Genomic DNA, 230,686 nt, shown 5'->3' with positions numbered 1-230,686 from the left:
TTTTATGCTGTGCCAGACATTCAACGATTTTATATTCATTTTTCGTAAGAGGCAGTTTCCGGTCATCAATCCATACTTCTTTATTGTCAAAATCAAACATGAAGCCAGATATCAGCCGTTTCGTCTGATGCTTTTCCCGCCGTTCCCTTCTGACATGCGCGTTTACCCTTGCCATCAATTCCTGTACGCCGAACGGCTTTGTGATGTAATCATCAGCGCCTGTCATGAGGCCTTTCACAATGGATTCTTCGTCAGACTTTGCCGTTAAAAACAGGATCGGGCTGTCCACCAGCGGCCGAATCCGCCGGCAGAGTTCAATCCCGTCCGTTCCGGGCATCATGACATCAAGAAGAATCAAATCATAGCCTTGAAAAAAATCCAATGACTGATCCTCCGCTTTTTCCAGAATCGTTACTGTATGCTGATCACGCTGTAAAATGTTTCTGATCAGAACGAGAATATCTTTTTCATCATCAATTGCTAAAATGTTTGCCACCGGCCGAATCGCTCCTTGCCTTTATTCATATGAACGCCGCCCTTCCCATCTTCTGCACCAATAGAGGCCGGCCAGACATAATATCACTATAGAAAAATATAACATTATTTCTCCGAATCTCATATCGTATCTTACATAAGGGAGGAACTCTTTTTTGACTTTGTCAAAATGCAGCAGTCCTGCAAGGCCTGAAAGCCGTACGCTCCATGCCCACGGGAAAAAACGCCAGATGATATCGCCAAGTCCCGTATTCATGAGCGCCGCCATTAATAAACCCGCACCCCCTAAAAGCCCGGACGGTCCCATGCCGTACTTTATGCCGACAAAAAAAGACATCATATAGAGCGGAATACTGCCGGCAATCAGCCACGCCCCTCCTTTTAAAAAGAGAAGATACGGGAGGTCATTGATGTGAAGAACAAATTTCATCCCCGCCAAATAAAGACAGATGGCGAGACCTATCGATAACACATTCAAGAGCAGCAATAGAAGCAGCTTGCCCGCAAAACTGACGATTTTAGAATACGGAACCGCCAGCATCATCTGAAAATGGCCCGCCTGTTCCTCAACCGAGGCAGACATGCCGCAGACAATACTGATGATTAAAGGGTATAAAACAGCAATCACGCTGAAAAACACACTGTACAGCATATAAGGCTCCTGAACCCTTCCATACATATACAACAGGAAAAATCCCGCGCATAAAACCGGTGCCGCAGCATGCATCCATATGAGCGGCGTGCGCTTCATTTTTAATACATCGGCCCACATATATCGTAAAAGCACGGTCATGACCGGTTTCCCCCTTTTGAAAAAGACACGGCGGAAACAAAACTTATTGCGATAAAAGAAAGGATAGAAAGAATAATAGCCGGAAAGAGCACGTTTCCGTTTAATAAGCCGCTGTCTGCGGGAAGCGGAATGCCGTTCGGATGGATCCCGAGAATCGGTGACATCACCCGGACTGACCAGCTCCATGGGCTCAGCCACCACAATGAGCCTGACGCCGGCACAATGCCTAAAACAAAGGCGGCGATCATATTCATGAGAATCACTGCCGTAAACCCGAACTGTCTGGCAATCCATAAGCAGAACGGAATTTCCCAAAGCGCAGACAGCCACAAAAGGGAGCTTGCTTCAATACCTTTCAGCTGAACCGCAGCAATTGCCGGAAACACAAGGCCAAGCAAAAACATGATGACTAAAAAGACGATTTGCGACAGGAGTGAATACAGCGCGATCAAGCTTATTTTTGAGAACCATATGCTCTTCAAGTCAGCCGGCAGTGAGTACACCGCACGGTCATTCGCTGATTTTTTCTCTTTTTTAACAGATAAACCGCACATTAGAGCAATCATGAGCGGCATGAAAATAACCGCCCACCAATTGAACGTGCCCGTCATAAAATAGGCGGTATTCAGCAGAAAAGAAAAAGCCGTGTTCAGAAGAGGGATAAGAATGATCAGCTTTCTGATAAATGTTCTTTTAGATGTAAGATGTTCCGCCTGCATGTACTGAATCATTTCCCAGTCCCCGCTTTCTCCCGTGTTGATTTGACAACCTCCAGAAACAGCCGCTCCAGATCGTCTTCCCGGCTGATTTCTCCCTGATATCCTAAAACGCCGTCACTGATGATTCCGATATGGTCTGCGATCTGCTCGACTTCTGATAACAGGTGGCTTGATAAAATAACCGTTATTCCCTGTCCGGGCAGGGAGCGGATAAATTCCCGCAAATCCTGAATTCCCATCGGGTCCAATCCGTTTGTCGGCTCATCAAGAATTAAGAGCGACGGACGGTTTAATAATGCTAACGCAATGCCGAGACGCTGTTTCATTCCCATGGAAAATTGTCCGGCGCGCTTTTTTCCGGTTTCCGTTAATCCCGTAATTTCCAGCACTTCCGCAATTCTTGAATCAGGCAGTCCGAGCATAACGCAGCGGACTTTCAGATTTTCAGCGGCTGTCAGGTTGCTGTAAAGCGGCGGCGCTTCAATCAGGGAACCGATGCTTTTCAAATCTTCGCGCTTCCATGTATGTCCGTCGAACAGAACCTCGCCGGATGTTTGCTGCAGCATGCCGGTCAATATTTTAAGTGTCGTTGATTTTCCCGCGCCATTCGGACCGAGCAGGCCGTATATACTGTTGCGCTTTACTGATAGAGACACATCAGCCACTGCCTGTTGTCTGCCGAATGATTTTTGCAGCTGTCTCGTTTCTAAGATGTTGCTCATTTGATTACCCCTCTGCTTTGTTATTTGATATGTAAGACTTTACAGCGCAGTTATCAAAATTTAATCAAGAAATCAAAAAAAAAGCATCCTTCACGCGGAAGAATGCTTTTTTCATGAGGCTGAGCGTACGATCAGCTTTCTTTTTTGTTTTTTCACCGGGCTGAGGGCTCGTTCCAGCCACGCCATCAGCAGGTCTGCGGCTACCGCCATCAGCGCGGTCGGGATGGCGCCCGCCAGAATAATGGCGGTTCCGTTTGTCGCGTTCGACCCTCTGACGATCATATCGCCGAGGCCGCCCGCCCCGACGAAGGTGCCGATCGCCGTGATGCCGATGGCAATGACGAGCGCCGTTCGGAGACCCGCCATAATGACGGAAAGCGCAAGCGGCAGCTCCACCATACGAAGGATTTGGTATTTCGTCATGCCCATCGCTTTTCCCGACTCGAGATAAGCGTGCTCAATATTGATAATGCCCGTGTGCGTATTTCTGAGAATCGGCAGCAGGGAATACAAAAACAAAGCCGTGATGACCGTATTGGCGCCGAGTCCCATGACGAGCATCAGGACGGCGAGCATCGCAAGCGCCGGAACGGTTTGAATCACGTTCGCCACAGCAAACACCCAGCCGGCGAGACGCCCGTGCCTTGCTGTCACAATTCCGGCCGGAATGGCGAAAACGGCGGCGAAAACGACGCCGTACGCCGACATGAGAAAGTGCCGCCAGCATTCATACAGAACATAGCTGCCGTTTTGAGCGTAATACGTAAACAGCTCCTTCATCGTGTCCATCCGCACATCTCCTTTCCGTTATTCAAAGTAATGATGTTTTTCTAAATATTCCTTGGCCACGACGGACGGCTCTTTTAATTGGCCGTCAACTTCGTAATTCATTTTCTGCATCATCTTTGTATCAATCGCGCCGATCATTTTATTGATCACGCCCTCCAGTTCGGGATGCTCTTTTAATACATGATCCGGAACGACGGGTGAACAGTCATACGGAGGAAAGAACCGCTTATCATCCTTCAGCGTTTTCAGTCCGTAAGCGATGATTCTTCCGTCGGTGGAATAAGCGAGCGCGATATCCATCTTTCTGCTTTTCAGCGCGTCGTAAACGAGGCCGATCTGCATCGGATACGTGCCTTCAAATGACATTCCGTACGTTTTCATAAAATCCTGATATCCGTTGCCTCTCAACTTCATCCAGTAGTTATCTACGCCGAATTTCAGATGAGACGCTTCTTTTTTGACATCGGATACCGATTCTAAATGGTACTTGCGGGCAAGCTGTCCGGAAACGGTAAAGACGTATGTATTATCAAAGCCGTAAGAATCAAACCATTTCATGTCATATCTGTTTTGAAATTCACGCTGAACGAGCCGCAGCGCTTTTTCCGGGTCTTTTTCCGGCTCCATGCGAAGCGTCCCGGTCAGCGCGTCACCTGTATAGCGTGTAGCGGCGATATCAATATCACCGTTGATCAAGGATTGCTGCTGTACGGCGTTGGAGCCGAGATTTTTAATAACGGATGTTTTCAACCCGCTGTGATGTTCGATCATCTGCCCGAGCATGCTCGCGATGATTTCTGATTCGGTCATGCTTTGCGCGCCGATTTTAATGGTATCCTCCGATGCGGCGCTCAACCCCGGGAGCGAGCATCCGCCAAGGAGCAGCATGCCGATACAGGCAATTGCGAGCAGCCGTTTTTTGCATCTATTCCCCATGAGAGACCTCCTCCTTATGAAGCATTCTTTATGCTCTTCAGCCCGTCAGGCGTGACTTTCCGTTCTGTCATCCCCAGCATATAATCGACAGCGGCCGCCAGCATCGTGACCGGAACAGCGCCTGCGATAATATACTCCGGCTGATAAAGGTTCAAGCCGATAAAAATGTAATCTCCCAGTCCGCCTCCGCCGATAAAGGAGGCGAGCGTCGCCCAGCCGATTAAATAAATCGAAGACGTCCGGATGCCCGCCATGATGACCGGAGCGGCAAGCGGGAGCTCTACAAGCCTGATTTGCTCCCATGCCGTCATGCCGATCCCTTTTCCCGATTCCAGAAGATGCCGATTGACGCCGAGAATCCCCGTATACGTGTTTCTGAGAATCGGCAGCATGGAATAGAAAAACAGCGCCGCAACGGCCGGGACCTTTCCTACGCCTAAAAGCGGAATAAAAAACGCAAGAATGGCAAGACTCGGCAAGGTTTGAATGATGTTGACGATGCCGATGACGGCGCCGGCTCCTCTTTTCATCCTCGTCAGCAGGACGCCGAGCGGAACGGCGGCGAGAATGCCCGCCATGACGGCGATTAATGAGATGTATAGATGCTCCCATGTTTTATAAAGCATCTCTCCTCCATTTGCCTGTAAAAATTGCACGGTCTGATTCATATCAATTGAAGCCCCCTCATGACATCACCGCGAGCTGATTCTCTTCTCCCCAGATGGAGTCATAGACGATGTCAACGAGGCTTGCCCTTGTCACGATTCCCGTTAAACGGCCGGCTTCATCAATGACCGGCACAAATTTCATGCCTCTTTTTAAAATTTTATGGACGGCGTCGCGAAGCAGAGTCCCGCTTCTGACCGTGTACAGATCCCGTTCAAGCACTTCCGCGACGGTTACCGCTTGTCTTCGTTTGCGGTCAATCATCTCCACATCGACATAACCTTGGAGAACGTTCTTTTCATCAATGACGAGCAGCGAATCCACCCGCTCGGCACGCATCAGCTGAATGGCGGCTGACAGTGTTTTCTCAGGTGTTACCGTCACGGGATCGGGATTCATGATCTGCTCCACCCGTTCAATATCAGGGCTGGATGATTGGATCAGCCGTTCCTTGCCGATAAACTCTTCAACAAATTCATTCGCCGGAAATCTGAGAATCTCATCAGGCGTTCCGGCCTGGACGATTTCTCCCGCTTTCAGAATGACGATTCTGTCCGCAAGCTTGATGGCTTCGTCCATATCATGGGTAACAAATACGATGGTTTTATGTAAGGTTTTTTGCAGTTTTTTAAATTCTTCCTGAAGGGAATCTCTCGTAATCGGGTCAAGCGCCCCGAACGGTTCATCCATTAAGATGAGCGGCGGCTCTGCGGCAAGTGCCCGTAATACACCTATTCGCTGCTGCTGTCCTCCGCTCAGTTCATGAGGGTAACGGTCTAAATATTCAGGCCCCATATCAACGAGCTTTAAAAGCTCCCGCGCCCGTTCCTTCCGTTTTTCGGCAGGATGCTTTAAAAGCTTCGGAACGAGCGTAATGTTCTGCTGAATGGTCATATGCGGAAACAGCCCGATCTGCTGGATGACATAGCCGATGCTTCTTCTGAGTTCCACCGGATCTTGTTCCATAATGTTTCGGCCCTCTATCAGGATTCTGCCTTCTGTCGGTTCAATTAAGCGGTTGATCATTTTCATCGTCGTCGTTTTGCCGCAGCCGCTCGGTCCGATAAAACAAATAAATTCGCCTTTGGCAATATTCAGGTTGATGCTGTTGACGGCTTTTTTCCCGCCTTTATACATTTTCGAGACATTTTCTAATGTCAGCAAACACTCACACCTCCATGATTAAGTTTATTCAATTCGTTAAATTCAAATTTAACTTTTCAGACAATTGAACGTTTCCCATTATAAATTAAACTTTGTAAATTAAAAAGTTTACAATTTGTCCATATTATATATAAAGGTTGTGTAAGCACTGATTAACCCGTATTGACCGGCAAAGTTCTTCTTATTGCTCCGGATTACTGCCAAATTCTCTCGGAAGAGCATTTCCGCCGGTTTAAAAATGTGGTATATTGACATCGGAATTGCTGACTGAAAGGATTGAAACTGTTGGAGAAAGATCCCTTAAACGTAATCGAACAAGCTGAAGATCATTTGATAGAACGAATCGCTGAAAATATGCATACATTCGGAATGCCCGCGACGGTGGGGCGCATTTTAGGCATTATTTATATGAACCGCAAGCCGATGACCTTAACTGAATTATCAGAAGCGACCGGCATGAGCAAGACGAGAATGAGCCAGGCGGTCCGTGAAATGCTTGACGTCAATCTGGCGGAAAAAGTGTTTGAAAAAGGCGTCCGCAAAGATTTATACGACGTCGAGCAGGATTATTACCAAACCTTTATTACGCTGTTTACGGCCACATGGAGCAAGGTCGTCAGCAAAAATAAAATGATGCATAAAAAGCTGAACCGCGAACTGACGGCCGTCCTTGAAAACGGCGTGCCGGAAGAAGCTGAGGAAAAAATCAACGAACTGCTGAAAGAATTAAAGGATTGGCTTGATTACTACAACTGGATCAGCCGTCTGATCGAGTTTTTTGAGAGCGAAGAAATTTTCAAGCATGTGCCGAAGCCATAAGAAAAAAACGCCCTGACCCGCAAGGCGTTTTTTTCATGCCGCATTCGGCGCTTTGGTTCGTTTTTTCTTTCTCACCGGACTCAGCGCCCGCTCCAGCCACGCCATCACAAGATCTGCGATAACGGCCATCAGCGCTGTCGGAATGGCGCCGGCCAAAATAATCGCGGTTCCGTTCGTGGCGTTTGAGCCCCTGACAATAATGTCACCGAGTCCGCCCGCGCCGACAAACGTACCGATTGCGGTAATGCCGATCGCGATGACGAGCGCCGTCCGGAGCCCCGCCATGATGACGGAAAGCGCAAGCGGCAGCTCCACCATGCGGAGCACCTGAAATTTGGTCATGCCCATCGCTTTTCCCGATTCAAGATAAGCGTGTTCAATGCTGGCGATGCCCGTGTACGTATTCCGGATGATCGGAAGAAGCGAATATAAAAACAGCGACAAAATCACCGTATTGGCGCCGAGCCCCATGACGAGCATCAGCACCGCAAGCATCGCAAGCGCCGGCACGGTCTGAATCACGTTTGTCACCGCGAATACCCAGCCGCTTAACGTTCTGTACCTGGCAATGAAGATGCCGAGCGGAACCCCAACGACCGCCGCAAATAAAACGCCGTATACCGACATGAGAAAATGGCGGTAAAACTCCTGAAGCACATAGGCGCCGTTTTGAGAATAATAAGTGCCGAGCTGCTGCAGCACTTCCATTTGCCCCACCTCATTTCTTATTCAAAATAATGATGTTTCTCCAAAAATTCTTTAGCGACGACGGACGGTTCTTTCAGCTTGCCGTCCACCTCGTAATTCAATTCCTGCATCGTTTCCGTATCGATTTTGCCGATCAGTTTATTCACAATGCCCTTCAGTTCGGGATGCTGCTTCAGCACGCTGTCGGGAATGACCGGCGAACAGTCATACGGCGGGAAAAACTGCTTGTCGTCTTTTAAAATTTTCAGATCGTACGCTTTAATCCGTCCGTCCGTTGAATAGGCGAGGACGGCATCCATTTTCCCGTTTTTCACGGCATCGTATACAAGTCCGATCTGCATCGGATAGGTTGTGCCGAATTCAAAGCCGTACGTGTCGGTAAAGCCTTTATAGCCGTCGCCTTTTCTTTTCAGCCACGCATTGTCTATACCGAGCTTAAATTGATCCGCATGCTTCTTAATATCGGACACTTTGTCTAAATGGTCTTTTTCCGCAAGTTCTTTCGTGACGGTAAAAGCGTATGTGTTCTCAAATCCGTAAGAATCAAACCATTTGTAATGGAAGCGTTTCTCAAATTCCTTCTGGACGATGGATAATGCTTTTTTCGGGTCTTTTTCCGCTTCCATGCCGAGGGTGCTCGTTAAATCCGTTCCCGAGTAGCGCGTCGCGGCGATATCGATTTCACCGCCGAGCATCGCCTGCTGCTGGACATAGTTCGATCCGAGGTTTTTAATTAATGCCGTATTCAAGTCTGTATTGTGCTCAATCATCTGTGCGATCATATTGGCGATAATTTCTGATTCCGTCATGCTTTGCGCCCCGATTTTGATCGTATCATCGGAAGCCCCGCTCAGGCCGGGAAGGGAACAGCCGCCTAGAAGCAGAGCAGCTGACAGCGCCAGTGCGCACATCCATCTCTTTTGGTTTCTTTTCAAAACAGCCAACTCCTTATGATACTTCCTTCAGTCCTTTCAGCCCTTTCGGCGTCACCTTCCGTTCCGTCGCCGCTAGCAGATAATCAATGATAATAGCTAAAATGGTGACCGGCACAGCGCCGCCGATAATATATTCAGGCTGATAGAGATTCAGGCCGATAAAAATATAGTCTCCGAGCCCGCCGCCCCCGATAAAGGAAGCAAGCGTCGCCCAGCCGATCAGATAAATGGTGGATGTGCGGATGCCCGCCATGATCACCGGAACCGCAAGCGGCAGTTCCACAAGCCTGATCTGCTCCCAGACCGTCATGCCGATGCCTTTTCCCGATTCCAGCAGATTTTTGTTTACGCCTTGAATGCCGGTATACGTGTTCCGGAGAATCGGCAGCACCGAATAGAAAAACAGCGCGACGATCGCGGGCACCTTTCCCACGCCTAACAGCGGGATAAAAAACGCCAGTATCGCGAGACTCGGCAAGGTCTGCACAATGTTGACGGCGCCGATGACGGCGCCTGCGCCCTTTTTCATTCTCGTCAGCGCCACTCCGAGCGGAACGGCGACGACAATGCCTAATATGACGGCGATGATCGAAATGTATAAATGCTCCCATGTTTTATATAACAGTTCTCCGCCGTTCGTCTGCAAAAACTTGATCAATTCATTCATTGTAAGCGTTCCTCCCCTTGTCAGCCTGTCACCAGCTGGTCTTCCTCGCCCCAGATTGAATCGTAAACGATGTCGACAAGGCTCGCTCGCGTGACAATTCCGACTAAATGCCTTTGTTCATCAACGACGGGTACATATTTCATTCCTCGCTTTAAAATTTTGCGTACGGTATCGCGCAGCAGTGTCCCCTGCTCGACTGTATACAGATCAGAGCGGAGCACATCGCCGACGAGGCTCGCTTTTTTCCGGTTCTGATCAATGATTTCCACATCCACATATCCTTGCAGCACATTCAGGTCATCAACGACAAGCAGGGAATCGACACGGTGTTCCCGCATCACCTGTATCGCCTGCGAAAGCGTTTTGTCCGCCGTAACGGTGACAGGCTTTTTGTTCATCATCTGCTCGACGCGTTCAATATCCGGTCTTGATTGCAATAACCGTTCTTTGCCGATAAATTCTTCGACAAACTCATTAGCCGGATTCCGGAGAATGTCATCAGGAGTGCCGGCCTGAACGATCTCTCCCGCTTTTAAAATGACGATCCGGTCAGCCAGCTTAATGGCTTCATCCATATCGTGGGTTACAAACACAATCGTTTTATTCAATGTTCTTTGCAGTTTTTTGAATTCTTCTTGAAGGGAATCCCGCGTAATCGGATCAAGTGCTCCGAACGGTTCATCCATAAGAATAAGAGGCGGTTCCGCTGCAAGGGCGCGCAGCACGCCGATTCTCTGCTGCTGTCCGCCGCTCAGCTCGTGAGGATAGCGGTCTAAATATTCCGGGCCCATATCGACGAGCTTCAAAAGCTCCCGCGCCCGTTCCTTCCGCTTTTGTTCCGGCCATTTCAGCAGTTTCGGCACGAGAGAAATGTTCTGCTGAATGGTCATATGAGGGAAAAGTCCGATCTGCTGAATGACGTAGCCGATTTTTCGTCTCAGCTCCACCGGGTCCTGCTCCATGATATTTTCGCCATCGATAAAAATCTTTCCGGATGACGGCTCAATCAGTCTGTTAATCATTTTCATCGTCGTCGTTTTGCCGCAGCCGCTCGGCCCGATAAAACAAATAAATTCGCCTTTTTCGATATTTAAATCAATGCTGTTGACAGCTTTTTTTCCGCCTTTATAGACTTTCGATACATTTTCTAATCTCAGCAATCCGTGCACCTCCGAAGGGTTCCGTTATTTTTCTGAAAAGTATAATCTTTATTATAAGATGAAATTTGTAAAATAAAAAGTTTACATTGTGTTGAAATTATATACAATATACGTGTTTTTTCATGTTATCCCGCTGACAATGCGGATGTTCTTACAATCGCTCCCGATAGCTCGCATATCCTGCCGCATCATCTTTTTCATCAACTGTAAAAAATATGATATATTGTCAGCATGAAAAGCCAGTGAAGGGATGATCAGCCGTGGAAAAAAACGCTCTTGATATCATCGGGCATGCTGAAGAGCATCTCATTGAGAGAATCGCCGAGAATATGCATACATTCGGAATGCCGGCCACACTGGGACGTGTGCTCGGTATTATTTATATGAACCGCAAGCCGATGACGTTAAATGAGCTGTCAGAGGCGACCGGGATGAGCAAAACGAGGATGAGCCAGGTGGTCCGCGAAATGACTGACGCCAATCTGGCTGAAAAAGTGTTTGAAAAAGGCGTTCGCAAAGACCTTTACGACGTGGAGCGTGATTATTACCAGACGTTTATCTCCCTGTTTACGGCAAATTGGACAAAGGCGGTCAGCAAAAACAAAATGCTCTATAAAAAGCTGAACCGCGAGCTGACTGAGCTTCTGGAATCGGAAAATCTCAGTCCCGATATTAAAGAAAAAGCCCGTCAGCTTTTGGATGAACTGACGGATTGGCTCCATTATTATGACTGGCTGAGCCGTTTGATAGAATTTTTTGAGAGTGAAGAAGTGTTTCAGCATGTGCCGAAAATAGAAAAAAGCAGCACCCGAAGATAACCGGGCGCTGCTTTTTTAAGTCAGGAAACCAATATCGGGAACATGCCTTTCAGACCGGCGCCGATCATGCCGATCGCCACCACCGCCAAAATCAGCCCCATCAGTCGGGTAATGACGTTCATTTCGGTTTTCCCGAGCTTATTGCTGATGAAAGATGAATAGTGAAAGAAGATGAACGTCATCGCGATGACGGCCGCAATGCCGATCAGCACGCTGATGTAATGGAAGATGCCGCCATGGCCGGCCGACAGACTCATCACCGTCGCGATCGTACCGGGTCCGGCGATAATCGGAATCGACAAAGGCGTCACAGATATATCAGCTTTCTCCTTGCTCTCCCCTTTCTCTTCATGATGGAGAGACTGTACATGAGATTTCTTCGCATTCAGAAGATTATAAGCGATGCCGAAAATAAAAATGCCGCCCGCGATACGTAAGGCATGAATGTTAATGTCAAACAGTTTAAAGATCAGATGACCGAAGATTAAAAAAGCCGCCAAAATGATAAACGACAGCACGGAAGCCTTGCGCGCGATCGCTGTCCGTTCTTTCTCCGAGTACCCTTCCGTCAGTGAAAGAAAAATCGGCACGTTTCCGATGGGATTGGAGACTGCAAACAGTGAAATGAAGACATGAATGATGAATGAAAACATGCGTACCTCCTTATGACTTGCCGTTATTGAGTTATGTTTTGTTCTCCGCTGTTTCTTATGCATGGTTTTTACCCCGGGGTCTGCTTTTTATAACCTCAGCCGGACGATCCGGAAACAGAAAAAAACCGTCCTTGTAAGGACGGTTTTTTCTGTTTGTTATCTCCATAAGCCTTTTCCGAATTTCAACAGCCGATAAAGCATTTTCAATTTTTTTAGCATGCGTTAATTTCCTTTTTTACTCTGAATCAATGCGCCGAGAGACATGATATCCATCAGCTTCATTAAAATTCTACCATAATGGGTACTTTTTCTCTATTATCAATTCATAGAGAAAGTGATTTGTATATCTTTAGAAAACTCCGTTACATCCGCCCTATTTTCTTTTATAATGTAAATATTGAACAAAATCCCTATATTACTTGTAAAAGGAGTTTTAGAATGTATTGTTCTCAATGCGGCCATCATACTGATGGCGGAAGGTTTTGTGAAAAGTGCGGGGCGCCCCAGTCCGGGCAGGGAGGCGCAGGCCAAACGCAGGGCCAGGCCGCTCAGGCCGGCGCCGCGGCTAAGCAAGCTTCAAAGCAATTTGCCTTATTCGTGCTTGATGTGTTAAAGAGACCGTACCAAACATGTAAAACGACAGGCGGCGAACAGCTTGTCAGCAGCATCATCAACATGGTGCTTTTCTGCCTGGTGACGCCGATTATGTTTTATATTCTCTTATCAGACGGCTTTCGTGACGTCAGTTTTACCGCGGTTGTGGTCAAACCGGCGCTTACCTTTGCATTATGCGTTTTTTGCCTGTATCTCTTGATTTTTATCGCTTTGAAGGCCGGCGCCGCGCAGGTGTCATTTAAAGATTCGCTGTCCAGATTCGGAGCATTTTTGATTCCGTTTACAGCTATTTTGCTTCTTGCCCTCATTTTTATGCTGCTTCATACAACCGTTTGCTTTACCATTCTGGCTGTCGGTCTTTTAGGAGCGGCGTTTGCCGTGCCTCCGCTCATGCTGGCGAGCTATCAGCATCAGCTCACGGCTAAGGCCGATATCATTTATTCTGTTATCGTCATCTATTTGATCATTTGTGTAACGTTTCAATTCACGATCAAGCATTATATAAAAGAACTCATGAATTATTTCTTCTTTTAAAAACGGAAACCCCCGCCGCCTGATTGGCGCGGGGGTTTTTTTTATTGAATGGATGTTAAATAAATTCTTCCGTCTTTAACAACGCCGCCATACGTCCAATTGTATGTTCTGAGCTTCGGACTGCCGCCGGCTTTCGTAATATAAAACTCCTCGTACGTATGAATCGTCAGATGAGAGCCTTTCTGTGAAAAGCTTTTGACATTCACTTCATTAAATACTTCGGTCGTTCCCTCGCTGTGCAGTTTTTTGACCAGTTTCTGCTGATCAGCATACAAAGGGCTTCCCTCTTCTAAATTGCCCGCCATGATGGCAAAATTGTTAAGGCTGACGGCGCTTGATTGATTTGTCAGGTAATCAGTCATAAACGATGTGACTTCCTCGTTTGTCACGCTGCCTGAAGCTGTGTTTCCTTTGGAAGATGCCCATGCTGATGTATAGGTTTTCGGCTGGTCGTTTTTTATTTTTTTTACATTTGTCCCAGAAGAATCTGAGGCTGGATCAGCTTTTTCAAAAACCCATTTTTTATGTTTTGTATCATATGAGAGTACATAATGAAAGCTCGGCTCAGCCTCTTCCATATCAGGCTTCGTATTCCCGTCGAAATAAGCAGACTCATGAAGCTCTTTACCCGTAACAGTTACTTGCCAGCGGCCGTTCTCTTGAGAAATCGCAAATGAATCCAGATCAAAACTTGTCTCTTTATACTGATCCTTCAAAAAGGTGCCGGAACTCTTCATGCCGGATACCACTTCTTTCGTCTGCTCTTTCCAGGCGGAACCAGCCTCGGTCATCTGATCGGTATTTCCGTCTGCCATCGCTTTTGTATACTGCTTCGTTGTTTTGACAATCGTGTCCATGATTGTTTGTTGTGTATCTTGATCCGGGATAAGCGTTAATTCCATATCAGTGCTGTTGATCGGAACATCGGCAGTTTTTGTTTTCCCCCAAGGAAAATCAGCCTCCACGGCGGCTGTCATGGAACCGTCAGTTAAGAGCGGACCGTATGTAACGGATTCAAACGGATCTTTATGGACGGACTTGCCGTTTATCAGCAGATCGCCTTTCGCGCTTTTGAAGCTGTCTGCCGGAGTGAACGTCACATCCTCGGCGTCTAACGGCAGGTCAAACTCAACATTCCGGCTGCCGGCCGCCTCTGCCTCTTGCTTTTTGACAACGTCAACCGTCTCATTTTTAAGCTTGGCTTCCGCCGTGTAGACACCGGGTGCATACGGACCGAAGATTTGGGTTTCATCGGCTTTTTTGACCGTACCTGTTTTCTCGCTGTTGATATAAAGATCGGCGCCTTTATAATTGCTGGTGACGCGGAAATAAACCGGATCGACTTTCAATTCGTAATGGTCAAACAAAAGAAGGGTTTTACCCTCTTTTTTGACGTATACCGCATCTTTTTCTGATGAATTGCCGCGAAGCGATGCCAGCAGTTCATCGTGTTTCTTTGCGTATGCAAGGAGCGGTTTGACATTGGTCTCATTCAGCTTCAGTTTTTTGTCTGAAGGAGTGAGCAGGGCTGCGAGCTTTTTCGTGTCCCCGTCATGAACCGCCTGTTCGAATTGATCTGTGAGCCTTTTTTCAGATGTCAGCCAGGCTCCGGTTTTATATGCGGCAATCAATAAGATCAGCGCTGCGGCAATGCCGCCCCATATGAAGAGCGTTTTTTTAGGGATCGGCTTTCTTATTTGTGAAGCAGGTTCACCGTTCTTACAGCCGCCTGCCGCTCCAGCCGGCTTCCTTTCCCGATCGGTTTTCCGCATTCTTTACAGAAATGCGCCTCTTCGTTGTTCTGCTGGCCGCAATACTTACAAAAAAACATGACTTTCCTCCTATTCAATCTGCAAAACTTGTATAACTTTTCCTATGTTTCATATTTTATAATAAAGTAGAATGATTTTGGAGTTATTTTGAAAAAATAGCTGTCGATCATAACGGAGGAGGAGAAACGGACATGCAAAAACTGAGTATCCGAAAAGCCGCGAAGCCGGATGAAGCGCTGTATGAACTATTGCTGCTGGCCGATCCGTCGAGGGAGATTGTCGATGATTATCTTGTAAGAGGAGAATGCTATACGGCTTGGACGTCAGACGAGCTTGCAGGGGTTTACGTTTTATTGCAAACAAGGCCTAAAACGATAGAAATCGTAAACATCGCGGTAAAAGAATCGCTGCAGAACAGGGGATTCGGAAAACAGCTGGTGCAAGATGCCATTGAAAAAGCGAGACAATCGGGAGCTGACACGATTGAAATCGGCACCGGAAATTCCAGTATTCATCAGCTGTCACTCTATCAAAAATGCGGATTCCGCATTCAGGCTGTCGACCATGATTTTTTTATCAGGCATTATGATGAAGACATTTTTGAAAACGGCATTCAATGCCGGGATATGATACGGCTTTATTTGGATTTATGATAAAAAGGGCGCCGGCTGAGATCGGCGCCCCTTCGTTTACCATTCAGACGGATTGATCTGCTTGTTTCTCTGTATTTCTTTGACTCCCTTGTCTGACTGAAAAAATAGCAAAAACGATCGTAAGGGTCAGTCCGACAGCCGCAAAAATATAATCCGCATTCATCAACAGCAGAAGCCCTGTGTAGACAGCGGCCGACAGCGGTTCACCCATTTTGACAATGGAAAAAATCAGTGCAAAGACCCTTCCGAAATATGCAGCCGGAACCGTCTTTTGGAAATACAGCACCGTTTGCACATCAATATACGAGATGATAATGCCAAGCACCAGGAAAATGATGCACTCAAACCCATGAAGGGGAAAAAACAGGAGCATAATGAGCAGTCCCGCTGCCGTTAACGTCCGCGGGTACAGCCGGTTCAAGCGTTTTGTATTCCATTTGAAAAATACGGCCAGATTGCCCAAAAGCATCCCCGCCTGAAACATTGAATACATGACGGCAAACCATACAGAATAGTTCTGCTGAAAACGCTCCACAGCAAGAATCGGCCCCATTACTGAAATAAGGCCGGCAATGACGAGATTTACGACGAAAAAGTATCCGACCGATGTCAGCCATGCCGCATTTCCTTTCAGCATTCTGTAACCGGATTTTACATCTTCAGTTCCGTTGCTTTTTTCATTGGGCTGTTCTGAAATACGTATGAACGCGATAAATGCCGCGGAGATAAAAAAAGCAGTTCCGTTTATGGCAAACAGCAGCCCGAACGGAATAGCCGCAATCATGATCCCGCTGATCAATTTTCCGACGATGAGTCCGATCAAGTCACTCGTATTGATCAGAGATGTCGCCTGATCAAGATGCTGTTTACGGACGAGCAGCGGAATGATCGCGACTTTCGCCGGCGCAAACAGCATCGATTGCAGAGATAGACAAAAGGCGCACACCCCGGCTATCCACACGGTTAATAAATCGTTCGCGCTGAGCACCGCCAAGAGGATCATGATGACGGCCCGGCCCGTATTGCACAAATACAAGATCGACTTTTTTCGGAATAAATCAATCAGCGGTCCCGCCAGCACGCCAAATGTCAACGGCACGAGTTCGATAAAAGAAATAACGCCGACAAGAATTTTGCTGCCGGTCAATTCCAGCACTAACAGCGGCAGAGCAATGAGCCAGACCCCATCCGCCGCTGAAGAAAACACCTGTGCACACCAAAGCTTTGCATAGTTCGGTGTTCGATATGTCATATCAGACCCTTTTTTGATCCTCGTCATCAGAAACACCGCCGAACCATTCCAGCGTTCTCCATGATTCCCGTCTTTCCGTATAATCCTCTTCCATCACCTCAAATACAATGCCGGTATCTTGATTCCGATAAAGCTCCTGCAAAGTATCTGCAGCCCGTCTCAGCAGCTCCTCAGCGATCGTCCCTTCACTCGGATGGCGGCCCTCAAAACAGCGGACGCCCCCATGCGGGAACGCAAGCTGGCGAAAAGAGCTGAAGTGATAATGCTTAATGCTCTCTTTTATCGAAAGAAACTGAAAGAAATCAGGATATTTCAGCTGATCATTTCTGAACATAAGGGCGGAAGACAAGTGAGTCTGATAGGTAATCGCCCAATGGCACAGATCCCACGTAATACCGACATGCTTCAGATCCAGCTGCACCAGCTCTGTAAAATCCTCAGGATAAATGAAAATCGGATCAAAATCCTCTCCCAGATTCCCGATGATCGGAAGGTTTTCCACACCGATCCAAATGTCCGTCCCTTTCAGCCGCTCATCAAACTCCGCGAAAAACTCAACGATTTTTTTACGGTTTCCTTCCAGGTCATAGACTTGAAATTCCTCAACCGTCATAAATTGATTCGCATGAACGGTTATGCCTTTGACGCCGTATTTCACAGCGAGCTCCGCAAAGTGATAAAGCTGTTTTTTGATGTGATCTTCATGCACATAATCGGCATGATCTGTCGGGAAATGCAGCGTCAATAATGAAGGATCAAGCTGTTTTGCATATTCCAGCGTCTGATTGAATGTTTTGAGATAATCCGCTTCCCCAAAGGAATGGCCGTCAAAAATATTCGCTTCCAGACCGTATCCCGCTTCCACCCATGTCTCATCGATTTGCTTCGGATCAAGTCCGAAAAACGGAATTTGAGCAATCATAGGACAGTCACCATGTTCCTCTCACAAGCATAAACGCTTCCGCAGCGGTAAAACCCGATTTTGCTCCCCACACACGGGCATTATGTTCGATCGCCTGCAAAGAGCGGGGATGAGGGAAGTCTCTGAGCTCGGAACCGTAACACGCCATCGATTTCAATTTCGTTTCAAGCTCGTCTTCAATATTAACGAAGAAATTGGCATGAAACTGATCCTTCTGACAGTAATTCCATTCCGTCGAAGACAATGTTTCATAGGCAAAAACCCGTTTTACCGTATGACCGGGAAGCGGACGGGTTGCCGTCATGACCGCTCTGAATACGACGGAGTGGTCAATATTAATGTCACCGCCGTACTGGGTATACACAATGTCCGGCTGAAAACGATTGATTTGTTTCTCCGCTTCCTTCACGACATCCAGCAAATCCATTGAATCCATTCTGTTATCAGGAAGGTTCAGCCTGACAAAATCATGGATGCCCAAAGTGCTGAGCGCCTGCTCCGTTTCTTGATTAGAATGCTGCATAACGGACTCTTCAGGCTTCTCATAATCCGTTTTTCTTGATGACTTGCCTTCCGCCATAATGACTGCCGACACGCTGTCACCTTGGCGGACATGTTTGGCGAGCGTGCCGCCGACGCCGATAATTTCATCGTCGGGATGCGCTGCAAATACCATTACTTTCATCATATTGCCCTCCTTTGACTAACATTTCGGCTGTATCCGCTCCGCAGTTCATCAGCATATCAAGCATGGAGAGGTGAGGGATATGCTCCCCGAATAATTGAGGATAGCCAAAATGTCGGATCTGCTGATACTCAATGACAATTCCGTTTCTTTCAAAATCGCTTTCTATTAAATAGTCGGAACCCTGACTGCCTGAATAATAACGGTCCGCCCCCAGCTCCTGACAAAACGCTAAAACAAAATCGCTTTTTTTCTCCTTCCGGCATTCAAGCTCAGAGACATAACAGAGCGGCGTTTCAATTCGCAGCTCTTTTCGGAAAAATTCAATGATGTGCATATTCAAATCATGGAGATATTCCCACTCCCGCTGATAGACATCTTGAAAAAAATGCTGGTATCGCTCAAAATAGGGAGCTTTCGCATAGTTCATTTTAATCGCCATCCAATGTTTTTTCCGCCAATCCTGTGTCTGGTCGATTTTCATATGCCGAAGCTCTATGTCTTTATATTGTTTCATCTGCAAAGGCACCGTCAGCCATCTGGGGCCCTGTGGCGTTTTGATTCTGTTGCGGTTGAGAAATCCTTTTTTCTCAAATTGAGCTGTGTCATGAATGGCAAACAGATCCGACTTATACATTTTTTCAAAAAAACCGTACCACGGCAGATAACTGGATTGATGGCCGCTTATTGTTTTCATTCCGGTTTCGTAAAAAGTCGGCATTGTTTTTCTTCAGCTCCCCAATATCGTTTCGGTCTTGCGATTTCTTTACTGTGTGAATAGCCAAAATCAGCCCATTGAAGCTTGCGGCGAATGGCGAATTGCAGGGCGTCACGCATCAATAAGTAAGAGGCCTGCGCTTTTTTTCCCGCCAGGCTGTTTATATTCTGCCAATAATAGAAATGAGAGCGGTCATAGAGAAAAATACTGCTGCTGATCAGCGTCTCATCCTGATATGCTCCGATCCAAAACATCCGGTCCGCAAACGTGTCAAGCAGTTTTTGGAAAAAGCCTTGGCTCAGCACATAAGCCGCGCCGATTGCCGACGTATGCTCTTTGTAGAGGTCATAAAACGCGCCAAGTTCTTTTCGCCCGATCAGCCGGGTGACAATATTCTCTTTTTCAGCGTATCTGACTGCCGTCCGGGCTTTTCCGGAAATGCCTGTCCAAAGTTCGTCAAACGTGTCCGGAAGCGTAAGGATCCGTGTTGCCTTTTCAGTCCACCCTTCCCCGATTTCTTCTGTAAAAGAAGTCTGACCGTACGGCAGCAGCATCCGGGATATGTTCCGGCCGAATATGGTCTGGATTTCACTTTGAAGCCATTCAAATGAGATGGGGCGATCTGAAATAACGCCCCCGTATCCGATCATATTGCCGGATAATACGCCCTTCTGTTCAAAAAGCGGAAGATAGATGACTTGTCCTCCGTCCGTTGTCAGTCTGACAGGGTGAAATGACGTGCCGGGAAGCTCTTCCATGAGGATTCCCCAATCATAGCTTTGAAACAATCCCGCCTGATACATGTCAGCGGCCCGATCCCATGCCTGGCGGGTCGTGTATACTGCTGTTTTTTGCATAGTTATCACCACTATTCAGTCTTATTCTTTTGCTCATAATATGATAAAACGGATTCGGCTATATATTTGACTTGCTCCTTTTGAAGAGGGGGTTTAAACGGCAGAGAAAGAACTCTCTTCCAAAGCGGGTCTTCCCCGCCTTCCCCCGCGTATGTTTCATAAATCGGAATACGGCCGAGGGGAAGATAGTTCCAGCATGTTTGGATGCCTCTTTCAGCTAAATAAACGGAACACCCGTACCGCTCTTCATCCCTGGGGAATACAATCGTTAAATAATTCAGATGTTCTCCTTCTTGGGGCTGGATCATTCTTATGCCGTTTGTTTCTCCCGCCTTTGCAAAGATTTCTCCCGCCGTCTCTAAATTTCGAAGTGAAGCTGTTACAAGCTGATCCATACGTGAAAGCTGATCATCAATAATGGCTTCCCTTGCCGGATGCATGCGAAACACGGGTACAACAGCCGGTTTATCCGGCAGAGCTTCGAGCTTTGTGGCTTTCATGGAAGGCATGGCGCCCGCTTTTCTAAACATATATGAAATAGGATGATGCCGTTTCCGTTTCATTACAGCTTGGATTCTTTGATTTCTGATATAAATTCGATAGTCAGCTGCCACTTGGCTGCGCTGTTCCATCGGGAAATTTGCTTTTTGCCGAAGCCATTCTTTCGGCGCGATTAACGCGCCGCCTCCGATACTCGCAAGCGGCTTTGAGGGGCCGAAGCTTAAAATGCCGAAATCGCCCAAACCGCCGGCAAATGTATCCGCTTGTTTTGTAAACATGGCTTGAGCGGCATCATCAATGACAGCAATTCCGTTTTCCTTCGCCCAGTCAATGATAGCGGTATTTTCTCTCCGGCCGTATACATGCGTGAGGATAACCGCACACGTCTGCGTTGTCACTTTTTTTTTGACATCCTCAAACGATAAGGATAGATGCTCATCCAGCTGCGCAAACACAGGCGTCGCACCGGATTGCAGCACGGCATCAATGACATTCGGGCAGCTGAAGGATGAGAAAATCACTTCTTTCCCCGGCCCGGCTCCCGAATAAGTTAATGCGAGCACCAGTGCCGCACTGCCGCTGGAGGTCAGCACAATTCCTTTCCCGTAACGTTTTTCCAGTTTTTCAGTCAGTCCGCTTTGTCCGGCAGTAAGCAAGTGTTTCACCGCGCGCAGACGGCCCCTGACGGAAAGCTGTCCAGGATAAACGGGATATTTGACCACTTCCGGGTTTTTAGGAAAGTGGAAGTTTGTGCTTTTGTCTTTCATCTTTTATGATCTCCAGGCCTTCATTCAGACTTACTTTCGGAGCGTAACCGAGCAAACGTTTCGCCTTCTCGATTGACGGCGCCCGTTTAAAAATCTCGATGTCTTTTCCCCTCACGCCGTCTTCGCCCAGCTTTTTAAACAGATAGTTATCCTTCTCTCTGCCTGAAAGCACATTGACTTTTTCAGCCAGTTCTTTTATCGTGATCGGCTGGTCGTTCCCGATATTGAAGTCTTCAAAGACGGCTCCTTCATGAACGAGAGCGAGATAAGTTCCGGTGACGATATCACTGATGTAGCTGAAGCAGCGTATTTGTCCGCCGTCCCCGTAAAGAGGCAGCTCAGAGCCATTCTCGGCCAGGCTGAAAAACTTGTTGATGACAAAATCTTCGCGCTGTTTCGGCCCGTATACATTAAAGTACCGGACGACCCGAATATGAAGTTTGTCGGAAGCCTGTTCTCTCAAATATTCCTCTGATTGCAGTTTGGCTTTTCCGTAAGCCGATTTCGGAAGCTTTCTGCTTGTCTCGGTATAAGGAAAATCAGGTGAATCTCCGAACACTTCTGAACTCGATGAGAAAAGAAGTGTGCTGATTCCCAATTCACCGCATACCTCAGTTACGTTTTTCGTTCCTTCAAAATTGACCCGTATGACGTCTTCTTCATTGCTTCGGCAGCTGTCCACTCCGACCATTGCCGCCAAATGGACAACCGCATCCGCTCCCCGCAGTGATTCGCGTAGGGACGTCCGGTCAAGAATATCCGTTTGGCGGTATTCAGTGTCAAAAGCCGGCTCCTTTTGGTCTGCAATGATGGTGTGATAACCTTTAGCCTGTAATAATGCCGCCAGTTCGCTTCCGATAAAACCGGCTCCTCCGATAATCGCAATATGTTTCATGATCCAACCTCCTGGCTGATAGTCAAAACTTCTTTTATAGACTTGACAATATAGCTGCAATCCTCATCTGATAACTGGCTGTAAAGAGGCAGTGATACGATCTCCCGGAAAACACGTTCAGTTACCGGAAGCTCGGCAGGAAAATGTTTTTTATAGTAAGGATGCAAATGCACGGGAATAAAGTGCACGCTCAGCCCGATTTGTTTTTCTTTCATTTTCTCAATAAACAGATCTCTGTCCATACCGCCGTTTTCTCGAATCCGCAAAATAAATAAATGCCATGAGTGCGTTATGCCGCTTGGAATGTCAGAAAGCGGAAGCGCCGCTTTGTCAGATTGGCCTGACAGTTCACGTACATAAAATTGAGCGATCTGTTCCCGTTTTTCTTGAATTTCGTTTGCGCGTTTCAATTGAACCAGACCGAGCGCGGCCTGAATATCCGTCATATTATATTTAAAGCCCGGCAGTAAAACGTCGTATCTCCAGCTGCCTTTTTCACCGTACCGGTTCCAGGCATTTTTTGTGATGCCGTGCCAGCCGTACAGCCTCGCTCTTTCTGCGGCCTGTTCGTCTTTCATGACGAGGGCTCCGCCTTCCCCCGTTGTAATATTTTTGGTGGCATAAAAGCTGAAACACACGGCATCGCCGTGAGTGCCGATCATGCTTCCGTTATATTTTGTACCGAGCGCATGAGCGGCGTCTTCAATCAGATACAATCCGTTTTCTTTACAAATGGATTGCAAGTTTTCCAGATCAGCCGGATAGCCGGCAAAATGAACCGCAATTACCGCTTTTGTGCGCGGCGTTATTTTCTTCCTGACATCTTCAGGATCGGCACATAGACTTTTCTCGCACATATCCGCAAACACAGGAACGGCTCCGGCGTGCAGGATGACATTGACGCTGGAACAGAACGTGAAGCTCGGCACGATGACTTCATCGCCTTCTCCCACCCCGAGCGCCAATAAAGCCATATGTAATGCAGCGGTGCCTGAATTACAGCTGATGACGTGTTCGGCTCCTATACATTCTCCCAGCTTTTTTTCAAAATCGATTACCTTCGGGCCTTTCGAAATCCAGCCCGATTGAATCGTTTCGGTTACGCTTGCGATTTCTTCGTTTGTCATATCAGGTCTGTGAAAAGAGATAAATCGATTACTAATGACCGTTCCCTCCTATAAAGTGACAACTCTGCAATTGTCGGCTGATTTTTCCTTGCATACATTTCTTGTGTCAAAGATAATCGGTGAGGCATCCTTCAAAATACTGTAGTCGATGACATCGTGATCTGTATGAATGATGATGACGTCGTACTGATTGATTTGTTCTTTTGTGAAAGGGACAGATTGTTTGCGGCTTCCGTCATTCAAGCGGATCTCGCTGATAAACGGATCATGATAATCAATCGCGCATCCCTTGTCCATCAATTCTTCCATTATCGTAAACACTGAGGATTCACGCGGGTCATTTGTATTTTTTTTATAAGCGGCCCCTATTATTAAGATGCTGCATTTGTCTTTGCCCGCCAGTTTCAAAGCATAGTCAGAGACAGAAATCGGCATGTTGGAATTGATTTCGTCCGCCAGATCAATTAATTTCGTCTGTAGCCCTTTTTCATTCGCAATCCATTTGAAGTAAAAAGGGTCAATCGGGATACAATGGCCTCCGACTCCGGGGCCCGGGATGAATTTTTGAAAGCCGAACGGCTTCGTGTCCGCCGCGCAGATGACTTCCCATATATCAATATCAAGTTCACGGCAATTAAGCGCCATTTCATTGATAAGAGCTATATTGACATAACGATAAGTATTCTCTAGGAGTTTAGCTGTTTCAGCTACTTCGGGTGAGGTGACCGGGTGAATGCTTGTAACAATGGTGCTGTAAAACGCTGAGGCAAGTTCTGTGCAAGTCTGTGTGGTTCCGCCGACTACTTTAGGAATATCTGAAACTTCATATTGCCTGTTGCCCGGATCGATTCTTTCCGGAGAATAAGCCGTAAAAAAGTCTGTTCCTATTTTCATGCCGCGGCTTGATGCCATTCTGTCGGCAATCTTTTTTTTCGTTGTTCCGGGATAGGTGGTGCTTTCTAAAATTAAAAGCTGATGCTGCCTTCCATAAGCGATCATGCTGTCAACTGCACTGTCGATGTAGGTTAAATCGGGGATCTTGTCTTTTTTGTTCAGGGGTGTCGGCACACATATCACAATGATGTCGCACTTTTGGATGAGCGACATGTCGGCGCTGATTTGAAAGCGTTTTGTTTGTAAAGCCGAGTTCAGTCTGTCGTCCTCTATATCTTGAATATGGCTGCTTCCGGCGGCTAACAAGGAAACCTTTTCACTGTTTTTGTCGAATCCGATAACATTGTATCCTTTATCGACACATTCCAGCGCAAGAGGAAATCCCACATATCCCATGCCTAACACGCCTACTATCGCCTGCTTCGTTTCAATTAGATGTAACAGCCGTTTTTGACCAAGGTTGCTGGCTTCTTTTGTGACAGTATTCATTTTTCGCCCCCTAATAGATAGAAAAGAGTATTGTTTTTTACAATTTTAAACAAATATCGATCGATATCGCAATTATAACAAAAGTTAAAATTTGATAAATGAGTTTTACATCCTTTTATAAATTAGGTATTATCTATTTATTTTTCTTTTATTTGTAAAATAAAATCCTGTCAAATGGTATATATATGGTAACGAGTGAGAAAATCTCCCTTAATTGAGAGAATATACAGAAAACAATATAAAAAAACAGGCCGAAGCCTGTCTTTTATTCTTTCACTGCCTCAGTTACAGCCGCGGAAACGAGTGCTCCCGCTTTCTCTAATCGTTCTTTGCTGATGTGTTTCATATTATCATTCTCGGTGTGATACCAAGGCCCCGGCTCCTGTGTATCGGGGCTGAGCCAAATCCAGTTAGCCGACGGAATCCCTGCTTCATAAAAAGAGACATGGTCTGAGTAACCGAGCTGAATCAGGTTTGGCTTGACCAAGCGGGATTTTTCAGCGGCTTTTTCAGCATACCGGACGCTCGGGTTTTCCTTGCCGTCAGGAGTCGTGACACACATTTGACTCGCTTCTTCCCAGTCAGTCGCAATCATATCGGCATTAAAATTGGCTTGGCTGTGCTTTCTTTCATTGTTCGTGAGTGTACTGACGTAATAAGATGAACCCGCAGACCATAATTCTTCTGCACCGAACAGGATAAAGCGGATCTCTTTGTCTTTCGGTATGTGTGTGAATTGCTTGCTGATTTCCAGAACGGCAGATGTGCCTGAGGCGTTATCATCCGCTCCGGGCGCGCCTTTTACGCTGTCATAATGCGCTGTGACATAAATAATATCAGCATCAGAAGAGTTGGCCTGTGCTGCTTTGCGCGTTCCTATAATATTTTGTGAGGTGCGGTTTTTATAGTTTTTAAATTGAATGACTGCCTGCTTTTCCTTCAGCAATGCTTCACCGTCTTCTTTTTTCATACCCGCCGCCGGTATCGTGATTCCTTTATCGGTATGCGGACGGACGGCGAGCGGTTTTGTTGTCTGATTATAAATAATGACTGCTTTGGCTCCCGCTTGTTCGGCATGTTTGATCTTTTGAGAAACGGGGATCTTTCCTTCGCGTATCACTGCAATCTTTCCTTTGGCTCCTGTTACGTCATCGCGTGATCCGCAGCCGCCGTCAAAAATCCCTCTCTCAATTCTCAGCTCTTTTTCAACAGCGGATTGATCAGCGGAGCGGAGCGGAAATTCATGATCTCCCGCTGTGACTGAACCTGAAAAGTACTTTTTCAATGGAAATGACTGTACTTTGACACTGGCGCCCTGAGCCCGCAGGCGATTCGATATGTATTCAGCCGCTTCCTTTTCTTTCGCAGTTCCGGTTTCCCGCGGACCAATGGTTTCACTCAGATCATGCATAGTGTCCAATGCCTCATCAGCATCAAAAACCGGGGCGGTCACGGCTGAATAACCATGGATTTCGGACAGCGGCCCGGCAGACGCGCCCCATATAACGCTTGCTGCCACCGCGGCTGACATAAATGAAAATTTCATCATAATCCCTCCTCTTATTAACACCTCTTCCCTTTCGATTGAAGAACACTGATTCCTTTAAAAAGGGGAAAAATGAATATTATTGACCAAATGAAGATGATGAAAAAGGAGGGAAAAACCCGGGAGCATAAAAAAACGCCGGGAGAATATCTCCCGGCGTCCATTTCATTACTTATTCAAGTTGTAGAAAGAGTTGATACCGTGGTATTGAGCAGTTTCAGCCAACTGATCTTCGATGCGAAGAAGCTGGTTGTATTTCGCAACACGGTCCGTACGGGACGGAGCACCTGTTTTGATTTGTCCTGCATTAGTTGCCACAGCGATGTCAGCGATTGTGCTGTCTTCAGTTTCACCTGAACGGTGAGAGATAACGGCAGTGTAGCCTGCGCGTTTCGCCATTTCGATCGCATCGAATGTTTCAGTCAATGTACCGATTTGGTTTACTTTGATCAGGATAGAGTTGCCTACGCCGTTTTTGATACCTTCAGCAAGCTTTTTCGTGTTTGTAACGAAAAGGTCGTCACCGACAAGCTGAACTTTTTTGCCAAGACGCTCTGTAAGAAGTTTGTGGCCTTCCCAGTCGTTCTCGTCAAGTCCGTCTTCGATAGAGATGATTGGGTATTTAGAAACCATTTCTTCGTACCAGTCAACCATTTCAGCAGATGTTTTCACAACGCCTTCGCCAGACAGATGGTATTTGCCGTCTTCTTTGTTGTAGAACTCAGAAGATGCAGCATCCATAGCAAGCTTCACTTCTTCGCCAGGTTTGAAGCCGGCTTTTTCGATTGCTTCAACGATTGTTTGAAGCGCTTCTTCGTTAGAACCAAGGTTCGGAGCGAATCCGCCTTCGTCACCTACAGCTGTGTTCATTCCTTTAGCAGAAAGAACTGATTTCAGGCTGTGGAAGATTTGAGCGCCCATGCGAAGCGCTTCACGGAAGTTAGGCGCGCCTACAGGCATAATCATGAATTCTTGAATGTCTACGTTGTTGTCAGCATGCTCTCCGCCGTTTACGATGTTCATCATCGGTACAGGAAGCGTTTTTGAGTTGAATCCTCCAAGGTATTGGTAAAGAGGAATCTGTAAGAAATCAGCAGCTGCGCGCGCACAAGCCATAGATACGCCAAGGATTGCGTTCGCACCGAGTTTGCCTTTGTTTTCAGTTCCGTCAAGCTCGATTAAAAGCTGATCGATTGCGTTTTGTTCAGTTACGTCAAAGCCGAGAAGCTCTGGAGAAATGATTTCGTTTACGTTGTTAACAGCAGTTAACACGCCTTTTCCAAGGTAACGGTCTTTGTCGCCGTCACGAAGCTCAACCGCTTCGTATTCACCTGTAGAAGCTCCGCTTGGCACTAATGCGCGGCCGAAAGCTCCTGTTTCTGTATATACTTCAACTTCAACTGTTGGGTTGCCGCGGGAGTCAAGGACTTCGCGTGCATAAACATCAACAATGTATGGCATGAGTTTGTCTCTCCTTTTGATTTACGCTTATTTTTGAATTAAAGATGTTCCGGTCATTTCTTTCGGTTTTTCAACACCGAGAAGGTCTAATAACGTTGGTGCGAGGTCGCCTAGGATTCCGCCTTCGCGCAGCGTCACGCCTTCTTTCGTCACAATGACAGGGACTGGGTTTGTCGTATGGGCAGTGTGCGGTTCGCCTGTTTCTGTAATCAGAATGTCTGCATTACCGTGATCAGCGGTAATGATGGCATGTCCGCCTTTAGCGATGATGGCGTCAACCACTTCGCCTAAGCATTCGTCCACTGCTTCAATTGCTTTAATCGTCGGTTCGACCATTCCGGAGTGGCCGACCATGTCAGGGTTTGCAAAGTTCAGGATGATCGCGTCGTGCTTGTCAGCCGCGATTTCTTTTACAAGAGCATCTTTCACTTCATACGCGCTCATTTCAGGCTTCAGGTCATATGTCGCGACCTTCGGCGAGTTAATGAGGATGCGCTCTTCGCCCGGGAATTCTTCTTCGCGGCCGCCGCTCATAAAGAACGTAACGTGCGGATACTTTTCAGTTTCTGCAATGCGAAGCTGTTTTAACCCGTGCTGTGCTAATACTTCACCGACCGTATTGTCAAGGTTTACCGGTTTAAAAGCCACATATCCGTCAACAGATTCACTGAAGTGAGTCAGGCAGACGAAATACAGGTTTTTCGGATGATTTTCACCGCGGTCGAAATCGCGGAAATCTTTGTTGGTAAACGTGTTTGAAATCTGGATGGCGCGGTCCGGTCTGAAATTATAGAAAATCACAGAATCGCCGTCATGAATTTTCGCAACGGGTTCACCGTTTTCTTTTGTAATGACGGACGGAATGACGAATTCATCATGAATGCCGTTCGCATAAGAATCGTCGACTACATCCATCGCGCTGCGGTAAGACGGGCCTTCGCCGTAAGCCATTGCGCGGTACGCTTTCTCCACACGGTCCCAGCGTTTGTCGCGGTCCATGGAGTAGTAGCGTCCGGAAATGCTGGCGATTTCGCCGACACCGATTTCTTCGATCTGCTCATTCAGCTGCTGAATGTAAGTTTTCGCTGTTTGCGGACCTACATCGCGGCCGTCGAGGAAACCGTGAATATACACCTTCGTCAGTCCTTCACTTTTCGCAAGCTTCAGCAGCGCGAATAAATGATTGATATGACTGTGTACGCCTCCGTCAGAAAGAAGGCCGAACAGGTGCAGCGCTTTGTCGTTGTCTTTCGCGTTTTTGATGGCGTCAAGGAACGTTTGATTGCGTTCGAATTCGCCTTCGCGGATGGCAACGTTCACGCGTGTTAAGCTTTGGTACACAATACGTCCTGCGCCGATATTCAAATGACCGACTTCAGAGTTCCCCATCTGTCCTTCAGGCAGTCCGACTGCTTCGCCTGATGCCGTCAGCGTCTGATGAGGGTATTGGTTCCAATAACGGTCGAAATTCGGTTTTTTCGCTTGTGCGACTGCGTTTCCGACTGTTTCATTGCGTAATCCGAACCCATCAAGAATGATGAGTGCAGCTGGTTTTTTACTCATATTGACCTTCCTCCAATAATTGAACGAATGACTGCGGTTCAAGGCTTGCGCCGCCGACCAAAGCACCGTCAATATCGGACTCTGCCATATATTCTTTAATATTTGCAGGTTTTACGCTGCCGCCGTATTGAATGCGGAGCTTGTCAGCAGTTTCCTGGCTGAAGCTTTCAGCAACGACTTTACGGATATGCGCGCAGACGTCGTTAGCATCTTTCGCTGTAGAAGATTTGCCTGTTCCGATTGCCCAGATTGGCTCGTACGCAATAACGGAAGCGGCAACTTGCTCTTCAGAAAGACCCGCAAGACCTTTTTTCACTTGATCGGCAACAAGATCATTTGTTTTTCCGGCTTCGCGCTCTTCAAGCGTTTCACCTACGCAAATGATCGGCACAATGCCGTGTTTGAAAGCGGCATGCGCTTTTTTGTTAACTGTTTCATCAGTTTCAGCGAACATTTCACGGCGCTCAGAGTGGCCGATGACGCAGTAATCCACGCCAAGGTCTTTCAGAGCGACCGGGCTGATTTCACCTGTGAACGCACCGTTTTCTTCAAAATGCATGTTTTGGGCGCCGACTTTCAGGTCAGTTCCTTTAACAGCAGAAGTCAGCTTTTCTAAGAAAAGAGCTGGTGCGCAAACAACGGCTTCCGCTTTGTCTGCTGCTGGAATGGAAGATTTCACTTCTTCAACGAAGCTGACAGCTTCGCCGAGTGTTTTGTTCATTTTCCAGTTACCGGCTATAATTGGTTTTCTCATCTGTTCCACTTCCTTATAGCAGTTTTTATTTATCGTTCAGCGCAGCTACACCTGGAAGCTCTTTGCCTTCCATGAATTCAAGGGATGCGCCGCCGCCTGTTGAGATATGGCTCATTTTGTCAGCAAGGCCGAATTTTTCAACGGCTGCCGCAGAGTCTCCTCCGCCGATGACAGAGTATGTATCGTTTGCCTCTGCCAATGCTTCAGCCACTGCTTTTGTGCCTTGAGCGAACAAGTCGATTTCGAATACGCCCATCGGTCCGTTCCATACGACAAGTTTGCTGTTTTTGATAACTTCAGCATACGTTTCGCGGGTTTTCGTTCCGATGTCGATCGCTTCTAAATCACTTGGGATCTCAGAGATCGGCACGATTTGAACGTTTGCATCGTTAGAGAAATCATCAGCAACGAGAACGTCTTCCGGCATATAGAATTTAACGCCTTTTTCTTTCGCGCGGTCCATGAATGATTTTGCAAGTTCGATTTTATCTTCTTCAAGAAGAGATTTACCGACTTCATAGCCAAGCGCTTTTACGAATGTGTAAGCAAGACCTCCGCCGATGATCAAGTTGTCCACTTTATCAAGCAGACTTTCGATTACGCCGATTTTGTCTTTTACTTTCGCACCGCCGATGATTGCCGTAAACGGGCGCTCAGGATTTGTCACGGCTTTGCCGAGAACGTCAAGCTCTTTTTCCATCAGGAATCCTGCAACCGCCGGCAGATGCTCGGCAATTCCGGCTGTAGATGCGTGAGCACGGTGGGCAGCACCGAATGCGTCATTGACATATACATCCGCAAGCTCAGCAAATGCTTTAGCAAGCTCAGGATCGTTTTTCTCTTCACCAGGGTAGAAACGTACGTTTTCCAATACAAGAACGTCTCCGTCCTTCATATCAGAAATTTGTGCTTTTACAGCATCGCCGTAAGCTTCATCCGCTTTTTTCACTTCTTTGCCTAGCAGTTCGCCTAAGCGTGCAGCGACAGGAGTTAAACGAAGCTCCTCAACTGCTTCGCCTTTCGGGCGGCCTAAGTGGCTCGCAAGAAGGACTTTCGCGCCTTGGTCTGCAAGGTGTTTGATTGTTGGAAGCGCAGCGCGGATACGAGTATCGTCTGTTACTTCCCCGTCTTTCATTGGAACGTTAAAGTCAACGCGGCAGAATACGACTTTGCCTTTTACGTCGATGTCTTTTACTGTTTTTTTATTCATGCCTTAGGAGATCCTCCTTCAAAATGGTTTGCATAGCACGAAAAACGTGAAACGTGAAACCGCCTCATGATGCTTCCGCCGCGGGGCAGATTGCAGCTTCCGGGCACGGGGCAGATCGTCTTCTGAGCCAGGGCAGGCGGCTCAGAAAACGAAAGTGCCGCGGAAACTTCAAAACGCGGACGTTCTGCAGCAATCCGGCGCTTTCTGAAAGCCGGTTCTCATGGAAAAAGGGAAAGGGAGTCCGTCCCCTTCCCTTGTCCGCTTTCATTATAGCGTTTCTGTCCGAAAGAACCAAGTCCGGCCCTTTCCGGGAGCTATGAATTAAAGACCTTGTTTTGCGATGTAAGCTGCAAGGTCAACAACGCGGTTAGAGTAGCCGCTTTCGTTATCGTACCAAGAGATTACTTTTACCATGCTGCCTTCCATAACCATTGTAGAAAGAGCATCGATTGTAGAAGAGTTAGCATTGCCGTTGTAGTCTCCGGATACTAATGGCTCTTCGCTGTAGCCAAGGATTCCTTTAAGATCGCCTTCAGCCGCTTCTTTAAGAGCTGCGTTTACGTCTTCAGCCGTTACGTCTTTGTTAAGTTCAGCAACTAGGTCAACAAGAGAAACGTTTGGAGTCGGCACACGCATAGCTCCGCCGTTCAGTTTGCCTTTCAGTTCAGGAAGAACAAGGGAAACTGCTTTAGCAGCACCAGTTGATGTAGGAATGATGTTTTCAGCTGCTGCACGCGCACGACGGTAGTCTTTGTGCGGAAGATCAAGAATTTGCTGATCGTTTGTGTAAGAGTGAACAGTTGTCATCATACCGCGTTTGATGCCGAATTTGTCGTTAAGTACTTTTGCAAACGGCGCAAGGCAGTTTGTTGTGCAAGATGCGTTAGAGATAACATGGTGGTTAGCCGCATCGTATTTGTCTTCGTTAACACCCATAACGATTGTGATATCTTCTTCGTTAGCAGGTGCAGAGATGATAACTTTTTTCGCGCCTGCTTCTAAGTGTTTCGCAGCGTCTGCGCGTTTTGTGAAGAAACCAGTAGATTCAACTACGATTTCAACGCCTTGTTTGCCCCAGCTGAGTTTCGCAGGATCGCGCTCAGCAGAAACTTCGATTGTTTTGCCGTTAACAACAAGGTTGCTGCCGTCAACTTTAACTTCTGCATCTAATTTTCCGTGTACGGAATCATATTGTAAAAGATGAGCAAGCATGTTAGCGTCTGTTAAATCGTTAACCGCTACTACCTCAACTTCAGGATTGTTTAATGCTGCGCGGAATACGTTACGTCCAATACGACCAAAACCGTTAATACCGACTTTTACTGCCATGATTATTTCCTCCTTTAAATAAGTGAGAGATATTTATATTGAGGGACTGTTATCCCTTAATAACTTCTTTGCGGCTCCTTCGTCCGTGACGAGAACCGTGTTTCGCTGCTTTTTAAAATAAGCTTCAATTGCTTCTGCTTTTGATGATCCGCCCGCTACCGCGATAATGTCGGGAATGGCATCGAGGTCATCAAGCTGCATTCCGACTGAATGCACCTTGTGAACGACTTCTCCGTCCGCATTAAAGTAGTAGCCGAATGCCTCTGTCACCGCATGATTGTCATCTATTTTCTTCAAATCTTCCAAAGGCGTGTTTCTTCGCTCCGCCATTGTTCTAGCTTCGCCGATTCCGTGAACGAGCATACTCGCTGATTTAATCGTGTGAAGCACCTCTTTTACGGAAGGCTCTTCAATAATAGATGAGTAGGCGCCTTGTGATAGCTGCCCGGGAACGAACAAAAGCCGGTAAGTGCCTGAAGCCTTTTCCGCCATATGCGCGCATATGGTGTTCGCCTGGTTTTTCACATCTTCGCCTAAACCGCCTCTTGCGGGCACAAACAGGAGCTCGCGGTTTTTTGAATCCGGCGTCATCATATCGGCGACGGCTTCAATTGTCGTACCGCCGGTTACAGCGACGATATTTTTGCCTGAAAATCTCTTTTTCATACATGCAACGGCCGCTCTCCCTAATTCTTTTTTGACCCAAGGAGATTGGTCGCTGTCTCCGGAAACGATAATGGCGTCTTTCAGATTAAGCCGCTCTTTTAATGTCTTTTCCAAAAGCGTCAATCCTAAAACATCCTTCATCGTATCTTCCAGAATCGAAAGCAGTGAATAGCCCTCTTCCGTCATTGTCATGCCGTTTGTTTTAATATCGATGAGATTCTGTTCTTTCAAAAACTGAACCTCGCTTCTGAGAACGCGCTCGGTCAATCCGAGGCTGGCTGCAAGACTTCTGCGGCCGATCGGTTCGGTAAGCCTGATATACTGCAAGATTTCAAATCTTTTCTGCATCACAAGCAAAAGATCAGGCAATAATTTTTTTTGAGCTTGTATTAACTGGTTCATGACTCAAACGTTCCTTCCTATTCATACTGGACAGAAAATGTCCCGCTATGACAAAAAACGTCCCATCATAGCCAAAAAAAATTATGTCTGCTTTCTTTAATTATTTTAACAGGATGACATTGTTAATTCAACTGTTAAAGGTCAATTCCTCGACATTCTTCGCAGGATTTACCAGTATCTCCTTGATACAGTCATTATATACAGAAACGGAATGAAGGTGACAGACAAAAGCCCGCCGGAGCAGACTTTTGTCGTAAAACGCTTTCATTTTATCCAGAGTTTTTCTATTTCTTCTAATGATTTATTTTTCGTCTCAGGGCAGATCGTCACGACAAACAAGAAACAGAGAATATTAATGACGGCAAATATCCAGAAGGTGTACGCGAGCCCTAACCCGCTGATCATCATCGGCACGAACTGGCCGATCGCCCAGTTGGCCCCCCATAAGAATATCGTCGCAATACCGGCGGCGCGTGCTCGGAGGTGGTTCGGAAAGATCTCCGAAATCATGATCCACGTAATCGGCCCGACTGATACGCAGAAAGCGGCGACGAATCCCAATATGATGACGACTAAAGCCGGACCGCTCGCCAGCTGAAAATAAAAGGATGCCCCGATTAAGATCATGAACAGCGCCATAAAGGCAGATCCGACCCCCATCAGCTTTTTCCGGCCTACCTTATCGACTAAAAGAACCGCGATAATGGTGAAAATCACTTCAACGACACCGACGATGCATGTCGTGATAAACCCCGCATTCTGTCCGAAGCCCATCATTTTGAAAATTTCCGGCCCGTAATACGTAATTGCGTTCATGCCGATGACCTGATTGAATAAAGCCAGCAGAATCCCGATCACAAGCGCTTTTCTCAGCCCCGGTTTAAACAGCTGAGACAATGACCCCATTTTTTCTAATTGTAAAGACGTTTCGATTTGTTTGATTTCTTCTTTCGCGGTCTGCTCGCCGTTAATGCGCGTCAGCACGGCGAGGGCTTCATTCCGGCGCCCCGCTTTCGCAAGCCAGCGCGGACTTTCCGGCACGATAAGCAGCACGATAAAAAAGATGACGGACGGAATCATGCCGTAAGCGAGCATCCAGCGCCAGCCGGTGTGCACTCCCCATTCATACGAGCCGGACTGCTGGACGGCAAGGTTAATAAAATAAGTGCCGGATATCCCTAATATCGTAAACAGCTGATACAGTGAAGACAGACTGCCGCGTATGGCCGGCGGAGCGGCTTCGGTAATATACGTGACAGAAAGCGAGGAGCCCATGCCGATTCCCAGACCGCCGATGACTCTGGCGATCACTAAGGAAGACACACTTTGAGAAAGCGCAGAGACAACCGCTGACACCGCAAACAACAGCGCCGCTGCCATCAAAATCTTTCTCCGTCCGAAACGGTCACTCAAAAATCCGGAAATCCCGACGCCGAAAACACCGCCGATCATAATGCTTGAAATCACGAGCCCTTCCATAAAAGGACTTAAGCGGTACAAATCTTTCAAGAAACCGATGGCGCCGGAAATCACCGCCGTGTCATAACCGTACAAAAGCCCTCCCAGTCCGGCCGCGCATGAGATGAGAATGACAAACCACTTGGAATGCTGCCGAGTGACAGGTACATTTGAGCCAATTGGTGCCGGGTGATTCTTCATGAATTTTACCCTCCCGCGAATAATAGAATAAAAACGCTTACAAAACAGAGTGCGGCGCTTGATGTTGCTTTGTTTTCTTCAGAACCGCCACATTTGTACGTACTTATAAAGAATTTTATCTAAAAATGAGGAAAATTAGTACGTACAAATAAAGAATAAGCAGTTTTTCATAATCTGTCAATTATTTTTACAGCTTGATGAAAGGGCTTACTATGTTATACTGGAATTTGTCCGTATACATTTTGGAGGAATTGATATGCTACCGAAATATGCTCAAGTAAAAGAAGAAATTTGTTCATGGCTGAATCAAGGAAAAATACAGCCGGACGAAAAGCTGCCTACGGAAAATGAGCTGATGCAGCAGTTCGGCGTCAGCCGCCATACCATCAGAAAGGCGATCGGAGATTTGGTCTCGCAGGGGCTGCTGTACAGCGTTCAGGGCGGGGGCACCTTTGTCGCTTCACGCACGGCGAAATCAGCCATGCATTCAAACAAAACGATCGGCGTCATTACAACGTACATATCAGACTATATTTTTCCGAGCATCATCAGGGGAATTGAATCTTATTTAAGCGAACAGGGCTATTCCATGCTGCTGACGAGCACCAACAACAATACAGAAAGTGAGCGGCGCGGCCTTGAAAACCTGCTGTCCAAAAATATAGACGGGCTGATTGTCGAGCCTACAAAAAGCGCGCTGCAGACGCCCAACATCGGCTACTATCTCAATCTGGAGAAAAACGGCATTCCGTTTGCCATGATTAACGCCTCTTATGCGGAGCTGGCCGCACCAAGCTTTTCCGTCAATGATGTCAAAGGCGGCATGATGGCTTGCGAATACGTCATGTCCCTCGGACACACGCACATTATGGGAATCTTTAAAGCGGATGACACGCAGGGCGTCAAACGGATGAACGGCTATCTTCAGGCGCATCGGGAGCGCGGGATTTTCCCGTCTCCGGACATGATCGTGACTTACACGACTGAAGAAAAAGAAACCGTGCTTCTCCAAAAAATTAAGCATACCCTTGAGCAAAACAGCGGGTCATATCCGACGGCCATTCTTTGCTACAATGACGAAATTGCGCTGAAGACGATTAATCTTCTCAGGGAATTGGGGTTAAAGGTGCCAGATGACGTATCGGTCATGGGCTATGACGATTCACATTTCGCCCAGATTTCCGAGGTGAAGCTCACCTCTGTCAAGCATCCGAAATCCATTATGGGGAAAGCGGCGGCAAAATATGTCATCGACTGCTTAGAACATAAAAAGCCGAAGAAGGATGACGTCGTGTATGAACCGGAACTCGTCATCCGGAATTCAGTCAAGCGGATCGGCGAATAAAAAAAGCAATGTGCGCGGCACATTGCTTTTTTTGCTCAGCTGTTTTTTAATTCGGCGATGATTTCAAATGATCTCATTCTGTCGGCATGCTCAAAGCTTTCTGAATTCACCATGATTTCATCCGCCTGTGTTGTCCGGATGAAGCTTTCCAGCTTTTCCTTCACACGCTCCGGTCCGCCGACGATCGTTGAACTGAGCTGTTCATTGACCATCGCTTTTTCATACGGCGACCAGATTTGATCCATGTCTTCAACAGGAGGCTTCAGCTGGTTCGGCGTGCCGCGGACGAGGTCTAAAAATCTTTGATAATGCGATGTTGCCAGATGCTCCGCCTTTTCATCCGTATCGGCGGCAATGACGGTGACGCCGACCATCGCGTACGGTTGATCCAGTACGTCTGACGGACGGAAGGAGCTGCGGTACAGTTCAAGAGCGGGCACGGTATTTTTCGGTGAGAAGTGAGCCGCAAAGGCGAACGGAAGCCCGAGCTCACCCGCAAGACGCGCGCTGAAGCCGCTTGAGCCCAAAAGCCAGATCGGCACGTCCAGCCCTTCGCCCGGAATGGCGCGGACTTGATTGCGCACATTGCCTGACGGTTTGAAGTAATTTCTCAATTCTTCAAGCTGCTCCGGAAAATCTTCCCCGCTGTTTATGTTTCTTCGTAAAGCTCTCGCTGTTAATTGGTCGGTTCCCGGCGCGCGTCCGAGCCCCAGGTCAATCCGCCCCGGATATAACGTTTCAAGGGTTCCGAACTGCTCCGCGATCACAAGTGAAGAATGATTCGGCAGCATAATACCCCCAGAACCGACGCGGATTTTTTTCGTGCCTCCGGCGATGTGGCCGATCAGCACCGCCGTTGCCGAGCTGGCGACGCCTTCTATATTATGATGCTCCGCAAGCCAATAGCGGTTATAGCCCCACTCCTCGGCGCGGCGCGCTAAATCCATGCTGTTGCGGAACGATTCAGCAACCGTTCCCCCCTGTACGACCGGCGATAAATTCAATACGGAAAACGCAGTATCTTTCAATGTATGTTCAGCCATCGTTTTCTCCTTTATGGTTTAGTGTAAGCAGATCTTAAACAAGGTCTCTACCACACACCTTACCACAGCTTTTCCCGTGAGTTAAACAATTTGATTCGATGATCTTCGAACAATCAGTCAGCGGCGGTTTTTTTACGGATGAACAGCTCCTCGGCGACATCAATAAAAAGCTTGGCGGCAAGTGATGCGTCTTTTATGGAAGGAACCGCCAGCTGCACCTCCCTGAATACATCCGGCGCAAACTCTTTAATCACCACTTCTTCCGGGAGGGGATTGCCGGCCATGGACATATCGGATAAGATTGCCATGCCCAACCCCTCCCGCACCATATTGATGGACGTGCTGACATTAAACACGGTAAAGGCCGCGCAAAGTTCGGCACCGGCTTGTTTAAACAGGCCTGCAAAGGGTGACGTGTAACCGCCTTCGCAAACCACCATCGGTTCACCGTCCAGATCTTTTATCGTTACGGTTGAGCGTGCGGCGAGAGGATGATCTTTATGCATAACCGCTGCCATTTTGTCTTTTTTCAGCAGAAAGGAATCCATATCCTCTGTCGGGAACAGCAGAATGCCCGCGTCAATCATCCGGGATTGCAGCCATTCTTTTACTTCGTCCGCCGTTCCTTCATGAAGCACCAGTTCAAGCTTCGGATACCGTTTTTTAAACACGCTAATCAGCTTTGGAATGAAATAAGCGGAAGCGGCCGGAAATGTGCCGATGTGAATTGTTCCCTGTTCAAGCCCTCTTTCCGCGGCCGCCAGCTGCTCGGCTTTTTCAATGCCTTTGAGCACCTCTCTGATATGGACGAGAATTTTTCCGCCCGTGTCCGTGAGCCTTACGCCGTTGCGGCGCTCGCGGACGATCAGCTTGATGCCGAGCTCTGACTCAAGCGCAGAGATGGCATGGCTGACGGCGGGCTGCGTCATATTCAGCGCCTGCCCCGCTTTTGTAAAGCTTCCCGTTTCAGCGATTTTAACAAAAACCCGCAGTTGTGTAATCGTCATAACGTTTTACTTATGCTCCTTATAAAAAAGATTCATTTTATTTATCTTACTGATTACCGTATCATATGATGGAATTGTTCTACAAGGAGTGAACGACGTGAAACAGCTTTCGAAAATACAGACGGCCCTTATGCTGGCGTTTCTAGTCACGGTATGGGGAATTAACTGGCCGCTGACAAAGGCCGCGCTTGCCTATTCGCCGCCTCTTCTGTTTGCCGGAATCCGCACGCTGATCGGCGGACTTCTATTATTAATGGCGGCGCTGCCCCGTTTTAAAAAGCTGCGTTTTAAAGAAACGTGGCCGATCTATCTTATTTCTGCCATTTTAAATATTACTTTATTTTACGGCCTGCAAACGGTCGGCTTGAATTACCTGCCTGCCGGCTTATTTTCAGCCATCGTGTTTTTCCAGCCGGTGTTAATGGGCGTTTTTTCTTGGCTGTGGCTCGGGGAATCGATGTATCCTTTAAAAATAGCCGGTCTTATTCTGGGCTTTGCCGGTGTCGCCGTCATCAGCGCAGCCGGTTTCGGAGGCCATATTTCCATCGCCGGCATTCTTTTGGCCTTAGGCTCTGCGGTCAGCTGGGCGCTCGGCACGGTATATGTGAAAAGAACGGGCGGACGCGCGGATTCTATCTGGATGGTCGCTCTTCAGCTTCTGATCGGCGGCGTGCTGCTTGTCAGCTCCGGCCATTTTTCAGAAAGCTTTTCAGCGATTCAATGGAAAGCTCCGTTCATTCTCAGCCTTCTGTTCATTTCAGTTTTTGTTATCGCGCTCGGCTGGCTCGCCTTTTTTACGCTTGTCGGTTCAGGGGAAGCAAGCAAGGTCGCCTCTTACACCTTCCTGATCCCGCTCATATCCATTACCGTCAGCTCGATATTCCTGCATGAGCCGCTGACCGTCAGCCTTTTAGCCGGACTGCTTCTGATCGTCACAAGCATTTGTTTTGTGAATATAACACCGAAGAAACTGAAAACACCTGCTCTGGCCGCAGAAAAAAAGGCCGTTCAATAAAAAAACTCTTGCCGCGGGGCAAGAGTTTTTTTATTTATTGACGTCTCCCTTTCACAAGATACGCAGCCGTAATGAGGAGATAGATGGCCGCAGTGATGTATGTAATGACGATGGATGTCGTCGCAATTACGCCGACCAGGATGGCCAAAAGCGCAAGCACTGCGAACCATGTTGTGTACGGGAACCATTTGACGTAATAAGCCGGCTGTTCTGTTGAATGTTTTCTTGATTTCAAATGGGCGAATCCGATAATCAGCCAGATGAACAGCACGGTATAGCCGAGGGAACCCATCAAATAATTAAACGTCTGGCTTCCTGCGAATAATGAAATCAGAACGCCTACATATAAAAATGACGTACAAGTCAGAATCGCATAAACGGGAACCTTTTTCTTCGACAGTTTTGAAAAGATTTTCGGCACCCGGCCGTCAGAAGCCTGCGTAAACAAGACGCGGGATGATCCGTACAGTCCCGAGTTCATAGACGAGATAATCGCAAGAAGAATGACGGCATTCATAATATGGTCGGCACCCGGAATCCCGATCATCTTAAATACTATGACAAACGGGCTTTCCGGAACGCTGTTGACTTGATTCCAAGGAATCAGGCTGACGATGATAAAAAACGGCAGCAAGTAAAAAGCGACAATCCGCGTTAACGTGCTTCGGACAGCTTTCGGGATCACCTTTTCGGGGTTTTTTGTCTCCGCCAGCGTGACGCCGATGATTTCCGTTCCGCCGTATGAGTAGATCACGACGAGCATCGCCGTAATGACGCCCCCCGCTCCATGCGGGAAAAACCCTCCGTGATCCGTTAAATGAGACAGCCCCGGCGCCGTGTGATTGCCGAATGAGAAAAATAATAGCAGAATCCCGCATAAAATAAAGATGACAATCACTGTAATTTTAATGAGCGCGAGCCAGTACTCCGTCTCGGCAAACAGTTTCACAGAAAGCATGTTTACGACCGTCACCACAATGGAAATGATCAAAGCCAATATCCATATCGGACATTCCGGCAGCCAATATTGAATGAAAATGGCGGCTACAACCGCCTCCGCGGCAATATTGAGCACCCACATTTTCCAATAGATCCAGTCTAAAAAGTATGCAGCGTACGACCCGAGAGACTGCTGAACCAAATCACGGAACGTCCTTGCATGTTTGTTTCTGACTGCCATTTCGGCCAGCCCCTGCATAATAAACAGCAGAATGATTCCGCCGAGGAGGTAGGCCAATAACACGGATGGCCCCGCTTCATCAATCGCCGTGCTGCTGCCTTTAAAGAGCCCGGCCCCGATTGCGCCTCCAAGCGCCATCATCATAATGTGTCTGGACGACATCGTCCGTTTTAACGTTTGCTTGTCCTTTTCCATCTATCACACGCCCTCTCGCAAAAAGTGTTCATCACATAAAAAAGCACGCCGCCTCTTTGGGAAAAGAGACGGCGTGCCTCAGGCAGCCGCGGTACCACTCTTGTTGATCCCGAATATCCGGAATCCAGCTTAAAAACCTTTTAACGAAGGTCAGCCGTTAGGACATAGGGAATATTCCGACAATTCCGTTCCGCCCTGCCACTTCCGGGCGAGTTCAAAGAACAATCAGTCCGCGTTGCACCAACCCGCGGCTCTCTTTTTCTGACTGGATTCTTTTACTGCTCCCGTTCACAGTGTTTTATGTTAAATGAATCTCTTGAGTTTTTATTTTCTGAATATAGTAACATAATATACAGTCTTCTATTTTCAAAGTCAATACTAATTTTTGCCGCCTATTGTCCTTCCCGGTCATTCGAAAGTCTAAGCTGAAATCCGGACACAAGGCTTTGCTTTCCGGGCGCCGCGCTTTCCGCTTTCACCTTTGTGTTTGCGTATAAAAACAGCGCAAGCGCAATGCCGAATGATATGACGAGAATCCATGCTTTTTTCATCCAGATGCCTCCTCACTTTCTATCATCGGCGGCTTTTTCTCTTTTTTTTATACGCCAAATTAAAAAAACAATTTTAAAATTCTGTTTTCCTTATATTAAAACTTGCTTTATCATAAAAGTATGCGTTTACATTCGAGTAGGGAGGTTATAGCATGACCCCTGTGAATTCAAGCAGCATCGGGAAGATTCAGGCGGCCAGCAAAGGTTTGTCGCCAAAATTGAGAGCGATTGCAGACCATATCGTGAAGGAACCGAAAGACGTGATTCACCTTTCCATCATTCAGCTGGCGGAAAAAACAAAAAGCTCTGAAGCGACGATTTTCAGGCTGTGCAAACGGCTCGGTTTTTCCGGCTATCAGGATTTAAAAATCGCGCTTGCTCAGGAGATCGTTCAGGAGCCGGTGCAGCACATTCATGAAGAAATGAGCCCCGACGACGATATCGAAGTCATCATCCAGAAAGTTTTCCGCACAAACATTTCCGGGCTGACCGATACCTTTCAATTATTAGATCCGGCCGACGTTGAAAAAGCGGTAGAAATGATCCACCGCGCAGACAGAATCGAATTTTACGGAAACGGCGGTTCCGGGCTGATCGCCACAGACGCGTATCATAAATTTATGCGTACGGGTATAAATTGCATCGCGCACACGGATTCTCACTTTCAGGCGATGTCAGCGGGTCTTCTCGGTCCCGATAGCGCAGTCATCGGCATTTCTCATTCGGGAAGCAACAAGGACGTGCTCGACGCGGTGAAAACGGCCAAATCGCTCGGCGCCGGCACGATCGGCATTACAAGCTACCAAAAGTCGCCGCTCACCCAGATTTCCGACGTGGTGCTGTATACGTCAACAAGGGAAACGGCTTTCAGAACGGAAGCAATGTCCGCAAGGCTTGCCCAGCTGTCGGTCATTGATACACTGTATTTCGCCACGGCCCGGCTGCGGCAGGAGAAAACGCTCGCCAACTTGCAGCAAATCAGAAAAATGATCGCGCACAAACGTTTGTAATCGCTTTCTGAATATTTATTTTTCAAAAGAGAGAATGCCGATACAGCGGGAATTGAGACAATTTTATGAAAAAATTTTTCTTCTTCATCGTTGATTTATAAAAAAATTATTCCTATAATTGACTTTGTAAGGGCATACATTATCAATCTATCTTATTATTCAATCAGATTAGGCGGGATATATTATGAAGGAAACCCAAGCTGTTATCGGTCTGGATATCGGCACGACCAGTACGAAAGCCGTTCTGTTCGGACCAAGAGGCAAAGTGTTAGCCAAGCATTCGGTTCACTATGATTTAATACAGCCAAAGCCGGCATGGGCCGAGCAGGATCCTGAGCACATTTTGGAAGCGGTTATCGGAAGCATCAGGGGCGCCGTCACAAAGGCCGGACTGAGCCCTGACAATCTGCTTGCAATCGGCATCAGCACCGCCATGCACTCATTGATAGCTGTCGATCAAAACGGCGGCCTGCTGACCAAAAGCATCATTTGGGCGGACAACCGCAGCGCCGAGCAATCAAAACGGATTTTAAAAGAGATGAACGGTTTTGATATTTATAAAAGAACGGGTACGCCGATTCACCCGATGTCTCCGCTTTCCAAAATTGTGTGGATGAAAGAACAGGACAAGGAGACATTCGCGAAAACCGCCAAATTCATCAGTATTAAAGAATATATTCTGCACGAGTTTTTCGGAACTTATGTCGTCGATTATTCGATCGCTTCGGCAACGGGGCTGTTCCGTTTAGATACGCTTTCCTGGGATGAAGAAGCGCTCCGGATTGCCGGAATCCGGGAAGATCAGCTGTCGGACATCGTGCCGACCACTCATCAGCTGCGCGGCCTTGCGCCGGAAATCGCTGCACGGATGGGCATTCATGCGGATACACCGTTTATTATCGGCGCAAATGACGGCGTGCTCGCCAACCTTGGAGTCGGCGCGATCGGCAAAGGAGAAGTGGCCGTTACGATCGGAACAAGCGGAGCTGTGCGTTCGGTGACGGATGCGCCGATTACGGATGAAAAAGCGCGGACATTCTGTTACGCGCTGACTGACAAGCATTGGGTCATCGGAGGCCCGACGAATAACGGAGGCATTATGCTGCGCTGGCTTCGAGACGAATTCGCTTCTCCGGAAGTCGAAACGGCGAAGCGGCTCGGCATTGATCCGTACGATTTAATGATTGATATCGCTGATAAAGTGCCCGCAGGCTCTGAGGGATTGCTGTTTCTGCCGTTTTTATCAGGGGAGCGCGCGCCGTTTTGGAATCCGAATGCCCGCGGAACGTTTTTCGGCATCAGCCTCCGCCATAAACGGGAGCATTTTATCAGAGCGGTGCTGGAAGGCGTCATCATGAGCGTCTTTTCAATCGGTGTCGCACTGAGAGATTTGGCGGGCCCTGCAAAAGACGTGCGGGCTTCGGGAGGATTTGCGAGATCACCGCTTTGGAGGCAGATTTTGTCCGATACGATGGGACGGGAAGTCCTCGTTCCGGAAAGTTACGAAGCCTCGGCGCTCGGAGCGGCCGTTCTCGCTTTGCACAGCCTTGGCGAAATGGAACGAATCGAGGATGTTCAGGACTGGATCAGAATTTCTCACCGCCATGAACCGAACGTCAAAAACAGCGAAACATATATTGAGCTGTTTTACTTATACGAGCGGCTGTATGACAAGCTCAAAGATGAATTTGACGTCATCAGTGAATTTCAGCTCAAACAAAGCCGTTAATTCTTCTTTGAAAGGGTGAAAAGGTCATGTTACTGTTTATTGTCATTGCCGCTATTATCGTTTTACTCTTATTGATTACGGTCGCTAAATTAAATCCGTTTATCAGTCTGCTGATTACATCCATCCTTGTCGGTTTCGCAACGGGCATGAATCTGCCGGACATTATCGCTTCGATGAAAACCGGGCTCGGCAATACGCTGTCGCTGCTTGCGATCGTGCTGGCCCTCGGTACGATGCTCGGAAAAATGATGGCTGAATCAGGCGGTGCGGAGCGGATCGCCCACACCCTGATCGGCCGCTTCGGCAAAAAGAAAGTGCATTGGGCGATGATGGCCGTCGCTTTTATCGTCGGCATCCCGGTCTTTTTCCAGGTCGGCTTCGTCCTGCTCGTGCCGCTTTTGTTTACGATTGCAATTGAAACCGGGGTTTCATTAGTGACGATCGGGATTCCGCTCCTTGCGGGACTTTCCGTCGTGCACGGATTGGTTCCGCCCCACCCGGCGGCGATGGCGGCTGTCGGCATTTATCACGCCAATGTCGGAAAAACGATTTTGTTTTCTTTAATCGTCGGCATTCCGACTGCCATCATCGCAGGGCCGCTTTACGGAAAATGGATTGGTAAGCGCATTCATAAACCCGTTCCCGAACTGTTGAAAAAACAATTTATTGAACGGAATGAAAAACGCAAGCTTCCGGGATTCGCAAATACATTGTTTACGATATTGGTACCGGTGATCCTGATGCTTATGGCAACGCTTGCCGAAATTGCGCTTCCGGAAAAAAGCACGCTCTATGAAACTTTTAAATTTATCGGCGACCCTGTCACGGCGCTTTTGATCGCCACGGTTTACTCCTTTTTCAGCCTTGGTTTTTATCAGGGCTTTGACAGAGAAAGCATTTTAAAATTCAGCAATGACTGTCTGGGACCGATTGCTTCCATTCTGCTTGTGATCGGAGCCGGCGGCGCTTTTAACAACGTCCTGATTGATTCAGGCGTCGGCACGTATATCGCTGACATGGCGAAGCACTCAAGCTTCTCTCCCGTTCTTTTAAGCTGGACGATCGCGGCGGTCATCCGTGTCGCCACAGGTTCAGCGACTGTCGCCATGATGACGGCGGCCGGCATTGTTGCTCCGATTGCATCTGTCATGCCGGGCGTCAGCAGCGAGCTTCTCGTTTTGGCAACGGGAGCGGGCTCTTTGATTCTGTCACATGTCAATGACTCCGGTTTCTGGCTCATTAAAGAGTATTTCGGAATGACAGTAAAAGAAACATTCCTGACATGGACAGCGATGGAAACGATTATTTCTGTCAGTGCGATCTGTTTTATCATGATCATTAACGCGTTTATATAAAAACAAACCCCGGCCGCATGAAGTGACCCCTGTCAAGCAGACAGTGTTAAAAAGACACGAAGCAGCCTGAGTCCTGTATTGATATGGGCTCAGGTTGTTTCACTTCTTTTGGAACCGTTGATGGTTGTAAAAATGAATATATTTACATACTGCTTCTTGAACTGCTTCAGCTGTTTTGCCCCTTTCATCCCCTCTGTCTGAAAGTGGTTAACCCATCTCCTTACTTGGTTTTTATCAATGTACATTTCTCTGGCGATTGTCTGATAACCCATCCCATCATTTAGGTGAAGATCAACAAATTTTTTCTTAAAGTGAATATCATAATTTTTACATGTTTCCCCATAAAAAATCCCCTCCATTGCAGACAGATCAGTATGCTTTCTTTTTTCTGTCTGCTATGAGGGGATCATATCACTATACGCTGGGCTCTTCTTTCTTTAACGAAACAAAAGAACAGCTAATATCCCTAGATTAATTATTCCTAAAAGGAAGGAAACGACCGCTATCCCTTTGTTTTTCTGCATAAAATAAAGACCGTTTATAACCAAGATACAGCTGATCAAAGCATCAAATAATCGGAGAGCCATAACGTTAAAATCAACTTCCGACTCAAAAAAGCTAAATATCGATACTGCTATTAAAAAGATTACTGATACTGTGATATAAATCAACCAGTCCCTAGATGCATTGCTCTTTTCAGTTTCTTTTTGAATACTGTTCATGAGTTGTTCAAAACCACCTTATAACAATATTTCCTAAATCTTATAATATGCGCCTAATCATTTTCAATGCATCGTTATAATGATAAAAAAGAGGGGTATTTCTTCCCCCCTCTCCTTAATTATCCGCAAATTAATTTTATTGCTTTGCTTTTTGAGTTGTGCTTGATAATAACACAAACTGTTCCGCAACCAATACCGATTGCTAGGTTGATGGCCGCAATTCTTAAGCAAGAAAGAGCACAAGAGCCTCCATTTGCTATATCATATAACCAAGATACAGCCGCTCTGCAGCTCATCATAGTTGATGCTTTTGTTTCTTCCGCAGAGTCTTTTGAATTCTTTAAGTAATCTTCTGCAGAAACTTCTGTTCCATTATCCAGTTTGACTTTTCCGCCTTCTGTTAAGTTTACATCTTCGACAACTTTACCGGATTGTTTTATTTGTAAATTAAGAAGTTTTTCTGATTCATCAAATGTAATGTAAGTTTCAATAGTATCGAATATTTGTTCAGTTTTCAGATCAACAAAATATTGTGCTGATGTTAATCCAGACTCCATATCATCAACAGGAATTGTTACCACAGCCATGCCTTCTTTTACATTTACAATCTCTTCATCTTGTTCATTTGAAAGTCCAAAGAAGCTGTTTTTTGGTTTTTTCACCAACTTGTTTTGTTTAAATTCCTTTGAGGCATAGACAATTTCTTTTGCTTTTTGTTGATCTTCTAATGGTCCCGATGACTCAGGAACCCCTGATTGGCATGACGTACAATTTGTTTTTGCTTTCCCTAAAACATTTGAATTAGCTTTAACACTAGTATTAAAAGAGAAAATCGTTACTAATGTAAGTGTGAAAGCCATTAACAGTGAAAAAAAGCCTTTCTTACCCATCAAATACCTCCTCTTTTTCCATATTTTAGGTATAACAATAAAAAGTGTAACTTATTTCCAGTATGAAATCAACAAAAAAACAGATAATTCTATTAAATTTTCAAAAATGTCTCTTTAAAAATAAGCGGACTTTATTTTCACTGTCAAAAAACTGTCTAATTGCACTTTCTTTTCGTTCATAAATACAATCATAGAAAAGCCATACATCAGGTGAAATTGCTGAGACATCGGCGTCGGTTTCAAAACAAAAGATCGCAAAAGGTAAAATAACACGGATCAAATTGATCATTTCTTACTTTTGTATCACATTTCGTCTGTTTCTTCATTGCCCCATGGTAAGATCTTGTTGATCCATTTAAATGAAAGGATATGGATATGAAAGGATATGGATATGAAAGTATTTGAAGCCAAAACACTGCTTTCAGAAGCAGATAAACTGCAAAAGAATACAAAGAATTAAGAAGCCTGATGGTCAATCTTAAAAAAGCCTTCAAAGCCGTAGCTGACTTAGATGACAGTGAGCTTTCCGGAAAAGGCGCTGACAACATCAAAGCATTTTATCAAGATCACGCTGATGTGGCTGACAATTGGATTGATCTAATTGATATGAAAATTGCTTTTTTGACAAGCATTTCAGGCGCTTTAGAGGACGCCAGCTTGTCTGACGCATACATAGAAGAATCCTTGCTGGAACACGAGCTGGCTAATGCCTGCACCAAGTCAAAATCCATTATGTCTGAACAGAAGAAAGCGATGAAAGGTATCCTGCTTGATATCAATGATATTCTTCCGCTTGAATTGTTCTCGACAGAAGACTTCAAAGACGAACTTGCAGATGCAGAGGACAAACGTAAAAAAACAGTCGATAAATTAGGAAGCGTGGACGAAGCACTTGTTACTTCAATGTTCATTTCTCTGGCGATTGTCTGATAACCCATCCCATCATTTAGGTGAAGATCAACAACTTTTTTCTTAAAGTGAATATCATAAGTTTTACGTATTTTCCCCATAAAAAATCCCCCCCATTGCAGACAGATCAGTATGCTTTCTTTTTTCTGTCTGCTATGAGGGGATCATATCAGAAAACCGGGGTTTGTTTTTTTATCGGTCATTCACAAGGATATAAGCGGCTTTAACGGGTCCGTGGACGCCGACAACCAAATCCATTTCGATATCGGCCGAGTTGCTCGGTCCAGTAATATAGTTGATGCAGGAAGGAACGGTGACGCCGTCTCTGATCTGCTGTTTCAGTATATCGCTGGCCTGTGTCATTCTCGGCACAATGGAAGATTTCGGGATGATTGCGATATAGGTGGTCGGAAGCAGGCTGACGGAACGGCCGGCATGCTCTGACGCATACAAAACGACGGTGGCTGATTCCGCAAGCGTGATCTCGCTGAATGTAATGCCCACATTCGCTTGTTCCGCTTTTCCAATATTTTCCGCTCCTTGTTCCGCGTCCCATTCCCAAACGGGAATCCCTTCGTCCGGCCACTCTTCTGTCATAAGGGTCTGCAAGCCGTACGTTTCAAACCGGCTGTCCTTCGGAATGATGACAGGCCCTCCTTCAAAGCGGTTCACCTGCGTGCGCAAAGCGTCGTAAAGCCCGGCTGCATCCGTTTCGATCAGTTCGGTATGAATGTTGACGCAGTGGTCTTTCAGCATCGTGACAAGATCGTCTTCCGTACAGTCCGCATGCGTTTGATATTGTGGCTGATACTTCCATTCAGGCAGGGACACGCCTGATTTCCTGCGCTCTCTGCCCAGACTTTCGGCGATCCGGTTTAAAAAGGATTCCTGATGTGTAACCGTCCCTTTCATCATCATTCTTCCCCCTTTTGTTTTTCCCGGTCTTTAAACCAATCTCTGAATCTCGATTTATGCGGCGCCGGGAAATCCCGTATTGCAGTCCATTCTTTTAACGGCCCCGGCCCTTTTGATATTTTGTCATCTTCCGTAAACGGCGTCATGGCGGCAGGCGCCCATTTCGATCCCATTTTATAAAGGGACGGGGATGACGAGCCGAGCCCGAAGGCTTTCATCGCCAGTTTTTCGCTGATCGGCGCTTTGCCCTCTTTTTCCACGATGTTCTGCCGATGCTTGAGCAGCAGCTCGTGCAGCGGAATTTTAACGGGACACGCTTCCGTACAGGCCGCGCATAAGGAAGATGCGTACGGGAGCTCCTTGTATTCGTCATATCCGCCCAGAAGAGGCGATAAGACGGCGCCGATCGGACCCGAATAGATGGACCCGTACGAGTGTCCGCCGACATGCCGGTACACGGGACAGACGTTAATGCAGGCGGCGCAGCGGATACATTGCAGCACCGATTGAAATTCCGTGCCGAGTATGCGGGAACGCCCGTTGTCCACAACCACGAGGTGGAATTCCTCAGGCCCGTCAGCTTCTCCTTGCTGACGAGGTCCCGTCAGCGCCGTAATGTAACTTGTAAGCCGCTGGCCGACGGCGCTTCTCGTCAGCATGCTGACAAGCACTTCAAACTCAGAAAATGACGGAACGATCCGCTCCATTCCCATCACGGTGATCTGCGTCTTCGGCAGCGCGGACACAAGGCGGCCGTTTCCTTCGTTCGTCACGAGACTGACCGATCCGGTATCCGCGATCGCAAAGTTGCAGCCTGTAATGCCGACATCCGCTTCGAGAAATTTTTTCCGGAGAACGCTGCGCGCGTGCATGACGAGCTCTTCCGGTTTTTCCGTCTGTTTGTATTCGAGTCTCTCTTTAAACACGTCACGGATCTGCTCTTTGTTTTTGTGAAGAGCGGGAGCAACGATATGTGACGGCGGATCGTGATCGTCAATCTGGAGAATATATTCGCCGAGATCCGTTTCTGTGACTTCACAGCCCTCTTCCTCAAGCACTTCGTTCATATTGATTTCTTCTGTCACCATGGATTTGGATTTTACGATTTTTTTGGCGTTTTTCTGCCGGATGACATCGCGGATATAGGAGGACGCTTCTTCCGCCGTTTCGGCGAAAAAGACGTGTCCGCCTCTGTTGGCGACGTTTTCGGCGAGCTGTTCCAAATAGAAATCAAGATTGTCCAGCACATGCTGTCTGATTTCTTCCGCATGGGAACGCCAATCCTCCCAGTTTCCCAATTCTTCGGCCGCCTGAAGCCTTCTTGTCCTGAGCCGTTCCTGCGCTCCGGAGACGGCTCCTCTCATAAACTCATTATCTATTCCTTCTGATACCCGCTCTTTAAAAGCGGCGGTACCGATTTTCATCGCCATGATTTTCCCCCCTTGTTGTTTCTCGTGTTATCTGCTGTTCAGCACTTCGGCGATGTGCATGACTCTGACGTTTTTATCCTTACGGTCAAGACGCCCGCCGATATTCATCAGACAGCCGCAATCCGCCCCGATCAACACTTCGGCCTCCGTGTCTTCCACGCAGGCGACCTTCTCATCCACCATTTGTTCAGAGATTTGCGCCATTTTCACAGAAAACGTTCCTCCGAATCCGCAGCATTGGTGCTTTCCGGGAAGCGCGGTCAGCTCGAGCCCCTTGACATGGCGCAAAAGCTTCATCGGCTCCTCCGACACGCCGAGCAGCCTCGTCATGTGGCACGATGTATGGACTGTCGCTTTTTTTTGCAGCACCGCCCCGACATCCTCCACCCCGAGAACGTTGACAATAAAATCTGTTAACTCATATGTTTTGTCCGCAAGCTGCTGCGCTTTTGCCGCCCACTTCGGATCGTCCTGAAACAGATGCGGATATTCACGGAACATCGTCGTACAGGAACCTGACGGACTGACGACGTACTCCGCTTCTTCAAACGCGGCAATCATCCGCTTCATCGCTTTTTTCGCATCCGTCACATACCCGCTGTTGTATGCGGGCTGCCCGCAGCAAATCTGCCCCTCGGGAAAATCCACCTCACACCCGAGCCGTTCCAGCACCTCAACCGTCGCCTTTCCGACATTGGTCTGGAACATATCCACAAGGCACGTGACAAATAATGAGACTTTCATGATGAACCCCTCTTTCATCCTCAATATGTGATCCGGTCATCTGATGACCTGTTTTTAGGAAAAGCTCTATGAATATCCTACACTATTCTGAATATGGATTGGAAGGTTTTTCTGAAAAATCCTTTCGTCCGATGTGCTGAAGGGGACAAAAAAAGAGAAGCCCGAAAGCTCCTCATGCTGCTCTACACCCCGTTTTCCAGCAGGCGTCCCAGTTTTTGCACACCCTCTTTTATCGCGGCTTTACCGGCATAACTGAACGACAGGCGAAGATATTCCGCACCGTCTTCCTGATGCAGAAAAAAATATTTTCCGGGGACATAGGAAACGCCGTGAGACAGAGCCTGCGCCAGCAGTGCGGATGTATCCGCCCCAGGCGCTTTCACCCATACAAAGTAACCGCCTACAGGCACGTGCCAGGATGCGGATTCCGGAAGATATCGCGCTAATGCGGCGAGCAAAACGTCACGTTTGCTTCGATATGCTTCCCGTAAAGCGGCGAGCCGTTTTTCCACATTCGTTTGTTCCAGATAGACGGCGGTCACCGCTTGGGAAAACGGGTGGCCTAAGTCTTTTTTTAACCATGACAATGCCGTGATGAATGCGGCGTCCCCTGCAATCCAGCCGATCCTCATACCCGGGGCGATGACTTTTGATAATGAACCGGCGTACAGCACCCGGCCGTTTTGATCCATGGCTTTCAAGGGCGGCGGAATATCGGTGAATCCGAGCTCGCCGTATGCATCATCCTCCAAGATGAGAAAATCATACGCTTCGGCAAGCTGAAGCAGGAGGGTTCTCCGCTTCGCTGACATTACGGTTCCCGCAGGATTCTGAAAAGCGGGTATCGTGTAGAGAAGACGGGGAATCAGAAGCCCTTTTCGTTTTCTTTCCTCAAGCATGAACGCTAATGTTTCTGTTTGCAGGCCCTCTTGATCTGTCGGAATGCTCATGATATGCGGTGTGTAATTTTTAAAAATCTCGAGCGCTTCCATATAGACCGGAGCTTCAACGGCAGCGGCGGTTTGTTCATCGAGGAAAACCCGGGCTGCCAGATCTATCGCCTGACAGGCGCCTGAAGTCATGAGCAGCTCATCGTCCCGACAGTGAATGCCGCGGATGGCTAACCGTTCTTGAATCTGCTTTTTTAAAACGGCCGTCCTCGGGCTTCCCATATAATGCAGCGGCAGATCGCGCTCCTCATCCAGAAGGCGGGCGGCGGCTTCTTTCAGCTCCTTATCAGGAACGAGGGCGGGATCGGGATAGCCGGAATGCAGGGGGATGCACGCTTTCGGAACTGCCGGCATCCATTCCCCGGGAGGATCGTTTGTCAGAGCTTTCTTTACATGGTCAGAAAAAAAAGATTCGCCCTGCATGTGATGTTATCCCCTTTCACAAGTCAGCTTCTATACATTTTCTTCAAAATAAGCCCCCAGCACTTCTTCCACATTCGTCAGGTGCGCGGTCATCGCGGCTTCCGCTTCATCCGCGTCTCCGGCGGCGACGGCGCTGTAAATGCGTTCATGCTCTTCATACAATCGCTGCACGCTCGTTCGTTTAGAAAACAGCCAAATTTTTCTCGTTTCTCTCATCGTTTCCAAAAGAAGCGCGGAGACATGATTCATGAGATGCTTGAGCAGGCCGTTTTGTGATGCTTCCGCCAGCGCCATATGAAAGGAGAAATCCGCTTTTTCGCCCAATTCTTCGTCTCCGTCAATGTCTTTCATCTCCATGAGAGCTTGGCGGATTTTTTGTAAATCGTCTTCGGTGCGTTTTTCAGCGGCCATGGCGGCGACGCCGAGTTCAAGCAGCTTTCTGACTTCGAGCAGCTGTTTGACATCCTCTTTTTTCATCAAGAGGGCGGAAGAAAGCGGCTGGGAAACATGAGCCGGCTCAAATTCTCTTATGTATGTGCCTTCTCCCTGCTTCATGTCGACGAGCCCCATCGCTTTCAAAGCCGACAGCGCTTCTCTGACCGCCGAGCGGCTGACCTGAAAACTCTCAGAAAGCGCCTGAACGGAATCAAGCTTTTCACCCGGCTTAAGCTCGCCCGCTTTTATCTTCTCCAGCAATGCGTCAGCGACTTCCTCGTAGATTTTTTTCGTTTTAATTTGTTTATATTTCAACGCGATCACCCCGTCACTTGTGAATCTTGATGTTTATCGTCTATTATACTTCTTTTTTTGTATTGCCGACAGGTTCAGACAATTTGTTCAAGAAAAGTATTGTACTTTCAAAACTTTCAAAATATAATGCTAATTAACCCGGTCATCAGATGACCTTATCATAAAAAGTAATCGCTTACATGACATAAGGAGGGGTTTTTTAGGGATGCAATGGACACAGGGGTACGCTCCTTTAGGGGGAAATTTGCTTTTATCGGCAGCTTGCGCGCTCGTGCCGATTATCTTCTTTTTTTGGGCGCTTGCGGTGAAACGGATGAAGGGGTACATCGCGGGGCTTTTAACATTAGCCGTTTCACTTTTAATCGCTGTATTTGTTTACGGCATGCCGGCGGAAAAAGCGGTGATGTCCGCTTCTCAGGGAGCGGTGTACGGGCTGCTTCCGATCGGCTGGATTATCGTCACATCGGTCTTTCTGTATAAAATCACCGTGAAAACGGGACAGTTTGAGATTATCCGGAGTTCGGTGCTCTCAATTACAGATGACCGGCGTTTGCAGGCGCTGCTCATCGCCTTTTCATTCGGGGCGTTTTTAGAAGGCGCCGCCGGTTTCGGCGCTCCCGTCGCGATCTCGGCCGCTTTGCTCGTCGGACTTGGTTTTCAGCCGCTGTATGCGGCGGGGATTTGCCTGATTGCCAATACGGCGCCCGTTGCCTTCGGCGCGATCGGCATTCCGATAACCGCCGTCGAAGGTCCGACCGGGATACCGGCAATGGAAATTTCTCAAATGGTCGGCCGGCAGCTTCCGTTTTTATCCGTCTTTATTCCGCTGTACTTAATCATTTTGATGAGCGGGTTTAAAAAGGCTTTTGAGATATGGCCGGCCATTCTTGTTTCCGGCGTCTCCTTTGCGGCCGTGCAGTACGCAAGCTCGAATTTTTTAGGGCCTGAGCTTCCGGATGTGCTGTCGGCGCTAGTTTCCATGGCCGCGCTCGCTGTGTTTTTGAAATTTTGGAAACCGAAAACGGCCTTTCGTTTCGCGGCAGAACGGGAATCAGCAGCGGCCGCTGACCGGGCGCCGATCAAGTACGGGGGCGCCGCAGTGTTTAAAGCGTGGTCTCCTTTCCTTCTTCTGACGGCCATGATATCCGTTTGGGGGATTCCGGGCGTGAAGGCTGCATTAACCGGTCATTACGAAGGAACGTCAATGTGGCTTTCCTGGCTGAATGCAGCCGGGCGTGCATTGACCTTCACGCCTCCCGTCCCATTTGTAAATCAGCAGATTCTTCAGGCGGACGGCACGCCGATTAAAGCCGTGTACAAACTTGAGCTTTTCGGTTCAGCGGGGACGGCGATTCTGATTGCCGCCGTCATCTCCAAGTTCGCCCTCGGCATGTCGTGGAAGACTTGGAGCGAAGCGTTTATAGAAACGGTGAAAGAATTAACGCTTCCGGTCGTGACCATTGTTTCTGTTGTCGGCTTTGCTTATGTGACGAATGCTTCCGGCATGAGCACGACACTCGGTCTTGCGCTTGCCATGACGGGCGCGATGTTTACCTTTTTTTCGCCGGTGCTCGGCTGGCTCGGCGTGTTTATTACCGGCTCTGATACGTCGGCCAACCTATTGTTCGGCGGATTGCAAAAGGTAACGGCGCTCTCTGTCGGGATGGACCCGGTTCTCTCCGTCGCCGCCAATTCATCAGGCGGTGTCACCGGAAAAATGATTTCTCCGCAATCCATTGCGGTTGCCTGTGCCGCTGTCGGTCTGGCGGGCAAGGAAGCCGACCTTTTCCGCTTTACGATTAAGCACAGTCTGTTTTTGCTTCTTCTCGTCTGTCTCATTACATTTTTACAGCATCATCTGTTTTCATGGATGATCCCGTAACACGGAGAACCTCCCCGGGGTTTGGCTCGGGGAGGTTTCAGCTGTACCGTTTTCTCGCCGATGACGGCGGAATATTTAATTGGTCACGGTACTTGGCGACGGTGCGCCTTGAGATTCGGATGTCATATTGTTCATGCAGCAGATCGGCAAGCTTTTGGTCTGAAAAAGGTTTCTTTTTATCTTCTTTACCGACCAATGCCTCCAGATGCGCTTTCACGGCATAATTGGAAGCGCCGCCGTCCCCCGACGATTCAGCTTTCGCCGAGAAAAATGTTTTCATTTCATACAGTCCGTACGGCGTCTGAACGTACTTCCCTTTGATGGCCCGGCTGATCGTTGATTCGTGGAGCTCCAGCGTTTCCGCCACCTCTCTTAAGGTCAGCGGCTGCATTCCGCTTTTTCCTGTGAGAAAAAAGGATTCCTGCCGTTCAGTCAGCACGCCGATAATTCTCGTGATCGTTTGTTTTCTTTGCGACAAAGCTCGGTTCAGCCAGCGCCATTCCTGATATTTTGCCGACAGATAATTTTTCGTGTCACGGCACCCGGCAGCTGACAGCAGCGGCTGATAATGGGTATGAAGCTGGATGTCAGGAAACGAACGGCTGTTGAGCCGCGCTTGAATGATGCCGTTTTTCACTGTGATGAAAATATCCGGTTCCACGTAAAAACCCGGCTCCTCATGCGCATAACAGAGCCCCGGCCTCGGATCAAGCGCGCTGATCATGTCAGCGATGTCCTGAATGTCTTTAAGCGGAATGCCCGTTTTTAGTGTAAGCGCTTTCCAGTTCTTTCTTGCAAATAGCTCAAAATAGGCTTCGGCAATCCATTCCGCCTGTTCGTTCCGCTCGGGCAGACGGCGGAGCTGAAGAAGGATGCATTCCTGCAAAGACCGGGCGCCGATTCCCGCGGGCTCAAGGGATTGAAGCTTTTTAAGAACCGCTTCCGTCTCCTCTTGTGAAGCGGATACATGGTCGGCGGCGGCTGGTATGTCCTCTTTTAAATATCCGTTTGAATCCAATGAATGTATCAGATAATTGAAAATTTTTTTCTCATCATCGGACAGCTTCATGTCTAAGGCTTGCTGTTTAAGCGAATCCTGCAGCGTTTTGCGGGTAAGTCTGATCTGCTGGCTTCCGTCCCGTTCTTTCATCCTGTTTTTATTTGTTTTATGGTAAGATAGTGGCGGCGTGTCTGTTTCCTTTCGTTCAATCAGAGGGTTTTCCAGTGAGAGCTCATCAATATATCCGGCCAGTTCCGCGGAATTGTATCCGAGTAATGTGATAGCCTGTTTAAGCTCTTGCGTTAATTGAGGCTTTAACATTTGTGTTTGCTGAAGTTTGATATCCATCATGCTCACTCCCCTTTTTTCATTGTACATGATTGGTTTCATACCGTATATACTTATTAAAAGGAGTTGCTTTATAGATGTCAGAACTTTTTTCTGTTCCTTATTTTATTGAAAACTTTACACAGCACATTGAAATGAATCCGAATGAAGACCGAATTCATGCGATGAACAGCTATTACCGTTCCGTCGTTTCAACCCTTGTTCAGGATCAGCTGACGAAAAACTCGGTTGTGCTCAAAAGAATTCAGCATTTGGATGAGGCGTACAACAAAGTAAAACGCGGTGAAACAAAATAAACCTTCCGCTCATTCAAAGCGGAAGGTTTTTCTTCGTGCCGGCGGTTTCCCCGATCAGACGGACATCCGGCGCTTCGTGCATCCAGGTGTAATAATAGTTGGCGTTTTTCCCGTATGAATTATCAATGACGGTATTCGGTTTTTCGAGAAGCGAGGACAGAATGTGGCCGTGAAGCCTTGACGTTTCCACCGATTCGTATCTGCTGAAAAACAGGACCGCTTTCTTTGTTAAGAAATCGGTATAGCGTTTCCAAAACCGCGCAATCGGCAGCGGGTTTCCCGCTTTTTTATTCAAAACATTCAGCGTTTGGAAAAAAGCGATTCCCCTGCGGTCGCTTGCTGACAGCACATCCTGCCAGTCGCAGCTTTTAACGGAAGAATTGGTTTGCAGCTTCGGATTGATTTCCCCATCCGTGCGGATAAAATGAAGCCTGCCGCGTGACGGAGCCGCTGACGCCGCCATCGGATACAGCTGATGGGCCATATCAGGCATAAGCCCAATATGATTCGCCGAAAAAAAGCGTTTCGCGGTCTCGTATGACACATGATCCCTCGTAAACAGGTGGAGATCCTTGTGCTCCGCAAAAAGCGCCGCTGTCTTCCCAAGCCGTGTCTCATCCTGATAATAAATGGATTGCGGCAGGATGACGATCCTGTTTTCCGGAAAGGATTTGACGATTTTTTCCCTGAACGTCTGATAGTACGGATAGAGATCCCCGAAATTTCCGCCACCCTGACAGACGATGATTGTCTTTTTGTCCGCCCGGCGCCCGAATGGAAAATTGTCGGGATTCCAGCGCTGTTTCACACGGATGCCGTGCGCTTTAAAAAACGCCTCCGTCCCTTTCATAATCAATAAATCCCCCACGTTTCCGTAGAGGGGATAGTCGGCATATATGATGTCGGATTGCGGCGGTATAACGTTGAGCAGCCCCGTCAGCGTTTCTTTTAATCGGCTCATAACATGGCGGCTGTCCATGTTTTCTCCCCTTTCGTTTCAAACAGTTGCGCAAGTGCGTCAATGACACGTTGCTGATCCTCAGAAGACAAGTCAGACCCGGACGGCAGACAGATCCCCCGGCTGAAAAGGTTCTCAGAGACACGCTCATGTTCGCTGTGAGGATAAAAGACGGAAGATGAGAAAAGCGGCTGCGTATGCAGCGGTTTCCACAGCGGCCGGGCCTCAATATTCTGTTCCGCAAGACAGGCGACTGCTTCTTCCGGCGTCACGCCGTTATCAAGCGTCAGAGCCGTCAGCCAGCGGTTTGACACCGTTCCTTCAAGCTCCGGCATCATGCGGATGCCCGGATATGTTTCCAGCGCTTCCCGATACCTGTGAAAGATTTCTCTCCTCGCCTGGACGCGATCTTCAAGCACTTCCAGCTGCGATATCCCCACACCCGCGAGAATGTTGCTGAGCCTGTAGTTATACCCGAGCTCGCTGTGCTGGTAATGAACGGCGGCATCTCTCGCCTGTGACGCAAGAAACCTCGCTTTTTCAATCGCGGCTTCATCGTCAGACACGAGCATGCCGCCTCCCGATGTTGTAATGATTTTGTTGCCATTAAAGGAATAAATGCCGAAACGGCCGAACGTGCCGCTCTGCCTGCCTTTATATGTTGATCCTAAGGACTCGGCAGCGTCTTCAATCAGACAGACGCCGTATGCGTCACAAAGGCTCGTTAATTCATCCATTTTCGCGCTTTGGCCGTAAAGATTGACGGCGATCACCGCTTTCGGGAGTCTGCCGCGCCGCTTTGCATCCCGCAGCGCCCGCTCAAGCGCATCGGGCGACATATTCCACGTCTCCCATTCCGAATCAATAAAAACGGGCTCAGCCTGCTCATACACAATCGGATTCGCCGTGGCGACAAACGTAAAGGAAGGACAAAATACAGCGTCTCCTTTTTTCACACCCGCAAGCCGCAGGGCAAGATGGATGGCGGCCGTTCCCGAGCTTACGGCCGCCGCGCTTTTCACTCCCGCATATTCCGCGAGCCGCGCTTCAAACGAATTGACGAGCGGACCGAGCGGGGCAATCCAATTGGAACGAAAAGCTTGTGCAATGTATTCCTGTTCTTTTCCGCTCATATGAGGCGGAGACAAATAAATCCGTTTGTTTGTTTGCATGAAATCATCCTTTTTCATTATGGATAGGGGAGATGATGCGGGCCGGAACGCCGACCGCCGTCACATGGCCGGGAATTCGGCTGATAACCGCAGCCCCCGCGCCGATAACGGACCAAGGGCCGATGTCAATCTGCGGTATGACGGACGCGCCGATTCCGATGTGCGTTCCTTCCCCGACTTTCACTCCGCCGGCAAGCGCCGCGCGCGGTGAAAGATGGACGTAATCTCCGATTGCATTGTCATGATCGGCAACCGCCCCCGTATTGATGATGCAATGGGCGCCGATGTCAGCGCCCGCCTGAATGACGGCGCCCGCCATCACAACCGTTCCGTGTCCGACGGAAGCCGTTTCACTGACGATCGCCCCGGGGTGAATGAGTGCGGCATAATCGTCATCTTCAAGCCCAAGCGTTTCAGCGAACTGCTTTCTGACGCCGTTGCGGCCGATGCATATCGTGAACACGGCTTCGGGGACGAGTTTCCGAAGCATGTGCACGTCTTTCGTCCGGCCCGTATATAAACCGTTCCGAACGGCAAAACCGCTGAATCCGTCATCCAATATGCCCGCAAGCTCCATATCGGAACGGGCCTGCACGATTTCCTTCACGACTTTTCCGTGTCCGCCGTTTCCGATCAGTACGACCTTTTTCACGATGACATATCTCCGCTGCCTGTGAAGCGCTTTGCCGTCACATGGCCGGCTTGGTGTATGCCTTCTGACACGAGAACTTTTTTCACTGTTAAAAGCAGAATCTTTAAGTCGAGAAGAAATGTGCGGTTGTCGACGTACCACACGTCGAGCTTGAATTTCTCCTCCCATGAAATCGCGTTTCTCCCGTTAATCTGCGCCCAGCCCGTAATCCCCGGCTTCACCTCGTGCCGCCGCGCCTGCTCCGCCGTGTAAAGCGGAAGATAATCCATCAGCAGAGGGCGGGGGCCGACCAGACTGATATCGCCTTTGAGCACATTAAAAAGCTGGGGAAGCTCATCGATGCTCAGTTTTCTGATCAGCCTTCCCGTTTTGGTCAGGCGGAGATGATCCGGAAGCAGCACACCGTTTTCATCACGCGCATCCGTCATCGTTCTGAGTTTATACAACGTAAACGGACGCCCGTTATGCCCAGGTCTCGTCTGTTTGAACAATACCGGAGACCCGATGGCGCATCTGACGGCGGCCATGGCGAAGAGAAGGATGACGCTCGCGCCGCACAATAACAACGTCGCGGCCGCTATATCAAATACACGTTTCGCCTTCAAATCTGAACAGCTCCTTTCACTTTTCGGCATTTCTGTAAAGCAAGCCGCCTTTCTTCTTTCGTACAAATGAAGAAAAAAGCGAATGCGGCATAGCTTATGCATACGGCAAGCCCCGCGGCGATCAGGCCGGCCCAGCTGTCAAGCGGTGAAAACAGCCGGATACCCCGGCAGACAGCCCAGGCAAATACGGCCGCCGCCAACGGGCCGAACATGCCTTTGTAAAACGCGGTTTTCTGAAAACCAGTAATATGCGAAACATACAGCGGCGTGAAGACGGCATTTTTCAAAATGAGAGAGACTGCACCGGCGATGGTGATGCCGTACAGCCCGAGATGTGCCGGTCCGCTGAGAACCACGGCCAATATGACATTCAGTCCGCCTAAACATAAAGTAACGATAGCAGGCGTTTTTTGTTTATTAAAAGCCGTCCATACGTAAAAAAGCGGCATGACAGAGAGACTGACCGCCAAATACGCGGCGTGAATGTATAAAAGCGGCGCCGTCTGCAGAAACGACGGGCCCAGCCAAATCGCCAGAAACGGTTCGGCAAGCCCTCCTAATAATGCGGCGGGAAGCGCGAGGAGAAGCCCGTTCATCCGCACAGCCTTATTGGCGTAAGACAGGAGGCCTTCCATATCGCCTTTTGAATAGTAGGAAGTCAAAACCGGCGCAAACAGTGAAGCAAGCGTCCCGGCAAGACTTCTGAGCAGGAGCGGGAATTGAATAATCGCCGCATAGACACCCGCTTCAGACGGCCCCAGCACGAGGTTGGCCGTCATGAGGTCAATCTGCAGAAACAGCAGCACTCCGATCTGGTTGACAGAACTCCAGGCACCGGCCGAAAACAGCACTTTGCTCGTCTGTAATGACAAGGTTTTACGGCTGAAAGAAAACCAAGGAATCAATTTCTTAAAGAAGAAAAAAGTCAGCACGGCCGCACAGACAGCTCCCGCTAATGCCGAAAGCTGGATCTGCCAGATTTTCGGAGGCAGGCACGTAAACAGAGCGAGCACACACAGCACCCTGACCAGCATTTGCACGGCCTGAATGGAGCTTGTGATATAAAGCTTGTTGGCGAAAAACGGCCCCGTCGCGAACCCCGCCATAAAAAACGTCAGCATAAACAGCACGCTGCCGATCACGATAGAGAGCCTCACATCCGTTAAGAGCCCGGCCGGTACATTCATAATCTTGTCAATAAAAAAAGCCGTCCCGGCGAGCGGCACAGCGAGCAATAGAGATATCACGACAGACGCGGCTAAATAATTGCTTACATACGCATTGGCCTCGTCCTTGTTCCCCCTATGGGCGGCGACGGAGAAAAACCTCACAACGACAGAGCTCAGCGCAACAGTAATTATAGAGAAATAGTTAATGATATTCTGTGTCAGATGGACAAACCCAAAAGCCTCCACACCTAATGTTTTCACAATAAAGGGCGTCATCCACACTGATAAAAACACTGATAGTAAAAACGCCGTCACATTGGCGCCGAAATTAATGGCAAATTTCATGCTCCTTCCGCACTGCCTTTCTCTTTCGATTTCCGTTCGAAAAACGCATGCAGAAGAAGAGGAAGGCGCATTTTGCACAGGCCGAGCACCACGCGCTCCCCCGCCAGCAGCTGTTTATGGCGGCACGGCGTCCTGCGCACCGCCATTTTTACCATGTCATACGTTAAGATTCTGCCGATGTGCGCCGTAATCTGATGTGACAGCTGCGGGGCGGCGCATGCGTTGGCGATCAGCATCGGAATCTGATGCTTGCACAAATATGTATCGATATCGCTCCGGCAGGCGTCCGTCAGCCCGTTTTCCTCATAAAAAGCCATTTTCGCTGCATATTGCTTTTGCAGTTCTTGATCTAAGTGGGGCTTAAACGGTGTTTCTGTAAGACTTTGCGGATTTTCCCGGTAGATATACAGCCCTTCGTCTATCACTTTGACACGCGCGGCTTGGCGGAACGCTGCCAAGTTAAACGGAGAGTCCTCGGCAAACCGGATATCTTCATGGAACAACAGTCCTTGCAATGCTTCTCGCCGGTATATATAGCGCCACACATACCAAATAAACCGATGTTCGTGCGCACGTGTCAGCAATGCAGTCATTTCATCCGCTGTGAAGACGCGGCCCGGCGGAATGGACGGCGGCATATATGTTCTTTTCTTAGACGGCGTTTCCTTATAATAGCCGCATCCGGCGATATCCAGCCGGTTCTTCTCTGCTTCTTCATAAAGCCGCTCGAACATCGTTTCCGTCACATAGTCATCGCCGTCCGCAAAACCGATATAACGGCCGCGGGCGGCTTTTATTCCGGCATTGCGGGCCGAGCTGAGGCCGCCGTTTTCTTTATGAATCACCCGGATTCTCGCATCTTCTGCGGCGAATTGTTCGGCAATCCGGCCTGACTGATCCGGTGAACCGTCATTGACGAAAATGATTTCGATGTCTCTCAGCGTCTGTTTTGTTAAAGAAACCGCGCATTCTTTAATAAAAGGCTCTGTCTTATACATCGGCACGATCACGCTCACAAGCGGCGCGGTCATTGGGCATCACCGCTGATTTTCGAGCGCAGCCCGGCAAAATAAACACTTCGCAATGAACCGCCTTCCTCATGCTTGCCGCTGAGCAGCCGGTTTACGGCGGACGTTACGGCTTCAGGGTCTGGACGTTCAAGCAATGTCATGTTCGGTATGTTTTTCAGCCATTGATAGCCTTCCATCACCTTATGATCAAACGAACGAATGACGACACAAGGCGTTTTCGTCAGCGCACAAAAAATCATCCCGTGAAGCCTGTCAGTGACGACGGCTTCCGCGCCTTTCAGCGTATTCCAAAGCGCCTCCAGCTCCTTTTCACGTGTATGGCGGCTGACCCTCCGGCCGACCGTCGTGGTAAAGGAGTGCAGCTCGCCGTACTCTTCCGCCAAAGCTTCTTTTACCATCGCTCTGTCCTCAGCCGTCAGCGCACTCTCCTTATCCTCCCGTAAACAGAGGTAGATCCCTTCCCGCGGGATGTGCCGCTCGCTTTTATCCAAATATAAGACCATGTCAGGCTGTTTGAGCACTGTTTTTCCGGGAAAATGACGCTTCATCCATTGATACGTCGTCTCATCTCTCGCCATTAACAAAAGGTCGGGATGCGCATTGTACACTTTTCGGGCGCGCTTCAGCTCCTTCCGTCCCTTTTTTGATTCAGAAAAGTGAGCCGTCGCCGGAAGCTGAACGATCCGATATTCCCGGAATGTTTTGATAATAAAGCGGCGCGTCCATTCCTCATACCGGTACAAATCCCCCATGTTCCCGCCGCCGATGATGAATACCATATCATCGGGGTGGCGCTTTTTGATCAGCGCTTTTGCCGATCTGTAGATATCCTTCATATCCACTTCGACAATGTCAAAATCGGGATACTCCCGTTCAAGAAACGTTTTGCTTGCGTAGGCGATGGCGTGATCGCCAAGATTATCGTGGGACGGGAGCAGCGTCAGAATGATCTTTTTTCTTGCCGCTGTAAGCCCCGCCCCATCCGCTGCCGTTCCGAAATGAAATTGGGACGGGTATTTGACCTTAAGCAACAGCCATTCCGCGAGATTGATTTTTAAAGATTGTATCGACATGTCTTCACCCTCTGATTTTCATTTTGTACTCGATTGCACGCTGATACGCGGCTGATGCCAGCGACACGAACGGAATCAGCTTCAGCTTCGCCAAAAGCAGAAGGCATGAGCGTTTGGCGTCAAACGGCGCCGTTCCGGTTTTGGAAAGGCTCAGGCGGAACACGGGATCAGCGCATATCCGGCTGATATTCTTCCACTTCTCAGAAAACCGGCCGCTATTATTCCGCTTCCATTCATTCAGCAGGCAGACTGTTCCGTGCTGAACGATGAAAAAATCCAGCTCCTGCCGGTATTCCTGTAAGCAGCCGTTTTCACGCAAAAAAGCCTCGTTCAGCCGATAGAGAACGAGACCTGAGTCAAACAGCTTTTTCTGATAGCTTTGCACAATGGAAGTCAAGTGAATCCGATAATGATAGAGCGGCTGATCCACGTACGAGACCGCACCTGCGAAAACATGCGCCCGGAGGCTGAAGTACTGATCCTCCACGTGCTCAAGCTCATCACGAAGCGGAAAGCGCAGCTGATGATGCTCGATCATGGTTCTTTTGTACAGCTTGTTCCATGAAAAACCGCTGACTCTTCCTTCAAATAAATCTTTCAGGTACCGTTGTTTCGGGAGGCCCGCGTACGCTGAAGCGATCGTTGAAACGGCGGTTTTCCCCGTATCCGCAAATTCGGCCGCATACTCGCAAATCACGAGATCAGCCTGATCAGCCTTCGCTTTTTCATACATGCTGAGGCAATAATCAGGCTCAACCCAGTCGTCCGCATCAATAAAAGCGATAAATTCGCCGCGCGCAGCCTCGATGCCCTTGTTGCGGACCGCGCCGAGCCCCCGGTTTTGCTGATGAATGACCCTGATTCTCTCATCCCGCTTCTGATAGGTTTCAAGAATCGCCGGGCTTTGATCCGTTGACCCGTCATTAACGGCCACGATTTCGATATTGGCGAGCGACTGATTGAGCAATGAATCTAAGCATCTTTCTAAATAAGTTTCCGTATTATACACAGCAATTAATAAACTGACCGCGGGTGTTTCCATATAAACCTCCAGTGTTCATTACCGGGAAAAAATCGTTCTGTACGGAAGCACAGACGAATCGACCGGCATAAGCAAGTAACTGTAAAGAAAATAACAGACAATAATGGCGATATAAATCAGCGCATTTGATTTTTCATCAAAAATTCTCACAAAATAAGGGATCAGGATCATTTGGTACAGGCCGAAATATATATTAAACCGGGCAAAAATAACATCCTTTGTCGCCAAAAGACCGAAGAGCAGGCCGAGTAGACAGAAATTCACGATGACATCAATGTCAGGCCAGAGCTTCCGCAGCCGCTCCCGATAGCAGAAAGCCAAAAACAGCGGCAGAAGCAGCACCGCGATTTTTACGACGTTCATCCCATTCGTATTGGTCATCAGCCATTTCTCATAATGGCCGTACGAGCTGTTTTCCAGCACGACGACAAACAGCGAAATGAACTTCTGATACAGGAACGTCATAAGAAGAAACAATGCCGACAGTCCGAAAATCGCGGGCGACCAGGCTCTTTTTCTGACGAGAAAATAAACCGGAATCATAATCAGCGCTGAGGAATGAAAAAGCGAACACAGCAGCACGATTGACATATAACGCTTCCAGCTTCCGCTGATCACGTAGCGGACGGCCCAAAACAAAACGGCCGCCACCATATACTGCCTGATCCCGTTAAAGGAAGCGTAATAGTGATACGTGCCCAAAAACAAAAACACACTCAGCTCAAACGGACGGCCGAACTCAACGAGCCCCTTTAAAATAAAGCTGCACGTCACGACCGCTACGGTGAAATACATAATTTGCGGATCTTTCGTGATAAAATTCATGAGCCAGATGAGAGACGTAAACCCCGGATCAACGGCTGCTTTTTTCGCTCCGAACCCGAAGATCTCCCAAATGCTGCCGTAATTTCCCGCCAGCTTGTACATCAGCGCGTACGTCTGAAAATCCGTCCCGACTCTGTAGCGCAAACCGGAGACCAATACGAGCGATAGCAGCGGAACGATCATGACGAGCTGATTCGGCCGGTATCCGGTCGAAAGCGATTGATCACGCCCGCCGCACATTTTGGCGAACCATGACCAAATATACACAATTCCCATATTGACTACGTATACAATCATTCGTTACTGTTCCTTTTTCCAATTCATATTGTAAAGCTTCATAACAGCCCCCGCATTTTCTCCCGCGTCATATCCCTGCCGTCTGAGGGTTTCTTTAATGCGCGCCCCGTCAGGCTTTGCCGCCTCTGCTGCCCGTAAAACCGCGGATGCCCATTGTCCGAGCGGTTCTTTGAGGCTGAGCCTTTTGACCAGCCCGAGCCCGGCATCGGCTTCTTCCGTTATGCCGTCTGATATCACGCACGGCACCCCGGAGGCCTGCGCTTCAACGAGCGTGACGGGCAGCCCTTCATAAAGAGACGGCATGACAAATACATCCAGCGTTTTCAGCAGGGCATGAACGCGGTCTTCTATGCCGATAAAACGCACATCATCATCAAGCCCCAGCTTCGCCGCCAGATTTTCCATGTCGGTGCGAAGCGGACCGTCTCCGGCGAGAACCAGCTGTAAACTGATGCCCCGCTCTTTCATATCAGCGGCCAGCCGGAGCAGAAATTCGTGGTTTTTTTCTTCTGTAAAGCGGCCGATATGGCCGATCACCAAACGGCCGTCTGCAATGCCCCGCTTCCTTTTTTCAGCTTCTGTGTCCGCGCATCCGCCGGCAAATAAGTCGAGATCAATGCCGTTCGGCAAAAGATGCACGTCTTTTTCTTTCCCGAATAAGAAACGGCCCGCGTCTTCCCCGCAGGCGCACAGTGCCGTGGCGTTTGCGGTGATCAGCCGTCTGAACACAAACAGCTGCATCCCGGCAAGCCGCGACGCCCGTCCCCGCCACGACGTACTGTGCGAATGACAGATCCGCACCGGGACGCCGGCTAAACGAGCGGCAAGCGCGATGAATCCCGACTGAAAATCGGTATGGGCGTGCACGGCGGCAAACGGGCCTTTTTCCTGAATCACCCGCTTGACCTGTTTTACAAATGTAATCGGGTTTGTGCTGCCGATGCTCGGCACATAAAAAAGCCGTCCGCCGAGAGCGAGAATTTCCTCATCATAAGCGCACGGATCGTTCCTATGGGTTAAAAAATCAAACTGCACCTTCGTTCTGTCCATCTTCCGGTACAAATTCATCATCATCGTTTCTGCGCCGCCCCTGTTCATCCCGCTGAAGATGTGCAGCACCCGCATCGGTTTGTCAGTCATGTTCGGCAAGCCCTTCTTTTTGGCGGATGTCCCTGTTTTTATGATAACGGTTCATGACCGCGGGCGGCGTAATGGCGCGGATGAGCGGTTTTGCGATATACGCGTAATGGGAAAGCGGCAGCTTCAGCCGTCTGCATGCCTGAAAAACGAGCACCGCATTATCAATGGAATACGTAAACGATCTCCTCTTAAACGCATCACTGTCCTCTCTGACTTTATACAGCGTTTCTTGGAGATTGTACCCCCGGAAACCCGCTTCAAAAAAGCGCAGCCACAAATCGATATCCTCCATCCGCCGCGTCCGTCTGACTGACCGGTAGCCGCCAAGCGCTTTGTACGCTTCAGCCCGCATCATAATGGTGCCGTGGCAGAATGGTGTGCCTTTCGCCATAATTCCCGGTTTCGGCACGGGCGGCAAAAGCCGGGCGCCCCTTACACCGAATTCGTCAAATACGAGCATGCCCGTGCCTACGACTTGATAGTGGGCGTGCTTGTTTAAGAAAGCGGCCTGTTTTTCCAGTCTCCTCGGGTTGGAGATGTCATCACCGTCCTGCCTGGCGATATAATCCCCCGTTGCGTATGTCAGACAGCGGTTAAGCGAAGCGGCAAGCCGTTGATTTGTCTTATTTTGAATCAGCATAATCCGGTCGCCGTAATGATCCGCGTAACGGCGCGCAATCTGATACGTTCCGTCAGTTGACGCGTCATCACACATAATCAGTTCCCAATTCTTATAAGATTGGCTCAGGATGGATTCAATACTCTCCGCTAAAGTCTCTTCGCAATTATAAATTCCCATGATGACGGAAATTTTCGGTTGTGCTCCTGCATTCATACGCTTTTCTCCTTTTTATCCATATAACCGGCGTAAATGTGCGCCATTTCCTTTACCGTACGTGTTTCTGAAAAACATTCCGCCGTCCTGCGCCCTTCTTGCCCCATTGCTTTTCGCAGCCCCGGGGAGCGGTACAGCTTTTCAATCCGATCGGCAAACGCCGCGCTGTCCCCCGCCGGCACGAGAAAACCGTTCACGCCGTCTTCGATGATCTCGCGGTGCCCCCTGTTGTCCGCGGCAACGGCGGGCTTTTCGGCAGCCATTCCTTCAAGCAGATTCATGCCGAGTCCTTCGCGGATGCTTGAGGCGACAGACAGATCGGCAAGCTGAATCAGTTCATGAATATCGCGGCAAAAACCGTAAAACCGCACCATGTCGGATACACCGAGTGATTCAGCCTTTTTTCTGTACGGCTCTTCCATCGCGCCTTCTCCGGCAAATACGAGTTTCAGCTCCGGGATGCGGTTCCTCAGCAGTGCCGCAGTTTCAATGAGAAGTCCCTGGTTTTTATTGCCGTTTAATTCAGCGGGGTATACGAGAATAAATTCCCCGGCGCCGAAGCCGTGTTTTTCTCTCAGACGTTCACTCTCTTCCCGGCTCACAGGGCGAAACCTGTCTGTATTCACCCCGATGCCGTGTATTTTTTTCGCGCTGCAATCTGTTTTTTTCATTTGCTTGGCCCGTTCGTAATCCTCTTCATTAATCGTAATCAGACAATCCGTATAAGAAGAAAGAAATTTTTCGATCGGGTAATAAAGAAGCCAGTTTTTCAGAGGCGCTCCGTCGCAGAAGTGAAAGCCGTGCGCGGTGTACAGCACCTTTGTCCCTTTTTGGCGCGCTTGTCTCGCCGCAAGGCGTGCAAGCACGCCGCCGACCGGCGTATGACAGTGAATCATGTCGTAGCCGTTGTCCTGAATGAGCCGTTTCAGACGCCTGTAAACAGAAAGATTTTCGGGATGAAACGGCGAGCGCCGGATCGGAATGGAAAACTTTTCATCAACGAACGGAAGATTCATATTGCCGCCTGCCGCGACGTGCACCTCCCAGCCCATATCCTGAAACCATTGAAAATACGGAAGATGAAAGGCTTTAAAATGATAATCGACTGTGGCGCAGAATAATACTTTTTTCGTCATCTTTCTGTCCTCCCATCACACGCCTGCGGCCGCTTCTTCATGTACTGATTCGATCGCCTCAAACAGCCTTTTTCTCAGCTCTTCTTCAGGCAGACGGCTGAATTCCTCCATAAAACGGATGAGCACGGCCCAATTCCCGTCCACCGCTTTCCCGATATGGATTTTCGGAAAAATCTGCTCCGTATGTACTTCATTATGATTCAGCAATTCTTCATACATCTTTTCTCCCGGACGGATGCCGGAGAATTCGATGGGAATCTGTTCTGTCGTATAGCCTGATAAATGAATCAGGTTTTTGGCCAGATCGACGATTTTGACGGGTTCTCCCATATCCAGAACGAAAATCTGCCGCCCTTTTGCAAGCGCCCCCGCCTGAATGACGAGTCTTGACGCTTCGGGGATCGTCATAAAATATCTTGTCATCGCCGGATGCGTGACGGTGACGGGTCCGCCTTTTTCAATCTGCTTTTTGAAAATCGGAATGACGCTGCCGCGGCTTCCGAGCACATTTCCGAAACGGACGGCGGCGAATTTGGTGCGGCTGACCTTTCCGAGGTTCATGATGACCATTTCCGCAAACCGTTTCGTCGCGCCCATGACATTGGCCGGATTGACCGCTTTGTCAGAAGAAATCAGCACGAATGTTTCCGTTCCGCACATGTCGGCGGCTTCGGCGACATTTTTCGTGCCGATGATGTTGTTTTTAACGGCTTCTTCCGGATTATGTTCCATTAACGGCACATGTTTATGGGCAGCCGCATGATAGACGACGTGCGGCTCGTATTTTTTCATCAAAGTAAAGATTTTATCTCTGTCCTGAATATCGGCGATCTCCGCGTGAAAGAGCACCTCTTTGCCGAAGCGTGCGGACAGCTCGGTATGTACGGAATGAATGCTGTTTTCTCCGTGGCCTAGAAGGACGATTTCCCGCGGAAGAAACGCGCTGATCTGGCGGCAGATTTCAGAACCGATTGAGCCGCCGGCGCCCGTGACCAGAATCGTTTTTCCCTTGATGCTGTCAGAAATTTTGCTCGTATCAAGGGTGACCGGCTTTCTGCCGAGCAGATCTTCGGCTTTTACATCTCTGATGTGTCCGGCAGCCTGCGTTCCGAGCAGGATCTCGTCAAATTGCGGCATGATTTTAATATGGGCGCCCGTCTGCACACATTCTTTGTATAACGTTTGAAGCTCATGGGTGCAAAGAGACGGAATGGCAATGATGATATGATGAATTCTCAGCCTCTGCACCGCCGGCATAATGCTTTCTTTTCCGCCGATGACGGGCAGGCCCATGATTTCGAGCTTATGCTTCGTCTGATCATCATCAATAAAAGCCACAGGCATGATTCCGAGATCGTTTTTCTGGGTAAGCTGACGGACGAGCAGCGTCCCCCCCGAACCTGCGCCGATGATCAGCGCCCTGGAAGAGTCATTTTGCTTCCTGCCGATCGTTTCTTTCAGCACCCGTGAAATCATCCGGCTTCCTCCGATGAACAATAGCTGAACCATCCAGCTGACGGCCAACAGCCGGAACAAAATCGTGTGGAACACCCCGTATTGGACTGCCGCTGTTACGGCTGCTGACAGCGTGATCCCCTTCATCAAGGCAAGCAGCTCGCCTATTCCCGTGTACGTCCATACCTGCTTATACTGGTGAAACATAAAAGCGCATACATGATGGCTGATCAGCATGCTCACGGCAGTCAGCAGCAACGCTCCGGAGTCATAAAAGTGATAAGAATCCTCAAAAAATTGATATCCTATAACAACGGAAAGTAAAACGAGATACGTATCCAATGCAAAAATCATTGAAAGTCTTCTCCGGTAAGTCAATCTTTCCCCTCCTCATTTATCGGTTTAGCTGATACGGTTTTCGTAAAAAAACAGACATAACAGCTAAGCCGATAACAATGCATCATCTTAAGATAAATTGGGCATTTAACCCGTCCTCACACCCCGCCACCGACGACCAGCATCTAAGGCAGCGAAAAACGCCGCCCACAGCAGAGCCGAGTGCCTCCGTTGATAAAGGTAAGGAGACATCACCTGCACCGCTCAATACGAGTAGTGCTCCGTTTTTTTGATTTTCTTTTTATTCAGCAGCGCCCCCAAAAGCTTTGCCTTTGACTGCTGGAGCGCGTCTCTCGCCTTTTGGACGGTATCCATTTTCGTTTTTCCGCTCAAGACGACGAGAACGCTTCCATCTGTCTGATTCGCTAAAATCTGTCCGTCCGCCACAGCCAAAAGCGGAGGTGAATCGAAAATAACCAGACTGTACCGGCTGTACATCTCCTGAATCAGCTCTCCCATCGCCTTTGAAGATAAAAGCTCAGCCGGATTCGGCGGCGTCGGCCCGCTCGTTAAGACATAGAGGTTGTCAATCAGCGTTTTTTGCACCGTTTCGCCGAGGGAAGCGTTTCCGACTAACACATTTGTCAGGCCTTGTACATTTTCAAGCTGATAGGTCTCATGTATCGTCGGTTTTCGTAAATCCGCATCGACGAGCAGCACCTTTTTTTCCTGCTGCGCAAATACCGCGGCAAGGTTGGCGGCGCTGAATGATTTTCCTTCTCCCGGAACGGAGGAAGTGACGAGAATGGAGCGCAAATGGGTCTGAACAGAGGAGAACTCAATATTTGTCCGAATGGTGCGGTATTGTTCAGCCACCAATGATTTGTGATGTAAAACGGATATTTGAGCCAGTCCCCTTCTTGATTTCTTTTTTCTGAATCCCAAACGCCTCACTCCCCGAAATGTTTTTCATCAGACCGTGTCTGCTGATTTTTGATGTCATACACAACCCCTAAAACAGGCAAGTCTGTTTTTTCGCTGAGCTGCCGCTCGCTTTTAACGGTTTCATCAAGAAAGTGGAGAAAAAACGCAAGCGTCACACCCGCCATGAGAGCCGCACCGAACGCCATCATGATATTTCGGATGCGCGAAGGCTTGACCATCGGGCTTTCCGATGCTTTTGCCTCAGACAAAACAATGACGCCTTTTATATTCATCCTGTCACGGACTTCTTTTTTAAATGTCTTCATCAGCGTGTTCGCTATAGCGGCGGCCTGTTTCGGATTCTCGTCCTGCACCGCTACGGTAATGATCTCTGAATCGGTTTCGCTGCTTGTCGTGATCTTTGCTTTTAAAGCGGATGCCGTCTCAGAAAGATGCAGCGTCTGTTTCACTTTCTCAAGCACAACCGGGCTTTTCATTATCGTTTGAAACGTATTGTTGTAATGAAGATTCAGCTGAACGTCGCTGAGATTCGAATTTTTTTCACCGCTTGTTTCATGAATGAGCACTTGGGTCGATGACTGATAAACGGGCGAAATCACCCGGAATTGGATGTATCCCGTCACCAGCGTTACAACTGCTGTCATGATAAAAATCAGTAAAAATCTGTGTTTAATAATGTCAAATAGTTCTTTGAAACTCATATTCTCATTCATGTAATTACAGCCTCATCCTTATTGCATCAGGCTTAAACGCCCCCTTCTGTTAATGATTGGATTATAAAAGAAAAGGTCGAAATTTGAAAATTTCAAATTAAGCCATTTGGTTCTTTTTAGAGAACATTATCATGATTTTCCTCTTATTTACTGCACTTACCTTATAATTTTAAATTTTATAAAGAACGAAAGATTTCTTATAATGAACAAAAAAGCCAGTATACAGGGGAGAATTCAGCACAATGATTGGAAGAATAATTCGTTTATACCGCAGAAGAAAAGGCTACTCTATTAATCAGCTAGCAGTTGAAGCAGGTGTCTCTAAATCTTATTTAAGCAAGATAGAACGGGGGGTTCACTCAAATCCGTCCATCCAATTTCTGAAAAAAGTATCCGCCACCCTGCAGGTCGATCTGACGGAGCTTTTTGATGCCGAAACGATGCTGCATCACATGGGAGACACGGAAGATGAGTGGCGCATCCACCTTGTGCAGGCCGTGCAGTCGGGCATGCCGAAAGAAGAACTGTTCACCTTTACGAACAAACTGACTGAAAAACGCCCGGAGCCCGCACCCTACCGCAACAGAAAACTGACTGAATCCAACATTGAGGAATGGAAAGCGCTGATGCAGGAAGCCAAAGAACTCGGCTTGTCCGTTCAGGAAGTCAGATCATTTTTAGAACGGAAGCGTTACTAATGATATGCTGATGAAAAGGCTTTTATTCGCTTCATGTCTTCATCTCTGTTTATAATGAAAAGAAAAAAGGGGATGAAATGATGACAAAACTTACCGTTCAAACCCGCTCCGGCGCACTGAAAGGAACTGCCGGCCGCGGCGTCCGCACATGGAAGGGAATACCGTACGCGAAGCCGCCCGTCGGAGAGCTCAGATTTAAAGCGCCGGAGCCGCCCGCACCTTGGGACGGCGTAAAACATGCCGATTCGTTCGGACCGGTTTGTCCGCAGCCGGATGATATGCTGTCTATATCGTTTTCCGGAGATGTACCGCCTCAATCTGAAGATTGCCTTTACCTCAATGTTTTCGCCCCCGATTCAGAGGGCGAAAAAAAGCCTGTCATGGTATGGATACACGGCGGGGCATTTTATTTAGGTGCCGGAAGCGAACCGCTTTACGACGGATCTGCCCTTGCCGCTGACGGAGATGTCATTGTAGTGACACTCAATTACAGGCTCGGACCATTCGGCTTTTTACATTTGTCTTCTATTCATGACGCGTATTCCGCCAATATCGGGCTGCTCGATCAGATCGCCGCGCTGCGCTGGGTGAGGGACAATATCTCCGAATTTGGAGGAGACCCGGATAACGTCACGATATTTGGTGAATCGGCAGGCGGCATGAGCATCGCCTCCCTTATGGCAATGCCTGACGCAAAAGGCCTGTTTCATAAAGCCATTTTAGAAAGCGGCGCCTCTCATACGATCCCGGCGGACATGGCAAAAGACATCGCGACGGCATTTATTCATGAAGCCGGCACTGATCAATTGCAGGAGCTTTCCGTTAATGACCTGCTTAAGACTGCGGATAAAGTGCGGCGCTCACTAGATCAAAACATTTTTCAGCTTTTGTTTCAGCCCGCCATCGATCCGGCCACATTGCCTGCGGAACCGGTGAAAGCCATAGCAGACGGGGCCGCAGAAGGCATACCTATGATCATCGGAACCAATCGTGATGAAGCATATTTGTTTTTCACCCCTGATACAGACATTCATTCCGAGAAAAAACAGCAAGATTATTTGCATTATCACCTCGGAGAGAACTGCACCGAGCAAGCGGCAGATTTATATCCGCATTCATTAAAGGGACAAATCGATATGATGACGGATCTGATTTTCTGGCGGCCGGCTGTCGCTTTCGCACAAGGACAGTCGCAGCACGCACCGGTCTGGATGTACCGCTTTGATTGGCATGGCGAAACACCGCCGTTTCATAAAGCCGTTCACGCTCTGGAATTGCCGTTTGTGTTCGGAAACTTTGATTCTTTGAGAAAGACGCTGCAAGAACCGCTCGGTGATGACGCAGAACAGCTTTCCAAACAAATCCAATCCGCATGGCTCGCTTTTGCAAAAACCGGAAACCCGAACACCTCTCACTTCAATTGGCCTGAATATGAAACCGATTCACGCGAAACTTTGCTTTTCAACACGGATACCGCTGTCGAAAGTGATCCCGATTCAGCAAAACGCCGCATCCTGTTTCAAGCATAAAAAACGCCAAGGGAGCCGGCTCCCTTGGCGTTTCGTTTTCATCTCACTTCAGACATCAGTCAGTTTCGCAGTATATCCATTTCCACATTAACCCTGATATGTTATATTCTAACTCAATACGTTAACAAACATTCATAAAGGAGTTTTTATATGGAGAAATCAAGTATTATCGGCACAGCTGCCGTTATAATCGGGGCGCTTATGACCTTAATTTCATTTATCTTCCTGCGCGACACTGATTTCTATGCCGTGAGGTGGATAGGGGTTGTTATCATGGTTGCAGGGTTTTCATGCGGGCCGGCCCACACCATTTCAAAACATAAAAACAAACATGAAAAAGAAACCCGGTAACCTTTCCTGGGTTTCTTTCATACACTTCATGTCATCTCACTTCATAATGCAACTCCGCAAATTGCTTATAGCGCCTGACATCAGTCAGCTTCAGCCCTGTCTCCCGGTCTCCGGGTTTGAACAAAGAAATTCCGCGGCCGAGCAGAACGGGGGCGATCTGAATGATAAACTCATCGACAAGTTTTTCCTCCAAAACCGGGTGCAGCAGATCACTCCCGCCGACAATCCAAATCCGCTTGCCTTCTCGGCGTTTCAATGCTTTTATAAAATCGGCAGGCTCTTCATGAATAAACCTCACATGTTCAGTACGCCCGGTCAATGTCCGCGAAAACACATAGCATTCTTTACCTTTGTACGGAAATTCCTCAGGCATTAAAACCAATATTTCCTCGTATGTTTTTCTGCCCATGATGATCGTATCGACAGATTCATAGAAAGCTTCATAATCGGTGCCGTCTTCACCTTCAGTTCCGATTAACCAATCTAAAGAATGATTTTCCCGCGCAAGATAGCCATCTGCGCTGACAGCTCCGTAAAAAACGAGTTTTCTTTGACCGCTCATAAAAATCCCTCCCCCTTTTTTATTATACCTTGAACATACGGATGAAATGAAAAAATGATAGAATCGGGTAAAAACCCCCGTTACCGGGTTTTCGTTTCTTCCTGCTTTGGAGATGCTGTTAATATGCCGTCTATCCATCTTCCGGTAATCGGCATAAAGAAATGAAGGATGATCCCTCCTAAACAAACGGTTAATAACGTTCCGATGCCTACCGGACCTTTTAGCATCACGGCCAGTATGAAAAATATGAAGTAAATGACCGTTCTTGAAAAAAAGATGCTTCTCCCGGTTAAATCGCGGACAATTAGCGTTAACCGATCAACCGGGATCGGGGCGAAATTTGTGTGCAGATAGGTTGCGGTTCCTATCCCTATCACAACTAAACCGATTGCAAAACAGCCCGCTTTTCCGTACCACAGTTCAGGCGTTATGACTCGATGCAGAAAAAAAAGCCACATATCAATCCCGATTCCCGTTATAAACGCCGTAATCATCCCTGAAAATTCCGGCCTTTGCCTTTTTAACATTGAATTACAGCAAATGAACAGGAAAGCGATGATGATTTCCCAGCTTCCCACGGTAAGCCCTGCATGGACGGACAATCCCACAATAAGCGCATCAAAAGGCGACGTTCCAAGATCTGATTGAATCGTGACAGAAATACCAAAGGTCAAGATCATGATTCCTAAAACATAAAAAACATATTTCACCTTATCGTCCTCATTTTCTTATTTTATGTTGCAAATACAACAAAAATACGTTATGTTTACTATACGGTATTTTCGTTGCAAACACAACAAAAAATCAGCTGATATGATAAATGAAGAAAGGAGCTGGATGACCATGAGTATTCAATTAAAAAAGTGCAGCCTTAACGATATAACAGAGCTCCGGGAGATAAGCATTGAAACATTCAATGATACATTTAAAGATCAAAATTCACCAGAAAATATGAAAGCTTATTTGGAAAATGCATTCCGCTCTGAACAGCTGAAAAAGGAATTATCCAATCTGTCTTCTCAATTCTATTTTGTTTATTATCATGATGACCTTGCGGGGTATGTAAAAGTCAACATGAACGAAGCACAGTCAGAAAAAATGGGTGAAGATTCTCTTGAGATTGAGAGAATTTATATAAGAAAAAACCATCAGAAACACGGACTTGGCAAATATCTGCTGAACGAAGCTGTGAAAATCGCAACAGCACACAATAAAAGGAACATCTGGCTGGGCGTATGGGAAAAAAACGAAAATGCAATCGCCTTTTATCAAAAAATGGGGTTTGTCCAAACCGGAGAACACTCTTTTTATATGGGGGATGATAAACAAGTCGACATTATCATGACCAAAACCCTGTCGTAAAAGAATACAAAAAACCCGGCCAAGCTGCCGGGTTTTTTCTCTTATTTTAATTTTCCCGCACGGATATCATCGGTCATTCCTTCGTACGGCGCTTCTGAAATCAGTGTTTCGTTATTGATTCCCGCATTGTTGAGATACGTAATATCCGCAAACTCGGGAACGACATATTTCGGGTACGTTTCATATTTCTCACGTGACTCTTTCATCACGTCAATGTAATCATTTTGGTAGCACACCGTGATTTCCGGATGCTCATGCACCCATTTCGGGAAGAAAATAATTCCGTGCATCCGTTTTTCATTCGGCATAAAGTTTAAGGAAACGTCTGTTCCTGTCGGTTCAGTCCATGACACTTTGTATACGCCTTCTGTCAGCTTGACGATATTCACTTCCTGGTCGCGCACCCAGCGGCCGCCTACCATTCCGCTATGAATCCGATAGTCGATCGTATGATCATTTTTAATATAGATTTCATACTCCCAGCCGTTTTCATACGTGTAAATCATATGGCTTCCGATAAAGTTTTCCATGTTGACTCACTCTCCATATTATTATTGAACTTCATAAACATCTAACCGAATGTCATCCGGCAATCTGACCGCAGCCCCGATAAACAGCCGGTCCTGCAGATGCTGATATGCCTCGCTGCTTGTTTCAAACACAGGCACAGTACGGAAATAAACATGCTCGGGATCAATGATGCGGTTCACTGACTCATAAATGACTTTTTTAAAGAAGGTTCATTCAAGGACGTATCACCTCCCGAGTTATTATGTTTACTTAAACATGTAACTATTTACACGTTTAATTGTAACGCTGTTAAAATGGACTGTCAAATAATGAGCTGTTTCTGATTATGTTTTCCAATGTTCAATGAAAAAAGACAAGGGCGGCAAATGCCGGCCCCTTGTCTTTTTCGTTTAGTGTATGCTCATACCAGACGATCGTCTTTATTAATAATCGCAATCTCTATCTCTGCATTCTTTCTTTCTCACAGCATCTATAGTGTGTCCCATAATCTTGTCATTTGCCTTATCATAAATACCCTCGAATTTATTCGATGTATCACCGTTGTAATAGCCAAATACCTCTATCCCGCCCATTGGATCTATTTCGTATTTATCTTTAAATGTAACGTTATGTATGCCTTCATAATTCGCTTTGATAAATTTCTCCATTCGTTCCTGAGCAATCTTTATCTCTTCAGCCTGAACATTTTTATCATTCATACTCTTCATTATAAAACCTCCGGCTGCTATCAAGATAACCAAGAAGATCATAATGTATGTTTTCACCAGAAATCATCCTCCCATGAGTTATGATGAAGCTCGCGGACTCGCAAAAATGGTCGGTGACACCCGGTGCAATAATTCATACAAAAACAGACGCTATTTAGGCGACTTAAAGTTTTTCTTCAATGTTCACAGCGGATCATATAAACCGGCAAACAAGAGAACTTCTTTATTTTGCGTCTTTTAGTATTCACATTCTTTTTCCTGACATTCGGGTTTCTCTTCTGCATCGACTGACGAAACTCCTATTTCATCATTCGTTTTGTCATAAAGTCCGAAAAATTCTTTTTCCTTATTACCATTCAAGTACCCTTCAATGGAAATTCCCCCCATAGGGTCTATTTTGTAATCGTTATCGTATGTAATGTGCTTTATATTTTTGTAATTAGCTTTTATATAGCTTTCCATTTTATCTTTCGCTTGGTTAAAAAGTTCTTGCTCTGCTTCTTTTTTATCATGGTGGTACTTCATGTAGATACTTCCTGACGCTATAGTTATTACAAATATCAGGACAACCATGTATTTCTTCACAGACTCATCCTTTCTTAGATTAAATTTACATCAACCTCAGAGTGTTGTACATGTCTAAAAAACATCAATGTATCAAATATCAGTGATCGAGATTACTTTTATATAAGCGTTAGTTAGACTAGCCTAAAGGGTGTGTGAACTTCTGAAAAAGTTTATAGTCAGATCTAGATTTAATGAAGGAGAAGGGAATTCAAAGCCAGAAGGAATTGGCTGATTTAGTTGGTTCAACTGAGGTTACGATAAGCAGATTTAAAACAAATACAAGATATGATAACACAACACTATTCATTATTAACAGGATTAAAAAATGCACCTATGAAAAATTTGTTTTATGTCCAGGAGATTAGAGGAAGAGCAATACAACAAAATTAGCCCAGCTCGATTGAGCGGGCTAATTTATCTTGTACAAAGCTTATCTTTACATTCTTCTTTTGGTTCGGCATCAACCGTATATGACAATATTTCTTTATTGCCTGGGTCATATAGACCTTCAAACTCTTTTTTTCCATTAGTATAACCCTTAACACTAATACCGCCCATTGGGTTAATATAGTAATCCTCAGAAAAATGGATATCTTTCACATTTTTATAGTTCGTTGTTAAAAACTTTTTCATATGATTCTGGGCTTCTTCGAATAACGCAATCTCTTTTTCCTTTCGATCATACTGATGCTTCATAAAAAGTCCCCCAACTGCTATAATTATTAAAATAAGGATAATTATGTACTTTTTCTTTTTCATTTGGAAATCAACCCTTTCCTGTCTCATTTTACAAAAATAAGGAGGCGTTGTATATGAATTACAAGATTAAAGTTCCAAAAATAACAGATAAAACTTATTATACGCTAAGTCAGGAATCTTACAACCGCGAAAGATTAGCTGATAAATTGAAAACGGGGAAACCGATACAAACAGACCAAAAAACTTATTGGTACGTTGAAAAAATAAAAACGGACGAAGATACCGGATTAGACGCGGTTGTACTATCACAAGGGGAAAAAACACAAGATGGTAAATGGATAAAATCAAAAAACCCCGAAAACGTGGTCGTCGCCTTTGCGGGAACCGATATCGGAAAAGACCCGATCAATGACGGCGTAAAAGCGGACGGCGGCAATATTGTTTTCGGAAATGATCCGAAAACAGAAGTACATTATATTGTAAAAAAAGACGCAAAGGATACGTCGAAAACACTTGGAACCTATCACGGAACGCCCTCTCAAGACGCCATGCTCACAACCGGAAAGTATAAGCTGATAACGAAAACATCGCAAATCGATCAAGCCGATCAGCTGGTACGCGGCGTAAAGAAAAAGTATGCCGGAACGTCAACGATTATTTCAACAACCGGCCATTCACTCGGCGGCGCTGAGGCCGAATACAGCGCGGTGAATAATGATGTGTACGCCGTCGCGTTTAACAGTCCTTCCGTCGTGAAACTGCACGATGAGGAAACACAGAAAGACATCAACAGCGGCATTTACGATCCTTACATCCGGTCAATTATCAATCCGGACGACATGGTCGGGGCGGGTTATTGGAACGAATATGACCGCCACAACGGGACAACGATTTATACGAAAAACCCCTCGCTCTCACAGTTCAGCCGAAAGCAGCGGCTTGATGGGAACTTAAACGAGCAGATCAGCAAGAATCTCGCTTATTTCTTCACTACCGTCATTCTGAGAAATCCGGATACACACGGCTTAAACGAAGCAAATTTCGTGTTCGACAGAAACGGCACTATCGCAAATCCGAACGGAGATGAGTTAGTCTTCGATAAAAACCTCGGCGCTCTTCTGCCGGCCGGTGCGATCGGAAGCGCAGATACAATAAAAGTAACGCCTAAAAACGCAAAGAAGCTGGCTGAAAAGGTGCAGGCTATGACTGAGGATTTGCGAACGATGAAAAAAGAAGCGCAAAACGCCTATCAGGAGCACGATGAAAAAATCGCCGAGCTGAAAACAGAATTTTACGGCCAAGTCGGACATGGCTTGTTTGATCAGCTTCAAGCACAGGACGTGACCAATACCATTGAAGATATTGCGCAATCCTACGATAAAGGCCCGATTTTTTATGACACTCAGGCTGAGCAGGCGTTTATTGATTCCTTGCAGGCGGCGATTACGGACCTTGAAGAGATTGGCGGATTCTTACATAAAATAGCGGATGAATTTCAGGAAAAAGACCAGATGCTCGCAAACTGGTTAAGATGATAGAGGTGGATACATAATGCCGACATTAGACGAACTTTTAGAACACAAGGACGACCCGATGAAGAAAAGGCTGCAGCGGCAGATGCTGAAAACCGTCATGACACAGGCAGCGGGGATAAAACTGGAGACAGTCCGCCGAACGCTGAAACCGACATTCGAAATGGATACGTTGAAAGATGAATTATATGAAGTGTATTCAGCACTATTGAACAGCTTTGAAGGCAAGGCGCAAAAAGCTCTCGCACAGCGGATCAGTGAAAGTGCGCGGCTGATTGCCGGAACCGAACATAACAGAGACCCATTCGTTAACAGTTTCAAAACAAGATAAAATAAAAAAACCTCGCAGATTTATCATCTGTGAGGTTTTTCCTATCGTCTTAACTGAGACGCGCTCGGAGGGATTCGAACCCCCGACAGACGTGGTACCGGAAACCACCGCTCTATCCAACTGAGCTACGAGCGCACGTTTTTTCAATCAGATACCTTTATATTATAATAAAGAAACGCACAGAAAGCAACTCTTTTTTGATAATGCACAACAGGATTATGCAGCGTCCTCATGCAGCATAATCCTGCATCACTAAGAAAAAGACGTTGATTCAACGGCTAATGGATTTCACAAGGAGGCACTCTATGAAACGATTTATATTTCAAGTTGTTTAATCAATTTAGCTGGATTGCCCCCAACTACAACATTATCTGGTACATTTTTAGTAACTACAGCACCTGCAGCGATAACTGCATTATTACCTATCGTTACTCCGGGATATATGACTGAACTTCCTCCAACCCATACATTATTCCCGAAAGTAATAGGCTTTCCATATTCTAATCCCGTATTGCGGTCAGTCGGAAGAAGCGGGTGTGTAGCTGTATAGATTTGGACACCGGGCCCAAGCATACAATTATCTCCGAACCGCACTTCACATATATCTAATATGGTGCAATCAAAATTTGCGAAAAAGTTTTCGCCTACAAAAGTGTTATATCCATAATCAAACCTGATATTTGGTTCCATATATACGTTTTCTCCTGTTGAACCAAGTAACTCCCGCAATAAATTAGTCCGTTTATCGGCTTCAGTTTCTAAAGTCTGATTATACATTCTAACCAGCCGTCTTGCGTTTTCTCTGTCTTTTGCTAATTCAGAGTCAGACGGGTTATATAATTCCCCGGCTAACATCTTCTCTTTTTCTTTTATCATTACTATTTTCTCCTCTTATGTGTTATTACAGGCAGTTATGCAGGGGTGCCGCGTGAATCGCTCCTTTTACAGAAGCGGCGGTGATGTTCACTTATCTGTTCGCACAGCGTCTCCTTTGATATGACATCAATTCAAAGGCATCCCCCGCACCGGCTGTGTCGGAAACAGCGGCTTTCAAGCCTTTATCTTCATATGACTCGCCATTTTTTAAATAAACCGCCGCACCTTCGCCTCCTTTTGTCAGTACAACGACGTTGATACGGCCGGTAAAAAGCGAAGCAACTGCTTCTCGCTCGTCATCGATACTGGTGATAAACCGCCGCACCTCATCAGAGGCTTTCATGATATCCGCAAGGGGAAAAACGTTAGAAGCGTCTCTCGGGCAGCTTGATTCATCAGACCGTAAAGGGAGCCTGATATTAGGGTCAAAACTGATCATCCCGCCGATTTTTTTGAAAGTCTTCGATCACTTTGATATGCGCTTGCTTCATCGGACTTTTAACCAAGTCTTTCGAACAGATCTCCTTGATGAAACCATTTCTGCTTTACCTCTTCCGGTGAAAGCGCAAATCAGCAGCATTCTTCCGATAAAAATGAAAGCTTCTTTCCCCCGGCCTTATCTACGAAGACAAAAGCCAATCCGGTTTCGCCTTCATCGCTTCGAATGAAATAAGAAACATCTGCGCCATTTTCCTCAAGGACACCAACGGTAATCCCCGAAATGATCATTGGCGATTTTCGTCAGCATGACGGCACGCGCGCCGGCGGCATCGCGCTCAAAGGATGTGACATCTTGCAAAGCCTTTTTTTGGAATGGAATAAAATCAATCAGTATTTCACCGATGCAAAATATTTTTTTCAAGTGACTCCTTTTCCTTCCATATGTCTTTTAGAGTCCAATAGGTGAATTCTTCAACCCTCACAGCGCCTTTCTCAGAAAACAGCTCAATCCCCAATCTGCCTTCATTCGGATAGATACGGCTTGTCATCGTTGTTTCTCCATGATTTGCGAATACTTCAATCGAGGATCTGTCAATAAAGATACGCAGCGCCAGCTTGCCGTTTGTATCCGTCTGCACCCTTCTCACACCGTCTTTCGCTTTCCCCATCTTGGTGCAATCAAGTGTCAGCTTTTTATCCGTTAGATTGTATGTCAGCACAAGTTCTTCTTCGTCAAGGCCGCGAATCTTAAAACCTGCCGTTTCGGCATCGGAATCGTTTACATCAAACACGACTCGGACTTCAAGCAGGTCTTCCGACGTCTTTGCCAAGTAACTCCCTGAAACCGATCGTCCGGCACATTCCCGATATTCCATTTTCCGCAGCTGCTTGGTTTCTTCCACGGGATTCATCAAAAGTTTATGATCATCACGCAAAGTCAGTTCTCGCGGCAAAGTCAGTGCACCGCACCACCCGTCCGCTTTTGTCGGCATCTCAGATTCCCACATATCCATCCAGCCGATAGCAATTCTGCGTCCTTTATCATCTAATAATGTTTGCACGGCGTAAAAGTCATGGCCGTGATCCAGTTCTTTAAAAGCGCCGTGTGTAAATTTGTTTGTTTCATCATGATAGTCACCGATTAAATAACCGGTTTGATGTAAATTTTGATAGGAATCGCCGTCCGCCTCGATACCCTGTGGCGAAATCAGCAGAACATGTTTGCCGCCTAATTCAAAGAAATCAGGACATTCCCACATATAGCCGAGATGACCGTCACTTTGGGCGAGAACCCCCGCGTATTCCCAATCACGCAAATCAGGTGAACGGTATAAAACGACCCGTCCGACGTTTTCTTTTGAAGAGTTGCCGATGACCATATACCAAACATCGCGATGCTTCCATACTTTCGGATCGCGGAAATGACGGGCGCTGTCTTCCGGCGGTTCCGCAATAACAGGGTTTTCCTGAAGCTTTTCAAACACGGTTCCATCTTGGCTGACAGCGATATTTTGAGTTTGATAGAATAGGTCTTTCTCTTGATCAATTATATTATGTCCTGTATAGATGAGGGCCAATTTTCCATGATCATCGACCGCGCTTCCCGAAAAACAGCCGCTTTGGTCGAATTCATCCCCCGGAGCTAAGGCAACCGGCAGGTGCTCCCAATGAATGAGATCTTTACTTTTTACATGTCCCCAATGCATCGGCCCCCAATGCTCATCATATGGATGATGCTGAAAAAAGACGTGGTATTCTCCTTTAAACTGAATAAGCCCGTTCGGATCATTGATCCAATTCGCCCGGGGCATAATATGGTACCCTAATCGATAACGAGTGTTCATCTTTTCCTCCGCTTTTTTCAAAGCTTCCTCTGCCTGTTGGATTCTATCCATTTGTGACATCCTCTCTATATCTGTTTTTTCGAAAAGGTTGAGTATACAGAACGCCTTTCTTTGAATCTAACAAAGTAAAAATTGAAATGATTGTGAAACATAGAGCCAGGGTTCCCATGAAAAGATATGTGTGACGGAAACCTATACTGTCGTATAAACCACCCGCAATCGGGGAGAAAATCGATGTGCCTACTTGAGATGCAAATTGAAAGCCGACAAGGTAAAGAACTGATGAAAGACGTGTATCAAAATTCGCGGCTAAATACTTGAAAATCGCAATCAGCATGATTGGCAATTCTAAAGCATGAATAAGTTTCATTGATGAAATTCCGAACGGTCCGATGACAATTCCAGACCCAATAATACGGAATGACATCAAAAGTCCCGCGAGTATCAAGCTTTTTTTAGGACCGAGTCTATTAACAATAAATGGGGCCAAAAACAACATGCCCGCTTCAATAAATACTTGAAATGAGTTTAAATATCCGAATATTTGATTCCCCATAGCTGGAGAGGGAAATAAAGAAGCGTAGTAAATCGGGAATTGCTGATCATAGACGCCGTACACGCATGCCACCCCGATTACGTACAACATTAAAAACCAAAAGTCTTTTAATAGAAAGAGTCCTCCTACGTCTTTTAACCGGATCGAATCCGCTCTTTCCTTATCATCATCCGTCATTTCAATTTTTATGGACATAATAATGACCACCAATATGACTGCTGAAAGGGACGCAATCCAGAAATTGATATTCGGATTGATATTGAACAGCTGTCCTGCAAAAAAAGTTGCTGCTGCCCATCCGAGTGAACCCCACATCCTTGTCTTGCCGTATTCGAACTGGTATTTTCGGCTGACCTTTTCAATATAAGTTTCAATAGCGCCAACTCCAGCAAGAAAAGCAGTTCCTAGATAAATACCGCCGACAATGGCGCCAAGGAAGACATCATATTGTAAAAGCGGTCCGTAGATAAAGATATAAAACGGCCCGGTAAAAACGATAAGTACACTAATCATAAATAATATGTTTTTCTTCAGCCCAAGTTTATCAGAGATAAAGCCGTATAAAGGCTGCATACACAAAGTAAAGATAGCGTTTACAGAAAAGATAATCCCAGTCGCCGATCCATTCAATTTGACTTCCTGTCCCAACCATATCGCAAACAAAGAGTAGCTGGAAGACCATGTGAAAAAGAAAAAGAAAAGATAAGCGCTCAGTTTCCAATACAGACTTTTTGAGCCTTTCATTTCTACAGCTCCTTTAACCCAACATTGATATCTATTTAATACCTGTTCCCGAACCGCTAAGACCTTCCAAAATGTAGCGCTGAGCCACAATATAAATCAAGATCAAAGGGATGGTGGAAATCGTCAATACAGCCATAACTTGATTTGTGTAGACAGGCTCTGTGCTATTGATTGCTGTAATCGCAACTTGAATCGGAAATTTCGACTTATCCGTCAAAACCATCAGCGGCCAAATATAATCATTCCAGCTGCCGATAAAGGCTAAAGTTCCGACAGTGGCTACAGCCGGTTTAGACATCGGTATCATAATCCTCCAGAAGATTTGCCATGTATTTGCTCCGTCAAGCTTGGCCGATTCAATCATTTCTTCCGGAATTGACATGAAAAAGTTTCGGAACAAATAAATATTGAATGCCCCCGCTAATGCCGGCAAAATAACGGCAAGGCGTGTATCGACCAGACCGATTTTATGAATAATTGTAAACTGTGAGATTAAAATCGTTTCAAACGGCACAATTAAAAGCGCCAACAAAATGCCAAAGAGAATCTTTTTCCCTGTAAATTGCAGTTTGGCGAATGCAAACCCTGCCATTCCGTTAATCACAACAGATCCGGCTGCTACGCACAAGCCATAAAAAAGACTGTTACCAATATACATGAGCAAATCAAACCGAGTCAGCACTTCCTTATAGGATGAAAACCATTCTGCCAGATGAAGAGAGGGCAGAAACGCTTTGAAACTGTTCATATTATTGTAAATTTCCGCTTCCGGTTTCATTGAGGATGCGATCATCCAAATGAGCGGAAAAATAAATAGAACGGCCAGCAAAACAAGGCACGTGTACTCCAAAATTGTCAAAGGCCCGACCTTACGTCTCAATGGTCTTCATCCTCCTTAACCAGCTTGCGTTGTGCGAGTGTCACCAATCCAATAATCGTTCCAAACAAGAGCGCGATCGAGCTTGCATATCCGACCATCCGATCGGTAAATCCGGTTTGATAAATATAATAGACAACGGTCATCGTTGAATTGACTGGTCCGCCCTGGGTCATAACCATGGGCTGAACAAGGAGTTTAAACGCGCTGATCAGCGTTGTGATAAAGATAAAAACAGATGTCGGTTTTAACAAAGGTAATGTAATGTAAATAAAACGCTGCCATTTATTCATACCATCTAATTGCGCCGCCTCGTAGACATCCTCGGGAATGTTTTGCAGACCAGCTAAAAAAATGAGCATCTGAAAACCTGCTCCCTGCCAAGCGGAAACGACAACGATCGTAAAGATTGCTTGCTTAGGGCTCGTCAAGAAAGGCTGTGGTGACAGACCAAAGTTTGCCAATACATTGTTTATCATACCTTCATTCGGATTCAGCAAGTACAGCCACAAAACGGAAATGACAACCAGTGACATGACAACGGGGCTAAAGTATGCGACTTTGAAAAAAGCGTTGGCTTTGCGCTTTTTATTCAATAGGAGGGCAAGCCCGAGTGCTGTCCCGATCTGTAACGGTATCAAAAAGACGACAAATGTAATGGTGTTGCCCAAGCTTTTTAAGAATATTGGATCCTGAAAAAGTTTGATGAAATTATCAAAGCCGATAAACTTACGCAAATCAGGCGTCAGCAAATAGTAATCTGTAAATGCGTAGTACACAGCCATGATGGAAGGAATCACAAGAAACATTAATAAAATAAGCGATGCCGGCCCTAAGAACATATATGCGACTGCGTTTTCCCGCCAGCGTATTTTTTTCACTGGCTTTCTTTCTAATGGAAAGGCCGGTCTAGTCTCTTTCAATATTGTTTTATTCATGGCGCCCACCTGCTAGTTTGCCTTATCGATGGCGGATTGCATTTCTTTTACACGTGTATCCAGCACTTTTTGAATATCCTGATTTTGATCATAAAAGCTAATGTCATCGATTGTTTGCTGAAATGCTCGGGTTACCTGCGGATATGCCGGTGTCACCGGACGTGCATGCCCTGTTTCTTTCAGCTGCTGCATAAAGACATTCATTTCATCAGAAAATTCTTTTGTCAGCACTTTCTCTGATGAATAACGTACAGGCAGGGCGGCGATCGATCGGCTTAATTCGATATTGGAATCCTTATTGGTCATCCAATCTACTAATTTTGCTGCCCATGCCTTATTTTCAGATGCTTGTGTCATTGCGAACTGCCAGCTTCCTGAAGGAGAGACAAGCTTTTTGGTTTTTGGCGATACAGGATATGGCATCACTCCATAATCGACGTTGGAAAAGTTCGTTTTCAGATCGGTTATTGTCCACACGCCGCTCATCTTCATCGGGTATTTCTCCGTCTCAAACGCTTGTTTGACAGGGGTGCGTGTAGTATAGCCCTCTTTAAGCATCGTTTGTATAAACGTCATCGCTTCAACAGCTGGTTTTTCGTTAAAGACGCCATCCGCTTTCTTCCCGTTTTCTGAAAGAATATCCCCGCCAGCTGACCAAACAAACGGTAAGAGCGCATAAGTCAATATTTCGTCTTTTGACTGTAATTGCATGTCGATGGCTGGTTTTTCAAATTTATTTTTCAGCGTTTTGCAAAGCTCAAGAAATTCATTCCATGTCCAAGGATCTTTTACTGTTGGCAGCGTTTTCAAATCAACCCCGGCATCCTTAAGCATTTTTTTGTTATAGTAGATGCCGACCGACGATTCACTGACGCCAATTGCATACAGTTTACCTTGGTAGGTGCCTTGCTGCTTAATGCTCGGCAATAAATCATCCTGGTCTTTCATATACTCATCCAAAGGCGCAATAACGCCAGATTTTGCATAAGCTGCAGTATTTGGTCCGTCCAAAGTGATAACATCAGGCAGGGTGTTTGTTGTCAGTGCCGCATTCACTTTGTCTTCATAACCTCCGCCGTTACCGCTTCGGGGAATGAATTCAATTTTTGCCTCGACATTTTCTGAAGCGTACTTTTTATTAAAAGCATCCACCCTTTTTTTATAAACCTTTCCTTCTTCATTATCATCAGATACATGCACCCACATTGAAATGATTTTTTTTCCGCCGCTATTTGCACTTTCGCTTTTGTTGCACCCCCAGACTGCAAACATGAGCAACAGTGACAAACTTCCTAACATCCATCTTTTCATATTCGTTCATTTCCCTCCTTTTGCCCAAAAACATAAAAGCGCTTTCAAAAAGAATTGTATGTCAACCGGTTTCATATGTCAATCGGTTGACATACAATTTTCTGATTATTTCAATCAAACAAAAACGCACCCTCTTTATATGAAAACAGAAACATGGAATGTCCTTGCACATGTCAGCCTGATTCTCTAAAATAAGTGCGTGACGGAAATTGTAAGCCATTTCAGTAAGCAGGAGGGCACGGGAATGAAGCCTAACATTCATGATGTTGCGAAAATAGCGGGAGTTTCATCTACAACCGTTTCGCGGGTATTAAATAACCGCGGCTATATCAGCGAAAAAACAAAAGAAAAAGTGTACAAGGCGATGGAAGAAATCAATTACTTTCCAAACGATCTGGCCCGCTCTTTATTCCGAAAACGAACCAATTTAATAGGACTTATCATCCCAAACTCCAGCAATCCGTTTTTCGGCGAACTCGCCTTTCATATTGAAAGCATTTGTACGTCCATGGGCTACAAACTGCTGCTTTGCAACAGTTTACATCGAAAGGATAAGGAAGAAAAATATTTGGAGATGCTGATAAGAAACCAAGTGGACGGCGTGATCGCCGTGACTTACAACCGGGGAATTCTCAATTATCACAAGCAAAATCTGCCGATTGTCGCCATTGACCATTACTTATCAGACACGATTCCCGTCGTCGGCTCAGACAACTATGACGGCGGAAAAAAGGCGGCAGAACTGCTGATTGAAAAAGGGTGCCGGCACATCGTCCATATCAACGGCCCGCTTGAACTCGAGACACCGGCAAACCTCAGAAGAAAAGCATACGAAGACGTCATGCATGAACACGGACGGAGGCCTATTACATATGAAGTACCCTTTTATCAGCATTACCATGACATTATTTCAACATTATTCGATGAACAGCCTGACACCGACGGAATTTTTGCCAGCGATGATATCATGGCGGCTGCAGTGATGACCGAGGCCAAAAAACGGGGAATAGACATCCCGAATCAATTAAAAGTGATTGGTTATGACGGCACCGAAACCGTTCAATCGGTTCTGCCGGATTTGGCAACCATCCAGCAGCCGATTGAATTGATTTCCAAAACAGCCATCGAGATTTTAGCAAAAGAAATTGAAGGCGAATTTGATGATTTGCCGCTGGAAACGTATTTGCCGGTACGGCTTTTGGAAGGGCGGACAACGTAGTCAGACTCTTCAGCCGTACGTACCGACGCGATTGCGGTCTATTTTGAGCGCTCCCGCCATATCATTTTCTCAAGCGCCGGCGCTGATCATCCTCATTTCCACTTTGCTGTTTGAACTTTTTGTTTTATGGGAAAAATGGTGTTAGAAGAAAAGGTTGGCATTTTGGTCAGCGTTTTGTTTGACCTTTATTGACCAAAAATGTATCATGTAAATACATACTTACCTAAAAGGTGAAGGAGGAGCATTATGAATTTAATACCTACAGTCATTGAACAAACGAACCGCGGAGAAAGAGCTTATGACATTTACTCCCGTCTTTTGAAGGACCGTATTATCATGCTTGGATCTGCGATTGATGACAACGTTGCGAACTCCATCGTGTCACAGCTTTTATTCCTTGAAGCGGAAGACCCTGAAAAAGATATTTCCATTTACATTAACAGCCCTGGCGGATCAATCACTGCCGGCATGGCAATCTATGATACAATGCAGTTCATTAAACCGAAAGTATCCACGATCTGCATCGGTATGGCCGCTTCTATGGGAGCATTTTTACTTGCAGCCGGAGAAAAAGGCAAACGTTACGCGCTTCCTAACAGTGAAGTTATGATTCACCAGCCGCTTGGCGGAGCGCAAGGACAGGCGACAGAAATTGAAATCGCGGCAAAACGCATTCTCTTGCTTCGCGACAAATTAAACAAAGTGCTTGCTGAACGTACCGGCCAGCCGCTTGAAGTCATTGAGCGCGATACAGACCGCGACAACTTCAAATCAGCTGATGAAGCCTTAGAATACGGCTTAATCGATAAAGTGCTGACACGCAATACAGAAGACCAGAAGTAATGCCCAAAAAACCTGCAAGAGATGATGTCTCTTGCAGGTTTTTTTCACTCTCTGATGCTTTTTAAAACCTTTCCCCTATACTGCTTCCATTCTTCCTTCAACAGCCCAAACGACAATTCACCGGTTTGCCTCACAACCAGATCAGCACCAAGCATCGACTGTTCACACCCGACACCGACCGCGAACATCCCGGCAGATTTGATTGCAGAGATTCCTGCTTCAGCATCTTCTATTGCCGCGCATTCAGCCGTGGATACACCGAGAAGCGCTGCAGCTGTTAAAAAGATTTCGGGATCAGGCTTCCCCTTCACAAGAGCCGCCGGGTCAACAATGGCTTGAAAATCATCGATAATCGCCAAACGTTTTAAGATCGCGCGGGCATTGCGGCTTGAAGATGCTAACCCGATTTTTATATCTTCATTTTTTAATTCACAAAGAAGCCTGCCGATTCCCGGCAAGAGATCTTCCTGCGTCAATCTGCTGATCAACGTTTGATAATATTGGTTTTTTTGATGCAGCAGTTCTTGTTTCTCCGCATGTGTAAACCTTTTTTCCGCTCCGCCAAAAATAAGGATCCTTTCAAGTGACGCTTCCCGGCTGATTCCTTTCAGGTTTTCATTCACACTTCTGTCAAGGGGAATATCGATTTGTTCCGCCGTATATTTCCAAGCGAGAAAATGATATTCAGCAGTATCTGTTATCACTCCGTCTAAATCAAAAATAACCGCTTTCATATGCTGATACCCATCACAGCTTCATAAGGTGCGAGGCACATGCCCGTCAAGTCCGCCGGCTCCTGCGGATAGTTCGAAATCAGGATTTTCCAACGCTCATGGATCAGTTCCGGAGGCGCTTCGAACTGGGCCTTGTCTTCCGACAAATTCACAACGACGAGAAGCTTTTTCCCTTGATATTTACGGATATAACAATAGATTCGCGGATCATCTTCCAGCAGCAGCTGATAATCTCCGTATACCATGATCTTATATTGCTTTCGTAATTGAATGAGCTTCTGATAGTAATAGAAAATTGAATCTTGATCTTCCAAGGATTCTTTCACATTGATTTCTTGATAGCGGGAATTGAGCGCTAACCAAGGGTCTCCGGCTGTGAATCCGGCATGTTTTCCTGCATCCCATTGCATCGGCGTCCTCGCGTGATCCCGCCCTTTCTTCGCCGCGGCTTTCCGGAAGTCTTCCTTCGTCATCGTCTTGTTTTCGATGACTACTTCACGATACGCATTTTTGATTTCAAGATCGTCATACATCTCCAGCGGCATATCACTGTTGACCATGCCGATTTCTTCTCCCTGGTAAATAAACGGCGTTCCTTTCATCCCGTGGAGAACCGTTGCGAATGCTTTCGCACACTGTTTTCGCAGCTCACCGTCATTGCCCCAGCGGGAAATCACCCGCGGCTGATCGTGGTTCTCAAAATACAAGGTATTCCAGCCGCTATTCATCAACCCGGTCTGCCACCTTGTCGTTGTTTGTTTTAAAGCAATCACATCAAACGGCTTGATCTGCCATTTCCCATTTGGCGAGTTTTGTTCTGTATCGATATCCATATGTTCAAATGTAAAGATCATATTCAGCTCTTGCCTGCCTGCATCCGTATATTTTTTCGCCTCTTCAATATCAGAACCGTTTGCCTCTCCGACCGTCATGCAGTCGTAATGAGAAAGCACTTCCCTGTTCATTTCTTGAATAAATTCATGCAGGCGGGGGCCGTTAGAGTGATAACGGCCGACAATATGGGAGCGGCTGTTATCTGTTTCATAGTCCGGAAAATCGGTATGTTTGGAAATGGAACCGATCACATCCATCCGCCAGCCGTCAACGCCTTTATCCATCCAGAACTTCATCAGATCATACACTTCCCGGCGAACGGCTTCATTTTCCCAATTTAAATCAGGCTGTTTTTTCGAAAAGTAGTGCAAATAATACTGTCCTGTCCCTTCATCGAACGTCCACGCCGAGCCTGAAAAAATCGATCCCCAATTATTCGGCTCAGAACCGTCCGATTTCGGGTCTTTCCAAAAATAATAATCCCGGTAAGGATTGTCCTTCGACTTGCGGCTTTCGGCAAACCAGGCATGTTCATCCGACGTATGATTCACGACCAGATCCATGATGATTTTCATTCCGCGCTGATGCACTTCATCAATTAACTGAAACATATCTTCATTTGTTCCGAATTTTTCGTACATGTTTCTGTAATCACTGATGTCATAGCCGTTGTCATCCTGCGGAGAATCAAACACGGGCGACAGCCAGATCACATCCGCGCCAAGTCTTTTGATATAATCAAGCTTTTTGATAATGCCTTGTAAATCCCCAAATCCATCTCCATTGGAATCATAAAAACTGCGCGGGTAAATTTGATACACGACAACTTCTTTCCACCATTCACTCATCAGGCATTCTCCTTTCACATCGTTCATTCAGCACCATCGGCTCTCCATAAACCGTGATGGACACCGGTTCGCCTTTGACAAGCTCAAAAATGGCGCGCCTTTCTTCGACCGTCACCTTGATCAAGCGGTTTCGATAATTGATATGGAACGAGTAACCGTCCCATTCATTCGGCAAAAATGGGGTGAATGAGAGCGTTCCTTTTAAAGTACGCATGCCGGCAAACCCTTGGACGATCGCCAGCCAGCTTCCCGTCATTGAGGTAATGTGAAGGCCTTCCTCCGTATCACGATTGTAATTGTCGAGATCAAGCCTTGCTGTACGCTTATATAATTCAAGCGCCTTCTTTTCCATCCTCAATTCGGCAGCGAGCACCGCGTGAATGGAGGGCGATAAGCTTGATTCATGAACCGTCATTGGTTCATAAAATTCATAGTTGCGGCGTTTTTCGTCTATAGAGAAACGGTCAGGAAATAAATAAATGCCTTGCAGCACATCGGCTTGTTTAATAAAGCTGGAGCGGAGGATTTTGTCCCATGACCAATTTTGATAAAGAGGCCGTTCAGCTGGATCTAATTCGTCAACTGATTGCAGGTCTTTGTCCAAAAATGTGTCATGCTGAACGAAAATTTGCAGTTCTTCACTATACGGATAGTACATGTGCTGGATGATTTCTCTCCAGACTTTCAATTCTTCTTCCTGCACATCCAGAAGGCGGCGTTTCTCCGGTGAGATCCTTTCGAGACTTTGTAGAGTATAATCCAACGTCCAAGCCGCAATGACATTCGTATACCAATTGTTGTTAACGTTGTTTTCGTATTCATTCGGTCCTGTGACGCCATGGATCATATACTTATTTTTTCGTTTCGAGAAGTGAACACGGTCGGCCCAAAACCTGCTGACTGCCACAAGAACGTCTATCCCGTATTCATCCATATAGGCGCGATCCCCTGTATATTGGACATAATTGCAGATCGCATAGCAAATCGCGCCGTTGCGGTGAATTTCTTCAAACGTAATTTCCCACTCATTGTGGCATTCATCTCCGGTAAACGTCACCATCGGATAAAGCGCCCCCTTCATCCCCAGCTTGGCGGCATTCCGTTTGGCAGACTCCAAATGATGATAGCGGTACAAAAGCAGGTTTTTCGTGACTTCCGGCTCGGCTGTCGCCAAATACATCGGAATGGCATACGCCTCGGTATCCCAATAGGCGGCACCGCCGTATTTTTCGCCTGTAAATCCTTTCGGTCCGATGTTCAAACGGGCATCTGCCCCGTAGTATGTCGAGAATAACTGAAAGATATTGTAGCGGATGCCTTGCTGAAGTTCCTCATCTCCCTTTATCTCTATATCCGCTTTTGCCCATCTTTCCATCCACTTGGCAATATGCTGCTGTCTCGCTTCTTCATAACCTTGCTTAAGAATAGCCGCCAAAAGCTCCTCCCCTTTCGAAGTAAGCTCTGCTTCTTGAGCATCGCGTGAAGTCGTGACAACAATAAACTTTTTCAATGAAGCTTTGTTTTGGTAGCTGAAGCGATTTTCAGCATACATGCCGGAAGTTTGAAAGCTTTGACTGACATATCCTTCTGTCAAATTTCCCATTAAGGCGGAGACGGTGAAACGCGGCGTTCCGAACGGATTGTCGAGCGTTTTTGCCGTTATGTGCCCGCGGCGGTAATCCGCTCCTGTCTCTTTTTCCTGCCAAAACCGCTCTTGATAGTTTGAATCTTCGTTTACAACATTGCCATCAAGATAAGGGACAAGCGTAATGACGGCTTCCCCTGTCAGACACTCCGCTTCATAATGAATCGCACATAGCTCTTTTACGGCCAGGCTGAGAAATCGGTCTGATTTGATTCGCACGGTTTTATCCTGAATACGGACAACAGCGCTCCTCCTCAGAATTCCTTCTTTCATATGAAGCTCTAACTCAAATGATTCGAGTCGGTTTTGATAGAGATCGACTTTTTCACCGTCAAGATACACATCTATACCAATAAAATTCATCGCATTGATCACTTTTCCGAAATAGTCCGGATACCCGTTTTTCCACCAGCCTACCCGCGTTTTGTCAGGGAACCACACGCCCGCAATATATGTGCCTTGATGGCTGCCGCCTGAATAGCCCTCTTCGAAATTCCCCCTGATGCCCATATAGCCGTTGGCAAGAGAAGTCAGGCTTTCCTGCAGCCGTATATACTCTTTTTGAAATGTATTGGTTTTGATTTTCCATTCATCAATCTCAAACAACCGCTGATTTATCATGTCTTCCTCCCGAATGAACATTTTCATTATGACGGCGGGTTTTGGCCATATATCTGAATAAAAAAGCAATCATCAACGTGACGCCGCATGTATGAACCATTAATACAGTAATCAAATCAAAGCGGATCAGCCCGATAGCAGCTGCCGCGAATGCAGGCAGAGCCGATGCGCAAATCGCTGCAGAAGCTGCTTCCTTACATGACGCGATATCGATCATTTTTGATAATTTTGCCATCCAGATGCCTCCCGCAAGCACAGCTGTAAAAAACAGCTGGATCAAAAAAATCACTGCGCACCCCAGCATCATGATCATCGGCTTATACTGTGCCAGCCACAATTGACCGATAACAGCCTCCGTCTCATATACGCCCGGGTCCGTAAGCCTGGCGTCCGCTTTCCCATAGCGAACTGAAAACCCCATTCCGTTTTGGTCGGTCATAATCAGCCGGTCAGGCTGGAATATGACCGCGTTGTCATATCCTTTTACACGCAAACGCCCATTTTCACCGTTTGGTTTCCATTCATGCTCCATATCGACTGCCAGCAGATGTTTGCCCTCTTCAATTTGTTCAACACGCTGTCCGCCTGTCAGTTTTCCGTTCCTGATTTGAATACCGTTTAATTGTTCGGCAAAACGATCATTCACTGCAGAAAGCGCCGCAGGCATAACCAATTTGAGGCTGAAGCGGTCCATTTTCAAAAACGACATCGTAAACGGCGCCATAAGGCAGGACGTCAAAAACATAAAGAGAAAGGAAAGCTGAAGCCAGCTGAATGTTTTCCCGTAACGGCAAATACCTGACGGAGACACCGATGCTTTAAGACTGCGGATCATAAAGCTTTCATTTTGCACATTCTTCATTGAACTACCCCTTTGTTCCGCCCGCCGCCAGCCCGGATACAAAGTTCTTTTGGAGAAAAAAGAACAAGATGCATATCGGCAGTGCGGCAAGTATAGCCCCCGCCGCAAACAGGGCGACTTTTTGCTGCTGCGGATTTGAAATGAACGACTGCAATCCTACTGCAATGGTCAGCCTTTCCGGGGAGCGAAGCAAAAACTTCGCCAGCAAATAGTCCCCGAACGGCGCCATAAACGCCCAAAGCGCTTGAACGGCAAGCATCGGCTTCACAAGCGGCAGCACAATGGAGGCAAATATCCTGAAGTGCCCCGCTCCATCCATCCGCGCAGCCTCATCAATTTCTCTCGGAACTGTATCAAAATAACCTTTCATCAGCCACGTGTTCATCGGAATTCCGCCGCCGATATAGATCGCTGTCAAAAACCAGTATTGATCAAGAGCGCCTATCAGCATGGCCAATACATAAAAAGCAGTCAGCGCTGCCATTGTGGGCACCATTTGAATGATTAAAAAGAAGACAAGACTCTTTTTTCGCCCCGCAAACCGATAGCGGCTGTACGTATACCCGGCAAGCGTTACAATCGTGACCTGCAATACCATGACTGACAGCGCGATAATCAGCGTATTGCTGTACCAATGAAGATAGAGCGTCTCTTCAAACAGCCGCTTAAAATGATCAAAAGTCCAGGAACCTGAGAAATCGAGCTGAAAAGCCGTCACATTTCCCGCACGGAAAGCGGAGGAAGCCGTAATCAGCAGCGGATATAAAATGACAATGCTTAAAACCAGCAAAAACAAATAGGTGCAGATTTTCGTAAGCATTCCGGCCGTTCTGGAACCCATCTACATCACCTCCTCATTACCGAAAGCATTTGACTTTTTAAAAGCAATCAGGGAAATTCCAATGACCACGAAAGAAATTAACAATGTCACGGCCGCTGCCACAGCATATTGCGGAGAAGTGCCGGTTGTCAGTTTATAGATCCAGGATATTAAAATATCGGTCGACCCGGCACCGGCTCCCGCGCTTCCCGGACCGCCTTCATTAAACAAATAAATGATCGAAAAATTATTAAAGTTAAATGTGTATTGTGTAATCATCACCGGTGCTGTCGCAAATAAAATCATCGGTAATGTAATATTGCGAAAGCGCTGCATAAAAGAAGCCCCGTCAATCTTTGCGGCTTCATACAATTCACCCGGAATCGACTGCAAGACCCCCGTTACCATGACATAAATATAAGGAAAGCCAAGCCAGGTCTGAATCATAATCAGAGCGGTCTTCGTCCAGAAAGCATCAGTCTTCCACGCGATCGCCGGCAGTTCCACAAACGGCAGGTGGTTTATTAATGGAATCACCTGAGTGTTCATCGCCCCTATACTGTCATTAAAAATATTGGAAAAGCTCATAATTGTGATAAAGGCCGGAACAGCCCATGGAAATAAGAAAATCATTCGGAATATCCGTCGGCCTTTAATAAAATCTTGATTTACGAAAAGTGCCGTCACGATCCCCAAAATGATTTGCAGCGTTGTTGCACAGATTGTCCATATCATGGTCCAGCCCAGCACATTCACAAATGTTTCCCGGTAAGAACCGACAAAAAAGATATTCAAGAAATTTTTAAAGCCGACCCAGTCAATCAGACTGTTAGGCGGTATATGATAAAAATCATAGTTTGTTAAAGCAACAAACAGAGTCACCAGAACAGGAAAAATAATCACAAACACCATCATGAGATATGCCGGCAGTGTAAATAAATAAGGAAACCCTTTATCTCCCGCATGGCGGATGATATCCTCGGCCGCTGTATTCACCTTCAAACCCGCCGCTTTCATAGCGGCGGTATGACGGAAATCATAAACTGAAAAGATATAGAACATGAGAAAAATCAACGTCAAGATCAATTGCAGCGTGCCTTCAATCAGCATAAACAATGAGTGATCTTCACCGGGAACACTTCCCAAGGTAACCAATCCGGTCAGCGCCTCAATACCGAAAACGCATAATTCAACAGCAAACAAACTTGTAATGACCAGAAATAAGATCCCCTTTGATATCTGCTGATTCGCAATCTGTCCAATTCCCGGAATGATCGATAAAAACCATGACGCCTTCCGTTTTTGGTGTAAAAGTGTACCATCTTTATTCATTTTTCGCCCTCTATTCTTACGGACACTTCCCCTCCGATTTTATTTCACATACTTTTCTTTGATGTTTTCTTTTATGACGTTTACCGCATCATCCGCCGATTTTTTTGCTGTTTTTTTCCCCGAAGCCGCATCAAACATTAAACTTTCAGCACCAGTCCATACCTCGGCCATTTCAGGAATATTCGGCGCAGGTGCCGCTGACTCATATTGTTTAATAACAGCTGACGCCAGCTCATTTTTTTGCTCCCCCGCTTTCTTCCTTGCGGCTGTGTTGGCCGGAACTTCATTTGTCTTCTCATAAAAAGCGAACGCATTGTCATTATTTGCAGCATACTCAAGCCATTTTTCAGCCAGCTCGGGTTCCTTTGTATATTTTGAAGCAACCCAGCCTTTGCCGCCCGCAAACGGAGCATATTCTTTTCCGTTTGGCAATGTCGGAATAGGAGCGGCGCCATAGTTCAGGCCGGCCTCTTGAAAATTGGCAGCCGACCAAGGCCCGCCGATGATTGCAGCCGCTTTCTTATCCAAAAACATTTGCTGAATAAAATCGTCTGCGCTTGAGTTATCCTGCATGCCTTTTGGCCAATACGTTTTAAACCATTTCTCCGCGTATTTCACCGCTTCTGCAGCCCCTTTATTGTTCAGGCCGATATCCCCGGGATCTGTGCCGTTTTTCCCGAATACATATCCGCCGTAACCGGACAGCAAACCGTACGACATATAAAAGTCAGTCCACTTTGCTAAAAATCCCGTTGACTTTCCTTTTTCAGAAGCAAATGAAAAGCGGGGATCCTCTGTTAATGTTTCAAGGTCTTTAAATGTTGCCGGCGCTTTTTTTATAAGATCTTTGTTGTAATACAGAACAAGCGTCTCAATCACCAGCGGCATTCCATACACCTTTCCGTTAACCGTTACCTGCTGCATCTCTTTATCTCCAAAACTTTTTGTATCAGCAGGTTTTAGATCAAGCAAATGACCTTGCTGCGCCAAACTGCCGATCCGGTCATATGCGGCAAGCATAACGTCAGGCGCATTGCCGGCAGGGCCGTCCAAAGGAAGCGCCTCCAGCTGATCGAACATTTGCTTTTCTGCAATGTTGATTGTGACGTGATTCTCTTTTTCAAACTCTCCTTTAATGCTTTCAATATATTTTTTATAGGTTTCTTCAACGGACACGGTCAGTACCTTTTTGCCGTCAGAGCCAGCCGATTCTTTTGAATTTGAACAGGCGCCGAGACAGAATGCCAAAACTGATGCCGTCAATAAAGCCAATCCCTTTTTGACGAACCCCGCCATATCTTTTCCCCCTTTTATTATGAATCTATTACAATTCTACTCCGTTAGAGAAAGCGGTTTCAAAGCCTTTCAGTCTGTTACCGATAACAGAATTCAGACAGGGGCGTCAGCACTCAAAATCAAAAATTCTCCCGGCTGAACAGCAATAGCGGCATCATGTTGAAGGATCTGATCCGTCCACGCATCGTAAACTATTCTGCTTCTCTCCATATTAAAATCTTGTAAACGGATTTCCCCGGCCCGATTCCCCTGATTAAAATAGAAAATCAATTGCCTGCCATTGAAAACCCTCGAAAAACTGATACAATCGTTTTGATCATCAAGCAGATGCCACTCAAGACTTCCGTACGTCAATAAAGCGTTTTCTTTTTTTCGTAAGGTGATTAAGCGTTTCATAAAGCTGAGCATTTCCCGGTTTTGCTTTTCCTTTTCCCAAATCATACACTTCCGGCATAATGGATCTCTCCCGCCGTCCAGACCGATTTCCGTTCCGTAGTAGATGCAGGGCGCCCCTGACTGGGCAAACATAAAGGCCAGCAGAGCGCGGGCTGTTTTCTCATCATTTCCGCACCTTGTCAGAAGACGTTCTGTATCATGGCTGTCCAGTAAATTAAACATCACCTCGTTGGCCTGCCGCATCCCATTCATCAAGTGCGCGTTTAATCGATAGGCCATGGATGAAGCAGTAATCTCCCGGTCAGCAAAATAAGCAATCATCGGCTCTGTGAAAGGATAATTCATCACGGCATGAAACTCATCTCCTCTGAGCCAAGGTTCCGATGAATGCCATATCTCACCCAAAATATAAAGATCGGGCTTCTCGGCCGTTACAGCCTGCCTGAATGCCTTCCAGAAAGCGTGATCCACTTCATTTGCCACATCTAAACGCCATCCGTCAATGTCAAATTCACGAATCCAGTACAAAGCAATCTCAAACAAATACCTCTGTACTTCCGGATTAGCCGTATTCAGCTTCGGCATATCAGGCGTAAACGCAAACCTGTCATAATTGTCTTCTTTCACAGGAAAAGAGTGAATATGGAACCAGTCTTTGTAGCGGGACCGGGCCCCGTGTTTTACAACATCCTGCCATTGCGGAGAAGCGCTGCCTATATGATTAAAAACAGCATCAAGCATAATTTTCATTCCCCGCTCATGAAGCCGGCTGACCAATGTCCGGAAAAGCTCCCGATCCCCAAAATGCGGATCGATGGAATAGTAATCCAGCGTGTCATATTTATGGTTGGATGGAGAGGAGAAGATCGGAGTTAAATAAATTCCGTTCACCCCTAATTCTTCTAAATAATCGAGCTTGTCAATAATCCCCTGCAAATCTCCGCCAAAAAAATCATTAACGTCCGGGTCCTTGCTCCCCCAAGGCAGTGCAGCTTCCGGTGACAGGTCTTCTCTTCCATTCGCAAAACGTTCCGGAAAAATTTGATACCAAACCGTTGATTTCGCCCATTCAGGCGCTTGAAATGTATCCGCCTCATGAACAAACGGAAGCTTAAAATAATAATGAATCGTTTCCAGCGTTTTTTTATTTACAGGACAGACCCCTGACGCTCCGAAAAAGATGTTTTCATGCTGGTCTGAGACAATAAATGCATATTGCAAACGCCTGAATGGCGGCGACACTTCAGCAAACCAATAATCATGGTTTTGGGTTGCGGCTGTTTTTCTCATTGGCTGCTCGGCTGCCGACCACCTGCCGCCGCTGTATTCATAAGGATCGCCCCAAACCAATCGAATCTGATCAGCATCACCTTTTTTCGTCCGGATTTTGATATGCACCGTCCGCCCGTCATATGAATAAGCATCAGCACTGAACGGCTGATGGTGTATTGCGGCATATTCCATCATGTTTCCCCCTTTTTTATAGGCTGGCTTATGCTTTGAAGGTAGCATGATGAAATCGGGAGAAGCAATCGTTTTTCTCTTGTTACCGATAACAGAATCAAGCTTTCACAAAGTTGATTCCCGCACAATTAACTCCGGTTCAAAAAACAAATGACCTTGAGCTGCGCCGCCTTCATTCATTTTTTTCAGCAGCATTTTCGCACAGGCCTCTCCCATTTCCACAACCGGCTGTCTGACCGTAGTCAGCCGCGGGGAGGAAATGCGGTCAAGAAAAACACCGTCATTTCCAGTAACGGCCACATCTTCGGGAATTCGTTTTCCGAGTGACTGCACCGCACGAATGACCCCGAGCGCGATTCGGTCGGTGGCGCAGACAAACGCGGCTTGCCGGCCGAGCGTTTTCAAAACTTCTCTTGCCAGACTTTCGCTTTTTTTTGAACTGTTAGCGATCCGAAACAGCTTCGTTTCTCTGCAGCTCTCTTTCATCGCCCGAATATACCCCTGTTCTCTTGAGCGTTCGAATGGCTCATCCAAATCAATGCCGAAAAAGACAACCTCACGCTCCCCCAGCCCCATGACATGGCGGGTTGCCATAAAAGTCCCTTTTTCGTTATTCACATCGACGAAATCATAGCCCATTTCATTTTCTCCAAATACGACTAACGGCTTTTCAAAAGCTTTGATGACAAATTCAAAATCGGCCTTTCTCAAGCCGGTGGCAATAATGCCGTCGCATTGCCCGATATTGAGTGAATTTCTTGTCACAAGCTGCAAAGCATAATGATGGCGATCCAGCTCCCGGCTGATTCCGGTCAGCAAGTTCATGTAATAGGGTTCGGTCGTATCCATTTCCTCAAGAATCAGCAATTTGACAACCTGTGTTCTGTTTTGCACAAGCGCTCTTGCCGCATAATTAGGGATGTAATTCAGCTCTTTCATTGCGGAATGAACGAGCTTTTTCAGTTCATCTGTTACCGTATCAGGGTGATTAATCACACGTGACACCGTCATTTTCGAAACATTCGCTCTCTTAGCCACATCTGACAACGTCGCCATTTTCCGTCTCCTTCCGCTTTTAGATAGTCAATCCGAATTAGTTAAATTATACTACGATGGTAATCTGGACATAAAAAAAAGATTTCCCTAAGGAAATCTCACATTGTCAAATACACTCGATTTTAATGAAGTCCGCCCGGCACTCACACACATGCCAGATGGCTCTTTTTTATATTTCCGTCCATTTTTTCTGAAGGATCGGGTACGAGTAATTGTTCATCTGCTCAATCAGCTCATCCGGGCGGGAGGAGCTGTGTATCAGCTTCAAATGAGACTCATTCGAAAATCCTTCCTGAATGCTGTACTTGACCATCTTCATCATCGGCTCAAAATACCCGTTCACATTGTACAGTCCGATCGGTTTTTGATGAATGCCGATTTGCGCCCAGCACAGCACTTCAAATAACTCTTCATATGTTCCGAAGCCGCCGGGCATGGCAATGTACCCGTCGGCAAGTTCACTCATTTTCGCTTTCCGCTCATGCATGCCGCTGACTTCAATCAGCTCCGTCAGATTCTGATGAACAACCTCTCCGCTGAACAGCCCGCTCGGCATGACGCCGACAGCTTTTCCGCCGCCTGCCATTAACGCATCCGCGACGGTTCCCATCAGACCGACCCGTGAGCCGCCGTAAACAAGGCCGATTCCCTGCTCCGCCATATATTCACCCAGTTCGGCCGCTTTGCGTTTGTACTCTTCATTTACCCCCGGGTTTGACCCCGCAAATACACAAATGGTTTTCATTTTTTCATCTCCATATCTATATATGTACATCAATAAATCAAAATACACTATATATTGTCCCATCTCTATATGATAATATCAATAAGAATCATACAGGACATAAGGAGTGTTTCACATGCAGATGGCTGAAGCAGAACGATGGACGAAAGATTTTTATGAAAAACGAGGATGGACGGCGTACGGGCCATTTATCAGAATCGGCTTTTTAATGGAAGAGGCGGGTGAGCTCGCCCGAGCGGTAAGAGCATATGAAATCGGCAGAGACCGGCCGGATGAAAAGGACGCGACACAGGCTGAACGCAGGCAGGAGCTGATTGAAGAAATGGGTGACGTCCTCGGAAATCTGGCCATCCTTGCCGATAAGTACGGAATCACGTTAGAAGATGCGATGAAAGCCCATCAGGAAAAACTGATCAAGCGCTTTGAAACCGAATAAAAACACGGCCTGTCCGCTTTTCATGGACAGGCCGTATCTGAATTTATCCCGTTATCTCGTCCTGATGCTCAAAGAAATGCTGTTTCCCGATTTTATGAAACAGCCCCGTCTTCCGGATCAGCTCTCTCGGCTGTGATTGCAATCCGACGATCATCAATCTCCCGTTATGCCGTTTGATCCGGTTCATCACGTTCCCCAGCACCGCTTCTGCGGAGGTATCCATGTAATGTACATTATTCATCAGCAGAATAAGCGTCTTCGGCTTTTCCTGAAGCCTCTCCAGCAGCGATGATTCCAGTGAATCAATTGAACCGAAAAACAGCGGCCCTTCAATGGAATATGTGCTGACGGATGAATCATTTTTAACCGATTTGACAGCGGCATGCGGTGTTTTGATGCTTGTTGATTCGCTCATTTTTCTGATAAAGAAAACAAAAGCGAGCACGAGACCGGCAGAAACGCCGATGATTAAATCAAACAGAACCGTCAGTAAAAAGGTTGCCGCCAGTACGAATGAATCAGTGTTTTTCAGCCGCATCATATTGGCGACTTCCCTCCGCTCACTCATGTTCCAAGCCACCACCATCAATACCGGTGCCATGCTTGCAAGCGGTACATGAACGGCAAGCGGGGCGAAGACGAGCAGTACGAGGAGGACGGTGACTCCGTGGACAACACCGGAAATCGGAGAAACTGCGCCGTTTTTAATATTTGTGGCGGTCCGCGCAATCGCTCCCGTTGCCGGTATGCCGCCGAAAAGCGGCGCTGCCATATTGGCGATGCCCTGCCCGACAAGCTCCCTATTGCTGTCATGCCGTGATCCTTTCATATTGTCCGCTACCATCGCCGATAATATGGACTCAAGTCCGCCGAGAAGCGCAATGATCAGAGCCGACGGAAACATCATGATCATGTTATCAATTGAGAAATCCGGAAGCTGGAAAGCCGGAAGCTGCCGCGGGATTTCCCCGTAAGCAGAACCGATTGTCGCCATTTTGTCAGGAAAAAACACGACCGCCGCGGCTGTAGAGACAAGCAGCGCCACAAGCGCGCCCGGAATCTTCGGCATCAGCCTGGCTGATAACAGCAAAATGGCCAAAGCAATTCCCGCGATGAGGATGCTGTACAAATTAAAGGTTCCGAGCTTCTTGCCGATTTCCGCAATGTTGAGGATAAAGCTTTCATGCTTTTGGATATCGCGCAGACCGAGAAAATGGGCAATCTGCTCCGAGAAAATCAGCACCGCAATTCCGGCCGTAAATCCGACGATCACCGGCTTCGGCACGAATTTCATAATCTTTCCGAGCTTAAATACGCCAAACAGGACGAGCATGACGCCTGCCATAAAACCGGCTACAAGTAAATTCTCAAAACCATACTGCATCACAATGGCAAATAAAATAGGAACAAACGCCCCCGTAGGCCCGCCGATCTGATATTTAGAGCCGCCCAACAGCGAAATTAGAATTCCGGCCACAATAACGGTGTAAAGCCCGTATTCCGGACCGACCCCCGAGGCGATGGCAAAGGCCATTCCCAATGGAATCGCTACAATTCCGACCACAATTCCCGCGATTAAGTCTTTCTGAAATTTCTGCAAATTGTATCCCTGATATCTGCCGGTAAATTGCATCGTCAGCTGCATCCTCCTTTGACTGTTTCATAACCGTCAACGACAACATCCAGCGTCCCCGTCCCCGGATCGATCACCAGCCCGTGCACCGGCACCTCTTCAGGCAAGAGCGGATGATGCCTGACCATATTCACACTGTGAGCCACGCTTTCTTCGACGCTGTGAAAACCGGTCAGCCATGTTTCCAAATCGACTCCCGCATGCTGCAGAAGGCTGAGACATTTGTCCTCCACGCCGCGCTCTTTTGCTTTATTTAATATGGAAGCCGCATTTAATCCCGACATTCCGCACTCGCGGTGACCTATGATGCAGACTTCCTCTGCCTGCAGTTCATAAACGGCAACCAAAATGCTCCGCATGACACTTCCAAATGGGTGAGAAACAATGGCTCCCGCGTTTTTTATGATTTTGGCATCGCCGTTTCTGAGTCCCATCGCCTGCGGCAGAAGCTCCGTCAGCCTTGTATCCATACAGGATACGATGACAAGCTTTTTTTTCGGGAATTTTGTCGTTTGGTAAGGTTCATATTTCCTTTCTTGGACAAACTGCTGGTTGTGCTCCAAAATGCTTGATAAAGAAACCATTTTTCTATTCATCTCCCATCCGATTGTATTGCAAGCCTTCTTACCCAGCTTACAGTAAGGAATTATAGCACAGAAAAAGGCCTCAAAAGCGCTTTCAAAAAAAGACACGATAATTTGACTGTAAATTCAGATTATGTTCATTTATATCTTTCAAAAATAATAAAATTTATCTTTACACCAACCTATAAAGCTTTTGAAAACAGCGGTTCCGCTCATTTTGCCTTCAGAAATATAGGCGGATTCTGTTATTGTTTGGAGAAATCAAGCATGTACATTTCTTTTTCTTTCATTTTAAGTTCAAAAGAACCAGAAATTTATCGTAATGCGTTTGAATATTTCTCACGTTACCGCTTCTCTTATATAATAAAATAGAGAAGAAAGACAAAGGAGGAGAAGCCCGTTGAAACCCTATGTATTCATCGCGAAACCGATACCGCCGGAAGTCGAACAAATGATAGGCGAGCATTGCCGATATGACATCTGGAAAGAAGATACCATTCCAAAAGAGGAACTGTACGAAAAAATGAAAGATGCTGAAGGGCTGCTGACATCCGGAACGGCGGTTGACAGTGATTTACTGGATCACGCGCCGAAGCTGAAAGTCGTCAGCAATAATTCAGTCGGCTATGATAATTTTAATATTGAAGAAATGAAAAGACGCGGGGTTGTCGGCACGCATACGCCGTACACCTTAGATGACACTGTCGCTGATCTGGCTTTTTCATTAATCCTGTCTTCCGCCAGACGGGTTGCCGAATTGGATCGATTCGTCCGCGCCGGCAAATGGGGAACCGTTGAGGAAGAATCTCTTTTCGGTATGGATGTCCACCATCAGACATTAGGAATTATCGGCATGGGCAGAATCGGTGAACAAGCTGCCAAACGGGCAAAATTCGGCTTCGATATGGACGTGCTGTATTATAACCGCAGCAGAAAACCGGATGCTGAGAAGGAACTCGGGGTTACATATGCCGACTTAGATACACTGCTGAAAACATCAGACTTTGTGCTTTTAATTACGCCGCTTACTGACGAAACGTATCATATGATGGGAGAGCGGGAATTTAAATTGATGAAAGATACGGCATGTTTCGTCAATATTTCCCGGGGAAAGACGGTTGATGAGAAAGCGCTCATCCGCGCATTGCAGGAGGGCTGGATAAAAGGCGCCGGTTTAGATGTGTTTGAAAAAGAGCCGATCACCGAAGACAATCCGCTCCTGCAGCTGGAAAACGTCACCTTGCTTCCGCATATCGGGTCAGCAACGGCAAAAATCCGCTTGAATATGTTCAAGCAAGCCGCACAAAACATGATTGACGCCGTATACGGAAAAACGCCGAAAAACCTCACGAAGGAATTTCAATGAGATGAAAAATCCCGGCCGTTAGCCGGGGTTTATTTTTCGCTAGATCAAAAGTTCTATTTTTAAATTCTTTCTATTCCTTTCTCTCGATGCTGATACAATGAAAAGGAATCAGCTTCACATGATAAAAATGGGAGGTATTGCTTTGAAAAAACGATTATCGTGGATTTCCGTTTGTTTGCTGGTGCTGTTCTCCGCGGCGGGGATGCTGTTTTCCACGGCTGCCAAGACGGATACATCTTCTCACAAGGCGCACACTGAAGCACAGGTTATCAACACGTTTGACGGGGTTGCGGATTATCTTCAGACCTATCATAAGCTTCCTGATAATTACATTACAAAGTCAGAAGCGCAGGCCCTCGGCTGGGTTGCATCAAAGGGGAATCTTGCAGACGTCGCTCCGGGGAAAAGCATCGGCGGAGACATCTTCTCAAACAGGGAAGGCAAACTCCCTGCCAAAAGCGGACGGACGTGGCGTGAAGCGGATATTAGCTATACATCAGGCTTCAGAAATTCAGACCGGATTCTTTACTCAAGCGACTGGCTGATTTATAAGACGACAGATCATTATAAAACCTTTACAAAAATGAGATAAACACATACAAAAAACGGCTTCCCTGCGGAGGCCGTTTTTTTTGCAGAGAACCTGCGAGCTTCATATAAAATGAGCAGTAAATTTTTCTTCAAACTCTGACCGGTCTATTCTGCTGTTTTCCGCCGTGCCATCGTGTTTTTTTATTGTTATATTGCGTTCAGACAGAACCATGTGCCCTTCCGGTGTCCGCTTAGAAGCAAGCAGGCGTTTGTTGAAAGGAGAGCGTTCATGTTCAAAGATTGTTTGTTTCATAGACTTGAGGTCCTTTTCATCGATTTCTTCAAGCGAAAATGCGTAACCTGTCTGCCAGCCGTCCCCTTTGTTCATTTCAAGCAGGAATGTTCCGAATTCCGTCTCTTCTATCTTCACGCGGAACGCTCCGGCCGCTGATACCGTCTCGTCTCCCGACATCGGCACAGGCTGCATGGCGAGATTGAGGCCGAAGCCTGCATCAGCGATGTACTCATTCCCTCCGGCGGAAAGAAGTACGGCCGCATGTGTGCCGGGCAGCGCCCAGCCGTTTTTCCAGACCGTTCCGCGGATCAATTTGACATCCAATCCGGCATCTTTCAGGATGAAATAAAGCAGTCCGTTCAAGTCATAGCAAAGGCCGCCATGAGGTTCCTTCACCATGTGCCGCCACAGTCCTTCTTTCGTGACGTCATATTCTTTTTTGGACAAAACCGCGCGATTTTCAAACGGAAACCGATACGCGAGCGCCTTTAAAAACTCCGGCAGGTTGCTGAAATCGAGGGAATCCTTTTCCCAGCCTATCGTTTGATAACAATCTTTCAGAAACTCATTCATCGTTCCGTCCCCCTTACAAAGTGTTTACACTTCTTCCTGCACATAAGCGGACAACTTTTCCAGCGCTTCCTTTTCATCATCGCCTTCAGCGATCAGAGTGACTTCCGTCCCCGTGCTGACCGCCAGGCTCATTAATCCCATAATGCTTTTGGCATTCACTTTCTTGCCGTTTTTCTCAAGAAACACATCTGATGCAAAACGATTTGCCTCCTGTACAAACAATGCAGCGGGGCGCGCCTGCAATCCCGTCTTTAAACGCACTTCCACTTTCCCCTGAACCATAAGATCTCCCCTTTTCTGTACGGTTATTTCAAAGTGATGGTTTGTCCTGTACGCAGCTGTTCTGCGATTTCATCGAGCTTTCTCAGCCTGTGATTGATGCCGGATTTGCTGATTTTCCCGCTTGCAACCATTTCCCCCAGTTCTTTCAGCGTGACCTCCTGATAATCAATCCGCAGCTGCGCAATTTCGCGAAGCTTTTCCGGCAGCGCTTCAAGACCGATCCGTTCATCAATGTATTTAATATTTTCCACCTGTCTGAGCGAAGCCCCGATGGTTTTGTTTAAGTTTGCTGTTTCACAATTGACGAGGCGGTTCACTGAGTTTCTCATATCTCTGACAATCCTCACATCTTCAAAACGCAGCAGTGAATTGTGAGCGCCGATGACATTCAGAAATTCAGTGATTTTTTCCGCCTCTTTTAAATACGTAATATAGCCTTTTTTCCGTTCAAGCGTTTTGCTGTTCAGATGAAATTCATTCAGCAGCGCGCATAATGAATCGTTATGTTCCTTATAAAGCGAGAAGATTTCCAAGTGGTACGACGATGTTTCGGGATTATTCACAGATCCCCCCGCCAAAAACGCCCCTCTCATATAAGAACGTTTGCAGCACCGTTTCGCCACCAGTTCCTCAGAAATATTCCGTTCAAATATAAAGTTCTCTCCGAGGATTTTCAATTCCTCTAAAATCAGCTTTGCATTTTCAGAAAAGCGCACAATATAAACATTATTTTTTTTCAGCCGCATTTTTTTTCTGACTAACAGTTCGACCGATACATCATATTGTTTCTTCAGCAATGTATAAATGCGGCGGGCAATCGCCGCATTTTCGGTTTGAACGTCAAGCACGAGATGGCGGTTTGAAAATGACAGGGAACCGTTCATCCGAATCAGCGCGGACAGCTCCGCCTTGGCGCAGCAGTCCTTCACTTCCAGATTCGTCAGTTCTTTTTTTGTTTCCGATGCAAATGACATATTAGCCACCTCATTTCAAAAGGCCTCTAGTCCCTTAATAAATCGACAAGAAGAGAAGCCACTTTATGTGTATCGTGACGGATTACGCCATTTTTATACGTGATAATCTGATCCCTGATGACCTCAAGCCCCATGGATTTCAGCTTCTCAACATTGAAGTCGACGGGCCGGGCCAGCTCTTTCGCATATTTGCTTTTGATTTCGTCAGGGATCTCCTCATTGTTGATTAAGATCGTGTCGATAAACGGCTGCTCCATATGATCGTTCAGCGCCTTGACATGGTCGGCCGCACTGTATTGCAGCGTCTCGCCGGGCTGTGTCATGACGTTGCATATATATACTTTTTTGGCCGCAGCCTTGACGACTTCTTCTCCGATTTTCGGCACGAGCAGATTCGGAAGAATGCTTGTGTACAGGCTTCCCGGACCGATAATGATTAAATCGGCCTGACGGATGACGTCAATCGTTTCCGGGAGCGGATCAATTTTTTCAGGCGTAAGAAACACCCGTTTAATCCGCTGTCCGTAAGAAGGGATTGTCGATTCTCCGGAGACGACCTGCCCGTCCTCCATTTCAGCGTGAAGAACGACACTGGTGTTGGCAGCCGGCAGCACTCTGCCGCGGACATTCAGCACCTTGCTCATTTCGGTGACAGCGTGAAAGAAATCACCGGTTATATTTGTCATCGCTGCCAAAATCAAATTGCCGAGCGAATGTCCGGTTAAGTCGCTTCCTTTGTTGAAACGATGCTGAAACAGATTTTCAACGAGCGGCTCAACATCTGACAAAGCGGCCAGTACGTTACGAATGTCACCCGGCGGCGGAATTTGAAGTTCATCCCGCAGACGGCCTGAACTTCCCCCGTCATCAGCAACTGTCACAATCGCCGTAATATCAACGGGCTTATGCTTTAACCCCCGAAGCAGCACGGACAGACCCGTTCCGCCGCCGAAGATTGCGATTTTCGGCTTCTTATTCATTTCCGGCTTCTCTTTTCAATGTCCCGGTGAGTGACATGAGTATAGAAATCTTTTTTAAAATAGTCAGCCAAATACTCAGCGAGCGTGACGGAGCGGTGCTGGCCGCCCGTACAGCCGATCGCGATGACAAGCTGGCTTTTACCTTCCCGCTTATAAGACGGAAGCATAAAGCCGAGCAGATCAACAAGCTTTTCAATAAACTTTTGTGTTTCGTTCCACTTCATCACATAGGATGACACTTCCTCATCTTTCCCCGTAAGCGGCCTCATGCTCTCAATGTAGAACGGATTCGGCAGAAACCTTACATCAAACACGAGGTCGGCATCTATCGGAAGCCCGTATTTGAACCCGAATGACATTACGTTCACTGTAAATGTTTCACCTTGGTTCGTGGCGAAATGCGCCACGATTTTTTCACGCAGATCACGCGGTTTCATATCCGATGTGTCATAGATCAGCTGAGAGCGCCCTTTCAATTCTTCAAGCAGCTGGCGTTCCAGCGCGATTCCTTCGAGAGGAAGCCCGGTAGCGGCCAGCGGGTGAGAACGCCTTGTTTCTTTGTATCTCGTCACAAGGATGGAATCCTTAGCGTCTAAAAAGAGAATGCGCGGTGTAATCCACGGATTTTCCGCCATTTCATCCAGCGCCTCAATCAGCCTGTCAAAAAATTCACGTCCCCGCAGATCCATGACAAGCGCGACCTTGCTCATTTTTGAACTTGATTCTTTCATCAGCTCCAAAAATTTCGGCAGCAAGGAAGGCGGCAGATTGTCGACGCAAAAATAGCCGAGATCCTCAAAGCTTTGAATGGCGACGGTTTTCCCCGCTCCAGACATTCCCGTAATGATGACGAGCTGAATATCATGGTTTTCATTCATACTCATCTTTCTCCCCCCTGCGGTCTTTCTTTTATTTAATAAACTGCGGATCTAAACGATAGCTGAGCAGCTCGAAGTCCGGCGTATACGTAAAGGTGCCGTGCAAAAGCCCTTGGCCCTTGATCATAAAATCAAGGATATGCCCGTCTCCGGGGGCCATCGGAAGGCTGTGGATATCTTTTACGTCATGCCACTTCAGAACGCCTTCCTCTGATTCAGCGACATTCCGCCCCGTGTAGGAATCGGCGACGAAAGTAAACATCATCCACTCTGACACGATTTGTTCCTGTTCCTTAATAATAAAGGTAAACACGCCTTTTAACTGCGGATTTAGTATATAAATGCCCGTCTCTTCTCTGTACTCTCTGATGACGGAATCCCTGACGGACTCGCCGCTTTCCATCTTCCCGCCGGGCGCGACCCACCAGCCCCGTCTCGGCTTTTGGAGAAGGAGAACCTGATCATCTGTCTGCAGCACACAATTTGTCACTCTTTGCACAAGTACGTCACCTAACCTTCTCAACAAATCATCGTCTCTTCATTATACCGTTTCGGCATGTCTCTCACAATGCAGAGACACCTACATCCTTTTCTTTTATTTGACAGAAAACAGAAAATCGCAAAAAAAGGGCACGGATACTGGAATCCGTGCCAAAGTGTATTCATTAAAAAGGGGGTCAATTACTACATTCATCTTAAAACATCAGTATTTCACCCGTGTTACAGCGTAATTAAAACACAGTAACGATTCAAAAACTGAACATTACAGTGATTATTTAACCGTTTTGAGCGTTTCCTCAAGCTCTTCCACATAATGCTGAACGCTTTGAGCCGCAATACTTCCGTCGCCTGTCGCCGTTACGATCTGGCGGAGCGTTTTTTCACGGATGTCTCCCGCGGCGAAAATGCCTGGAACTTTTGTCTCCATTTGAGCGTTTGTTTCAATGTAGCCTTCTTCATTTGTGATGCCCAAGTTCTCGAACGGTTTAGAAAGCGGAAGCATACCGATATAAATAAAGACGCCGTCAGCTTTGAATTCTTCCTCTTCTCCCGTCACGGTATCCACAAGAGTAAGTCTGCCGACTTTTCCGTTTTCCTCATGGATTTCTTTTACGGTTTTGTTCCATTTGAAGTCAATTTTCTCATTGTCAAAGGCACGCGCCTGAAGAATGCTTTGCGCACGCAATTTGTCACGTCTGTGAACGATGGTGACTTTTGAAGCGAAGCGTGTCAGATAGACGCCTTCTTCAACGGCGGAGTCTCCGCCGCCGACAACGACAAGCTCTTTATTTTTAAAGAACGCGCCGTCACAAACCGCGCAGTACGATACGCCGCGGCCGCCCAGTTCTTTTTCGCCCGGAACGCCGATCTTTTTGTATTCCGCTCCGGCAGAAATGACGATGGCGCGCGCTTTATATTCTTTTGAACCGGCTTTGACCGTTTTATATTCTTTGCCGTCAACGATTTCTTTAATATCGCCGTACGCATATTCCGCACCGAATTTTTTCGCATGTTCAAACATTTTATTAGAAAGTTCAGGGCCGAGAATGCTTTCAAAACCCGGATAGTTTTCAACATCCTCCGTGTTGGCCATCTGGCCGCCCGGAATTCCTCTTTCGATCATTAATGTGGATAAGTTCGCTCGTGATGTGTAAACAGCAGCGGTCATCCCCGCCGGACCCGCGCCGATAATGATCACATCATAAATTTTTTCTTCTGACACCATGATTCACTCCTTTTCGAAATGGGGCGCACCCTATATGACTAAGAATCCCCATCAATCGTATTCCTTACCCATATCCTATTAAATCTGAGGGCAATTCGCTATTTTTTTGCTCATTTTTCTAAGAAACCATGATTAGGCAGCTCCTGAGCGGGTATACAAATAAAGAAAGAGCCTTCCGGGATAGAAGGCCCTTGTCTTATTCATTATTGCACGACACGTCTTACATTGCCGTTGAATGCTTTCTTCCAGTAAGGGTTGCTCATAGAATCAATGGATACACCATGTGATGTATTATCGTTCAGGAACGTTCCGTTACCTAAGTAGATGCCGACGTGGCCGTTTGTTTTATACGTGTTGAAGAATACTAAGTCTCCGCGTTTCATGTCAGACGCGCTTACTGCTTTACCTCTTCCGATTAATGTATCTGTGTTTGTGCCGCTTGCAGGTCCGAGGTTAACGCCTGCGTTAGCATAAGCCCAGCGTACGAATGAAGAGCAGTCAAAAATACGGTTGTTAATATCAGATTGAGTGCGTCCGCCGCCGAATTTGTACGGGGATTGACCCACAAGGCTTGATCCTACGCTGATGGCGCCTTCAATACCGCCTGAATTTGAAATAACAGATCCGCCGTCAGAATCATCTGAACCGCCGCTGTTATGAGATGATCCGCCTGAAGTGCTCTTCGGTTTGCTTGAGCTGTCAGATGAATCAGATGATGTTGAAACAGCCGCTTTTTTCACAGTTTTAACCGCCGGTGCCGGCTGGCTGTCATCTTTTTGGTTTTGGTCTTCAGAAGCTTTTTGCGCTTCTTCCTGTTTTTTGATCAGGGCAGCTGCTGCAGCCTGCTCAGCTTTAATACGCTTCTGTTCTTTTTCAGTGTCAGCTTTTTCGTTTGCAAGCTTTGATGCTTCTTTTTTCAGATCAGAGATAGCGGAAGCCGCTTTTTTCTGGCCGTTTTTCGCTTCGTCGAAAAGCTTGTCTTTCTGATCAAGCTGTTTGTTCAGGTCTTTTTGCATAGACTCGAGTTTCGCAAGATCATCTTGAACTTTTTTCAGCTTCACGTTAAGTTCAGCTTCTGCATCTTCGAGTTTCGCTTTATCCTGCTCCTGCTGTTTGATCAGGTCTTTATCCGCATCAACGATAGAAGATACCGCAGTCGCACGGGAAATGAAGTCTCCGAAGCTTGTCGCCCCTAAAAGAACATCTATGTATCCTTGAGAACCGCCGTTTTCCTGTAAAGAACGAACGCGTTTTTTCAGGATTTCATTGCGTTTTTCAATACGCGCTTCTGTTTCTTTGATTTCTTTTTTCAAATCAGCGATCTGCTTTTTCGTTTTTTCGTTTTCAGCTTTTTTATCTTCGATTTTATTGCTTGTATCCAACGCTTTAGCGTTAATGTCTTTCAGTTCTTTTTCAATCTTAGCCTGCTTGTCCTGAAGCTTAGACAATTCTCTTTCTTTTGCTTCAAGGCTTGAAGCCACCTCAGATTGCTTGCTTTCGATTTTTGCTTTTTTGCTGTCTAATGTTTCCGCCGATGCAGTTTTTGTAAACGGGATCAAAAAACTGCTTGTCCCGATGACGGAAGCCAAACCAAGTGTTAATAAACTCTTTTTCACTTTTTCTTTCCTCCCTTTTACTTTAAACCTGTTCTCATTTGGAATTCTATTATGAACATCAAAGTTACGCTCCCTCACATACCCGTGAGGCTGATGATTTTTATGTATGAATCTTTAAATCTTTTAAATTGGTATAGATTATACAGCACATGTAAAATAAACTAATCTCTTATGTACGAGACTCATTATACCATCATGTTTCGACAATTTTTATTACAGTTATATTTCAATGTGATTGCAAATCTCATATTTTGCAAAATAAACGGTGATTACGGCCTGATTTCGATTCGAAAAGCAAAAAAATACGTATGAATACCTCTTTTTTCGGCGGTAAAGTTCTGTTTTGCCCCTTTCTGATAAAAAAAGAACCGACTCTTTATATAGAAAGAATCGGTTTTATTCTAATATATCGTCTATTTGTCTGATGTATTTCGAAAGGGTTGCCGGCGTTATACCGTAAACGGCTGCCGTTTCTTTTTTCGTCGTTTTTTCGCCGTTTGCTTCCTTCCATACATATGCGATGGCTGCGGCCCATGCCCGCTCATTCTGTATGGCAGCGGCGGCGCGGATGTGCTGAATGACGTGAAAAACCCAGCAGCTCATGACGTCAGTTTTTAAACTGTCGGCTTCCGCTTTCTCCAGAAGCTTGACCGTCCGATACGTGAACAGCGCATCACCGGAGACGCCTGAATCGCCTTTTTCACCGGAAAGCAGCAGTCTGACGAAATCTTGTTCAAACGGTGAAACAGCGCGTTTTGCCGTCAGAACTTTTTCAAGCTGGTCCCGCTCCCCTTCAGCGCTGCTGATATAATAGGCGGCAAGCCGCTGTTCAAGTGAAGCAGGCAGCGGTTCCTGCCGCTCCGCCCAAGGCGCGGGCCGGTCTGATTCGGGAAATTCGGCTTCGGCCTTTTTCCAAATGGTTTCCGCAAATTCTGTGCGGCCTGTCCCGTAGGCTGAGGCGGCAAGCCAGTAATAAAACGTGTCGTCGCCTTCGAACCCGCTTTTGTAAAGAGAACGGAGCCATTTATAACCGAGATCATGTCTGCCGACAAGCGCTAGCGTCGCTCCCAGCTTATAGCGCTGTTCGAATAAAATCGGATACACGTTGGCGAGTTTTCCGCTCAATTCTCCGACTTTTTCATCTTCTCTCTCGTAATAGCAGAATACAAGGAGGTTGCACAGGGCATGGAGATTACCTTCATTTTTCTCAAGCACTTCGAATACCGTTTGTTTCGCTTTTGTGACATTGCCTGAGTAAAAGTAAGCGAGCGCCAGGTTGTTGTATGCAGACCAAAGCTCGGGGTAATCGGCCGTAATCTCTTCAAGCATGACAACCGCTTCATGAAGCTGGCCGCTCTCAAGAAGCGTTTTTGCCCGGTCCTGCCTGATCAGCAGCTCATCCTGGTCATAGAGCGACTCGTCTTCACCAGCTTCACCGAAATCCAAAAGCTCCATCAGATTTTCAATCTCTTCGCTGAATTCCCCGTCCGGATCGGCATCTGAATAAGCCGCCGCTTCTTTGTATGCTTCCTGAAAGAGTCCCAAATGCGCGAAATTATTCGCTTTAAAGTAATGACACTCGGGCATTTCTTCTTTCAGGTTCACCAAAATAAAGTCGAACAGCTCATTTGACTGCTGGTAGTGGCCCATTTCAGAATAAATGACGGCCAGCCGGGACAGCATTTCGGAATCATTCGGCTCGAGGTGGACGGCCCGCTGAATCAGTTTGCTGGCCCGCTTTAAATTCCGCTCTTTATATGCTTTTAAGCCTTTATGAAAAAAATATTGTCCATCCTGAAGCAGCTGGACAATTTGCGCGTGCTTTTTCTGTTCAGAAGTGTGTTTTCCCACAAATATCCTCCGTTTTATACGTATTACCGTCAGTAGTATACCATAAAACGGTTTCACCTCAATAGTTCAAAAGACAGGATCGGCTTCGTTTTTTACTGGCTGGTTCGACCAGATTTTAGCTGTTTTTTTCACGAGGCTCGGCTGGAAGAATGACACGGAAAAGGGTTCCTTCGCCGCGCTTGCTCTCAACCTCTATCGAACCGCCGTGCAGCTCTGCAATTTTTTGGGCGATGGACAGGCCGAGCCCGCTTCCCCCTGCGTTTCTCGCCTTATCCGCTTTATAAAACCGTTCAAATACACGCTCCGCCTGTTCAGGCTCCATTCCGATTCCGTCGTCGGCGATTTCGACAGCCGCCGCTCCCGGCAGATCTGCAATTTTAACGGAAATGCGGCCGCCTTCACCGGTAAATTTTACGGCATTGTGAATCAGATTCATCCATACTTGGCTGAGCAGTGATTCATCTCCGTACACATACGACTCCTGTAAATCAATGAGAAACTCAATCTGTTTGGCGGACCACTCAGGCTCACAGGTCAATATGGTGCGCCGCAGCTGTTTGTCAATGCGGAACGGTTTTTTTTGTATGGGTTCGGTTTGGCGTTCGAGCGCAGTGAGCTTCAGCAGATTTTCACTGATTTTTGATAATCGTTCTGTTTCTGTTTCGATGATGTGTAAGTAGCGCCCCCGCTCCTCATATGATAAATCCGGTTTTTTCAGGAGATGCGCGTAGCCCTTTAATGAAGTGAGCGGGGTTTGGATTTCATGGGAAACGTTCGAAATAAATTCTTGTTTCAGTTTTTCCATTTCACTCAGTTCCGCGGCGAGTGTCGACAGTTCATCAGCTAATTTCGTCACGGGGTGGTTCCGCTCAATCTTCTCCATTTTCCGGGAAGCGGCCGCTGTGAAGTTGCCGCTCGACATTTGCTTGATCGTGGCGGTGAGCGAATCCCAGATCGCATGATGTCTTTCACGTGCTGACTTTGAAAAAATAAACATCGTTACAAACAGCAGGCCGAAAACAAGCCAAAGCGTCAGAATCTGCTCGGCGTACGGCACAAGTAAAATCGGCCATATGAGACCGAATCCCTGAACGATCAGGTGAGCCGCCAGCCATAAGAATGCGGTGACGGTGAGAAGGATGATGATTTTTCCAGCCGTTCTGAAGATCCGTTTCATTCTGTCACCACAAACCGATACCCGAGCCCCCGCACCGTATAGATGGCAAACGGATAGTCTTTTTCCGGAAACCGTTCTCTCAGCCTTTTAATATGCACATCAACCGTCCGCTCGTCACCTTCATAATCAAAGCCCCAAATATCTTCTATTAATTGTTCTCTTGAAAACGTCTTATTCGGATAACCGGCGAGCTTAAATAAAAGCTCAAATTCACGCCGGGGCAGTGTCAATCCCGCTCCGCCGCCGCGCGTTACGGTGCGGGATTGCTTATCTAATGTGACATTTCCGATGGTCAGCAGTTTTTCTGCGGTGATCCGGTACCGTTTCAGCAATGCTTTGACCCTTGCTTCCAGCTCAAGCGGCTCAAACGGTTTAACGAGATAATCATCCGCTCCGGAAGTAAAACCTTGCACTTTGTCCAGCGTTTCGCCTTTTGCCGTCAGCATCAAAATCGGAATGTCCGTAAAGCTGCGGACAGCTTCACTGACTTCAAACCCGTCCATTTTCGGCATCATCACATCCAGTATGATGAGATCTACAGGTGCTGATTCGATCAGCCGCACCGCCGCTTCCCCGTCTCCCGCTTCTGCGACGTCAAAACCGCTCTGCTCCATCATAAGGCGGACAAGCTCACGGATATGGCGGTCATCATCCGCAACCAATATGACAGCCATGAAAACCCCTCCTTCTGCTTTTTTGCCTGTCTTCTTTTAATGAATCGACATGATGTCTATTAACCGTCTTATTTTTTCATTGTCTCCTGTATCGACAGACACTTTTTTTGTATGGCGGATCATTTCCTCCGTCACTTCTTTCATTACGCCTTGATCAGTATCTTCACGAGACTCCCAGCGCAAAGGAACATTGTATACCTGAATGGTGCCGTCACCATTGCTGCTGTAAGTGACTGACCCATCGATTAACCGGGAGCCTGCTAACTGCGTAACATCTTCCGGATAGCGGGCGCTCGTGTGATCGTCAGGGTTGACGAGTGCTCCGGCCGGAATGCGGCGAACGTTCAATTCATCTATCTGCTGATTTTCCCCAAGCTGCAGCCAGATGCGGGCATATTCAATTTGCAGAGGAGAATAATCTGCCGACATGTTATCCGGTTCGCTTTTGTCCGCAGAGACGTGATGTGAATCTTTGTTTACGGGTTCTTTTTTTTCTGCCGCTGATGCTGTTTCAGCCTTTTTGATGCCGCTGCTTTCTCCGGCCGGACTTGAAGAATGGCTCGGCTCTTCATCGTTACCACCCGTACACCCGGCAGTCATAAATACGAGCAGTAAGGCCGCGTGACAATAAAAAATCTTTGTGCGTTTTTTCATCATTTAACCCTCGCTTCCAATGAATAGGATTCCGGCTGCAAAATAAAAAGCAGCTTTTTCAGCTGCTTTTTATTCATAAAGTCTTGCTTTACACAGCTTTGTTTTCTAAGTCGGCATTCAGCTTCAGCTGCTGCTCCGCAAAATCGCGGTACAGCGAATGGGATGCCATTAATTCATGGTGTGTGCCCCGTCCGGTGATTTCACCCTGTTCGACAAAGAGAAGCTGATCTGCATCCACAACCGTGGATAAACGGTGGGCGATCACAATCGTGGTGCGGCCTTTCATTAAGACTTCGAGCGCCTGCTGCACCCATTTTTCAGATTGGCTGTCCAGACTTGATGTCGCTTCATCAAGCATCAGAATGCTCGGGTTGCGAAGGAGAGCTCTGGCAATGGCGATGCGCTGGCGCTGTCCGCCTGACAGCATAATTCCCCGCTCACCAACCTCGGTTTCAAATTTCTTCGGTAAGTCTTCAATAAATTGCAGGGCGTAGGCCATGTCGGCCGCTTGCCTCAGTTCCTCATCGGTCACCTCGCGTTTTAATCCGTAGCAGATATTGTCGCGGATGGTGCCTGACATTAACGGGCTTTCTTGCGACACGTAGCCGATATGCTCCCGCCATGACTCAAGGGAATACGTATCAATCGGTTCATTTCCGAGCAGGATGCTGCCCGCAGTCGGATTGTAGAATCGTTCAAGCAGCTTAAATAACGTTGTTTTTCCGCCGCCGCTCGGTCCGACAATCGCGGTGACTTTGCCGGCCTCAATCGTAGCCGTAATGTCTTTTAAGATGGTTTGATCTGTTTTGTAGCCGAATGAGACTTGTTCAAGCTTAATCGGCTGATCCGCGTTTTCAATGGCTTTTCCGGTTTGGATATCTTCTTCTTTTTCTGCAAGAATATGAATCATCCGTTCCGTTGCGCCGATGGATTTTTGAAGCTGTGTGAAAAATGAAGTGATCTGGCCCATCGGCATAATGATCTGAAACAAATACAGGATAAAGGCAACGAGTGCGCCGGCTGTCAATTCACCGGATGACACCTGCATCCCGCCGTACCCGATGACAGCGACCAGCGCCGCCATTAATACAAGTGTAATAAGCGGGCCTACGAGCGACTGCACCTTCGCTTCACGCAGCCCGAGTTTAAAGAGTGCCATGATGCCTGCTTTTCCGCGTCCGTATTCCGCTTCTTCAGCGTTTGACGCTTTTACAAGCCTGATTTCCGGGAGGATGTGGTTTAATAATCCGGTGAATTTCGCCGTTTCATCCTGTGTTTCCCGAGAAATTTTAAACATTTTCCGGCCGATCGGCACTAAAATCACCGCAGCCAGCGGCACGACGATCAGCACGAGCAATGTGAGCTTCCAGTTCATGAAAAATAAGATCGTCAGTGACCCGATAACGGAAATGATTCCGGTAATAAATCCGCTGATATTGTTTGTGATCAGCTCTTTTACCACCATTGTGTCATTGGTGACACGGCTGATCGTTTCTCCTGTGGCGTTTTTGTCAAAATAAGAGACGGGCAGTTTAATTAATTTCTGCCACAACAAATCACGCAGTCCCGAGATGATTTTCTGGCCGCTGTAGTTCAGGGCGTAGGTGGCGTAGGCGCTTAATGCGGCCTGTACGATAAACACGGCTGCAATGATTCCGATTTGCACGCCTGACAGCGACGACATGGAAAAGCCGTCAACGAGCTGCTTTGTCAAGAGCGGAATCAGCAGGCTGACGAGCGTTGTCACAATACTGAGAGACAGCGCGAAGGCCAGCATACCGTATGATGGTTTTGTTTTTTTGACTAATGAAAAGAATGAGCTGAATTTCCCTTTAGGTTTTGGTTGTTTATTCGGCATATGTTTTCCTCCTATATCACTGTTTATACTATAACGGATGTGCATGAACGGAATATGAACAAAACGTACATTTTTGACAAAAACCAAAATAAACTCTATTAGTCAATATTATCAAATTCATCTGCCTCCGGTTGCGGAAATAAGGAATATTTAATTGAATGTTTAAGTTTGACAGATTAAAAACCTCACGGATCTCTCCGTGAGGTTTGTTTTAATCAGATGCTGAATGGCGTTTCGCAAGGACGTCAAGCACGTCGTCCAAAGGAAGCGACTGCTCACGCAGAAGAACGAGCAAATGATACAGCAAATCCGCCGCTTCCCATTTTAATTCTTCATGGTCGCGGTTTTTCGCGGCGATAATAACCTCTGCGGCTTCCTCGCCGACTTTTTTGAGGATTTTATCGACGCCTTCCCGAAACAGATACGTTGTGTAGGCTCCGTCAGGCATCTCCGCCTGCCGTTTGGCGATTACGCTTTCCAGTTCGTTTAAGATGCCGAAACGATCCTGCGCGTCCGCTTTTTCCGGAGAAAAGCAGCTGTAACTTCCCTTATGGCATGCGGGTCCTGAGGGCTCCGCAAGCACGATGAGGGCATCTTGATCGCAGTCATAACGGATGGCTTTCACCTTTTGGGTATTCCCCGACGTCGCTCCTTTATGCCACAGCTCCTGCCGTGAACGGCTGTAAAACCAGGTTTCTTTCGTTTCTATCGTTTTTTCGTAGGATTCACGATTCATATAAGCCAGTGTCAGCACTTCTTTGCTTGCCGCATCCTGTACGATGGCGGGAATCAGTCCGGCCTCGTCAAACTGCAGTTCATCTGCCCGTTTCATCTCACATTCACCCCGTGTTTCTTCATATAATCTTTCACTTCTTTTATAGATGTCTCTTTGTAATGGAAAATGGAAGCTGCAAGCGCGGCGTCCGCTTCACCGATCGTGAAGGCTTCAAGCATATGGCGCGCGCTGCCGGCTCCCCCTGACGCAATGACGGGCACCGGGACTGCACGTGTGACAATCTGTGTGAGCGTATGATTAAAGCCTGTTTTCTCACCGTCTGCGTCCATGCTTGTCAGCAGGATTTCACCCGCTCCCCGGCTGACGGCTTCTTTTGCCCAGGCCGTGACTTCCCACTCGGTTTTCTGTCTGCCGCCGTGTGTGTACACTTTATAGCAATCCGAATCTTCGTCATACTTTGCGTCAATCGCCGCTACGATGCATTGTGAGCCGAAAAAATCCGCTCCTTCCGTAATCAGCTCGGGGCGGAGAACGGCCGCTGTATTAACGGATACTTTATCAGCGCCGGCGCGAAGCATTCGTTTCATATCGCTTAATTGATTGATTCCGCCCCCGACCGTAAACGGAATCGCCAGTTTTGCCGCAACCTGTTCTACGACGTCTGTCATCGTCTTGCGGCCTTCGTGAGAGGCGGAAATGTCGAGAAAAACAAGTTCGTCAGCGCCCTCCCTGTCGTAAGCTTCGGCCAGCTCGACAGGATCGCCCGCATCTTTCAGCCCGAGAAATTGAATGCCTTTGACGACGCGGCCTTCTTTCACATCGAGACACGGAATGATTCGTTTCGTAATCATGCGTCCTTCACCCCGCTGAGCGCTTCAGCCAATGTAAATTGTTTTGTATACAGCGCTTTTCCGATAATCGCTCCCGATACGCCGGCGTCTTTGAAGCGGGCCAGTGCTTTGAGGTCGGCGACTGAGCTGACTCCGCCTGAAGCGATGACGGTTTTTCCCGTTGCTTTTGCGAGCTGAACGGTGCTTTCGATGTTCGGTCCTGACAGCATGCCGTCAGTTGCAATATCCGTGAAAATGAAGGTTTCCGCTCCTTCGGCCGCCAATTCACGGCCCAGATCGGCCGCCCTTACCGAGGATGTTTCCAGCCAGCCTTCCGTCGAGACATATCCGTTTCTTGCATCAAGGCCGATCGCGATTTTGCCGCCGTATTGTTTCAGCATGCTCTTCACAAATGCCGGATCGGATACGGCTGAGCTGCCGAGAATGACACGATCAACACCTTGTGATAAATAACCGTACACATCCGCTTCAGAACGGATCCCGCCGCCGATCTCGACTTTGATATCAAGCTGCCGCGCAATGTCAAGAACATGCCTGTCGTTTACTTTCCTGCCTGCTTTCGCGCCGTCAAGATCCACGAGATGAATCCACTCGGCGCCTTCTTGTGCAAATTGCGCCGCCATGTCTAAAGGAGAGTCACCGTATATCGTTTCCTTGCCGTAATCGCCTTGGATAAGGCGGACGCATTTGCCGTTTCTCATATCGATTGCCGGATATAATGTAAAAGCGTTCATTTCTTCACCTTCTGTTCCGCTGCCATTTTTGTAAATTGCCTTAAGATCGCCATTCCGGCCGTACCGCTTTTTTCCGGGTGAAACTGTGCACCGAAGACATTGCGTTTCCCGACGACGGCCGGAACACGAACGCCGTACTCAGCGCTTGCCAGAAGATCGCCGTCTTCCATCCCGTCTATATAATAGGAATGGACAAAGTAAACGAAGCCTTCTTCCGCTTCCGAAAGCAAAGGAGACGTTTTGTGAAACGTCAGCCGGTTCCAGCCCATATGCGGCACCTTCAGCTTGTTTCCTTCGGCATCTCTGTCTTTGAGTCTCACAGCTTTTCCGGCTAATAAACCAAGTCCTTTTGCAGAGCCGTTTTCGGTGCTTTCCTCGAAAATGAGCTGCATGCCGAGGCAGATGCCGAGGAGCAGCTTACCCTCGTCAACCATACGGTGTATGAATTGATCAAGCTTTGTGCTGCGTAAATTGTCCATGGCGTCACTGAATGATCCGACACCGGGAAGAATAAAAGCATCCGCTTTTTCAAGCTCTTCCGGCCGGTCTGATACGACATACGGGACGCCGACGCGTTCCAGCGCCTTCGATACGCTGAATAAATTGCCCATACCGTAATCAATTACACCGATCATTTACAGCATTCCTTTCGTAGACGGCACACCCTTGACGCGCGGATCAATGGATGACGCTTCATCAAGCGCTCTGCCAAGCGCCTTAAACACGGCTTCTATCATATGATGGGTATTCGTGCCGTAATGAACGATGACGTGCAGATTCATTCTCGCTTCCAGCGCCAGTTTCCATAGGAATTCATGTACCAGCTCGGTATCAAACGTTCCGACTTTCGCTTGCGGAAATGCAGCGCGCATCTCAAGGTGCGGCCGGTTGCTCAGGTCTACGGCAACTTGGGCGAGCGCTTCGTCCATCGGTACAAGCGCTGATCCGTACCGTTTGATCCCTTTTTTATCACCGAGCGCCTCCAAAAAAGCCTGCCCTAAACAGATGCCGATATCTTCAGTCGTATGGTGATCATCTATCTCCGTATCGCCTTTTGCGTCAACAGTTAAATTGAATTGCCCGTGCTTTGTGAACAAATCAAGCATATGAGTCATAAACGGCACATCCGTGCTGATGTCGGCTTTTCCTTCTCCGTCTATTTCGAAAGCCAGCTTAATATCCGTCTCATTTGTTGTTCTGGCGCGTTCCGCTTTTCTCATCGGTCATTCCTCCGTTTCTCGCTTCAATCGATCTTGCGTGCGCTTCAAGCCCTTCCAGTCTCGCAAATGCGGCAATGCTGTCCGCGTGCGTTTCAAATGCCTTCCGGCTGTATGAGATGATGCTCGATTTCTTTTGAAAATCTGTTACATTCAACGGGCTTGAAAACCGCGCCGTTCCGTTTGTCGGCAAAACGTGATTCGGTCCGGCAAAATAATCGCCGACCGGTTCAGCGCTGTATCGTCCTAAGAAAATCGCCCCCGCGTGTCTGATGCTTCCAAGCAAAGCCTCCGGCGAATGCGTCATGATTTCTAAATGCTCGGGCGCCAGCGCATTCACCGTGTCCACCGCATCTTCCATCGATTCCGCGATATAAATGCGGCCGTGATCCCTGATCGACGCTTCGGCGATTTCTTTACGCGGCAGCGTCTGAAGCTGTTTATTCACCTCATCTGATACCGCTTCGGCAAGCTTCCGTGAGTCGGTGACAAGCACGCTTGAGCTGAGCGTATCGTGTTCGGCCTGTGAAAGCAGGTCAGCGGCGACTTCGTCGGGCACCGCCGTATCGTCCGCCAGAACCACGATTTCACTGGGTCCGGCAATCATGTCAATATCCACAACACCGAAGACTTCACGCTTTGCGAGTGCTACAAATATATTGCCGGGGCCCGTAATCTTATCAACAGGCTGTATCGTTTCAGTTCCGTAAGCGAGCGCGGCAATCGCCTGCGCGCCTCCCGCTTTGTAAATTTCCTTTATGCCGAGCTCAGATGCCGCCGCCAGAACGCCCGGTGAAAGGCGGCCGTCTTTTCCCGGAGGACTGATGAGAACGATCCGTTCCACTCCCGCAGCGAGAGCGGGGATGACATTCATTAAAACGGAAGACGGATAAGCGGCTGTCCCGCCCGGCACATATACGCCCGCGGAATCGAGCGCCGTTATTTTCTGCCCGAGCATCGAGCCGTCTTTGCGATGGTAAAACCACGAGGATTGCAGCTGGCGTTCGTGATATTCTTTAATATTGGCAATCGCCTGTCTGATCACTTCCAGCAGCTGATCATCAAGCAGACGGTATGCCTCGGTGATTTCCTCTGCGCTCACGGCCATTTGGTTCAGGCTGATGCCGTCAAATGTTTTTGTATAGGCCAAAACGGCTTTGTCACCGTTTTGTCTGACGTCTTCAATAATCCCCCTGACGATTTTCCGCTGCTCTTCGGTTCCGCTGTCGATGGAACGCTTCAGTGAGAACCGCTCGCTTCTATTTACTGCGGTTATTTTCATTTTGACGTTTCTCCTTCCACAACCTTGGCCAGCCTGGCCGCCATTTCGTCGATTACATCATCCTTCATGCGGTAGCTGACCGGATTGACGATAAAACGCGATGTGATGTCACAAATATGTTCTGATTCAACGAGACCGTTTTCCTTTAATGTCCGCCCGGTTGATACGATATCTACGATTCTGTCAGCAAGCCCGATTAAAGGCGCCAATTCAATCGAACCGTTCAGCTTTATGATTTCCACCTGCTCGCCCTGCTCTCTGAAATAACTTGACGCAACATTCGGATATTTCGTCGCAATCCTCGGGGCGACTCCGTTCCAATCCGCTCCGGGAAGCCCCGCAACGGCGAGATGGCATTTGCTGATTTTCAGATCGAGCACCTCATACACGTCACGCTCTTCCTCAAGCATGACATCCTTTCCGGCAATACCGGCATCAGCGACGCCATGTTCGACATAAGTCGTCACATCCATCGGCTTTGCCAGAATAAAGCGGAGATTTTCTTCAGGAACGTCAATGATCAGCTTTCTCGATTCTTCAAACTCCTCGGGGAGCCTGTATCCGGCCTGCCTCAGCAACCCGGCCGCTTCTTCGAATATCCGTCCTTTTGGCATTGCCATTGTGAGTACCTTACCCATTCTGCTCTTCCTTTCTGGCACCGATAAAGTATGTGACGTTTGCGAATGATTTTGTCATATGATCGATATTTTCAATGCCCGCCAGATCCTGCAGGACGACTTTTCTGCCTCTCGCCCTTTCTTTCTCCGCGAATAAAATGGCCTGCGCCCGCTGCTCCTTGCTGAAAATCACAGCGTCCGCTTCACTAGTTTCTTCCTGGATGCCGAGCGCTTCAATCAGCCTGTCGATACGGAGCCCGAAACCCGTGGCGGGAGCGGGACTGCCGAAATGGCCGAGAAGATTGTTATAGCGTCCGCCGCTTCCGATGACAAAACCGACATTGGCCGCATACACTTCGAATAAAATTCCCGTGTAATAACTCATATGGCTGACCATATTCAGATCAAGGCGAATATGCTCGGCACAACCGTAATCCTCAAGAATGTCCCACAGGTCTTCCAGCTCCTGAATCAAGCTTTGACCGGAGATGCCGATGATCTCCTCCGCCTTGGCGCAGATCTCTTTCCCGCCTCGCAATTCCAGAAGTGCGAGCAGCCGGCTTTTGTCTATTGAAGAGAGCGGAAGCGATTTGACATGTTCTCTGTACCCCACATAATTCTTTTCAAAGAGAAAGCGCCGCAGAACATCCGCCCGCTCGGCATTGCCCAGCACCTCGACAAACAGCTCATCTGCGAGTCCGGCATGGCCGATCGCGATTTTAAATTGGTGCAATCCCGCGTTTTTCAACGCGCCGGCCGCGAGTGCAATCACCTCAGCGTCCGCGCTTGTTGATCCGTCGCCGATCAGCTCCGCGCCGACCTGTTCGAATTCGGCCGGACGTCCGCCTTCCCGTTCTTGAGCGCGGAAGACGCTTGCCGCGTATCCCGCTCTGAGCGGATGGTTGTGTTTGTGCAGCTTAGACGCCGCCACCCGGGCAATCGGTCCGGTCATGTCAGGCCGAAGCACAAGCGTTTTTCCGTCCTGATCGAGAAGCTTAAACAGCTGCTGTTCTTCAATGGCTGACTGGACGCCTACTGTTTCATAAAATTCAAGGGTCGGCGTCTCCATAAACTGATAACCCCATTTATCAATTAAATCCGTCAGTGTGGAACGGACTTTTTTCTTTGCTTCGTATAAACCGGGCAGCGTATCTCTCATGCCATGCGGTTTCTCAAACATAAACATTTGCCTTTTACACCTCCGCTTTGTCTGAAGGAAAATTCCGAATCCTTTAGTTCGCTAATATGATAATATGTTAGCAGATAAAAGAATGAATTGCAACGCCCAATGTCCGCCTATTCTTTTCCATATTGATGACTAAATCATGAACAAATCTGTAAACATAACAGAACCATCTAATCATATTGAACAGAAGTGCTATAATACATAGAATAGCTTCATCAGAAACAAGGGAGAATAATTGATAATGAAGACGCTTGGAACATTATGTGTGCTGATTCTGACAGCCGTCCTTGTCTATCTGGGATATAACATCTATACAAACGATATTCATTTGAATTTTTTTAATCAGCAGTCCGACGAGCCTGATGAGAAAACACCGTTAAAAGGGAGCGCGTCACCGCTGAATGTCGTTCTGTACAGACAGATGGATTCTCCCAGACTGTACAATGGCTGTGAGGTGACAAGCCTTGCCATGATTTTGAACAATGCCGGATATCATGTGTCAAAAAATACATTGGCGGATAAAATCAATAAAGTTCCGCTCACATACAGCAGCGGGCTGAAGGGAGATCCGAATGAAGGATTTGCCGGAGATATGGAAAACGGCCCGGGTTTAGGCGTTTATCATGAGCCGATTGATAAACTTGCCAAAGAATATGCGGGAAACAAAGTATACGATCTGACGGGAAAAGACATTTCTTCAGTGTACCGCCAGCTTGAAAAAGGGCGGCCGGTCTGGGTGATTACCACCACATCCTTTAAGCCGGTTGATCATATGCAGACTTGGAATACGCCGAACGGAAAAATCGACATTACGTTCAGCATGCATAGCGTAGCCGTCACCGGTTATGATCACGATTATGTATACGTTAATGATCCTTACGGCTATAAAAACAGAAAAACAGACCGATCTGACTTTGAAAAAGCCTGGAAGCAGATGGGCAGCCAGGCCATTGTGATCAAGTCATAAAAAAACCCCGCTGACGTTAATCAGCGGGGTTTTCCATTCGTTTTTTCATTTCTTCGTCCGTATAGATCACCTGCATCGGATTTCCACCGACAAACGCCCCGGCCGGGACATCTTTGTGCACCAGCGTGCCGGCTGATACAACGGCTCCGCTCCCGATGGTGACGCCGGGCAGAATGGTTGTGTTTGCCCCGATCATCACCTCGTCACCGATTGTGACAAAACCGGTCCGGTACTCATGTATTAAGTATTCATGAGCCAAAATCGTCGTATTGTAGCCGATGATGCTGTTTTTTCCGACAGTGATTTTTTCGGGAAACATAATATCCGGCATCACCATCAGCGCGAATGACGTCTGTTTTCCGACATTCATTTTCAAAAAGGTTCGGTACAGCCAGTTTTTCACGTTTAAAAACGGCGTATACCTTGCGATCTGAATGATGATGAAATTTTTCATCACCTTCAGAAAGGGAACCGTCTGATAAACATGCCACAATGAATTTGCACCTGCAACCGGATGGCGGTCTGTTTTTCTCACGGATTACTTCACTCCGGTGATGTGCAATAAATCACTCATTTTCTCGAGCATATAATCGGGTTCATAGGCGGAAAGCGTCTGTGCGCCTTTAATTGTCCACGCGACGCCGGCTGTTTTCGTGCCGGCGTTTTTTCCCGCCATGACATCGTGATAATTGTCACCGACCATTATGGCATCCGACGGATCGCACCCAAGCCGGCTGAGCGCAAGCCGCACAGGCTCGGGGCCAGGCTTCGGATGCTTTACATCATCAAGCGTGACGACAGTATCGAAAAACGCCCCGATGCCTGTCAGCTTCAATCCCATATTGACTGTATCCCTCAGCTTCGTGGTGACAATACCCAGCTGATACCCCGCTTTTTTCAATTCATCAAGCGTTTCATAAACCGTTTCGTACTCCGTGACGAGCTCATCGTGCTTTTCATGGTTGAATGCTCTGTACATGCTGATCATCTCATCGCACTTTTCAGCATTAATGCCTGAAAACGTTTCATACAGAGGCGGGCCGATAAACGGAAGCACATCTTCCCTTTTGAACTGCCCCGGGCAATAATGATCAAGCGTATGAAGGTAAGAAGCGATAATCAGTTCATTCGTGTCAATCAGCGTGCCGTCGAGATCAAATAAAATGGCGGTTACACGTTTATCAGTCATCTTATGTCCTTTCCGATTTCAGGCGTCAGTCCGTGTCGGCATACCGCTTATCGGCATACCCCTTCATGCGTCTGAAAATCATTAAAATAATCGCAAGTACAATCAGCACAATGGAAATGACCTGCGCGATCCGAAGCTGGCTCGTAAGCATCAGGCTGTCCGTCCGCATTCCCTCAATAAAGTATCTGCCGATTGAATACCAGATCACATACGTCAAAAACAGATTGCCCCTGCGCAGGTTCACGCGGCGGAGCAGAAGCAGAATCACGACGCCCGCAAAACTCCACAGCGATTCATACAAAAACGTCGGGTGATAATATTGTCCGTCTATGTACATCTGATTAATGATGAAATCCGGAAGATGCAGACTTTCCAAAAATGACCGGCTGACCGCTTCACCGTGAGCCTCCTGGTTGATAAAGTTCCCCCAGCGCCCGATGGCCTGGCCGAGCAGAATACTCGGCGCGGCAATATCCGCCAGCTTCCAGAATGAGATGCCTCTTACTTTTGAAAAGACGATTCCCGTTGCGATCGCGCCGATTAATCCGCCGTGAATCGCAATGCCGCCTTTCCAAATTTTAACGATTTCCCCGGGGTGTTCCGAGTAATAACTCCACTCGAAAAGCACATAATATGCCCTTGCGCAAATGATTGCGATCGGGATGGCGAAAAGAACAAGATCAATAAAAATGTCCTTTTTCAGCCCCCGCTTTTCACTCTCCCTCATGGCCATCCAAAGCCCTAATAACGCGCCCGCGCCGATAATGATTCCGTACCAGTGCACGGATAATGGCCCGAGCTGAAAGGCAATCGGATTGATTGGTGTTCCTGCTTCATTCATATCATTGCCAACTCCTATTCGTCTTGTTCGCCGTCCTCAATGACATCCGCCAGCTTATTCGTGAATTGCTCGGCAGCATTTAAGCCCATCCGCTTCAATCTGAAGTTCATCGCCGCAACTTCGATAATAACGGCGAGATTCCGCCCCGGGCGAACGGGAATGGTCAGTTTTGTAATTTCCGTATCAATGATTTTCATTTTTTCTTCTTCAAGTCCGAGACGGTCGTATTGTTTCCCTTGCTCCCAAAGCTCAAGGTCCATGACGATTGTAATTCTTTTATTGCTTCTGACGGCGCCCGCTCCGAACAGCGTCATGACATTTATAATGCCGAGCCCCCTGATTTCGAGCAGATGCTCAATCAGATCAGGCGCGTTCCCGACAAGGGTATCCTGATCCTCCTGCCGGATTTCAACGCAGTCATCCGCGACAAGACGATGGCCTCGTTTGACAAGCTCCAGCGCCGTTTCACTTTTACCGACGCCGCTTTTTCCCGTAATGAGCACGCCGACGCCGTATATATCCACAAGCACGCCGTGAATGGCCGTTGTCGGCGCGAGACGGCTCTCAAGAAAATTCGTCAGCCTGCTTGACAGCCTGGTTGTTTTCAGAGGAGATCTGAGCACAGGCACACCGTTTTGCTCGGAAGCTTCTACAAGCTCCGGCGGGATCGGCATATCTCTGGAAAGTATGATAGCCGGCGTCACATCGGTGCACAGCGATTTCATCCGCTGTTTCTTATCTTCCTCGGGAAGCTGATCGAAAAATGACAGCTCCGTTTTTCCTAAAAGCTGCACCCGTTCTCTCGGGTAATATGTAAAATAACCGGCGATTTCAATACCGGGCCGTGATAAATCACTCATCGTAATCGGGCGGTTAATCCCTTCTTCTCCGCTGATCAATTCTAAATGGAACTGCTCCATTACGTCTTTGGTCCGAACCTTTGCCAAGATATGTTCCTCCTGTTCTGGGATGTTCCGAGCTTTGAACAGTTATATTTTATCACTTTACCGTCTGAACCAAAACAGATTTATACAATTCCGGCATAACTGGTATAGATAACTAGTCTGAAAAAGAGTAAAATAAAACTAACAACTAACCAGAAAGGCGTGTTTTAAAGTGGCTGAAAGCTTGTTAATCAGCGGTGCGGACATCGTAACAGAAGAAGAAATCATCCGAAACGGATTTCTCGGTATAAAGAACGGCATCATTTCTTACGCGGGGAAAACAAGACCGCAAGAAACGTATGAGAAGGAATGGAAGGCGCCCGAGGGTTCATATGCGCTTCCCGGAATGATTGATATTCATATTCACGGCGGATACGGCGCAGATACGATGGACGCTGATGTTGCAGCTCTTGATACAATGTCCGCCCGGCTGCCCGAAGAAGGAACAACCTCTTTTCTAGCGACAACGATCACACAACAGCACGAAAACATTGAAAAAGCGCTCGTCAACGCCAAAGAATGGACGTCTTCCTCACCGCAGGCCCAAAAAGGCGCTGAGTTGATCGGCATTCATTTAGAAGGACCGTTTGTCTCTCCGAAAAAAGCGGGAGCACAGCCGAAACAATGGATTACGCCGGCCGATGCCGGGCTCTTTCAGAAATGGGAGCGTCTCTCGGGAGGTCTGATTAAAATCGTGACGCTTGCGCCGGAAGAAGATCCTGATTTCAGCCTGATCCGTTATTTAAAAGACCAAAACATCATCCCGTCAATGGGACACACAGACGCAGGAGCCGAGCTTTTACAAAAAGCGGCGGATGCCGGGGCAGTGCATATGACGCACCTCTTCAATGCCATGAGCTCCTTTCATCACCGTGAGCCAGGGGGCATCGGTACGGCTCTCGCCTGCGGCCGCATCACGGCGGAGCTGATCACCGACGGCATTCATTCCCATCCTTTGGCCGTTAAGCTTGCCTATTTGGCGAAAGGAAGCCAAAACCTGATCATGATCACAGACTCCATGCGGGCAAAAGGGCTTAAGGACGGAGAATACGAATTCGGCGGACAAAAAGTCACCGTTCGCGGGGACACGGCGCTTCTCTCTGACGGGACGCTGGCCGGTTCCATTTTAAAAATGAATGAAGGCGCGGCGCTCATGCGCAGGTTTACAAACTGCTCATGGCTGGATATAGCAAATATGACATCGGCAAATGCGGCCCGCCGCCTCGGCATATTCGACCGTAAAGGAAGCATCGCCGAAGGAAAAGACGCCGACGTTGTTCTGACGGACGGAAAGTGCGGCGTGCTGGCCACGATTTGCCGCGGAAACACCGCATATATCTCAAGGGAGGCTGATTGGACATGAACGTTATCACATGCAGACATTATGAAGAATTAAGTGAAAAAGCCGCAGCGATTATTGCTGAAACAGTGAAACAAAAGCCGGATGCCATTCTCGGCCTTGCGACGGGAGGCACTCCTGAAGGCGTATACAAAGAACTTGTGCGGATGCACCGCTCAGAGGGCTTGTCATTCCGAAATGTCACGACGATCAACCTTGATGAATACGCCGGGCTTTCTCCCGAGGACAAAAACAGCTATCATTATTATATGAATACACATTTTTTTGCACATATCGACAGCCGAAAGGACCGCCACTTTCTCCCTGACGGACGGGCAGACGATCTTGATGCCGAATGCGGACGCTATGACCGATTGATTCAAACACTCGGCGGAGCGGATATACAGCTTTTAGGCATCGGACACAACGGCCATATCGGCTTTAATGAACCCGGGACGCCATTTGAATCCCGAACCCATGTTGTTGAGCTGAATGAAGAGACAAGACAGGCGAATGCGCGGTACTTTCCGTCAATTGATCAGGTCCCTGTAAAAGCCCTGACAATGGGGATCGGGACGATTTTGTCCGGCAAACGGATTTTGATCATGGCATCCGGAAAAAGCAAGGCCCAAGCGGTGAAGCAGCTTCTGGACGGGCGCATCAGCGAAGCATTCCCCGCCTCCGCCCTGCACGCGCATCCGGATGTGACGGTCTTGATTGATGAAAAGGCTGCGGGCGGCGATTGAAAGGATTTGACCTATGCAGATTGATAAACAATCTCCGATTCCGATTTACTTTCAGATTATGGAACAATTAAAAACACAAATCAAAAACGGCGAGCTGAAAGCGGATGCGCTGCTTCCGTCGGAGCGGGAATACGCCGAACAATTCGGCATCAGCCGAATGACGGTGCGCCAGGCGCTTTCCAATCTGGTGAATGAAGGGTTTTTATACAGGCAGAAAGGCCGGGGAACGTTCGTCAGCAGACTGAAGATGGAACAGCCGCTTCAAGGGCTGACAAGCTTTACGGAAGATATGAGAAGCCGGGGCATGAAGCCGGGGAGCAGACTTGCCGAATACCAGCTGATTCAGGCGACGGAAGAATTATCTTCTATCCTGGGATGCGGCTATCCGGCAACGCTTCACAAAATCATCCGCGTCCGGCTGGCAAATGATATCCCGATGGCGATTGAAGCCTCGTACATCCCGTTTGACAAGGCGGGAAAACTGGACGCCTCCCATTTTCAATCATCCATGTATGAGCATATTGAAGCGTACAATCAGATGCCGATCTCACGTGCAAAACAAGAGCTTGAACCGGGAGCCGCTTCCGAGGAAGAAGCTGAGCTGCTCGGTATCCAGCCCGGCGCCCCCGTCCTCTATATCAAGCGGACCACTTATCTGCAGGACGGCACTGCCTTTGAGCACGTCAAATCCGCCTACAGAGGCGACCGCTACACATTCGTGCATTATATGGACAGGATGAAGTGAAACATCTCCAACCGTTACGGGTTGGAGATGTTTTTTTGATCTGCCATTTTCAAATCAAGCCGGTGAATGGTCTCTATGACTCTGGCAAAACGAAGAGGCTGTGGTTCTGGCATCTATTTTTATAAAGAAAAGAGTACTAAAATGCTACCCTCTGTTTTGGACAATATACGGAACCTGCTTTGAAATCAGCAGCAGCGGTTCTTTGTTTTTATGAGCCAGCGAAAACATGATTGCGCCTTCAATCATCGAGTTGATTGTCACCCCGAGCTTCTCCGCTTCCTCTCGTTCAAACCCATGCTCAAGAAATTTTGCCGCAAACACATCCGTCCACTTTTTGAACACCTCAACACATGTGCATCTTAACGTTTCATTGATCAGAGCGGTCTCACCCGCCAGCAATCCAACCGGCACGCCCTCAATATTCTGCGGATCATTAAACTGTTCAGCCGTTACATGAATAAAGTGCTGAATCGCTTCTATAGGGTCCGCGAATTGAGACATACTATTCTGTATTTTCTTTTCAACGCATCTTCCCGTATATTTGATCGCCGCAATGGCGAGTTCTGCTTTTCCATTTGGAAAGTGATGATACACAGACCCTCTGGGTGCTCCGCTCTCTTTTATAATTTGATTCAAACCAGTCGCATGATATCCCTGAATCTGAAAAAGATATGCAGAGGTTTGAATAATTCTTTCTTTTGTCCCGGTTTTACTGTTCATTATGTTTCCTCCTGCATATTACGAAAACCAATCGATTTTAGTATAGAAAAGGGACATAAAAAAGTCAAAAGCACTTATCACAGCAGGGCGCCGCCATTTACGCACAGAAAAAAACCTGCTGACCGTCAGATTTTTTTCTGAGCGATCAGCAGGCTGTATTTTTTTCGTTATGGGTTTGAAGCATGCCTGAAATCAAACTGATCCGGAGCCGGGCGATACGGCGTATTTCCCGTTTTGAACATCCACAGCGGTGATATTGTTTTACCGTTGTACGGGTCCTTAACGACGGTGTACCAGTAATAAACGGAATCAGGATGCAGGCCGTCCCAGACCCAATTTGCGGTTTTTCCGCTTTTTACGTGTTTTTTATGACCGAGCAGTTCGTTCGTATAGACGTTGCATTCAAAATAATCGGTCGCCACCCTTTTCCTCTTCGGCTGTAAATCCATTTCTGCTGAGAATTCGTCTTTATCAGCGAACAGATCGGTGTCATAGTAATTGATGTCATCCGTGTACGGCGAGTAGGAGAACATGTGAACCTGATTGGCGGCCTGATCGAATTGCATCATGCGCATAAAGCCCTGCCCCCCTTCCGGACCGTCCTGGTAGTCGGTCAGAATTTGGTGAACGAGGCGGTCCGGTTTTCCGTCCCCGTCATCGTCAAGCGCATCGGTTTTTTTCATGGCGTTATGGTAATGGCCGCTTAATACCATCGCCACATTGCGATTCGGCTTGACGACTTTTCGATAGATCGTTTCCCCGATCGGGCTTCGATTTCCGCTGACAAGCAAGTATTCATGAAAGCATAAGATAGCGGTTCGGTCCGGATACCTCTTCAGCACTTGATTGATCCAGTCAATCTCTTGTTCCGCAATGCCCCAGCCCATATAGATCATAATAAAATCGTTCCCGCTTGCCGACAGCAGGTCATAATGTCCGCGGTTATTTTTGTATGATCCGCCGTAATGCATGTTCTGTTCAAACCGGCGGCTCCCGAAGAAATCCCCGAAGGTTCGGTATGTGCCGTCTTTATGGCCGACGTCATGATTGCCGGCAAGCACTCCGTACGGAATCCCCGCCTTGTCAAGCGTCCGCATGGAGTGATCGGCGTTTTTCCACTGTTTCATCACCATTGAATCATCGACGATATCACCGGTATGAAAGACATATTTAATATTGTGCTTTTCCTTATTTTCTTTGATCCACTCCGTCATTTTGTCAAAAATGTGCGGGTGCCCTTGTGCGTAATACTGTGTATCCGACATCCAGACAAACGTGTAATTGCCTTTCGCCGGTATTTGATCCTGCACGATGACATTCATTTTTGAGTTCTTCACCACATCCGCTGCGGAAACGGCGGCTTTTAATGTAAACGGCTTTTTATCTTTGGCAAGAACGCTGTCCGCCTCCTGCCAGCGGCTTGTCCGGTAATTCCAAATATACATGGTTACCTTTCGGCCGGGCAGAGAGCTTCCTTTCCAGACCGCCTCGGCCAGATCCGTTTCGTCGATAGACGGGTCAACGGAGACTTCGAATCGGTGATAAGGAAAACGCTCCACACTTTCCGCCGAAACGGTTTTTCCGTCATTTGCCGAGATGCGGTTCATTTCCGGCAGGGTAAACGGCATTTCATTTTCTTTTATGCCCCTCGGCGGTTCCGTTAATGAGGCGTGTTTATACACTTTCACGCTGCCCGGATTCCGCGCGGTATAACGGAAGCCGCGATAAAATGATACATTCATGTCATCCTTCGTCGGGTCTTTTACCCGGACGGACAGCTTTGCTTTGTGGGCGCCGATTTTTTGATCCGCAAGCTCCGGCTGGTTCGGCTCCTCCCGTTTGATATGGAAGGTGCGGACGGACGTTGTTTCATTTCCGGCAAGGTCTGCCGCAATGATGGTAAGGGTATGTTTTCCGGGCTTGAGATCGGCTGATGACGTGTGATGCGGGAGCGTAATGCTTTCTCCGTCCAAAAATGCTTTGACCTCTTCCACTTTGCTCCATTTGTCACGGATGTCCGCATTCAGCTCAACATTACCTTTCAGCGCCGCGCCTTCTTTGATACCCGGGACAATCTTCGGCCCCGTATTGTCCACCCGCACAGATTGGCTCAGCTGCTCCTCACCGTCGCTAACAAAAATATGGTGATAGCCTTCAGAAAGCTTCGCCGTGTTCCACGGCAGCAGCCGTGACGTAAACAAATGATCCGGCAGGCTGAATGAGAAGGTCTTCTGCTGATTCGCCCGCCTGCCGTCACCGATAAACAGCTGCTCAGCCGGATCCGTCTTCCCGTCTTTGATCACCGTTCCGTCCGAAAGCACCAGACGGGCATGTTTCACGACAAAATCATCCCGATTCTCTCCCGTGTCATAAGGAGAAACCTTTGAGCCCGAACGGATGGATACTTTCTGTGTTTTGCCCCCTTTTTGCAGCAGACGTTCCGGAAGGAGAACCGAGTGCGTTCTGTAGCGGTGAGACGGATCGTCAAAAATGTGCAGCACCTCGTTTTCCATCATGACGGTGTTTTGAAAATAAAGATTCGTTTTCCGGGCATCGAAGGCGAAATAGACTTCTTTTTCCAGGGCCGGCCGGGTCTCCTGCCGCTTGCCGTCAATCCACAGCTTGATCTTATCGGCGCTGACGTCGGAAGTCGCTTTGAGCAGATAGGTGCCGGATATCGTATCTTCGGGTTCAACATTCATTCTGAGTCCGTGTGATTTGCTCGTCTGTTCAATATCAATCATCTTGACGGGCGTTTTTGCTTCATTTTCTCCATCACTGGCTGCGATATAATACTCAAGCTGATCCTGGCCGAGCAGCTCCGGGGAATAAAGAATGTGATGGTATAAGCTGTCGTTGCGGTCTTTTTCGGCCAGAATTCGTTTGAATGGTTTTTTCTCATTGGTCCGGTAATAAAACGCGGCTGTTTTGACAAGGTTTTTGTCTTTTATGTCAGCCTTTAATTCAATGCTTTCAGCGGGCCGGACGGGCTTTCTGTCTGTAAGGTCTTCGATGACCGGTTTTTCCTTGTCGGGTTTTATCACCCTTTTCTGTTGCGGGATCTGCGCCTGAAAAACAGAGCCCGGTGACGGCTTATGCTCGCTCGTGGAGATCCTCAGCAATTCTCCCGTTCCGTTCAGCGGATATTTGTACAGCAAAGAAGTCAGCCGGCGGAAAGCGTGTTTCCGGTAATGCGCTGAGGCGATACCCTTTCCGGTATTTGCCGACAGCACCACCGTACGCGGGCGGCCGTTGGACATTCCGTCCGTCCCTTCGATGACGGCGAGATGTTCTCCCTCCTTCAGGCGTGTCCCGTAATAGCGATTGAAATCATCTATCGTCAGTTCTGATGCGGCGCGTCTCAGCCAAAACACGTAAGTCCCGCCTGACGGAATGACGGTATCTTCTTTCGGCCTCCATATCATATCTGATTCCGGCCCTTCCTTCGGATAGCGATAGCGGATGTGATAGTCTTTAAAATGAATGGGTCTGTCCGTCGTGTTATACACCTCGATAAATTCATAGGCATCAGCGCCGTCTTCATTTTTCGTATCAACCGCAAGCTCCGTAATCATCAGCTCGGGAATATGATTCAAATCGGCTTGATAGCCGTCCAGCTTCAGCCGCTTTTTCTCCGATTCCGCCCGCTGTCTGCCGTTGGTGAAAACGAGGTAATATTCCAATTCTCCATTCCAGATATCCCGCTTTGAAACCTGGGCCGTAAACAGCCGGATTGCGCCTGGCGCGGGCTCCATCGGCACCATTTTAAACCCCAGCTCATTGCTTTGTTTATAAAAAAGAAACGCCGAAAACGCTTGATAGTCAGCATTCCGTACATGAGCCTGTATGAACAGGTTTCTTTTCATTTCCGCCTTTACTTCGATTTGGGGAGGATTCTCCAGAAGCGGTATGTAATGAGGCGGCTGTCCGAATTCCTGCTGATTCACGGGGATTGCCGATTCTTTGCGCGCCGCATCCGCAGAAGGACTCACACAAAGCAAACCAATCAGAAAAAAGAGCGTCATCACAAGTTTCATCTCATTACCTCCCTATGCATTATGTTGCGTCAGGAGGCTGCCGCTTATGTAAATCACACATAAAAAAGCTGCCCTCTCGGGACAGCTCGTTTTTTACCTTTTTCTAAGCGGCTCCAATATGCCTTTTTGGATCAGCAAGTGGAAAACGGACAGCACGACGGATGCCCAAATGGCGGTGCCGAACCCATCAATCTGAAAGCTGTCTCCCATCAAGGCTGCGGTCATCATTAACGTAATGGCGTTGATGACAAACAGAAAGAGGCCGAGGGTCACAACCGTGACGGGCAATGTCAATATGACGATGATCGGCTTGATCAGTACATTTAACACAGAAAGAATCACACTGGCGATGACAGCCGCTCCGATACTGCTGATATGGACGGAATCAAAATATCCCGCGATAACGATTAATAATAAAGCATTTACTAAAATGCTGACTGCCCATTTGATCATTTATTTCAAATCTCCTTCTAAAGGTACAACAAAACACCAGATAATATATACAATCGGCACGATTCCGCTCGTGACAAGCGCTAATACAACGGTGATAATGCGTAAAAGCGACGCATCCATATTGACGTACTCCGCCAAACCGCCGACAACGCCGGCGATTTTACGGTTTTTTTCTGAACGGTAAAGTCTTTTCATCCAATCACCTCTGAGTATGCTTGAGCTTAATGGCTCCTGTTAACGATTCTGAGAAAATCGAGAGATGCTGATCATGGCCTTGATTTGATGCCAGCATCAGTTCTTTTTGAATGGTATCATTCTTTTCCTTTAAAATTTCCGCATCAATCAGCTCATGGCTGAGAGAGCCGAGATTGCTTTTCAGCTCCGCTTTCACCGCCGAATCATCAGGCAGAGCGATATCCACGTTTCCGGTCGTCGTTTTCGTGTAGATGGAGCGGCAGTGCGGCGCTGTCACGGTAAGCATGATATTGCCGTTAAAGCTTTGAACGTCAATGGATTCACTCGATCCGCGCAAATCAATTAAGCCGTTGATCGTTTCCGCTTCAATCGCGCCGCATTGATGTCCGGCCAGCTTGATTTGTCCGTTAGCCGTTTCCGCCGACGCTTTATCAGCCGTCAAATGAGAGAATGACAGAACGCCGTTTGTCGTTTTCGCCGAGAATTCTTTTACATGTAAATGTTCCCCTCTGATCGGTCCGTTAAACAGCTTCACTCTTATCTTATCGTACTCTTTCTGGGGAACATAAAGCGTGACATTGGTTTTCATCGTTTTCTTTTCCGTGCGGACAAAAAACTTATTGCCCTTCACTTCACACTCAATGTGCTGAAGAAATGCGGTGCGCGCCGCCTCCTGACTGTCCGCCCGGTACACTTTCGCCTGGCACTCCGCTCTGATATCTTCATCCGCCCACGGCACGATATTGACGCTGCCGTTTGCGATCTGCATATCAATGGCCGAGAATTCACTGTCTTTAAATTGAAAAATATGCTGCACTTCGTGTGCGTGGCCGAAATTCAGATCAAGATCCGCTTCCTTCACTTTTTTGACGGCAGAATCAATCCAGTCGAACAGCTTCGCCCCGAGCGACGGCTTTTGGCTTCCTTTTGCCCCGCTTTCGAAATCTCCCGCAGGTTCCTGGACCTCCGCAGATAATGCGGTGATCTGCTCTTCTTTTTCTTTATATTCATGATCCAGTTTTTCAATGAGCGTCAGTGCTTCCTCCGCCGTCAGCATGCCGTCTTCCACAAGCTTTAAAATCCGTTCTTTCTCCTGTTTCATACAAAACTCCTCCCCCGACTTTTCTTACACCTGGCGTAACACCTTAATTCCCTGCACGATATTCCAAATGACCATTCCGATGAGGATCAGAAAATAAACAGCTGCTCCTGTTATCATAACAAAAACGGGCACCATACTCTCCCCCTGAGCCGTAATCAATCCGCCGACAACACCCGCGGTCACAATCAGCAATCCCGCAAACGGAATGATATGGGAAATCAGAGCGCGCATGGCATGCCGCTTCGTCTCTTTTTCATCGACGACAAAGTAAGCCACAATCGGAAGAATGAGCGGCGCGAGAAACACGCTGAAATAACAGATTGATGCGATAATCGCTTGATTTCGGTTCAATAAAAACACTCCCTGTGCCGTGATGTAAAAACCCTTCCTTATACATACGTATGACGAATGGGCGGGTTTCATTTTCATGCTAAGGACATGCTTCGTTATACGTAATTTTTGATTTCAGAGATTTCACTATAGAATCTTTTCCCCGAACCGATTACAATATGTAACAAAGCCTGACCGTATGCAAGGAGGACATACAAATGGAGAAAGATCCCGCAAACGCCCAAGTAACGGAAGAGAGTCTTCGAAATTTAATTCGCGAACAGAAAAGAATGAACAGCGAAATGCTGGCTGAATTGGAACAGATCAAAGCAGCCCCTCTTCCCATTTCCCATGATATCCAATATATAAAAGTGCTGCTGGACAGCAGCAGCACCCATATTCTGCAGGACTTAATGCATTTAAGCAGACAGCTTCCCCAACAGAAAAAAAGCCTGTAACAACAACAGCCCAAAACCGATGAGTTTTGGGCTGTTTTTATTGATCTATTACGTGGCTGCCGTTTCTTTTTCGGCCAGCAATGTTTTCATCCGTTTTCTATCACGTTCCATTACCGGTTTCAGATAGCGGCCCGTATATGATTCTTTCACTTCGACAACTTCTTCAGGCGTCCCGGAGGCTACGATCGTGCCGCCGCCCGCTCCGCCTTCAGGTCCCAGATCGACGATGTAGTCCGCCGTTTTAATGATATCGAGATTGTGTTCAATGACCAAAACGGTATCACCATTATCGACGAGTCTTTGAAGCACAACCAAAAGCCTTGCGATATCATCAACGTGGAGGCCTGTCGTCGGTTCGTCCAAAATATACAGCGTCCGGCCGGTGGAACGCTTATGCAGTTCGGAAGCAAGCTTGACGCGCTGCGCTTCTCCGCCTGACAGCGTCGTCGCCGGCTGGCCGAGCGTCACATACCCGAGTCCGACATCGGCAAGCGTTTGAAGCTTGCGTTTGATTTTCGGGATATTTTCAAAGAAAGACAGAGCATCTTCCACCGTCATATCCAGAACGTCAGAAATGCTTTTCCCTTTGTATGTGACCTCAAGCGTCTCCCGGTTGTAACGTTTGCCGTGGCACACTTCACACGGGACGTACACGTCAGGAAGGAAGTGCATCTCAATTTTAATGATGCCGTCGCCGCGGCAGGCCTCACAGCGCCCGCCTTTTACATTAAAACTGAACCGGCCTTTTTTGTAGCCGCGCACCTTTGCTTCATTTGTCTGCGCGAATACATCGCGTATATCATCAAACACACCCGTATAAGTTGCCGGATTTGATCTCGGTGTCCGGCCGATCGGCGCCTGGTCGATGTCGATCACCTTATCAAGGTGGTCGAGGCCTTTGATTTCTTTATGGCTTCCCGGTTTCGCTTTGGCTTTATGAAGCTTTTGCGCAAGCGCCTTATGCAGAATTTCATTTACAAGCGTGCTTTTTCCGGAACCGGACACACCTGTCACCGCCGTAAAAGTGCCGAGCGGGAATTTGGCGTTCGCTTTTTTCAGGTTGTTTTCTGACGCGCCTTTGATTTCAATGAACCGGCCGTCAGGCTTTCTTCTCTCCGGAGGCATTGGGATGAATTGAGCCCCTGACAAATAGCGTCCGGTCAGAGAGTCCGCATCATTCATCACTTCTTCAGGCGTGCCTGCAGATATGACGCGGCCGCCGTGAATGCCGGCGCCCGGACCGATATCTATTAAATAATCGGCAGCCATCATCGTATCTTCATCATGCTCCACGACAATCAGTGTATTGCCGAGATCCCTCATGTTTTTCAGCGCGCTGATCAGACGGTCATTGTCACGCTGGTGAAGGCCGATGGACGGCTCATCAAGAATGTACAGGACACCTGACAAACGGGAGCCGATTTGCGTCGCAAGCCTGATGCGCTGGGCTTCTCCGCCTGACAGCGTTCCCGCCGCCCGGCTCAGCGTCAGGTAATCAAGACCGACTTTATCTAAGAAGCTGAGCCGCTCCACAATCTCTCTTAAAATTAAATCGGCAATCTGCATATCTTTCTCAGACAGTGTCAGTTTTTTGAAAAATTCCAGCGCATCGCCGACGGAAAGCTCGGTAATGGTGCCGATGTGGCGCCCGTTGACCAAAACGGCCAGCGCTTCTTTCTTCAGCCGGTAGCCTTTGCACGTCGGGCACGGCTTCTGTGACATGTACTGCTCCATCTGTTCACGGATATAATCGGAGCTTGTCTCTTTATACCGTCTCTCAATATTGCGCAGTACGCCTTCAAATTCAATTTCATTTTCGCGCACTTGTCCGAAATCATTCTCGTATTTAAAGTAGATCCGTTCATCTCCGCTGCCGTACAGCACTTTATCAAGCTGATGCTTCGGCAGGTCTTTGACCGGAGTCTCCATATCAATGCCGTAATGGCGGCAGACCGCCTGAAGCAGCTGCGGATAATATTGTGAACTGATCGGCGTCCACGGCGCGATGGCGTGTTCCTTTAATGACAGCTCAGGATTGGGAATGACGAGCTCAGGGTCCACTTCCAGCTTCAAGCCGAGACCGTCACAAGTCGGACAGGCGCCGAACGGGCTGTTAAACGAAAACAGCCGGGGTTCAAGCTCTCCGATAGAAAAACCGCACAGCGGACAGGCGTGATGCTCGCTGAACATCAGCTCCTCCTGACCGATGACATCTATCATGACACGGCCTTCCCCTAAGCGGAGCGCGGTTTCCAGTGAGTCGGAAAGCCGGGCGGCAACCCCTTCCTTGACGACAATCCGGTCAATGACGACTTCAATGGAATGCTTTTTGTTTTTTTCAAGTTCAATATCGTCGGAAAGCTCGGCCATTTCTCCGTCAATCCGCACCCTTACGTAACCTTGCTTTCTGATTTGGTCAAGCACTTTGACATGGGCGCCTTTTCTGCCTGAGATGATCGGCGCAAGCACTTGAAGCTTCGTCCGCTCCGGATATTCAAGAATCCGGTCAACCATCTGTTCAATCGTTTGCGACGTAATTTCAATGCCGTGCTCCGGGCAGTGCGGCTTCCCGACTCTCGCGTACAGCAGCCGGAGATAATCATAAATCTCCGTTACCGTTCCGACTGTTGACCGCGGATTGCGGCTCGTCGTTTTCTGATCAATGCTGATCGCAGGAGAAAGCCCTTCGATCGCATCGACGTCCGGCTTATCCATCTGCCCTAAAAATTGGCGCGCATAGGCAGAAAGCGATTCAACATACCGCCTCTGTCCTTCCGCGTAAATGGTGTCAAAGGCAAGGGATGATTTTCCCGATCCGGACAGCCCCGTCACGACGACGAGCTGATCCCGCGGAATCGTTACATCAATGTTTTTTAAATTGTGCGCCCTTGCGCCTTTCACCTCGATCCGGTCAATTGCCATGTGTTCATCATCCTTCCGCTTTAAGCTCTAACAGTAAATCACGAAGCTCTGCCGCCCGCTCGAAATCAAGCGCTCTGGCCGCTTCTTTCATTTCGTGCTCCATTTGCTCAACGACTTTCTGGCGTTCTTTCTTCGTCATCTTCGCCAGTTTAGGCGCGGCTTTTGTTTTATATTCTTCTTTATCCTCAGCGGCCTGCGTCGCGCGGATCACATCGCGGATTTCCTTATTGATCGTTTGCGGCGTAATGCCGTGAATTTCGTTAAAGCGCTCCTGCTGTTCCCGGCGGCGCTTCGTTTCATTAATCGCGATTTCCATCGAATTCGTGATTTTATCGGCATACATGATGACGCGGCCTTCCGCGTTTCTGGCCGCCCGTCCGATCGTCTGAATCAGCGAACGTTCAGAACGGAGGAAGCCTTCTTTATCCGCATCGAGAATGGCGACAAGTGACACTTCCGGAATATCAAGCCCTTCCCTCAGCAGGTTGATGCCGATTAACACATCATGTTTTCCGAGGCGGAGGTCACGGATGATTTCAATCCGTTCAAGCGTCTTAATCTCGGAATGCAGATAATTGACCTTAATGCCGATTTCCTTGAGATAATCGGTCAGATCCTCTGACATTTTTTTCGTTAAAGTCGTCACAAGAACGCGTTCATTCCGTTCTATCCTCGCCTGAATCTCGCCGATCAGATCATCAATCTGTCCTTCGATCGGACGGACGTCAATGAGGGGATCGAGGAGTCCCGTCGGTCTGATGATCTGCTCGATCATTTCCGGCGTATGCTCAATTTCATACGGTCCCGGAGTCGCCGACACGTACACGATATTGTGCATGTGTTTCTCAAATTCCTCGAATCGGAGCGGACGGTTGTCAAGCGCTGACGGGAGGCGGAACCCGTGATCGACAAGCACCTGTTTTCTCGCCTGGTCACCGTTGAACATGCCGCGCACCTGCGGAATCGTCACATGTGATTCATCAACGACAATCATAAAATCGTCCGGAAAATAATCAAGCAGCGTATATGGCGTAGAGCCCGGCGGACGGAGTGTCAAATGTCTTGAATAGTTCTCGATCCCTGAGCAAAAACCCATTTCCCGCATCATTTCAAGATCATATCTCGTCCGCTGCTCAAGCCGCTGCGCTTCAAGGAGCTTGCCGTTTTCGTGCATCACTTTCAAGCGCTCCTCAAGCTCCTGTTCAATATTCAGAATCGCTTTTTCCATCTTTTCCGCCCGGGTGACGAAGTGGGAAGCCGGGAAAATCGCGACATGGTCACGGTCGCCGAGAATTTCTCCGGTCAAAGCGTCGACCTCTCTGATCCGCTCAATTTCGTCTCCGAAAAATTCCACTCTGATACAATGTTCGTCACGGGAAGCCGGAAAGATTTCCACAACGTCTCCGCGCACGCGGAACGTCCCGCGCTGAAAGTCGATATCATTGCGGGCATACTGGATATCCACAAGCTTTCTCAGCAGCTCGTTCCGCTCAATTTCCATTTCCGGTCTGAGCGACACGACCATCTCCCGGTATTCTTCAGGTGAACCGAGACCGTATATGCATGACACACTCGCAATAATAATGACATCTCTCCGTTCAAACAGAGAGGATGTCGCGGAGTGTCTCAGTTTATCAATTTCATCATTAATGCTTGCGTCTTTCTCTATAAAAGTATCCGTTTGAGGCACGTACGCCTCCGGCTGATAGTAATCGTAATAGCTGACAAAATATTCGACAGCGTTGTTCGGGAAAAACTCCTTAAACTCGCTGTACAGCTGTCCGGCTAGGGTTTTGTTATGGGCAATGACCAGTGTCGGTTTATTCACTTCTTTAATCAGATTGGACACGGTAAAGGTTTTGCCCGTCCCTGTCGCACCCAGGAGAGTCTGGTGTTTTCTGCCTTCCTGTATGCCTTTGACAAGCTTCTCAATCGCTTGCGGCTGATCTCCCTGGGGCTGATATTTCGAGACTAACTCAAAACGATCTTTCACAAAAAAGCCTCCGTTTCTTTACGAAATCTTCCTATTGATATAGTAACACAATGACGGGCAAAATCACTAAAAATACGAACTAAAGTTCGATGGTTTGTTTTTACCAAGTCAATTTTTGTATAAAAAACCTGCTTTTATGGCGTAAAAGCAGGCATTCTATTTCATATTCACCATGTCAGGCATTGTCTTTCTTTTTGTCTGCTTCTTTTTTGGCCATGTACAGCCCTCCGGCCACCAGCGATACAACATCCAATCCCACGATAAAATACGTTTCGGTATAACCCTTTAAATAGGATGCGAAAAGCAGTGCGGCTGTGAGAGCGATCGCCACATAGTGGTTAAACGTGACGCGCGTAAAAAGGACGACCAGCATAAAAGGGAAACATAATGCAAAAACGGCTTTTGTAATCACAAAAACCCTCCTCGGGAATTCTTCATCTCATCTGATTATAGTAAAAAATGAAGAATCGGACAATCGTTCCCCTGCTATCACAATACCCTTTTTCAGCAGTCTTCAATCATCTGTCAAAAAAAATGTGAATATAAATCCATTGAACCATTAACCAGATGAATCGAATTACCTTTCTTCAGCCGAAAGGATGAGAAGGTTTAGGTCTTTGTATCTTTGACAGTTTCTTCCTCCCTCTTTACAATGTAATGATAGTGTTTACTATCATTTTTTTGGATGAAGAAAAAAAGGGGGTCATACCGCATGTATTCAGTGCGATTTCAAAAAGCGGAAGAATCGAGCCGCTCTGCAGGAGCAAAAGGAATGAACCTGATTAAACTGACGAAAAACGGGCTGCCCGTTCCCGGCGGTTTCATCATTCAGACGAATGCCCTGACACGTTTTATGGAAGACAACGGGCTTCAAGCAGATCAGGAACAGATGGAGCGCGCCATTATGAACGGCACGTTTTCAAAAGAGCTTCGGGAGGAACTGACCGCGTCGTTTTATGAATTGAGAGAATCATACGCCTCTGTCGCCGTACGTTCCTCCTCCGCGTCCGAAGATCTTGAAGGGGCTTCTTTCGCGGGCCAGTACGAAACCTATTTAAATATCAAAACAGAAGAAGAGTTTCTCGGAAAAGTGAAAGAATGCTGGGCTTCCTTCTTCTCGGCGCGGGTAAGCGGTTATAAAGAGAAAATGAACAATGACACCGCAGAACCGTTAATGGGCGTTGTCGTGCAAGGGCTTATCAATTCCGAGGTTTCAGGAGTCATTTTCAGCCGCAACCCCGTCACACATGATGACGGAGAACTGATGATCAGCGCGAGCTACGGTCTCGGAGAAGCAATCGTCTCCGGCAGCGTGACGCCCGACACATTTATCGTCAATAAAGACACATTTCAGATTGAAAAAGAAATCGGCTTAAAAGAAATGTATATCGTTTCTAAAGACGAAGGCGTGACGGAAAAAGAGACGTCCGCTGACATGAGAAACCGCTTCTGCCTTGATGACGAGAGCGTCAAAGAGCTTGCCATGCTGACGATAAAGACGGAAGAACTGTACGGTTATCCCGTGGATCTCGAATTCGGATTTGCCGAAAATAAGCTGTATCTGCTTCAGGCCAGGCCGATTACAACGATCGTGCAGGATCAGAAAGCGGCAGACGAAGAACGGGAATTTATCATGACGCCCCGGGATCAGAAAGATTTTTGGCTCAATATGGAGGCCAATATAGAAGGCCCCGTCAGCCCGTTATTCGCCTCACTTATTGTGCCGGCTTTGGAATACGGCCTCAAAGAGAGCACGAAGACATTCCCTGTAATGGGCATCGAAATCGAGCGTGTCAAACTTCATCAGGGCCGTGTTTTTTCCAGACAGCATAAGACGGACGACAAGCTGCCCGCAGAACAGTTAGAAGCGCTTTTCCCCGTCTTGGCTGACCGCATGTACGATATTATTCAGGAAACCTTTCTGCCTTTTTATCAAAAGCTGGATGAACTGGCGCATACAGACCATACGCCGGAGACTGCCCTTGATGCGTTCCGAAACCTGCAAGACTTCTATTTAAAAGGATACGCAGAACATTTCAATATTGTCTTTCCGCAGGTTGCGTTAAACATGATACTGGAATCTATGTACGGACAGGTTGAGAAAGAAAACACCTCCCTTCTGTATGAAATGCTTGCCGGCGTCATGAATAAGTCATTGGAAACCGACAGACAGCTCTGGCTGCTTTCCGGACAAGTAAAAGACAGCCCTGAGCTGCGGCGCGTCTTTACGGTTTCTCATGCCGACGAGCTGCATCAGACGCTTCTGCAATCAAATGAGGGAAAACGCTTTCTCGAACAAGTCGGTGAATTTTTACAGGAATACGGCTGGAGATCCGTGAAAAGTCATGATCTCATTGAAGAAACTTGGGCGGAAAACCCTTATTTCGCCTTGGCCAACATTCAGAACTATGTCCGGAACGGATACGATTTTGACAGTGAGTTTCATAAAACGATAGAAAAACGAAAACAGCTCTACGCCGACTTTATGGATAGAATTGAAGATGACGGCTTTCGGGAGACGTTTGACCGCTATTATCAGTGGACATTGTCTTCATCCGTCATCAAAGATGATCACCATTTTTATATTGATGCGATGCTGGATGCCAAAGCGCGCCTCTGCCTTCTGAAAATCGGCGAGCTGCTTCAAAAACAAGGCGTAATCGATGATCGGGAGGATATGTGGTACTTATACAGCGATGAAGTCGAGAAAGCGCTGGTGTCGCCGGTTCCGATGCAGGAAAAAACCGCTGAACGAAAACAGCTCTTCCAGCAATATCAATTGCTTGAAGCCCCCGCTTATCTCGGGACTCCGACTTCGGAACAGCTGAAAACGGCTGAACAGATTACCGGCTCCATCACAGAAGATGAAAAAAACACTGAACATCAAATTTACGGACTTGCGGCGTCAAGCGGAATCGCAAGCGGCCCGGTGAAAGTCATTCGTGACGCAAGTGAATTTTCCCGTTTTTCAACAGGAGACGTGCTTGTCTGCAAAATGACGACACCGCTGTGGACCAGTCTGTTCCAGGATGCAAAGGCCGTCATTACGGACACGGGCGGCATCCTGTCACATGCGGCGATCATCGCGAGAGAATACGGGCTCCCGGCCGTTCTCGGCACACGTGCCGCGACTGACAGGCTCAACGACGGAGATATCGTCACGGTGGACGGGACAAACGGCAAGATTACGATTGTCAAACGCGCTTCATGCTAGGTTTCCCTCTTTATTGACGGCCAGGGCGGGTGTATACTTGTCCTGCCAGTATTTACGCGAGGTGAAACATGTTGAGGACGACGAACAAGAGAATTATTGACGCCGCGATGAATCTGATCATCCAAAAAGGATACCGCGCAGCGACAACAAAGGAAATCGCAGAAAAAGCAAAAGTAAGCGAAGCAACGATTTTCCGTAATTTTAAAAACAAACAAGGATTAATGAAAGCCATGATTGAACAGCAGACGCCGGTTCCGGAAAGCATGATCACTAAGACGGAAGGCGATTTGTATGAGGATCTTCTTCATTTCGCCGCGACCCTTCTGCAGCAATTGGAACAAAAAAAAGAAGTGTTCCGCATCTGCCTGCGCGAACCGGAACTATTCGAAGAAGTCCTGCAGGATATTGTCGTCTATCCGCAATCCGTGAAAAAGCATTTAATCGTTTACTTTAAGGAGCTGACAAAGAAAAATATGATAAGCCCCGGCAGCGAAGAAGCTAATGCAGACGTCTTTATGACGATGATTTTCGGTTATTTTATACACCGGCTGCAGCTGGGGAAAAGAGTCATTACTCTCTCTGAGGAAACGATGCTGAAACACAGCACTGAGATTTTCATGAAAGGCATTACCGGCCGGTCATTTTCCGGCTCCAAGGAGGATGAAGGATGGGTTCAAAGAAAGAATGGGCGCTGATTGTTTCGCTTTTGCTGGGAGCCATACTCGTTCCCATCAATTCTACGATGATCGCAGTCGCCCTTTCATCCATTTCCCGCTCATTCAGCGAATCAATTGCCAGCATCACATGGGTAGTGACCGTGTATTTAATCGTGATGGCCGTGACACAGCCCATTGCCGGCAAACTCGGTGATATGTACGGAAACAAAAAAATGTATTTATGGGGCGTCGGCCTTTTTCTCATCGCATCATTGGGGTGCGCCCTCTCGCCAAGTCTTTTCTTATTGATTTTCTTCCGGGCGCTTCAGGCTGCCGGCGGCGCTTTGCTTACGCCAAACAGCATCGCCATCATCCGCCATGTCGTGTCTGAAAAACGGCTTCCGAAAGTATTCGGCTTTTTCGGCCTCGGTGCCGGGCTGGGCGCGGCTCTCGGTCCGTTTATCGGCTCTCTTTTAATTGAGAGCTTCAGCTGGCATTCGATCTTTTGGGTCAACATTCCGTTTCTTGCGATCGCACTCGTGACGGCATTAGTGATGTTTCCTAAATATAAAGAAGAAACGTCTGACGCTCCGCTTGATATCATCGGGTCCGTTTTGCTTGCCGGAAGCATTGTATCTATTATTCTTCTGACGAAAAATGAAAGCTCTTTGGGCTATTGGGTGTACGCGCTGCTCATTCTCATATTTGTTCCGCTATTTTTCAGGCGGGAGCTGCGCACGAAACATCCGATTATTGATTTTGACCTGTTTAAAAACACGACCTTTACGAGCGCCAATCTGTCGGTTCTGTTAAGCAATTTAATGATGTACGCCGTGTTATTGATTATGCCGCTCTTTATGACCGGCCACTTCAGCATGAATACGTCGCACAGCGGCATGGCGCTGTCAGTCTTTTCTGTTTTCATGTCCGCCAGCAACTGGGGCGGAGCTCAGCTGCATCAGAAATGGGGCGCGCGAAGAATGATTTTTCTGTCCTTCGGGCTGATGGCCGTAGCCAATCTCTTATTTCTGCTTTTGGTTTATTCCCATTCCGTTCCGTTTCTTATGGCATCGCTTATTGTCGGAGGCATCGCGTCAGGTGCGGGGCTGACGAGCATGCAGGTATCTTCTCTTGCGACGGTAGAACCGGGCATGTCCGGCATCGCATCCGGGATTTTCTCCACCTTCCGTTATTTCGGAAGCATTATTTCTTCAGCACTGATCGGTTTAATCTCCGGGTTTCATATTCTGTTTATCATATTGATCGGAGTTTCTGTGATCGGCTTGTTCGTATCGCTTGGTATCAAGTCCGGGGAAACCGTTCAGACGAAAAAAAGCCATTCGGCATAACGAAAAAGGTTCCGTAAGCATCTGCTTTCCGGAACCTTTTCTAGTTTTCCTTCTTATTTTTCTCTCTCGAAAGTGTCACCGCACTCCCCCGCTGTACATTTAATTGTACTTCTCTATCTCTCGCTGCTCTGCCAGCAACAAATTCACCATATCACTATAGCTATTCAAACCGTCTGTCTGATTATTTGCCTTCAGATATACGTCATTTACATTTCTTGAAATACTTGAAATAACACCCTCATACTTATCCCGGTACTGCTCATTTTGTTCTATATCATGCCGCACCGCTTTGGACAGACTGGACATTATATCAGACGCCTTATCTGGATCCACTTTCTTTAGCTCAGATATAGAATAATCAAATGCCAGAAATAAACCACTGTATAGTATCATTGGATCATCCTGCTGCTTACATGCCAGATAAGCTATAAAATTAGCCTCATCCTCATGCATGAAACCACTCTGATGTGCCAATTCATGCGCCATAGTAGCAGGCACCAAAAAAACTGGCACATTAACATTGATATTGGATTCATAAGTAAAAGGGACAAAAATACCATGTATCCCTGCATGCGACATTAGTTTTGACATCACCACTGGTTTTGGTGTTGAATATGAATGCTCCAAAACAGGATATTCCTTTGATAACATTTGCATCGAGAACACTGCGTGTTGTGCATAATAATCAAAAACCTCTGGTACTTGAGCCAAAAGATCAGTGTCCGCTAACTTTTCCCTTGCCAATTCCATTTCAACGGCAAGCGACTTACTCAATTTGACCAGTTCCTCCTTGCTGTAGTTCTCTTCTTTATATTCGGTATAAGACAAAAAAGAATATCTGTAATAGTTTATTCCACCCAAAATAGTATAACAAAAATATATCACGCTACAGATCGTAACGATTCCTAGAGCACCACGATAAACTACCATCCTACGTACACCTTTACTCATGATAACCTTGCGCACATAATAAACGATATAAAATAGAAAAAGTAACACAACCAACACGACGAGCCATTCACTAACAGAAAACTTGACCCAAGAAGGTACAAATCCTACTATTTTTGACAATAACGGATATACAGACCTACTGTATTTTTCCGCCCAATCCTGATGGTTCTGCGCATATTTTGTCAGTATGTAAGCTATAACTCCAAGTGAAATCAACGGTAATCTCTTAAGTAAAAGCTTTTTTATCATGTACTCCCCCTATCCAACATAACCATTATAATCAGTTATTCTTAATATATATCCTGCTAAAGATTCATCTCCTAAAGGTTTTGGAGTTAGCAATAACTTTTCCAATAAGCCATACCTCTCCTTCATTTATTTTTTTATTATTTCAAAATAAAACAGCTAAGAAAATATAATTTTCTTAGCTGTTTTACTTTTATAGCTGATTTTGAAATCTAGTTTAGGAGTTCTTGAAACTATTCCGAATAATTATGAAAAATCACATTATAATGCTGTCATTTCTTCTTGCTCATGTTCATCCTGAACGAATAAAATACCTAATTCATGATGTTCGCCTTCATAGGACGCGCGCTGATCAAACCGGATCTCACCATTCAGGCCGATGATCTCCATTTTTACAAATGCGCGGTTTTTTTGAAGTGCTTCGTAAAAATCCGATACATGCTTCACGGGGATGCCGTTTACTTTCGTAATAATCTCACCGATCTTCAGCTCAAGATCGTCCGCGGGTGTATTCGGAATGATGCCGAGCACCATTAAACCCTGATCCCGCTTAGAGAAATAAAACGGAGCCGCGTTATCGTTCAGCCGCTGTCTTAATGATAAAAACAGGCGTCCGAGCACCGCAATACAAGCGGCAGCTCCGGCAAGCGGAGTCCACCAAAGGGCCGCTGCCCCGAATGCGGCCACGATAACCCCGAGAATCATGACACGTTTCGCCGTTATCCTTATGCTGACTTCCGGAAGTGACCCCTGCACGCGCTGCCCGAAGCCGGCGATATAAGGAATCCAGATCAAATGGAAAGAGCCGCCCGGCACGGTAAAGACAGGCCACCAAGAAAGGTGTGACTCAAGCCCGCTGCCCGGCACCAATAAGAAAAGCGGAAGCAGCCATGCGCGATTCGCCAATTGTCGGCCGATGGGCAGGCCTCTGCTGCTGACGACAAGCGCCGGAGATGTTTTCAGATGCGCTGAACGGCAGGCAGCCGCTCCCTCCGTGATAATCAAAAGGCCCATAAACACGGCCGCCGATGCCCAATTCACGCCGAATGCCTGCGGAAACCGATCCGCAAACGGCACTGTGTGGGTATACTGAAGGATAAACGCAATGAACATGCCGGCGCTGACAATATAAGCTGAGGACAGCCAATTCATACGGAACGTCAGCGAAGCCAAAGCCGTCACAGCCGCGATTATGCCGAGAAGACCGAATGGAATCGAAATTCCCAGTCCAAAAAATAATATGGAGAGAAGAATACCCGGTATAAGTCCTTTTATGTATGTAAAGATAAGCTCGTCATACATATCCGCGATTTTTGTATGAAACGTATGGCGTTCACGTTTGATCCGCAAATATCCGCATGCGAGACTTATGATGATAAAAAACCAGAACATCGGGTGCAAAAAAAACAGACCGATACTTTTCAGAAGTTCAATTCCCCATTGAACAGACACTGCTTTCACCGCCTCAAGCCAAACATTTTAATTCTATTCTACCAAATAATCATTGGCTTGAATATCTCAAACGTCTATCTCTCTTCCGTCATCCACAACGTTACATTTGAGAGAGAGAAATCTTTCAGATAGTGGTCAACCTCCACCTCGATCACGCCGCTTATCAGAAGCATGGACCGCTTAATATCCGTCAGATTGATTCCTAAACGTTTATGGTTTTTCATTAAGTAAGTGAAATAATGCTTCGCACACTCTTCATTGATTTCGTGAACGCATTCAACATTTGTGTAATTGACCAGGTATCTGCTGAACAGCATAAGAAGACTTAGTGCTTTTGTTGATGAAAATGTGACGTCTTTTGTTCTGTCTTTTAGTTGTTCCACTAATTCATAATATTTCTTTTCACGCACAATACTTGCCCTCTTCAATTGTGAACCCCCATTTTTTTATCCAGATAAGCACGGGTGATTACAGCTGCCGTGCTGAAGCGCCGCAAACACTTCTGCTTTCGATACTGAAATGCAGCTGCCAAACTAAAACTGTTCTCTATTAGAACCTTCTTTTATTGTAAGAACTAAAACTGACTGAGGCAACTTTCAAAAGTTTCATTTTGAATACATATTAACTCGGCATAAAGTCTCTCTTCTCTATAAATATCGGGTAATGTTTGTCCTTTATAAATGTTTAAATGTGAAAATTTTTTTAATATCTTGTCAAAACCGACATAATTATATGTCTTTTAGTTCATTTTTAGAGCGTGACAAAAGAAACAGGAGACGTAAAAAACGCCTCCTTTTCATTTATTTTACAAATAATGATTTTAACGCCATTTGCAGCTGTAAATCATTTTTTTCGTCAGACTTCTTCTCATTCATCAGCTGATTCATTTTTTCCGCTGTCTTTTTATCAATGACCGCTGTTTTATCAAGCTTGTACCGGTCTTGAAACGCCAGAACGGCTTTTTTCATTGTTTTGCTGAAATAGCCGTCTGCTCTGCCCGGGTCGAAGCCTAGGCCTTTCAGCAGGATTTGGGCGTGCTTGACATCCGCGCTGTTCATATCAGGCTGAAGCGGCTGTTTCAGCTGAAGCGGTCCCGCCGCAAAATAATCCGGCTGGCTCACAGCGATTGTCGGAGCAATGCCTTTTTTGTGAATCCAATTGCCTTTCGGTGTCAGCCATTTGTAAAGCGTCAATTTAATGTTGCTCCCGTCTCCCATAGGCACGGCCTGCTGAACCGTTCCTTTACCGAAAGAAGTGTCACCGACAACGTCATAATGTCCCGCTTCTTTTAACGCACCCGCAAGAATTTCTGAAGCGGAGGCGCTTCCTTTATCCGTGATGACATTGACGGGATACGGCTTCTTATGTTTTAAGGTTGAGAAATATTGTTTTTTATCGCCGTTACGCTCCGCAATTTGGATATACGGCATGTCTTTTGTGATGAAATGCTTTAAAATTTGTTCGACGCTTTGAAGGTAGCCGCCGGGATTCCCTCTTACATCAAGGACGAGACCGTCAATCCCTTGTTTTTCAAGCTTTTTCAGCGCCGCGGCGAAGTCCTGGGCGGTATGCTCGGAAAATGTCGATATTCCGATGTAGCCGACATGATGACCGCCTGATTCTTTGCGGGAAGCAAATACGGTTTCAAGCGGGATTTCCGCTCTTTTAATCCGGAATGACAGCTGTTTATCAGTACCCGGACGCTGTATTTTAATAGAAACCTTTGATCCTTTTTTTCCTCTGATTTTCAGCACGGCTTCGTTTAAACCTTTCCCGTTCATTGACTCGCCGTTTATGCTGATGATTTCATCATTCGGCTTGAGTCCCGCTTTTTCCGCCGGAGATTGCTTAAACGGTGATACGATAATGATTTTATTGTCCTCCATACCGACTTCAGCGCCGATCCCTTCGAAAGAAGAATCAAGAGAATCGGAAAACTGCTTAGCGGTCTGCTTGTCCATATAAACGGAATAAGGGTCGTTTAATGTAGACAGCATCCCCTGAATCGCTCCTTCAAGAAGCTTTTCTTTATCTACATTTTCCACGTATTCGTTCGAGATCAGCTCATATGCTTTTTCGATTTTTTCCATTGCCCGGCTTCTTTCTGCGTCTGTTGAATTCGGCTGTGCCGCCCCGGCAATATGAGCTCCGCCGCACATGATGCTGACGGCCGCTATCACTGCGATCATTTTCTGCTTCATCGTTTACCTCCTCTTAGTCCTTTTACGAAAACCTGGAGATAGTATGTGTAAATTGCAAAGAATTCATGTAACGGCAACAAAAAAATGAAAACGCGAGATTGTTACATATATATGGGTAACGTATAATATTTTGTATGCAATTCATTAAATATACAGGAGAATGCGATATGAAAATAAAATTATCGATTTTATCCGCGGCGGTTCTGGCCGCAGGCATTACCGCCTTTGTCTGGCCAAAAACAGAGGCCAATGAAAAAACGCAGACGGACGCCCTGTATGTTTCTCCCGCAGGCAGCGACCAAAATGAAGGAACGAAAGAAAAGCCGTTTCGCACATTAAAACATGCGGCTGAAAAGGCAGAGGCCGGGACAACCGTATTGATTCGGGAAGGGACGTACGATGAAACGTTTGAAGTAAAGCACAGCGGCACGGCCGAAAAGCCGATTACATTCCGGAACTATCAGAATGAGCATGTCGCCATCAGCGGCAAATCTGCGCCAAAAAGCGATTCTGAAACTCCGTTAATTCAAATCCGCAATAAACAGTACATTACCATTTACGGCGTTACGCTTGAGAATCTCTCCGTATCATCAGAAGATGCGACGGCCATGGGGATCTGCGTCACCGGGTCGAGCAGTCATATCAACATTGACGGCAACCATATCCGAAACATTAAAACCACGGCTGATGAGGGAAATGCACACGGCATCGCGTTTTACGGCACAGGCGCCATGAAGGATGTCAGCATCACAAATAATACGGTTGAAAAACTGACGCTCGGCGCAAGCGAAGCGGTCGTGCTGAACGGGAATGTTGACGGATTTAAGATTGCCGGCAATACCATCCGGGACAATAACAATATCGGGATTGACGTGATCGGATACGAAGGAACGTCCAAGCAAAACGACTATGCGCGAAACGGCGTCATTGAAAACAATACGGTGAGCCATAACTCTTCTTACGGAAACCCCGCTTACGGAGATGAATACTCAGCGGGCGGTATTTACGTTGACGGCGCAGAACATGTGGACATTAAGAAAAACACCGTTTACAACAATGACCTCGGCATTGAAGCCACTTCCGAACATAAAGGGAAATACGCACAAGATATCCGGATTACGGATAACAAGGTGTACGGCAATGCTTACACCGGTATTTCAATCGGAGGCTATGACACGAAACGCGGCGGCACCATCAATTCGGTGATCGCTCATAACATTATGTATCGAAATGACACGAAGGACCTTGACGGCGGCCAACTGCTGCTGCAGTACGGCACAAAAGGGAACACGATCGAAAAAAACATCATGACGGCTAGCGGTTCACGGATTTTTATCGCAAATGATTATACGAAAAACGAAGGCAATACCGTTAATCATAACGTCTATCACAAAGAAGCAGGAAAAGACAGCATTTGGAATTGGAAGAACAGAGAATATGATTCATTCATAGCGTACCAAAAAGGAACGGCAAACGATTCGGATTCCATTTATGCGGACCCGATGTACCGTGACGAAGCGTCTTATGACTTTACATTAAAGCCCGGATCACCGGCCCTGCCCGTCATTCAGTAACGAAACCATTAAAAAAAGCCAGTCTATATCAGACTGGCTTTTATATTTATACACGAAGGAATTTCCGGATGGAAGTCAGACTTCCCCATACTCCGATAACCGCGCCGATCAGAATGAGCACAAGTGATACTTGAAACACAAACGGACTGTACGGCAGAAGTGAAACAAATGATCCCTGAACTTTCGGGGCCACCCAAGCGACCATCGACTGGTACGTACTCAGCACGAGAGCGATCGGTATGATAGAACCGAATACCCCCAGCAGCAGCCCTTCCAGGAAGAACGGCCAGCGGATAAACCAGTTTGTCGCGCCGACAAGCTTCATGATTTCAATCTCTTTTCTTCTGGCGAAAATCGTGATTTTAATCGTATTTGAAATTAAGAACATCGCCGTGAACAGAAGGCCGATGATTAACGCGATCCCGATGTTGCGTGACACCCCGACGACCTTAAACAGACGGCTGACTTCTTCTTTCCCGTATGTCACTTTATACACATGATCCAGCTTCTCAATTTTTTTCGCGACTTTCGGCGTATCATGCGGATCTGTCGTTTTGACGATAAACGCGTTGTTCAGCGGGTTTTCCTGATCTTGCATTTTCATGGCCTTTCCGCTGTCGCCGAAGCTTTTGACCAATTGATCAAGCTCTTTATCTTTAGATGAAAACTCTACGCTTTGGATTCCCGAGATGTCTTTAATCTCATTCTGCAGCGTATCCTGCGTTTTCTTATTTGACGTCAGATCGATTAATACTTTAATTTCCACTTCTTTTTCAGCATTTTTAGCCATGTTGTTTAAATTCAGCATAATGACTAAAAACACGCCGACCAAAATTAATGTAACGGTAACGGCACTGATGGATGCAAATGTCATCCATGTGTTTCTTCCGAGAGATTTAAAACTCTCACGCAAATGGCGCCCGAGAATTTTAATCATAAGAACCATACTCCCCTCTTGACTCATCACGCACAATAATTCCGTCTTCGATCGCGATGACCCGTTTCTTCATGGTGTTTACTATTTCTTTATTGTGTGTCGCCATCACAACGGTCGTTCCGCGGTTATTAATCTCTTCCAGTGTCTTCATGACTTCCCATGATGTTACCGGATCAAGGTTGCCCGTCGGTTCGTCAGCTATCACGACATCAGGATTGTTGACGATGGATCTTGCGATGGAAACACGCTGCTGTTCTCCTCCGGAAAGCTGGTCGGGAAACTGCCGCGCTTTATGCTTCAGCTGCACAAGATCGAGCACTTCGAGCACGCGTTTTTTAATGACTGACTGCTGCTCTCCGATCACCTCAAGTGCAAACGCGACGTTTTCAAATACCGTCAATTTCGGAAGAAGTTTGAAATCTTGGAAAACAACACCTATTTTACGCCGCACGAAAGGAATCTCTTTTTCTTTCACAGACGCGAGATCTTTATGATTAATCAATATTTGTCCTTTTGTCGGCTTTTCTTCTCTGTAAATCATTTTAATAAAAGTAGATTTACCGGCTCCGCTCGGTCCTACGACATATACAAATTCTCCGGGATGAATTATGACTGACAGCCCGTTAATCGCTTTTACACCGTTCGGATAGGATTTATATACTTCTTTCATCTCTATCATGAAATCACCTAATCTTTTATTTATGTCTTGCAGCCATAGAGTTCGCAAACGTACAGCGGTTTATGGCCGATTCGTCAGGAAACAGATGAAAAATCTGAAAGTTCCTTTTCCTCAGTACACTTCATTATACGTCAAATTTAGACATATTACTATTACAGTTTCTTTTCATTCCCAGACCGTGAAAAAACCTTGCCCCTATAACAGGCAAGGTTTTTCTGTTATTTTTTCTGTGACAGCCATTTTGCGATCTCAGCGGCTTCCTTATCATTTACAAGATGGCTCGGCATATTGCCCCGTCCGTTTTTAATGATGCTTTCAATTTTAGCTTCATCATACTTCCCGCCGACTTCCTGTAAATTCGGACCTCCGCCGCCTTCTAAGTCTTTTCCGTGGCAGCCGATACAGCTTTGCTGATAAAGCTCTTCTCCTGCTGACGCAGATGCTTTTGACCCGCCTGAGCTGTCAGAGCTTTCTTTTTTCGATTCATTGGAACCGCCGCATGCCGCCAGCAGGACGGACATGGTCAGAACCAGCGCAAGCAGCGCCCATTTTGATTTCATATGTAAGATGCACCCCTTCGCTATTATAACCCCGTTTACGCGCGTTTGAAACCCTCGCCGAGCACCTCGCTTGCGTCTGCGACAATGACAAAGGCTGACTCATCAATCTGTTTGACGATTTGTTTCAGTTTTGTGAATTCGGTCTGGCCGACGACACACATTAAGATCGGCCGGTCATGTTCCGTATACCCGCCGACTGCGGAAATCTTCGTCACACCCCTGTCGATTTCTTTAAACACAGCCGACCTGACGGCTTCTTCATGCTGCGTAATGATTAAAGCCATTTTGGAGCGGTTGAACCCGACCTGCACGACATCAATCGTTTTGCTTGAAATAAATACCCCGAGCATCGCATACAGTCCCTGCTCCACTCCGAATACGAGCATCGCGCTCAGCACAATTAATCCGTCCATGATGGCAAGGCACGTTCCCAGCGAAAGCCCCGTGTATTTGTGAATGATCTGCCCCGCCAGAGCCGTTCCCCCCGTGGAGCCTTTGCCGAGATACACGATGCCGATTCCCGTTCCGATCCCGACGCCTCCGAAAATCGCCGCCAGCAGTTCATGGGTCGTCGCGGCAGGCAGTTCTCTTGTTAAATAGACGGCGAGCGGCAGAACGATGGAACCGACCAGTGTCTTCATTCCGAACTTCCCGCCGAGAATGATCACTCCGGCGATAAACAAAGGGATGTTAATAATCCACTGCACGTAAGCCGGTTCAAAACCAAACGTTTCTAAAATGGTGCTGATCCCGCTTACTCCCCCCGCTGCTATACGGTTCGGCAGCAAAAATACGTTAAACACGACCCCCGTAATCGCCGCGCCGATCATGATGTATATATAATCTTTGATCAGACGGAGCGGCTTATTGTGATTCACATCCATGCAAAATCCTCCGTTCTCCGATTTTCTCTCGATAGCATTTTAAGTCTTCCCGGCTTAGAAGTAAATAACAGCCAAATACCGTATTAATTTGCTAAAGCGCTGTTGTGAAAAATGGAAAAAGAGAACGGATAAAAAAACACACCTTGCCAAAGGCAGGTGTGTTCCCGGATTACGACAGTTTAGAACGTAAATAGGCGTCAATGAAGATATCGATATCTCCGTCCATAACCGCCTGCACGTTCCCCATTTCCGTATTGGTACGGTGATCTTTCACCATGGAGTACGGATGGAAGACGTACGAGCGGATTTGGCTGCCCCAGCCGATTTCTTTCTGTTCGCCGCGGATTTCGTCAAGCTCCGCCTGCTGTTCTTCAATTCTGCGCTGATACAGCTTCGCTTTGAGCATTTTCATCGCCCGGTCGCGGTTTTTGATTTGTGAACGTTCCGTCTGGCACGTGACGACTACATTTGTCGGCAGGTGGGTAATCCGAACGGCTGAATCAGTCGTATTGACGTGCTGTCCGCCGGCACCGCTCGCCCGGTACGTATCAACTTTAATATCTTCGGTACGAATATCAATGTCGATTTCTTCATTGAATTCAGGCATGACTTCACATGACACGAATGACGTGTGGCGGCGGCCTGATGAATCAAATGGAGAAATCCGCACGAGGCGGTGTACGCCTTTTTCCGCTTTTAAATAACCGTATGCATTGTGGCCTTTAATAAGCAGTGTGACAGACTTAATTCCTGCTTCATCTCCCGGGAGATAATCAAGCGTTTCAACTTTGAAACCGCGTCTTTCCGCCCAACGGGTATACATTCTGAGCAGCATGGAACCCCAGTCCTGAGATTCCGTACCGCCGGCTCCCGGATGAAGTTCTAAAATCGCGTTGTTTTTGTCATATGGTTCACTGAGCAGCAGCTGAAGCTCAAATTCATTCAATTCCTTCGTTAATGACTTCAGCTCTTTCTCAAGCTCTTGCTGAAGGTCCTGGTCAGGTTCTTCTTTTAAAAGATCATGTGTCATTTGCAGCTCTTCGTGAGACTCGCTCAGCTGATGATAGGAATTCACGTATTCCTTCAGACCGTTCGCTTCGTTGATGACGGTTTGGGCCTTCTGCTGGTCATTCCAGAATTCCGGTTCCGCCATCTTTTCATCTAATTCTGCAATGCGGGCTTCCTTTGATTCGAGGTCAAAGAGACCCCCTGAAGTCCGCTAAACGAGAAGCCATATTTTCGAGCTCTGCCCTGATTTCTGATAATTCCATTCCATTCACCTCATTAAAAGATCCGGGGCGCCATAAGACGCAGACCCGGTCATGTTCGCTTCATACAGTCGAGACTATTCTGTCCGGCCGCAGCAATTTTTATATTTTTTTCCGCTGCCGCAATGGCAAGGCGCGTTGCGTCCGATATCTACGACTTTTCGCACCGGCGCTTTTTTCGCTTGTTTGGCCTCATCGCCGTCCTGCGGCTGATGAGCCGTCGTTTGGCCCTGAACAACTTCTTCGCGTTCGAGATTGCTTTCAATCTCGGCCTTCATGACGAATTTCGCAACTTCGTCCTCAATGGACTCAATCATGTGCTCAAACATTGCGAAACCTTCCATCTGATATTCACGCAGCGGGTTTGTCTGCGCATAAGCGCGGAGGTGAATCCCTTGACGCAGCTGATCCATCGCATCAATATGATCCATCCATTTTGAATCAACGGCACGCAATACGATGACTTTTTCAAATTCACGCATCTGCTCTTCGCCGAAATTCTCTTCTTTGTCATTATATTTCGTCATGATGCGGTCCATGATCATCTCATGCATCTCATCCGGTTCTTTTCCGAAGATATCGCTCTTTTCAAGTGCGCCTTCATCAAGATACGTTGTATTCACCAGCTCCACCAGGCCGTCAAGATTCCATTCTTCCGGAAGCTCCTCTTTCGGCGTATAAGCGGCAATCGCACGTTCCAGAGAAGACTTGATCATGCCTTCAACAATGTCACGCAGGTTGTCAGAGTCAATGACTTCAAAACGCTGCTTGTAAATGACTTCGCGCTGCTGACGGAGCACGTCGTCATATTGAAGAAGCTGTTTACGTGAATCAAAGTTGTTTCCTTCGACACGTTTTTGAGATGATTCCACGGCGCGTGACACCATTTTGCTCTGAATCGGCGTGGAGTCATCCATACCGAACCGGTCAAGCATCGCCATCGTCCGTTCAGCTCCGAAACGGCGCATCAATTCATCTTCCATTGAAAGATAAAATTGTGTGATGCCCGGGTCTCCCTGACGTCCTGAACGTCCGCGGAGCTGATTGTCAATCCGGCGGGATTCGTGGCGTTCCGTACCGACGACTGCAAGGCCGCCAAGCTCTTTTACGCCTTCGCCGAGTTTAATGTCGGTTCCGCGTCCCGCCATGTTGGTCGCAATCGTGACAGCGCCTTTTTGTCCCGCTTCTTCAATAATCTGAGCTTCACGCTCATGGTTTTTGGCATTCAGCACCTGATGCGGAATCCCTTTGTTTTTCAGAAGTTTAGAAATCAATTCAGACGTTTCAACGGCAACCGTACCGACAAGAACCGGCTGTCCGGTCATGTAGCGCTGGGCGACATCCTCCGCCACCGCCTTGAATTTCCCTTCCATTGAGCGGTAGATCAAGTCCGGACGGTCGTCACGGATGACCGGCTGGTTGGTCGGGATGGATACAACCTGCATGTTATAAATATTGCGGAATTCTTCCTCTTCCGTTTTTGCGGTACCGGTCATACCGGCCAGCTTTTCGTACATACGGAAATAGTTTTGGAACGTAATCGTCGCCAATGTCATGCTTTCATTTTGAATCTCCAGGCCTTCTTTCGCCTCAATCGCCTGGTGAAGACCTTCGCTGTAGCGGCGTCCTTTCATCAGACGGCCGGTGAAGGAATCAACGATGACGACCTGGCCGTCCTCAACAACATAATCCACGTCTTTCTGCATCGCCGCATGGGCTTTTAAAGCCTGGTTGATATGGTGGTTCAAGGCCACGTTTTTGACATCAAACAGGTTGTCGATGCCGAACGTTTTTTCAGCCTTCGTCATTCCTTCTTCCGTCAGCTGAACGCCCTTCGTTTTGACGTCATACGTATAATCCTGATCTTTCTTGAGTGTGCGGACAAACGCATTTGCCTGCACGTACAGTTTTGTGGACTTCTGAGCTTGTCCGGAAATAATCAATGGCGTTCTCGCTTCATCGACTAAAATTGAATCGACTTCATCAATAACGGCAAAATGAAGCGGGCGCTGCACCATCTGTTCTTTATAGAGCACCATGTTGTCACGCAAATAATCAAAGCCGAGTTCATTGTTCGTTGAATACGTGATATCGGCTGCGTAAGCTTCGCGTTTTTCGTCTTTTGACATCGAATTCAGGTTCAGGCCGACTGTAAGCCCGAGAAACGCAAAGATTTCTCCCATTTGCTGGGCATCACGGCTCGCCAGATATTCATTGACCGTTACGACGTGAACGCCTTTTCCCGTCAAGGCATTTAAATACACGGGAAGCGTGGACGTCAGCGTTTTCCCTTCCCCTGTTTTCATTTCGGAGATGTTCCCTTCATGAAGGGCGATGCCCCCCATCAGCTGCACTTTAAACGGGAACATGCCGGTTACGCGGCGGGAAGCTTCACGAACGACGGCAAACGCTTCGACAAGAAGGTCATCCGTCGTTTCTCCTTTTTCAAGCCGCTCTTTAAATTCTGCCGTTTTATGTTTAAGCGCCTCGTCAGAGAGATTTTCATAATCTCCTCTTACGGCATCAATGTCATTTGCTATTTTTTCGTATTTGTTCAGCGCACGTTTGGTCGGATCAAACATTTTATTTAAAATCCCAAGCATCTATAACGCTCCTCTATGTTCACATGCAGATTTTGCATGGAATAAATGATAATTTTCTGTCCATGTATACCTCTCATTATCATAACATACCTTTTGCTATTTCCAAAGAATTTGCAGGTAAAGATAGAGAAAAACCTTCCGCGCGTTCACGGAAGGCTGGATGGGTTTATTCAGTCGGTTCAATTAATCCGTATTTGCCGTCATTTCTGCGGTAAACGACGTTTGTGAGATTCGTCTCCGCGTTGGTGAATACGAAGAAATTATGTCCGAGCATATTCATTTGGAGAATCGCTTCTTCATTATCCATCGGTTTTAAATTAAAACGCTTTTGACGGACAATTTCCGGGCTGTCATCTTCAATTTCGTCCTGAACCGCTACGCCCGTATCAGCAGCGCTGCCGTTCTCGAAATAATGTTTCGGAAGACCCTGGTCGCGGAATTTTCGGTTGACTTTTGTTTTGTGCTTTCGGATTTGACGTTCCAGCTTGTTTGTTGCGAGATCAATTGCATTGTACATATCCTCGTTATGCACTTCGGAACGAAGCGCCAGATCAGTCATCGGAATGGTGACTTCAACTTTAGATTCCTTATCATTATAGAATTTTAAGTTGACGTTCACATCGGCATTGACGCTCTGCTCGAAATATCGCTCCAGCTTGCCGATTTTTCTCTCCACATGATCCTTTAACGCAGGTGTAACCTCAATGTTTTCTCCTCTGATATTGTAGTTCATCAAAGAACGCCTCCCTTTATCTAAGGATATGTAACTATTTCTCTTTTACCCCTTCTGATCCCTGCTGAAACGTTAAAATAATGTGTAAATTCGGTGAACGATGACGAATGGTGTCGGTTTTATCCGGCAGCTTCCGGCAGGATTATAAGTATATGCGGAAGACGCAGGCAAAAGACCTGCCGCTTGCAGCAGGTCTAGTGAAGAACATACGGTTTGATGCAGTCGTGCGTCTGCTCCATCCATAGCTTATAATGCGGCAGAAAGATGGTTTTTAAAAACTCCTGAAAAGGAGCGGACGGGAAATCATAATCATTTAACATGCTGAAATCCTGAAAGATCTCGTCAAATGAGCGGATCGCCGTCTCCACGCATCGGCACTCAATGATAGACAGCAGAAGCGCATGAGAGGAATCGAGATGAAAAAAAGCCTGAATCAAATCGTTGTAAATCCGCTCGCCCTCCGTCTTAAAAAAATCATCCTGCGTGTCCAACAGGTAGCAAAGCCCCTCATCAATCGTAAAAAGAAGCTGGTAATAGGCTGACACCAAATGGTAATCGTTCAAACTTCTCAAAACACTCACCTATTTGCGTTTGTCGTAATAACGGCCGTCACTTGTCGTTTGATGATACGGATTGAAATACGTATTATGGTAGATTCGTTTTTTCTTAAGCGTTTTTATTTCATTTCGGATACCATCCTGAATCCGTTTCACTTCGCCGGTAATCAGACGGTCCATCGCGGCCACCTGCTGAAGCAGCGTTTTTTCTTCTTCGGAAAAAGGCGGCTTTATGCCCGCAAGCATCTCCTCCCTTTTCTCCGTAAATGCCGTAACGCTGCTGATGAGATCGTCGCTTTCCGGGGCGTCCTTCAGTGCGGCGTACATGTTCTTCGTTTCGTTATACAAAGAAAAGACATTGCTGTTCATCAGGCAAGGCCGCCCGCGCCGTGGCTGTTTTTCCGTTCACTCTGCATGGCCTGCTTCCACGTGTCGCGAAATTCAGTAACGAGCTTTTCCGCTTCATCTAAAAACTCTCCGTTATTCTGCACGTTCGCATCGATCAGCCGGCGGCGGATGTAATCATAAATGGATGACATCTGCTCGGAAATCTCAATCTCCCGATTTAACGTGAGGCTGAGCTCTTGAATGATGTTTTGCGCCTTTACGATATTTTCATTTTTGGCTTCAAGGTTGTTTTGCTTCATCGCCTGCCTTGCCAGCTTAATGAATCGCAGGCAGCCGTTATAAAGCATAAGGGTCAGCTCTTCCGGAGCGGCTGTAAAGACGGATGTCTGCTGATAAGCAGCAAAAGGATTATTTATTGCCATTTTTATAAAACCTCCAAGGTTATGATGTTGAAGATCCTAACATTGACGTGAGATATGAAGATTGGCTGTTCAATTTCTCCAATGCCGTATCCAGTGCGCTGAACTTTTTATAATATCTCGTTTCGATGTCATCCAGCTTCGTTTTCATATTGGAAATATTTGTTTCTATTTCATTCAGGCTTTTTCCGATGGCAAAGCTGGTTGATACCGAGCTTTCCGTACCCGCCTGTTTTGAAATTTGGGTCTGCATTTTGTTTAATGTGTCTTTTAATCTCCGGGCAATCCCCTGTTCCTCCGGGTTTTTGGTTTTCGCTGTATCAGGACTGTCTGCATTAAACAGTTTAGCCACGAGAGCAGGATTCTCGGTAATTTTCTGTTTCAGTTTCGCTTCGTCTTTAATGACAAGCTTTCCTTGATCCGTATAACTATCAGACGTCTCAATTCCGAAATCGGCAAGCTGATATTTTTTCCCGTCAATCGTAACCGTTGAGTACAGATCAAGCCGCATCTCCGCCAAACCGTTCTGCAGCGTGCTGTCGCTCCGTAATAAACCGCTTTTGGCTTTTGCCTCCCACTGCTCAATCTGCTTATCGGTCATCGCTTCTCTTTGTTCATCGGTTAGCGGCTTATAATCGCGGTATTTTGATTCTGTTACCTTCTCGTTTGCACTTTTAATTAACGTATTGTATTTATCAACGAAATCTTTAATGTTGTTAAAAATGCCGTCCGTATCAGTCGTGCTGTTAATCGTAACCGTTTTATTGCTGTCCGTCACGCTGTTCAGCGTGTATTTGATGCCGTTGATCGTAAAGTTATTTGACGTTTTTGTCATTTCAAGCCCGTTGAACGTAAACTTCGCGTTTTTCCCTTCGGCATTGGCCGTCAGTTCATTTGTCGCATCATCAACTGCAAAACCGAGCTGATCTTTCAGAAAGCTTTTGGTTGCGTCATCACCTGCGGCAAGGGTAAACCCTTCCCCCGTTTTATTGGAAGTGAACGCGATCGTATCCACATAATCCGAGCCGTTGGAGATTTTCTCTTTTAAAGCCGTCACTCCGAGACCCGAGCTGTTCAGTTTGGAAATGACATCGTCAATCGTATCGGTTGCGGCGATCGTGACGTTTACCTCAGTCGGCTTCGTTTCACCCGGATTTGTGACATTGAATTTCAATGTTTGGCTTTGACCCGAAGTGAAATTGATGACCCCTGAGGATTTATAAGTCGTCGGCGTAGCCAGCTGCTGTACAGACATGCTCGTTGAAATATTCTGTTCAGCACTGACGGCCGCCGCGGTCACACTGGAATCTGAACTTGTTACTGTTTTTTTATTCCAGTTTGTGGACATCAGCATATTATTAAATGTCGTAGAATACATGTCGGCAAGCTGGGTATTCATTTCGCGATATGCATCGCGTTTCCATTCAAGCGTCTGTTTTTGCTGGTTTAATTTATTAAGCGGCTGCTTTTCGGCATCCATCATTTTTTTCACCAGAGAATCTACATCAAGACCGGAATTAAGGCCTGTGATTCTTGTGACCATATGTACCCTCTCCTTTTCGGCGTTTAGTCGTATACGGCTCTATGACAACAGTGAGTTTCCGACTGTTTATCATATCACAGCTCCATAAATGTATGATCTTATTCTTATATCGGTCATATTAAAAGGTTTTCAATAATTTAACTGCAAAATATAATGTTTCATTTTGTCAATAGGGTTCTTTGGCATGATGAAGGGGGAAATAGCTGAAGAAATAAAAAAAGACCCTGGAGAACCAGGATCTTTCCGTCATTAACCTTTAAGCAATTGAAGAACTTGCTGAGGTTGTTGGTTAGCTTGCGCAAGCATAGCTTGAGAAGCCTGAGTAAGGATGTTGTTTTTCGTGTACTCCATCATCTCAGAAGCCATGTCTACGTCACGGATACGTGATTCAGCAGAAGTCAGGTTCTCAGAAGAAGTACCAAGGTTGTTGATTGTGTGCTCTAAACGGTTTTGAACCGCACCAAGTTTAGCGCGCTCGCTTGATACTGTGTCAATAGCTGTTTTGATTGTTGTAAGAGCTGAAGACGCAGCTTTAGCTGAAGATGAGATGTCGATACCTTTTGTTACTTTAGAATCTGCAGCTAATTTTTCAGATGCAATAACTTTACCGCCAGCATCGTAATAACCAGCTGGTTTATTTGTAGCATCGTCTGCATCCGCCCAAGTAGCAGTGCTTCCATCAGTTGCTGTAAGTGTATTTTGATCACCAGATACAGTATAAGTTGTACCAACTTTCAGGCTTTCAGAGTCCATTTTATTGATAGACAGGCTCATTGTTTGGCCTTCGTTAGCTCCGATTTGGAACGTAAGGTTTTGCGCAGTTCCGTCAAGAAGTTTCTTCGTATTGAACTCAGTGTCAGTAGAGATTCTTGTTACTTCAGACGCTAATTGGTCCATCTCTTTTTGAAGCTCAGAACGGTCAGAATCAGTGTTTGTATCGTTTGCCGCTTGTGTAGCAAGCTCGCTCATACGCTGAAGAATACTGTGAGTTTCGTTCAATGCACCCTCAGATGTTTGGATAAGAGAGATTCCGTCTTGAGCGTTTTTAGACGCCATGTCTAAACCGCGGATTTGAGAACGCATTTTTTCAGAGATCGCAAGACCCGCAGCGTCATCACCAGCGCGGTTGATGCGAAGACCTGAAGATAATTTTTCCATGTTTTTTGCAGCAGAGTTTGAACCTGCATTCAGCTGACGGCTAGTGTTAAGAGCCGCGATATTGTGGTTGATTCTCATTTTGTATTTCCTCCCTGAATTGTTTTTCGCACGTCCTTGTGCATTTGCGCAGCGTCATTCTGAAGAAAATTTTTCCTCTCATTGGCTACACTATATATATCGGACGGCCGCTTCCATTGTTTATATTGAAAATAAAAAAATCCTCACTTTTTTTGTGAGGATAAGTTAAGTAATAAATCAGTATTAAAAGATACAGCTCTGTTGTTCTCTTCCAGGATCGACAAGTAGATTTCTTTCCTGTGAATATCTACGTGCTGAGGCGCTTCAATTCCCAGCTTCACTTGTTCTCCTTCGATGGCGATCACCTTTATTTCAATATCCGGCCCGATCTGAATGGACTCATTCACTTTTCTTGAGAGAACTAGCATGATCCTCCTCCTATCAGATGTTTTGTTTCATAGGAAGCATCATGTAAAATGATTTGTTTCGCCTTCATTTCCTTTTTATTGACGATAATCGGCGCTTTTAAATTGGCGGTTGTATTTTCAAAAGGCTCTTCCAGCGTTAAAATCGCCATCACTTCGACGTCCTCTATATCTTCAATATGCAAAAGTTCAAGCGTCGCATGGTCAATGTCAAATTCGTACCCTTTAAAGAAAATAAACGGACTGGCGACAATAAAGGCGATGTGCTCCTGTTTGACAGACTGCAGCGCCAAAAACGGTGAATCTTCCGACAAAGGAAGAACAACAAATTGAGTCTCGTCATTAAATCCCGGCAGGCCGTTTTCAAATGAGATAATCTGCCCTTCGTCTATTCTGATTTCTCCGTGATATTTTGTTTTAATTATCATGCTTCACAATCCTTTACCACTTTCATCTTTTATTCTGCGTTGCCATCGTCAACCGAAATCGTCACCTTAGGGTCTTGCATCATATCAATCTGAACTTTCCCCGGCGTATAATTCCATAGAGGTTTATTGACGGCTGCTTCAATTGAAGGTTTGCGGGCTTCAATATCAATCGTAAGCTTTGAAGGAATGCAGTCAATGTCGACGAGAAACTGCGCAGGCAGAAAGTCGCTGAATTCGCCGAATGGATCGGGCGGTCTGACATCCGCTGCCTGCCGGGCCATCACATTGCCCGTTTTCTTTTCGATAGCCGCCATTTCCTTCCCTTCCCTGACTGTTTTTGCAATAAACTCGCTGCAGGCTTCCGCACCTTTCTGGGCGGCTTCAGCGTTCAGCTTTTCAAATGATTTGAGATTCAAGTTCTCCCACGCCCTCGTCTGGTCAATCGTCAGTTTGGCCGGCGTGCTTTCTATGTTAAGCTCTGCCGGCGGCTGCTCGATTTCCAGGTCAGCGGGCGGCTGTTCCATCTCGATTTCTTCCTTTTGAAAGGTTATACCGATTTTAGCAGGCACACTGTCAATAATCAATCTCGGCATCTGCACAGAGACCCCTCCTGTTTATTATATTTTAGTAAAAAAAGCGATCTCCCTGGTGTGAGTCGCTTTTTTATATTGAAGACGGTCAGTTCTATTATTTCAGGAAGTCGATCAGTGACGGCTGAATGATATTCGCATTCACTGACAGCGCTGCTCTATGAACCGTCTGTTGAGATAAATAATCAACAATTACATCTTCCATTTCTACATCTTCATTATCGGACAATACTTTTTCAGCGGTTGCCGCTTGTGATTCCAATCTTGTCTGAATGAGTTCCAACCGATTTGTGCGTGCGCCGATATTGGATTTTTCAGCATTCATTTTATCAGTAAAACCGTCAATATCTGACAGAATTTGATCTGAATCTGCTTCGGACAGCGTGCCTTTACTTAAAGAAGCTTCTAGGGAGTTGAGAAATTCAAAAACATTATCTCCATTTTGTGCGACGCCTCCGAAAGCTGAGTTTGGATCAGAATTCACTTTCAGCACTGCTCCGTTCGAGATGTTGATGTTAACATCCGAAGCACCGGTATAATTCTCATAGTTGTACGTATATGTGCCGTCAGCATTTTCAGTGATCGGCGGGACATCTGAATTTGTTCCGTTAAACAGATAACGTCCGTTTACCTGAGTATTCGCGACAGAAACGAGCTGCTTTTTCAGCTGGCCGATTTCTGTACCGATTGCTTTCAATTCTGTTTCACCGTTCGAATCACTTTTCGCCTGAACCATCAAGTCCCGGATTTTCCCCATAATATCCGTTTCCGAGTTTACGCTTGATTCCGAGTTTTCCAGCCATGTAAAGCCTTGCGAAACATTCCGCTGATACTGGTTTACCTGCGCAAGCTGAGTACGGTACTGCATTCCCTTCATTGCAACGACCGGATCATCAGAAGCTTTTGTGATTTTTTTCCCCGTAGACACTTGCTGCTGAAGCCGATCGAGCTTGTCATAACTTGAGCCGATAAATCGAAGAGAATTTTTTGCGATCATCCCTTGAGTTACTCTCATTTACTTATCTCCTATCTTCCCCCGGTGCCCATACCGTTAATAATTTTATCGAATATTTCATCTTGCATCGTTATAATCCGCGCAGCCGCATTATAAGCGTGCTGAAACTGAATCATATTTGTCATTTCTTCATCTAAAGACACTGCACTGACTGATTGTCTCCGTTCATCGGCTGAAAGGGTGTTGCTTTCAGAGTTGTTCATAAGATTGGCCGCTTTTTGTGAATTAACGCCCAGCTTTCCGATAAGGGATTCATAAAAGTCATTAATTGTAGTGGTTTCACCGTTAATAGTCAGCTTGCTGTTCTGTACAGCTGCAAGATTTGTCGCGTTTGTGCCGTCACTTTTTTCTCCGTTTAACGACGCTGCGATATTATCAGTAGACGCAAGAATTTTGTCACTGACTTTTATTTTCGCTGCCGCACCTTTTGCCGGCACCGCTTCATCACCGCTGAAATCAAAAAATGCTGCGCCCTGTTCGCCTGTATAGGTCTTCCCTTTTTCATGCACTGCATTAAACGCGTCAGCAAAGGATAGCGCCATATTGTCAAGAGCCGTCAGCATTTCAGGATAAAGACCTTTTTCTTCTCCGTTTGACAAATAGCCGTATGACTCAATAAGACCTAAAAGTGAGCCTTTTCCGGTAAATGCATCCGCATTGACCGTACTGCTGCCGACTGACACACTCGACACGAGGCCGCTGTCCTTGTCGTAGTTGATTTTCATTTCTGAAACTGTTTTTGTGTTACCGTCGAGCAGCGTACCGAGAGAATTGTTGTTTCCGTTCAGTAATTCGACGTTAACCGTGCCCTCAGCAGTCGCCAAGGCATGTCCGCCCGACTTATTATATGAAACTTTAATATTTGCCATAGAAGATAATTGATCAATCAATCTGTCTCTTTGGTCATACAAATCATTAGGGAGCATACCGCTCGGCTCAACTGCCGCTATTTGATTGTTAATGTCATTCAGCTGATTGAGAATTGAATTGACCTGATCCGCTGTGTTATCCAGGTTCTTTTTAATATCACCCTGAATGTTAGTCAAAGAGGTAGATATATAGTTAAAACTTTCAGCAAGAGATTTCCCCTGCTCCTGCAAAACTGAGCGCGCTCCCGTATTTTCCGGATTCGTCGCCAGATCCTGAAGGGCATTCCAAAACGAACTGAGCGATCCGTTTAATCCATTATCGTCAAGCTCTTTCATGACGCCTTCCATTTGTGACAATGAATTGGAACGGGCTGTATAGTACCCTAATTTTGTATTTTCAGTTCTGTACTGATAGTCTAAAAAACTGTCTCTGACGCGCTCAACTGAACCGGCTTTTACTCCTGTTCCGATTTGCCCGGCCGTCAGATCACTGTTTTTTGATACTGCGGGATAAGGGCTCGTCGATTGTAATGTAACGCGCTGCCTCGTATATCCTTCTGTATTTGCATTTGCAACGTTATTTGAAACTGTGCTCAATGCAGTCTGCTGCGCACTCAATGCACGCCTTGCTGTTTCGAGCCCCATAAAAGTCGATGGCATTAAAAATCCTCCGTTCTAAGCTTTTGAATCGAATAATGTCAAACGGCTGACAGGCTTGCGCGCCGCTTGCGGCTCTTTATAATTCATATTCTCTTTTTCACCCGGCATGATCATATCGAATGCCCCGGAGATGAATTGTAAAGCCTGAATCGTGAGCTGTTTGTTCATCTCATTCACTTCTTTCAGACGGTCAAGAAGCGCAGACAAAGAATGAAATAACCCTTCAAGCTCCTGTTTTTCACTGCCTGAAGTTCTGGAGATGCATGCAGCAATTGTATTGTCCTCACCGCGGCTGAGAAACTGAGAAGTTAACCTGATGCGCTCTTCCTCAGTCTGCCCGATTGCCTGAATATACTTTTGCTCTTTGGTCAAAATGTTGGAGAGCTCTTTTGTTTTACCTGCTTTCAGCGCTTCCGTTTTCTCTTCAGACAGCGTGAGCAGATGTTCATGCAGGGCGCAAAGTCGCTTCAGTTGATCAATAATTGGCTTTGCTGACATTGGCTTTCTCCTTTTTATTGCTTTTTATAGAAATTCACTATGTTTTCAGCGATGCTGTTTGAATCTATTTTATATGTTCCGCTCTCTATATCCGCTTTAAGCTGAGCGATTTTTTCCTGACGTGTTTTAGTGACCGCATCTGACGCATTTTGAAGCTCTTTTGCATGAGAAGAAATTTCCACTTTGTCCTTCGGCTTTGCAGCCTCTTTTTGTACGGCTTGCTTTTCGTAATTTTTTTGGTATGGATTAACGGATTGTGTTCCGTACTGATTGATTTTCATAGGATTCCTCTCGCTTTCTGTTCGCAGTCTAATTCTTTTATCGACTGCGTTATCAGTTAGTTTAGGGAATCAGGTGTTTTTGGTATTATAGGCATAGTATGTGTCTTTTGTACTGTTTTTCTCTTCGAATTCAGCGGCTGTTTTTTGGTTCATATGGTCTAATTGCGACTCAATATCTGTCTGACAGGACTTGCAAAATTTCCCCGTCCTGATTGGATTTCCGCACCTTTCGCAAGGATATGCCAAATTTGGAAGCTGGCTGATCTGAATCCTTTTTTGTTTGATAAACTTGAGGATCAGCTCTTCATCCACACCTGTTTCCTCAGTGATCTGCTGCATCGTCGACTGTCTGTTGATCTGCTTTCTCAAAAATTTATAGACGGTTTCAAATGCTTTTTCTTCTTCTTTAATACATGCCTGGCACACGGTCTGCAGGTTCGTTTTAAAAAATAAAGCATTGCATTTTGGACAATTCGCCAATTCACCCATCGTATTAACTCCTATTCCTTCTTTAATCTGCCTTATATTTCTATCAATTATATCGGCAGAAAAAAAGAATGATTTAGCTCCTGATTAAAGTAAAAGAGGAGACCGATGACGCTTTGCCCGCTGTCAGCAGGACTTCGGCGGCTTGGTGAAGTGTGGCGCCCGTCGTATAAATATCATCTATTAAGATGACGTTCATACCTTCGGCGGAGTTTTCGGCTGCTGAAAACTTTTTTTCTGCAGACAGCCTGTCTGTTTTGCTCTTTTTGGATTGTTTTTCGTTGTTCAGTCGGATGAGGGGGGAAATGACGGGCATTCCGAGCAGAGAGGCCAGCAGCTCGGATTGATTGAATCCGCGTTCCGCCAGCCGTTCGCCGCTCAGCGGAATAGGGATGAGAGTATGTGTATTTGATGGATATGCCGCTTTAAAGCCGGCAGCAAAGTCACGTTCAAATGCTTGAATGATTTTCGCATCACCCCTGAATTTAAACCGGGCCAATGAGTCCTTCATCGCATCATTATACAAATATACCGAACGGTTTTGCCGCAGCAAAAAGCGCTTTTCCGTTTTTGATTCCCGGGCCGCACAATCAGCGCATTTTTCATTTGACTCCTGAGGCCTCCCGCATATACTGCATACGGGGCCTTCAATTTTTTCGAATTGGCTGCTGCATATGCTGCATACCTCTTGCTCGGGCGCCAGAGAAAACAGAGATCTCCAAGTCAATGAACTTGAAATTGGTGAGTCACACAATAAACAATTCAGAGATATTACGCTCCTTCCCGAGTTTCACAGAACTCGCTTGGATTAACCGAAACAATCGCCGCTGATTCAGCCAGAATGACAAGCAGCGCCGTATTTTTCTGTTTATCAACTATCTCTGCTTTTGCATAAGCAACTTTCTTTTTATCTGTAACATATGCCGGCTCAGCCCGGTTTAATGAAAGTGCCAGTACATCATTTTTGCATACCCGGCATGTACATTTCATATGAAGCTTAGGCATATGGCGGTCGAGAAGTTCCTTTAATATGATTTCTTTAGAATTGACAAGCATGCTGACAGCTCCTCATAGGAAAGTATGAGTATACTGTATCACGTTTTCTGAAATTAACTAGTCCAACAATTTACTTTTTTGTGCCAATTTGTTCATATGTTCAATATGTTTTTTTGCTTTTTTCATTCCGTTTGTAATTCCGAAATGAAACATGACGACATCACCGTCAAAATGTTTATAATGCCTTCCCGTTCTGCCCGCGATCTGTACGAGCGCGCTCTCAGTAAAGATAGGTGCTTCTGCGCCGAGGACACATGTCTGAACTTTGGGCACGGTAACCCCTCTTTCTAAAATCGTAGTCGTTACCAGCAGGTCAAGCCGGCCGTTTCTGAACCGTTTCACTTTATCCTTTCTGAATGTGTCTTCCGCATGTACGCCTTCTGCCCGTATGTTTAATTTCTGAAAATAATCCGTTGCCTTTTTCAATACGTGTACAGACGGAACGAATAAGAAAACCGGCAGCTGTAATTGAAGTTTTTGGCGGACCCAATCCGTTACAGAGCGCGGCAGTTTTCCTTTCTGAAGCTTCTTCTTCCAATTTCCGCACCACAAAAAACGCGGCTCCGGGAGGGGTTTCCGATGATATCTGGCCGGTATGCGGACGCTTTTCAGCAAACCTGCTTCAGCCTTCTTTTTTAATGTGTCTGAAGGAGTTGCCGTTACATAAACAAGGGCGCTGTTTTTCTTCCTCGCTTTATCAACAGCGAATCTTAATGTCTCATCGGCTGAAAAAGGAAACGCATCTACTTCATCTATTATCATGACATCAAAAATGTCTCGGTAGCGCATCAGCTGGTGAGCGGTTGAAATCATTAACGGAGTCAAACGGCCTTTGTCCTCGCTGCCGCCGTACAAAGCAGAAACGTCGACTTTCTCAAATGCTTTTTTCAGTCTCGGCAGCAGTTCAAGTACGACATCTGTACGCGGAGTCGCGACACAGACGCGCAAACCGTGATTCAGCGCAAACTCGATACCCGGAAACAGCATCTCTGTTTTCCCCGATCCGCAAACCGCCCATACTAACAGCTCTTGTCTCTCTTTTATCGCATCTGTAAGCGCGGCGGCCGCCTGCTTCTGTCCGTCTGTCAGTGTTCCTTCCCAAGAAAGCTTTACAGGCTCCCAGCTGTTTTCAGAGGCTTGATTCCAAGAATATAATGATGTCAGTTCATCAGCCCTTCCCATCATGACACAGGCACGGCAATAGGTAATATGCCTTTTGGCAGAGGGCGCCCAAAATGCCGCAAAGCAGGCTTGATCAAACTGGCCGCATCGTTGGCAAATGTAACGGTTTTTCCGGCGGATGATTGACGGCTCGTCCGTTATATATTCTGTTTCTATTAAACGCTGGATGCGATGATCTGAAAACGGTATCTCAGATCTCAATAAATGCCGGCCGTAAAAGAAATCCCGCACCTCTGAAAACTTTGAAGCACCTTCGGACATCTTCCTGCCTCCTTTCTGCACAAAGTATGCCTTGCCGGGAACTTTTTGTCGAATTACGAAAATTAAAAAATAAAAAATCTCCGCTCTTGAAAACGGAGATTTTCACTTAGTTTTTAAAGCACCAGCCGATTCCGATGGCGCCTTCGCCCAAATGGGTTCCGATCACGGCACCGAAATAGCTGTTATAGAATTCGACATGAGGATACTTACCGCTTAACTCCTGTATAATATCCGCCGCTTCTTCTTCCCTGTTTGCATGGATGACAGCGGCCCGCATCGGGATTCCTTTACTTGCATCTTCCCCAAACAGCTCAAAAATTCTCAAAATCGCTTTTTTGCGTGTCCGAATCTTCTCAAAAGGAACAATTACCTTATTGTCAAAATGAAGAATAGGCTTTACCTTTAACAGACCGCCGATAAAAGCCTGAGCACTGCTTAGACGCCCGCCCCGCTGGAGGTGTGATAAATCGTCCACCATAAAATACGCACGGACTGTTTTTTTCATTTCTTCCAGCTCTTTTATAATCTTTTCCGGTGAGTCAACACCGTCTTTAATGAGCTGTGCTGCCTTTAATGCATAAAAACCTTGTGCCAAACAGCTGATCTCTGAATCAAAGGGATAAACTTTAATATGATCAACCATAGTGTTTGCTGAGACGGCGCTGTTATATGTTCCGCTGATTCCGCTGGACAAATGTATGCTTATGACTGCATCATATGTTTTGCCCAGTTCTTCGTACAATGCGATTAATTCACCGAAAGAAGGCTGAGACGTAGTCGGCAGCTCATCATGATTTTTTACTTCTTTATAAAAACTTCTCCAGTCGAGTTCTGTTTCTTCGCGGAATGTTTTTTCACCGAAAACCACTTGGAGAGGGATCATATGAATATGATGTTCTTCTCTCATCTCTTTCGGAATATATGCTGTACTGTCTGTTACAACTGCAATCTTCATCACTTTACCTGCCTTATTAAGTACTTAATAAGTATTTTAATAGATATGCAGCTGTAAAAAAAGACTTGCCATAACAGGCAAGTCTTCTCACACATGACTAACGCATCTCTACCCAGCCGTTTTTAATGGCCACGACAACGGCTTGTGTCCGGTCATTAACGTTCATTTTCTGCAAAATATTACTCACGTGATTTTTCACTGTTTTCTCACTGATAAACAATGATTCACCGATTCCGCGGTTGCTTTTTCCGTCTGCAAGCATTTGCAGCACTTCACATTCCCGTCTCGTTAATATATGTAATGGTCTCCGGATTTCCGGGTAAACCTCATGCTGAGGATGAGCAGAAACTCCACTTGTCGCAAGACGGCGGAATTCGTTGACAAGATTGTGGGTTACTTTCGGGTGAAGGTAAGAACCGCCCTCGGCTACCACTTTCACTGCTTCGATTAAAGTATCTGCGTCCATCTCTTTCAGGAGATAGCCTCTTGCACCTGTTTTTAAAGCATGAGTCACATAGTTTTCATCATCATGGATGGAGAGGATAATCACCTTAGATTCAGGGTACAGCTCAACAAGCTGTTTAGTAGCCTCTACACCATTTACATTCGGCATATTAATGTCCATTATGACAACATCGGGATGATAATGCTCGACGATTCGAGCCGCCTCATCTCCATCGTCACCTTCTGCTACCACTTCAAAGGTAGGTTCAAAATCCAATATTCTTTTTACACCCTCACGGAATAGTTGATGGTCGTCGATAATAACAATATTTACTTTAGTCACACGCTACGCCTCCTTATCCTATTGTTCTATATACGCCGCTGTTCGGTCAATATGTCTTTTGGCTCTATTTAACAAATTATAGGCCGAGAGATAACGGAACCTTAATCATGATAAATGTCCCAAGACCTATTTTAGAGTCTATCGTTATCGTTCCTTCAAGCAGATCTACTCTTTCTTTCATTCCCAGCAAGCCAAATGACTTGTTTTTCTTTTGTTTAGCATCCTTAATATCAAAGCCTTTTCCATTGTCCTTAATGATGAGAACGACAAAATCAGCGGTTACTTCCACTTTTACTGTAATTTCCTCTGATTCTGAATGCTTGAGTGCATTTGTGACGGCTTCCTGAGCGAGACGGAAAAGCGCCACTTCAAATTGCGGGGCAAGCCTTTGGTTCTCCGTGTCTCCGATGCACTGAAAATGTATTTTCACCTTTCCGTTGTATTCTTCAGTTGTATAAAGATATTTTCTCAGTGTCGGAATCAGCCCAAGATCGTCCAATGCCATCGGTCTTAAATCATATATAATCCTTCTGACTTCGTAAAGGGCATTCCGCACATTCTGCCGTAGATTTCTGATTTCCTGAAATCCGTCCTCCGTGCCGCGGTCGCGGAAGATCCGTTCAATTAATTCCGATCTCATCATGACATTTGCCAGCATTTGCGCGGGACCGTCATGGATTTCTCTGGAAACTCTTTTTCTTTCTTCCTCTTGGGCTTCAATGATTCTTAAACCGAAATCTTGTTTAGCCTGCGCATCGGCAAGAAGAAGCCCTACTTGGCGAAGGTCTTGATTCAGGTAATTCAGAACGACGGTTATTTGGCTGACTAATGATTCTGACCGTTCAATGATTTCCTGAAGCCCCAAAAGCCGGCGTTCTAAATCATCTCTGCGCTCCCGCAGCTGCTTTTCGCGCTGTTGGATCATCGTCAGTTCCACTTGAAGCTTGTGCGCCTTTTCATAGGCGTTGCGAATTTCTTCTTCGCTGAACTTATGGAAATTTCTGCTCACTTCAGACAAGCGGTTTCGTGCGTGCCGCGTATGAACTTCAAGTTTGTCGCCCAGCTCAATGACTTCGTACACCTGCTGTTTGATCTGTTTGAGTTCTTCAACCAGCTGCTCATATTGCTGGCGCGACTGCTCTCCGATTTGAAAAACCTCGTCCTTGCTCCCGTCCACGGTTTTCAGCATTTTCATAAGTATAGAATCCAAAACTTTGGAGTCCATCTTCGATTTATTCATCTGTCTCCCTCCGTAACGGTGTTGTTATGTATTTTTATTATAAATGTAATTGAACTGCAATTTATGTCGAATTATAATGAAAGAATGCGTATATTCTAGAAAAAAACATTTTTATATAGTATCTTACTCTTTCATGATACCAAAATATGCGCAAAAATTCTAAAGTCTGTTCGAATTTGTAGAAACAAGTCTTTTAATGCTTGTCAGGAGGGTCCAGCAATCATGCTGCACAGCTATTTAACAGTTAAAGAAACGGGTGAACATGAGATTGTGATTGAAAAATCGCGTTTTATCTGTCACCTGAGCCGTGCTGCTTCTGAAGAGGAAGCGCAGGAATTTATACAAAAGATAAAAAAACAGCACTGGAATGCGACTCATAACTGCTCAGCTTATCTGATCGGCGAAACCGACCATATACAAAAGGCGAATGATGACGGAGAACCAAGCGGCACAGCCGGCGTCCCCATGCTGGAAGTGCTGAAAAAACGCGGTCTGAAAGATACCTGCGCGGTGGTTACCCGGTATTTCGGCGGAATAAAGCTCGGTGCAGGCGGATTGATTCGTGCATATGGGAAGTCAGTGTCTGAAGGCTTAAATCATATAGGAGTTACGGAGCGGAAGCTGATGCGGATTATGCATACATCAGCGGATTATACGTGGCTCGGCAAGATAGAGAACGAACTGAGAGAATCAGTTTTTTTACTGAAAGATATCCATTATGCGGATCATGTCGAATTTGAAACTTACGTTGAAGAAAAAGACAAAGACGAGTTTATAAAATGGATGACAGAACTGACGAACGGCAAGAGTAAGAATACAGAGGGAGAACTGACGTATTTAGAAACAGACGTCAGCCCTAAAGGAGACTAATGTAATGGCTGAACGTGTAAGAGTGCGTGTTCGAAAGAAAAAGAAAAGCAAACGAAAGATCATATTCAAACGGATTTTGCTGCTGCTTACCCTCGTTTTGTTAGTCGCTGCCGGGTTTGGCGGATACAAAGTATACAAAACGATCAATGCGGCAGATAATGCATATGATGCCCTTTCCCGCGGAGACAAATCAAAACTTCGGGATAAAGTCATCGATATGAAGAAAAAACCGTTCTCCATTTTGTTTATGGGGATCGAAAATTATGCCACAAGCGGAAAAGGCGGACGATCAGACTCTCTTATTGTCGTTACCCTTGATCCGAGAAATAAAACAATGAAAATGCTGAGTATTCCGCGTGATACGCGGGTGACGCTTGCCGGCGATACAACCGGTAAAAAATCAAAAATCAATGCGGCTTTTGCTAAAGGCGGGGCGGATGAAACCGTCTCAACCGTCGAAGACTTATTAGGCATACCGATTGATAAGTATGTCACTGTCGATTTTAACGGCTTTAAGGATGTTATTGATGAAGTCGGCGGAGTCAATGTAAAAGTGCCGTTTGACTTCGACGAAATGAGTGACGTCAGTAAAAAGAAACGGATCTACTTCAAGAAAGGAAACATGCATTTGAACGGTGAGCAGGCTCTGGCTTACGCGCGGATGAGAAAGCAGGATAAGCGCGGAGACTTCGGCCGGAATGACCGCCAAAAGCAAATCCTAAATGCACTGATCGACCAAATGTCTAAAGCTGGAAATATTGCTAAAATCGATAAAATCGCTGAAACAGCAAGCAATAACGTCCAAACGAATATCCGAATCACTGAAGGACTCGCCCTTCAGCAGATTTACAACGGCTTTACCAGCAAAAAGATTGATACACTGACCATAACAGGATCAGATTTATATTTAGGCGGCGGCGGAACCGCGTCTACGGGCGGAACGTATTATTTCCAGCCCGATCCGACCAATCTCGAAAAAGTACGGCAGGAATTGCAGAAACACCTGGATTACCCGTCCGGAAGCAGCACGGCGTCCGATCCTGCTTCTGACAGCACAGGAACGGACAGTACGACTGATTCGACTTCCGGCAGCACGGGGACAGACGGCACGACTGATTCGACTTCCGGCAGCACAGGAACAAGCGGCACAACCGATTCAACCAACGGTACTGCTGGTGCAAACGGTACGGACAGCACACAGTCCGGCGGCACAACAGGCTATTAAGAGTAAACCCGATCCTTTGAGCAGGATCGGGTTTTTTTATATAATAAGAGAATAGCAGAATCCACAAAAAAGCAGACCATTCGCATGATCTGCTCTTTTTAATTTTTCTTTACCAATCTCTTGTAAAACTTGGTAAATGGTTTAAATTGTTCATTTACTAACCCTGTGACCTCTGCTATGATTTGCATAAATACAATCAATACAAAAATAATAAACAGCGAAAGCCATATGGTCGCGCTTTTCAGCAGGATGGCACTGACGCTGAAAATAAAACCGATTAAATAAATGATAATGACAGCCGTGCGGTGTGACAGCCCGAAGGCCATCAGCCGGTGGTGTATATGTGACTTATCAGGCGCTGAGATCGGCTGTTTGTTTAAAATCCGCCTGATGACGGCGAATGTCGTATCAAAAATCGGCACGCCCAAAATGATGATCGGAATGATGATACTGAATAAAGTAACACTTTTATAAAGACCTAATAATGAGAGTACTGAGATGACGTATCCGAGAAAGAGCGATCCGGTATCTCCCATAAATATCTTTGCCGGGTGAAAATTATAAAATAAAAATCCGAGTGTGCTTCCTATCACGACAAGTGAAAGTGACAGAATAAGGATTTTCCCTCCGGACAACGCCATAACGGCGATAGTGGAGAGTCCGATGACCGACAGGCCGGCAGCGAGTCCGTCCAAACCGTCAATCAGGTTCATCGCGTTCGTAATACCGACGATCCATAACACAGTCAGCGGGTAAGCGACCCATCCCAATTCTAAACGTTCCGTTAAAAACGGTACGGAGAAAAAGTCCATTTTCAGTCCCGTGCTCACAATCATAATGGCCACGGCCAGCTGGACGAAAAACTTTACCTTTGCGCTTAATTGGTATTTATCATCAAGGATTCCTAAAATAACAATAATAAACGCACCCACTGTAATGGCGGTCATTTTCGTTTCATTATATATGCCGGCCGCGAGCACACCCGCCGCTACGCCGATAAAGATGGCCAAGCCGCCCATACGGGGCATTATTTTATCATGTACTTTTCGGTTGCTGGGCTGGTCAACTGCACCTATTTTGATCGCAATTTTTTTTACGATAGGAGTTAGGATTAAAACCGTTAGCAGAGAGACAAAAAACGCAACAACTATGCGAAACATGCGTTCGTCAAGCATAAAGAAGTCTCCTTTGGAATTATATGAAGTCTTTTCTGATATTGAACCGTTCCTTCCATTATAATTCTTACTAGTTATTATAACAAGCATCATCAAAAAGAAACACGCAAATCAAAAAATGCGCTTTCCCTTTTAATGGGATTGCGCATTTTTCAATATACCCGTGCATTCGAGCATTCGGCCGAATAAAACATTCCAATCCCGTCTCCGGGCCAATTCACGGCGCAAAGCCTCGTATGATCCGCTGCGGTCCGCTGCCAGAAGCGCGTCGCAGGCCGCGATGAAATCCGCGGGGTCACTGCCTTCAACGTATTCATAGACGAAAGGCCTTTTGATTTTTGACGTAGAAGAAAGGTTGCAGCCGACAACCGGTTTCCCGGCGGCTAAAAATTCAAAAAGCTTAAGCGGAAATACCGCGTCATTATAAGGTGAATTTTTATACGGCATGATGCCGATGTCGACAAGCTGCATATAGGACGGCACTTCATTCGGCGCGGCAGGTCCCGTCCAGATGACATTCGGGCGTTCCAGAAGCGACTTGAAATCCGGATCGTCCTGAGCCGTGTTCGGGCCTACCAATAAAATCGTCCAGTCAGGCCTCACATCTGCCGTTTCCGACATAAGCGCAAAATCGAGCTTCGGTTTGATTCCGCCGATAAAACCGAGAACCGTTCCGTTCCGTCCCCGTAAAATGTCTTCATCCGGCTGTTTATTTTCCCGTGAAAACAGGTCATATTCCACTCCGTTTTCAATGGTGAACACTTTCTGGTGCGGGTTCTCCAGCCTTTTTCCGACCTCCTGGTGCAGACAGTCAGATGTACACGTAATGGAATCGGCACGCTGAATGATTCTCAATTCCGCCTGTTTAATGATGTTTCTTCTAACATTTGACAACACCCCGGACCGGCCGCTGATCGGAGCGGCCCACAGATCACTGCAATCATAAATCACTTCATCCCAAGGAAACAGATCTGCCAGAAGCGGAAAACCGGGGAAGGTGTACCATAAGCAGCAGCGGGCCCCTTCTCCTTCTTCCTTCAGCATGTTCACCAATGGTGAAAGCTTATGCCTATAGCACATGTCTGTATACCTGCCGAAGCGGAAAGCTTTTTGCTGCATGAGATCCTTTACAGTGAACTGCCGGATTCCCTCGGCGATCCCGGCCATCTGACCATCATTGGCTTGCGGAGACGGGCATACCCAAATGACGCTTTTCGTTTCTTTTTGCCGGGCGAGAAATTCAGCCAGCCGGTGCCGTCTGTATCTCAGCCGGTCATGCCCCCATTCCGCCGCTCCGACGATTACGTGAATAATCGGTTCCACCTTCATCACCCAGCTCCTCTGACGCCTACAGTCTTTTCATGACCGCGTTTTTCGCATATTGCATAAAACACCATGAAGCCTTGATAAAGTGCAGGCGCTCAATTTCTCTATAAACAAACCATGTTTTTTTTGCGGCTTTCCACTTGTTGCTTGAAATCGAATTCTGCACAAGCCTGTATTCTGAAAGGCACTCATTCAGGCCGTAAGCCGTAAATCCCCTTTTCAGCAGGGAAAGCCATGTCGCTAAATCCTGCCGCGTTCTGATATCAGGCATTTGAATCTGCCCCGTCTGCTCTCTGTCAATCATGACCGTTAAACATCCGATAATCGTGTTTTTTAAAGCTTCATCATATGACAGGCTTTCAGGGGCTTGAATCGTTTTGTCCGTCGGCGTTCCGTCCTGCTCCATGACGCTGTAGCCCGTAAATGAAAAAGCGCAGGACCGCTCTGCCATAAACGCAAGCTGTTTTTGAAGCTTTTCCTTTTTCCATCTGTCATCGCTGTCCAGAAATGCGACATAACGGCCCTTGGCATATTTAAGGGCTGTATTTCTGGCAGCCGCGGCACCCCCGTTTTTCTCTAAATAAACGACGCGGATCCGCTCATCCTTTTGTTCATATTGCCGTAAAATATCTCTCGTTCCGTCCGTTGAACAATCATCCGCAATAATCATTTCCCAATGCGGGTGGCTTTGATGTAAAACGGACTGGATCGTGTCTTCGATATATTCACTTGCGTTATAAGACGGTGTAATGACAGATACGAAAGGTTTCCAGTTTGTCATGGTCACATCTCCATCGCAGATTTTTACAAGGACTCTCTAAAAAACTCAGGAATGACAATGAACATAAATGCAACTGCAATGCCGATTAAAACGCCCAGAACCGCTTTCTTTTTCGGCGGCATGCCTTGTCCCGCCGTTTCATTCATCGGCTCTGAATTGATGATGCCGGCCGCTTTCAGGTTCAGCTGCGTATTTTTCAATTCGTATAAAAATCGTTCCTTATCCACTTTGGCGTCCGCGCTGACGGTTTCTCCTTCAAGCGCAGCAATACTCTGCCGCACTACTTTTGCCCGTTTTTCAAACAGGTCCTGGTCATTCTTCAGAAAAGTTTTTATGACGGCTTGAAACACCGATTCGGTCTCCTGTTTGTTTTGGCCGCTGTAGCTGACCGTGATCAATGAATCTGATTGTGTTTCGACAGTCAGTTTACTTTTCACGGCCGCTCTTTCTTCGTCTGTTTTATCAGGTAAAGCCTGCTTTAAAAAGGCATCGCTCGTCAAAAGGAGCGGGATTTCTTTTGTATTGTTATAAAGCGGATGATCATAATTTCCCGCGGCGATCGCGGCTTCTGATGTAAAACTGCTGTTTCCGCTGATTTTTGACGGCAATACATATCCCGCCGCCCCTAACACAACGGGCAGCGCAATGATCCAAATGATATTCTTTTTGATACGCCGGGTTATTCTTGTCAACATATCTTTCATCTCGCATCTCCCTGTTTTTCATAGTACGCCGTGACGGCAGGCTCCTTTTGTAAACGCCTCAATATATTGACCGCCGCGATCACGAGCGAGAGAAATACCCAGTGGAAAAATAAATTTGATACGGAGCTTGGGCTGATGCTGCTTACCAAAAAACCGGCCATCGCCGTGATAAGTCCTTCTGTGATCAGTCTTGACTGATTTTCCGATTTTCTTTCATGACATTTATAAAGTGTCCAAAAAAGGAACAAATAGACTGTCAGGTAACCGAGCATCGTAAGCACGCCGAAGTTCGCCATAATCTCGACGAGCCAGTTGTGCACCTCAACTACGCCGCCCGTATCATAAACGGGCTCCGCTTTTAAATAGTAAGAGACGTTTCCGGCACCCACTCCGAACCCCCAGGAATCAATCACATAGTGAAAGGCGTTCTTTAAAAGATTCGCCCTCGCGATGTTGGAAGGAAGCGGTTGCTGTCCCGGCATCGCCTGCGGAGCTGAAAACAGATTCAAGACGGCATTGGTGATACGGCCCGCAAATAAAACCGCAATCAGCGCCGCACCCACTCCCGCAGCGTACAGCGCGAGTTTTTTCAACAGGGAAGGCAGCAGGATGAAGACGTATACAGCCGCACCCGCGCATATGCCCAGCAGACTCGCGCGCGAACCGGTCAAAATGATTAAATACAAAGCGCTGATCGCAAAGAGCAGACTGACGGCCTTCACATAGCCGTTTTTCATATTTTTCACCGCCGCCGCATACAGAAAGAAACTGATGCACAAAAACGTCGCGAAATCATTTTGATTAAAGAAAACGGACGTCGGATAATGCTGTTTGTACTGCGGGCCGTTATAAAGCGTGGAGCTCGGCAGATGGTGGTGTGTAAAATGGTTGTAAAAGCCGATCACCATCACAAAGATGGTCATCACAAGCCATATGCCGTAAAAAACCATCAGCTGATCAAAGCGCTGAATGTACATGACAATGAGATAAATCAGAAACATGCCCATTCCCATTAAAGATAAATATTTAATCCCGTACGTCACAGATTTTGCCCACAATAACGATAGGAGACCGTATGTAAACCATAAGGCGAAAAACATCAGAATCCCTTTTACATTCACCCGATTCCATCTGTCAATATGATGACGGTTTGTCAGGATGCCGGCGATGTGAAGGGCGCCCGCTCCGATTAATAACAGCCGGTATATAAATAAGCTGAAAAATCCGAGATGAACCGCAAAGAAGGCCTGGTTTAAAAATGTACACGCGATCAGTATATAAATGAGCCCCATAAACATCTGACCGTTTGTTGTAAAGGCGGATAGCAAAGCAAGTCCGGCAATGCCGATCATGGCGGCAAGCAGCAGCACAGTGATTTTTCCGAAGCCGGCATCCGCCCTGACCGCCTCCAGCATGATAAATCCTCCTGTAATGAGAGCGGCAAGCAGCACAAGAACATGTGCCGCTGAACGTTTGATACTCACATGGCAAACCCCTTTCCAAAACCGGCAGCCGAGCCGGGCTGCCGAGAGCCTGAAGACAAATCTTTTTCTATCTTGCCAGTTCTTTTATTTGCCGATCGGCATGAACCGCCGGACGTCCGACGGAATGATAAGTGAATCCTGAAACCCTCATATACTCCAACGGAAACATATTTCTGCCGTCAATGATGACCGGCTGTTTGAGCAGCTGCTTCACTCTCTGAAGATCCATCTCCTTGACTTCCGGCCAATCTGTGGTAATCAGGCATGCGTCCGCGTTTTTGATGGCACTGTACAGCTCTGTGTGATATTCAATGCCGCCGTCTCCTAATATCGCTGACGCTTCGGGAATCGCGATCGGATCATACGCTTTCACGTGAGCGCCCTGCTCTTTAAGACTTGTGATGATATCAAGAGCCGGGGCGGAGCGGACGTCATTTGTGTGCGGTTTAAAGGCTAGCCCCAGTACGGCCACGGTTTTCCCTTTTAAGGGACCGATAGCGCGGTTCAATTTTTCCGTAATACGGACCCGCTGCTTCTGATTGGTTTCAATGACGGCTTCCATCATTTGAAACGGATAGCCGGCGGCGTTTGCGATATGCAATAAAGCCGTTGTATCCTTCGGAAAGCAGGATCCGCCGAATCCGATGCCCGCCTGCAGAAATTTATTCCCGATCCGGCTGTCAAGACCGACGCCTTCTGACACGTGGGAAATGTCCGCCCCGACACGTTCGCAAATATTGGCGATATCGTTAATAAAAGATATTTTGGCGGCTAAAAAAGCATTTGCGGCATACTTAATCATTTCCGCGCTTTCAAGATTGGTCTTTACGATCTTCGTACGGAACGGCTTATGAAGCTCTTCAATGACCGAAGCGGCATGTTCGCTTGTGGCGCCGATGACCGCCCGCTCCATCTGCATCGTATCCCGCACCGCCGAACCTTCGCGGAGGAATTCAGGATTTGACGCGACATCAAACGGATGTTTTCCCTTTGACGCTTCGCTGACGATTTGATAAACGAGCTTTCCCGTCCCGACCGGAACAGTGCTTTTGGTGACAATGATTTTGTATCCGTTCAGCTGTTCTCCGATTGTTTGCGCCGCTGCCTTAATGTAGGTCAGATCGGCTTCACCCGTCTTTGACATCGGCGTACCGACGGCGATATAGATGATATCAGCGGCTTTCACAGCCGGCTCAATGCCGGCCGTAAAGGATAAGCGCCCGGCACTGACATTTTTTTCGGCTAATTCCTCAAGCCCCGGTTCATATATCGGGATGACTCCGTTTTGCAAGCTTCTGATTTTCGCTTCATTGATGTCACAGCAAGTCACATGATGGCCGATTTCCGCAAAACAAGTTCCAGATACAAGACCTACATACCCTGTTCCTAATACAGCGATTTTTTTCACAGCTTCATCCCTCTTTCGAAAGGTTCTCCTCTTGCCCGGCCCGGTTCATTACGGATCGGTATTTCTCTTTCAGCGCTTTCGCGTTTTGGCTTGCGTCAAAATACGTGCGGACGGTTTGATAAAGCTCCTCGGCTGTTTGCGGCGTCCAAGCCTCTCCTTCGTCATATTGCAGAATCGATTCTGCCAGCGTCTCAGGTGAACCCGGCTTGATCAGCAACCCCCGGTGTTTTCCGAATAAAGAAGCCAATCCTCCGACATCGGTGCAGATTACCGGCACCTTCAGAGCGAGCGCCTCAATGACCACAGTCGGCATGCCTTCGCTGTAGGACGGCAGCGCCATTACATCCGAGGCCAGCAGATAGTCCTGTACCTTGTCGTTCGGCACTTGCCCCGTGACGATATGAGCGGCTTCCCGCAATGAAGATGCGGCGGGACCGTCACCGACAAAGACAGCTTCATAATTTTCATCCAATGACTGAACGGCTTTTGATAAGTCGAAAACGCCTTTCTCTTTGACAAGCCTGCCGATGAACACGATCAGTTTTTTATCCGGAGGAAGGCCGAGCCGTTTTCTGACGGCTTCTTTCGTCTCGTTCCTTTCTCGGAAGGCGTCAAGCGTGATGCCGATCGGAAGCACGCTGCACTCCGCTTCGATGAGCTTTTTCATTTGTTCCCGCAGACTGCCGCTCACAGCGTAAATATCAGCAGCTTCCCGCACCGCAAATGTAAATGCGCGATGAGCGCTTTTGCTGTAATGCGGATAGACATTGACATCACTGCCATGCAAGGTCAGCACATACGGGATGCCTAAAGCCTTTGACACAATGGCGGCCGCTCCGCCTGACGGCATGGCGAAATGCGCATGAATCAGATCGGGCTTCAGGCCTTGATTTTTAATCGCGGAAAGAACCGATAACGCCATTCTTTTATGCGGCTGCGCCCATTTCAGCTGCCCGGGAACCGCCTGATAAAACGGCCGGTGGACGGACACGCCTTTCCGCCATTCATACGCCGGCCTGATATCCTTTTGCCGATATGTCTTTTTCAGCACCCGGAATGGCGCGGCAAGTTTCGGCCGCGGACAAATGACGGTCATCTCCGCGCCAAGCTTTCTCAGTTCTTGCGCCTGTGTTTCATGAAAAACGCCTTCCCCCGGCTTCTCACTGCTCGGATAGACACTTGTCAGCCACAATACCTTCATAGCAAACGTCCTTTTCTTAATTTACTTTTCATATGCGGATAAGCTTTTCCTAACAGGAATAAATAACACAATGCGCCGCAGGCTACGGAGATCGCCAGACGCAGCTTGACATCAAGGCTGATCCGCTCCGTTCCGAAGCTGGCTGTAAAAGCGATGACACCCATTGCCGCCGTAAGCAGAAACGGTTTGGCCACGGCTTTGAAGTAAGCCGACAGCCGCAGCTTAATGACATATGCCAACAGCCAGCGCCCGATCAGGAAATTCAGGATGCTGATGAAAGCGTACGTCCAGGCTACCGTCAAGAGATTTCCGGACAGCACGGCGGCGTACAAAGATGCACCATACAGCAGCATCACCCCGGCGTCCCAATAAAACGCCAGATCGGCCCGCCCTTTTGCGAGCAGCACAGATCCGTTCGGATTCATCAGGACCCTTAAAATCCCGACGATAGCGAGAACGTTTAAAACCGGGACAGCCGCCAGCCATTTTTCTCCGAATACCGAAGCCACGAATGCATCCGACACTGAAACCAAACCGAGCAAAAGCGGAAAGGATATCAGCGCGAGTATTTTGGTCATATTGAGAAATCCTTCTCTGATAACGCTGTTTTCATGCTTGTTTTTCGCAAAGACGGGAAACGCGACTCTCGTAATGATCGGATTAATTTTTAATACCGGAAGCGTGACAATCTGGTAGGCCAGATTGTAAATGCCGAGCGCCTCGGCGCCGATAAAACTGCCGATCAGAATCATATCAATATTCGCTCCGAGCCGGTTCACAAGCCGGGAAGACAGCTGAAATGCCCCGAAAGAAAAGAAGCCTTTCATTCCTTTCAGATCAAAAACGAACGCCGGTCTCCATGTTTTTCTGCAGGACATCCAGTACAGAATGCCTTTTGACGATTGCAGCAGAACCTGGGAAATCACATAGGCGAGAATCGGGTCCGTATAAAAAACCGCAGCCGCCAAATACACGAAGGACAGCACATTTGAAAAGATTTCAATCTTGCTTAGCGTGTTAAATGCCAGCGCTTTTTGCAGCATATACTGGTATTGCTGACCGATCGGAGCGATTAAAAACATGACGGCCAGCACGCGGATTAAATAGACAAGCTCCTCCCGCCGATAAAAATCGGCGATGAGCGGACTGCTGAAAAACAGCAGCGCAAACAGCGCAAGCCCCGTTATGATATTCAGCCAGTACAAGGAAGACATCTGTTTATCAGTCACATGATCTTTTTGAATGAGCGCGGCGCCAAAACCCATATCAAGCGCAATTTGGGCAAACACCACTACCGTTGTGATCATGCCGACAAGGCCGAATTCAGCCAGTGACATGACCCGCCCGAGCAGGGCGAATTGGACGATTTGAATGACCGTAATACACGCTGTCGAAATACTTGTCCATTTGGCGCCGCTCAAGATTTGATTTGTAATACTAGGCATCGTTTTCCCTACTTTTTTGTCTGCTGACCAGAATTTTTATCGCGCCCCGTCACCGGTCCAGATCACTTTGCACGTTTTGAGCATAATCTTCAGTTCCAATGAAAAGGTCAGGTTGCGGATATAATATAAGTCAAACATCAGTTTTTCCCTCGGTGTCATGTCATATCCCCCGTTGACCTGCGCCCAGCCGCTTAATCCCGGCTTAACGGCCAGCCGCTCCGTAAACCCCGGAATCTCGGCCTGAAACTGTTCCGTAAACACGGGACGCTCGGGACGCGGGCCGATCAGGCTCATTTCTCCCCGAAGCACATTTAACAGCTGCGGCAGCTCATCAATACGGGTCCTTCTGATAAAAGCGCCGACCTTTGTCACGCGGGGATCCTTTTTCAGCGCCCAAACCGCCCCCGATTTTTCAGCATCTATTTTCATAGAGCGGAGCTTATACAAATAAAACGGCTTCCCGTCTTTGCCTACCCGCTCCTGCTTATAAAAAGCCGGGCCGGGCGACTCCAAACGAATCAGTATGGAGAACAGGCCCATCACCGGGAGCGCCGCCAAGAGCCCCGCAAGCGCAAACACAATGTCCATGAATCGCTTAAAAGCCAAATAACGGGCCGTTCTCTCCGTAACGGCAGCGGAAGTCCCCTGCCGCACTGCATAGTTATTATTTACATTCATGCTTTTCTCTGCTCCCACTGACACACACCTCACGATTTGTTGGGATGTTTGATGACCTATGCCGTGAGTTTAGCAGATGGATGTTAATTGGAAGTAAAGGAAGCGTTAATGTTTATTAGAATGTTTCGATTATTGTTTTTTTATTGTAAATCTATTCATATCCATATTTGAGACAAAGCATAATGAAAAATAAAAAACAGACCGGTATGAACCGGTCTGTTTCCATGAAAAATATTATCTGAAATAGGAGGAAACGCCTTGGGTGATCCCCGCCGCGAGTCTGTCCTTTTTCGTTGATTGTTTTAAAATGTTGGCATCAATCGGGCTTGTGACAAAACCGGTTTCTAACAAGACACTCGGCATTTTAGAATACTTAATGACGTAAAATCCGGCAGTTTTCACACTGCGGTCACGCGTGCCGAGAGCAGAAACCATTCTCGGCTGAATATTTTGGGCAAGCCTCAGACTGTTTGCGGATTGGTACGTTTTATCATAATACGTCTCCGTACCGTTTGCACTGCTGTTATCATTTGCGTTCGCATGGACGCTGATGAAAATATCGGCGTTCGCCTTCGCCCCTTTGTTCACTCTCTCCTCAAGCGAGTCAAAGGTGTCGCCCTTCCTCGACATTACAGTAAGCGCACCCGCGCCGTATAATTGATTGTTAAGACGCGTAGCGATATCAAGGTTTACATTTTTCTCAAGCAAGCCGTTTCCGGTTGCACCTGAATCCTGATAGCCATGCCCCGGATCAATAAAGACCGTTTTGCCGACAACCGGATTTTTAAGCTGCGACGCGGCATTGTTGCTTAAAGATGAAGCACTTCCTATGACGGTGAAGCTGGTGATGTTTTTACTTCCGATATACGTCCGGACGTCTTTTGACAGACTGTCTCCATTCGTCAGCAGGTGAACTCTCCCCTGTTTGGCGCTCAGCACGCCTCCGACGATGGTATCCGCCTCTTTAAAGCCATTGGTAACAAACGTATAGCCTGTGCTTAAGCCTGTCTTTTTTGCAAGATTCACAGACAGGTTATAGCGGTTTTTACCGCTGATTCTTGAAGGGTTCGGCAGTTTATTGTAAAGTGAGCTGCTGATGCTGCTTGTCCCGCCGATGACAATCGTGTTTTTAATCCCCAAGCTTTTGATCGCATTGGACGTAGAACCATTTAACGTTGAATCATTAGTGAATAAAATCGGATATTTTTTAGCGGACGCATAAGAAATCGCAGCCATTCCATCTGCATCAACAAACCCGTTGACCACAAGGGCTGTAGAAGATCTTGTCATTTCACCCGCCACTTTTGCGGCTGTGGCATATCTCGTGCTCCCTGATAATCGTTTGACACTGATGCCTAATTTAGCAATTTGATTTTCAGTATTTTTCGAAACGGCAGGTGTGCCGCCTACGATAATCACATTTTTCGTTTTTAAATCAATTAATCCCTTTTTTGTGCCGGCAGACAGCTGATCTTTATTTGTAAACAGCAGCGGCGCATTTTTTTGATATGCAAGCGGCGCAGCGGCAATTGCATCGGCATATGAAGTTCCGCCGGTGATAATGACCGTTTTCGCTTCACCCCATGATTGTTTTGCCGCCAGTACAGCCGTATCATACCGGGTGCTTCCGCCGATCCTTTTAACCGTGTTGTCAGCCAAAGCGGAAGGGACAAATAGAATGACCCCGAGAATAAAGACGGGGAGACATTTTATGATGAATTTCAATCCGATCTCCTCCACAGAAGTTTAGTAGTTTGTAAGTGCTGTATTAGGATAATAGAACGCAAGAATAGAAGTATACGGCTCTCCGGCCTCCGCTCTTTCTTTTGCTCCGTATTGACTCATTCCTACGCCGTGACCGTATCCCTTTCCTGATATCTTGATTTGCGAAGAATTACCGGACGCACTGGCGTATGTGCTTTTAAAAGATGAAGCTCCGATCATCGTCCTGAGTTCAGACGCTTTCACCTCAACAGATGCAGTCTTGTTCATGACATAGCCTTTCGACTTGTCATTCACATGGTACGTGACCTTCACCGCGGCGTCTTCCGCGCGCTGGCCTTTTGTTTTTCCGGTGAGCGAGAGATCAGAGATGCTGGCAATTTTTATGGAACTTGCATTGGTTTCTTTATTTTTCATCAGCCAATTTTTTATTCCGTTGAGCTGCGCGGCATTTGCTTCGTTTGTTTTAGACCACCAGGATGCGGGATTTTTCATATCCAGACCCCCTGGCAGCTGCTGCTTCTGCAATGTTAAAGACCAGCTGATTTCCGGATCTTTTGTATCCTTTTTGGCTACTAAATACGGCACTTTCGATCCCCACACTTCATCGCCGGCTTCCATGTAACCGCCATTGCTTGATGAGTAAGTGGCATCTATCAATCTGCCGGAATAAGTGAGCACTTTCCCTTTTGTTCCGTTAACGGCTGCGGTGGCGTTTGGATACCAGCTGTATCCACCGTAAACCTGAAACGCCGTTGTATCCGCGACTGTTTGTCCCATCTTGCCGATAGAGTAGGTGCGGGCGGCAACAGCCTGGGCTTTCAGCGCTTCTGTCGGCCAGCTTCCCGGCATTTCATTCGGCAGGACACCTTTCAGATAATCCTCAAAAGGAATGTTTTCATTAACAGGTCTTACATATTTGCCGGATTCCGCAGTGAAACTCATATTCCCCAGATATGGCTTCCCGTCAATGCTGATTGTGTTTGCTGTTGAATATTTTTCTGGAACCGCCTTGAAAGACGTTTTTCCGCTGTTAATGCCTGCAACGCCTAATTTGCCGCCGGACGTTTCAATACGGTACGTCTTTCCGTTTACGAGATAAAACTCTTTTGCGTAAGCAGCCTTAACTGAATCGGCAATTGAATTCGCGCTGCCTATTAATGTATAAGAATAGGTGCCTTTCTTTTTAAACAGGCTGGCTTCGTCGGCCGGTGTTTCGCTTTTTTTGATGTATACAAGCGGCATATGGTTTGCGGCGGCAATATTCGATCCCACAACGATGTCCGCTAATTTTGTCCCGTTTGCAGCCACCGTTTTGCTTGCATCCATGCCAAGCGAAGTGACTGCGTTTGCTGATATTTGATATCTGTTTGAGCCGGTAATTCTTTTGGTGACCGAGGCCTTCTTTTTAATTTGATTCTCCACATCTTTGCTGACGCTTGAAGTGCCTCCCATGATGATTACTTTTTTAGGCAGATTGTAGCTCGGGAGGGAATCTTTTTTCGTCAGGAGAATCGGATAGCCGTTCTGCGCGGCATAAGGCGCGATTGCCAGCGCATCCGTATAAACATCCCCCGTTACTACGACTGCCTGGTCATAGCTGCCCATTTCGGCCGCAATGTTTTTGGACAGATCATATCTGTTTTTTCCGCTGATCCGTTTCGTGCGGCCGTATTTCTTCAATGTCTTTTCCGCGGCTGACGAAATACTGTTCGTCCCGCCGATGATTAAAATATTATCCGGATTGAATTTCTTGATTTGCGCTTCTGTGCTGCTGCTCAGTTTTTTCGCTTCAGTCAGCAGAACAGGCGCTTTCAGTTTATTCGCTAAAGGAATGACGGAAAGCGTATCCGCAAAATAAGCGTCCGTATTCACGACGACCACGTTGGACGGATTTTTCCAATACTTAGATGTCGCAGTGTTAGCCGTATCATATTTGGATGCGCCTCCCAATCTGACAACGGAGGAGACATCGCTTCCCGTCAGTTTATAAGTTCCTGAAGGTTCGATATTCAGAGTCGATTTATTACCAATATAATTCGTCAGTTTTACTGAAATATCAGAACTGGACGCAAAAGTGCTTTCCGGTAATAAAGCCAGGCTGAATATCACAGAAAAACAGACAGCCCATATTGTTTTCTTCAATTTTTATCCCGCCTTTTGCTGATCATGGTGTATTATTTTGCTTTCTCGATTTCCTTGATCTCTTTTTGGCCTTTATCATTTGTGAAATAAGTAATGCTGACTTTGTCATTTTCGCTGAATTTATTCAGAACATCAGAGAAGTCATCAGAAAATTCAAAGCTGACGGGCTGATCATCCACTTTTACTTCAATTGTGTGCGTATCCGCCATACCGACATAATATGCCGTTTCTTTTTGAGCCTGGTTCTCCGAAGAACCGCTTCCCTTCTTTGATTGATCCGCCGTTCCGCACGCTGCCAATACAACAGAAAAAAGCAGTATTAAGAACGAAGCTGCAATAGTTTTTTTCATTTTTTTCACCTCATCTTTATGTATCGTCTTATACTAACTTTTTTTTAAGGTAATTTTAAGGTCTTTTTGTAACCTTTTTTTAAGAATTTCGTCTATTACATGGTTATAAGTAAAAATATGACTGGGTTTATAAAGATTAGTAAATTGTATCAGGAAAGTTAATAGAAAAGGTGATGACAAATGAGAGCTGAACGAAAAAGAAAGAAGAAAAAAGTTCTTCTGACAATCGTAACAATCATCGGGCTGTTAGTTTTATCATCAGGAGGCTACGTCTACTACTTGTGGCACAAAGCGGCTTCAACGGTGGCAAGCATTCAGGAAGACTTGAAAAAATCGGACAAACGTGACACGGATATAGATCTCGGAAAGAAGGATCCGATTTCTGTTTTAATCATGGGCGTCGATGAGCGGAAAAATGACAAGGGGCGCGCGGATACGATGATTTATATGACCGTCAATCCTAAAACGAATACAACAGAAATGGTCAGCATTCCGCGTGATACGTATACGAAAATCTCCGGCAAAGGTACGATGGATAAAATCAACCACTCCTATGCTTTCGGCGGAACGCAGATGGCCGCGGATACCGTCGAGGACCTGCTTGACGTGCCGGTAGATTATTTTGTGAAAGTAAACATGGAGAGCTTCAAAGATACCGTGGATACACTCGGCGGGATTACGGTGAACAGCACGTTTGCCTTCAACTACGACGGGCACTCTTTCGGAACGGGGAACATCAGCCTGAACGGCGAAGAAGCACTTGCCTACACGCGTATGAGAAAAGAAGATCCCCGGGGGGATTTCGGCAGGCAGCAGCGCCAGCGCCAAGTGATTGAGGGGATTATTTCTAAAGGGGCAAACATCTCGTCTGTCACGAAATTCGGAGATATGTTTAAGGTCATTGAAAACAATATGAAAACAAACATGTCATTCGATGATATGTGGACGGTTATGACTGACTATAAAAACGCCCGCAGCAAAGTCACTCAGCATGAACTGAAGGGAACGGGAACGAGAATCAACAATATCTATTATTACAAATTAGATGAAGCAAGCCTCGCTTCAGTCAAAAAAGAATTAAAAGAAAGCCTGAAATAATAAAAAACTCTGCATATGATGCAGAGTTTTTTTATTCTGTAAAAGGCTGCGGACGGGTTTTTCTATAGCCGTACCGATAAAGCAGTTCTTCCACAATCCGTTTTGAAGCCGATCCGTCACCATAAGGGTTTGACGCCTTTGACATCCGTTCATATTCAGCCTGATCGGTTAAGAGCTGTTTTGTCAGCTGATACACCGTTTCTTCATCTGTACCCGCCAGCTTTAATGTCCCGGCTTTCACTCCTTCGGGGCGCTCGGTTGTGTCCCGAAGCACCAAGACCGGCTTTCCGAGAGAAGGCGCTTCCTCCTGCACTCCGCCCGAGTCGGTCAAAATGAAATTTGCTTTCGCAGCGAAGTTATGGAAATCCACGACCTCCAGAGGTTCTATTAAATGCACCCTGTCCGAATCAGCGAAATGGGCTTCTGCGGCCTCACGAACTGCGGGATTCAAATGAACGGGATAAACAACTTGTACGTCCTCAAACTCTTCAACGACTCTTCTGACGGCCTTAAACATCTGTTCCATCGGCCTGCCTAAATTTTCACGTCTGTGCGCTGTCAAAAGAATCATCCTGCTTCCGTCCAGCTTGTCAAAAATCGGATGAAAATAATCTTCCCGCACTGTCGTTTGAAGCGCGTCTATCGCTGTATTTCCCGTGACAAATATAGAATCCGGCTTTTTATTTTCAGCAAGGAGATTCTGTTCAGCCTGGCTTGTCGGCGCAAAATTCACATCAGCGATCACGCCCGTCATCTGCCGGTTGATTTCCTCGGGGAAAGGAGAGTATTTATTTTGCGTACGCAGACCGGCTTCCACATGGCCGACAGCGATTTGATGATAAAAGGCGGCAAGGCTTCCGGCGAACGTTGTCGTCGTATCTCCGTGGACCAAAACGATATCTGGTTTTACTTCTTGGAACAGCTTGTCCAGTTTCAGCAAAGCATGAGATGTAATTTCTGAAAGCGTTTGACGCTCTTTCATAATATTCAAATCAAAATCAGGCGTAATGCTGAATGCTTCAAGCACTTGATCCAGCATCTGTCTGTGCTGTGCGGTTACTGTCACCAGCGAATCAATTTCCTGATATTTTTCAAGCTCTAATACGAGCGGAGCCATTTTAATTGCTTCAGGTCTTGTACCGAATACGGTCATTACTTTTAGTTTTTTCAACGGTTTGTCTGCACCTCGTTTTATATGTCGGATATCCCTTCATGTTAACATATTTATGCCGTTTCTTAGATATTGTAAAGCTTAATGGCAAACAAAGCAAAAACCGTTACAAGACTCTTTGAAAGCGGATTAAAAGGTGTGAATTTTAATCAATTGTGGTAAAGTGGAAAAAGACTAGGTTATAGTTCTGAAAAAAAGATTTTGCAGAAACAAGGATGGTGTTATTCAGTGAAGAAAGTACGCAAAGCCATTATTCCGGCAGCAGGTTTAGGCACTCGTTTTTTGCCGGCCACAAAAGCAATGCCTAAAGAAATGCTTCCAATCGTTGATAAGCCGACAATTCAGTATATTATCGAAGAAGCTGTCGAATCCGGCATCGAAGATATTATTATCGTAACCGGAAAAGGAAAAAGAGCAATAGAAGACCATTTTGACAATGCCCCTGAACTGGAACGCAATTTAGAAGAAAAAGGGAAAATCGAACTCCTTCAAAAAGTGAAAAAATCGTCAAATATTGCGGATATCCACTATATTCGCCAAAAAGAGCCAAAAGGACTCGGTCATGCCGTTTGGTGCGCACGCAACTTCATCGGCGATGAACCTTTCGCCGTTCTTCTCGGCGATGATATTGTCCAGGCTGAAAAACCGGGACTTCGTCAGCTGATGGATGAATACGAAAAAACATTGTCTTCAATCATCGGGGTTCAGCAAGTTCCTGAAAGCGACACACACCGCTACGGAATTATCGATCCGTTAACAAATGAAGGCCGCCGGTACCAGGTCAAAAATTTTGTAGAGAAGCCTGAACCGGGCACAGCTCCTTCCAACTTGGCTATTTTAGGAAGATACGTTTTCACTCCTGAAATTTTCATGTACCTGGAACAGCAGGAAGTCGGTGCAGGAGGAGAAATTCAATTAACGGACGCCATCCAAAAGCTCAATGACATTCAGCGTGTCTTCGCTTATGATTTCGAAGGAAAACGTTACGATGTCGGTGAAAAACTCGGATTTATCGAGACGACACTTGAATTCGCCTTACAGGATCAGGATATCCGCCATAAATTAATTCCGTTCATGAAGGATCTTCTTGAAAAAGAAGAAACTGACGAATAAAAAAAGCTGCCGAATCCGGCAGCTTTTTTATGTGATCTTTACTTTTTAGACGTTACCGTCAGTGTTTGATCAGCATTGTTCACAGAAAAAGTATATTCCTGGTTTTTAAGCATGAGCAAATTCTGATTGATTTTGCTGCCGCCTTTTTCACTTAAAGCTGAGATGTCTGCGGGACGCGATAAATGAAAAACCACTTCGGAGACTGTATCATTGTCAATCACTACATCCGTTTTTGCATCGGATGTTTTTAATACGTTCCGTCCGTCAGCCGTTTGTCCGGCAGCTGAATTTTTCAATTTACTCTGTACATCGTCCCGGCTTTTATTGAGATATGATAGAAACTCTTCTGCTGTTTGGCTTGATAAACTGCCGCTGAAATCATTAAGCTGAACATCCGTCTTTTTTAAAGCGTTCACTTTATACAGATCAGTCTTTTTCATAAAGTACTCTTTATCGTTTAATTTCACTTTGGCCGCCTGGTTATTTTCGGCTTCTACCTGCACCTTCGTTCCGAAACTTACACTTGCGGAGGCTTTTCCTTTTATATCTTTTTCAGTATAAAGGTCCGCCTTTTCAGCTTTTACCAAAGCAGGTTTATTCACAGACTCATAAAGTCCGGCATCGCTCTGTTTGACGTGACCGAAAGATGTGATCGCACGCAGAGGCTTGTCTGAAAACATCGAAGCGCCTGCGCCGACAGCCAGCAATGCAAGCAGCGTAATCTGTATCGTATTGGCAATGAATTTAGGCTTCGCTTTCTTTTGCTGCGCCTGAGTGATTTTCTGTTCCTCGGCTGCCCGCGTTCTGCCTTCAATCTGCTCGTTTTGATATTTCTTTTTTTCTTTCTTTGAAAGCTTGTTGAACCAATCCACAAAAGCTTTATATTCTTTCACAACGGCTTTCGTTTCGTCGAACATACGCATTTCGCCGTAATGCATCCAAGCCACCCGATCACACATTTTCTCAATCTGTCCGATGGAATGACTGACGAAAAAGATCGTTTTGCCGCGTTCTTTAAATTCCGTAATGCGGTCCACACATTTCTGATAGAAAGTCTGGTCCCCTACTGAGAGCGCCTCATCAATAATAAGGATGTCAGGGTCCATATGCGCCGATATGGCAAAACCGAGACGGGATTTCATACCGCTTGAATAGCTTTTAACAGGCTGATCTATAAAGTCGCCGATATCCGCGAATTCAACGATTTTTTCATAAAGCTCGTCTATCTGCCGATTGTTGAGACCCATCATCAAGCATTTTAGACGAATGTTGTCTTTACCGCTTAATTGATTGTTTAATCCGGCAGAAATCGCGATTAAAGACGGCTGCCCGTTCATATCAATCTCACCGCTTGTCGGCGGAATGATCTTTGCAAGCAGATTGGACATCGTTGATTTTCCCGACCCGTTGATCCCTACGAATCCGATCGTTTCCCCTTCATAGACGTCAAAAGAAACATTTCGGACAGCGAAAAAACCTTTTTGATTTCTGTTTGGGAAAAACAGTCCTTTAATTTTGTCAGACTGTTTTTTATATAGAAAATACTGTTTTGAAACATTTCTGAACGAAACTTTTAGTTTCATCGTATAATCTCCTTACTATATTAAAGAAAGTCAACAAACTTATCTCTGAATTTCATATGAAGAAGTGAACCGACTGTTAACAACAGCAGTGTGACAAACCAGAAATACAGCGTGTATTTCACATCGTGGAAAAACCACTGCCCTTCCATAAAACTGTCTCTAAAGCCCTCGATAATATAGAAAAGAGGGTTTAACTTCAAGATGGTCAAAACCTCCGGCCTGTTTCCGAATTTCTCTGCAATGTCCCAAAAAATCGGCAGAAGAAAAAAGAGCAGCCTTGTGACGGCCTGAAGCAAAAACTGGTAATCCCTGATTAATACGCTGATAGTCGAATTAAACAGGCCGAAAGCAAACATAAAACTGATCATACAAAACAGGTAATAAATATATTGCAGCCAGTGCAGCGTCGGAAAAAGACCGTTGCTCAGCAGCACAATAATATAAATCCCCATCATCACAAAATAACTGAATAAATTCGATGCTATCACTACAGAAGGCAGTGAACTGATCGGAAAGTTCATTTTCGACACTAAATTTATCCGTTTAAAAACGCTGTTAGATGCATCCAGTATCGTCGGACTGATAAAGAACCAAGGAATTAAGCCGGCCAGCATCCAGACGATGAACGGTACGCTGTCTCCATTTCCAAGCACCATATCATGTCCGCCGCGAATCCCGAGACCAAATACGAACCAGTATGCCAGCATTTGAATCATAGGGTTGAGAAACTGCCACAATATACCCAAATAGTTCACTTGATACTTTGATTTCGTTTCGTACACTGCAAGCCGCATAATCAGCGGAAATGAGTTGAATTGCTCTTTCAGAATTTTTACCAATGCATTCATTCTAATCTTCCTTAGTCGTAAGTTTTAGGTAATAGCTTTGACTTACAAAAGCACCGCTCATAATTGTAACAGATTACGATGTATTTTTCACTTCATAACAGGCCTGAGTCCCATGAGCGCAATATGCCGTCACTTAAGCAAAAAAGCATAATTAACGTGGTTAAATTATGCTTTTTTGCACTTATTTACTTGTCCCCGAAAATCACTTTTACGGCTTTTTCAGACGATTCTCCGGTTTCTAAATAACAGAACTTCTCGTAAAAAGGTCCGAACGAATCCGGAAGCTTATAATCATCTGATTCCGTTTCATTGACCCATTTGATAACGTCACCTGTTTCTTTGACAAGCGGGCCGGGCGCTTCTTTTTCAAAGTCAAAGTAAAACCCTCTGAGTTTATCCCGGTACGTTTCGATATCAGGCACATAAAACAGCATCGGTCTTTTCAGATTTGCATAGTCAAAAAAGACAGAGGAATAGTCCGTTATGAGTAAATCAGAGACCATATACAGCTCACGGATATCTTCGTAGCTGGAGAAATCATAAGCAAATCCTTCATACGGTCCGAGATCAAAGTTTTCCGCCACGAGATAATGCATCCGTAAAATAATGACATAACGGTCGCCGATCGCTTCTCTCAATTGATGAAGGTCTAAATCAAGGTCAAACTTGTATTTTCCCTTCTTATAAAATTGGTCATCCCGCCATGTCGGTGCGTAGATAATCACTTTTTTATCTTGCGGAAGATTCATTTTTTCTTTCAGCGCTTTGATGACAGAAGGGCTGTTATCCGTTTGAAGGAAGTCATTCCGCGGATATCCCGATTCAATCATGGTTTTATTAAACTGAAACGCCCGGGCGAATATTTCGGTTGAATATGCGTTCGGTGAAATCAGGTAATCCCACTTTGAAGCCTCTGTCGTAAAGTTGCGCTTGTATTTTTCAGTGTTTGTTCCCGGCATATGCACTTCATCCATATCTACTGCAAGGCGCTTTAAAGGCGTGCCATGCCATGTCTGGACATATGTCGTATGCTCAGGTTTCGGAATCCACAGCGGCATACGGCTGTTGACAACCCAGTACTCGGCTCTTGCCATGGCAAACAGCCATTTGAACGTAAAGCGTTCGATATAAGGAATTCCTTTATCTTTAAATGTCTGTGAGTAAGCGGGGTTTACACTCCAGCAGAGACGGTATTCCGGCATCTCTTTGCTCATGTATTCATAAATCGCCCGCGGGTTGCAGCTGTACTGTTTTCCGGCAAAGCTTTCAAACATGACAAATTTCTGTTTGACAGGCAGTTTCCCCGCAACCCTGAATCCCGCTTTATAAGTGTTTTGTATTCTTTTCTCAATGAACTTTTTCAGCTTATTCTTTCTCTTGCGTACAAAGGAAGCGCCCCGTTTCAGCTTTCCTTTCACAAAATACTCCACGCGGGTGCTGAAGCTGTAATCGTTCATTCTCAGGTGGAGATTTTTCGTTTTCTTTTTCGTGAAAACGTGAAATCTGGCAGGCCCTTTCTCCGTTTTCAAAATCGTGAATTGGTTAGGGTTTACATGTTCAGATTTCAGAACCTTTAACGGTTTGCTGTTGGTGATAATCTCTTCACCCGTCCCGGCATCTTCAAAAATGAATTGAATATGGAATTGAAAGGTTAGCTGCTGATTCAATTCTTTATAAACGGCATTCAAATCAATTTTTGTATCAAAGCCTATCGTGTCAAGCATCGTTGTGTCCTGAACATATTCATCAAGGTCGTGTCTCGGCACGTCGTGAAGCGGATACTTCAGAATGAGAGGCTCCTCTTCTTGTCCTTTTTTCATTTTCAGAATCAGGTTTTTTTCTTTTATCTTTAAGGTTTCTGCCGCATTCAGCCGGAATGCAAAACCTTTCAGATGTAAGCTGCCGTCAGATTCGAGCTCCATTTCATCAATCCGCGTAACGAACTTTTTCTGCAGCAGCTTTAAGGAGAAATTCCCTTTCTTCGTCGTGTAAGGGAAAAAGTACATATGATGAGCCTCATCTTTATAAGAAGACAGTTCAATAGGTTCAAGGCTGGATTTTAACCGTTTTTTACTGATATCACTGTCATCATTGATAAAGGAGACATAGAAATCCAGACATCCTTTGCCGTCCGTATGGTCAGAAAGCAGATCCGTGCTCATGACAGCATGGTACTCCCCGCCCTCTCCGGCCAACCGTTTCAGAGGGACGGAAAGTTCCGCTTTTGTCTTACGATTTATAATCTGAAGAGAAGGCTCTTCCCCTGCAGTGACATTTTCACAGGATATCGTAATGCTGAATGTCTCTTCCTTTATGTTAAGATGTTTTAACTTGTATCTGACAGGATTTTCTATACCCATAAAATAAGTCTACTCCTCTGTTTCAATTAAACATATCCAATTACAATCATCATTTTGTTACTTTCAGCGAAAGGTTCTCCTTCACCGTCCGGTAGAATTGATATTGCAGTCCGTTCACTTCTGCCGTCACCTTTTCACCGTCTTCTCTGTTTAACATGACACGTTCATAATCGTTATAAATGACATACATAATATAACCGCCAAGTCCGACTTTTTCAATGTCACTTAACGGGATTTCAAGGACGTACCGCCCGTCTCCCAGTGACTGAACCGGAAACTGGTGGTGTACTTTCATGTTATCTCTGTGCTGAAACAGAATATATTGGGCATTATTTCTGTCCTGTCCGAACAAGCGGAACGTAACGGTGAATTTATGATCGGCGAACACCGCGCTTTCCGTTTCTCCGTGCATGCGAAGTTCGACCAGTTTATTTTCTTCATCCGTCAGCGGGCTTTCTAAATAAGCCAGCCCGTCTTGCGTCACGATGTTTTTATCGGGCTCTTTTTTAGACCAGCGGAACAGCTTTTCGACCTCATCATACCTTTTTTGAGTCAGCAGACGGAAGGCTGTTTTATGAATCGGATGAAAAAATGTCTCGGAAATATCGTATTTCGTCTGCTTTAACACATTCAGAATTTCATTGAATTTATTGTAGTAGGCTTCTTTGTTTTCGCTTTTCAGGAAGTGCATCCGATCGAAAAGGCGCGTAATGGAATCGAATTCGATCAGGCGGTTCATCGCCATCTTCTCTTTTTCAGTATCTAATTTTTTGTTCAGAATATACTTCATTACGGCTATGTTCGTGTCGGTTTTTTCCATTATATTAGTCTGCTTTGTCAGCGACTCATTATTGTCCATTCTGTTCAGATAATAGACCGGTTCGGTTGACGTTGAAATATCTCCGCACGCCAAAAGAACATCCATAAAAAATTGCTTATCTTCAGCAAATTTCATTTCCGGATATCTGATATCATTATCTTTTAAAAATTGTAAGTTCATCATTCTTGCCCGCGGGCCGAGATGATAGAAAATATGCCGGATTGAAAAAGGCGATACCTTCGCTCTGTTCAGCGAAGACTCATGTTTCCCGATCGTTTTTTGACCGTTCACCTGCATTTCGATCGTTTTTCCGACCGCATAATTTACCTGATCTCTTTCAAGCATGTCGAATAAGATTTTAACTCCGTTCGGCGCAAACCAATCATCTGCATCCAAAAATGTAATGTACTTCGCATTTGCCAGCTCAATTCCCAAGTTTCTCGGATAAGCCGGGGTTCCCGTGTTGTCTTTCAAAAAGACGACTGTAATATTTTCATACAATTCGGCGTACTCAGTCAGGATGTTTCTGGAATCATCAGTAGAGCAATCATCGACCAGAATTAAAGAAATATGCTGAAAGCCGATGTTTTGAAGGATCACTGAATCAACTGTTTTCCTTACATATTCTTCTGCATTATAAACAGGAACGACTACCGCTACCTTCTTCTCTTCCGCCAATGCTTCTTTGTTTAAAATGGTATATTCGCGTTCTTCTACGGACGGCTTGGACTCTTTTTTATTCAACTTAAAAAAGTTACTAAGATTCATCTTTAAATTCTCCTCTTATTGTCTAGCTTTTTTTCAAAAGCGCATAACAAATATAGCGAAAATAACCTTATATTACAAGAAGTACTCCCTATCCGGAGGGAGTACTTCTTTATCATCTGTATATCCGAATGTTTCAATTACACCCCGGCAATTTCTTTTTTAATCTGTGTGGTGGAAATGCCTTCGGTTCTAGGGAGGTAGATGACTTCGCATTGATCTTTAAGGAAATCGAATTTGCCTTCCCAATCGTCTCCCATTACGAACACGTCGATGTTGTGATCCGCTACGTCACGTACTTTTTGATCCCAGCTGTTTTCCGGAATGACTTCGTCGACATAACGGATCGTTTCCAGAATCAGCTTTCTGTGTTCATAGCTGTGGTAGGCCTTTTTTTGTTTTTGCAGGTTGAACTCGTCTGTTGAGATGGCAACAACAAGGTAATCCCCAAGCTGCTTTGCGCGCTCAAGCAGTTTAATATGACCCCAATGCAGTAAATCAAACGTACCGTAAGTAATGACCTTCTTCATGAAACAAAAGCTCCTTTCTATCATCATACGTATAACAAGCAACTGCCCTGAAATGCTGCGCAGCTGTATCCTTAATCACTAAAGTGCCAATTTCGTACTCATGGAACCTCATTATATCACATAGCCCTGAAAAGGTTAAGCCAATGTAAAACGAAGTTAAAATCCACTTATTAACAAATGTTATTACAATAGGAGTTTAGCAGGGTTTTTGCGCGTATGATTAAAGAAATTGTTATCTTATTTATATTTTTGTAAAACTATTGTTAAGTTTATCTGAAGGTATTATGTTAAAATAAAGCTTAGCCTAAGTCACGAAAAAGTGAAAGAAAATCCCGTACAAAAAGGAGGACGGCAGATGCAGACTGAAATGGTGCACAACCTTTCTTATGTTAATGGAAATTTACAGGAGTTTATTTCATATTTAGACACTTATTATATCGCACAAAAGCAAGGAGCCGTCATTGCGACGGTCAATCCTGAGATCGGATACGCTGCGGCGAAAGACAAAGGTTATCATCAAGTCATTTCATCCGCGGATTTCGTCCTGCCGGATGGTATCGGCGTCGTGTTAATGTCACGTTTGACGCAGCACCCGCTGAAATCAAGAATTGCGGGATTCGATGTGTTTCTTGCGCTGCTCGGTCTCGCAAACCGGCAGTCTAAAAAAATATTTTTATACGGAGCTAAACAAGACGTGCTTGACGCCGTTTTGAACCGGATCAGCAAAGAGTATCCGAATATTGAGGTTGTCGGAGCCAGCAACGGGTATGAAGCGGATAAACGCTTCGTCGCCAAACAGATTTCCCGGGCGAAACCCGATCTCGTGTTTGTCGCCTTAGGATATCCCCATCAGGAACAATTTATTTATGAATACAAACATCTTTTCCCTCAGGCTGTATCGATCGGTTTGGGCGGGAGCTTTGATGTGTTCAGCGGAACGGTAAAACGCGCCCCTGAATGGATGATCAAAACGAATCTGGAATGGCTGTACAGACTGGTGACGAATCCGTGGAGATGGAAAAGGATGCTGAACATTCCGAAGTATGCTTTTACCGTTTTGAGAAATAATAAATCAAATAAAAGCCTGTATTCCAAGCAGGCAGAAGATCAAACGAAACAGCTTTAAACAAATAAAACAGCAAAAGAGATTGGTAATCTATGAACTTGCGATCTTTATTCGCCGCTTTTTATTCTATATATCTGTCTGTTCTCGGCGTTTTGTTCAAGCCTGTAAAGCCCAAGAACCATCTGACCCTGCTGGTATCTTTTGAAGAGAATGCGCAGGCTCTCATCCGTTCTTACAAAGCGCACGCTGAATCGCTTTCTTATGAAGTGACGGTTTTGTATACGAGACACGCCGTCAGTCTGAAAAAAGAGCTGGAAGGTGTCGGCTCTTTTTATCTGAACGAAAAACATCCGCTGCATCTTTTGAAGGCGGTTTTGATCCTTTTTAAGAGCAAAGCGGTGATAACGGATAACTATTTCCTCATGACAAGCGTCTTAAACCGCCGGCCGCAAACGACATGTATTCAAGTGTGGCATGCGAACGGCTCTTTGAAAAAGTTCGGCCTTGAGGATGTGACGAATCAAAACCGTCCGGCATCAGACATCAGCCGTTTTAAAAAAGTGTACCGCTCGTTTGACTTTGTCACCGTCGGTTCAGACGCGATGGCTGACGTTTTTAAAAAGTCGTTCGGCATACGGGAAGGCCAGCTGTTAAAAACGGGTGTCCCCCTGACTGACGTCTATTATGAAGAACACAAGCCCGAACCGAAGCACAAATGGCCGAAAAAAATCATCCTGTACGCACCGACATTCAGGGATTATGATATGCAATCCTTTCGGCTGCCATTCAACGAAGAACAGCTCACAAACGCGTTCAACGGAGAGTATATGCTGCTTGTAAAGCTTCATCCTGCCGTTTTGCATCATATTTCGGCTTCGTTTGAAAGCGAATTAATCAAGAACGTGTCTGACATGCGTCTTCATGATCTCTTGAAAGCGGCTGATATTTTAATTACGGATTACTCTTCCGTGCCGTTTGAATTCGCGCTCTTAAATAAACCGATTTTCTTTTTCACGTATGATCTGGAGGAATATGATCGAAAACGTGGTTTAATCGACAATTATACTTCCGTCATTCCCGGAAAGGCTTGTCATGACAGCGAAGCTCTTTTGGAGGAAATGACGAAAAAGCCATTTGATGCAGAAGAAATGAAGCGGTTCTCGGACAAATGGAATATGTATTCAGATGGGAATTCGAGTGAAGCGTTATTGAAATTTGCGGAAACAAAAATGAAAAATTGTGCTGAAGCACCTGCCTGAATCTGAGGCGGGTGTTTTTTGCATGAAGAAAGGGCTGAAGCATACACTTCAGCCCTTTTTTTATACTTTCATATACACGGGAACATCATAGTAAAGCGTATAGTCATCCAGCAGTGAGTATAAGCTGTACATGCGGTTTACCTGCTTATACGCCCAGCCGATGTCTGTCGCATACTGATGAGCCGCGGCTGGAGACCATCTCATTTTATACAGCGTATCCTGCTCGTATGAAGGATTGTGAATATAAGACGCACCGATAAATTGGGCTCCGCCGATAATCGCTGCTTCCGGAGTAAACCAGCCTTGCTTATACGCGTATTGTGCGCCGTAGTAATTCGGGTTGCTGTCATAAGCCCCGATGCCGTACATATTGTAAACCTTTTTACCATTATACATAATGCCGTTCGCAAGCTCTGACGTGCCATTGCCCGTTTCAAGCAAAGCATGCGAAATCAAATACACTTCATTGATGCTGTATTTGCCGGCGGCTGTAATAAAGGCCTGGCCTTTCCCTGTCAGTATTCCTTTATTGACCAGTACTTTTTGATTCAGTTCCGATGCGTTCAGTCCGGCTGCCTGAGAGAGCTTCAGAAATTGAAAGTAGTACTTGCTGTCTTGTGCGAAGTGAGCCGGATTGACATACTGCCCGACTTCGTCACTGCTGGCGTTTCTCCAGCCCATGCTGAGTTTGGCCCAGCCGTTTGTCTGGCCTGTGATGCTGACTTTATCGCCTTTTTTCAACTGCCCGATAATATTGCCGGAGCTGACTTCCGGGGTTGACCGCACGTTCAGGACGTCGGCTGTGACCGTTCCGGAGGCCGTATTGATGTACGTAAGCGACGCATAAGCCGCGGCATCAGTCTGCGGGCTGACTGTCATTTGTTTTTTGACCATATCTGCCAGCGAGATGTTGTAATTGGTATTCATGATTTGCGGTCCGTTTTTTATTTTCAAAATAGCCATCGTCCATCCGTACAGCTTTTTCAGCTTTTGGGAGGCGGCGTCCGCTGACTGCGCTCCCGTGAATTGATCGCGAATGCGGAGTTCATAAACCGGATGGCTTTCACTCGTATAGCCGGCCTGTAATTGTTTGGCGCTGAAAAAGCTCATGCTTTTATTTAAAACGGTTTTACTGCTGAATGTTTCGGTTTTGATGACGTACTGTGCAGAGCCGGTTTTCCCCGTCTCCTTCACAGTGCCGGCCGCTTTGTTTTGCTTGAAAAAAGCAGTCACGCGGTCAATGTCTTCCTTTTTAAGCAGCGGTGCCGTTTCAATTCTGAATTGTGTATACGCCGCTTCACCTGTTTTCTGTGCGGAGGCAGATACTTTTTTCCCTTTGAAAAAGTCCAGCGAACGATTGATCTTTGCCGTATCAAGCAGTGATTCGGTTGTGACTTGGTACGTTGTGTCCGTCTGCTTGGATATCGTTTTTGAAATAGCAGTCAGTTTATATCCCGCCAGCAGATTCAATCCTTTTTTTATCTTCGACTGGTCTGCCGTCTGCTGAGAAAGCAGCTGATATTCGTTTTCTGCTGTTTTTCCCGCCGCTGTTCTTGCCGTCTTTACATGCTGCTGGCGGAAAAACGCCTCCGCTTGATCTGCCTGTGCAGCGGTAAGCTGCCCCGCCGTGATCCGATAAACGGACACTGATGCTGTCTTTTTGACAGGCGATGCGTCGCAATGCCATTTTTTCTTTTTAAAGAAAGCTTGAACACTTTGCAGCTGCTTAGCCGTCAGTCCGCTCATCGCGACCGTATAATTATTTTTCTTGCCGGCTTTTTGATAGCTTCCGCTGACACCCGTATTCTTCTTGATTTGGGTGATAGCATTTTGTACGGCGCTTACTCCGTTAAAATATCCTGACTGCACGTTGTACACGGTTGCTGTTTTGCTTTGGGCATACTTTTGAACATTCCCTTTAACGCCCGTTTTCTGCTGAAGCTGTTTCGCTAAACCTGCCGCAGCATTTGTATTTGAAATGTCAGAGGCTGTCACGGTGATATTCGGACTGGCCTTTGCCGTGACTTTCAGCGACGACTGCAATCCTGTTTGCTTTTGAAAACCAGTTTGGATTTGAGCGGCTTTTTGATCGCCGGAGATTGTTCCTGATTGGATCTGAAACCGAGCTGTTTCCCGTTTGATCTGACGGTATGACGCTTTCACGCCCGTCTGCTTCGTCAACGCTTGCGAGAGCGATTTTGCGTCTGCTTCGGCCGCCATCTCAGCAGTCACGACCTGCATGTACGGCTGTTTTGTCCCCGCCGGCTTGACGGCGCCGGTCACGCTCGTTTTTTTCGTCAGTTCGGCAAGAAGATTTTTCGTCTGCCGCTCGTCTGATAGAACGCCTGATGTGACGGTCACGTACGGCTGTTTGCTTCCGCTTGCGCTGTAAGTGCCGGCCACGCCCGTCTGCTTCGTAAAATCTTTCAGTACGGTTTTCGCATCCGTTTCATCGTGTAAGCCTGAAGCTGAGATTTGATAAGTGAGCGGCGTATTTCCGGCTTTCTTTACGTCAGCCTGCCACCCCGTATCCTTTTTCAATTTCGCTGCCGCTTGAAGTGCCTCGTTCTCAGAAGCAAATTGCTGCTTCGTTTCCAGCTCGTAAACGGAGTAGTCGCTGTATGCGGCCTCAGCGGGCTGTGTAAGGGTGCAAAAGACAAGGAAAACGGCGGACAATAACATAGGTGCAACGAATCTCTTTTTCATTCCTTCTCCTCTTTCTGATTCAATTGGTTTCTATCAAACTAGTTTATTTATCGGCCGGCCTTCTTCATTTTTACAGAGAGAAACCACCCAATTTTCCAAATAAAAAAAACTTAATCCCAGAGCTGGGATTAAGTTTGGTTTTATATATGAGAAACGATGAGCGTGCAATCTCCGTTTATCGTAAAGTCAGGCATCTGATCCGGCAGTATGAAATGCGCGCCTTTTTCAAGCTTGGCAGACTTGCCTTCACAGATGATGGAGCCGCTTCCTTCTGTGACGCTGCACAGCATAAACGGAGCGTCCTGGGTCATTTCCGCCGTCCCGCTGATATCCCATTTGTATACAGAAAAATATTCTCCCTGCACAAAGGTTTTAATGGTGACGCCTTTTCTCGTTTCAGTTGATTCATCTAAAAATCCGTCCACATGAGGAACGGTGGCGGCGTTGACGGCATCGCGGATATGCAGATCACGCGTCTCGCCGTTCTGATCTGTACGCCCGTAATCATATATCCGGTAGGCGGCCTCTGAATTCTGCTGTGTTTCAAGCACGAGCGCCCCCGCGCAAATGGCATGGATGGTTCCGCTCGGCACATAATAAAAATCACCGGGTTTGATCTTCACGCGGCGCAGCAGGCCTTCCCAGTCACCGCTGTTAATCATGGTGACAAGTTCCGCTTTCGAACGGGCCGTGTGACCGTATATAATCTCCGCATTTTCTTTACAGTCAATAATGTACCAGCACTCAGATTTCCCCGTTTCGCCCAATCCATGCTCCTCGGCGTCATAATCGTCAGGATGGACTTTAACAGACTGATGGTGTTTGACGTCCAGTATTTTCGTCAGCAGCGGAAACCGGTCCCCTTCCGTTCCGCCGAATAATTCCCTATGCTGATCCCACAGTTCCATCAAGGTTTTCCCTTGATACGGACCGCTTTTGACCGTGCTCATTCCGTGCGGATGGGCTGATATCGCCCAGCATTCGCCGGTTGTTTCTGAAGGTATGTCGTATCCGAATCGTTCGCGTAATAACGTGCCGCCCCATATTTTTTCTTTACATACAGGCTGTAAAAAAATCGGCTCTTGCGTCATGTTCGTTCCCCTCCCCTTAAAAAGCGGCTCATATCCCATTCCCCCTGTGTCTTTTTTAAAACACGGAGGGAGCCGCGGTTAAAAACAATATGTATAATGGTTGACCTGCTCATTATACCATTCGGATGGGGCGGAATGCTCAGTCATTTCCTATTCCAGAATAAAATTCCTTGTTTGTCGCAAATTAAAATAACTGATGGAAAAAGGGGGGAACATTGTGACGATACATGCGGAGCTCGGCAAAAACCTTGAAGCGCTGAAAAAACGGTTCGGCCAAAGCGATGACCTGATGTTTTATTCGTTTACGTACGGAAACGGCAAATGTGACGCCTGTCTTATCTATATAGACGGACTGACCGACAATCAATTGCTTGCGGAATATATTATTTCGCCCGTGCAGGCGGCCGCCCTGCATCAAGAGGAACCGGCTGAAATACCGCCGTCATCCATCTCTTTCGGCTATCGTCACACCCGGCTTTCTTCACTTAAGGACGCGGAGGCAGACATTTTCTCCGGCAAATCGGTTTTGCTGGCGGAGGGATGGGAGGAAGCCCTTTCGTTTGAGACGGAAACATTTAAAATGCGTGATATTGAAGAACCGGCTTCAGAAGTGCTTGAACGGGGGCCTAGGATAGGTTTTGTCGAAAAGCTCCGAACGAACACGGCGCTGTTGCGCGAGCAGTCCGGTGATCCCAACCTCCAGATCAAAGAGATCACACTCGGCGAACGGACAAAAAAGCGGATCGCCGTTGCTTACATTCGGGATATCGCGCCTGATGATGTTGTAAAAGAAGTGATGAAAAGACTGGATTCGATCACCATTGATGACATTCCGGAATCAGGAGCGATCGAGCAGCTTATTGAAGATAACACGTATTCTATTTTCCCGACCGTCTTGACGACCGAACGGCCCGACCGGGTTATGGGCGCTCTTTTGGAAGGAAGGGTCTCCATTCTTGTAGACGGAACGCCTTTTACCCTTTTGGTGCCGGCTACCATTGATGAATTTATCCACTCACCTGACGATTATAATCAGCGGTGGGTTCCGGTTACCTTTCTCAGGCTGCTTCGGTATACATGCATTTTAATCACGATTTATTTACCCGGCCTTTACATATCGCTTGTTACGTTCCACACGGGGCTTTTGCCGACGAGAATGGCGGTTACGATTGCCGGGAGCAGATTGAATGTCCCGTTCCCTCCTTTTGTTGAAGCGTTCATCATGATTTTTACGATCGAGATGATCAGAGAAGCCGGACTCAGGCTGCCGAAGCCGATCGGACAGACGATCGGCCTGATCGGGGGCGTGGTGATCGGGCAGGCCGCCGTTCAGGCGAACATCGTCAGCGCGATGATGGTCATTGTCGTATCCGTTACGGCATTGGCTTCTTTTACGGCGCCCTCCTATGCGTTCAATTTTCCGCTGAGGCTCATCCGTATTTTTTCGATGATTTTGTCGGCGATATTAGGTTTATACGGACTGATCATGTGCTATCTGCTTGTCGTCGGCCATCTGATGCGTCTGAAAAGCTTCGGTCAGGACTATCTTATTCCGATCATGGCGCAGCCTGGCCAAGACTTAAAAGATACGATCGTCAGACTGCCGACGCCTCTTTTGAAAAAACGGCCGACCAGAAAAGAGACGAAAGATAAAACCAAGCAAAGGTGATCCCCATGAAAAAACCGGAAGACAAGCTGTCGTTTATGCAGACACTTCTCATGGTAAGCGGAACAATGATCGGAGCGGGCGTGTTAACACTGCCGCGCTCCGCCGCAACAGCGGACAGTCCGAGCGGATGGATCATTATTCTTGTGCAGAGTGTCGTGTTTATCGGCATCGTCCTGCTCTTTATGCCGTTTTTGCAGAAAAACAGCGGGGAAACCATTTATGAGCTGAATCAAAGCATCATGGGACGCGCCATCGGTTCTCTTCTGAATTTATTCATCAGCTGTTATTTTGTCGTCACCGTCTGTTTTCAAGCCCGTTTTCTCGGTGAAGTCATCAATTACTTTTTACTGAAAAATACGCCGATGGGTGTCGTCATATTCATCTTTCTGGCGGTCGGCATCTACCATGTGACCGGCGGGGTCTACCCCATTTCAAAGCTTTATGCCTATCTGTTCCCGGTTACGATCGTCATTCTGATTATGCTGCTTATATTCAGCCTGAGACTGTTTAAGCTGGATTTCGTCCGCCCGGTCATGGAAGGAGGCTACAAAAGCTTTTTTGAGATGTTTCCGCGGACCCTTTTGTATTTTTCAGGACTTGAGGTGATTCTGTATCTGGTGCCGTTTATGAAAAACCCGAAGCAGGCGAAAAAGGCGGCTGTCTTCGGCATCGCCAGCGCAGGCTTATTTTACAGCATTACGCTGCTTGTCGTCATCGGCTGTATGTCGGTCGCTGAAGCCAAAACGGTGACGTATCCGACCATTTCCCTGATTCACGCCTTGGAAATCCGGGGTATTTTCATTGAGCGGTTTGATATCTTTCTTTTAATCACGTGGACATGCCAGCAGTTTACCTGTATGCTCGGCTCTTTTAAAGGGGCGCATCTCGGGTTAAACACCATTTTCAGACTAAAAAATAAAAACAATGCCTGGCTGATGGGGAGCTTATTGGCAGTGACATTCGGCCTTTCGATGTACCCCGATGATATCAACAGTGTGTTTGCATTCGCGAATATTCTCGGATATACGTTTTTTGCCGTCATCATGATTCCTTTTCTCATTTGGTTTGTCAGCTGGATGAAAAAAATAGCCGGGAGGAAACAGATGTCATGACACTTTTCATCAAATGGGCGGCGGCGCTTTTCATACTGATGACGCTTTCAGGATGCTGGGACGCGAAGGAAGTCGAAAAGCTATCTTTCGCCCGGGGGCTGGCGATAGACGAGACGAGTGACCGCCGATATAAATTAACCTATCAAAACCTGCTGCCCCAAAGTGAAAACAGCCAGGCTTCCGGCCGGCCCGTGTTTGTCAATGTGACGACGCGGGGGGATACCATTCTTGAAGCCGTCAGTGAAGTCGCTTTAAAAGATCCGCCTGTTTACAGCGATCACTTAAAAGTGCTGATATTCAGCGACAAATTGCTGGCCGACCAAAATATCCTGCAGATGATGAATCATTTTATCCGCGATGATGAATTAAGGCGGAGCAGCTATCTCTTCGCGGTAAGAGGAAAAGCGTCCGATATTCTGACGGAGCCGACGCCGAATCAGCAGCAGCCCATGGCCGCGGAAAAGCTGATCGACCTTACGAACAACGGAAACTACAACGGGAAGATTTTACAACCGCTCCGAATCGGGAGAGCTTCAATTTACTGCCATAATAAACTTAGTTTTCTCATTCAGGCCGTCAGCAATCAAAAAGGAAAAACGGTGTATGACGGAGCGGCCATTATCAAAAACGCAAAACAAAACAGATTGGCGGGCTTTCTGTCATCATACGAAATACAGAGCCTGAATTGGCTGATGGGGACGATACGGGGCGGCGTGCTGCCCGCTTTGGATAAAGGGGGGCACCCGATTACCTTCGAGATCAAAAAATCAACATCTACCATCACTCCCAGGCTGAAAAACGGGAAGCTGTCATTTCATGTAGCGGTAAAAACAAAAGGACTTTTGTCAGAGGATCAATATGCCGGAGAAGATTCATTCGATCAGCATTATTTAAACGGGCTGGAAAAGATTTTCGAAAAGAAACTGAAAAGCGATGTGAAAGAAGTCATCGATAAGCTGCAGAATCAATATGAAACGGACCCTGTATTCTTTTCTGACAGAGTCCGCATTCAATATCCCGACTATTGGAAAAAAGTGAAGCATCACTGGGATGAGACCTTCTCCGAAGCGGCCTTTGACTATGATGTTTCCATTAAGATTACCAACTTCGGAACGATGGGACGGTAGCCTTCATCATATTTTTTCGACACGGAGGAGAATTTGATAAATCCGGCTTTGTTCGGGCAGCTGTGTCACCGGAAATTGCATCGATTGCGCCATTCGTGTGATTTCCTGTAAAAACAGCTGCACCCGCTCATCCACGTGAACATACGTATAGGACTGCTTTTTCACAGCAAATGTCTCTTCCGGAAAGAGCGTGCGCACCGTCTGCGGCGTAAAAAACCGCAAGTGGGTGCGGTCGAGAATGCCGGCGTCTCTGTATGTCCAGTCACCGAGCAGAAGCGGGAACAGCGCTTCGGCGTGGGAAATATTCGGAACGCTGCAAACGATTGATCCGGCAGGCGACAAATAGGATGAGTACGTTTCAATGACGCGCCACGGGTCTTTTAAGTGTTCAAGGATGTCCGCGAAAATGATGCAATCAAAAAAGCCTTCCGGATAAGGCAGCTTCACTTCTTCGACATCTTCCTGCAGCACCGCTTCATAGTGTCCTTTTGCCGCTTGCGCCGCCAGCGGATGCAGTTCTATTCCGTACAGTTCGCAAGGCTGTCTGTTTTGAAGTTCCAGCCCCGTAGCCCCCGCGCCGCAGCCGACATCAAGTATCCGTTTCGCCTCCCGGGGAACGAGCTCCGCAATTTCCGGTCTCGGATGAGTAAAGTACGTAAAATCAGTGCCCCATTTTTCCGTAAACCGCTGGCGGTTCTCCGAATATAACTGATTGATATTGATGTCCTGATTAGCCGTAAACGTCGCGTGCCCGTGGTGATGCACAAAAGCATCGAGGGCGATGTGCAGGCTGTAGCCTTTTTGCAGGGCGCGCAGACATAGGTCATCATCTTCAAAAGAACCGTATCCGAATTGCTCATCGAACGGGCCGATGTCTTCAATGACGCTTCTTTTCACCAGAAGACAGAAGCCGACAAGGCGCAGCACCCGCTTTGTATGATGCTTTTCCCGTGCGCAATACGCCTCCGCGAATGACTCCAGCTCATCAAGCGATTGATACGCGTCATGGATCATTTGCGCGCCGCTGACATAGTTGCTGACGGGCCCGACCATACCGGCTTTTTCAGAATGATACAGCACCCTCAGCATGGAGGTGAGCCAATTTTTCGTGACCATCGTATCGTTGTTCAGAAACAGCAGATTCCCCCCCCCTGCCGCTTCGATTCCCTGATTGCACCCTTTGGCGAACCCGAGGTTTTTTTCATTTAGGATGACTTTGACGTCAGGCAGATTTGATATGTATTCTCTCGTTCCGTCTGAGGAACCGTTGTCAACTATAATCAGTTCAATCTTATCTTTGTCGGTGTATCGTTCAATGCTGGCCAGACATTTTTTCGTCAGCTCAAGTTCATTATATGTAAGGATAATAATACTCGTTTTCACCGGCATCCCCGCCTTTATCGTGACTTTATACAACGTATGACATATCCCCGTCATTTATGTGACCGGGCGCCCGCCGGCATCCGTTTTGAGGGGCCGGTGATAACCGCCCCCTAAAACTGAATATTACGGATGAACTGTCCGCCGATTTGATTCTGATCCCGAGCCTCCGTTACGGCTTTTCAGATCCTGCTCAATTTCTTCAAGGCTTTTCCCCTTCGTCTCGGTCACTTTAAACCGGACGAACAGGAATGCCAGTATCCCGATCGCGGCATAAATGAGAAATAAATAGCTGATGCCGACTGCTTCCATTAACATCGGATAGGTTAATGAGACAATCAATGTTCCGGCATGCAGCATCAAAGTGGAAACACCCGTCCCGATACCCCGGACATGCAGCGGGAATAATTCAGGAAGCATGACCCACACGGCAGGCCCCCAGCTGACCGCAAACACAATGATAAACAGGCCTAAACAAATCACCGTTGTCCATGATGCGGCTGCTGAATGTTCAAAGAAGAGATTGACCGCGGCCAATACGAGCAGACTGATGACCATGCCCGCATTACCGGCCAGCAGCAGCGGCTTCCGGCCGATTTTATCAATAACTTTAATAGCCGCAAGCGTCATGATGACATTGACGGCGCCGATTCCGACCGTTCCCAATATAGACGCGGAATTGCCGAACCCGACACTGGTAAATGTTTTCGGGGCGTAATAAATAATTGTATTTGTCCCGATGAATTGCTGCAAAAAGGCAAGTCCGAGGCCGGCAATCAGCGCGGGTCTCACCCACGGCTCAAACAATTCTTTCAAGCCGCCTTCGTTTTCCTTTTCCGCTTCTTTCATCTGATCAATCTCATCATCAATATTCTTCGTTCCCCGCAATGATGAAAGGATTTCTCTTGCTTTCTCTTCTTTGCCGATCGTAAACAGCCAGCGCGGGCTTTCCGGCATAAATAAGATTCCGATCAGCAGAATGACTGACGGCACAACCGCAAGTCCAAGCATCCAGCGCCAAGCGCCTGCATCGGCAAATATATAGTTCACGATATAAGAAACGAGGATTCCGACCGTAATCATCAGCTGATTCAGCGAAGAAAGCGCCCCCCGTTTATGCTTCGGAGCCAGCTCCGATAAATAGAGCGGAACGATCGTTGTAGATGTTCCGACAGCCAGTCCGAGAATGATCCGGAAAAGAATCATCACCTCTGTATTCGGGGCAAAAGCGACCCCTAAACCGCCTATACAAAACAGCAGCGCCGCTCCCATGATGGCCTTCCGCCTGCCGAACCGGTCGGTCAGTTTGCCGGCGAATCCCGACCCGAGAATCGCCCCCGCCAATAACGAACTGACGACGAGGCCTTCTGTAAAGGCGTTCAGTCCCAGTTCTTTTTTCATAAATAAAATAGCTCCGGAAATGACCCCGGTATCATATCCGTATAACGCGCCGCCGAGTGCGCCGAAAAAATAGAGCCATTTATTCGAGTGTATGCTTTTCATGTTATTTAGACTCCCTTCATCCAACGCTGTATCCGCGCGGAATTGTTCTACTGCTTCTTTTGCCTGTTTCCGTCCGTTTCAAACCTTCCGCACCGTTAATATCCATTATTTTACTAATTATTTTTTACAAAGCGACGAAACATTTCCCGCTTCCTGCCGTCCAATATAATGTGAACCTGATGCAAAAATAACAGTAGATGTTGTCGAAATAGAGAGAAAGATTTGGAATTTTCTCATTTGAAGAGTTGCTCCAAGTCAACAATTATGGTACGCTTCACAAAGAATAGAAACGAGAGGTAATGATATGGAAGAACGATCTCAACGCAGAAAAAAGAAAAGACGCCTCAGAAAATGGGTGAAATTTGTACTGGTATTCGCCGCTTTCTTATTGGTGATCGCCGGTTCCGTCGGCACCTACGCATTTGTGAAATTGAATAATGCGACCAAAGAAGCTCACGTCAGCCTTGACCGCGGCGACCAGTCCGTAAAACGGATCAAAGAATTTGACCCGAAGAAGGATTCTTTCACCGTATTGCTTTTAGGAATAGACGCCCGTGACAATAAGGGCGAATCAGTAGATGACGCAAGAAGTGACGCCAACGTGCTCGTCACCTTCAACCGGAAAAAGAAAACAGCGACGATGCTCAGCATTCCGCGGGATTCCTATGTCAACATCCCGGGACACGGCTATGACAAATTCGCGCACGCACATGCTTACGGCGGTTATAATTTAACTTATAAAACAGTAGAAAACATGCTTGATATTCCGGTAGATTATGTGGTTGAGAGCAACTTCGACGCGTTCCGCGATGTCGTCAATGAGTTGAACGGCGTTACGGTAAATGTGAAAAGCCAGAAAATTGCCGATCGTATTAAGGTCGATACAAAAGGAAAAGTCGTGCTGAAGCCGGGCGTTCAGACGCTTGACGGTGAGCAGGCACTGGCTTATGTAAGAACACGCAAAGCGGACACCGATCTGATGCGCGGACAAAGACAGATGGAAGTGCTGAGCGCCATTATTAAAAAATCTAAATCGTTAAGCTCGATCCCATCTTATGACGATATCGTCGACAGCTTAGGGAAAAACTTAAAAATGAACTTATCTCTTAATGACGCCATCGGTCTGTTCCCGTTTATCACATCGCTGAAATCGGTGGATTCTTTGCAGCTGACAGGTTCAGACAGCTATATTTACACTCCTCAGTACGGCAAAAATATTTATTACTTCAAGCTGAATGAGGAAAACCTTCAAGAAGTGAAAACGAAATTAAAAAATGATTTAAACGCGTAAGATGTCACGGCGGGGTTAGCAAATCCCGCCGTTTTTCTGTTGAAAAAAAGGACATGAAGGTATAGCCTTTTAACTGACGGCTTTCTGCTGATTTCGCACAAAGCTGAACATACTACATGAAGCAGCTTTATTTTTAAGGAGGGCATCCATACATATGAAATTGATAGCCATTGACTTAGACGGCACATTACTGAACTCGGACAGTGTGATTTCTCCGGAAAACAGAGGGGCTTTACAAAGAGCGGATGAAGCGGGCATTCTCGTGGCCATCTGCACGGGCAGAGCCACGTTTGATGTAAAAGCGCTCTTAAAGGATTTGGATATTCCGATCATTGCGGCAAACGGCGGGACAGTCCATGACAAAGGATACCGCCTCGTCAGCCGGCTCTTAATGGATCAGCAGGCCGGGAAGGATATCGCCGCTTATTTAACGGACAACGACATTTACTTTGAGGTCTATACAGATGATCATCTGCTGTCCCCGTTTGACGGCGAGTCCAAACTGCAGGCAGAACTGGACATTCTGAAAAGCGCCAATCCCAAGGAAGATATTCGGACATTATGGGAGGGCGCAAAGACGCAGTTCAAACAATTCGGCATTAAACCCGTGCAGGATATACAGGCGATTTTTAACGGAGACGAACATGTTTACAAGCTTCTTTGTTTCTCTTTTGATATGGAAAAACTGAGAAACGCCAAAGAAGAAATTACACATCATCCGAAATTATCCCAGACATCTTCCGGGAAACACATTATCGAAATCCTCCCTGCCGGTTCCGGAAAGGGACGTGCTCTGACGGAGCTTGCCTCACTGTACGGAATTGAAAAACAGGATATTTACGCCATCGGCGACAGCCCGAATGATTTCTCCATGTTTGAAGCGGCGGGAAACCGTATCGCCATGGGCAATGCGATTGATGAACTGAAGGAAAAAAGCACGTATATTACAAAAAGCAACGATGAAAACGGAGTCGCATATTTCATCAACCGGCTTCTCGACAACGATCAATAAAAGGCAAAAGCCAGGTCTTTCACGGCCTGGTTTTTCATGTTTCCCAAAAAAGTAATTCCCAAAAATGAAAATAAATTGTAAGATAAAGAAAAAAGGAGTTTCATGATGTCGAATGCAATCGCTATTATAGGATGTTTAGCTTTTCTCTGCGCAGTCGGATACGGAATATTCCACCTCATATGCAAAGCGGCAAAAAAAGAAAAACATTTTTCAAAAAAGCTGTTTTGGCCCCTTCTTATCGGCGGATTTATCCTGCTTCTGACCGGTGCCTCCCTCGCAGAGCCGGACGCCTCGGCCGTGAAGGCAGAGGAGAAATACAGCACCCTTGATACCGCTTATCAAAAATTGACGAAGGAACACCAGGCGCTTGAGAAAAAATATGAAAGCATCAGTGCCGCGGCCGAAAAGGAGAAATCCGAAGCCGAAGCCGGCAATGAAGAAAAACTCAGCAAACTCAGCCAAGAGATAAGCGAGCTGAAAAAAACAAACAAATCACTCAAACAAGACAATGAGAAATTAAAAAATTCACAAAAGAAGCTCGAAAAGACCGCCGAAACGCTTCAGTCAGAAAATAAAACTTTAAAGCGGCAGAAAGCAGAAACAAAAACATCCGAAAACGCGGAAACGGCGCAAAACAACGCCCCTTCCTCCGGCGGACATGCCGAAACGAAAGCAGCCGGCACCTCACAGGGGTGCGACATTAAAGGCAGCCGGAACGGCATTTATCACACGCCGGGAAGTACATACTACGACCGGACGACAGATCCCGCGGAAATGTTCTGTTCCGTAGAGGATGCGGTAGCGGCCGGATACAGAGCGCCGAAACGGTAAAAGAAAAAGACGTCAGAGACACTCTCTGACGTCTTTTTTTTACGGAAGCCGGATGCTGCCCGCATATTTGTCCTTCCAATAAGCGCTTGTGTTCATATTTGTTATGGTAACGCCTGCGGACACGGTGGCATGAATCACTTGTCCGTTCCCGATATAAATGGCCGGATTCAGGCTTTCCGCTTTAAAGAAGACCAGATCGCCGGGCTTCAGATCTTGTTTATCGACCGGAACGCCCGCCTGCATCTGCTTGTCCGCATAACGCGGCAGGCTGATTCCTTTCGCTTTTTGATAGATGTATTGAACAAATCCCGCCGTATCAAAGCCGGTTTCCGGTGAAACGCCGCCTTTCAGATAAGAAATTCCGATATGATCGGCCGCTGTGGACACAACGGGATTTTCTTTAGAAATGGCTAAATTGCTGAATCGGCGCACCCCCGTAAAATGTTTTTTCCAGTAATCTTCCGACAAGTAAGAAATGGTGACTTTTGCGGAGCGGCTTGCTTGGATGAACCTTCCCTCTCCCGCATAAATGCCCGCATGGGAAATTCCTTTTTTATACGTGTCGCTGAAATAAATCACGTCCCCGGGCTTTATGTCGCTCAGTTTGATTTTCTCACCGACCAGCCACTGCTGTTCCGCAGATCTCGGCAGGTAAATGTGAAGCTTGTTTTCAAAAACATATTGGACCAGCCCCGAACAGTCGAATCCCTCCTCGGGCGTGCTTCCGCCGAAGACATACGGAATGTCGAGATAACGGGCTGCCTCCTGAACGATCGGATCATCAGCCAGTTCCGGATCTTTTGTAATCCGCTTTGCGCCAAGATATAAATTCATCCAATAACTGCTTTTTTGAAAGCGTGTGACGGTTACGCCTTCTGACGGAGAACTGTGTATCATCTCTCCGTTTCCGATATAAAGACCGTCATGGACGGGCGCGTTTTGTGTGGAATCCGACTTTTTGAAAAACACAAGATCTCCCGGTAAAAGGTCATTTTCTTTGACAGCAGCTCCGACTTTCCATTGATCACTGACCGTTCTCGGCAGATGGATGTTCTGTCTGCTGAAAAGATAATGCATCAATCCGGACGGATCAAAACCGTCCTCAGGCTCTTCGCCTCCGTAAACATATTTATTTCCGACAAGTTTTTGCGCGTCTGAAACCATCAGGACAGAAACTTGAGAATCCGCTTCAGCAATTTCCGTTCTCGTTACTGCGGGTGCCACAAGACAAATCATAAGGCCGGCAAGGATGTACTTCCTCCAGCTTGTGAGCATGTTTTCTATTCACTCTCCTCATTTTTAGTAGTTTTTACATCGGTAACTTTTAACAAATGTTTAGGAGAGCACACAAAAAAAGAATGCCCGTTATGGGCATTCTTTACTGGATTCGGAACAAACAATATGCCGGCAAGCGGAATCATGCGCTTATTTTGCGCCCGCTGTGTCCTCTTGCTGAATTTTTTGCATTTCCGTGTCAATTTTTTGTTTTTCCTGATCTGTGAGCTGATCATTGTATTTAAACGCTGACATAAACATAAATACCATAATGATCGCGGCAAACGGCCATCCCGCTTTAATGATTTTCATTTGTTTTTCACTCCGCTTTCTTTTTTAAGATATCGCTGTGATCCACATCAAACGTTAATTTTCCATCCTTGACGCTCCAATCGAAATTCGATTCTTTCGTCAGTTCACGTACGATCGTTTTATGATTGATGCTGCCTTTTTTAACCGGTGCAGGTGTTGCTTCATGAATATTCATCGGCGTGACTTCAAAGCGTCCCGTGCCGTTTTTCTGCAGATGATATTGAACAAGCGCCGTGTCTCTCGTTCTTGTCCACCCCTGGTCGAATACGAAGTTGCCCAGGCTGTAGAAAATAACGGTGCCGTGGTACATTTCGATCGGTTCCAGCACGTGCGGATGGTGTCCGACGATAATATCCGCTCCGGCATCTGACATTGCTCTTGCCAATTGGCGCTGTCTGTCATTCGGGTCATTATCGTATTCCTGTCCCCAGTGTGTTTGAACAATGACAAGATCGGCTTTCTTTTTGGCTTTAGAAATCATCGGAATAAACAGCTCTGGATCGGCCGGAAGCACACCCGGCGCATTTCGTTTAGCTGCAAAGCCTTTTCCGGAAACATCAGTGAAACCCAGTGTTGCGATTTTGATTCCGTTTACATCTTGATAAGAAATGTTCTGCTCGGCTTCCTTCAGCGTGAGGCCCGCGCCGACAAGTTCAAGATTTTGCTTTGAAAACTCTTCAACCGTATCCCGCATTCCTTGAGGGCCGTAATCCATCGCATGGTTGTTGGCTGCCGTGAGAACGGTGAAATTCATGTCCTTCAATACTTTTACGGCATCTTTGTTTGACTGAAGGTGGATATTTTTTTCTGCTTCTTTGTAGTTCTTTTTATATGTAACCGGGTTTTCAAAGTTCCCCGACACATAGTCGGATGCTTCGAAGAATGGCTTTGCGTAACGGAAGACACTCTCCGTGCCTTTATGCTTTGTCACTTTCTCGACATTCCGGCCCATCATAATATCTCCGACGAATGAGGCTGATACAAGGTCATCGGCATTTCTTTTCACACTCGGCGTTTCCGCCTTCCCTGTCAGGATGCAGACGAACATCAGGCAAAAGACGATCGGCAGCGCGATAAAAACGTGAAGATTGGTCTTCTTTTTCTGCTGTTTGGTCAGCTTCAGCAGTTTTTCTTGAAAGCTTAATTGTTTTTTCATCGTTTGACACACCTTACATTAGATTAAGTAGTAAGCAAACATAATGGCAAAAGTTGCGCCGCTTAAGAACAGCGTGCTGGCAAATGTAATCGTTAATCCCTGTTTCTGAATGGTATTGGCGATCAGACCCGGTACGATGATACCGATTCCGCGGAATTCTGATATCTCAAACGGTACGATCGGGTAAAGGAAATCAAGGGCGATTTTTAAGCAGATTCCCGTTATCAGCATAGCTGCGAATTTTCTGCGTCCGTACAAAATCATAAATCTGGATAAACCGTATTTGACGATCACGTATGTAAGAAGGCTTACTAACAATACGAGTAAAATAAAGACCGGCTGGTTAAAAACGAGTCCTAAATAACCCGGCACGACTAAACCGGCAGGTACGATACCTGTTTTTTCCGCGAAAATTAAACTGATTAACACGCCTAAAATAAGTGAGATGTATAAATCTGATCCGAACATTTATCCTTTTCCTCCTAGCTAACGAGCTGTTTCACCTTATACTCTTGAATTTTTTCAATTAATGGTTCCGCTGAACCGTGGATATTGCCGACGCCATATATGACACGGTTTTGCATTCTTGTTTTCAGCACGTCCATGATTTCGTCTGTTGATTTATATTCCAGATCGTGCAGTGTATCGGCAGGAATCTTGCCTTCTTCATAAGCTCTGACGATCGGTTCTGTCGTCTCGCCGATGAGTATGAGTTCCTTCGTTTTAATGTACGGAAGCACGTCGTTTGCGAACTGAATCGTTCTGTCCACACGGTCGGCGCGGCAGTTCATGATAACGATCGGTTCATCTGTCGGGTAGCCGATTTCCTTTACACGTTTCCATATATTTAAAGTAGAAGATGCATCATTTGCGGCAAAGCCGTTTACGAAATGACCGGGCTCCTTCGTGCTGAGCAGCGGCAGGATTCTCATAGCGCCAGGATCAGGCGGCGCATTCAGCATTCCTTTAAACGCCGTTTCTTCATCTATCCCAAGAGCCTGGGCAACGCCGAGCGCAAGGGAAGCGTTATCAGGAAAGACCATATATTCAAATTTACGAAGGTATTCATCTGTAATTTTAGAGTTATCCGCAATAATGACCTCGGTATTCCGCTCTGCGGCTTTTTCTTTAAAGAAGTCTGTGTATTCACTGTCTGTAATGACAAGGTGACCGTTATACGGTATCGTCGCGGTAAATGCTTCAGCGATTTCATCAAGCGTAGGCCCCATGACGTCCATATGGTCTTCAAGCACATTCACGATGACGCCGATGTTGGCTTGAAGGAGTTCTTCCTGAAAGATAATCTGATAATCCGGGTTTACCGCCATACATTCACTGACAATGGCATTGGCGCCCCGTTCTACGGTTTCCTTCATTACTTCTTTTTGCTCGCCGATATTCGGGCCCTGCGGTTTCCGTTTGATCGGTTTCTCCTCAGGTGTATCCCAATAAATCATCCTTGCATCTGTTCCCGTCGTTTTTCCGACTGTTTTGTAGCCCGCCTCCATCAGTATTCCGGTCGTCAGCCTCGTTACGGTTGACTTTCCGCGGATACCATTAATATTGACGCGTACTGGCAGAGCATCGATATTCTTCTGATGCCGCCTTTTTTCAATGATTCCGATGATTAGTACGGCAGCACAGGCTATAATGAGTAACCACATTGATTTTTGACATCTCCTTCTGTATTGATAAATTCATTCATCAGTATATAGCTTCACTATGAATTCTCAATCGGCATTATGTAACATAATCTTCCCGCTTTCACTGAGCCAAACTTCTCTATTAGTGACGCTATTCTTCCTATTATCGAATTGCTTTTTTTGGGAATAGGCAGGACTTCAACCTTACTTCAATTTTTCAAAAGATAAATGAATGCGTTTACATTTACGCACAGAAATTCATTTGGACCAATGGAACTACTCGCGTTCCGGAAGAAAAAGATGTAATGATAATCCATCTTTTCCAGCCCGTTTGTATCAGCGTTTTTCGCACTGCGCATACGTTTCGGGACTCTCTGTCCGCTGTGTGCAGACTGCCTGTTTTGTTAAGGATAAGGTCTTAAAGTCATTCATTTTTCCCCCGTATCCTGCTTTCAGTCCCATTCCAAAATAACTAGCGGAATGACTTGTACATGACAGAATAAGACGGGTCCGGAGTGTTTACAAGAAATACACATTTTATATGCGGAAAGCCTTTCTCCTTTTAAACCATTTACAGGACATTTATCCCTCTTTTGAAATAATTTTAATAAATCTTTATATTCGTTCAAGAAATATTCATCCATAAATGTGAAGTTCTTGATAAAACATCAGGGAACTCCTCTATTTTATAAAATGCATAAAAAAGGAATACCCGCTGAAAACTACAGATAACCAGGAAAGGAGGCGGTCTGATGTCTGCGGATAAACAAAACAAACGGATTCCCGGCGATTTTGAATCGGCTGTACGGGAAATGCAGGAGCTGATGTGTGTTTGCGGTGATTTTAAAATACGAAGGATCAAACTGCAGGACCGCCATACCGCTTTCTTTTATATTGAACAAATGATAGAAGAACAGAAGCTGAATGAGTTTCTGTTAAGCGACACCCTGCAGAACGGCCCGCTTGAGGAAACGATGAATGCCGTCAGCAGTGCGGAAACGGATGAAATCAGAAAACTCATTGACGGGATTTTGGCAGGACAGGTTGTTTTTCTCAGCGATGCATCAAGGAAAGCGAAGCTGTTTTCCGTCGGGCAGAATCCGCTGCGTTCCATTATGGAACCCGAATCTGAAAGTATCGTCCGCGGCGCCCATGACGGGTTTGTGGAAAGTTTGGAAACGAACATTCATCAGCTGCGGTTTCACATACAGGACCGCCATCTCTCCGTTCATTATATGGATATCGGGGAAAGAGCCAAATCAAAAGTTGCGGTTATCTTTGTTGAGAATATCGCCAATCCGGAGATTGTGGAGGAAGTGAAGCGGCGCCTGTCATACCTGCGTATAGACAGCGTGCTTGCGCCCGGGATTATCGAGGAATCAATAGAAGATAATTCGTTTTCCATTTTTCCGCAGATCATTCATACGGAACGGCCGGATAAAGCAAAAGCATGCGTGATGGAAGGCTGTGTGCTGATCATGATGGACGGGAGTCCGTCGGCTTTGATTGCGCCGATCACATTCTTTTCTTTTTTTCAATCTCCGGATGACTACAGCACGAGATGGATTTCCGCCAGTTTTTTAAGAGTGCTGAGATTTTTCGCCTTTATGATCGCGATTACGCTGCCCGCTTTTTATATCGCGCTGATTGCGTTTCATTTTGAAGTCATTCCCAACGATCTGATTATCACCATGAAAAATTCGATTGTTGATATTCCCTTCCCTCCGCTGATAGAAGCCATGATTATGGAGATTACAATTGAACTGATCCGC

The 230,686-nt window shown here is 46.7% G+C and carries 220 protein-coding genes, 1 tRNA gene, 3 pseudogenes and 1 other annotated feature (2 of these 225 cut by a window edge); of the genes and pseudogenes, 46 read left to right on the top strand and 178 right to left on the bottom strand.

Annotation, left to right across the window (positions count from 1 at the left end; genetic code table 11):
• From SB724_RS12240 to SB724_RS12205, 8 genes are all read right to left on the bottom strand, one after another.
• A protein-coding gene (locus tag SB724_RS12240) for a response regulator transcription factor (RefSeq protein WP_007613820.1) crosses the window boundary here: on the bottom strand, window positions 1-496 show its 5' portion. Its footprint begins 167 nt before the window's first position; only the first 496 of its 663 coding nucleotides appear in the window; its start codon is at window positions 494-496; the stop codon falls past the left edge of the window.
• Window positions 497-517: 21 nt separating this feature from the next.
• Window positions 518-1,288 carry a lantibiotic immunity ABC transporter MutG family permease subunit gene (locus SB724_RS12235; protein ID WP_410571304.1) on the bottom strand — a complete coding sequence of 257 codons (771 nt, stop codon included), beginning with the start codon at window positions 1,286-1,288 and terminating at the stop codon, window positions 518-520.
• Window positions 1,285-2,019, bottom strand: a complete 735-nt coding sequence (locus tag SB724_RS12230; RefSeq protein ID WP_410571302.1) for a lantibiotic immunity ABC transporter MutE/EpiE family permease subunit — start codon at window positions 2,017-2,019, stop codon at window positions 1,285-1,287. The genes SB724_RS12235 and SB724_RS12230 overlap by 4 nt, the downstream gene beginning before the upstream one ends.
• A complete protein-coding gene (locus tag SB724_RS12225) occupies window positions 2,016-2,729 on the bottom strand; it encodes a lantibiotic protection ABC transporter ATP-binding protein (protein ID WP_410571300.1) in 714 nt (237 codons plus the stop codon). Before SB724_RS12225 ends, SB724_RS12230 begins: the two co-directional genes overlap by 4 nt.
• 111 nt (window positions 2,730-2,840) lie before the next feature.
• Complete coding sequence (locus SB724_RS12220) at window positions 2,841-3,518, bottom strand: ABC transporter permease (RefSeq protein WP_007613829.1); 678 nt, start codon at window positions 3,516-3,518, stop codon at window positions 2,841-2,843.
• Between the two features lie 18 nt (window positions 3,519-3,536).
• A complete protein-coding gene (locus tag SB724_RS12215; protein WP_410571298.1) occupies window positions 3,537-4,454 on the bottom strand; it encodes an osmoprotectant ABC transporter substrate-binding protein in 918 nt (305 codons plus the stop codon).
• Window positions 4,455-4,468: 14 nt separating this feature from the next.
• Window positions 4,469-5,122: an ABC transporter permease gene (locus SB724_RS12210; protein WP_265972978.1), complete on the bottom strand. Its 654-nt coding sequence runs from the start codon at window positions 5,120-5,122 to the stop codon at window positions 4,469-4,471.
• Between the two features lie 16 nt (window positions 5,123-5,138).
• On the bottom strand, window positions 5,139-6,284 hold the full coding sequence (locus SB724_RS12205) for a betaine/proline/choline family ABC transporter ATP-binding protein (protein ID WP_038459874.1): 1,146 nt from the start codon (window positions 6,282-6,284) through the stop codon (window positions 5,139-5,141).
• Window positions 6,285-6,569: 285 nt separating this feature from the next.
• Here SB724_RS12205 and SB724_RS12200 point away from each other — a divergent pair, with 285 nt between their 5' ends.
• Window positions 6,570-7,103 carry a GbsR/MarR family transcriptional regulator gene (locus tag SB724_RS12200; protein WP_029325832.1) on the top strand — a complete coding sequence of 178 codons (534 nt, stop codon included), beginning with the start codon at window positions 6,570-6,572 and terminating at the stop codon, window positions 7,101-7,103.
• Between the two features lie 33 nt (window positions 7,104-7,136).
• On the opposite strand, the gene opuCD is transcribed toward SB724_RS12200, so the two are convergent.
• Genes opuCD through opuCA form a run of 4 tightly spaced genes read right to left on the bottom strand, consistent with a single transcriptional unit; the run spans window position 7,137 to window position 10,573 of the window.
• Complete coding sequence (opuCD, locus tag SB724_RS12195; protein WP_202735142.1) at window positions 7,137-7,811, bottom strand: glycine betaine/carnitine/choline/choline sulfate ABC transporter permease OpuCD; 675 nt, start codon at window positions 7,809-7,811, stop codon at window positions 7,137-7,139.
• A 17-nt stretch (window positions 7,812-7,828) separates the two neighbouring features.
• Entirely contained in the window at window positions 7,829-8,722 is an 894-nt protein-coding gene (gene opuCC, locus SB724_RS12190) for an osmoprotectant ABC transporter substrate-binding lipoprotein OpuCC (RefSeq protein ID WP_410571387.1), read from the bottom strand.
• 37 nt (window positions 8,723-8,759) lie between these two features.
• Window positions 8,760-9,413 carry an ABC transporter permease gene (locus tag SB724_RS12185; RefSeq protein ID WP_032876432.1) on the bottom strand — a complete coding sequence of 218 codons (654 nt, stop codon included), beginning with the start codon at window positions 9,411-9,413 and terminating at the stop codon, window positions 8,760-8,762.
• A 20-nt stretch (window positions 9,414-9,433) separates the two neighbouring features.
• Window positions 9,434-10,573, bottom strand: coding sequence for an osmoprotectant ABC transporter ATP-binding protein OpuCA (gene opuCA, locus SB724_RS12180; protein ID WP_003151651.1), 1,140 nt, complete (start codon window positions 10,571-10,573; stop codon window positions 9,434-9,436).
• Between the two features lie 260 nt (window positions 10,574-10,833).
• Between opuCA and SB724_RS12175 the strand changes: the two genes are divergently transcribed.
• On the top strand, window positions 10,834-11,391 hold the full coding sequence (locus tag SB724_RS12175; RefSeq protein ID WP_045208938.1) for a GbsR/MarR family transcriptional regulator: 558 nt from the start codon (window positions 10,834-10,836) through the stop codon (window positions 11,389-11,391).
• A 20-nt stretch (window positions 11,392-11,411) separates the two neighbouring features.
• Here the strand turns inward: SB724_RS12175 and SB724_RS12170 are convergent, their stop codons facing one another.
• Window positions 11,412-12,044: an NAAT family transporter gene (locus tag SB724_RS12170; RefSeq protein ID WP_007409973.1), complete on the bottom strand. Its 633-nt coding sequence runs from the start codon at window positions 12,042-12,044 to the stop codon at window positions 11,412-11,414.
• A 438-nt stretch (window positions 12,045-12,482) separates the two neighbouring features.
• Here SB724_RS12170 and SB724_RS12165 point away from each other — a divergent pair, with 438 nt between their 5' ends.
• On the top strand, window positions 12,483-13,193 hold the full coding sequence (locus tag SB724_RS12165; RefSeq protein ID WP_410571294.1) for a zinc ribbon domain-containing protein: 711 nt from the start codon (window positions 12,483-12,485) through the stop codon (window positions 13,191-13,193).
• Between the two features lie 41 nt (window positions 13,194-13,234).
• Here the strand turns inward: SB724_RS12165 and SB724_RS12160 are convergent.
• A pseudogene (locus SB724_RS12160) lies at window positions 13,235-15,024 on the bottom strand (zinc ribbon domain-containing protein).
• A gap of 132 nt (window positions 15,025-15,156) precedes the next feature.
• On the opposite strand from SB724_RS12160, the gene SB724_RS12155 reads away from it, so the two are divergent.
• Entirely contained in the window at window positions 15,157-15,618 is a 462-nt protein-coding gene (locus SB724_RS12155; protein ID WP_265972969.1) for a GNAT family N-acetyltransferase, read from the top strand.
• 43 nt (window positions 15,619-15,661) lie between these two features.
• Here the strand turns inward: SB724_RS12155 and SB724_RS12150 are convergent, their stop codons facing one another.
• The 17 genes from SB724_RS12150 to araE form a co-directional block, all read right to left on the bottom strand.
• The gene (locus tag SB724_RS12150; RefSeq protein ID WP_088461686.1) at window positions 15,662-16,897 is read right to left on the bottom strand and encodes an MFS transporter; all 1,236 of its coding nucleotides are present in this window, start codon (window positions 16,895-16,897) and stop codon (window positions 15,662-15,664) included.
• Window positions 16,872-17,792, bottom strand: a complete 921-nt coding sequence (locus tag SB724_RS12145) for a TIM barrel protein (RefSeq protein WP_265972966.1) — start codon at window positions 17,790-17,792, stop codon at window positions 16,872-16,874. Before SB724_RS12145 ends, SB724_RS12150 begins: the two co-directional genes overlap by 26 nt.
• A 7-nt stretch (window positions 17,793-17,799) precedes the next feature.
• A complete protein-coding gene (locus SB724_RS12140) occupies window positions 17,800-18,477 on the bottom strand; it encodes a PIG-L deacetylase family protein (protein ID WP_265972964.1) in 678 nt (225 codons plus the stop codon).
• Window positions 18,440-19,198, bottom strand: coding sequence for a WbqC family protein (locus SB724_RS12135; protein ID WP_410571290.1), 759 nt, complete (start codon window positions 19,196-19,198; stop codon window positions 18,440-18,442). The genes SB724_RS12140 and SB724_RS12135 overlap by 38 nt, the downstream gene beginning before the upstream one ends.
• Window positions 19,171-20,052, bottom strand: coding sequence for a GNAT family N-acetyltransferase (locus tag SB724_RS12130; protein WP_265972962.1), 882 nt, complete (start codon window positions 20,050-20,052; stop codon window positions 19,171-19,173). Before SB724_RS12130 ends, SB724_RS12135 begins: the two co-directional genes overlap by 28 nt.
• Before the next feature lie 11 nt (window positions 20,053-20,063).
• Window positions 20,064-21,320: an aminotransferase class V-fold PLP-dependent enzyme gene (locus SB724_RS12125; protein ID WP_410571288.1), complete on the bottom strand. Its 1,257-nt coding sequence runs from the start codon at window positions 21,318-21,320 to the stop codon at window positions 20,064-20,066.
• Complete coding sequence (locus SB724_RS12120) at window positions 21,286-22,215, bottom strand: NAD-dependent epimerase/dehydratase family protein (protein WP_265972958.1); 930 nt, start codon at window positions 22,213-22,215, stop codon at window positions 21,286-21,288. Before SB724_RS12120 ends, SB724_RS12125 begins: the two co-directional genes overlap by 35 nt.
• Window positions 22,212-23,342, bottom strand: coding sequence for a DegT/DnrJ/EryC1/StrS family aminotransferase (locus tag SB724_RS12115; protein WP_410571285.1), 1,131 nt, complete (start codon window positions 23,340-23,342; stop codon window positions 22,212-22,214). The genes SB724_RS12120 and SB724_RS12115 overlap by 4 nt, the downstream gene beginning before the upstream one ends.
• A 48-nt stretch (window positions 23,343-23,390) precedes the next feature.
• Complete coding sequence (locus SB724_RS12110; RefSeq protein ID WP_043020631.1) at window positions 23,391-24,725, bottom strand: nucleotide sugar dehydrogenase; 1,335 nt, start codon at window positions 24,723-24,725, stop codon at window positions 23,391-23,393.
• A 265-nt stretch (window positions 24,726-24,990) separates the two neighbouring features.
• Window positions 24,991-26,271: a M28 family peptidase gene (locus SB724_RS12105; RefSeq protein ID WP_410571283.1), complete on the bottom strand. Its 1,281-nt coding sequence runs from the start codon at window positions 26,269-26,271 to the stop codon at window positions 24,991-24,993.
• A 168-nt stretch (window positions 26,272-26,439) separates the two neighbouring features.
• Entirely contained in the window at window positions 26,440-27,732 is a 1,293-nt protein-coding gene (gene eno, locus SB724_RS12100; protein ID WP_007409956.1) for a phosphopyruvate hydratase, read from the bottom strand.
• A gap of 27 nt (window positions 27,733-27,759) precedes the next feature.
• Window positions 27,760-29,295, bottom strand: coding sequence for a 2,3-bisphosphoglycerate-independent phosphoglycerate mutase (gpmI, locus tag SB724_RS12095; RefSeq protein ID WP_003151620.1), 1,536 nt, complete (start codon window positions 29,293-29,295; stop codon window positions 27,760-27,762).
• Window positions 29,288-30,049, bottom strand: coding sequence for a triose-phosphate isomerase (gene tpiA, locus SB724_RS12090; protein WP_003151618.1), 762 nt, complete (start codon window positions 30,047-30,049; stop codon window positions 29,288-29,290). Before tpiA ends, gpmI begins: the two co-directional genes overlap by 8 nt.
• A gap of 25 nt (window positions 30,050-30,074) precedes the next feature.
• The gene (locus tag SB724_RS12085) at window positions 30,075-31,259 is read right to left on the bottom strand and encodes a phosphoglycerate kinase (RefSeq protein WP_082998443.1); all 1,185 of its coding nucleotides are present in this window, start codon (window positions 31,257-31,259) and stop codon (window positions 30,075-30,077) included.
• A 321-nt stretch (window positions 31,260-31,580) separates the two neighbouring features.
• The gene (gene gap / locus SB724_RS12080) at window positions 31,581-32,588 is read right to left on the bottom strand and encodes a type I glyceraldehyde-3-phosphate dehydrogenase (RefSeq protein ID WP_003151611.1); all 1,008 of its coding nucleotides are present in this window, start codon (window positions 32,586-32,588) and stop codon (window positions 31,581-31,583) included.
• 33 nt (window positions 32,589-32,621) lie between these two features.
• Window positions 32,622-33,656, bottom strand: a complete 1,035-nt coding sequence (cggR, locus tag SB724_RS12075) for a gapA transcriptional regulator CggR (RefSeq protein WP_003151607.1) — start codon at window positions 33,654-33,656, stop codon at window positions 32,622-32,624.
• A 264-nt stretch (window positions 33,657-33,920) separates the two neighbouring features.
• The gene (gene araE / locus SB724_RS12070; protein WP_003151605.1) at window positions 33,921-35,315 is read right to left on the bottom strand and encodes an arabinose-proton symporter AraE; all 1,395 of its coding nucleotides are present in this window, start codon (window positions 35,313-35,315) and stop codon (window positions 33,921-33,923) included.
• 256 nt (window positions 35,316-35,571) lie between these two features.
• On the opposite strand from araE, the gene araR reads away from it, so the two are divergent.
• Window positions 35,572-36,660 carry an arabinose utilization transcriptional regulator AraR gene (gene araR, locus SB724_RS12065; RefSeq protein WP_038459907.1) on the top strand — a complete coding sequence of 363 codons (1,089 nt, stop codon included), beginning with the start codon at window positions 35,572-35,574 and terminating at the stop codon, window positions 36,658-36,660.
• A 35-nt stretch (window positions 36,661-36,695) separates the two neighbouring features.
• Here the strand turns inward: araR and SB724_RS12060 are convergent, their stop codons facing one another.
• The gene (locus SB724_RS12060) at window positions 36,696-37,703 is read right to left on the bottom strand and encodes an LLM class flavin-dependent oxidoreductase (RefSeq protein WP_007613877.1); all 1,008 of its coding nucleotides are present in this window, start codon (window positions 37,701-37,703) and stop codon (window positions 36,696-36,698) included.
• Between the two features lie 113 nt (window positions 37,704-37,816).
• Complete coding sequence (locus tag SB724_RS12055) at window positions 37,817-38,710, bottom strand: LysR family transcriptional regulator (protein ID WP_410571279.1); 894 nt, start codon at window positions 38,708-38,710, stop codon at window positions 37,817-37,819.
• A gap of 97 nt (window positions 38,711-38,807) precedes the next feature.
• Here SB724_RS12055 and SB724_RS12050 point away from each other — a divergent pair, with 97 nt between their 5' ends.
• The gene (locus SB724_RS12050) at window positions 38,808-39,725 is read left to right on the top strand and encodes a DMT family transporter (protein WP_038459909.1); all 918 of its coding nucleotides are present in this window, start codon (window positions 38,808-38,810) and stop codon (window positions 39,723-39,725) included.
• A gap of 34 nt (window positions 39,726-39,759) precedes the next feature.
• On the opposite strand, the gene SB724_RS12045 is transcribed toward SB724_RS12050, so the two are convergent.
• Both SB724_RS12045 and SB724_RS12040 read right to left on the bottom strand, forming a co-directional pair.
• A complete protein-coding gene (locus tag SB724_RS12045) occupies window positions 39,760-41,100 on the bottom strand; it encodes an amino acid permease (protein ID WP_410571276.1) in 1,341 nt (446 codons plus the stop codon).
• A 61-nt stretch (window positions 41,101-41,161) separates the two neighbouring features.
• Window positions 41,162-41,401 (bottom strand) — a binding site (T-box leader).
• 91 nt (window positions 41,402-41,492) lie between these two features.
• On the bottom strand, window positions 41,493-41,651 hold the full coding sequence (locus SB724_RS12040; RefSeq protein WP_007613883.1) for a hypothetical protein: 159 nt from the start codon (window positions 41,649-41,651) through the stop codon (window positions 41,493-41,495).
• Window positions 41,652-41,803: 152 nt separating this feature from the next.
• Between SB724_RS12040 and SB724_RS12035 the strand changes: the two genes are divergently transcribed.
• The 3 genes from SB724_RS12035 to SB724_RS12025 all read left to right on the top strand — a co-directional run bounded on the left by SB724_RS12035 (window position 41,804) and on the right by SB724_RS12025 (window position 45,745).
• Window positions 41,804-42,661 carry a MurR/RpiR family transcriptional regulator gene (locus SB724_RS12035; RefSeq protein WP_130571454.1) on the top strand — a complete coding sequence of 286 codons (858 nt, stop codon included), beginning with the start codon at window positions 41,804-41,806 and terminating at the stop codon, window positions 42,659-42,661.
• A gap of 184 nt (window positions 42,662-42,845) precedes the next feature.
• The gene (gene gntK, locus SB724_RS12030) at window positions 42,846-44,390 is read left to right on the top strand and encodes a gluconokinase (protein WP_007407372.1); all 1,545 of its coding nucleotides are present in this window, start codon (window positions 42,846-42,848) and stop codon (window positions 44,388-44,390) included.
• A 26-nt stretch (window positions 44,391-44,416) separates the two neighbouring features.
• Window positions 44,417-45,745, top strand: a complete 1,329-nt coding sequence (locus SB724_RS12025; protein ID WP_007407373.1) for a GntP family permease — start codon at window positions 44,417-44,419, stop codon at window positions 45,743-45,745.
• Window positions 45,746-45,834: 89 nt separating this feature from the next.
• On the opposite strand, the gene SB724_RS12020 is transcribed toward SB724_RS12025, so the two are convergent.
• From SB724_RS12020 to SB724_RS12010, 3 genes are all read right to left on the bottom strand, one after another.
• Window positions 45,835-46,104: a helix-turn-helix domain-containing protein gene (locus SB724_RS12020; RefSeq protein ID WP_410571272.1), complete on the bottom strand. Its 270-nt coding sequence runs from the start codon at window positions 46,102-46,104 to the stop codon at window positions 45,835-45,837.
• Between the two features lie 78 nt (window positions 46,105-46,182).
• Entirely contained in the window at window positions 46,183-46,467 is a 285-nt protein-coding gene (locus tag SB724_RS12015; protein ID WP_045208953.1) for a hypothetical protein, read from the bottom strand.
• 119 nt (window positions 46,468-46,586) lie between these two features.
• Window positions 46,587-47,357: a putative immunity/bacteriocin fusion bifunctional protein gene (locus SB724_RS12010; protein ID WP_265972932.1), complete on the bottom strand. Its 771-nt coding sequence runs from the start codon at window positions 47,355-47,357 to the stop codon at window positions 46,587-46,589.
• 391 nt (window positions 47,358-47,748) lie between these two features.
• On the opposite strand from SB724_RS12010, the pseudogene SB724_RS12005 reads away from it, so the two are divergent.
• Window positions 47,749-48,257, top strand: a pseudogene (locus tag SB724_RS12005) (T7SS effector LXG polymorphic toxin); the annotation flags it as partial.
• A 201-nt stretch (window positions 48,258-48,458) separates the two neighbouring features.
• Here SB724_RS12005 and SB724_RS12000 read toward each other — a convergent pair.
• From SB724_RS12000 to lutR, 5 genes are all read right to left on the bottom strand, one after another.
• Window positions 48,459-49,181 carry a LutC/YkgG family protein gene (locus SB724_RS12000; RefSeq protein WP_410571270.1) on the bottom strand — a complete coding sequence of 241 codons (723 nt, stop codon included), beginning with the start codon at window positions 49,179-49,181 and terminating at the stop codon, window positions 48,459-48,461.
• Complete coding sequence (locus tag SB724_RS11995; RefSeq protein ID WP_007407375.1) at window positions 49,181-50,611, bottom strand: LutB/LldF family L-lactate oxidation iron-sulfur protein; 1,431 nt, start codon at window positions 50,609-50,611, stop codon at window positions 49,181-49,183. The genes SB724_RS12000 and SB724_RS11995 overlap by 1 nt, the downstream gene beginning before the upstream one ends.
• Before the next feature lie 27 nt (window positions 50,612-50,638).
• Entirely contained in the window at window positions 50,639-51,355 is a 717-nt protein-coding gene (locus SB724_RS11990; protein WP_014418920.1) for a (Fe-S)-binding protein, read from the bottom strand.
• Between the two features lie 182 nt (window positions 51,356-51,537).
• Window positions 51,538-52,728, bottom strand: a complete 1,191-nt coding sequence (locus SB724_RS11985) for an aminotransferase-like domain-containing protein (RefSeq protein WP_265972927.1) — start codon at window positions 52,726-52,728, stop codon at window positions 51,538-51,540.
• A 30-nt stretch (window positions 52,729-52,758) separates the two neighbouring features.
• Window positions 52,759-53,478, bottom strand: a complete 720-nt coding sequence (gene lutR, locus SB724_RS11980; RefSeq protein ID WP_323054514.1) for an L-lactate utilization/bacilysin biosynthesis transcriptional regulator LutR — start codon at window positions 53,476-53,478, stop codon at window positions 52,759-52,761.
• Between the two features lie 205 nt (window positions 53,479-53,683).
• Between lutR and lutP the strand changes: the two genes are divergently transcribed.
• Complete coding sequence (gene lutP / locus SB724_RS11975) at window positions 53,684-55,360, top strand: L-lactate permease LutP (RefSeq protein ID WP_410571267.1); 1,677 nt, start codon at window positions 53,684-53,686, stop codon at window positions 55,358-55,360.
• A gap of 37 nt (window positions 55,361-55,397) precedes the next feature.
• Here the strand turns inward: lutP and rpoN are convergent, their stop codons facing one another.
• Entirely contained in the window at window positions 55,398-56,708 is a 1,311-nt protein-coding gene (gene rpoN / locus SB724_RS11970; protein WP_044801965.1) for an RNA polymerase factor sigma-54, read from the bottom strand.
• Between the two features lie 77 nt (window positions 56,709-56,785).
• Here rpoN and yvfG point away from each other — a divergent pair, with 77 nt between their 5' ends.
• The gene (yvfG, locus tag SB724_RS11965) at window positions 56,786-57,004 is read left to right on the top strand and encodes a protein YvfG (protein WP_003151570.1); all 219 of its coding nucleotides are present in this window, start codon (window positions 56,786-56,788) and stop codon (window positions 57,002-57,004) included.
• A 13-nt stretch (window positions 57,005-57,017) separates the two neighbouring features.
• On the opposite strand, the gene SB724_RS11960 is transcribed toward yvfG, so the two are convergent.
• The 15 genes from SB724_RS11960 to SB724_RS11890 all read right to left on the bottom strand — a co-directional run bounded on the left by SB724_RS11960 (window position 57,018) and on the right by SB724_RS11890 (window position 72,733).
• Window positions 57,018-57,983 (bottom strand): polysaccharide pyruvyl transferase family protein, encoded by a 966-nt coding sequence (locus SB724_RS11960; RefSeq protein WP_410571264.1) that lies wholly within the window; start codon window positions 57,981-57,983, stop codon window positions 57,018-57,020.
• The gene (locus SB724_RS11955; protein ID WP_410571262.1) at window positions 57,962-59,134 is read right to left on the bottom strand and encodes a DegT/DnrJ/EryC1/StrS family aminotransferase; all 1,173 of its coding nucleotides are present in this window, start codon (window positions 59,132-59,134) and stop codon (window positions 57,962-57,964) included. Before SB724_RS11955 ends, SB724_RS11960 begins: the two co-directional genes overlap by 22 nt.
• A 4-nt stretch (window positions 59,135-59,138) precedes the next feature.
• On the bottom strand, window positions 59,139-59,786 hold the full coding sequence (locus SB724_RS11950; RefSeq protein WP_410571260.1) for an acetyltransferase: 648 nt from the start codon (window positions 59,784-59,786) through the stop codon (window positions 59,139-59,141).
• On the bottom strand, window positions 59,783-60,391 hold the full coding sequence (locus tag SB724_RS11945; RefSeq protein ID WP_032876336.1) for a sugar transferase: 609 nt from the start codon (window positions 60,389-60,391) through the stop codon (window positions 59,783-59,785). The genes SB724_RS11950 and SB724_RS11945 overlap by 4 nt, the downstream gene beginning before the upstream one ends.
• Window positions 60,388-61,905, bottom strand: a complete 1,518-nt coding sequence (locus SB724_RS11940; RefSeq protein ID WP_265972921.1) for an MATE family efflux transporter — start codon at window positions 61,903-61,905, stop codon at window positions 60,388-60,390. The genes SB724_RS11945 and SB724_RS11940 overlap by 4 nt, the downstream gene beginning before the upstream one ends.
• Entirely contained in the window at window positions 61,902-62,936 is a 1,035-nt protein-coding gene (locus SB724_RS11935; protein ID WP_265972919.1) for a glycosyltransferase, read from the bottom strand. The genes SB724_RS11940 and SB724_RS11935 overlap by 4 nt, the downstream gene beginning before the upstream one ends.
• Complete coding sequence (locus SB724_RS11930) at window positions 62,933-64,009, bottom strand: polysaccharide pyruvyl transferase family protein (RefSeq protein ID WP_410571257.1); 1,077 nt, start codon at window positions 64,007-64,009, stop codon at window positions 62,933-62,935. The genes SB724_RS11935 and SB724_RS11930 overlap by 4 nt, the downstream gene beginning before the upstream one ends.
• Before the next feature lie 4 nt (window positions 64,010-64,013).
• Window positions 64,014-65,051: a glycosyltransferase family 2 protein gene (locus SB724_RS11925; RefSeq protein ID WP_410571255.1), complete on the bottom strand. Its 1,038-nt coding sequence runs from the start codon at window positions 65,049-65,051 to the stop codon at window positions 64,014-64,016.
• 18 nt (window positions 65,052-65,069) lie between these two features.
• Window positions 65,070-66,173: a biofilm exopolysaccharide biosynthesis protein EpsG gene (gene epsG / locus SB724_RS11920; RefSeq protein WP_410571253.1), complete on the bottom strand. Its 1,104-nt coding sequence runs from the start codon at window positions 66,171-66,173 to the stop codon at window positions 65,070-65,072.
• A 3-nt stretch (window positions 66,174-66,176) separates the two neighbouring features.
• Window positions 66,177-67,313 (bottom strand): glycosyltransferase family 1 protein, encoded by a 1,137-nt coding sequence (locus SB724_RS11915; RefSeq protein WP_410571251.1) that lies wholly within the window; start codon window positions 67,311-67,313, stop codon window positions 66,177-66,179.
• Window positions 67,306-68,148, bottom strand: a complete 843-nt coding sequence (gene epsE / locus SB724_RS11910; RefSeq protein WP_410571249.1) for a glycosyltransferase EpsE — start codon at window positions 68,146-68,148, stop codon at window positions 67,306-67,308. The genes SB724_RS11915 and epsE overlap by 8 nt, the downstream gene beginning before the upstream one ends.
• Window positions 68,145-69,284 (bottom strand): glycosyltransferase family 4 protein, encoded by a 1,140-nt coding sequence (locus SB724_RS11905; protein WP_095060497.1) that lies wholly within the window; start codon window positions 69,282-69,284, stop codon window positions 68,145-68,147. The genes epsE and SB724_RS11905 overlap by 4 nt, the downstream gene beginning before the upstream one ends.
• 15 nt (window positions 69,285-69,299) lie before the next feature.
• Window positions 69,300-71,117 carry a polysaccharide biosynthesis protein gene (locus SB724_RS11900; RefSeq protein ID WP_172645820.1) on the bottom strand — a complete coding sequence of 606 codons (1,818 nt, stop codon included), beginning with the start codon at window positions 71,115-71,117 and terminating at the stop codon, window positions 69,300-69,302.
• Window positions 71,118-71,339: 222 nt separating this feature from the next.
• Window positions 71,340-72,020 (bottom strand): protein tyrosine kinase EpsB, encoded by a 681-nt coding sequence (gene epsB / locus SB724_RS11895; protein WP_007407393.1) that lies wholly within the window; start codon window positions 72,018-72,020, stop codon window positions 71,340-71,342.
• Between the two features lie 5 nt (window positions 72,021-72,025).
• The gene (locus SB724_RS11890; protein ID WP_031378299.1) at window positions 72,026-72,733 is read right to left on the bottom strand and encodes a YveK family protein; all 708 of its coding nucleotides are present in this window, start codon (window positions 72,731-72,733) and stop codon (window positions 72,026-72,028) included.
• 242 nt (window positions 72,734-72,975) lie between these two features.
• On the opposite strand from SB724_RS11890, the gene slrR reads away from it, so the two are divergent.
• From slrR to SB724_RS11875, 3 genes are all read left to right on the top strand, one after another.
• Window positions 72,976-73,431 carry an HTH-type transcriptional regulator SlrR gene (gene slrR, locus SB724_RS11885; RefSeq protein WP_007407395.1) on the top strand — a complete coding sequence of 152 codons (456 nt, stop codon included), beginning with the start codon at window positions 72,976-72,978 and terminating at the stop codon, window positions 73,429-73,431.
• 80 nt (window positions 73,432-73,511) lie between these two features.
• A complete protein-coding gene (locus tag SB724_RS11880) occupies window positions 73,512-74,960 on the top strand; it encodes a carboxylesterase/lipase family protein (RefSeq protein ID WP_410571246.1) in 1,449 nt (482 codons plus the stop codon).
• Window positions 74,961-75,110: 150 nt separating this feature from the next.
• A complete protein-coding gene (locus tag SB724_RS11875) occupies window positions 75,111-75,311 on the top strand; it encodes a hypothetical protein (protein WP_265972911.1) in 201 nt (66 codons plus the stop codon).
• Between the two features lie 31 nt (window positions 75,312-75,342).
• Here SB724_RS11875 and SB724_RS11870 read toward each other — a convergent pair whose 3' ends face one another.
• Together SB724_RS11870 and SB724_RS11865 are read right to left on the bottom strand one after the other, a co-directional pair.
• Window positions 75,343-75,873, bottom strand: coding sequence for a dihydrofolate reductase family protein (locus SB724_RS11870; RefSeq protein ID WP_325084714.1), 531 nt, complete (start codon window positions 75,871-75,873; stop codon window positions 75,343-75,345).
• Between the two features lie 80 nt (window positions 75,874-75,953).
• On the bottom strand, window positions 75,954-76,583 hold the full coding sequence (locus SB724_RS11865; RefSeq protein ID WP_410571243.1) for a YczE/YyaS/YitT family protein: 630 nt from the start codon (window positions 76,581-76,583) through the stop codon (window positions 75,954-75,956).
• A 133-nt stretch (window positions 76,584-76,716) separates the two neighbouring features.
• Between SB724_RS11865 and paiA the strand changes: the two genes are divergently transcribed.
• A complete protein-coding gene (paiA, locus tag SB724_RS11860; RefSeq protein WP_410571241.1) occupies window positions 76,717-77,235 on the top strand; it encodes a spermidine/spermine N(1)-acetyltransferase in 519 nt (172 codons plus the stop codon).
• Between the two features lie 41 nt (window positions 77,236-77,276).
• Here paiA and SB724_RS11855 read toward each other — a convergent pair whose 3' ends face one another.
• From SB724_RS11855 to SB724_RS11840, 4 genes and pseudogenes are all read right to left on the bottom strand, one after another.
• Window positions 77,277-77,765: a phenolic acid decarboxylase gene (locus SB724_RS11855; RefSeq protein WP_014305882.1), complete on the bottom strand. Its 489-nt coding sequence runs from the start codon at window positions 77,763-77,765 to the stop codon at window positions 77,277-77,279.
• 21 nt (window positions 77,766-77,786) lie between these two features.
• Window positions 77,787-77,948: pseudogene (locus SB724_RS11850) on the bottom strand (DUF3237 family protein); the annotation flags it as partial.
• A 240-nt stretch (window positions 77,949-78,188) separates the two neighbouring features.
• Window positions 78,189-78,473 carry a DUF1433 domain-containing protein gene (locus SB724_RS11845; protein WP_410571385.1) on the bottom strand — a complete coding sequence of 95 codons (285 nt, stop codon included), beginning with the start codon at window positions 78,471-78,473 and terminating at the stop codon, window positions 78,189-78,191.
• Between the two features lie 237 nt (window positions 78,474-78,710).
• Window positions 78,711-78,998 (bottom strand): DUF1433 domain-containing protein, encoded by a 288-nt coding sequence (locus tag SB724_RS11840; protein WP_410571239.1) that lies wholly within the window; start codon window positions 78,996-78,998, stop codon window positions 78,711-78,713.
• Between the two features lie 233 nt (window positions 78,999-79,231).
• On the opposite strand from SB724_RS11840, the gene SB724_RS11835 reads away from it, so the two are divergent.
• Window positions 79,232-79,405, top strand: coding sequence for a helix-turn-helix transcriptional regulator (locus SB724_RS11835; RefSeq protein ID WP_342497092.1), 174 nt, complete (start codon window positions 79,232-79,234; stop codon window positions 79,403-79,405).
• A gap of 49 nt (window positions 79,406-79,454) precedes the next feature.
• Here SB724_RS11835 and SB724_RS11830 read toward each other — a convergent pair whose 3' ends face one another.
• A complete protein-coding gene (locus SB724_RS11830; RefSeq protein WP_060674026.1) occupies window positions 79,455-79,799 on the bottom strand; it encodes a DUF1433 domain-containing protein in 345 nt (114 codons plus the stop codon).
• Between the two features lie 53 nt (window positions 79,800-79,852).
• Here SB724_RS11830 and SB724_RS11825 point away from each other — a divergent pair, with 53 nt between their 5' ends.
• Together SB724_RS11825 and SB724_RS11820 are read left to right on the top strand one after the other, a co-directional pair.
• Window positions 79,853-81,274 (top strand): lipase, encoded by a 1,422-nt coding sequence (locus tag SB724_RS11825; RefSeq protein ID WP_265972901.1) that lies wholly within the window; start codon window positions 79,853-79,855, stop codon window positions 81,272-81,274.
• Window positions 81,275-81,290: 16 nt separating this feature from the next.
• A complete protein-coding gene (locus SB724_RS11820) occupies window positions 81,291-81,602 on the top strand; it encodes a hypothetical protein (RefSeq protein WP_410571236.1) in 312 nt (103 codons plus the stop codon).
• 59 nt (window positions 81,603-81,661) lie between these two features.
• Here SB724_RS11820 and SB724_RS11815 read toward each other — a convergent pair.
• The 9 genes from SB724_RS11815 to SB724_RS11775 all read right to left on the bottom strand — a co-directional run bounded on the left by SB724_RS11815 (window position 81,662) and on the right by SB724_RS11775 (window position 89,189).
• Window positions 81,662-81,737: transfer RNA gene (locus SB724_RS11815), tRNA-Arg, on the bottom strand.
• A 180-nt stretch (window positions 81,738-81,917) separates the two neighbouring features.
• Complete coding sequence (locus SB724_RS11810) at window positions 81,918-82,478, bottom strand: sugar O-acetyltransferase (RefSeq protein ID WP_265972899.1); 561 nt, start codon at window positions 82,476-82,478, stop codon at window positions 81,918-81,920.
• A gap of 91 nt (window positions 82,479-82,569) precedes the next feature.
• Window positions 82,570-82,917: a PfkB family carbohydrate kinase gene (locus SB724_RS11805; protein WP_265972897.1), complete on the bottom strand. Its 348-nt coding sequence runs from the start codon at window positions 82,915-82,917 to the stop codon at window positions 82,570-82,572.
• Between the two features lie 255 nt (window positions 82,918-83,172).
• The gene (locus tag SB724_RS11800) at window positions 83,173-83,340 is read right to left on the bottom strand and encodes a hypothetical protein (protein ID WP_265972895.1); all 168 of its coding nucleotides are present in this window, start codon (window positions 83,338-83,340) and stop codon (window positions 83,173-83,175) included.
• Window positions 83,315-84,814, bottom strand: a complete 1,500-nt coding sequence (locus SB724_RS11795; RefSeq protein WP_410571233.1) for a glycoside hydrolase family 32 protein — start codon at window positions 84,812-84,814, stop codon at window positions 83,315-83,317. The genes SB724_RS11800 and SB724_RS11795 overlap by 26 nt, the downstream gene beginning before the upstream one ends.
• On the bottom strand, window positions 84,807-86,063 hold the full coding sequence (locus SB724_RS11790) for an MFS transporter (protein WP_265972891.1): 1,257 nt from the start codon (window positions 86,061-86,063) through the stop codon (window positions 84,807-84,809). The genes SB724_RS11795 and SB724_RS11790 overlap by 8 nt, the downstream gene beginning before the upstream one ends.
• 31 nt (window positions 86,064-86,094) lie before the next feature.
• Window positions 86,095-86,943, bottom strand: a complete 849-nt coding sequence (locus SB724_RS11785) for a carbohydrate ABC transporter permease (protein WP_265972889.1) — start codon at window positions 86,941-86,943, stop codon at window positions 86,095-86,097.
• The gene (locus tag SB724_RS11780) at window positions 86,940-87,878 is read right to left on the bottom strand and encodes a carbohydrate ABC transporter permease (RefSeq protein WP_410571230.1); all 939 of its coding nucleotides are present in this window, start codon (window positions 87,876-87,878) and stop codon (window positions 86,940-86,942) included. The genes SB724_RS11785 and SB724_RS11780 overlap by 4 nt, the downstream gene beginning before the upstream one ends.
• 12 nt (window positions 87,879-87,890) lie before the next feature.
• Window positions 87,891-89,189, bottom strand: coding sequence for an ABC transporter substrate-binding protein (locus SB724_RS11775; protein WP_410571228.1), 1,299 nt, complete (start codon window positions 89,187-89,189; stop codon window positions 87,891-87,893).
• A gap of 244 nt (window positions 89,190-89,433) precedes the next feature.
• Between SB724_RS11775 and SB724_RS11770 the strand changes: the two genes are divergently transcribed.
• Together SB724_RS11770 and clpP are read left to right on the top strand one after the other, a co-directional pair.
• A complete protein-coding gene (locus SB724_RS11770; protein ID WP_265972885.1) occupies window positions 89,434-90,408 on the top strand; it encodes a LacI family DNA-binding transcriptional regulator in 975 nt (324 codons plus the stop codon).
• Window positions 90,409-90,654: 246 nt separating this feature from the next.
• On the top strand, window positions 90,655-91,251 hold the full coding sequence (gene clpP / locus SB724_RS11765) for an ATP-dependent Clp endopeptidase proteolytic subunit ClpP (protein ID WP_003151513.1): 597 nt from the start codon (window positions 90,655-90,657) through the stop codon (window positions 91,249-91,251).
• Between the two features lie 44 nt (window positions 91,252-91,295).
• Here clpP and pgmB read toward each other — a convergent pair whose 3' ends face one another.
• The 10 genes from pgmB to SB724_RS11715 all read right to left on the bottom strand — a co-directional run bounded on the left by pgmB (window position 91,296) and on the right by SB724_RS11715 (window position 103,904).
• Window positions 91,296-91,985, bottom strand: a complete 690-nt coding sequence (gene pgmB, locus SB724_RS11760) for a beta-phosphoglucomutase (protein ID WP_410571225.1) — start codon at window positions 91,983-91,985, stop codon at window positions 91,296-91,298.
• Entirely contained in the window at window positions 91,982-93,667 is a 1,686-nt protein-coding gene (locus SB724_RS11755) for a glycoside hydrolase family 13 protein (RefSeq protein WP_410571223.1), read from the bottom strand. The genes pgmB and SB724_RS11755 overlap by 4 nt, the downstream gene beginning before the upstream one ends.
• Window positions 93,660-95,933 (bottom strand): glycoside hydrolase family 65 protein, encoded by a 2,274-nt coding sequence (locus SB724_RS11750; protein ID WP_410571221.1) that lies wholly within the window; start codon window positions 95,931-95,933, stop codon window positions 93,660-93,662. The genes SB724_RS11755 and SB724_RS11750 overlap by 8 nt, the downstream gene beginning before the upstream one ends.
• Complete coding sequence (locus SB724_RS11745; protein WP_410571219.1) at window positions 95,911-96,795, bottom strand: DUF1189 domain-containing protein; 885 nt, start codon at window positions 96,793-96,795, stop codon at window positions 95,911-95,913. Before SB724_RS11745 ends, SB724_RS11750 begins: the two co-directional genes overlap by 23 nt.
• A gap of 4 nt (window positions 96,796-96,799) precedes the next feature.
• On the bottom strand, window positions 96,800-97,636 hold the full coding sequence (locus tag SB724_RS11740; protein WP_014418954.1) for a sugar ABC transporter permease: 837 nt from the start codon (window positions 97,634-97,636) through the stop codon (window positions 96,800-96,802).
• Complete coding sequence (locus tag SB724_RS11735) at window positions 97,637-98,947, bottom strand: carbohydrate ABC transporter permease (RefSeq protein ID WP_410571216.1); 1,311 nt, start codon at window positions 98,945-98,947, stop codon at window positions 97,637-97,639.
• 39 nt (window positions 98,948-98,986) lie between these two features.
• Window positions 98,987-100,243, bottom strand: a complete 1,257-nt coding sequence (locus SB724_RS11730) for an extracellular solute-binding protein (protein ID WP_410571214.1) — start codon at window positions 100,241-100,243, stop codon at window positions 98,987-98,989.
• A 93-nt stretch (window positions 100,244-100,336) separates the two neighbouring features.
• Window positions 100,337-102,106 (bottom strand): glycoside hydrolase family 13 protein, encoded by a 1,770-nt coding sequence (locus SB724_RS11725; RefSeq protein ID WP_410571212.1) that lies wholly within the window; start codon window positions 102,104-102,106, stop codon window positions 100,337-100,339.
• 102 nt (window positions 102,107-102,208) lie between these two features.
• On the bottom strand, window positions 102,209-103,159 hold the full coding sequence (locus tag SB724_RS11720) for a LacI family DNA-binding transcriptional regulator (RefSeq protein WP_014418958.1): 951 nt from the start codon (window positions 103,157-103,159) through the stop codon (window positions 102,209-102,211).
• A gap of 169 nt (window positions 103,160-103,328) precedes the next feature.
• Window positions 103,329-103,904 carry an LOG family protein gene (locus tag SB724_RS11715; RefSeq protein ID WP_014418959.1) on the bottom strand — a complete coding sequence of 192 codons (576 nt, stop codon included), beginning with the start codon at window positions 103,902-103,904 and terminating at the stop codon, window positions 103,329-103,331.
• A gap of 115 nt (window positions 103,905-104,019) precedes the next feature.
• On the opposite strand from SB724_RS11715, the gene SB724_RS11710 reads away from it, so the two are divergent.
• The gene (locus tag SB724_RS11710) at window positions 104,020-104,340 is read left to right on the top strand and encodes a MazG nucleotide pyrophosphohydrolase domain-containing protein (RefSeq protein WP_014418960.1); all 321 of its coding nucleotides are present in this window, start codon (window positions 104,020-104,022) and stop codon (window positions 104,338-104,340) included.
• A 43-nt stretch (window positions 104,341-104,383) separates the two neighbouring features.
• On the opposite strand, the gene SB724_RS11705 is transcribed toward SB724_RS11710, so the two are convergent.
• Together SB724_RS11705 and SB724_RS11700 are read right to left on the bottom strand one after the other, a co-directional pair.
• Entirely contained in the window at window positions 104,384-105,973 is a 1,590-nt protein-coding gene (locus SB724_RS11705; protein ID WP_029325817.1) for a SulP family inorganic anion transporter, read from the bottom strand.
• 2 nt (window positions 105,974-105,975) lie between these two features.
• Window positions 105,976-106,557, bottom strand: a complete 582-nt coding sequence (locus SB724_RS11700) for a beta-class carbonic anhydrase (RefSeq protein ID WP_003151503.1) — start codon at window positions 106,555-106,557, stop codon at window positions 105,976-105,978.
• A 400-nt stretch (window positions 106,558-106,957) separates the two neighbouring features.
• On the opposite strand from SB724_RS11700, the gene SB724_RS11695 reads away from it, so the two are divergent.
• Entirely contained in the window at window positions 106,958-107,923 is a 966-nt protein-coding gene (locus SB724_RS11695; protein ID WP_410571208.1) for a 2-hydroxyacid dehydrogenase, read from the top strand.
• 202 nt (window positions 107,924-108,125) lie between these two features.
• On the top strand, window positions 108,126-108,515 hold the full coding sequence (locus tag SB724_RS11690) for a ribonuclease (RefSeq protein WP_410571383.1): 390 nt from the start codon (window positions 108,126-108,128) through the stop codon (window positions 108,513-108,515).
• A 60-nt stretch (window positions 108,516-108,575) separates the two neighbouring features.
• On the opposite strand, the gene SB724_RS11685 is transcribed toward SB724_RS11690, so the two are convergent.
• From SB724_RS11685 to SB724_RS11585, 21 genes are all read right to left on the bottom strand, one after another.
• On the bottom strand, window positions 108,576-109,322 hold the full coding sequence (locus SB724_RS11685; RefSeq protein WP_410571206.1) for an arylamine N-acetyltransferase family protein: 747 nt from the start codon (window positions 109,320-109,322) through the stop codon (window positions 108,576-108,578).
• A gap of 24 nt (window positions 109,323-109,346) precedes the next feature.
• The gene (locus SB724_RS11680) at window positions 109,347-109,604 is read right to left on the bottom strand and encodes an HPr family phosphocarrier protein (RefSeq protein ID WP_003151495.1); all 258 of its coding nucleotides are present in this window, start codon (window positions 109,602-109,604) and stop codon (window positions 109,347-109,349) included.
• A gap of 23 nt (window positions 109,605-109,627) precedes the next feature.
• Window positions 109,628-110,578, bottom strand: coding sequence for a DNA-binding protein WhiA (whiA, locus tag SB724_RS11675; RefSeq protein WP_410571204.1), 951 nt, complete (start codon window positions 110,576-110,578; stop codon window positions 109,628-109,630).
• Between the two features lie 26 nt (window positions 110,579-110,604).
• Window positions 110,605-111,558, bottom strand: coding sequence for a gluconeogenesis factor YvcK family protein (locus SB724_RS11670; protein WP_007407422.1), 954 nt, complete (start codon window positions 111,556-111,558; stop codon window positions 110,605-110,607).
• On the bottom strand, window positions 111,555-112,442 hold the full coding sequence (gene rapZ / locus SB724_RS11665; protein WP_012118535.1) for an RNase adapter RapZ: 888 nt from the start codon (window positions 112,440-112,442) through the stop codon (window positions 111,555-111,557). Before rapZ ends, SB724_RS11670 begins: the two co-directional genes overlap by 4 nt.
• Window positions 112,443-112,467: 25 nt before the next feature.
• On the bottom strand, window positions 112,468-112,935 hold the full coding sequence (locus SB724_RS11660) for an 8-oxo-dGTP diphosphatase (RefSeq protein WP_029325815.1): 468 nt from the start codon (window positions 112,933-112,935) through the stop codon (window positions 112,468-112,470).
• 273 nt (window positions 112,936-113,208) lie between these two features.
• Window positions 113,209-114,159: a thioredoxin-disulfide reductase gene (trxB, locus tag SB724_RS11655; protein WP_007407423.1), complete on the bottom strand. Its 951-nt coding sequence runs from the start codon at window positions 114,157-114,159 to the stop codon at window positions 113,209-113,211.
• Between the two features lie 206 nt (window positions 114,160-114,365).
• Window positions 114,366-115,778 (bottom strand): peptidoglycan DL-endopeptidase CwlO, encoded by a 1,413-nt coding sequence (gene cwlO / locus SB724_RS11650; protein WP_163113485.1) that lies wholly within the window; start codon window positions 115,776-115,778, stop codon window positions 114,366-114,368.
• Window positions 115,779-116,174: 396 nt separating this feature from the next.
• The gene (locus SB724_RS11645; protein ID WP_410571201.1) at window positions 116,175-117,629 is read right to left on the bottom strand and encodes a tetratricopeptide repeat protein; all 1,455 of its coding nucleotides are present in this window, start codon (window positions 117,627-117,629) and stop codon (window positions 116,175-116,177) included.
• A 115-nt stretch (window positions 117,630-117,744) separates the two neighbouring features.
• On the bottom strand, window positions 117,745-118,806 hold the full coding sequence (locus tag SB724_RS11640; protein ID WP_265972863.1) for a sensor histidine kinase: 1,062 nt from the start codon (window positions 118,804-118,806) through the stop codon (window positions 117,745-117,747).
• Window positions 118,803-119,480, bottom strand: a complete 678-nt coding sequence (locus SB724_RS11635) for a response regulator transcription factor (protein ID WP_265972862.1) — start codon at window positions 119,478-119,480, stop codon at window positions 118,803-118,805. Before SB724_RS11635 ends, SB724_RS11640 begins: the two co-directional genes overlap by 4 nt.
• A 36-nt stretch (window positions 119,481-119,516) precedes the next feature.
• A complete protein-coding gene (locus SB724_RS11630) occupies window positions 119,517-120,134 on the bottom strand; it encodes a hypothetical protein (RefSeq protein ID WP_039255029.1) in 618 nt (205 codons plus the stop codon).
• 88 nt (window positions 120,135-120,222) lie between these two features.
• Window positions 120,223-121,992 carry an ABC transporter ATP-binding protein gene (locus SB724_RS11625; RefSeq protein ID WP_308826178.1) on the bottom strand — a complete coding sequence of 590 codons (1,770 nt, stop codon included), beginning with the start codon at window positions 121,990-121,992 and terminating at the stop codon, window positions 120,223-120,225.
• Window positions 121,993-122,203: 211 nt separating this feature from the next.
• Window positions 122,204-122,824, bottom strand: coding sequence for a bifunctional phosphoribosyl-AMP cyclohydrolase/phosphoribosyl-ATP diphosphatase HisIE (gene hisIE / locus SB724_RS11620; protein ID WP_410571198.1), 621 nt, complete (start codon window positions 122,822-122,824; stop codon window positions 122,204-122,206).
• Window positions 122,821-123,579 carry an imidazole glycerol phosphate synthase subunit HisF gene (hisF, locus tag SB724_RS11615; protein ID WP_105937261.1) on the bottom strand — a complete coding sequence of 253 codons (759 nt, stop codon included), beginning with the start codon at window positions 123,577-123,579 and terminating at the stop codon, window positions 122,821-122,823. The genes hisIE and hisF overlap by 4 nt, the downstream gene beginning before the upstream one ends.
• A complete protein-coding gene (gene hisA / locus SB724_RS11610) occupies window positions 123,576-124,313 on the bottom strand; it encodes a 1-(5-phosphoribosyl)-5-[(5-phosphoribosylamino)methylideneamino]imidazole-4-carboxamide isomerase (protein WP_017418840.1) in 738 nt (245 codons plus the stop codon). The genes hisF and hisA overlap by 4 nt, the downstream gene beginning before the upstream one ends.
• Window positions 124,310-124,948, bottom strand: a complete 639-nt coding sequence (gene hisH, locus SB724_RS11605; protein ID WP_265972858.1) for an imidazole glycerol phosphate synthase subunit HisH — start codon at window positions 124,946-124,948, stop codon at window positions 124,310-124,312. Before hisH ends, hisA begins: the two co-directional genes overlap by 4 nt.
• Window positions 124,949-125,533: an imidazoleglycerol-phosphate dehydratase HisB gene (gene hisB, locus SB724_RS11600; protein WP_007614023.1), complete on the bottom strand. Its 585-nt coding sequence runs from the start codon at window positions 125,531-125,533 to the stop codon at window positions 124,949-124,951.
• On the bottom strand, window positions 125,499-126,812 hold the full coding sequence (gene hisD, locus SB724_RS11595; RefSeq protein ID WP_410571194.1) for a histidinol dehydrogenase: 1,314 nt from the start codon (window positions 126,810-126,812) through the stop codon (window positions 125,499-125,501). Before hisD ends, hisB begins: the two co-directional genes overlap by 35 nt.
• Window positions 126,809-127,450, bottom strand: coding sequence for an ATP phosphoribosyltransferase (gene hisG / locus SB724_RS11590; RefSeq protein ID WP_326150702.1), 642 nt, complete (start codon window positions 127,448-127,450; stop codon window positions 126,809-126,811). The genes hisD and hisG overlap by 4 nt, the downstream gene beginning before the upstream one ends.
• Window positions 127,443-128,615, bottom strand: a complete 1,173-nt coding sequence (locus SB724_RS11585) for an ATP phosphoribosyltransferase regulatory subunit (RefSeq protein ID WP_410571191.1) — start codon at window positions 128,613-128,615, stop codon at window positions 127,443-127,445. Before SB724_RS11585 ends, hisG begins: the two co-directional genes overlap by 8 nt.
• Before the next feature lie 241 nt (window positions 128,616-128,856).
• Between SB724_RS11585 and SB724_RS11580 the strand changes: the two genes are divergently transcribed.
• Window positions 128,857-129,582: a C39 family peptidase gene (locus SB724_RS11580; protein WP_224443395.1), complete on the top strand. Its 726-nt coding sequence runs from the start codon at window positions 128,857-128,859 to the stop codon at window positions 129,580-129,582.
• 16 nt (window positions 129,583-129,598) lie between these two features.
• Here the strand turns inward: SB724_RS11580 and SB724_RS11575 are convergent, their stop codons facing one another.
• The 4 genes from SB724_RS11575 to hprK are packed head-to-tail and all read right to left on the bottom strand — an operon-like array spanning window position 129,599 to window position 132,559.
• Window positions 129,599-130,117 carry an acyltransferase gene (locus SB724_RS11575; RefSeq protein WP_410571189.1) on the bottom strand — a complete coding sequence of 173 codons (519 nt, stop codon included), beginning with the start codon at window positions 130,115-130,117 and terminating at the stop codon, window positions 129,599-129,601.
• Between the two features lie 3 nt (window positions 130,118-130,120).
• Window positions 130,121-130,771, bottom strand: a complete 651-nt coding sequence (gene ppaX / locus SB724_RS11570; protein WP_410571187.1) for a pyrophosphatase PpaX — start codon at window positions 130,769-130,771, stop codon at window positions 130,121-130,123.
• A 25-nt stretch (window positions 130,772-130,796) separates the two neighbouring features.
• Window positions 130,797-131,612 carry a prolipoprotein diacylglyceryl transferase gene (lgt, locus tag SB724_RS11565; RefSeq protein ID WP_410571185.1) on the bottom strand — a complete coding sequence of 272 codons (816 nt, stop codon included), beginning with the start codon at window positions 131,610-131,612 and terminating at the stop codon, window positions 130,797-130,799.
• Between the two features lie 14 nt (window positions 131,613-131,626).
• Window positions 131,627-132,559 carry an HPr(Ser) kinase/phosphatase gene (hprK, locus tag SB724_RS11560; protein ID WP_003151456.1) on the bottom strand — a complete coding sequence of 311 codons (933 nt, stop codon included), beginning with the start codon at window positions 132,557-132,559 and terminating at the stop codon, window positions 131,627-131,629.
• Between the two features lie 169 nt (window positions 132,560-132,728).
• Here hprK and nagA point away from each other — a divergent pair, with 169 nt between their 5' ends.
• From nagA to SB724_RS11545, 3 genes are read left to right on the top strand one after another with little or no spacing between them, the layout of a single operon-like run.
• Window positions 132,729-133,919, top strand: a complete 1,191-nt coding sequence (gene nagA, locus SB724_RS11555) for an N-acetylglucosamine-6-phosphate deacetylase (RefSeq protein WP_410571183.1) — start codon at window positions 132,729-132,731, stop codon at window positions 133,917-133,919.
• The gene (gene nagB, locus SB724_RS11550) at window positions 133,916-134,641 is read left to right on the top strand and encodes a glucosamine-6-phosphate deaminase (RefSeq protein WP_410571181.1); all 726 of its coding nucleotides are present in this window, start codon (window positions 133,916-133,918) and stop codon (window positions 134,639-134,641) included. Before nagA ends, nagB begins: the two co-directional genes overlap by 4 nt.
• Before the next feature lie 13 nt (window positions 134,642-134,654).
• Window positions 134,655-135,386: a GntR family transcriptional regulator gene (locus SB724_RS11545; RefSeq protein WP_410571179.1), complete on the top strand. Its 732-nt coding sequence runs from the start codon at window positions 134,655-134,657 to the stop codon at window positions 135,384-135,386.
• A gap of 144 nt (window positions 135,387-135,530) precedes the next feature.
• Here SB724_RS11545 and SB724_RS11540 read toward each other — a convergent pair whose 3' ends face one another.
• The 6 genes from SB724_RS11540 to SB724_RS11515 form a co-directional block, all read right to left on the bottom strand.
• Window positions 135,531-136,106 carry a TetR/AcrR family transcriptional regulator gene (locus tag SB724_RS11540; protein ID WP_410571177.1) on the bottom strand — a complete coding sequence of 192 codons (576 nt, stop codon included), beginning with the start codon at window positions 136,104-136,106 and terminating at the stop codon, window positions 135,531-135,533.
• Between the two features lie 167 nt (window positions 136,107-136,273).
• Entirely contained in the window at window positions 136,274-140,143 is a 3,870-nt protein-coding gene (locus SB724_RS11535; RefSeq protein WP_410571175.1) for a metallophosphoesterase, read from the bottom strand.
• A gap of 93 nt (window positions 140,144-140,236) precedes the next feature.
• Window positions 140,237-140,596 carry a phage holin family protein gene (locus SB724_RS11530; RefSeq protein WP_007407446.1) on the bottom strand — a complete coding sequence of 120 codons (360 nt, stop codon included), beginning with the start codon at window positions 140,594-140,596 and terminating at the stop codon, window positions 140,237-140,239.
• A complete protein-coding gene (locus SB724_RS11525; protein WP_007407447.1) occupies window positions 140,597-140,791 on the bottom strand; it encodes a PspC domain-containing protein in 195 nt (64 codons plus the stop codon).
• Window positions 140,792-140,795: 4 nt separating this feature from the next.
• On the bottom strand, window positions 140,796-141,893 hold the full coding sequence (locus SB724_RS11520) for a DUF4097 family beta strand repeat-containing protein (RefSeq protein WP_265972840.1): 1,098 nt from the start codon (window positions 141,891-141,893) through the stop codon (window positions 140,796-140,798).
• Between the two features lie 24 nt (window positions 141,894-141,917).
• Window positions 141,918-142,244, bottom strand: a complete 327-nt coding sequence (locus SB724_RS11515) for a hypothetical protein (RefSeq protein WP_003151444.1) — start codon at window positions 142,242-142,244, stop codon at window positions 141,918-141,920.
• A 197-nt stretch (window positions 142,245-142,441) separates the two neighbouring features.
• Here SB724_RS11515 and SB724_RS11510 point away from each other — a divergent pair, with 197 nt between their 5' ends.
• Window positions 142,442-142,681: a hypothetical protein gene (locus tag SB724_RS11510; protein ID WP_038460009.1), complete on the top strand. Its 240-nt coding sequence runs from the start codon at window positions 142,442-142,444 to the stop codon at window positions 142,679-142,681.
• A gap of 48 nt (window positions 142,682-142,729) precedes the next feature.
• On the opposite strand, the gene uvrA is transcribed toward SB724_RS11510, so the two are convergent.
• From uvrA to SB724_RS11495, 3 genes are all read right to left on the bottom strand, one after another.
• Window positions 142,730-145,603 (bottom strand): excinuclease ABC subunit UvrA, encoded by a 2,874-nt coding sequence (gene uvrA / locus SB724_RS11505; protein ID WP_101669670.1) that lies wholly within the window; start codon window positions 145,601-145,603, stop codon window positions 142,730-142,732.
• Between the two features lie 7 nt (window positions 145,604-145,610).
• Complete coding sequence (uvrB, locus tag SB724_RS11500) at window positions 145,611-147,596, bottom strand: excinuclease ABC subunit UvrB (RefSeq protein WP_003151439.1); 1,986 nt, start codon at window positions 147,594-147,596, stop codon at window positions 145,611-145,613.
• Window positions 147,597-147,771: 175 nt separating this feature from the next.
• Window positions 147,772-148,008: a CsbA family protein gene (locus SB724_RS11495; RefSeq protein WP_003151438.1), complete on the bottom strand. Its 237-nt coding sequence runs from the start codon at window positions 148,006-148,008 to the stop codon at window positions 147,772-147,774.
• A 300-nt stretch (window positions 148,009-148,308) separates the two neighbouring features.
• Here SB724_RS11495 and SB724_RS11490 point away from each other — a divergent pair, with 300 nt between their 5' ends.
• From SB724_RS11490 to SB724_RS11480, 3 genes are all read left to right on the top strand, one after another.
• The gene (locus SB724_RS11490; protein ID WP_038460012.1) at window positions 148,309-150,810 is read left to right on the top strand and encodes a PEP/pyruvate-binding domain-containing protein; all 2,502 of its coding nucleotides are present in this window, start codon (window positions 148,309-148,311) and stop codon (window positions 150,808-150,810) included.
• A 71-nt stretch (window positions 150,811-150,881) separates the two neighbouring features.
• Entirely contained in the window at window positions 150,882-151,505 is a 624-nt protein-coding gene (locus SB724_RS11485) for a TetR/AcrR family transcriptional regulator (RefSeq protein ID WP_410571171.1), read from the top strand.
• Window positions 151,478-152,815 carry an MFS transporter gene (locus tag SB724_RS11480; RefSeq protein WP_022553858.1) on the top strand — a complete coding sequence of 446 codons (1,338 nt, stop codon included), beginning with the start codon at window positions 151,478-151,480 and terminating at the stop codon, window positions 152,813-152,815. Before SB724_RS11485 ends, SB724_RS11480 begins: the two co-directional genes overlap by 28 nt.
• A 99-nt stretch (window positions 152,816-152,914) precedes the next feature.
• Here the strand turns inward: SB724_RS11480 and SB724_RS11475 are convergent, their stop codons facing one another.
• The 4 genes from SB724_RS11475 to ctpB form a co-directional block, all read right to left on the bottom strand.
• Window positions 152,915-153,982: a DUF3810 domain-containing protein gene (locus SB724_RS11475; protein WP_410571381.1), complete on the bottom strand. Its 1,068-nt coding sequence runs from the start codon at window positions 153,980-153,982 to the stop codon at window positions 152,915-152,917.
• A gap of 291 nt (window positions 153,983-154,273) precedes the next feature.
• Complete coding sequence (gene minJ / locus SB724_RS11470; RefSeq protein ID WP_044801911.1) at window positions 154,274-155,464, bottom strand: cell division topological determinant MinJ; 1,191 nt, start codon at window positions 155,462-155,464, stop codon at window positions 154,274-154,276.
• A 74-nt stretch (window positions 155,465-155,538) separates the two neighbouring features.
• Window positions 155,539-155,892 (bottom strand): swarming motility protein SwrAA, encoded by a 354-nt coding sequence (gene swrA, locus SB724_RS11465; protein ID WP_014305920.1) that lies wholly within the window; start codon window positions 155,890-155,892, stop codon window positions 155,539-155,541.
• Between the two features lie 372 nt (window positions 155,893-156,264).
• On the bottom strand, window positions 156,265-157,623 hold the full coding sequence (gene ctpB / locus SB724_RS11460; protein WP_373271682.1) for a carboxy-terminal processing protease CtpB: 1,359 nt from the start codon (window positions 157,621-157,623) through the stop codon (window positions 156,265-156,267).
• Window positions 157,624-157,832: 209 nt separating this feature from the next.
• On the opposite strand from ctpB, the gene SB724_RS11455 reads away from it, so the two are divergent.
• Window positions 157,833-159,239, top strand: coding sequence for a right-handed parallel beta-helix repeat-containing protein (locus SB724_RS11455; protein WP_410571168.1), 1,407 nt, complete (start codon window positions 157,833-157,835; stop codon window positions 159,237-159,239).
• 46 nt (window positions 159,240-159,285) lie between these two features.
• Here SB724_RS11455 and ftsX read toward each other — a convergent pair whose 3' ends face one another.
• The 26 genes from ftsX to degS form a co-directional block, all read right to left on the bottom strand.
• Window positions 159,286-160,176 carry a permease-like cell division protein FtsX gene (ftsX, locus tag SB724_RS11450; protein WP_038460902.1) on the bottom strand — a complete coding sequence of 297 codons (891 nt, stop codon included), beginning with the start codon at window positions 160,174-160,176 and terminating at the stop codon, window positions 159,286-159,288.
• On the bottom strand, window positions 160,169-160,855 hold the full coding sequence (gene ftsE / locus SB724_RS11445; RefSeq protein WP_265972827.1) for a cell division ATP-binding protein FtsE: 687 nt from the start codon (window positions 160,853-160,855) through the stop codon (window positions 160,169-160,171). The genes ftsX and ftsE overlap by 8 nt, the downstream gene beginning before the upstream one ends.
• Window positions 160,856-161,073: 218 nt before the next feature.
• A complete protein-coding gene (cccB, locus tag SB724_RS11440; RefSeq protein ID WP_007614074.1) occupies window positions 161,074-161,415 on the bottom strand; it encodes a cytochrome c551 in 342 nt (113 codons plus the stop codon).
• A 35-nt stretch (window positions 161,416-161,450) separates the two neighbouring features.
• Window positions 161,451-162,299: a YitT family protein gene (locus SB724_RS11435; RefSeq protein ID WP_105937251.1), complete on the bottom strand. Its 849-nt coding sequence runs from the start codon at window positions 162,297-162,299 to the stop codon at window positions 161,451-161,453.
• Window positions 162,300-162,468: 169 nt separating this feature from the next.
• Window positions 162,469-163,570, bottom strand: a protein-coding gene (gene prfB, locus SB724_RS11430) for a peptide chain release factor 2 (protein WP_096034905.1) whose coding sequence is annotated in 2 segments (ribosomal slippage) — window positions 162,469-163,497 and window positions 163,499-163,570 — 1,101 coding nt in all. Because the reading frame shifts where the segments join, the coding sequence is not laid out codon by codon here.
• Window positions 163,571-163,644: 74 nt separating this feature from the next.
• The gene (gene secA / locus SB724_RS11425; RefSeq protein WP_032876181.1) at window positions 163,645-166,170 is read right to left on the bottom strand and encodes a preprotein translocase subunit SecA; all 2,526 of its coding nucleotides are present in this window, start codon (window positions 166,168-166,170) and stop codon (window positions 163,645-163,647) included.
• Between the two features lie 166 nt (window positions 166,171-166,336).
• Window positions 166,337-166,903, bottom strand: a complete 567-nt coding sequence (gene hpf / locus SB724_RS11420) for a ribosome hibernation-promoting factor, HPF/YfiA family (protein ID WP_007407470.1) — start codon at window positions 166,901-166,903, stop codon at window positions 166,337-166,339.
• Between the two features lie 194 nt (window positions 166,904-167,097).
• Window positions 167,098-167,475: a DUF8042 domain-containing protein gene (locus SB724_RS11415; RefSeq protein ID WP_003151412.1), complete on the bottom strand. Its 378-nt coding sequence runs from the start codon at window positions 167,473-167,475 to the stop codon at window positions 167,098-167,100.
• Between the two features lie 9 nt (window positions 167,476-167,484).
• On the bottom strand, window positions 167,485-167,829 hold the full coding sequence (gene fliT / locus SB724_RS11410) for a flagella biosynthesis regulatory protein FliT (protein ID WP_012118566.1): 345 nt from the start codon (window positions 167,827-167,829) through the stop codon (window positions 167,485-167,487).
• The gene (gene fliS, locus SB724_RS11405; RefSeq protein WP_052827910.1) at window positions 167,829-168,230 is read right to left on the bottom strand and encodes a flagellar export chaperone FliS; all 402 of its coding nucleotides are present in this window, start codon (window positions 168,228-168,230) and stop codon (window positions 167,829-167,831) included. The genes fliT and fliS overlap by 1 nt, the downstream gene beginning before the upstream one ends.
• Before the next feature lie 19 nt (window positions 168,231-168,249).
• Window positions 168,250-169,770: a flagellar hook-associated protein 2 gene (locus SB724_RS11400; RefSeq protein WP_265972820.1), complete on the bottom strand. Its 1,521-nt coding sequence runs from the start codon at window positions 169,768-169,770 to the stop codon at window positions 168,250-168,252.
• 249 nt (window positions 169,771-170,019) lie between these two features.
• Window positions 170,020-171,006: a flagellin N-terminal helical domain-containing protein gene (locus SB724_RS11395; RefSeq protein WP_007407474.1), complete on the bottom strand. Its 987-nt coding sequence runs from the start codon at window positions 171,004-171,006 to the stop codon at window positions 170,020-170,022.
• A 143-nt stretch (window positions 171,007-171,149) separates the two neighbouring features.
• Window positions 171,150-171,374, bottom strand: coding sequence for a carbon storage regulator CsrA (csrA, locus tag SB724_RS11390; RefSeq protein WP_003151402.1), 225 nt, complete (start codon window positions 171,372-171,374; stop codon window positions 171,150-171,152).
• On the bottom strand, window positions 171,368-171,799 hold the full coding sequence (gene fliW, locus SB724_RS11385) for a flagellar assembly protein FliW (RefSeq protein ID WP_007407475.1): 432 nt from the start codon (window positions 171,797-171,799) through the stop codon (window positions 171,368-171,370). Before fliW ends, csrA begins: the two co-directional genes overlap by 7 nt.
• A 29-nt stretch (window positions 171,800-171,828) precedes the next feature.
• Window positions 171,829-172,398, bottom strand: coding sequence for a DUF6470 family protein (locus SB724_RS11380; protein WP_410571163.1), 570 nt, complete (start codon window positions 172,396-172,398; stop codon window positions 171,829-171,831).
• An 88-nt stretch (window positions 172,399-172,486) separates the two neighbouring features.
• Entirely contained in the window at window positions 172,487-173,404 is a 918-nt protein-coding gene (gene flgL / locus SB724_RS11375; RefSeq protein ID WP_007407477.1) for a flagellar hook-associated protein FlgL, read from the bottom strand.
• 11 nt (window positions 173,405-173,415) lie between these two features.
• Window positions 173,416-174,933, bottom strand: a complete 1,518-nt coding sequence (gene flgK, locus SB724_RS11370; RefSeq protein WP_410571161.1) for a flagellar hook-associated protein FlgK — start codon at window positions 174,931-174,933, stop codon at window positions 173,416-173,418.
• A gap of 15 nt (window positions 174,934-174,948) precedes the next feature.
• Window positions 174,949-175,431, bottom strand: a complete 483-nt coding sequence (locus SB724_RS11365) for a flagellar protein FlgN (protein ID WP_003151394.1) — start codon at window positions 175,429-175,431, stop codon at window positions 174,949-174,951.
• Window positions 175,432-175,445: 14 nt separating this feature from the next.
• Window positions 175,446-175,712 carry a flagellar biosynthesis anti-sigma factor FlgM gene (gene flgM / locus SB724_RS11360; RefSeq protein WP_003151393.1) on the bottom strand — a complete coding sequence of 89 codons (267 nt, stop codon included), beginning with the start codon at window positions 175,710-175,712 and terminating at the stop codon, window positions 175,446-175,448.
• A gap of 69 nt (window positions 175,713-175,781) precedes the next feature.
• Window positions 175,782-176,201 carry a TIGR03826 family flagellar region protein gene (locus SB724_RS11355; RefSeq protein WP_012118571.1) on the bottom strand — a complete coding sequence of 140 codons (420 nt, stop codon included), beginning with the start codon at window positions 176,199-176,201 and terminating at the stop codon, window positions 175,782-175,784.
• Window positions 176,202-176,274: 73 nt separating this feature from the next.
• Window positions 176,275-176,964, bottom strand: a complete 690-nt coding sequence (locus tag SB724_RS11350) for a phosphoribosyltransferase family protein (RefSeq protein ID WP_198161198.1) — start codon at window positions 176,962-176,964, stop codon at window positions 176,275-176,277.
• A 5-nt stretch (window positions 176,965-176,969) separates the two neighbouring features.
• Window positions 176,970-177,254: a late competence protein ComFB gene (gene comFB / locus SB724_RS11345; protein ID WP_003151389.1), complete on the bottom strand. Its 285-nt coding sequence runs from the start codon at window positions 177,252-177,254 to the stop codon at window positions 176,970-176,972.
• A 57-nt stretch (window positions 177,255-177,311) separates the two neighbouring features.
• Window positions 177,312-178,697 carry an ATP-dependent helicase ComFA gene (locus SB724_RS11340; RefSeq protein ID WP_410571159.1) on the bottom strand — a complete coding sequence of 462 codons (1,386 nt, stop codon included), beginning with the start codon at window positions 178,695-178,697 and terminating at the stop codon, window positions 177,312-177,314.
• Window positions 178,698-178,803: 106 nt separating this feature from the next.
• Window positions 178,804-179,652, bottom strand: coding sequence for a DegV family protein (locus SB724_RS11335; RefSeq protein ID WP_265972810.1), 849 nt, complete (start codon window positions 179,650-179,652; stop codon window positions 178,804-178,806).
• A 97-nt stretch (window positions 179,653-179,749) separates the two neighbouring features.
• A complete protein-coding gene (gene degU / locus SB724_RS11330) occupies window positions 179,750-180,439 on the bottom strand; it encodes a two-component system response regulator DegU (RefSeq protein ID WP_003219701.1) in 690 nt (229 codons plus the stop codon).
• 76 nt (window positions 180,440-180,515) lie between these two features.
• Entirely contained in the window at window positions 180,516-181,679 is a 1,164-nt protein-coding gene (gene degS, locus SB724_RS11325; protein ID WP_007407484.1) for a two-component sensor histidine kinase DegS, read from the bottom strand.
• A gap of 222 nt (window positions 181,680-181,901) precedes the next feature.
• Here degS and SB724_RS11320 point away from each other — a divergent pair, with 222 nt between their 5' ends.
• Together SB724_RS11320 and SB724_RS11315 are read left to right on the top strand one after the other, a co-directional pair.
• Window positions 181,902-182,549, top strand: a complete 648-nt coding sequence (locus tag SB724_RS11320) for a YigZ family protein (protein ID WP_007614107.1) — start codon at window positions 181,902-181,904, stop codon at window positions 182,547-182,549.
• 4 nt (window positions 182,550-182,553) lie between these two features.
• Complete coding sequence (locus SB724_RS11315; protein ID WP_265972807.1) at window positions 182,554-183,774, top strand: LCP family protein; 1,221 nt, start codon at window positions 182,554-182,556, stop codon at window positions 183,772-183,774.
• A gap of 98 nt (window positions 183,775-183,872) precedes the next feature.
• On the opposite strand, the gene SB724_RS11310 is transcribed toward SB724_RS11315, so the two are convergent.
• The 12 genes from SB724_RS11310 to SB724_RS11255 all read right to left on the bottom strand — a co-directional run bounded on the left by SB724_RS11310 (window position 183,873) and on the right by SB724_RS11255 (window position 198,193).
• Window positions 183,873-184,949, bottom strand: a complete 1,077-nt coding sequence (locus SB724_RS11310; RefSeq protein ID WP_003151382.1) for a glycosyltransferase family 4 protein — start codon at window positions 184,947-184,949, stop codon at window positions 183,873-183,875.
• A 132-nt stretch (window positions 184,950-185,081) separates the two neighbouring features.
• Window positions 185,082-186,278 (bottom strand): teichuronic acid biosynthesis protein TuaH, encoded by a 1,197-nt coding sequence (gene tuaH / locus SB724_RS11305; RefSeq protein ID WP_410571156.1) that lies wholly within the window; start codon window positions 186,276-186,278, stop codon window positions 185,082-185,084.
• Between the two features lie 19 nt (window positions 186,279-186,297).
• The gene (tuaG, locus tag SB724_RS11300) at window positions 186,298-187,056 is read right to left on the bottom strand and encodes a teichuronic acid biosynthesis protein TuaG (RefSeq protein ID WP_410571154.1); all 759 of its coding nucleotides are present in this window, start codon (window positions 187,054-187,056) and stop codon (window positions 186,298-186,300) included.
• A gap of 23 nt (window positions 187,057-187,079) precedes the next feature.
• Complete coding sequence (gene tuaF / locus SB724_RS11295) at window positions 187,080-187,760, bottom strand: teichuronic acid biosynthesis protein TuaF (RefSeq protein WP_045209028.1); 681 nt, start codon at window positions 187,758-187,760, stop codon at window positions 187,080-187,082.
• A complete protein-coding gene (tuaE, locus tag SB724_RS11290; RefSeq protein WP_410571152.1) occupies window positions 187,757-189,244 on the bottom strand; it encodes a teichuronic acid biosynthesis protein TuaE in 1,488 nt (495 codons plus the stop codon). Before tuaE ends, tuaF begins: the two co-directional genes overlap by 4 nt.
• A 67-nt stretch (window positions 189,245-189,311) precedes the next feature.
• Window positions 189,312-190,652, bottom strand: coding sequence for a UDP-glucose 6-dehydrogenase TuaD (gene tuaD, locus SB724_RS11285; protein ID WP_007614125.1), 1,341 nt, complete (start codon window positions 190,650-190,652; stop codon window positions 189,312-189,314).
• Window positions 190,653-190,656: 4 nt separating this feature from the next.
• Entirely contained in the window at window positions 190,657-191,853 is a 1,197-nt protein-coding gene (gene tuaC, locus SB724_RS11280) for a teichuronic acid biosynthesis protein TuaC (protein ID WP_410571150.1), read from the bottom strand.
• Window positions 191,850-193,298: a teichuronic acid biosynthesis protein TuaB gene (gene tuaB, locus SB724_RS11275; protein ID WP_088461748.1), complete on the bottom strand. Its 1,449-nt coding sequence runs from the start codon at window positions 193,296-193,298 to the stop codon at window positions 191,850-191,852. Before tuaB ends, tuaC begins: the two co-directional genes overlap by 4 nt.
• 36 nt (window positions 193,299-193,334) lie before the next feature.
• On the bottom strand, window positions 193,335-193,994 hold the full coding sequence (locus SB724_RS11270; protein WP_014471097.1) for an exopolysaccharide biosynthesis polyprenyl glycosylphosphotransferase: 660 nt from the start codon (window positions 193,992-193,994) through the stop codon (window positions 193,335-193,337).
• Between the two features lie 216 nt (window positions 193,995-194,210).
• Complete coding sequence (locus SB724_RS11265; RefSeq protein ID WP_216061923.1) at window positions 194,211-195,701, bottom strand: N-acetylmuramoyl-L-alanine amidase; 1,491 nt, start codon at window positions 195,699-195,701, stop codon at window positions 194,211-194,213.
• 21 nt (window positions 195,702-195,722) lie between these two features.
• On the bottom strand, window positions 195,723-197,843 hold the full coding sequence (locus tag SB724_RS11260; RefSeq protein WP_410571147.1) for a SpoIID/LytB domain-containing protein: 2,121 nt from the start codon (window positions 197,841-197,843) through the stop codon (window positions 195,723-195,725).
• A 32-nt stretch (window positions 197,844-197,875) separates the two neighbouring features.
• Complete coding sequence (locus SB724_RS11255) at window positions 197,876-198,193, bottom strand: hypothetical protein (protein ID WP_007407496.1); 318 nt, start codon at window positions 198,191-198,193, stop codon at window positions 197,876-197,878.
• 180 nt (window positions 198,194-198,373) lie between these two features.
• Between SB724_RS11255 and tagU the strand changes: the two genes are divergently transcribed.
• A complete protein-coding gene (gene tagU / locus SB724_RS11250; RefSeq protein ID WP_003151369.1) occupies window positions 198,374-199,291 on the top strand; it encodes a polyisoprenyl-teichoic acid--peptidoglycan teichoic acid transferase TagU in 918 nt (305 codons plus the stop codon).
• 31 nt (window positions 199,292-199,322) lie between these two features.
• On the opposite strand, the gene wecB is transcribed toward tagU, so the two are convergent.
• Entirely contained in the window at window positions 199,323-200,462 is a 1,140-nt protein-coding gene (wecB, locus tag SB724_RS11245) for a non-hydrolyzing UDP-N-acetylglucosamine 2-epimerase (RefSeq protein ID WP_130571414.1), read from the bottom strand.
• Window positions 200,463-200,690: 228 nt separating this feature from the next.
• Here wecB and galU point away from each other — a divergent pair, with 228 nt between their 5' ends.
• On the top strand, window positions 200,691-201,575 hold the full coding sequence (gene galU, locus SB724_RS11240; RefSeq protein ID WP_410571144.1) for a UTP--glucose-1-phosphate uridylyltransferase GalU: 885 nt from the start codon (window positions 200,691-200,693) through the stop codon (window positions 201,573-201,575).
• Between the two features lie 38 nt (window positions 201,576-201,613).
• Here galU and tagH read toward each other — a convergent pair whose 3' ends face one another.
• From tagH to tagD, 5 genes are all read right to left on the bottom strand, one after another.
• Window positions 201,614-203,158: a teichoic acids export ABC transporter ATP-binding subunit TagH gene (tagH, locus tag SB724_RS11235; RefSeq protein WP_406528500.1), complete on the bottom strand. Its 1,545-nt coding sequence runs from the start codon at window positions 203,156-203,158 to the stop codon at window positions 201,614-201,616.
• Between the two features lie 20 nt (window positions 203,159-203,178).
• Window positions 203,179-204,006 (bottom strand): ABC transporter permease, encoded by an 828-nt coding sequence (locus tag SB724_RS11230; protein WP_007614137.1) that lies wholly within the window; start codon window positions 204,004-204,006, stop codon window positions 203,179-203,181.
• Window positions 204,007-204,191: 185 nt separating this feature from the next.
• On the bottom strand, window positions 204,192-206,366 hold the full coding sequence (locus SB724_RS11225) for a CDP-glycerol glycerophosphotransferase family protein (RefSeq protein WP_410571141.1): 2,175 nt from the start codon (window positions 206,364-206,366) through the stop codon (window positions 204,192-204,194).
• A 49-nt stretch (window positions 206,367-206,415) separates the two neighbouring features.
• Window positions 206,416-207,954: a glycosyltransferase family 2 protein gene (locus SB724_RS11220; RefSeq protein ID WP_410571139.1), complete on the bottom strand. Its 1,539-nt coding sequence runs from the start codon at window positions 207,952-207,954 to the stop codon at window positions 206,416-206,418.
• 137 nt (window positions 207,955-208,091) lie between these two features.
• Window positions 208,092-208,481 carry a glycerol-3-phosphate cytidylyltransferase gene (gene tagD, locus SB724_RS11215; RefSeq protein ID WP_003151361.1) on the bottom strand — a complete coding sequence of 130 codons (390 nt, stop codon included), beginning with the start codon at window positions 208,479-208,481 and terminating at the stop codon, window positions 208,092-208,094.
• A 355-nt stretch (window positions 208,482-208,836) separates the two neighbouring features.
• On the opposite strand from tagD, the gene SB724_RS11210 reads away from it, so the two are divergent.
• Both SB724_RS11210 and SB724_RS11205 read left to right on the top strand, forming a co-directional pair.
• Window positions 208,837-209,607 (top strand): WecB/TagA/CpsF family glycosyltransferase, encoded by a 771-nt coding sequence (locus SB724_RS11210; protein WP_007407501.1) that lies wholly within the window; start codon window positions 208,837-208,839, stop codon window positions 209,605-209,607.
• Between the two features lie 32 nt (window positions 209,608-209,639).
• On the top strand, window positions 209,640-210,806 hold the full coding sequence (locus SB724_RS11205) for a CDP-glycerol glycerophosphotransferase family protein (RefSeq protein ID WP_410571137.1): 1,167 nt from the start codon (window positions 209,640-209,642) through the stop codon (window positions 210,804-210,806).
• A 60-nt stretch (window positions 210,807-210,866) separates the two neighbouring features.
• Here the strand turns inward: SB724_RS11205 and SB724_RS11200 are convergent, their stop codons facing one another.
• Together SB724_RS11200 and manA are read right to left on the bottom strand one after the other, a co-directional pair.
• Window positions 210,867-213,512, bottom strand: coding sequence for an N-acetylglucosaminidase (locus SB724_RS11200; protein WP_410571135.1), 2,646 nt, complete (start codon window positions 213,510-213,512; stop codon window positions 210,867-210,869).
• A gap of 140 nt (window positions 213,513-213,652) precedes the next feature.
• Window positions 213,653-214,603 carry a mannose-6-phosphate isomerase, class I gene (gene manA / locus SB724_RS11195; protein ID WP_410571133.1) on the bottom strand — a complete coding sequence of 317 codons (951 nt, stop codon included), beginning with the start codon at window positions 214,601-214,603 and terminating at the stop codon, window positions 213,653-213,655.
• A gap of 217 nt (window positions 214,604-214,820) precedes the next feature.
• On the opposite strand from manA, the gene SB724_RS11190 reads away from it, so the two are divergent.
• Genes SB724_RS11190 through SB724_RS11180 form a run of 3 tightly spaced genes read left to right on the top strand, consistent with a single transcriptional unit; the run spans window position 214,821 to window position 218,511 of the window.
• Complete coding sequence (locus SB724_RS11190; RefSeq protein ID WP_265972787.1) at window positions 214,821-216,272, top strand: spore germination protein; 1,452 nt, start codon at window positions 214,821-214,823, stop codon at window positions 216,270-216,272.
• 5 nt (window positions 216,273-216,277) lie between these two features.
• The gene (locus tag SB724_RS11185) at window positions 216,278-217,384 is read left to right on the top strand and encodes a GerAB/ArcD/ProY family transporter (protein ID WP_410571130.1); all 1,107 of its coding nucleotides are present in this window, start codon (window positions 216,278-216,280) and stop codon (window positions 217,382-217,384) included.
• Window positions 217,381-218,511 (top strand): Ger(x)C family spore germination protein, encoded by a 1,131-nt coding sequence (locus tag SB724_RS11180; protein WP_410571128.1) that lies wholly within the window; start codon window positions 217,381-217,383, stop codon window positions 218,509-218,511. The genes SB724_RS11185 and SB724_RS11180 overlap by 4 nt, the downstream gene beginning before the upstream one ends.
• Before the next feature lie 6 nt (window positions 218,512-218,517).
• On the opposite strand, the gene SB724_RS11175 is transcribed toward SB724_RS11180, so the two are convergent.
• Together SB724_RS11175 and SB724_RS11170 are read right to left on the bottom strand one after the other, a co-directional pair.
• Window positions 218,518-219,927 (bottom strand): glycosyltransferase, encoded by a 1,410-nt coding sequence (locus SB724_RS11175; protein WP_410571126.1) that lies wholly within the window; start codon window positions 219,925-219,927, stop codon window positions 218,518-218,520.
• A gap of 90 nt (window positions 219,928-220,017) precedes the next feature.
• Entirely contained in the window at window positions 220,018-221,394 is a 1,377-nt protein-coding gene (locus tag SB724_RS11170; RefSeq protein ID WP_265972783.1) for a sugar porter family MFS transporter, read from the bottom strand.
• A 304-nt stretch (window positions 221,395-221,698) separates the two neighbouring features.
• On the opposite strand from SB724_RS11170, the gene SB724_RS11165 reads away from it, so the two are divergent.
• The 3 genes from SB724_RS11165 (at window position 221,699) to SB724_RS11155 (ending at window position 224,528) form a co-directional block, all read left to right on the top strand.
• The gene (locus SB724_RS11165) at window positions 221,699-222,685 is read left to right on the top strand and encodes an LCP family protein (RefSeq protein WP_007407510.1); all 987 of its coding nucleotides are present in this window, start codon (window positions 221,699-221,701) and stop codon (window positions 222,683-222,685) included.
• A 154-nt stretch (window positions 222,686-222,839) separates the two neighbouring features.
• Window positions 222,840-223,697 carry a Cof-type HAD-IIB family hydrolase gene (locus SB724_RS11160; protein WP_410571123.1) on the top strand — a complete coding sequence of 286 codons (858 nt, stop codon included), beginning with the start codon at window positions 222,840-222,842 and terminating at the stop codon, window positions 223,695-223,697.
• A 105-nt stretch (window positions 223,698-223,802) separates the two neighbouring features.
• Complete coding sequence (locus tag SB724_RS11155; RefSeq protein ID WP_082998301.1) at window positions 223,803-224,528, top strand: sunset domain-containing protein; 726 nt, start codon at window positions 223,803-223,805, stop codon at window positions 224,526-224,528.
• Between the two features lie 39 nt (window positions 224,529-224,567).
• Here the strand turns inward: SB724_RS11155 and SB724_RS11150 are convergent, their stop codons facing one another.
• From SB724_RS11150 to pgsB, 5 genes are all read right to left on the bottom strand, one after another.
• Window positions 224,568-225,803, bottom strand: a complete 1,236-nt coding sequence (locus SB724_RS11150; protein WP_265972780.1) for a C40 family peptidase — start codon at window positions 225,801-225,803, stop codon at window positions 224,568-224,570.
• A gap of 150 nt (window positions 225,804-225,953) precedes the next feature.
• The gene (gene edmS, locus SB724_RS11145; protein ID WP_003151344.1) at window positions 225,954-226,115 is read right to left on the bottom strand and encodes an extrachromosomal elements maintenance protein EdmS; all 162 of its coding nucleotides are present in this window, start codon (window positions 226,113-226,115) and stop codon (window positions 225,954-225,956) included.
• 7 nt (window positions 226,116-226,122) lie between these two features.
• Complete coding sequence (locus tag SB724_RS11140; RefSeq protein WP_007614174.1) at window positions 226,123-227,271, bottom strand: CapA family protein; 1,149 nt, start codon at window positions 227,269-227,271, stop codon at window positions 226,123-226,125.
• 18 nt (window positions 227,272-227,289) lie between these two features.
• The gene (gene pgsC / locus SB724_RS11135; RefSeq protein WP_003151340.1) at window positions 227,290-227,739 is read right to left on the bottom strand and encodes a poly-gamma-glutamate biosynthesis protein PgsC; all 450 of its coding nucleotides are present in this window, start codon (window positions 227,737-227,739) and stop codon (window positions 227,290-227,292) included.
• 14 nt (window positions 227,740-227,753) lie between these two features.
• Window positions 227,754-228,935 carry a poly-gamma-glutamate synthase PgsB gene (pgsB, locus tag SB724_RS11130; RefSeq protein WP_003151337.1) on the bottom strand — a complete coding sequence of 394 codons (1,182 nt, stop codon included), beginning with the start codon at window positions 228,933-228,935 and terminating at the stop codon, window positions 227,754-227,756.
• Between the two features lie 731 nt (window positions 228,936-229,666).
• Between pgsB and SB724_RS11125 the strand changes: the two genes are divergently transcribed.
• Window positions 229,667-230,686: the 5' portion of a spore germination protein gene (locus SB724_RS11125; RefSeq protein WP_022553884.1), read on the top strand. 450 nt of this gene lie beyond the right edge of the window; the window shows 1,020 of its 1,470 coding nt (coding positions 1-1,020); the start codon lies at window positions 229,667-229,669; the stop codon falls past the right edge of the window.

The sequence above is a fragment of the Bacillus sp. SIMBA_031 genome (assembly GCF_046535225.1).
In the GTDB taxonomy this organism is placed as follows: domain Bacteria; phylum Bacillota; class Bacilli; order Bacillales; family Bacillaceae; genus Bacillus; species Bacillus velezensis.
This window is presented reverse-complemented; position numbering and strand designations above follow the sequence as displayed.

Coding starts and splice junctions, on each gene's coding strand:
- SB724_RS12235 (WP_410571304.1), bottom strand. CDS start 1,288: ATGACCGTGCTTTTACGATATATGTGGGCCGATGTATTAAAAATGAAG.
- SB724_RS12230 (WP_410571302.1), bottom strand. CDS start 2,019: ATGATTCAGTACATGCAGGCGGAACATCTTACATCTAAAAGAACATTT.
- SB724_RS12225 (WP_410571300.1), bottom strand. CDS start 2,729: ATGAGCAACATCTTAGAAACGAGACAGCTGCAAAAATCATTCGGCAGA.
- SB724_RS12220 (WP_007613829.1), bottom strand. CDS start 3,518: ATGGACACGATGAAGGAGCTGTTTACGTATTACGCTCAAAACGGCAGC.
- SB724_RS12215 (WP_410571298.1), bottom strand. CDS start 4,454: ATGGGGAATAGATGCAAAAAACGGCTGCTCGCAATTGCCTGTATCGGC.
- SB724_RS12210 (WP_265972978.1), bottom strand. CDS start 5,122: ATGAATCAGACCGTGCAATTTTTACAGGCAAATGGAGGAGAGATGCTT.
- opuCD (WP_202735142.1), bottom strand. CDS start 7,811: ATGGAAGTGCTGCAGCAGCTCGGCACTTATTATTCTCAAAACGGCGCC.
- opuCC (WP_410571387.1), bottom strand. CDS start 8,722: ATGTGCGCACTGGCGCTGTCAGCTGCTCTGCTTCTAGGCGGCTGTTCC.
- SB724_RS12185 (WP_032876432.1), bottom strand. CDS start 9,413: ATGAATGAATTGATCAAGTTTTTGCAGACGAACGGCGGAGAACTGTTA.
- SB724_RS12170 (WP_007409973.1), bottom strand. CDS start 12,044: ATGTTTTCATTCATCATTCATGTCTTCATTTCACTGTTTGCAGTCTCC.
- SB724_RS12165 (WP_410571294.1), top strand. CDS start 12,483: ATGTATTGTTCTCAATGCGGCCATCATACTGATGGCGGAAGGTTTTGT.
- SB724_RS12155 (WP_265972969.1), top strand. CDS start 15,157: ATGCAAAAACTGAGTATCCGAAAAGCCGCGAAGCCGGATGAAGCGCTG.
- SB724_RS12150 (WP_088461686.1), bottom strand. CDS start 16,897: ATGACGAGGATCAAAAAAGGGTCTGATATGACATATCGAACACCGAAC.
- SB724_RS12145 (WP_265972966.1), bottom strand. CDS start 17,792: ATGATTGCTCAAATTCCGTTTTTCGGACTTGATCCGAAGCAAATCGAT.
- SB724_RS12140 (WP_265972964.1), bottom strand. CDS start 18,477: ATGAAAGTAATGGTATTTGCAGCGCATCCCGACGATGAAATTATCGGC.
- SB724_RS12135 (WP_410571290.1), bottom strand. CDS start 19,198: ATGCCGACTTTTTACGAAACCGGAATGAAAACAATAAGCGGCCATCAA.
- SB724_RS12130 (WP_265972962.1), bottom strand. CDS start 20,052: ATGCAAAAAACAGCAGTATACACGACCCGCCAGGCATGGGATCGGGCC.
- SB724_RS12125 (WP_410571288.1), bottom strand. CDS start 21,320: ATGAAAGACAAAAGCACAAACTTCCACTTTCCTAAAAACCCGGAAGTG.
- SB724_RS12120 (WP_265972958.1), bottom strand. CDS start 22,215: ATGAAACATATTGCGATTATCGGAGGAGCCGGTTTTATCGGAAGCGAA.
- SB724_RS12115 (WP_410571285.1), bottom strand. CDS start 23,342: ATGACAAACGAAGAAATCGCAAGCGTAACCGAAACGATTCAATCGGGC.
- SB724_RS12110 (WP_043020631.1), bottom strand. CDS start 24,725: ATGAATACTGTCACAAAAGAAGCCAGCAACCTTGGTCAAAAACGGCTG.
- SB724_RS12105 (WP_410571283.1), bottom strand. CDS start 26,271: ATGAAATTTTCATTTATGTCAGCCGCGGTGGCAGCAAGCGTTATATGG.
- eno (WP_007409956.1), bottom strand. CDS start 27,732: ATGCCATACATTGTTGATGTTTATGCACGCGAAGTCCTTGACTCCCGC.
- gpmI (WP_003151620.1), bottom strand. CDS start 29,295: ATGAGTAAAAAACCAGCTGCACTCATCATTCTTGATGGGTTCGGATTA.
- tpiA (WP_003151618.1), bottom strand. CDS start 30,049: ATGAGAAAACCAATTATAGCCGGTAACTGGAAAATGAACAAAACACTC.
- SB724_RS12085 (WP_082998443.1), bottom strand. CDS start 31,259: ATGAATAAAAAAACAGTAAAAGACATCGACGTAAAAGGCAAAGTCGTA.
- gap (WP_003151611.1), bottom strand. CDS start 32,588: ATGGCAGTAAAAGTCGGTATTAACGGTTTTGGTCGTATTGGACGTAAC.
- cggR (WP_003151607.1), bottom strand. CDS start 33,656: ATGAACCAGTTAATACAAGCTCAAAAAAAATTATTGCCTGATCTTTTG.
- araE (WP_003151605.1), bottom strand. CDS start 35,315: ATGAAGAATCACCCGGCACCAATTGGCTCAAATGTACCTGTCACTCGG.
- araR (WP_038459907.1), top strand. CDS start 35,572: ATGCTACCGAAATATGCTCAAGTAAAAGAAGAAATTTGTTCATGGCTG.
- SB724_RS12060 (WP_007613877.1), bottom strand. CDS start 37,703: ATGGCTGAACATACATTGAAAGATACTGCGTTTTCCGTATTGAATTTA.
- SB724_RS12055 (WP_410571279.1), bottom strand. CDS start 38,710: ATGACGATTACACAACTGCGGGTTTTTGTTAAAATCGCTGAAACGGGA.
- SB724_RS12045 (WP_410571276.1), bottom strand. CDS start 41,100: ATGGAAAAGGACAAGCAAACGTTAAAACGGACGATGTCGTCCAGACAC.
- SB724_RS12040 (WP_007613883.1), bottom strand. CDS start 41,651: ATGAAAAAAGCATGGATTCTCGTCATATCATTCGGCATTGCGCTTGCG.
- SB724_RS12035 (WP_130571454.1), top strand. CDS start 41,804: ATGACCCCTGTGAATTCAAGCAGCATCGGGAAGATTCAGGCGGCCAGC.
- gntK (WP_007407372.1), top strand. CDS start 42,846: ATGAAGGAAACCCAAGCTGTTATCGGTCTGGATATCGGCACGACCAGT.
- SB724_RS12025 (WP_007407373.1), top strand. CDS start 44,417: ATGTTACTGTTTATTGTCATTGCCGCTATTATCGTTTTACTCTTATTG.
- SB724_RS12020 (WP_410571272.1), bottom strand. CDS start 46,104: ATGGAGGGGATTTTTTATGGGGAAACATGTAAAAATTATGATATTCAC.
- SB724_RS12015 (WP_045208953.1), bottom strand. CDS start 46,467: ATGAACAGTATTCAAAAAGAAACTGAAAAGAGCAATGCATCTAGGGAC.
- SB724_RS12010 (WP_265972932.1), bottom strand. CDS start 47,357: ATGGGTAAGAAAGGCTTTTTTTCACTGTTAATGGCTTTCACACTTACA.
- SB724_RS12000 (WP_410571270.1), bottom strand. CDS start 49,181: ATGATGAAAGGGACGGTTACACATCAGGAATCCTTTTTAAACCGGATC.
- SB724_RS11995 (WP_007407375.1), bottom strand. CDS start 50,611: ATGGCGATGAAAATCGGTACCGCCGCTTTTAAAGAGCGGGTATCAGAA.
- SB724_RS11990 (WP_014418920.1), bottom strand. CDS start 51,355: ATGAAAGTCTCATTATTTGTCACGTGCCTTGTGGATATGTTCCAGACC.
- SB724_RS11985 (WP_265972927.1), bottom strand. CDS start 52,728: ATGCAGGGCGAATCTTTTTTTTCTGACCATGTAAAGAAAGCTCTGACA.
- lutP (WP_410571267.1), top strand. CDS start 53,684: ATGCAATGGACACAGGGGTACGCTCCTTTAGGGGGAAATTTGCTTTTA.
- rpoN (WP_044801965.1), bottom strand. CDS start 56,708: ATGGATATCAAACTTCAGCAAACACAAATGTTAAAGCCTCAATTAACG.
- yvfG (WP_003151570.1), top strand. CDS start 56,786: ATGTCAGAACTTTTTTCTGTTCCTTATTTTATTGAAAACTTTACACAG.
- SB724_RS11960 (WP_410571264.1), bottom strand. CDS start 57,983: ATGGACAGCCGCCATGTTATGAGCCGATTAAAAGAAACGCTGACGGGG.
- SB724_RS11955 (WP_410571262.1), bottom strand. CDS start 59,134: ATGCAAACAAACAAACGGATTTATTTGTCTCCGCCTCATATGAGCGGA.
- SB724_RS11940 (WP_265972921.1), bottom strand. CDS start 61,905: ATGAAATTTGCCATTAATTTCGGCGCCAATGTGACGGCGTTTTTACTA.
- SB724_RS11935 (WP_265972919.1), bottom strand. CDS start 62,936: ATGACCGCGCCGCTTGTGAGCGTGATCGTGCCGATGTATAAGACAGAG.
- SB724_RS11930 (WP_410571257.1), bottom strand. CDS start 64,009: ATGTCGATACAATCTTTAAAAATCAATCTCGCGGAATGGCTGTTGCTT.
- SB724_RS11925 (WP_410571255.1), bottom strand. CDS start 65,051: ATGGAAACACCCGCGGTCAGTTTATTAATTGCTGTGTATAATACGGAA.
- epsG (WP_410571253.1), bottom strand. CDS start 66,173: ATGATTGTATACGTAGTCAATATGGGAATTGTGTATATTTGGTCATGG.
- SB724_RS11915 (WP_410571251.1), bottom strand. CDS start 67,313: ATGACTGACAAACCGATGCGGGTGCTGCACATCTTCAGCGGGATGAAC.
- epsE (WP_410571249.1), bottom strand. CDS start 68,148: ATGAATGCAGGAGCACAACCGAAAATTTCCGTCATCATGGGAATTTAT.
- SB724_RS11905 (WP_095060497.1), bottom strand. CDS start 69,284: ATGACGAAAAAAGTATTATTCTGCGCCACAGTCGATTATCATTTTAAA.
- SB724_RS11890 (WP_031378299.1), bottom strand. CDS start 72,733: ATGAATGAGAATATGAGTTTCAAAGAACTATTTGACATTATTAAACAC.
- slrR (WP_007407395.1), top strand. CDS start 72,976: ATGATTGGAAGAATAATTCGTTTATACCGCAGAAGAAAAGGCTACTCT.
- SB724_RS11880 (WP_410571246.1), top strand. CDS start 73,512: ATGACAAAACTTACCGTTCAAACCCGCTCCGGCGCACTGAAAGGAACT.
- SB724_RS11875 (WP_265972911.1), top strand. CDS start 75,111: ATGGAGAAATCAAGTATTATCGGCACAGCTGCCGTTATAATCGGGGCG.
- SB724_RS11870 (WP_325084714.1), bottom strand. CDS start 75,873: ATGAGCGGTCAAAGAAAACTCGTTTTTTACGGAGCTGTCAGCGCAGAT.
- paiA (WP_410571241.1), top strand. CDS start 76,717: ATGAGTATTCAATTAAAAAAGTGCAGCCTTAACGATATAACAGAGCTC.
- SB724_RS11855 (WP_014305882.1), bottom strand. CDS start 77,765: ATGGAAAACTTTATCGGAAGCCATATGATTTACACGTATGAAAACGGC.
- SB724_RS11845 (WP_410571385.1), bottom strand. CDS start 78,473: ATGAAGAGTATGAATGATAAAAATGTTCAGGCTGAAGAGATAAAGATT.
- SB724_RS11840 (WP_410571239.1), bottom strand. CDS start 78,998: ATGAAGTACCACCATGATAAAAAAGAAGCAGAGCAAGAACTTTTTAAC.
- SB724_RS11835 (WP_342497092.1), top strand. CDS start 79,232: ATGAAGGAGAAGGGAATTCAAAGCCAGAAGGAATTGGCTGATTTAGTT.
- SB724_RS11830 (WP_060674026.1), bottom strand. CDS start 79,799: ATGAAAAAGAAAAAGTACATAATTATCCTTATTTTAATAATTATAGCA.
- SB724_RS11825 (WP_265972901.1), top strand. CDS start 79,853: ATGAATTACAAGATTAAAGTTCCAAAAATAACAGATAAAACTTATTAT.
- SB724_RS11820 (WP_410571236.1), top strand. CDS start 81,291: ATGCCGACATTAGACGAACTTTTAGAACACAAGGACGACCCGATGAAG.
- SB724_RS11810 (WP_265972899.1), bottom strand. CDS start 82,478: ATGATAAAAGAAAAAGAGAAGATGTTAGCCGGGGAATTATATAACCCG.
- SB724_RS11805 (WP_265972897.1), bottom strand. CDS start 82,917: ATGATCAGTTTTGACCCTAATATCAGGCTCCCTTTACGGTCTGATGAA.
- SB724_RS11795 (WP_410571233.1), bottom strand. CDS start 84,814: ATGGATAGAATCCAACAGGCAGAGGAAGCTTTGAAAAAAGCGGAGGAA.
- SB724_RS11790 (WP_265972891.1), bottom strand. CDS start 86,063: ATGAAAGGCTCAAAAAGTCTGTATTGGAAACTGAGCGCTTATCTTTTC.
- SB724_RS11780 (WP_410571230.1), bottom strand. CDS start 87,878: ATGAATAAAACAATATTGAAAGAGACTAGACCGGCCTTTCCATTAGAA.
- SB724_RS11775 (WP_410571228.1), bottom strand. CDS start 89,189: ATGAAAAGATGGATGTTAGGAAGTTTGTCACTGTTGCTCATGTTTGCA.
- SB724_RS11770 (WP_265972885.1), top strand. CDS start 89,434: ATGAAGCCTAACATTCATGATGTTGCGAAAATAGCGGGAGTTTCATCT.
- clpP (WP_003151513.1), top strand. CDS start 90,655: ATGAATTTAATACCTACAGTCATTGAACAAACGAACCGCGGAGAAAGA.
- pgmB (WP_410571225.1), bottom strand. CDS start 91,985: ATGAAAGCGGTTATTTTTGATTTAGACGGAGTGATAACAGATACTGCT.
- SB724_RS11755 (WP_410571223.1), bottom strand. CDS start 93,667: ATGAGTGAATGGTGGAAAGAAGTTGTCGTGTATCAAATTTACCCGCGC.
- SB724_RS11750 (WP_410571221.1), bottom strand. CDS start 95,933: ATGATAAATCAGCGGTTGTTTGAGATTGATGAATGGAAAATCAAAACC.
- SB724_RS11745 (WP_410571219.1), bottom strand. CDS start 96,795: ATGAAGAATGTGCAAAATGAAAGCTTTATGATCCGCAGTCTTAAAGCA.
- SB724_RS11740 (WP_014418954.1), bottom strand. CDS start 97,636: ATGGGTTCCAGAACGGCCGGAATGCTTACGAAAATCTGCACCTATTTG.
- SB724_RS11735 (WP_410571216.1), bottom strand. CDS start 98,947: ATGAATAAAGATGGTACACTTTTACACCAAAAACGGAAGGCGTCATGG.
- SB724_RS11730 (WP_410571214.1), bottom strand. CDS start 100,243: ATGGCGGGGTTCGTCAAAAAGGGATTGGCTTTATTGACGGCATCAGTT.
- SB724_RS11725 (WP_410571212.1), bottom strand. CDS start 102,106: ATGATGGAATATGCCGCAATACACCATCAGCCGTTCAGTGCTGATGCT.
- SB724_RS11720 (WP_014418958.1), bottom strand. CDS start 103,159: ATGGCGACGTTGTCAGATGTGGCTAAGAGAGCGAATGTTTCGAAAATG.
- SB724_RS11715 (WP_014418959.1), bottom strand. CDS start 103,904: ATGAAAACCATTTGTGTATTTGCGGGGTCAAACCCGGGGGTAAATGAA.
- SB724_RS11710 (WP_014418960.1), top strand. CDS start 104,020: ATGCAGATGGCTGAAGCAGAACGATGGACGAAAGATTTTTATGAAAAA.
- SB724_RS11705 (WP_029325817.1), bottom strand. CDS start 105,973: ATGCAATTTACCGGCAGATATCAGGGATACAATTTGCAGAAATTTCAG.
- SB724_RS11700 (WP_003151503.1), bottom strand. CDS start 106,557: ATGGTTTCTTTATCAAGCATTTTGGAGCACAACCAGCAGTTTGTCCAA.
- SB724_RS11690 (WP_410571383.1), top strand. CDS start 108,126: ATGCTGTTTTCCACGGCTGCCAAGACGGATACATCTTCTCACAAGGCG.
- SB724_RS11685 (WP_410571206.1), bottom strand. CDS start 109,322: ATGAATGAGTTTCTGAAAGATTGTTATCAAACGATAGGCTGGGAAAAG.
- SB724_RS11680 (WP_003151495.1), bottom strand. CDS start 109,604: ATGGTTCAGGGGAAAGTGGAAGTGCGTTTAAAGACGGGATTGCAGGCG.
- whiA (WP_410571204.1), bottom strand. CDS start 110,578: ATGTCATTTGCATCGGAAACAAAAAAAGAACTGACGAATCTGGAAGTG.
- SB724_RS11670 (WP_007407422.1), bottom strand. CDS start 111,558: ATGAATAAGAAGCCGAAAATCGCAATCTTCGGCGGCGGAACGGGTCTG.
- rapZ (WP_012118535.1), bottom strand. CDS start 112,442: ATGAGTATGAATGAAAACCATGATATTCAGCTCGTCATCATTACGGGA.
- SB724_RS11640 (WP_265972863.1), bottom strand. CDS start 118,806: ATGAAACGGATCTTCAGAACGGCTGGAAAAATCATCATCCTTCTCACC.
- SB724_RS11635 (WP_265972862.1), bottom strand. CDS start 119,480: ATGGCTGTCATATTGGTTGCGGATGATGACCGCCATATCCGTGAGCTT.
- SB724_RS11630 (WP_039255029.1), bottom strand. CDS start 120,134: ATGAAAAAACGCACAAAGATTTTTTATTGTCACGCGGCCTTACTGCTC.
- SB724_RS11625 (WP_308826178.1), bottom strand. CDS start 121,992: ATGCCGAATAAACAACCAAAACCTAAAGGGAAATTCAGCTCATTCTTT.
- hisIE (WP_410571198.1), bottom strand. CDS start 122,824: ATGAAACGGGCAGATGAACTGCAGTTTGACGAGGCCGGACTGATTCCC.
- hisF (WP_105937261.1), bottom strand. CDS start 123,579: ATGATTACGAAACGAATCATTCCGTGTCTCGATGTGAAAGAAGGCCGC.
- hisA (WP_017418840.1), bottom strand. CDS start 124,313: ATGAACGCTTTTACATTATATCCGGCAATCGATATGAGAAACGGCAAA.
- hisH (WP_265972858.1), bottom strand. CDS start 124,948: ATGATCGGTGTAATTGATTACGGTATGGGCAATTTATTCAGCGTATCG.
- hisB (WP_007614023.1), bottom strand. CDS start 125,533: ATGAGAAAAGCGGAACGCGCCAGAACAACAAATGAGACGGATATTAAG.
- hisD (WP_410571194.1), bottom strand. CDS start 126,812: ATGAAAATAACCGCAGTAAATAGAAGCGAGCGGTTCTCACTGAAGCGT.
- hisG (WP_326150702.1), bottom strand. CDS start 127,450: ATGGGTAAGGTACTCACAATGGCAATGCCAAAAGGACGGATATTCGAA.
- SB724_RS11585 (WP_410571191.1), bottom strand. CDS start 128,615: ATGTTTATGTTTGAGAAACCGCATGGCATGAGAGATACGCTGCCCGGT.
- SB724_RS11580 (WP_224443395.1), top strand. CDS start 128,857: ATGAAGACGCTTGGAACATTATGTGTGCTGATTCTGACAGCCGTCCTT.
- ppaX (WP_410571187.1), bottom strand. CDS start 130,771: ATGACTGATAAACGTGTAACCGCCATTTTATTTGATCTCGACGGCACG.
- lgt (WP_410571185.1), bottom strand. CDS start 131,612: ATGAATGAAGCAGGAACACCAATCAATCCGATTGCCTTTCAGCTCGGG.
- nagB (WP_410571181.1), top strand. CDS start 133,916: ATGAACGTTATCACATGCAGACATTATGAAGAATTAAGTGAAAAAGCC.
- SB724_RS11545 (WP_410571179.1), top strand. CDS start 134,655: ATGCAGATTGATAAACAATCTCCGATTCCGATTTACTTTCAGATTATG.
- SB724_RS11540 (WP_410571177.1), bottom strand. CDS start 136,106: ATGAACAGTAAAACCGGGACAAAAGAAAGAATTATTCAAACCTCTGCA.
- SB724_RS11535 (WP_410571175.1), bottom strand. CDS start 140,143: ATGAAACTTGTGATGACGCTCTTTTTTCTGATTGGTTTGCTTTGTGTG.
- SB724_RS11530 (WP_007407446.1), bottom strand. CDS start 140,596: ATGATCAAATGGGCAGTCAGCATTTTAGTAAATGCTTTATTATTAATC.
- SB724_RS11525 (WP_007407447.1), bottom strand. CDS start 140,791: ATGAAAAGACTTTACCGTTCAGAAAAAAACCGTAAAATCGCCGGCGTT.
- SB724_RS11520 (WP_265972840.1), bottom strand. CDS start 141,893: ATGAAACAGGAGAAAGAACGGATTTTAAAGCTTGTGGAAGACGGCATG.
- SB724_RS11510 (WP_038460009.1), top strand. CDS start 142,442: ATGGAGAAAGATCCCGCAAACGCCCAAGTAACGGAAGAGAGTCTTCGA.
- uvrA (WP_101669670.1), bottom strand. CDS start 145,603: ATGGCAATTGACCGGATCGAGGTGAAAGGCGCAAGGGCGCACAATTTA.
- SB724_RS11490 (WP_038460012.1), top strand. CDS start 148,309: ATGTATTCAGTGCGATTTCAAAAAGCGGAAGAATCGAGCCGCTCTGCA.
- SB724_RS11480 (WP_022553858.1), top strand. CDS start 151,478: ATGGGTTCAAAGAAAGAATGGGCGCTGATTGTTTCGCTTTTGCTGGGA.
- ctpB (WP_373271682.1), bottom strand. CDS start 157,623: ATGTGCGGCGGAGCTCATATTGCCGGGGCGGCACAGCCGAATTCAACA.
- SB724_RS11455 (WP_410571168.1), top strand. CDS start 157,833: ATGAAAATAAAATTATCGATTTTATCCGCGGCGGTTCTGGCCGCAGGC.
- ftsX (WP_038460902.1), bottom strand. CDS start 160,176: ATGATTAAAATTCTCGGGCGCCATTTGCGTGAGAGTTTTAAATCTCTC.
- ftsE (WP_265972827.1), bottom strand. CDS start 160,855: ATGATAGAGATGAAAGAAGTATATAAATCCTATCCGAACGGTGTAAAA.
- cccB (WP_007614074.1), bottom strand. CDS start 161,415: ATGAAATCAAAATGGGCGCTGCTTGCGCTGGTTCTGACCATGTCCGTC.
- SB724_RS11435 (WP_105937251.1), bottom strand. CDS start 162,299: ATGGATGTGAATCACAATAAGCCGCTCCGTCTGATCAAAGATTATATA.
- secA (WP_032876181.1), bottom strand. CDS start 166,170: ATGCTTGGGATTTTAAATAAAATGTTTGATCCGACCAAACGTGCGCTG.
- hpf (WP_007407470.1), bottom strand. CDS start 166,903: ATGAACTACAATATCAGAGGAGAAAACATTGAGGTTACACCTGCGTTA.
- fliT (WP_012118566.1), bottom strand. CDS start 167,829: ATGAACAGCAATGTCTTTTCTTTGTATAACGAAACGAAGAACATGTAC.
- fliS (WP_052827910.1), bottom strand. CDS start 168,230: ATGGCAATAAATAATCCTTTTGCTGCTTATCAGCAGACATCCGTCTTT.
- SB724_RS11400 (WP_265972820.1), bottom strand. CDS start 169,770: ATGGTCACAAGAATCACAGGCCTTAATTCCGGTCTTGATGTAGATTCT.
- SB724_RS11395 (WP_007407474.1), bottom strand. CDS start 171,006: ATGAGAATCAACCACAATATCGCGGCTCTTAACACTAGCCGTCAGCTG.
- csrA (WP_003151402.1), bottom strand. CDS start 171,374: ATGCTAGTTCTCTCAAGAAAAGTGAATGAGTCCATTCAGATCGGGCCG.
- fliW (WP_007407475.1), bottom strand. CDS start 171,799: ATGATAATTAAAACAAAATATCACGGAGAAATCAGAATAGACGAAGGG.
- flgL (WP_007407477.1), bottom strand. CDS start 173,404: ATGAGAGTAACTCAAGGGATGATCGCAAAAAATTCTCTTCGATTTATC.
- flgK (WP_410571161.1), bottom strand. CDS start 174,933: ATGCCATCGACTTTTATGGGGCTCGAAACAGCAAGGCGTGCATTGAGT.
- SB724_RS11365 (WP_003151394.1), bottom strand. CDS start 175,431: ATGTCAGCAAAGCCAATTATTGATCAACTGAAGCGACTTTGCGCCCTG.
- flgM (WP_003151393.1), bottom strand. CDS start 175,712: ATGAAAATCAATCAGTACGGAACACAATCCGTTAATCCATACCAAAAA.
- SB724_RS11355 (WP_012118571.1), bottom strand. CDS start 176,201: ATGGGTGAATTGGCGAATTGTCCAAAATGCAATGCTTTATTTTTTAAA.
- comFB (WP_003151389.1), bottom strand. CDS start 177,254: ATGCTTGTCAATTCTAAAGAAATCATATTAAAGGAACTTCTCGACCGC.
- SB724_RS11340 (WP_410571159.1), bottom strand. CDS start 178,697: ATGTCCGAAGGTGCTTCAAAGTTTTCAGAGGTGCGGGATTTCTTTTAC.
- SB724_RS11335 (WP_265972810.1), bottom strand. CDS start 179,652: ATGAAGATTGCAGTTGTAACAGACAGTACAGCATATATTCCGAAAGAG.
- degS (WP_007407484.1), bottom strand. CDS start 181,679: ATGAATAAATCGAAGATGGACTCCAAAGTTTTGGATTCTATACTTATG.
- SB724_RS11320 (WP_007614107.1), top strand. CDS start 181,902: ATGCTGCACAGCTATTTAACAGTTAAAGAAACGGGTGAACATGAGATT.
- SB724_RS11315 (WP_265972807.1), top strand. CDS start 182,554: ATGGCTGAACGTGTAAGAGTGCGTGTTCGAAAGAAAAAGAAAAGCAAA.
- SB724_RS11310 (WP_003151382.1), bottom strand. CDS start 184,949: ATGCTTGACGAACGCATGTTTCGCATAGTTGTTGCGTTTTTTGTCTCT.
- tuaH (WP_410571156.1), bottom strand. CDS start 186,278: ATGAAGGTGGAACCGATTATTCACGTAATCGTCGGAGCGGCGGAATGG.
- tuaG (WP_410571154.1), bottom strand. CDS start 187,056: ATGACAAACTGGAAACCTTTCGTATCTGTCATTACACCGTCTTATAAC.
- tuaF (WP_045209028.1), bottom strand. CDS start 187,760: ATGAAAGATATGTTGACAAGAATAACCCGGCGTATCAAAAAGAATATC.
- tuaC (WP_410571150.1), bottom strand. CDS start 191,853: ATGAAGGTATTGTGGCTGACAAGTGTCTATCCGAGCAGTGAGAAGCCG.
- tuaB (WP_088461748.1), bottom strand. CDS start 193,298: ATGCCTAGTATTACAAATCAAATCTTGAGCGGCGCCAAATGGACAAGT.
- SB724_RS11255 (WP_007407496.1), bottom strand. CDS start 198,193: ATGAAAAAAACTATTGCAGCTTCGTTCTTAATACTGCTTTTTTCTGTT.
- tagU (WP_003151369.1), top strand. CDS start 198,374: ATGAGAGCTGAACGAAAAAGAAAGAAGAAAAAAGTTCTTCTGACAATC.
- tagH (WP_406528500.1), bottom strand. CDS start 203,158: ATGAAACTAAAAGTTTCGTTCAGAAATGTTTCAAAACAGTATTTTCTA.
- SB724_RS11230 (WP_007614137.1), bottom strand. CDS start 204,006: ATGAATGCATTGGTAAAAATTCTGAAAGAGCAATTCAACTCATTTCCG.
- SB724_RS11225 (WP_410571141.1), bottom strand. CDS start 206,366: ATGGGTATAGAAAATCCTGTCAGATACAAGTTAAAACATCTTAACATA.
- SB724_RS11220 (WP_410571139.1), bottom strand. CDS start 207,954: ATGAATCTTAGTAACTTTTTTAAGTTGAATAAAAAAGAGTCCAAGCCG.
- tagD (WP_003151361.1), bottom strand. CDS start 208,481: ATGAAGAAGGTCATTACTTACGGTACGTTTGATTTACTGCATTGGGGT.
- SB724_RS11210 (WP_007407501.1), top strand. CDS start 208,837: ATGCAGACTGAAATGGTGCACAACCTTTCTTATGTTAATGGAAATTTA.
- SB724_RS11205 (WP_410571137.1), top strand. CDS start 209,640: ATGAACTTGCGATCTTTATTCGCCGCTTTTTATTCTATATATCTGTCT.
- SB724_RS11200 (WP_410571135.1), bottom strand. CDS start 213,512: ATGAAAAAGAGATTCGTTGCACCTATGTTATTGTCCGCCGTTTTCCTT.
- manA (WP_410571133.1), bottom strand. CDS start 214,603: ATGACGCAAGAGCCGATTTTTTTACAGCCTGTATGTAAAGAAAAAATA.
- SB724_RS11185 (WP_410571130.1), top strand. CDS start 216,278: ATGAAAAAACCGGAAGACAAGCTGTCGTTTATGCAGACACTTCTCATG.
- SB724_RS11180 (WP_410571128.1), top strand. CDS start 217,381: ATGACACTTTTCATCAAATGGGCGGCGGCGCTTTTCATACTGATGACG.
- SB724_RS11170 (WP_265972783.1), bottom strand. CDS start 221,394: ATGAAAAGCATACACTCGAATAAATGGCTCTATTTTTTCGGCGCACTC.
- SB724_RS11165 (WP_007407510.1), top strand. CDS start 221,699: ATGGAAGAACGATCTCAACGCAGAAAAAAGAAAAGACGCCTCAGAAAA.
- SB724_RS11160 (WP_410571123.1), top strand. CDS start 222,840: ATGAAATTGATAGCCATTGACTTAGACGGCACATTACTGAACTCGGAC.
- SB724_RS11155 (WP_082998301.1), top strand. CDS start 223,803: ATGTCGAATGCAATCGCTATTATAGGATGTTTAGCTTTTCTCTGCGCA.
- SB724_RS11150 (WP_265972780.1), bottom strand. CDS start 225,803: ATGCTCACAAGCTGGAGGAAGTACATCCTTGCCGGCCTTATGATTTGT.
- edmS (WP_003151344.1), bottom strand. CDS start 226,115: ATGAAAATCATTAAAGCGGGATGGCCGTTTGCCGCGATCATTATGGTA.
- SB724_RS11140 (WP_007614174.1), bottom strand. CDS start 227,271: ATGAAAAAACAATTAAGCTTTCAAGAAAAACTGCTGAAGCTGACCAAA.
- pgsC (WP_003151340.1), bottom strand. CDS start 227,739: ATGTTCGGATCAGATTTATACATCTCACTTATTTTAGGCGTGTTAATC.
- pgsB (WP_003151337.1), bottom strand. CDS start 228,935: ATGTGGTTACTCATTATAGCCTGTGCTGCCGTACTAATCATCGGAATC.